Source organism: Streptomyces sp. DSM 41931 (genome assembly GCF_050271085.1).
Lineage (GTDB): Bacteria > Actinomycetota > Actinomycetes > Streptomycetales > Streptomycetaceae > Streptomyces > Streptomyces albogriseolus.
The window spans coordinates 1604111-1832212 of sequence record NZ_CP189902.1; the positions used below are offsets into that span (position 1 = coordinate 1604111).

At 72.9% G+C, this 228102-nt stretch carries 203 protein-coding genes, 1 tRNA gene and 2 riboswitches (2 of these 206 only partly in view); of the genes, 84 read left to right on the top strand and 120 right to left on the bottom strand.

Annotated elements, in window-relative coordinates:
* Window positions 1-32: the beginning of an amidohydrolase gene (locus ACP7TJ_RS07635; protein ID WP_266545419.1), read on the bottom strand. 1333 nt of this gene lie to the left of the window's left edge; only the first 32 of its 1365 coding nucleotides appear in the window; it begins with the start codon at window positions 30-32; the stop codon falls past the left edge of the window.
* A 134-nt stretch (window positions 33-166) separates the two neighbouring features.
* Here ACP7TJ_RS07635 and ACP7TJ_RS07640 point away from each other — a divergent pair, with 134 nt between their 5' ends.
* Entirely contained in the window at window positions 167-1117 is a 951-nt protein-coding gene (locus ACP7TJ_RS07640) for an endonuclease/exonuclease/phosphatase family protein (protein WP_266545422.1), read from the top strand.
* 419 nt (window positions 1118-1536) lie between these two features.
* On the opposite strand, the gene ACP7TJ_RS07645 is transcribed toward ACP7TJ_RS07640, so the two are convergent.
* Window positions 1537-3429 carry an FUSC family protein gene (locus ACP7TJ_RS07645; protein ID WP_427762563.1) on the bottom strand — a complete coding sequence of 631 codons (1893 nt, stop codon included), beginning with the start codon at window positions 3427-3429 and terminating at the stop codon, window positions 1537-1539.
* Window positions 3430-3797: 368 nt separating this feature from the next.
* Here ACP7TJ_RS07645 and ACP7TJ_RS07650 point away from each other — a divergent pair, with 368 nt between their 5' ends.
* Both ACP7TJ_RS07650 and glpK read left to right on the top strand, forming a co-directional pair.
* Window positions 3798-4640 carry an MIP/aquaporin family protein gene (locus tag ACP7TJ_RS07650; RefSeq protein ID WP_220451548.1) on the top strand — a complete coding sequence of 281 codons (843 nt, stop codon included), beginning with the start codon at window positions 3798-3800 and terminating at the stop codon, window positions 4638-4640.
* A 39-nt stretch (window positions 4641-4679) separates the two neighbouring features.
* Complete coding sequence (gene glpK / locus ACP7TJ_RS07655) at window positions 4680-6197, top strand: glycerol kinase GlpK (protein WP_093766701.1); 1518 nt, start codon at window positions 4680-4682, stop codon at window positions 6195-6197.
* 39 nt (window positions 6198-6236) lie between these two features.
* Here the strand turns inward: glpK and ACP7TJ_RS07660 are convergent, their stop codons facing one another.
* Window positions 6237-6428 carry a hypothetical protein gene (locus ACP7TJ_RS07660; RefSeq protein WP_093766700.1) on the bottom strand — a complete coding sequence of 64 codons (192 nt, stop codon included), beginning with the start codon at window positions 6426-6428 and terminating at the stop codon, window positions 6237-6239.
* 219 nt (window positions 6429-6647) lie between these two features.
* On the opposite strand from ACP7TJ_RS07660, the gene ACP7TJ_RS07665 reads away from it, so the two are divergent.
* Complete coding sequence (locus ACP7TJ_RS07665; RefSeq protein WP_093766699.1) at window positions 6648-7784, top strand: glutathione-independent formaldehyde dehydrogenase; 1137 nt, start codon at window positions 6648-6650, stop codon at window positions 7782-7784.
* A 20-nt stretch (window positions 7785-7804) separates the two neighbouring features.
* Here the strand turns inward: ACP7TJ_RS07665 and pip are convergent, their stop codons facing one another.
* Both pip and ACP7TJ_RS07675 read right to left on the bottom strand, forming a co-directional pair.
* Window positions 7805-8773: a prolyl aminopeptidase gene (gene pip / locus ACP7TJ_RS07670; RefSeq protein WP_367472179.1), complete on the bottom strand. Its 969-nt coding sequence runs from the start codon at window positions 8771-8773 to the stop codon at window positions 7805-7807.
* A gap of 37 nt (window positions 8774-8810) precedes the next feature.
* Window positions 8811-9527 (bottom strand): uracil-DNA glycosylase, encoded by a 717-nt coding sequence (locus ACP7TJ_RS07675; protein ID WP_093766697.1) that lies wholly within the window; start codon window positions 9525-9527, stop codon window positions 8811-8813.
* Between the two features lie 85 nt (window positions 9528-9612).
* On the opposite strand from ACP7TJ_RS07675, the gene ACP7TJ_RS07680 reads away from it, so the two are divergent.
* A complete protein-coding gene (locus ACP7TJ_RS07680) occupies window positions 9613-10305 on the top strand; it encodes an RNA-binding S4 domain-containing protein (protein WP_367489965.1) in 693 nt (230 codons plus the stop codon).
* 68 nt (window positions 10306-10373) lie between these two features.
* Here the strand turns inward: ACP7TJ_RS07680 and ACP7TJ_RS07685 are convergent, their stop codons facing one another.
* Complete coding sequence (locus ACP7TJ_RS07685; RefSeq protein ID WP_427762567.1) at window positions 10374-11054, bottom strand: class I SAM-dependent methyltransferase; 681 nt, start codon at window positions 11052-11054, stop codon at window positions 10374-10376.
* A 137-nt stretch (window positions 11055-11191) separates the two neighbouring features.
* On the opposite strand from ACP7TJ_RS07685, the gene ACP7TJ_RS07690 reads away from it, so the two are divergent.
* On the top strand, window positions 11192-11455 hold the full coding sequence (locus tag ACP7TJ_RS07690; protein ID WP_093766694.1) for a DUF6343 family protein: 264 nt from the start codon (window positions 11192-11194) through the stop codon (window positions 11453-11455).
* A gap of 22 nt (window positions 11456-11477) precedes the next feature.
* On the opposite strand, the gene ACP7TJ_RS07695 is transcribed toward ACP7TJ_RS07690, so the two are convergent.
* The 4 genes from ACP7TJ_RS07695 to rpsA all read right to left on the bottom strand — a co-directional run bounded on the left by ACP7TJ_RS07695 (window position 11478) and on the right by rpsA (window position 15200).
* On the bottom strand, window positions 11478-11858 hold the full coding sequence (locus tag ACP7TJ_RS07695) for a tetratricopeptide repeat protein (protein WP_093766693.1): 381 nt from the start codon (window positions 11856-11858) through the stop codon (window positions 11478-11480).
* A 50-nt stretch (window positions 11859-11908) separates the two neighbouring features.
* Window positions 11909-12520: a dephospho-CoA kinase gene (gene coaE, locus ACP7TJ_RS07700; RefSeq protein ID WP_376724946.1), complete on the bottom strand. Its 612-nt coding sequence runs from the start codon at window positions 12518-12520 to the stop codon at window positions 11909-11911.
* Window positions 12521-12565: 45 nt separating this feature from the next.
* Window positions 12566-13504 (bottom strand): PAC2 family protein, encoded by a 939-nt coding sequence (locus tag ACP7TJ_RS07705; RefSeq protein WP_093766691.1) that lies wholly within the window; start codon window positions 13502-13504, stop codon window positions 12566-12568.
* Between the two features lie 202 nt (window positions 13505-13706).
* Window positions 13707-15200, bottom strand: a complete 1494-nt coding sequence (gene rpsA, locus ACP7TJ_RS07710; RefSeq protein ID WP_093766690.1) for a 30S ribosomal protein S1 — start codon at window positions 15198-15200, stop codon at window positions 13707-13709.
* Window positions 15201-15562: 362 nt separating this feature from the next.
* Here rpsA and ACP7TJ_RS07715 point away from each other — a divergent pair, with 362 nt between their 5' ends.
* On the top strand, window positions 15563-16375 hold the full coding sequence (locus ACP7TJ_RS07715; protein WP_093766689.1) for a class I SAM-dependent methyltransferase: 813 nt from the start codon (window positions 15563-15565) through the stop codon (window positions 16373-16375).
* Between the two features lie 4 nt (window positions 16376-16379).
* The gene (hrpB, locus tag ACP7TJ_RS07720; protein ID WP_427762571.1) at window positions 16380-18926 is read left to right on the top strand and encodes an ATP-dependent helicase HrpB; all 2547 of its coding nucleotides are present in this window, start codon (window positions 16380-16382) and stop codon (window positions 18924-18926) included.
* A 9-nt stretch (window positions 18927-18935) separates the two neighbouring features.
* On the opposite strand, the gene ACP7TJ_RS07725 is transcribed toward hrpB, so the two are convergent.
* Window positions 18936-20711: a lytic murein transglycosylase gene (locus ACP7TJ_RS07725; protein ID WP_427762573.1), complete on the bottom strand. Its 1776-nt coding sequence runs from the start codon at window positions 20709-20711 to the stop codon at window positions 18936-18938.
* 323 nt (window positions 20712-21034) lie between these two features.
* Here ACP7TJ_RS07725 and ACP7TJ_RS07730 point away from each other — a divergent pair, with 323 nt between their 5' ends.
* Window positions 21035-21898, top strand: coding sequence for a DUF4184 family protein (locus ACP7TJ_RS07730; RefSeq protein ID WP_380875021.1), 864 nt, complete (start codon window positions 21035-21037; stop codon window positions 21896-21898).
* 569 nt (window positions 21899-22467) lie between these two features.
* Here the strand turns inward: ACP7TJ_RS07730 and polA are convergent.
* Window positions 22468-25194, bottom strand: a complete 2727-nt coding sequence (gene polA / locus ACP7TJ_RS07735) for a DNA polymerase I (protein ID WP_427762576.1) — start codon at window positions 25192-25194, stop codon at window positions 22468-22470.
* Window positions 25195-25421: 227 nt separating this feature from the next.
* Here polA and ACP7TJ_RS07740 point away from each other — a divergent pair, with 227 nt between their 5' ends.
* The 8 genes from ACP7TJ_RS07740 (at window position 25422) to ACP7TJ_RS07775 (ending at window position 35548) form a co-directional block, all read left to right on the top strand.
* On the top strand, window positions 25422-27701 hold the full coding sequence (locus ACP7TJ_RS07740; protein WP_427762578.1) for an FdhF/YdeP family oxidoreductase: 2280 nt from the start codon (window positions 25422-25424) through the stop codon (window positions 27699-27701).
* A gap of 57 nt (window positions 27702-27758) precedes the next feature.
* Window positions 27759-28241 (top strand): PaaI family thioesterase, encoded by a 483-nt coding sequence (locus tag ACP7TJ_RS07745; RefSeq protein WP_093766682.1) that lies wholly within the window; start codon window positions 27759-27761, stop codon window positions 28239-28241.
* A gap of 114 nt (window positions 28242-28355) precedes the next feature.
* Entirely contained in the window at window positions 28356-28769 is a 414-nt protein-coding gene (locus tag ACP7TJ_RS07750) for a hypothetical protein (RefSeq protein ID WP_167742765.1), read from the top strand.
* Between the two features lie 889 nt (window positions 28770-29658).
* A complete protein-coding gene (locus ACP7TJ_RS07755) occupies window positions 29659-30891 on the top strand; it encodes a branched-chain amino acid ABC transporter substrate-binding protein (RefSeq protein WP_266545452.1) in 1233 nt (410 codons plus the stop codon).
* 112 nt (window positions 30892-31003) lie between these two features.
* A complete protein-coding gene (locus ACP7TJ_RS07760; RefSeq protein WP_193457436.1) occupies window positions 31004-31936 on the top strand; it encodes a branched-chain amino acid ABC transporter permease in 933 nt (310 codons plus the stop codon).
* Window positions 31937-31941: 5 nt separating this feature from the next.
* Window positions 31942-33768: a branched-chain amino acid ABC transporter permease gene (locus ACP7TJ_RS07765; RefSeq protein WP_401408182.1), complete on the top strand. Its 1827-nt coding sequence runs from the start codon at window positions 31942-31944 to the stop codon at window positions 33766-33768.
* Window positions 33769-33773: 5 nt separating this feature from the next.
* Window positions 33774-34835, top strand: a complete 1062-nt coding sequence (locus ACP7TJ_RS07770; RefSeq protein WP_266396280.1) for an ABC transporter ATP-binding protein — start codon at window positions 33774-33776, stop codon at window positions 34833-34835.
* Window positions 34832-35548: an ABC transporter ATP-binding protein gene (locus ACP7TJ_RS07775; RefSeq protein WP_031018473.1), complete on the top strand. Its 717-nt coding sequence runs from the start codon at window positions 34832-34834 to the stop codon at window positions 35546-35548. The genes ACP7TJ_RS07770 and ACP7TJ_RS07775 overlap by 4 nt, the downstream gene beginning before the upstream one ends.
* Window positions 35549-35618: 70 nt before the next feature.
* Here ACP7TJ_RS07775 and ACP7TJ_RS07780 read toward each other — a convergent pair whose 3' ends face one another.
* Window positions 35619-36278 carry an ANTAR domain-containing response regulator gene (locus tag ACP7TJ_RS07780; protein WP_033273066.1) on the bottom strand — a complete coding sequence of 220 codons (660 nt, stop codon included), beginning with the start codon at window positions 36276-36278 and terminating at the stop codon, window positions 35619-35621.
* Between the two features lie 106 nt (window positions 36279-36384).
* Between ACP7TJ_RS07780 and ACP7TJ_RS07785 the strand changes: the two genes are divergently transcribed.
* A tRNA-Leu gene (locus tag ACP7TJ_RS07785) sits at window positions 36385-36457 on the top strand.
* A gap of 92 nt (window positions 36458-36549) precedes the next feature.
* Here ACP7TJ_RS07785 and pyk read toward each other — a convergent pair.
* The gene (gene pyk, locus ACP7TJ_RS07790; RefSeq protein WP_189911865.1) at window positions 36550-37986 is read right to left on the bottom strand and encodes a pyruvate kinase; all 1437 of its coding nucleotides are present in this window, start codon (window positions 37984-37986) and stop codon (window positions 36550-36552) included.
* Between the two features lie 239 nt (window positions 37987-38225).
* Between pyk and ACP7TJ_RS07795 the strand changes: the two genes are divergently transcribed.
* Complete coding sequence (locus tag ACP7TJ_RS07795; protein WP_427762583.1) at window positions 38226-40034, top strand: bifunctional metallophosphatase/5'-nucleotidase; 1809 nt, start codon at window positions 38226-38228, stop codon at window positions 40032-40034.
* A gap of 93 nt (window positions 40035-40127) precedes the next feature.
* On the opposite strand, the gene pepN is transcribed toward ACP7TJ_RS07795, so the two are convergent.
* The 3 genes from pepN to ACP7TJ_RS07810 form a co-directional block, all read right to left on the bottom strand.
* Window positions 40128-42656, bottom strand: a complete 2529-nt coding sequence (gene pepN / locus ACP7TJ_RS07800; RefSeq protein ID WP_427762585.1) for an aminopeptidase N — start codon at window positions 42654-42656, stop codon at window positions 40128-40130.
* Window positions 42657-42704: 48 nt separating this feature from the next.
* Complete coding sequence (locus ACP7TJ_RS07805; protein WP_193457441.1) at window positions 42705-43247, bottom strand: response regulator; 543 nt, start codon at window positions 43245-43247, stop codon at window positions 42705-42707.
* Window positions 43248-43396: 149 nt separating this feature from the next.
* On the bottom strand, window positions 43397-43735 hold the full coding sequence (locus ACP7TJ_RS07810) for a chorismate mutase (RefSeq protein ID WP_093766671.1): 339 nt from the start codon (window positions 43733-43735) through the stop codon (window positions 43397-43399).
* A gap of 85 nt (window positions 43736-43820) precedes the next feature.
* On the opposite strand from ACP7TJ_RS07810, the gene ACP7TJ_RS07815 reads away from it, so the two are divergent.
* From ACP7TJ_RS07815 to ACP7TJ_RS07825, 3 genes are all read left to right on the top strand, one after another.
* Window positions 43821-44720, top strand: a complete 900-nt coding sequence (locus ACP7TJ_RS07815; RefSeq protein ID WP_093766747.1) for a hypothetical protein — start codon at window positions 43821-43823, stop codon at window positions 44718-44720.
* A 166-nt stretch (window positions 44721-44886) separates the two neighbouring features.
* On the top strand, window positions 44887-45813 hold the full coding sequence (locus tag ACP7TJ_RS07820) for a rhomboid family intramembrane serine protease (RefSeq protein WP_427762587.1): 927 nt from the start codon (window positions 44887-44889) through the stop codon (window positions 45811-45813).
* A complete protein-coding gene (locus ACP7TJ_RS07825; protein WP_189911869.1) occupies window positions 45810-46724 on the top strand; it encodes a chitosanase in 915 nt (304 codons plus the stop codon). Before ACP7TJ_RS07820 ends, ACP7TJ_RS07825 begins: the two co-directional genes overlap by 4 nt.
* A 96-nt stretch (window positions 46725-46820) precedes the next feature.
* Here the strand turns inward: ACP7TJ_RS07825 and ACP7TJ_RS07830 are convergent, their stop codons facing one another.
* From ACP7TJ_RS07830 to ACP7TJ_RS07840, 3 genes are all read right to left on the bottom strand, one after another.
* Window positions 46821-48284: a glutamate synthase subunit beta gene (locus ACP7TJ_RS07830; RefSeq protein ID WP_228919713.1), complete on the bottom strand. Its 1464-nt coding sequence runs from the start codon at window positions 48282-48284 to the stop codon at window positions 46821-46823.
* Entirely contained in the window at window positions 48277-52881 is a 4605-nt protein-coding gene (gene gltB, locus ACP7TJ_RS07835) for a glutamate synthase large subunit (protein ID WP_427762590.1), read from the bottom strand. Before gltB ends, ACP7TJ_RS07830 begins: the two co-directional genes overlap by 8 nt.
* Window positions 52882-53250: 369 nt before the next feature.
* Window positions 53251-53982 (bottom strand): VIT1/CCC1 transporter family protein, encoded by a 732-nt coding sequence (locus ACP7TJ_RS07840; protein WP_427762592.1) that lies wholly within the window; start codon window positions 53980-53982, stop codon window positions 53251-53253.
* Window positions 53983-54276: 294 nt separating this feature from the next.
* Between ACP7TJ_RS07840 and ACP7TJ_RS07845 the strand changes: the two genes are divergently transcribed.
* The 6 genes from ACP7TJ_RS07845 to ACP7TJ_RS07870 are packed head-to-tail and all read left to right on the top strand — an operon-like array spanning window position 54277 to window position 61107.
* The gene (locus ACP7TJ_RS07845; RefSeq protein WP_093766665.1) at window positions 54277-55281 is read left to right on the top strand and encodes an ADP-ribosylglycohydrolase family protein; all 1005 of its coding nucleotides are present in this window, start codon (window positions 54277-54279) and stop codon (window positions 55279-55281) included.
* Window positions 55278-56510: an ADP-ribosylglycohydrolase family protein gene (locus ACP7TJ_RS07850; protein ID WP_167742779.1), complete on the top strand. Its 1233-nt coding sequence runs from the start codon at window positions 55278-55280 to the stop codon at window positions 56508-56510. Before ACP7TJ_RS07845 ends, ACP7TJ_RS07850 begins: the two co-directional genes overlap by 4 nt.
* 7 nt (window positions 56511-56517) lie before the next feature.
* The gene (locus tag ACP7TJ_RS07855; RefSeq protein ID WP_370163410.1) at window positions 56518-57699 is read left to right on the top strand and encodes an ADP-ribosylglycohydrolase family protein; all 1182 of its coding nucleotides are present in this window, start codon (window positions 56518-56520) and stop codon (window positions 57697-57699) included.
* A complete protein-coding gene (locus ACP7TJ_RS07860; RefSeq protein WP_320584658.1) occupies window positions 57687-59063 on the top strand; it encodes an ADP-ribosylglycohydrolase family protein in 1377 nt (458 codons plus the stop codon). Before ACP7TJ_RS07855 ends, ACP7TJ_RS07860 begins: the two co-directional genes overlap by 13 nt.
* Window positions 59060-60280 carry a CaiB/BaiF CoA transferase family protein gene (locus ACP7TJ_RS07865; protein WP_427762595.1) on the top strand — a complete coding sequence of 407 codons (1221 nt, stop codon included), beginning with the start codon at window positions 59060-59062 and terminating at the stop codon, window positions 60278-60280. Before ACP7TJ_RS07860 ends, ACP7TJ_RS07865 begins: the two co-directional genes overlap by 4 nt.
* Entirely contained in the window at window positions 60277-61107 is an 831-nt protein-coding gene (locus tag ACP7TJ_RS07870; protein ID WP_189911874.1) for an HpcH/HpaI aldolase/citrate lyase family protein, read from the top strand. Before ACP7TJ_RS07865 ends, ACP7TJ_RS07870 begins: the two co-directional genes overlap by 4 nt.
* 67 nt (window positions 61108-61174) lie before the next feature.
* Here the strand turns inward: ACP7TJ_RS07870 and lgt are convergent, their stop codons facing one another.
* The 11 genes from lgt to hisI form a co-directional block, all read right to left on the bottom strand.
* Window positions 61175-62212, bottom strand: a complete 1038-nt coding sequence (gene lgt, locus ACP7TJ_RS07875) for a prolipoprotein diacylglyceryl transferase (protein ID WP_093766659.1) — start codon at window positions 62210-62212, stop codon at window positions 61175-61177.
* Between the two features lie 87 nt (window positions 62213-62299).
* Window positions 62300-63076, bottom strand: coding sequence for a thioredoxin domain-containing protein (locus ACP7TJ_RS07880; protein WP_189911875.1), 777 nt, complete (start codon window positions 63074-63076; stop codon window positions 62300-62302).
* Window positions 63077-63178: 102 nt separating this feature from the next.
* A complete protein-coding gene (trpA, locus tag ACP7TJ_RS07885) occupies window positions 63179-63994 on the bottom strand; it encodes a tryptophan synthase subunit alpha (protein ID WP_093766657.1) in 816 nt (271 codons plus the stop codon).
* The gene (gene trpB, locus ACP7TJ_RS07890; protein ID WP_167742787.1) at window positions 63991-65274 is read right to left on the bottom strand and encodes a tryptophan synthase subunit beta; all 1284 of its coding nucleotides are present in this window, start codon (window positions 65272-65274) and stop codon (window positions 63991-63993) included. The genes trpA and trpB overlap by 4 nt, the downstream gene beginning before the upstream one ends.
* Window positions 65275-65398: 124 nt before the next feature.
* Window positions 65399-65590 (bottom strand): tryptophan biosynthesis modulator TrpM, encoded by a 192-nt coding sequence (gene trpM / locus ACP7TJ_RS07895; protein ID WP_093766655.1) that lies wholly within the window; start codon window positions 65588-65590, stop codon window positions 65399-65401.
* Between the two features lie 22 nt (window positions 65591-65612).
* Window positions 65613-66419, bottom strand: coding sequence for an indole-3-glycerol phosphate synthase TrpC (trpC, locus tag ACP7TJ_RS07900; protein ID WP_093766654.1), 807 nt, complete (start codon window positions 66417-66419; stop codon window positions 65613-65615).
* Between the two features lie 119 nt (window positions 66420-66538).
* Window positions 66539-66973, bottom strand: a complete 435-nt coding sequence (locus ACP7TJ_RS07905) for a DUF2752 domain-containing protein (protein ID WP_176710791.1) — start codon at window positions 66971-66973, stop codon at window positions 66539-66541.
* Between the two features lie 76 nt (window positions 66974-67049).
* Window positions 67050-67301: an HGxxPAAW family protein gene (locus tag ACP7TJ_RS07910; protein WP_093766652.1), complete on the bottom strand. Its 252-nt coding sequence runs from the start codon at window positions 67299-67301 to the stop codon at window positions 67050-67052.
* A gap of 109 nt (window positions 67302-67410) precedes the next feature.
* Window positions 67411-68052: a TIGR02234 family membrane protein gene (locus tag ACP7TJ_RS07915; protein ID WP_367460005.1), complete on the bottom strand. Its 642-nt coding sequence runs from the start codon at window positions 68050-68052 to the stop codon at window positions 67411-67413.
* A 42-nt stretch (window positions 68053-68094) separates the two neighbouring features.
* A complete protein-coding gene (locus tag ACP7TJ_RS07920; protein ID WP_167742789.1) occupies window positions 68095-69588 on the bottom strand; it encodes an anthranilate synthase component I in 1494 nt (497 codons plus the stop codon).
* 11 nt (window positions 69589-69599) lie between these two features.
* Window positions 69600-69992, bottom strand: a complete 393-nt coding sequence (gene hisI / locus ACP7TJ_RS07925; protein WP_167742790.1) for a phosphoribosyl-AMP cyclohydrolase — start codon at window positions 69990-69992, stop codon at window positions 69600-69602.
* Between the two features lie 83 nt (window positions 69993-70075).
* Here hisI and ACP7TJ_RS07930 point away from each other — a divergent pair, with 83 nt between their 5' ends.
* Together ACP7TJ_RS07930 and ACP7TJ_RS07935 are read left to right on the top strand one after the other, a co-directional pair.
* Complete coding sequence (locus ACP7TJ_RS07930; RefSeq protein WP_427762601.1) at window positions 70076-70711, top strand: TIGR03085 family metal-binding protein; 636 nt, start codon at window positions 70076-70078, stop codon at window positions 70709-70711.
* A 23-nt stretch (window positions 70712-70734) separates the two neighbouring features.
* Entirely contained in the window at window positions 70735-71133 is a 399-nt protein-coding gene (locus ACP7TJ_RS07935; RefSeq protein WP_427762603.1) for a VOC family protein, read from the top strand.
* Window positions 71134-71136: 3 nt separating this feature from the next.
* On the opposite strand, the gene hisF is transcribed toward ACP7TJ_RS07935, so the two are convergent.
* The 8 genes from hisF to hisD are packed head-to-tail and all read right to left on the bottom strand — an operon-like array spanning window position 71137 to window position 76845.
* The gene (hisF, locus tag ACP7TJ_RS07940; protein WP_093766646.1) at window positions 71137-71892 is read right to left on the bottom strand and encodes an imidazole glycerol phosphate synthase subunit HisF; all 756 of its coding nucleotides are present in this window, start codon (window positions 71890-71892) and stop codon (window positions 71137-71139) included.
* On the bottom strand, window positions 71889-72293 hold the full coding sequence (locus ACP7TJ_RS07945) for a Rid family hydrolase (protein WP_093766645.1): 405 nt from the start codon (window positions 72291-72293) through the stop codon (window positions 71889-71891). The genes hisF and ACP7TJ_RS07945 overlap by 4 nt, the downstream gene beginning before the upstream one ends.
* Complete coding sequence (gene priA / locus ACP7TJ_RS07950) at window positions 72290-73015, bottom strand: bifunctional 1-(5-phosphoribosyl)-5-((5-phosphoribosylamino)methylideneamino)imidazole-4-carboxamide isomerase/phosphoribosylanthranilate isomerase PriA (protein ID WP_093766644.1); 726 nt, start codon at window positions 73013-73015, stop codon at window positions 72290-72292. Before priA ends, ACP7TJ_RS07945 begins: the two co-directional genes overlap by 4 nt.
* A 4-nt stretch (window positions 73016-73019) precedes the next feature.
* Window positions 73020-73661 carry an imidazole glycerol phosphate synthase subunit HisH gene (hisH, locus tag ACP7TJ_RS07955; RefSeq protein WP_093766643.1) on the bottom strand — a complete coding sequence of 214 codons (642 nt, stop codon included), beginning with the start codon at window positions 73659-73661 and terminating at the stop codon, window positions 73020-73022.
* 4 nt (window positions 73662-73665) lie between these two features.
* Window positions 73666-73824, bottom strand: a complete 159-nt coding sequence (locus ACP7TJ_RS07960; protein ID WP_033273033.1) for a hypothetical protein — start codon at window positions 73822-73824, stop codon at window positions 73666-73668.
* Window positions 73821-74414, bottom strand: coding sequence for an imidazoleglycerol-phosphate dehydratase HisB (gene hisB, locus ACP7TJ_RS07965; protein WP_048456852.1), 594 nt, complete (start codon window positions 74412-74414; stop codon window positions 73821-73823). The genes ACP7TJ_RS07960 and hisB overlap by 4 nt, the downstream gene beginning before the upstream one ends.
* Window positions 74411-75523, bottom strand: a complete 1113-nt coding sequence (locus ACP7TJ_RS07970) for a histidinol-phosphate transaminase (protein ID WP_266396300.1) — start codon at window positions 75521-75523, stop codon at window positions 74411-74413. Before ACP7TJ_RS07970 ends, hisB begins: the two co-directional genes overlap by 4 nt.
* Complete coding sequence (hisD, locus tag ACP7TJ_RS07975) at window positions 75520-76845, bottom strand: histidinol dehydrogenase (RefSeq protein ID WP_167742793.1); 1326 nt, start codon at window positions 76843-76845, stop codon at window positions 75520-75522. The genes ACP7TJ_RS07970 and hisD overlap by 4 nt, the downstream gene beginning before the upstream one ends.
* A 192-nt stretch (window positions 76846-77037) precedes the next feature.
* Here hisD and ACP7TJ_RS07980 point away from each other — a divergent pair, with 192 nt between their 5' ends.
* The 4 genes from ACP7TJ_RS07980 to ybaK all read left to right on the top strand — a co-directional run bounded on the left by ACP7TJ_RS07980 (window position 77038) and on the right by ybaK (window position 81150).
* Window positions 77038-78615 carry an oxidoreductase gene (locus tag ACP7TJ_RS07980; RefSeq protein WP_093766640.1) on the top strand — a complete coding sequence of 526 codons (1578 nt, stop codon included), beginning with the start codon at window positions 77038-77040 and terminating at the stop codon, window positions 78613-78615.
* A gap of 159 nt (window positions 78616-78774) precedes the next feature.
* On the top strand, window positions 78775-79854 hold the full coding sequence (locus ACP7TJ_RS07985; RefSeq protein ID WP_367495977.1) for a hypothetical protein: 1080 nt from the start codon (window positions 78775-78777) through the stop codon (window positions 79852-79854).
* Window positions 79855-79865: 11 nt separating this feature from the next.
* Window positions 79866-80606, top strand: a complete 741-nt coding sequence (locus ACP7TJ_RS07990; RefSeq protein WP_093766638.1) for an LON peptidase substrate-binding domain-containing protein — start codon at window positions 79866-79868, stop codon at window positions 80604-80606.
* Between the two features lie 43 nt (window positions 80607-80649).
* Complete coding sequence (ybaK, locus tag ACP7TJ_RS07995; protein WP_167742797.1) at window positions 80650-81150, top strand: Cys-tRNA(Pro) deacylase; 501 nt, start codon at window positions 80650-80652, stop codon at window positions 81148-81150.
* Between the two features lie 187 nt (window positions 81151-81337).
* Here the strand turns inward: ybaK and ACP7TJ_RS08000 are convergent, their stop codons facing one another.
* From ACP7TJ_RS08000 to ACP7TJ_RS08010, 3 genes are all read right to left on the bottom strand, one after another.
* Window positions 81338-82036 (bottom strand): AAA family ATPase, encoded by a 699-nt coding sequence (locus ACP7TJ_RS08000; protein WP_093766636.1) that lies wholly within the window; start codon window positions 82034-82036, stop codon window positions 81338-81340.
* Window positions 82037-82070: 34 nt separating this feature from the next.
* A complete protein-coding gene (locus ACP7TJ_RS08005; RefSeq protein ID WP_427762608.1) occupies window positions 82071-82895 on the bottom strand; it encodes an ABC transporter permease in 825 nt (274 codons plus the stop codon).
* Window positions 82896-82981: 86 nt separating this feature from the next.
* Window positions 82982-83956 (bottom strand): ABC transporter ATP-binding protein, encoded by a 975-nt coding sequence (locus tag ACP7TJ_RS08010; RefSeq protein ID WP_093766634.1) that lies wholly within the window; start codon window positions 83954-83956, stop codon window positions 82982-82984.
* A 230-nt stretch (window positions 83957-84186) separates the two neighbouring features.
* Here ACP7TJ_RS08010 and ACP7TJ_RS08015 point away from each other — a divergent pair, with 230 nt between their 5' ends.
* Window positions 84187-84591: a VOC family protein gene (locus tag ACP7TJ_RS08015; protein ID WP_093766633.1), complete on the top strand. Its 405-nt coding sequence runs from the start codon at window positions 84187-84189 to the stop codon at window positions 84589-84591.
* A 78-nt stretch (window positions 84592-84669) separates the two neighbouring features.
* Here ACP7TJ_RS08015 and ACP7TJ_RS08020 read toward each other — a convergent pair whose 3' ends face one another.
* On the bottom strand, window positions 84670-85875 hold the full coding sequence (locus tag ACP7TJ_RS08020) for an NYN domain-containing protein (RefSeq protein WP_189911880.1): 1206 nt from the start codon (window positions 85873-85875) through the stop codon (window positions 84670-84672).
* Window positions 85876-86095: 220 nt separating this feature from the next.
* On the opposite strand from ACP7TJ_RS08020, the gene ACP7TJ_RS08025 reads away from it, so the two are divergent.
* The gene (locus ACP7TJ_RS08025) at window positions 86096-86263 is read left to right on the top strand and encodes a hypothetical protein (protein ID WP_093766631.1); all 168 of its coding nucleotides are present in this window, start codon (window positions 86096-86098) and stop codon (window positions 86261-86263) included.
* A 92-nt stretch (window positions 86264-86355) separates the two neighbouring features.
* On the opposite strand, the gene dnaE is transcribed toward ACP7TJ_RS08025, so the two are convergent.
* Window positions 86356-89895 (bottom strand): DNA polymerase III subunit alpha, encoded by a 3540-nt coding sequence (gene dnaE / locus ACP7TJ_RS08030; protein ID WP_093766630.1) that lies wholly within the window; start codon window positions 89893-89895, stop codon window positions 86356-86358.
* Between the two features lie 203 nt (window positions 89896-90098).
* Here dnaE and ACP7TJ_RS08035 point away from each other — a divergent pair, with 203 nt between their 5' ends.
* The 4 genes from ACP7TJ_RS08035 (at window position 90099) to ACP7TJ_RS08050 (ending at window position 94903) form a co-directional block, all read left to right on the top strand.
* Window positions 90099-91448 (top strand): DUF2252 domain-containing protein, encoded by a 1350-nt coding sequence (locus tag ACP7TJ_RS08035; RefSeq protein WP_167742801.1) that lies wholly within the window; start codon window positions 90099-90101, stop codon window positions 91446-91448.
* Window positions 91449-91516: 68 nt separating this feature from the next.
* A complete protein-coding gene (locus ACP7TJ_RS08040; protein ID WP_427762613.1) occupies window positions 91517-92224 on the top strand; it encodes a hypothetical protein in 708 nt (235 codons plus the stop codon).
* A 94-nt stretch (window positions 92225-92318) separates the two neighbouring features.
* Window positions 92319-93131, top strand: coding sequence for a thioredoxin domain-containing protein (locus ACP7TJ_RS08045; protein ID WP_266545527.1), 813 nt, complete (start codon window positions 92319-92321; stop codon window positions 93129-93131).
* Window positions 93132-93220: 89 nt separating this feature from the next.
* A complete protein-coding gene (locus ACP7TJ_RS08050; protein WP_427762615.1) occupies window positions 93221-94903 on the top strand; it encodes an alkaline phosphatase D family protein in 1683 nt (560 codons plus the stop codon).
* 31 nt (window positions 94904-94934) lie between these two features.
* On the opposite strand, the gene ACP7TJ_RS08055 is transcribed toward ACP7TJ_RS08050, so the two are convergent.
* Window positions 94935-95519, bottom strand: coding sequence for a dienelactone hydrolase family protein (locus ACP7TJ_RS08055; protein ID WP_167742804.1), 585 nt, complete (start codon window positions 95517-95519; stop codon window positions 94935-94937).
* 107 nt (window positions 95520-95626) lie between these two features.
* On the opposite strand from ACP7TJ_RS08055, the gene ACP7TJ_RS08060 reads away from it, so the two are divergent.
* Window positions 95627-96751, top strand: a complete 1125-nt coding sequence (locus ACP7TJ_RS08060) for a mechanosensitive ion channel family protein (protein ID WP_093766624.1) — start codon at window positions 95627-95629, stop codon at window positions 96749-96751.
* Window positions 96752-96758: 7 nt separating this feature from the next.
* Here ACP7TJ_RS08060 and ACP7TJ_RS08065 read toward each other — a convergent pair whose 3' ends face one another.
* The 6 genes from ACP7TJ_RS08065 to ACP7TJ_RS08090 all read right to left on the bottom strand — a co-directional run bounded on the left by ACP7TJ_RS08065 (window position 96759) and on the right by ACP7TJ_RS08090 (window position 102325).
* On the bottom strand, window positions 96759-97502 hold the full coding sequence (locus tag ACP7TJ_RS08065) for an SDR family NAD(P)-dependent oxidoreductase (protein WP_093766623.1): 744 nt from the start codon (window positions 97500-97502) through the stop codon (window positions 96759-96761).
* Window positions 97503-97552: 50 nt separating this feature from the next.
* The gene (locus ACP7TJ_RS08070) at window positions 97553-99145 is read right to left on the bottom strand and encodes a Na+/H+ antiporter (protein ID WP_427762617.1); all 1593 of its coding nucleotides are present in this window, start codon (window positions 99143-99145) and stop codon (window positions 97553-97555) included.
* Between the two features lie 78 nt (window positions 99146-99223).
* The gene (locus tag ACP7TJ_RS08075) at window positions 99224-99691 is read right to left on the bottom strand and encodes a GNAT family N-acetyltransferase (protein ID WP_093766622.1); all 468 of its coding nucleotides are present in this window, start codon (window positions 99689-99691) and stop codon (window positions 99224-99226) included.
* Window positions 99688-100632 (bottom strand): RluA family pseudouridine synthase, encoded by a 945-nt coding sequence (locus ACP7TJ_RS08080; RefSeq protein WP_167742807.1) that lies wholly within the window; start codon window positions 100630-100632, stop codon window positions 99688-99690. Before ACP7TJ_RS08080 ends, ACP7TJ_RS08075 begins: the two co-directional genes overlap by 4 nt.
* 53 nt (window positions 100633-100685) lie before the next feature.
* Window positions 100686-101312 (bottom strand): signal peptidase II, encoded by a 627-nt coding sequence (lspA, locus tag ACP7TJ_RS08085; protein ID WP_427762620.1) that lies wholly within the window; start codon window positions 101310-101312, stop codon window positions 100686-100688.
* A 65-nt stretch (window positions 101313-101377) separates the two neighbouring features.
* Window positions 101378-102325 (bottom strand): TraR/DksA family transcriptional regulator, encoded by a 948-nt coding sequence (locus ACP7TJ_RS08090; RefSeq protein WP_367495974.1) that lies wholly within the window; start codon window positions 102323-102325, stop codon window positions 101378-101380.
* 584 nt (window positions 102326-102909) lie between these two features.
* Here ACP7TJ_RS08090 and ileS point away from each other — a divergent pair.
* A complete protein-coding gene (gene ileS, locus ACP7TJ_RS08095; protein ID WP_401539064.1) occupies window positions 102910-106080 on the top strand; it encodes an isoleucine--tRNA ligase in 3171 nt (1056 codons plus the stop codon).
* Window positions 106081-106308: 228 nt separating this feature from the next.
* Here ileS and ACP7TJ_RS08100 read toward each other — a convergent pair whose 3' ends face one another.
* The 16 genes from ACP7TJ_RS08100 to rsmH form a co-directional block, all read right to left on the bottom strand.
* Window positions 106309-107454, bottom strand: coding sequence for a DivIVA domain-containing protein (locus ACP7TJ_RS08100; protein WP_093766618.1), 1146 nt, complete (start codon window positions 107452-107454; stop codon window positions 106309-106311).
* Window positions 107455-107506: 52 nt separating this feature from the next.
* Window positions 107507-107797 (bottom strand): YggT family protein, encoded by a 291-nt coding sequence (locus ACP7TJ_RS08105; protein WP_004932337.1) that lies wholly within the window; start codon window positions 107795-107797, stop codon window positions 107507-107509.
* A gap of 48 nt (window positions 107798-107845) precedes the next feature.
* Window positions 107846-108487 carry a cell division protein SepF gene (locus ACP7TJ_RS08110; RefSeq protein ID WP_033273164.1) on the bottom strand — a complete coding sequence of 214 codons (642 nt, stop codon included), beginning with the start codon at window positions 108485-108487 and terminating at the stop codon, window positions 107846-107848.
* A 128-nt stretch (window positions 108488-108615) separates the two neighbouring features.
* A complete protein-coding gene (locus tag ACP7TJ_RS08115) occupies window positions 108616-109335 on the bottom strand; it encodes a YggS family pyridoxal phosphate-dependent enzyme (protein WP_427762624.1) in 720 nt (239 codons plus the stop codon).
* Window positions 109332-110069 carry a peptidoglycan editing factor PgeF gene (gene pgeF / locus ACP7TJ_RS08120; protein ID WP_266396346.1) on the bottom strand — a complete coding sequence of 246 codons (738 nt, stop codon included), beginning with the start codon at window positions 110067-110069 and terminating at the stop codon, window positions 109332-109334. Before pgeF ends, ACP7TJ_RS08115 begins: the two co-directional genes overlap by 4 nt.
* Window positions 110066-111262 (bottom strand): cell division protein FtsZ, encoded by a 1197-nt coding sequence (gene ftsZ, locus ACP7TJ_RS08125; RefSeq protein ID WP_006131293.1) that lies wholly within the window; start codon window positions 111260-111262, stop codon window positions 110066-110068. Before ftsZ ends, pgeF begins: the two co-directional genes overlap by 4 nt.
* A gap of 289 nt (window positions 111263-111551) precedes the next feature.
* The gene (locus ACP7TJ_RS08130; protein ID WP_193457465.1) at window positions 111552-112346 is read right to left on the bottom strand and encodes a cell division protein FtsQ/DivIB; all 795 of its coding nucleotides are present in this window, start codon (window positions 112344-112346) and stop codon (window positions 111552-111554) included.
* 25 nt (window positions 112347-112371) lie between these two features.
* Window positions 112372-113466 (bottom strand): undecaprenyldiphospho-muramoylpentapeptide beta-N-acetylglucosaminyltransferase, encoded by a 1095-nt coding sequence (gene murG / locus ACP7TJ_RS08135; RefSeq protein ID WP_093766614.1) that lies wholly within the window; start codon window positions 113464-113466, stop codon window positions 112372-112374.
* Window positions 113467-113472: 6 nt separating this feature from the next.
* Window positions 113473-114825, bottom strand: a complete 1353-nt coding sequence (gene ftsW / locus ACP7TJ_RS08140; RefSeq protein WP_093766613.1) for a putative lipid II flippase FtsW — start codon at window positions 114823-114825, stop codon at window positions 113473-113475.
* 86 nt (window positions 114826-114911) lie between these two features.
* Window positions 114912-116330 (bottom strand): UDP-N-acetylmuramoyl-L-alanine--D-glutamate ligase, encoded by a 1419-nt coding sequence (gene murD, locus ACP7TJ_RS08145; protein WP_266396352.1) that lies wholly within the window; start codon window positions 116328-116330, stop codon window positions 114912-114914.
* On the bottom strand, window positions 116312-117382 hold the full coding sequence (gene mraY / locus ACP7TJ_RS08150; protein WP_006131287.1) for a phospho-N-acetylmuramoyl-pentapeptide-transferase: 1071 nt from the start codon (window positions 117380-117382) through the stop codon (window positions 116312-116314). Before mraY ends, murD begins: the two co-directional genes overlap by 19 nt.
* On the bottom strand, window positions 117382-118812 hold the full coding sequence (locus ACP7TJ_RS08155; protein WP_093766611.1) for a UDP-N-acetylmuramoyl-tripeptide--D-alanyl-D-alanine ligase: 1431 nt from the start codon (window positions 118810-118812) through the stop codon (window positions 117382-117384). Before ACP7TJ_RS08155 ends, mraY begins: the two co-directional genes overlap by 1 nt.
* A 4-nt stretch (window positions 118813-118816) precedes the next feature.
* Window positions 118817-120337 carry a UDP-N-acetylmuramoyl-L-alanyl-D-glutamate--2,6-diaminopimelate ligase gene (locus ACP7TJ_RS08160; RefSeq protein ID WP_093766610.1) on the bottom strand — a complete coding sequence of 507 codons (1521 nt, stop codon included), beginning with the start codon at window positions 120335-120337 and terminating at the stop codon, window positions 118817-118819.
* 171 nt (window positions 120338-120508) lie between these two features.
* Complete coding sequence (locus tag ACP7TJ_RS08165; protein ID WP_313896653.1) at window positions 120509-122467, bottom strand: peptidoglycan D,D-transpeptidase FtsI family protein; 1959 nt, start codon at window positions 122465-122467, stop codon at window positions 120509-120511.
* A 5-nt stretch (window positions 122468-122472) separates the two neighbouring features.
* A complete protein-coding gene (locus ACP7TJ_RS08170) occupies window positions 122473-122967 on the bottom strand; it encodes a septum formation initiator family protein (RefSeq protein WP_266545550.1) in 495 nt (164 codons plus the stop codon).
* A gap of 85 nt (window positions 122968-123052) precedes the next feature.
* Window positions 123053-124009, bottom strand: a complete 957-nt coding sequence (rsmH, locus tag ACP7TJ_RS08175) for a 16S rRNA (cytosine(1402)-N(4))-methyltransferase RsmH (protein ID WP_093767997.1) — start codon at window positions 124007-124009, stop codon at window positions 123053-123055.
* A gap of 412 nt (window positions 124010-124421) precedes the next feature.
* On the opposite strand from rsmH, the gene ACP7TJ_RS08180 reads away from it, so the two are divergent.
* From ACP7TJ_RS08180 to ACP7TJ_RS08195, 4 genes are all read left to right on the top strand, one after another.
* On the top strand, window positions 124422-124970 hold the full coding sequence (locus ACP7TJ_RS08180; protein WP_093767996.1) for a beta-class carbonic anhydrase: 549 nt from the start codon (window positions 124422-124424) through the stop codon (window positions 124968-124970).
* 261 nt (window positions 124971-125231) lie between these two features.
* A complete protein-coding gene (locus tag ACP7TJ_RS08185) occupies window positions 125232-126299 on the top strand; it encodes an AAA family ATPase (RefSeq protein WP_033272992.1) in 1068 nt (355 codons plus the stop codon).
* Window positions 126299-127663, top strand: coding sequence for a DUF58 domain-containing protein (locus ACP7TJ_RS08190; protein WP_093767995.1), 1365 nt, complete (start codon window positions 126299-126301; stop codon window positions 127661-127663). The genes ACP7TJ_RS08185 and ACP7TJ_RS08190 overlap by 1 nt, the downstream gene beginning before the upstream one ends.
* The gene (locus ACP7TJ_RS08195; RefSeq protein WP_367560523.1) at window positions 127660-130047 is read left to right on the top strand and encodes a transglutaminase TgpA family protein; all 2388 of its coding nucleotides are present in this window, start codon (window positions 127660-127662) and stop codon (window positions 130045-130047) included. The genes ACP7TJ_RS08190 and ACP7TJ_RS08195 overlap by 4 nt, the downstream gene beginning before the upstream one ends.
* A 164-nt stretch (window positions 130048-130211) precedes the next feature.
* Here the strand turns inward: ACP7TJ_RS08195 and ACP7TJ_RS08200 are convergent, their stop codons facing one another.
* The 3 genes from ACP7TJ_RS08200 to ACP7TJ_RS08210 all read right to left on the bottom strand — a co-directional run bounded on the left by ACP7TJ_RS08200 (window position 130212) and on the right by ACP7TJ_RS08210 (window position 132357).
* A complete protein-coding gene (locus ACP7TJ_RS08200; RefSeq protein WP_093768029.1) occupies window positions 130212-130619 on the bottom strand; it encodes a DUF3040 domain-containing protein in 408 nt (135 codons plus the stop codon).
* Window positions 130620-130906: 287 nt separating this feature from the next.
* A complete protein-coding gene (locus tag ACP7TJ_RS08205) occupies window positions 130907-131677 on the bottom strand; it encodes a methyltransferase (RefSeq protein ID WP_167742817.1) in 771 nt (256 codons plus the stop codon).
* Between the two features lie 113 nt (window positions 131678-131790).
* Entirely contained in the window at window positions 131791-132357 is a 567-nt protein-coding gene (locus tag ACP7TJ_RS08210) for an SAV_6107 family HEPN domain-containing protein (RefSeq protein ID WP_093767993.1), read from the bottom strand.
* Between the two features lie 178 nt (window positions 132358-132535).
* On the opposite strand from ACP7TJ_RS08210, the gene ACP7TJ_RS08215 reads away from it, so the two are divergent.
* From ACP7TJ_RS08215 to ACP7TJ_RS08230, 4 genes are all read left to right on the top strand, one after another.
* Window positions 132536-133519: an ATP-binding cassette domain-containing protein gene (locus ACP7TJ_RS08215; protein WP_370163422.1), complete on the top strand. Its 984-nt coding sequence runs from the start codon at window positions 132536-132538 to the stop codon at window positions 133517-133519.
* The gene (locus tag ACP7TJ_RS08220) at window positions 133491-135575 is read left to right on the top strand and encodes a YhgE/Pip family protein (protein WP_427762633.1); all 2085 of its coding nucleotides are present in this window, start codon (window positions 133491-133493) and stop codon (window positions 135573-135575) included. Before ACP7TJ_RS08215 ends, ACP7TJ_RS08220 begins: the two co-directional genes overlap by 29 nt.
* A gap of 35 nt (window positions 135576-135610) precedes the next feature.
* Window positions 135611-136240, top strand: a complete 630-nt coding sequence (locus tag ACP7TJ_RS08225; RefSeq protein WP_093767990.1) for a TetR/AcrR family transcriptional regulator — start codon at window positions 135611-135613, stop codon at window positions 136238-136240.
* A 442-nt stretch (window positions 136241-136682) separates the two neighbouring features.
* Window positions 136683-138167 carry a phytoene desaturase family protein gene (locus ACP7TJ_RS08230; RefSeq protein ID WP_367463551.1) on the top strand — a complete coding sequence of 495 codons (1485 nt, stop codon included), beginning with the start codon at window positions 136683-136685 and terminating at the stop codon, window positions 138165-138167.
* 45 nt (window positions 138168-138212) lie between these two features.
* Here ACP7TJ_RS08230 and ACP7TJ_RS08235 read toward each other — a convergent pair whose 3' ends face one another.
* From ACP7TJ_RS08235 to ACP7TJ_RS08255, 5 genes are all read right to left on the bottom strand, one after another.
* Complete coding sequence (locus ACP7TJ_RS08235) at window positions 138213-139151, bottom strand: hypothetical protein (RefSeq protein ID WP_266545567.1); 939 nt, start codon at window positions 139149-139151, stop codon at window positions 138213-138215.
* A 56-nt stretch (window positions 139152-139207) separates the two neighbouring features.
* Window positions 139208-140131, bottom strand: a complete 924-nt coding sequence (gene metF / locus ACP7TJ_RS08240) for a methylenetetrahydrofolate reductase [NAD(P)H] (protein WP_093767987.1) — start codon at window positions 140129-140131, stop codon at window positions 139208-139210.
* Between the two features lie 118 nt (window positions 140132-140249).
* A complete protein-coding gene (gene thiE, locus ACP7TJ_RS08245) occupies window positions 140250-140909 on the bottom strand; it encodes a thiamine phosphate synthase (protein ID WP_167742822.1) in 660 nt (219 codons plus the stop codon).
* Between the two features lie 569 nt (window positions 140910-141478).
* Window positions 141479-141844: an Rv2175c family DNA-binding protein gene (locus ACP7TJ_RS08250; protein WP_033272981.1), complete on the bottom strand. Its 366-nt coding sequence runs from the start codon at window positions 141842-141844 to the stop codon at window positions 141479-141481.
* Between the two features lie 91 nt (window positions 141845-141935).
* On the bottom strand, window positions 141936-143171 hold the full coding sequence (locus ACP7TJ_RS08255) for an NAD(P)/FAD-dependent oxidoreductase (RefSeq protein WP_427762637.1): 1236 nt from the start codon (window positions 143169-143171) through the stop codon (window positions 141936-141938).
* Window positions 143172-143266: 95 nt separating this feature from the next.
* A riboswitch (TPP riboswitch) is annotated at window positions 143267-143378 on the top strand.
* On the opposite strand from ACP7TJ_RS08255, the gene thiO reads away from it, so the two are divergent.
* From thiO to ACP7TJ_RS08280, 5 genes are all read left to right on the top strand, one after another.
* Complete coding sequence (gene thiO / locus ACP7TJ_RS08260) at window positions 143376-144542, top strand: glycine oxidase ThiO (protein ID WP_093767984.1); 1167 nt, start codon at window positions 143376-143378, stop codon at window positions 144540-144542. Its footprint overlaps the riboswitch before it by 3 nt.
* Window positions 144539-144760 carry a sulfur carrier protein ThiS gene (thiS, locus tag ACP7TJ_RS08265; RefSeq protein WP_093767983.1) on the top strand — a complete coding sequence of 74 codons (222 nt, stop codon included), beginning with the start codon at window positions 144539-144541 and terminating at the stop codon, window positions 144758-144760. Before thiO ends, thiS begins: the two co-directional genes overlap by 4 nt.
* Window positions 144761-144762: 2 nt before the next feature.
* Window positions 144763-145557, top strand: a complete 795-nt coding sequence (locus ACP7TJ_RS08270; protein WP_093767982.1) for a thiazole synthase — start codon at window positions 144763-144765, stop codon at window positions 145555-145557.
* A gap of 132 nt (window positions 145558-145689) precedes the next feature.
* The gene (gene pknB, locus ACP7TJ_RS08275) at window positions 145690-147618 is read left to right on the top strand and encodes a Stk1 family PASTA domain-containing Ser/Thr kinase (protein ID WP_427762640.1); all 1929 of its coding nucleotides are present in this window, start codon (window positions 145690-145692) and stop codon (window positions 147616-147618) included.
* Between the two features lie 48 nt (window positions 147619-147666).
* Window positions 147667-148545 (top strand): deoxyribonuclease IV, encoded by an 879-nt coding sequence (locus ACP7TJ_RS08280; protein WP_427762642.1) that lies wholly within the window; start codon window positions 147667-147669, stop codon window positions 148543-148545.
* A gap of 8 nt (window positions 148546-148553) precedes the next feature.
* Here the strand turns inward: ACP7TJ_RS08280 and ACP7TJ_RS08285 are convergent, their stop codons facing one another.
* Window positions 148554-149201 carry a sulfite oxidase-like oxidoreductase gene (locus ACP7TJ_RS08285; protein WP_093767979.1) on the bottom strand — a complete coding sequence of 216 codons (648 nt, stop codon included), beginning with the start codon at window positions 149199-149201 and terminating at the stop codon, window positions 148554-148556.
* A gap of 186 nt (window positions 149202-149387) precedes the next feature.
* On the opposite strand from ACP7TJ_RS08285, the gene bfr reads away from it, so the two are divergent.
* Window positions 149388-149906 (top strand): bacterioferritin, encoded by a 519-nt coding sequence (bfr, locus tag ACP7TJ_RS08290; RefSeq protein ID WP_093767978.1) that lies wholly within the window; start codon window positions 149388-149390, stop codon window positions 149904-149906.
* Between the two features lie 42 nt (window positions 149907-149948).
* Here the strand turns inward: bfr and ACP7TJ_RS08295 are convergent.
* The 3 genes from ACP7TJ_RS08295 to ACP7TJ_RS08305 all read right to left on the bottom strand — a co-directional run bounded on the left by ACP7TJ_RS08295 (window position 149949) and on the right by ACP7TJ_RS08305 (window position 152623).
* Window positions 149949-150823 (bottom strand): IS5 family transposase gene (locus tag ACP7TJ_RS08295; protein ID WP_427762645.1). Its coding sequence is split into 2 segments (ribosomal slippage): window positions 149949-150430 and window positions 150430-150823, totalling 876 coding nucleotides; the frame shifts between segments, so codons are not numbered across the junction.
* 44 nt (window positions 150824-150867) lie between these two features.
* The gene (locus ACP7TJ_RS08300; protein WP_093768027.1) at window positions 150868-151107 is read right to left on the bottom strand and encodes a (2Fe-2S)-binding protein; all 240 of its coding nucleotides are present in this window, start codon (window positions 151105-151107) and stop codon (window positions 150868-150870) included.
* Window positions 151108-151270: 163 nt separating this feature from the next.
* On the bottom strand, window positions 151271-152623 hold the full coding sequence (locus ACP7TJ_RS08305) for a class II 3-deoxy-7-phosphoheptulonate synthase (protein WP_093767977.1): 1353 nt from the start codon (window positions 152621-152623) through the stop codon (window positions 151271-151273).
* Window positions 152624-152719: 96 nt separating this feature from the next.
* Here ACP7TJ_RS08305 and ACP7TJ_RS08310 point away from each other — a divergent pair, with 96 nt between their 5' ends.
* Window positions 152720-152776, top strand: a complete 57-nt coding sequence (locus ACP7TJ_RS08310; RefSeq protein WP_078493144.1) for a trp operon leader peptide — start codon at window positions 152720-152722, stop codon at window positions 152774-152776.
* A gap of 106 nt (window positions 152777-152882) precedes the next feature.
* Window positions 152883-154763: an anthranilate synthase family protein gene (locus ACP7TJ_RS08315; protein WP_427762648.1), complete on the top strand. Its 1881-nt coding sequence runs from the start codon at window positions 152883-152885 to the stop codon at window positions 154761-154763.
* Here ACP7TJ_RS08315 and ACP7TJ_RS08320 read toward each other — a convergent pair.
* The 4 genes from ACP7TJ_RS08320 to ACP7TJ_RS08335 all read right to left on the bottom strand — a co-directional run bounded on the left by ACP7TJ_RS08320 (window position 154715) and on the right by ACP7TJ_RS08335 (window position 158572).
* Complete coding sequence (locus ACP7TJ_RS08320) at window positions 154715-155710, bottom strand: 2-hydroxyacid dehydrogenase (protein WP_266545575.1); 996 nt, start codon at window positions 155708-155710, stop codon at window positions 154715-154717. The two genes, ACP7TJ_RS08315 and ACP7TJ_RS08320, sit on opposite strands and share 49 nt — an antisense overlap.
* A gap of 111 nt (window positions 155711-155821) precedes the next feature.
* On the bottom strand, window positions 155822-156499 hold the full coding sequence (locus ACP7TJ_RS08325; protein WP_093767974.1) for a response regulator: 678 nt from the start codon (window positions 156497-156499) through the stop codon (window positions 155822-155824).
* Window positions 156496-157734 carry a MacS family sensor histidine kinase gene (gene macS / locus ACP7TJ_RS08330; RefSeq protein WP_093767973.1) on the bottom strand — a complete coding sequence of 413 codons (1239 nt, stop codon included), beginning with the start codon at window positions 157732-157734 and terminating at the stop codon, window positions 156496-156498. Before macS ends, ACP7TJ_RS08325 begins: the two co-directional genes overlap by 4 nt.
* 34 nt (window positions 157735-157768) lie before the next feature.
* Window positions 157769-158572, bottom strand: a complete 804-nt coding sequence (locus ACP7TJ_RS08335; protein ID WP_093768026.1) for a lysophospholipid acyltransferase family protein — start codon at window positions 158570-158572, stop codon at window positions 157769-157771.
* A 208-nt stretch (window positions 158573-158780) separates the two neighbouring features.
* Between ACP7TJ_RS08335 and ACP7TJ_RS08340 the strand changes: the two genes are divergently transcribed.
* Together ACP7TJ_RS08340 and ACP7TJ_RS08345 are read left to right on the top strand one after the other, a co-directional pair.
* Complete coding sequence (locus ACP7TJ_RS08340; RefSeq protein ID WP_093767972.1) at window positions 158781-159578, top strand: alpha/beta hydrolase; 798 nt, start codon at window positions 158781-158783, stop codon at window positions 159576-159578.
* Window positions 159571-160155 carry a hypothetical protein gene (locus ACP7TJ_RS08345; RefSeq protein ID WP_093767971.1) on the top strand — a complete coding sequence of 195 codons (585 nt, stop codon included), beginning with the start codon at window positions 159571-159573 and terminating at the stop codon, window positions 160153-160155. The genes ACP7TJ_RS08340 and ACP7TJ_RS08345 overlap by 8 nt, the downstream gene beginning before the upstream one ends.
* A gap of 6 nt (window positions 160156-160161) precedes the next feature.
* Here the strand turns inward: ACP7TJ_RS08345 and ACP7TJ_RS08350 are convergent, their stop codons facing one another.
* The 6 genes from ACP7TJ_RS08350 to ACP7TJ_RS08375 all read right to left on the bottom strand — a co-directional run bounded on the left by ACP7TJ_RS08350 (window position 160162) and on the right by ACP7TJ_RS08375 (window position 165450).
* On the bottom strand, window positions 160162-160920 hold the full coding sequence (locus ACP7TJ_RS08350; protein WP_167742833.1) for an endonuclease/exonuclease/phosphatase family protein: 759 nt from the start codon (window positions 160918-160920) through the stop codon (window positions 160162-160164).
* Window positions 160921-161016: 96 nt separating this feature from the next.
* On the bottom strand, window positions 161017-161970 hold the full coding sequence (locus ACP7TJ_RS08355) for an ROK family glucokinase (RefSeq protein ID WP_093767969.1): 954 nt from the start codon (window positions 161968-161970) through the stop codon (window positions 161017-161019).
* Window positions 161971-162087: 117 nt separating this feature from the next.
* Window positions 162088-162579 (bottom strand): DUF5304 domain-containing protein, encoded by a 492-nt coding sequence (locus ACP7TJ_RS08360; protein WP_427767306.1) that lies wholly within the window; start codon window positions 162577-162579, stop codon window positions 162088-162090.
* A 253-nt stretch (window positions 162580-162832) separates the two neighbouring features.
* The gene (locus ACP7TJ_RS08365) at window positions 162833-163984 is read right to left on the bottom strand and encodes an ArsA family ATPase (protein WP_189912197.1); all 1152 of its coding nucleotides are present in this window, start codon (window positions 163982-163984) and stop codon (window positions 162833-162835) included.
* 82 nt (window positions 163985-164066) lie between these two features.
* Window positions 164067-164510: an SRPBCC family protein gene (locus ACP7TJ_RS08370; protein WP_167742836.1), complete on the bottom strand. Its 444-nt coding sequence runs from the start codon at window positions 164508-164510 to the stop codon at window positions 164067-164069.
* A gap of 142 nt (window positions 164511-164652) precedes the next feature.
* On the bottom strand, window positions 164653-165450 hold the full coding sequence (locus ACP7TJ_RS08375; RefSeq protein ID WP_093768024.1) for a metallophosphoesterase family protein: 798 nt from the start codon (window positions 165448-165450) through the stop codon (window positions 164653-164655).
* 297 nt (window positions 165451-165747) lie between these two features.
* Between ACP7TJ_RS08375 and ACP7TJ_RS08380 the strand changes: the two genes are divergently transcribed.
* The gene (locus ACP7TJ_RS08380; protein ID WP_367423644.1) at window positions 165748-167544 is read left to right on the top strand and encodes an AMP-dependent synthetase/ligase; all 1797 of its coding nucleotides are present in this window, start codon (window positions 165748-165750) and stop codon (window positions 167542-167544) included.
* A 116-nt stretch (window positions 167545-167660) separates the two neighbouring features.
* On the opposite strand, the gene ACP7TJ_RS08385 is transcribed toward ACP7TJ_RS08380, so the two are convergent.
* Window positions 167661-168803, bottom strand: coding sequence for a glycosyltransferase family 4 protein (locus ACP7TJ_RS08385; protein ID WP_390921679.1), 1143 nt, complete (start codon window positions 168801-168803; stop codon window positions 167661-167663).
* Between the two features lie 121 nt (window positions 168804-168924).
* Here ACP7TJ_RS08385 and ACP7TJ_RS08390 point away from each other — a divergent pair, with 121 nt between their 5' ends.
* Entirely contained in the window at window positions 168925-170160 is a 1236-nt protein-coding gene (locus ACP7TJ_RS08390) for a glycosyltransferase 87 family protein (RefSeq protein ID WP_427762655.1), read from the top strand.
* A gap of 75 nt (window positions 170161-170235) precedes the next feature.
* On the opposite strand, the gene ACP7TJ_RS08395 is transcribed toward ACP7TJ_RS08390, so the two are convergent.
* The 5 genes from ACP7TJ_RS08395 to ACP7TJ_RS08415 form a co-directional block, all read right to left on the bottom strand.
* Window positions 170236-171426: a hypothetical protein gene (locus ACP7TJ_RS08395; RefSeq protein WP_387789295.1), complete on the bottom strand. Its 1191-nt coding sequence runs from the start codon at window positions 171424-171426 to the stop codon at window positions 170236-170238.
* Window positions 171427-171459: 33 nt separating this feature from the next.
* The gene (locus ACP7TJ_RS08400; protein WP_427762657.1) at window positions 171460-172473 is read right to left on the bottom strand and encodes an NlpC/P60 family protein; all 1014 of its coding nucleotides are present in this window, start codon (window positions 172471-172473) and stop codon (window positions 171460-171462) included.
* 212 nt (window positions 172474-172685) lie between these two features.
* Window positions 172686-173726, bottom strand: coding sequence for a C40 family peptidase (locus tag ACP7TJ_RS08405; protein WP_048456776.1), 1041 nt, complete (start codon window positions 173724-173726; stop codon window positions 172686-172688).
* 231 nt (window positions 173727-173957) lie between these two features.
* Complete coding sequence (locus ACP7TJ_RS08410) at window positions 173958-175301, bottom strand: NYN domain-containing protein (RefSeq protein ID WP_367486926.1); 1344 nt, start codon at window positions 175299-175301, stop codon at window positions 173958-173960.
* Between the two features lie 67 nt (window positions 175302-175368).
* Window positions 175369-175608: a hypothetical protein gene (locus tag ACP7TJ_RS08415; RefSeq protein ID WP_019522002.1), complete on the bottom strand. Its 240-nt coding sequence runs from the start codon at window positions 175606-175608 to the stop codon at window positions 175369-175371.
* A gap of 155 nt (window positions 175609-175763) precedes the next feature.
* Between ACP7TJ_RS08415 and ACP7TJ_RS08420 the strand changes: the two genes are divergently transcribed.
* Window positions 175764-176501, top strand: coding sequence for a rhomboid family intramembrane serine protease (locus ACP7TJ_RS08420; protein ID WP_167742841.1), 738 nt, complete (start codon window positions 175764-175766; stop codon window positions 176499-176501).
* Complete coding sequence (locus ACP7TJ_RS08425) at window positions 176498-176779, top strand: Lrp/AsnC family transcriptional regulator (protein ID WP_019522004.1); 282 nt, start codon at window positions 176498-176500, stop codon at window positions 176777-176779. The genes ACP7TJ_RS08420 and ACP7TJ_RS08425 overlap by 4 nt, the downstream gene beginning before the upstream one ends.
* 102 nt (window positions 176780-176881) lie before the next feature.
* Here ACP7TJ_RS08425 and ACP7TJ_RS08430 read toward each other — a convergent pair whose 3' ends face one another.
* The 6 genes from ACP7TJ_RS08430 to ACP7TJ_RS08455 form a co-directional block, all read right to left on the bottom strand.
* Window positions 176882-178246 carry an aminotransferase class V-fold PLP-dependent enzyme gene (locus ACP7TJ_RS08430; RefSeq protein WP_266545590.1) on the bottom strand — a complete coding sequence of 455 codons (1365 nt, stop codon included), beginning with the start codon at window positions 178244-178246 and terminating at the stop codon, window positions 176882-176884.
* A gap of 172 nt (window positions 178247-178418) precedes the next feature.
* Window positions 178419-178535: riboswitch (SAM riboswitch) on the bottom strand.
* Between the two features lie 92 nt (window positions 178536-178627).
* The gene (trpD, locus tag ACP7TJ_RS08435) at window positions 178628-179692 is read right to left on the bottom strand and encodes an anthranilate phosphoribosyltransferase (RefSeq protein WP_189912193.1); all 1065 of its coding nucleotides are present in this window, start codon (window positions 179690-179692) and stop codon (window positions 178628-178630) included.
* Window positions 179693-179839: 147 nt separating this feature from the next.
* Window positions 179840-181477 carry a cytochrome bc1 complex cytochrome b subunit gene (locus ACP7TJ_RS08440; protein ID WP_093767958.1) on the bottom strand — a complete coding sequence of 546 codons (1638 nt, stop codon included), beginning with the start codon at window positions 181475-181477 and terminating at the stop codon, window positions 179840-179842.
* A complete protein-coding gene (locus ACP7TJ_RS08445; protein ID WP_093767957.1) occupies window positions 181474-182532 on the bottom strand; it encodes a cytochrome bc1 complex Rieske iron-sulfur subunit in 1059 nt (352 codons plus the stop codon). The genes ACP7TJ_RS08440 and ACP7TJ_RS08445 overlap by 4 nt, the downstream gene beginning before the upstream one ends.
* Window positions 182529-183341 carry a cytochrome bc1 complex diheme cytochrome c subunit gene (locus ACP7TJ_RS08450; RefSeq protein WP_093767956.1) on the bottom strand — a complete coding sequence of 271 codons (813 nt, stop codon included), beginning with the start codon at window positions 183339-183341 and terminating at the stop codon, window positions 182529-182531. The genes ACP7TJ_RS08445 and ACP7TJ_RS08450 overlap by 4 nt, the downstream gene beginning before the upstream one ends.
* An 81-nt stretch (window positions 183342-183422) precedes the next feature.
* The gene (locus tag ACP7TJ_RS08455; protein ID WP_031019600.1) at window positions 183423-184034 is read right to left on the bottom strand and encodes an aa3-type cytochrome oxidase subunit III; all 612 of its coding nucleotides are present in this window, start codon (window positions 184032-184034) and stop codon (window positions 183423-183425) included.
* A 215-nt stretch (window positions 184035-184249) separates the two neighbouring features.
* Here ACP7TJ_RS08455 and ACP7TJ_RS08460 point away from each other — a divergent pair, with 215 nt between their 5' ends.
* Window positions 184250-184651: a response regulator transcription factor gene (locus ACP7TJ_RS08460; RefSeq protein ID WP_093767955.1), complete on the top strand. Its 402-nt coding sequence runs from the start codon at window positions 184250-184252 to the stop codon at window positions 184649-184651.
* Window positions 184652-184726: 75 nt separating this feature from the next.
* Here the strand turns inward: ACP7TJ_RS08460 and ACP7TJ_RS08465 are convergent, their stop codons facing one another.
* The 4 genes from ACP7TJ_RS08465 to coxB form a co-directional block, all read right to left on the bottom strand.
* Complete coding sequence (locus tag ACP7TJ_RS08465; RefSeq protein WP_386002098.1) at window positions 184727-186013, bottom strand: L,D-transpeptidase; 1287 nt, start codon at window positions 186011-186013, stop codon at window positions 184727-184729.
* A 130-nt stretch (window positions 186014-186143) separates the two neighbouring features.
* Window positions 186144-186542 carry a cytochrome c oxidase subunit 4 gene (locus ACP7TJ_RS08470; protein WP_093767953.1) on the bottom strand — a complete coding sequence of 133 codons (399 nt, stop codon included), beginning with the start codon at window positions 186540-186542 and terminating at the stop codon, window positions 186144-186146.
* Window positions 186539-188275 (bottom strand): aa3-type cytochrome oxidase subunit I, encoded by a 1737-nt coding sequence (ctaD, locus tag ACP7TJ_RS08475; protein WP_093767952.1) that lies wholly within the window; start codon window positions 188273-188275, stop codon window positions 186539-186541. Before ctaD ends, ACP7TJ_RS08470 begins: the two co-directional genes overlap by 4 nt.
* A complete protein-coding gene (coxB, locus tag ACP7TJ_RS08480) occupies window positions 188272-189264 on the bottom strand; it encodes an aa3-type cytochrome oxidase subunit II (protein ID WP_019522014.1) in 993 nt (330 codons plus the stop codon). The genes ctaD and coxB overlap by 4 nt, the downstream gene beginning before the upstream one ends.
* A gap of 263 nt (window positions 189265-189527) precedes the next feature.
* Between coxB and ACP7TJ_RS08485 the strand changes: the two genes are divergently transcribed.
* Window positions 189528-190916, top strand: coding sequence for a cysteine desulfurase/sulfurtransferase TusA family protein (locus ACP7TJ_RS08485; protein ID WP_427762665.1), 1389 nt, complete (start codon window positions 189528-189530; stop codon window positions 190914-190916).
* Window positions 190917-190928: 12 nt separating this feature from the next.
* Here ACP7TJ_RS08485 and ACP7TJ_RS08490 read toward each other — a convergent pair whose 3' ends face one another.
* A complete protein-coding gene (locus ACP7TJ_RS08490) occupies window positions 190929-191903 on the bottom strand; it encodes a carbohydrate kinase family protein (protein WP_427762667.1) in 975 nt (324 codons plus the stop codon).
* A 129-nt stretch (window positions 191904-192032) separates the two neighbouring features.
* Between ACP7TJ_RS08490 and ACP7TJ_RS08495 the strand changes: the two genes are divergently transcribed.
* A complete protein-coding gene (locus ACP7TJ_RS08495) occupies window positions 192033-192242 on the top strand; it encodes a hypothetical protein (RefSeq protein ID WP_093767949.1) in 210 nt (69 codons plus the stop codon).
* A gap of 143 nt (window positions 192243-192385) precedes the next feature.
* Window positions 192386-194182 (top strand): hypothetical protein, encoded by a 1797-nt coding sequence (locus tag ACP7TJ_RS08500; RefSeq protein ID WP_427762669.1) that lies wholly within the window; start codon window positions 192386-192388, stop codon window positions 194180-194182.
* A gap of 90 nt (window positions 194183-194272) precedes the next feature.
* On the opposite strand, the gene erpA is transcribed toward ACP7TJ_RS08500, so the two are convergent.
* Window positions 194273-194629, bottom strand: coding sequence for an iron-sulfur cluster insertion protein ErpA (gene erpA, locus ACP7TJ_RS08505; RefSeq protein ID WP_019522019.1), 357 nt, complete (start codon window positions 194627-194629; stop codon window positions 194273-194275).
* Window positions 194630-194915: 286 nt separating this feature from the next.
* Here erpA and nadA point away from each other — a divergent pair, with 286 nt between their 5' ends.
* Complete coding sequence (gene nadA, locus ACP7TJ_RS08510; RefSeq protein WP_167742849.1) at window positions 194916-196100, top strand: quinolinate synthase NadA; 1185 nt, start codon at window positions 194916-194918, stop codon at window positions 196098-196100.
* 78 nt (window positions 196101-196178) lie between these two features.
* On the opposite strand, the gene ACP7TJ_RS08515 is transcribed toward nadA, so the two are convergent.
* The 5 genes from ACP7TJ_RS08515 to ACP7TJ_RS08535 form a co-directional block, all read right to left on the bottom strand.
* The gene (locus ACP7TJ_RS08515; RefSeq protein ID WP_367454231.1) at window positions 196179-199298 is read right to left on the bottom strand and encodes an efflux RND transporter permease subunit; all 3120 of its coding nucleotides are present in this window, start codon (window positions 199296-199298) and stop codon (window positions 196179-196181) included.
* A 159-nt stretch (window positions 199299-199457) separates the two neighbouring features.
* Window positions 199458-200147 carry a response regulator gene (locus ACP7TJ_RS08520; protein WP_167742851.1) on the bottom strand — a complete coding sequence of 230 codons (690 nt, stop codon included), beginning with the start codon at window positions 200145-200147 and terminating at the stop codon, window positions 199458-199460.
* A gap of 22 nt (window positions 200148-200169) precedes the next feature.
* A complete protein-coding gene (locus ACP7TJ_RS08525; RefSeq protein ID WP_093767944.1) occupies window positions 200170-201393 on the bottom strand; it encodes a sensor histidine kinase in 1224 nt (407 codons plus the stop codon).
* A 109-nt stretch (window positions 201394-201502) separates the two neighbouring features.
* Entirely contained in the window at window positions 201503-201784 is a 282-nt protein-coding gene (gene pspAA, locus ACP7TJ_RS08530) for a PspA-associated protein PspAA (protein WP_093767943.1), read from the bottom strand.
* 20 nt (window positions 201785-201804) lie between these two features.
* A complete protein-coding gene (locus ACP7TJ_RS08535; RefSeq protein WP_093767942.1) occupies window positions 201805-202608 on the bottom strand; it encodes a PspA/IM30 family protein in 804 nt (267 codons plus the stop codon).
* Between the two features lie 257 nt (window positions 202609-202865).
* On the opposite strand from ACP7TJ_RS08535, the gene ACP7TJ_RS08540 reads away from it, so the two are divergent.
* On the top strand, window positions 202866-203504 hold the full coding sequence (locus tag ACP7TJ_RS08540; protein ID WP_093767941.1) for a DUF3043 domain-containing protein: 639 nt from the start codon (window positions 202866-202868) through the stop codon (window positions 203502-203504).
* 86 nt (window positions 203505-203590) lie between these two features.
* Window positions 203591-204268 carry a methyltransferase domain-containing protein gene (locus tag ACP7TJ_RS08545; RefSeq protein ID WP_266396429.1) on the top strand — a complete coding sequence of 226 codons (678 nt, stop codon included), beginning with the start codon at window positions 203591-203593 and terminating at the stop codon, window positions 204266-204268.
* Window positions 204269-204338: 70 nt separating this feature from the next.
* On the opposite strand, the gene ACP7TJ_RS08550 is transcribed toward ACP7TJ_RS08545, so the two are convergent.
* On the bottom strand, window positions 204339-204587 hold the full coding sequence (locus ACP7TJ_RS08550; RefSeq protein ID WP_093767939.1) for a hypothetical protein: 249 nt from the start codon (window positions 204585-204587) through the stop codon (window positions 204339-204341).
* A gap of 116 nt (window positions 204588-204703) precedes the next feature.
* Between ACP7TJ_RS08550 and ACP7TJ_RS08555 the strand changes: the two genes are divergently transcribed.
* Window positions 204704-205903, top strand: coding sequence for a bifunctional adenosylcobinamide kinase/adenosylcobinamide-phosphate guanylyltransferase (locus tag ACP7TJ_RS08555; protein WP_093767938.1), 1200 nt, complete (start codon window positions 204704-204706; stop codon window positions 205901-205903).
* On the opposite strand, the gene ACP7TJ_RS08560 is transcribed toward ACP7TJ_RS08555, so the two are convergent.
* Window positions 205879-206955, bottom strand: coding sequence for a class I SAM-dependent methyltransferase (locus tag ACP7TJ_RS08560; protein WP_093767937.1), 1077 nt, complete (start codon window positions 206953-206955; stop codon window positions 205879-205881). The two genes, ACP7TJ_RS08555 and ACP7TJ_RS08560, sit on opposite strands and share 25 nt — an antisense overlap.
* Before the next feature lie 222 nt (window positions 206956-207177).
* Here ACP7TJ_RS08560 and cobT point away from each other — a divergent pair, with 222 nt between their 5' ends.
* The gene (gene cobT / locus ACP7TJ_RS08565; protein WP_427762675.1) at window positions 207178-208242 is read left to right on the top strand and encodes a nicotinate-nucleotide--dimethylbenzimidazole phosphoribosyltransferase; all 1065 of its coding nucleotides are present in this window, start codon (window positions 207178-207180) and stop codon (window positions 208240-208242) included.
* A gap of 192 nt (window positions 208243-208434) precedes the next feature.
* Here the strand turns inward: cobT and ACP7TJ_RS08570 are convergent, their stop codons facing one another.
* Entirely contained in the window at window positions 208435-209193 is a 759-nt protein-coding gene (locus tag ACP7TJ_RS08570) for a hypothetical protein (RefSeq protein WP_093767935.1), read from the bottom strand.
* A 60-nt stretch (window positions 209194-209253) separates the two neighbouring features.
* On the opposite strand from ACP7TJ_RS08570, the gene ACP7TJ_RS08575 reads away from it, so the two are divergent.
* Window positions 209254-210054: an adenosylcobinamide-GDP ribazoletransferase gene (locus tag ACP7TJ_RS08575; protein ID WP_401539098.1), complete on the top strand. Its 801-nt coding sequence runs from the start codon at window positions 209254-209256 to the stop codon at window positions 210052-210054.
* A gap of 60 nt (window positions 210055-210114) precedes the next feature.
* Here ACP7TJ_RS08575 and ACP7TJ_RS08580 read toward each other — a convergent pair whose 3' ends face one another.
* The gene (locus ACP7TJ_RS08580; protein ID WP_367559191.1) at window positions 210115-210918 is read right to left on the bottom strand and encodes an endo alpha-1,4 polygalactosaminidase; all 804 of its coding nucleotides are present in this window, start codon (window positions 210916-210918) and stop codon (window positions 210115-210117) included.
* 405 nt (window positions 210919-211323) lie between these two features.
* Between ACP7TJ_RS08580 and ACP7TJ_RS08585 the strand changes: the two genes are divergently transcribed.
* From ACP7TJ_RS08585 to ACP7TJ_RS08615, 7 genes are all read left to right on the top strand, one after another.
* Window positions 211324-212862, top strand: a complete 1539-nt coding sequence (locus ACP7TJ_RS08585) for a leucyl aminopeptidase (RefSeq protein ID WP_167742857.1) — start codon at window positions 211324-211326, stop codon at window positions 212860-212862.
* Between the two features lie 227 nt (window positions 212863-213089).
* A complete protein-coding gene (gene lpdA / locus ACP7TJ_RS08590) occupies window positions 213090-214478 on the top strand; it encodes a dihydrolipoyl dehydrogenase (RefSeq protein ID WP_093767931.1) in 1389 nt (462 codons plus the stop codon).
* A 61-nt stretch (window positions 214479-214539) separates the two neighbouring features.
* Window positions 214540-216366 carry a 2-oxoglutarate dehydrogenase, E2 component, dihydrolipoamide succinyltransferase gene (gene sucB / locus ACP7TJ_RS08595; protein ID WP_427762679.1) on the top strand — a complete coding sequence of 609 codons (1827 nt, stop codon included), beginning with the start codon at window positions 214540-214542 and terminating at the stop codon, window positions 216364-216366.
* Between the two features lie 217 nt (window positions 216367-216583).
* Window positions 216584-217207, top strand: a complete 624-nt coding sequence (locus tag ACP7TJ_RS08600) for a GntR family transcriptional regulator (RefSeq protein ID WP_093767929.1) — start codon at window positions 216584-216586, stop codon at window positions 217205-217207.
* A 309-nt stretch (window positions 217208-217516) separates the two neighbouring features.
* Complete coding sequence (gene aceE, locus ACP7TJ_RS08605; protein WP_367547027.1) at window positions 217517-220219, top strand: pyruvate dehydrogenase (acetyl-transferring), homodimeric type; 2703 nt, start codon at window positions 217517-217519, stop codon at window positions 220217-220219.
* A gap of 77 nt (window positions 220220-220296) precedes the next feature.
* The gene (locus tag ACP7TJ_RS08610) at window positions 220297-221283 is read left to right on the top strand and encodes a helix-turn-helix transcriptional regulator (protein ID WP_228919627.1); all 987 of its coding nucleotides are present in this window, start codon (window positions 220297-220299) and stop codon (window positions 221281-221283) included.
* 73 nt (window positions 221284-221356) lie between these two features.
* Entirely contained in the window at window positions 221357-221878 is a 522-nt protein-coding gene (locus tag ACP7TJ_RS08615) for a DUF4240 domain-containing protein (protein ID WP_367487249.1), read from the top strand.
* A gap of 24 nt (window positions 221879-221902) precedes the next feature.
* Here ACP7TJ_RS08615 and ACP7TJ_RS08620 read toward each other — a convergent pair whose 3' ends face one another.
* A complete protein-coding gene (locus tag ACP7TJ_RS08620) occupies window positions 221903-222079 on the bottom strand; it encodes a hypothetical protein (RefSeq protein WP_167742860.1) in 177 nt (58 codons plus the stop codon).
* Window positions 222076-222897 (bottom strand): peptidoglycan recognition protein family protein, encoded by an 822-nt coding sequence (locus ACP7TJ_RS08625; RefSeq protein ID WP_167743248.1) that lies wholly within the window; start codon window positions 222895-222897, stop codon window positions 222076-222078. Before ACP7TJ_RS08625 ends, ACP7TJ_RS08620 begins: the two co-directional genes overlap by 4 nt.
* Before the next feature lie 308 nt (window positions 222898-223205).
* Here ACP7TJ_RS08625 and ACP7TJ_RS08630 point away from each other — a divergent pair, with 308 nt between their 5' ends.
* On the top strand, window positions 223206-224390 hold the full coding sequence (locus tag ACP7TJ_RS08630) for a MarP family serine protease (RefSeq protein ID WP_093767924.1): 1185 nt from the start codon (window positions 223206-223208) through the stop codon (window positions 224388-224390).
* 13 nt (window positions 224391-224403) lie between these two features.
* Here ACP7TJ_RS08630 and ACP7TJ_RS08635 read toward each other — a convergent pair whose 3' ends face one another.
* Window positions 224404-224895 carry a GNAT family N-acetyltransferase gene (locus tag ACP7TJ_RS08635; RefSeq protein ID WP_093767923.1) on the bottom strand — a complete coding sequence of 164 codons (492 nt, stop codon included), beginning with the start codon at window positions 224893-224895 and terminating at the stop codon, window positions 224404-224406.
* A 63-nt stretch (window positions 224896-224958) separates the two neighbouring features.
* Between ACP7TJ_RS08635 and ACP7TJ_RS08640 the strand changes: the two genes are divergently transcribed.
* Complete coding sequence (locus tag ACP7TJ_RS08640) at window positions 224959-225861, top strand: TIGR01777 family oxidoreductase (RefSeq protein ID WP_189910270.1); 903 nt, start codon at window positions 224959-224961, stop codon at window positions 225859-225861.
* Between the two features lie 221 nt (window positions 225862-226082).
* Window positions 226083-227489 carry an NAD(P)/FAD-dependent oxidoreductase gene (locus ACP7TJ_RS08645; RefSeq protein ID WP_093767921.1) on the top strand — a complete coding sequence of 469 codons (1407 nt, stop codon included), beginning with the start codon at window positions 226083-226085 and terminating at the stop codon, window positions 227487-227489.
* Between the two features lie 204 nt (window positions 227490-227693).
* Here ACP7TJ_RS08645 and ACP7TJ_RS08650 read toward each other — a convergent pair whose 3' ends face one another.
* Window positions 227694-228102: the 3' portion of a regulator gene (locus tag ACP7TJ_RS08650; RefSeq protein WP_093767920.1), read on the bottom strand. The gene runs 1055 nt beyond the window's last position; the window shows 409 of its 1464 coding nt (coding positions 1056-1464); its start codon lies beyond the right edge, outside the window; the stop codon is at window positions 227694-227696.

Below are 228102 nucleotides of genomic sequence, written 5' to 3' on the forward strand. Positions count from 1 at the left end.
CCGGCGGGACTCTCCACGGCAGAAGGCGTCATCACGTCAACGTACGACGGGACTCCGACCCCGGGGGAGCCGGACCGCGACATCCCGTCGCGGCTCTGTCGCACGGCGGGCCGGGCGCGCACCCTGGCCTCACCACGAGCCCGCCCACGGCTGAAAGGGGCCCGCCTTGCTCCTCGGCACCTGGAACCTGGAGAACCTGTACCGGCCCGGCGGCCCCTACGGGCCCGACGACGAGGCCGCGTACGCGTCAAAACTGGCCGCGCTCGCCGCGGTGATCACGGAACTGGATCCGGGGCTGCTCGGCGTGCAGGAGGTGGGCGACCCCGACGCGCTGGAGGACCTGGCGGGGATGCTGGACGACGACTGGCACGTCGCGCTGTCCTCGCACGCCGACAGCCGGGGCATCCGGGTGGGCTTCCTCAGCCGTACGGAGCTGACGGTGGTCGCCGACACGGCGGCGTTCCCGCCGCGGATGCTGCCGGTGCAGGCGGACGACACCGGTCTGACCGTCTCTCAGGCCGGGCGCGGTTTCCTCGCCGTGGAGGTGGCGGGCGAGCGGGGGCCGTTGCGGGTGGCGGTCTGCCATCTGAAGTCGAAGCTGCTGTCGTACCCGGACGGCCGCTTCCAGCCGCGCGACGAGGGCGAACGGGCCCGGTACGGCGCCTACGCGCTGTACCGGCGGGCGGCCGAGGCGGCGGCGCTGCGCACGCTGGCGGACCGGCTGCTGGAGGGCGACGGACGGGAGCGGGACGTGGCGGTGCTCGGCGACCTCAACGACGAGGTGCAGGCGGCGACCACACAGATGCTGCTCGGGCCGCCCGGCTCGGAGATCGGCACGCCGGGCCACGACCGGCCGGACCGGGGTGACGCGGTCCGGCTGTGGGACGTGGCCCCGCTCATCCCGGCCGCCGAACGCTATTCGCGGGTGAACTCCGGCCGCCGGGAGCTGATCGACCATGTGCTGCTCAGCCACCGGCTGGTGCGTCGGGTGACGTCGGCGGGGACGGGGCTTCCGGATGACGGGCCGCCCCGTCTGCCGTCCGTGGGGACGGATCCCGGTGAGCGGCGGGGGGTGGCGGGGTCGGATCATGCGCCGGTGTGGGTGCGGGTGCGGTGAACGCGGGGCGCGGTGCGGGGGGGTCGGCCCTGCGCGGGCCGCCGGTGCGGGTGGTGGGGCGGCCCTGCGCGGGCCGCCGGTGCGGTGGGGCGGCCCTGGGGGCGGCTGGGTGCCGGTGGGCTGGGCGAGTCGGCGGGTGCCGGTCCGTCGTGGCCGGTCGCGCAGTTCCCCGCGCCCCCTCCGGGGCGCACAGCTGACGTCGAAGGAGCGGTCACCGGTGACAGGCGGCCGGTCCATCGGGTGCCGGTTCGTCGTGGCCGGTCGCGCAGTTCCCCGCGCCCCCTCCGGGGCGCACAGCTGACGTCGAAGGAGCGGTCACCGGTGGCAGGCGGCCGGGCCGTCGGGTGCCGGTTCGTCGGGGGTGATCGCGCAGTTCCCCGCGCCCCCTACGGGGCGCACAGCTGACGTCGATGGGGCGGTTACCCGTGGCAGGCGGCCGGGTGGCGGGCCGCCGGGAGGGGGAGGTGGAGCTCGGCGCCGAGGTGGGTGAGGCGGTGGAGGTGGGCGGGGTCGAGGCTTCCGGTGTCGTCGAGGTGGACGGCACAGGCGGTGGTGGTGTCGACAAGCCGTTCGAGGGTCGCGGCGATCTCGTCGGCGCCGTCCGCGTGCCGGGCGAGCGGCGGGAGTTCGGCGGAGGCGAGGGCGATGGCGGCGCGGGCCTCGGCGAGGGTGCGGTAGGCCTCACGGCGCAGCGCCCAGCGGGCCTCGCGGTCCTCGGACTCCCCGAGCACGTGGGCGAGGTACTCGCGGGCGGCGCTGTTCGCCTCGGTGAGCCGGGCGCGGATGGCGTCGCCGCGCCGGCCGGGGGTGGGCAGGTGTCCGACGACCAGCACGATGGCGCAGGCCAGCAGGGTCTCGCCGATCCTGGCGAGGGATGCCTGGGGTTCGCCGCCGGCCATCACCAGGGCCAGGACGAGCACGGTGACGACGGCGGTCTGCGCGGCGAAGTGCCGGGTGGCGAGCGGGATCAGCGCCCCGCAGACGGTCACGAGGACGACGAGCCCTTCCGGCCGGGGCAGCACCGCTGCGAACCCGGCGAACAGCAGGGCGCCCAGGACGGTTCCGGCGGCGCGGGACAGCACGCGGGACGCCAGCGGCCCGAGGTCGGGTTTGACAAGGAAGACGGCGGTGGCGGGCAGCCAGTACCAGTGCTCGTGCTGGCCGTACCAGCGGGCGTGGTGGAGGGCCTGGGCGACGGCGGCGCTCGCGCCGAAGCAGAGGGCGACCCGCATCCCGTACTCGCGGCCGCGGGCGCCGAGGACGGTCCGCAGGGCGGCGGTCCGGGTGCGTCTGCGGCCGTGCAGCCGCCTGCCGTCGGCCCGGTCGAAGGCCTCGGCGGCGTGCAGCAGGGCGTCGTCCAGGGCGCGCAGGCCGGGCGCGGAACGGGTGGGTGCGGGCAGCGGGCCGGTGGGGGCGCCGTCGCGCACGGCGGCGGCGAGGCGGCGGGGCGCCTCGGACGCGCGGGGCGGCACCGGCTCCCCCGCCCAGGCCAGCGCGGTCGCGGCCTCGGCGAGCGGGAGGGCCGCGGCGTACTGGGCGTGCAGCCGGCGTTCGGCCGCGGAGGAGGGGTGGCGGCGCAGCCGGGGTCCGGCGAGCGCGTCCTGCGCCTGGTCGAGGGCGGCGGTGAGCGCGGCCCGCCGTGCCGTGGCGCCGTCCGAGCCCACGGCGTCGAGCAGCGCGGCGATGGCGTCGTACACCCCGGCGACGGCGGCGCGCTCCCCGTCGAAGCGCAACGCGAACCGGCGGTCCCCGGCGAGGGTGTGGGAGGTGGGCAGCGCGAGCCGCAGCAGGAGCAGCCAGGCGGTGCCCGCCACGAAGGCGACCGCCCGCAGCGGGCCCGGCTCGGGCAGCGGCATGCCCGCCCCGACGGCGGCCCCGACCAGCAGCTGCGTCCCGGCGGAGGACCCCACAGGACCCAGGGCGCTGATCCCTCCGGCGGCCAGGCCCAGCACGGTCAGCAGCAGGGTGAGCAGCACGGCCGGCGCGTGGTCCCCGGCGGCGGTGCCCGTCAGCAGCCCGGCCGCGCCCGCGAGGGCGGGCGTCCCGATCCGGGCCACGGACGCGCGCCGGCTGCCGGGCCGGTCGTTGATCCCCGCGAACATGGCGCCGATCGCGGCGACCACCCCGAGGGTGGGCCGCCCGGCGAGCACGGCCGCGAGCAGCAGCGGCCCGCCGCCCAGCGCACCGCGCAGCACCGCACTCCAGGAGACGGGCCCCCGCTGGGACCGGAGGGCATGCGCGAGCCACGGGGGTACGGCGGGGGCGGTGCGGGTCACGGGGCTCCTGTCGTCCGGTCGGTACGCCTGCTCCATCGGGCAACGCTGACCGGGGCGGAACTCATACCCCCACGGTAGGCGGACCTCACTGACGGCATGGAACGGGCGTGTTTCGGCGGCGTGACAGCCGGGCGGACGGTCCGCCCGCCCCCCGCGGACCGTGCGGTGACCCCGCCCCTCGCCCCGCGGAAAACACCGCAGTATTGGCCGTCCCCTCCCCCTTCGCTCACCGAATTGGGCCGTTGGTGGGAAAGACCGCTCTCCGCGCGCCCCGGATGGGCGGCGGACCTACGCTGCCGACATGGGGAGGCACAGTCCGCGCCATTTCCATTCGAGGAGAGCTGATGGCTGACCGCATTACAGCTCCGCGCCGACGCGGCTATCGCGAAGGCATCGGCGGCGAGATGCTCGCCGAATTCCTGGGGACGTTCGTCCTCATTCTGTTGGGTGTCGGATCCGTCGCCGTCGCCGTCGTGGGCCTGCCCGGTTCCGGGCGGCAGTTCGTGGACTTCGGACCGGCGAACTGGCTCATCATCGCCTGGGGCTGGGGTCTCGCCGTCGTCTTCGGCGTGTACGTGGCCGGCGGCATCAGCGGCGCCCACCTCAACCCGGCGGTGACCCTGGCCTTCACCGTGCGCAGGGACTTCCCCCTGAAAAAGGTGCCCGCGTACTGGCTGGCCCAGCTCTGCGGCGCCTTCGTCGCCGCCGCGCTCGTCTACGCCTGCTACCGCTGGGCGATCGACGCCGCCGACGCGAAGGCAGGGCTGGCCCGTGACGAATCACTGGCCACCTATTCCATCTTCGCGACCTTCCCCGCGGAATACTTCGGGGATTCCTGGTGGGGTCCGCTGCTCGACCAGATCGTGGGCACCGGAATTCTCCTGCTCCTGATCTGCGCGCTCATCGACCTGAAGAATGTCGCGCCCCTGTCGAACCTCCACCCGTTCCTCATCGGCCTGGTGGTCGTCGCCATCGGTCTGACCTTCGGCACGAATGCCGGATACGCGATCAATCCCGCGCGCGATTTCGGCCCCCGGCTGTTCACCTACTTCGAGGGCTGGGGCGACATCGCGCTCCCGGGCACGTTCGGGTGGTTCAGCGGCTACTGGTGGATTCCCATCGTCGGTCCGCTGATCGGCGGTGTCGTCGGCGTGCTGGTGTACGACGCGCTGATCAAGCCGAGCATCACCGCCAGGACTCGGGCGATGGAGGCCCAGGAGGAAGGCCCGGCCACCGAGGAGGCGTAGGCCCCCGGGAACCGCCGTCACTCAGGAAAGGTTGCAGCGATGCCCGAATTCGTCGGCGCGGTGGACCAGGGGACCACCAGCACCCGATTCATGATCTTCGATCACGCCGGTAACGAGGTGGCGAAGCACCAGCTGGAGCACCAGCAGATCCTGCCCCGTTCCGGCTGGGTCGAGCACGACCCGGTGGAGATCTGGGAGCGTACCAACACGGTGATCCAGAACGCCCTCCGCGAGGGCGGCCTGACGGCCTCCGACCTGCGGGCGATCGGCATCACCAACCAGCGTGAGACGACCGTCGTGTGGGATCCGCGCACCGGCCGTCCGTACTACAACGCGATCGTCTGGCAGGACACGCGCACCGACAGCATCGCCGCCGCCCTGGAACGCGAGGGCCACGGCGACGTGATCCGCCACAAGGCGGGGCTGCCGCCGGCCACCTACTTCTCCGGCGGCAAGATCAAGTGGCTGCTGGAGAACGTGGACGGGCTGCGCGAGGCGGCCGAGGCGGGCCACGCCGTGTTCGGCAACACGGACGCCTGGGTGCTGTGGAACCTCACCGGCGGTCCGAACGGCGGCATCCACGCCACGGACGTGACCAACGCCAGCCGCACCATGCTGATGAACCTGGAGACCCTCGACTGGGACGACGAGCTGCTCGGCCTCTTCGGCATCCCGCGCTCGATGCTCCCGGCCATCCACCCCTCCTCGGACCCCGAGGCGTTCGGCCAGGCCCGCACGTCCCGGCCGCTGGGCGCCGCCGTGCCGATCACCGGCGTCCTCGGCGACCAGCACGCGGCCACCGTGGGACAGGTCTGCTTCTCCCCGGGCGAGGCCAAGAACACCTACGGCACCGGCAACTTCCTGGTGCTGAACACCGGCACCGAGCTGGTGCGCTCGCAGAACGGGCTGCTGACGACGGTGGCGTACCAGTTCGCCGGCAGCCCGGCGGTGTACGCGCTGGAGGGTTCCATCGCCGTGACCGGCGCGGCGGTGCAGTGGCTGCGCGACCAGCTGAAGATCATCGGCAGCGCACCGGACAGCGAACAGCTGGCGCGGTCGGTGGAGGACAACGGCGGCATGTACTTCGTGCCGGCCTTCTCCGGCCTGTTCGCCCCCTACTGGCGTTCCGACGCCCGGGGCGCCATCGTCGGCCTGTCCCGGTACAACACCGGCGGCCACATCGCGCGGGCCGCCCTGGAGGCGATCTGCTACCAGAGCCGTGACGTGGTCGAGGCGATGGAGCAGGACTCCGGGGTGCACCTGGACGTGCTGAAGGTGGACGGCGGCGTCACCGCGAACGACCTGTGCATGCAGATCCAGGCGGATGTGCTCGGGGTGCCGGTCAGCCGGCCCGTGGTCGCGGAGACCACCGCGCTGGGCGCCGCGTACGCCGCGGGCCTCGCCACGGGCTTCTGGAGCGACGAGAACGAGCTCCGCTCGCACTGGCAGGAGTCCAAGCGCTGGGAGCCGTCGTGGGACGAGGACCGGCGCCGCCAGGGCTACGAGGACTGGAAGCGGGCCGTCGAGCGCACCCTGGACTGGGTGAAGGTCGACTGAGCCCACGGTGGCCGGTCAGGGGCCGCCCGGCGCGGCGGTTCAGCGGTCGGCGATGTCCTCGCGGAGACCGTCGGAGAACTCCCACCAGCACAGCGGGAGCCAGTCGCCGTTGACGAACGCGTCGACGGTCGCGCCGCGGCCGCGGACGGTCACGGTCGTGCCCGGGGGGTATGTGGTGCCGGACAGCCCGGGCACGGCCACCAGCAGTGTTCCCAGCCTTTGAGCTGCCATTTTCCGCCCTTCCCCTCTCGTCGGGTGTCGTGTCGGGTGGCGTCCTGGTCGCCGGGTGCGGCGCCCCGAAGCGGGGCGGGCATCGCAGGATATTCGTCGGATGTTACCGGGCTTGCCCCGGCCGCAAGACCGGAGAATCATGAGATATCGGTCACGCGGGCCATCGGGAGGGGCGTCACTGCGCACCACGCAGAACACCAACCGAACGGAGATCGCAACATGAAGGCCGTCGTGTACAAGGGACCGTTCGAGGTCGCCGTCGAGGACGTCGAGAACCCGACGATCCAGCATCCGAACGACGTGATCGTGCGGGTCACCTCGACCGCGATCTGCGGATCCGACCTGCACATGTACGAGGGCCGCACGGCCGCCGAGCCGGGCATCACCTTCGGCCACGAGAACATGGGCATCATCGCCGAGGTCGGCCCGGGCGTCACCTCGCTCAAGGAGGGCGACCGCGTGGTCATGCCCTTCAACGTCGCCTGCGGCTTCTGCACCAACTGCGTCGAGGGCTTCACCGGGTACTGTCTCACCGTCAACCCCGGCTTCCCTGGCGGCGCCTACGGCTATGTGGCCATGGGCCCCTGGAAGGGCGGACAGGCGGAGTACCTGCGCGTCCCCTACGCCGACTTCAACTGCCTGAAGCTGCCGGCGGGCAGCGAGCACGAGAAGGACTTCGTCCTCCTCGCGGACATCTTCCCCACCGGCTACCACGGCTGCGAACTCGCCCAGGTGCGCCCGGGCGACAGCGTCACCGTGTACGGCGCCGGACCGGTCGGCCTGATGGCCGCCTACTCGGCGCTGCTGCGCGGCGCGCGGAAGGTGTTCGTGGTCGACCGCGTCGCCGAGCGGCTGCAGAAGGCCCAGGAGATCGGCGCCGTCCCGATCAACTTCGCGGAGGGCGACCCGGTCGAGCAGATCCACGACCAGACCGAGGGCATCGGCACCGACAAGGGCATCGACGCCGTCGGCTACCAGGCCTCGGCGGGCGGCGGCACCGACCGCGAGGAGCCGGCCACCGTGCTGAACTCGCTGATCCGCACGGTCCGGGCCACCGGCATGCTCGGGATCCCCGGGCTGTACGTGCCGTCCGACCCGGGCGCCCCGGACGAGCAGTCCAAGCAGGGCATGCTGATGGTCGCGGTCGGCAAGCTCTTCGAGAAGGGCCTGAAGCTCGGCACCGGCCAGTGCAACGTCAAGCGCTACAACCGGCAGCTCCGCGACATGATCATCGAAGGCCGGGCCAAGCCCAGCTTCGTGGTCTCGCACGAACTGCCGCTGGACCAGGCGCCGTCGGCGTACGACAAGTTCGACAAGCGGATCGAGGGCTACACCAAGGTGGTGCTGCACCCGTAAGCCCCGTAAGGGTCCGCTCGTCAGTCCGGGCGGCGTCGGGCGTACCGGTCCGTCGCCGCCACCAGGGCGTCGTCCCCGACGGCGCCCGCGTCGTGCCCGGCGTCGTCGACGATCACCAGCTCGCTGCCCGGCCAGGCGTGGTGCAGCCGCCAGACGACGCCGAGCAGGTTGCCGAGGTCGAGGCTGCCCTGGACCAGGGTGCCGGGGATGTCCTTGAGGAGGCGGGCGTCGCGCAGCACGACGCCCTCCTCTCCCCCGTCGCCGAAGAAGTGGTCGTTCCCCCAGTAGTGGGTGACGGTGCGGGCGAAGCCCAGGCGGAACGCCGGGTCGCGGAACCGCTCGACGGAACCGGGCGGGGCGGGGATGATCGCCGTCTCCCAGTCGGTCCACGCCCGCGCGGCCCGCGCCCTGACCTCCGGGTCGGGCGATTCCAGCAGACGGTTGTACGCGGCGGCCAGGTTGCCGTCGCGCTCGTCCTCGGGCAGTTCGGCGAGGAACCGCTCGTACGCCTCCGGGAAGATGCGGCCGAGTCCCCTGGTCAGCAGGTCGACCTCCGCGGGCGAGCCGGTGGCCACGCCGGTCAGCACCAGCTCGGACACCACGCCGGGGTGGGTCTGCGCGTACCGCAGGCCCAGGGCCGAGCCGAAGGACACGCCCCACACCAGCCAGCGCCCGATGCCCAGATGGGCGCGGAGCCGCTCAAGGTCCGCCATGAGGTGCGGCGCCGTGTTGACGCTCATGTCGGTGGCGGGGTCGGCGGCGGACGGCCGCGACCGTCCCGCGCCGCGCTGGTCGAACAGGACGATGCGGTAGGCGGCGGGGTCGAAGTAGCGCCGCAGTCCGGCGCCGGCGCTCGAGCCGGGGCCTCCGTGCAGCACCACCGCGGGCTTGCCGTGCGGGTTCCCGCTGGTCTCCCAGTAGAGGTGGTTGCCGTCCCCGACGTCGAGCATGCCGTGGTCGTACGGTTCGATCTCCGGATACCTGGCCATCCGGGCACCGTAGCGCCGCCGGGCGGGCCGCTCACCCCTATTTCGCCGGGCGCAGTCCGGCCGCCGTCGCCGCCGTGCGCAGGACGTCCCGGAGCATCTCGGGGGTGAGCTTGCCGGTGAAGGTGTTGCGCTGGCTGACGTGGAAGCAGCCGTAGAGGCCGAGCGCCGGGCCGTCGGCGGCGTCCAGCTCGACATGGGCGCCGTGGCCGAAGGCGGGCCGGGGGCGGGGCACGGTCCAGCCGGCCTCGGCGAACGCGGGCAGCGCCGCCTGCCAGCCGAAGGCACCGAGGACGACGGCCGCCCGGACCGTCGGCCGCAGCAGCCGCAGTTCCTGCACCAGCCAGGGCCGGCAGGCGTCCCGTTCGGCCGGGGTGGGCTTGTTGGCGGGCGGGGCGCAGTGCACGGGCGCGGTGACGCGGACCCCGCGGAGCTCCAGGCCGTCGCCGGCGTGCACGGAGGTCGGCTGGGAGGCGAGGCCCACGTCGTACAGCGCCTGGTACAGCACGTCACCGGAGCGGTCCCCGGTGAACATCCGGCCGGTGCGGTTGCCGCCGTGCGCGGCGGGCGCGAGACCGATGATCAGCAGCCGCGCGTCGGGCGGCCCGAACCCGGGCACCGGCCTCCCCCAGTACGTCCAGTCCGCGAACGCGGCCCGCCTGGTACGGGCGACCTCCTCGCGCCAGGCGACCAGGCGGGGGCAGGCCCGGCAGCCGGAGATGCGCCGGTCGAGCCGGTCGAGGCCTCGGGGATCCATGGCTCCACGGTAGGCGCCCGGGCGCCGGTGGGTCCCGCCGATATCCGCATCCGGTCGGCGGGCCGGGCGGGCTAAGGTCGGGAGCATGGTTGCGGAGGGTGCGCGGAACGACAGGACGGCCGGGGCGGACGAGGGCGCCGAGGGTGCGGCGGCCACGCCCGGGCCCGCGGGGGCCACGCCCGAGCCGGTGGACCCGAAGGTCGCCGCGGCGGTGGCCGCCGCGGAGGCGGCGGGCCCGCAGAACGGCGAGACCGTCCGGGTCGACAGCTGGATCTGGTCGGTACGGCTGGTCAAGACGCGGTCCATGGGGGCCGCCGCCTGCCGGGGCGGGCACGTCCGCGTGAACGGCGAGCGGGTGAAGCCCTCGCACTCCGTGCGGGTGGGTGACGAGGTGCGGGTGCGGGTCGAGACGCGGGAGCGGGTCGTCGTCGTGAAGCGGCTGATCCGCAAGCGGGTGGGGGCGCCCGTCGCCGTCCAGTGCTACATCGACAACTCGCCGCCGCCCCCGCCGCGCGAGGCCGTCGCCCCGGCCGGGATCCGCGACCGTGGCGCGGGCCGCCCGACCAAGCGGGACCGGCGCGAGCTGGAACGGCTGCGCGGGCTGGGCGGCCCCGGCCCGCTCGGCGGCTTCGCGGGCCCGCCCGCCCTCGGCGACCCGGGCGCGGCGCCGGGCGGACGCAAGGGCGCGGGCGGCACGGGTGGCACGGGCGGCCGTGGGACAGGCGGCGGCGGGCGCCGGAGCCGGAACAAGGGCGCTGGGGGCACGCCCCGGCCCTGAGCAGCGGCGCGGTCCCACGGGCATGAGGCGCCGGCACCCGCGTGTCGGTCATGGCGCAGGGGCCAGGGTCACGGCATGGGCACCGCTCGCACCCAGATTCCGTCGTCCGTCAGGTACCGGTCCACCCTCAGCCCCTCCTGAGCGAGTGCCTCCTCGAACTGCTCCCGGGTCAGCGGACGCGATCGGAACGTCTGGGTCCAGGCCGCGTCCGGGAACACGTACTCCGCGTGCACCGAGTCGACGCCGTCGCCGACCGGCTCCACGGACACGATCCGCACCGTGAAGCCCGCCGGGTCGACCCGCTCGCGCGGCACGTTCGAGTGGTAGTCCGCGCCCTCCCGCTGGATCAGCACGGACCCGCCCTGCGCGAGGTGCCGCACGCAGGTGCGCAGCATGCCCCGGCGCACCTCGACGTCCCCCGCGTGCACCAGGAACGAGGCCAGCAGCACCACGTCGAACGTCTCGCCGAGGTCGAGCCGCTCGATCGGGCCGCATATCGTCCGCGCCCCGCGCACCCGCTCCAGCATCTCGGCGGACTCGTCCACCGCCGTCACCTCGAAGCCGCGCTCCAGCAGCGCGTGGGTCATCCGCCCCACGCCGCAGCCCAGCTCCAGGATCCGCGCCCCCGCCGGCACCGCTGCCGCGATCACGTCCGGCTCGTCCCCCACGGGAAGCCGCGCGTACAGCTCCACCGCGCAGCCGTCCGGGGTGATCGCCCCGGGCCCCGTCCCCGCATAGCCCTCACGCATCGTCTGCTCCATGCCCGTCGAACGGGCCGCGCCCGCACGTCCGTTCCCGTCCCCGCCGATGCCACCCGAACGAGTGACAGGGGGCCGGGCGGGCACTCGGAACAAGAGAAGCTCGGACGCCACAAGGTGAGGTCGCGATGCGTACGGGCAGTGAACCGACGACCGCGCGGAGTCCCCTGCGCATGCGGTTCTGGCTGAGCGTGTGGGGCGTGGTCTGGACGGTGGCGGGAACGGTGGCGTTCGCACTCACCGGGCATCCGGGCTGGGCGCTGGCCTGCGGGATCCTGTTCCTGGTCGTCGTGGCGGACCTGCTGTTCGTGGTCCGGCACATCCGCCAGGGCCCCCACTACCAGCCGGGCCGCGACGTGCCCCCGTACGAGCCGCCGGCGGACCGGCGCTAACCGCCCGTGGCCCCGCGCGGGCTCAGCCGTCGAAGCGCGCGGCCTTCAGATACTCCGGGTTCGGGTCCAGCGCGGCGGCCAGGCGGAAATGCCGCTTGGCCGGGTGGGGCCTGCCCTGCCGCTGATAGGTGCGGGCGAGGGCGTAGTGGGCGAAGGCGTTGTCCGGCTCCCGCTCCAGGACGAGCGAGAACTCCAGCTCGGCGGGGCGCAGCTGGGCGGCCGCGAAGAAGGCGCGCGCCCGGAGCAGCCGGGCGGCCGTGTTCTCGGGATGGACGTCGATCACGCCGTCGAGCAGCTTCACCGCGCCCCGCGGGTCGCGGGAGGCGAGCAGGTGCTCGGCGGCGCGGAAGTCGATGACATGCGTCTCCGGCGTACGTCCGGACGGACCGTTGGTCTGGGGCACGGCGGAATCCTTCCCTCGCTCGAAAGGATCAACGCCTCGCCCGGCGCCCCCTATTCCGGCCGGGGATCCCGCGCGCGGCGGACCAGGTCGGCCCACACCTCCTCGACGCGGCGTTCCAGCGCGTCGAGGGGCACGTCGTTGTCGACGACGATGTCGGCGACGGCGCGGCGCTGCTCGCGGGTGGCCTGGGCGGCCATGCGGGCCCGTGCGTCCTCCTCGCTCATGCCGCGCAGCCGCACCAGCCGGTCGAGCTGGGTCCCGGGGCTCGCGTCGACGACGATCACGACGTCGTAGAGGGGGGCGAGGCCGTTCTCGGTGAGGAGCGGAACGTCGTGGACGACGACGGCGTCCTCGGGCGCGGCCTCCTCCAGCTCGCGCGACCGGGCGCCCACCAGGGGGTGCACGATCGAGTTGAGCGTGGCCAGCTTCTCCGCGTCGCTGAAGACGAGGGCGCCGAGGCGGGGCCGGTCCAGGCTGCCGTCCTCGGCGAGGATCTCCTCGCCGAAGGCCTTCACGACGGCGGCGAGCCCGGGCGTGCCCGGTTCCACGACCTCACGTGCGATGCGGTCGGCGTCGATCAGCACGGCTCCGTGCCGCACGAGCAGCCGTGACACCTCGCTCTTGCCGGCTCCGATACCGCCGGTCAGGCCCACTGTCAGCATGGGCAGCAGCCTAAGCGTCCGCTGTGACCGGCGGTCCGGCGGGCGTCAGCTGTCGCCCTCCCGCTCGGCGAGGAACTTCTCGAACTCGCGGCCGATCTCGTCCGCCGACGGGATGTCCACCGGCTCGGCGAGCATGTTGCCCCGGGTCGCGGCGCCCGCCGCGGCGTCGTACTGGTGCTCAAGGCCCTGGACGAGGGCGGTGAGCTCGTCGTCGCCCTCGCGGATCTGGCGGTCGATCTCGGTCTGGGTGCGCTGGGCGTCGGTGCGCAGGGAGTGCGCGACGCCCGGCAGGACGAGCCCGGTGGCGGCCGTGACGGCCTCCAGCGCGGTCAGCGCCGCGTCCGGGTACGGCGAGCGGGCGATGTAGTGCGGCACGTGCGCCGCGACGCCCAGGACGTCGTGCCCGGCCTGCATCAGCCGGTATTCGATCAGGGCCTCGGCGCTGCCCGGGACCTGCGCCTCGTCGAAGACGCTGGTGCTGACCGGGACGAGGTCGGTGCGGTTGCCGTGCGGGGTGAGGCCGACCGGGCGGGTGTGCGGGACGCCCATGGGGATGCCGTGGAAGTTCACCGACAGGCGCACCTGGAGACGCTCCACGATCTGCTGCACGGCCGCGGCGAAGCGCTCCCACTCCACGTCCGGCTCGGGCCCCGAGAGCAGCAGGAAGGGCGCTCCGGTGGCGTCCTGCACGAGCCGCACGGTGATGGCCGGCACCTCGTAGTCGGTCCACCGGTCGCGGGTGAAGGTGAGCAGGGGCCGGCGCGCGCGGTAGTCGACGAGCCGGTCGTGGTCGAACCGGGCGACGACCTGGTGGGGCAGAGAGTCGAGCAGCCGGTCGACGATCTGGTCCCCGGTCTCCCCCGCGTCGATGTATCCGTCGAAGTGGTAGAGCATGACAAGTCCGGCCGACTCCTGGGCCAGCGCCATGTCGACGACGCTCAGACCCTTCGGCTCCCAGGCGTACACATCCTGCGGATCAAGCACAGTGACCGCTCCTCCTCGTGTTTCACCCACCACAACGTGGCACGAAGCACAGGCATTCCCGCGTCCCGCAGGGACGCGGGGAACTGCGCGGCGAACCCCCACCTGCCCGCGGCCGGCGACGAACCCACCGGACACGCCTGAGGGGCCGCACCCCAAAAGGTGCGACCCCTCAGATCAACCACTAACCCTCAGTGGAGAGCGTTCAGCTCTGGCCACCGGCCAGCTTCTCGCGAAGCGCGGCCAGCGCCTCGTCCGAAGCCAGGGCGCCGGACTGGTCGCCGCCCTCGGAGGAGTACGAACCGCCGCCGGACGCGGCCGGAGCGGCGGCCTCGCCACCCTCGGCAGCGGCCTTCTCGTCCGCCTCGCGGGACTTGATGACCTGCGCCTGGTGCTGCTCGAAGCGAGCCTGCGCCTCGGCGTACTGGCGCTCCCACTCCTCGCGCTGCTTCTCGTAGCCCTCGAGCCAGTCGTTGGTCTCGGGGTCGAAGCCCTCGGGGTAGATGTAGTTGCCCTGGTCGTCGTAGGACGCGGCCATGCCGTACAGGGTCGGGTCGAACTCGACCGCCGTCGGGTCGGCGCCGAAGGCCTCGTTGGCCTGCTTCAGCGAGAGGCTGATGCGACGGCGCTCGAGGTCGATGTCGATGACCTTGACGAAGATCTCGTCGTTGACCTGGACGACCTGCTCCGGGATCTCCACGTGGCGCTCGGCCAGCTCGGAGATGTGGACCAGACCCTCGATGCCCTCGTCCACGCGGACGAACGCACCGAACGGAACCAGCTTCGTGACCTTGCCGGGCACGACCTGGCCGATCTGGTGGGTGCGGGCGAACTGCTGCCACGGGTCTTCCTGGGTCGCCTTCAGCGACAGGGAGACGCGCTCGCGGTCCATGTCGACGTCGAGGACCTCGACCGTGACCTCCTGGCCGACCTCGACGACCTCGGAGGGGTGGTCGATGTGCTTCCAGGAGAGCTCGGAGACGTGGACCAGACCGTCCACGCCGCCGAGGTCCACGAAGGCGCCGAAGTTGACGATCGAGGAGACGACGCCGGAACGGACCTGACCCTTCTGCAGGGTGGTGAGGAACGTCTGGCGGACCTCGGACTGGGTCTGCTCCAGCCAGGCACGGCGGGACAGGACCACGTTGTTGCGGTTCTTGTCCAGCTCGATGATCTTCGCCTCGAGCTCCTTGCCCACGTAGGGCTGGAGGTCGCGGACGCGGCGCATCTCGACCAGGGAGGCCGGGAGGAAGCCGCGGAGGCCGATGTCGAGGATGAGACCACCCTTGACGACCTCGATGACGGTACCGGTGACGATGCCGTCCTCTTCCTTGATCTTCTCGATGGTGCCCCAGGCACGCTCGTACTGGGCGCGCTTCTTCGAGAGGATCAGGCGGCCTTCCTTGTCCTCCTTCTGGAGGACCAGGGCCTCGATCTCGTCGCCGACGGCGACGACCTCGTTCGGGTCGACGTCGTGCTTGATCGAGAGCTCTCGGCTCGGGATGACACCTTCGGTCTTGTAACCGATGTCGAGCAGGACCTCGTCCCGGTCGACCTTCACGATGACGCCGTCGACGATGTCGCCGTCGTTGAAGTACTTGATCGTCTCGTCGATCGCGGCGAGGAAGGCTTCCTCGTTACCGATGTCGTTGACCGCTACCTGCGGGGTGGTGGCGGTGGTCTCGGTGCTGCTCGTCATGTGGGAAAGGGCTCCGGTACGGACATTGAAGTCGTAGGTACTGCTACGCCGGAGCCCGTTTCGCTCTGCAGAAGCCGGACAGCCAAGGAAGCGCCACAAAAATCCGGTGGCGCCTCGAGAACCGAGGGGACATACAACAGATGCGAGCGCAGCCTGCTACGTCTGAGGTGCGCAGGCTCGCAGCGCAACTTGTAGCATACGGGGGCGGCCGGGCAGGGTCAATGCGCGAAGCCGCCCACCGGGGGCGGATCGCCGCATAACCGGCACAACTGCCGTCTCCCGAGGCCATGCAGGGGTGAAGAAGACCCCCTCGGCGACACACCGGGGACCCGGCTGGACGGAAGAGTACGACGAGGGAGCCGATCATCCAAGAGCCCGAAGTCCCCGAACCGGAGGCCACCCGGCGGGAGGCCGGCGTCACGGAGAGCTCCCGGGCCAACCGGGGCTGGTGGGACCGCAACGCCGACGAGTACCAGAACGAGCACGGCACCTTCCTCGGCGACGACCGCTTCGTGTGGGGTCCGGAAGGCCTGGACGAGGTGGAGGCGGAGCTGCTCGGCCCGCCGGAGGAGCTGAAGGGGCGCGACGTCCTGGAGCTGGGCGCCGGCGCGGCGCAGTGCTCGCGCTGGCTGGCGGCGCAGGGCGCGCGGCCGGTGGCGCTGGACATCTCGCACCGCCAGCTCCAGCACGCGCTGCGCATCGGCGGGGCGTTCCCCCTGGTGTGCGCGGACGCGGGCGCGCTCCCCTTCGCCGACGCCTCCTTCGACCTGGCCTGCTCGGCGTACGGGGCGCTGCCCTTCGTCGCCGATCCGCGGCTGGTGCTGCGCGAGGTGCACCGGGTGCTGCGTCCGGGAGGACGGCTGGTGTTCTCGCTGACGCACCCGGTCCGCTGGGCGTTCCCGGACGAGCCGGGCCCGGAGGGGCTGAGCGTGTCCGGGTCGTACTTCGACCGCACGCCGTACGTGGAGCAGGACGAGAGCGGTCACGCCGTGTACGTCGAGCACCACAGGACGCTCGGGGACCGGGTCCGTGACGTGGTCGCCTCCGGTTTCCGGCTGGTGGACCTGGTGGAGCCGGAGTGGCCGGCCTGGAACACGGCCGAGTGGGGCGGCTGGTCCCCGCTGCGCGGCAGTCTGATCCCGGGTACGGCGATCTTCGTGTGCGTACGGGACTGAGCGCGTGATCCGTCACGAGGCGCTGGAGTCCCTTCCGGTGCGCGGGGCCCTGCCCCGGCTCACCGAGGCGTTGGCGGCGCACGGCACGTCGGTGCTGGTGGCGCCGCCTGGCACCGGCAAGACCACCCTGGTGCCGCTGGCGCTCTCCGGTCTGTGGGGCGCTGGTCCCGCGCGGCGGGTGCTGGTCGCCGAGCCCCGGCGGATCGCGGCCCGCGCGGCGGCGCGCCGGATGGCGTGGCTGCTGGGCGAGCGGGTGGGCGCCTCGGTCGGTTTCACCGTGCGCGGGGAACGGGCCGTGGGACGGGACACGCGCGTGGAGGTCGTCACGACCGGTGTGCTGCTCCAGCGGCTCCAGCGCGACCAGGAGCTGGCCGGGGTGGACGCGGTGGTGCTGGACGAGTGCCACGAGCGGCATCTGGACGCGGACACGGCGGCGGCGTTCCTGTGGGACGTGCGCGAGACGCTGCGGCCGGACCTGCGGCTGGTGGCCGCGTCGGCGACGACGGACGCGGAGGGCTGGGCGCGGCTGCTGGGCGGCGCGCCCGTCGTCGAGGCGCGGGGCGCCGCGCACCCGGTCGACGTGGTGTGGGCGCCGCCCCCGCGCGCGGTGCGTCCGCCGCACGGCATGTGGGTGGACCCGGCGCTGCTCACGCATGTGGCGGCGGTGGTACGGCGGGCCCTGGCCGAGCGGGACGGCGACGTGCTGGTGTTCCTGCCGGGGGTCGGGGAGATCTCCCGGGTGGCCGGGATGCTGGGCGGTCCGCCCGGCGTGGACGTCCTCCAGGTGCACGGGCGGGCGCCGGCCGCCGTGCAGGACGCGGTGCTGTCGCCCGGGGAGCGGCGGCGGGTGGTACTGGCGACGTCGGTCGCGGAGTCCTCGCTGACGGTGCCGGGTGTGCGGGTGGTGGTGGACTCGGGTCTCGCCCGCGAGCCGCGCGTCGACCACGCGCGGGGCCTGAGCGCGCTCGCGACGGTACGGGCCTCGCGGGCCGCGGGGCGGCAGCGGGCGGGCCGCGCCGGGCGTGAGGCGCCGGGCGCGGTGTACCGCTGCTGGGCGGAGGCGGAGGACGCGCGGCTGCCGTCGTACCCCTCCCCCGAGATCAAGGTGGCCGACCTGACGGCGTTCGCGCTCCAGGCGGCCTGCTGGGGCGATCCTGACGCCTCCGGACTGGCGCTGCTGGATCCCCCGCCGGGCGGCGCGATGGCGGCGGCCCGGGACGTCCTCACGGCGATCGACGCGGTACGGCCGGACGGCCGCCCCACGGAACGGGGCGCCCGCCTGACCCGGCTCGGTCTCCACCCGCGCCTGGGCCGTGCCCTGCTGGACGCGTCACCCCGCGTGGGCGCCGCCCTCGCCGCCGAGGTCGTCGCCCTTCTCTCCGAGGAGCCTCCCCGCGACCACGGCGACGACCTCCCCACCGCCCTCCGCACGGCACGCCGCGGCGGCGACGGCTACGCGGCCCGCTGGCGCACGGAGGTCCGGAGGCTGCGGAGGGCGGCGTCGGAGGCGGAGGGGGCGATACCGGCCGCTGGGCCTGACACGGGCGGCGGGACCCCGGCTCCCCGTGGCCCCGGCGCCGAGGAGCGGGCCGTCGGGCTGGTGGTGGCGCTGGCGTTCCCGGAGCGGGTGGCTCGGGCGGACGGCGGGTCGTATCTGATGGTGGGCGGGACACGGGCCGAGGTGGGGGCCGGGTCCGCGCTGCGGGGGGCCGAGTGGGTCGCTGTCGCCGTGGCCGACCGGCCCGTGGGGCGCGGGCACGCGCGTGTGCTGCTGGGGGCTGCCGTGGACGAGGACGTGGCGCGCCGGGCGGCGGGGACGCTCCTCGATCGGCGCGAGGAGGTGCACTGGGCGGACGGGGACGTCGTGGCGCGCCGGGTCGAGCGGCTCGGGGCGGTCGAGCTGGCCGCGCGGCCGCTCACGGACGCCGGCCCCGCGCTGGTGCGCGCCGCACTGCTGGACGGGCTGCGCCGGGAGGGGTTCGGGCTGCTGCGGTGGCCGGCCGGGGCGGAGGTCCTGCGGCAGCGGCTGGCCTTCCTGCACGCGCGGCTGGGCGAGCCGTGGCCGGATGTGTCCGACGGGGCGCTGCACGCGCGCGTGGACGAGTGGCTGGAGCCGGAGCTGAGCCGGGCGCGGCGCCGGGCCGACCTCGCGCGGATCGACGCCGGGCAGGCGCTGGCGCGGCTGCTGCCCTGGGCGTCCGGCGAGGCGGCGCGCCTCGACGAGCTGGCGCCCGAGCGGATCACCGTGCCCAGCGGGTCGGCCGTCCGTGTCGACTGGTCCGACCCGGAGCGGCCGGTGCTCGCCGTGAAGCTGCAGGAGATGTTCGGGCTGCAGGAGTCGCCGACGGTGGCCGGGGTGCCGCTGCTGGTCCACCTGCTGTCCCCGGCCGGGCGGCCCGCCGCGGTCACCGCCGACCTCGCCTCCTTCTGGCGTGAGGGCTACCAACAGGTGCGGGCGGAGCTGCGCGGCCGGTACCCGAAGCACCCCTGGCCGGAGGACCCGGCCGCCGCGCGGCCGACCCGCCACACCAACGCGCGGCTGCGCGGATAGGGCGTCGGCTCAGGCGGCCGGGGTCTCCGACGGGTCGGTGGACGGGTCCGTCGAGGGGGCCGGGTCCGTCGACGGGTCAGGCTCGGGGCTCGGTGCGGCGGCCGGTTCCACGGTCAGCTTCACGTCGAGGGTCGCGCCGCCCGCCGTGGTGAGGCGGAGCAGGAACGTGCCGGCGGTGTCGTCCGCGTACAGCTTCGGCAGGGTCAGCTGCCCGTCCGCGTCGGTCCTCAGACCGGTCAGTGAGCGGACCGCCTTGCCGTCGGCGTCCTTGAAGTAGGGGCCCTTGTCGTTCTCGGCGGGGTCGTCGGCGGACGTCACGAGGGTCGCGGTGACGGCGACCTTCCCGGCGGCCTCGCCGCGGTACGTGGCCTTGACCTGGACCGGCTCGGCGAACTCGCCGCCCGCGACGCAGGTCGGTTCCTTCTCGCCGGCGAGGGCGAGGGCGTCGGCGGCACGCGCGGTGACCGTCGCCCTGTAGGGGACGCCCTTGACCGAGCGGCCGACGACGGCGGCCTGGACGGCGAACGCGCCGGTCCTCTCCCCCGCCTGCAGCGCGGGCGCGACCGCGACACCGGACGCGTCGGTGGTCACCGTCGCCACCGTCTCACCGCCGGCGAAGGTGGTGTCCGTGTCGCCGACGAGCGTGAAGCGGATCCGCACCTTGGCGACCGCCTTGCCGGCCTCCGTCTCCGCGCGGGTGGAGACGCGCTCGGCGAAGGTGTGGCCCGCCATGGCGGTGAGGGTGCCGGTGCCGGCGTCCTCCAAGTGGTGCACCGTGTCGGTGGGCGTCGGCGGGGTGGCCGGCGGGGGCGTGACGGGCGGCGTGCTCGGACTGCCGCCGTTGCCGGGTGCGGCCGGGCTGGGCGACGGCCGGGAGCCGGAGGGCTTGCCGGGCCGTGCCGGCGGGGTGGTGCCCGGCGCGGACGGGGTGACGCCGGGGCGTGCCGTGTCGTCGCTGCGGTCCACAGGCAGGGCGCCGGTGCCGTCGGGGATCTCGTGGGTGCCCCTGCGGTAGAACTCAAGCCACGACAGGACGGTGTTCAGGTAGTCCGTCGAGTTGTTGTAGCTGAGGATCGCCTTGCGCAGGTCGCCCTGCTGGGACAGGTCCCAGTCGAAGCGGCACAGGTAGTGGCCGGCGGCGAGGGCGGCGTCGTAGATGTTGTTGGGGTCCTTGCGGCCGTCGCCGTTGCCGTCGCGGCCCGCCCAGTCCCAGGTGGAGGGGATGAACTGCATGGGGCCGACGGCCTGGTCGTACATCCGGTTGCCGTCGTAGGCGCCGTTGTCGGTGTCGCGGATGAGGGCGAAGCCGTTGCCGTCGAGCTGGGGGCCGAGGATCGGCGTGACGGTGGTGCCGTCGGCGGTGACCCGGCCGCCGCGCGCCTGACCCGACTCCACCTTGCCGATGGCGGCGAGGAGTTGCCAGGGCAGGTTGCAGCCGGGCTTCTTCTCGCGCAGCGTGGCCTCGGCCTGCTTGTAGGCGTCGAGGACGGTCGCGGGTATGCCCGCCTCGCCGGCCCGCTGGTCGCCTGCGTCGCCGGAACCCACGGAGGGCGACGGGTTGGGGCTGTTGAGGGGCGGCAGGTCCGTGTAGTACGGCGAGTTGCCGGTCGCGCTGTCGTCGGCTGCCGTGTCGGGCGCGGAGGTGGCGTCGCCGGTGCTCTGTCTGCCCTGGTCGTCGACCGTGGCGCCGGGTGCCTGGGACGCGGACAGGGCCGCCACCGCTGCCGCGGCCACGGCGGTGGTTGCCGCTCCCTTGCGCAGCCTCCTGCCGATGTGCGCCGCCATAGAGTGAACCCCTCCCCGTGGGCGCTGTCGCGCCCGTCACCGTGTGCTGTGTCCGCCCTGTTGTGACGATCTGCCCGCCCCGCCGGTTGCCCTGGGATGCGGGACCGGGTCGGCGACCCTCGCGACCCTACGACAACTTCCTTTGCACGGACACCCGTTGCTGCCCGATATTCACCGGTTGACCACCTTCTTGTCCGACGGTTCACGGGGCGGCGGGCCGCCGCGGTCCCGGGTTGCCGAATACTGGGGTGCGCCCGGCGCCGCGGATCCGCCGGCCGACCTGCCCGGGCGTCCCCGGCCGATCCTTGCTGCGAGGAGTCCCGTTGCCCTTCACACTCAGCCACGCGGCGGCGGTGCTGCCGGCCGTCCGCACCGACGGCACGGGGCGCGGCCCGCTGGTCCCGGCGGTGCTGGTCGCGGGCAGCTTCGCGCCCGACATGACCTATTACGCGGCCAGTGTCGTGTCCGGGGCGATGGAGTTCGGCGATGTGACGCACGCGGGGTGGGGCGTGTTCACCGTGGACGTGCTGATCGCCTGGGCGCTGGTGGGGCTGTGGCTGCTGGTGCGGGAGCCCGTGGTGGCGCTGCTGCCGCGGGCCCGTCAGGGGCGGGTGGCGGCGCTGACGCGCTGCGGTGCGCCCCGGGCGCGGGTACGGGCGCCGCTGGTGGCGCGCTGGTACCTCTCCGCCGTGCTGGGGGCCTTGACGCATGTGGTGTGGGACGCGTTCACCCATCACGACCGGTGGGGGACGCGGCTGATCCCGGTGCTGGGCGAGGAGATCGGCGGCTCACCGGTGTTCTGGTACGCGCAGTACGGGAGTTCGCTGCTGGCCGCGGTCGTGCTCGTGGTCTTCGCGGCGCGGGCGCTGCGGCGTGCGGCCCCCGGGGGTGCGGTGCCCCCGGGGGTGCCGGTGCTCTCGGCGGGCGACCGGTGGGGGGCGGTCCTGCTGCTCGGCGGGTGCGCGGTGGCGGCGGCGGTGCTGCGTGCCGTGCGGTGGTGGGACTACTGGGGCCACATGGCGAAGCCCTACGAGCTGATCCCGACCGTCTGTTTCGGCGCGGGCGCGGGACTGGTGGCCGCGCTGCCGGTGTACGCCGTCGCCGTCAGGGTGTGGCGTCGGGTCCCGGCCACGGAGGGCCCTGCGGACGTGGGTACGCGGGAGCCGGACCGTACGGCCGCACGCTGAGGGTCTCGCTCGCCGCGACGAACACGGTGACCGTGCGGACCGGGCGGGGCCGGGGCAGCAGGGTGAGGACGAGGGTGAGGTAGGCGCGGGCCAGCTCGGCCCACAGCCGCCACGGGGGCTGGTCCGTGCCGGTGTCCGGGGCGGCGGGGGTGCGGCCGGTTCTCCACCGGTTGTCGGTGACGCGCCGGCCGAGCCGGGCGGCGGCGCCGCGGAACGCGGCCGTCAGGCCGCCGGGGACGCGGGCGGTACTTGCGGCGGCCGCGAAGACCGGGACCGGCGGAAACGCCTGGGTGGTGGGTCCGTCGGCGTCGGCCCGCGGGGGTGCCGCTCTGCGGTGAAGCATGCGTATACCCATGCCTGGCATGCTCGCCGCCCACCGCGGCACGGGCCCCCCTGCGGGGGCCACGCGAGTGAAGAACCGAAGCCCGGCACACGCCGGGACACCCTCCCGGAACCGCTCCGACCTGCGGTGACGTCCTCACGCGGATGCTCCGGGACGGCGGTGCCTCATCACGGGTGCGCGGATGCCGGGCGCGGCTCCAGGACCGCGCCCGGATGCACGTGCCGCGTCAGTGCGCCGCCGACTCCCAGTCCGGGCCCACGCCCACCGAGACGCCGAGGGGGACCCTCAGCTCGACCGCGGAGGCCATTTCGCGGCGGACCAGGTCCTCGACCTGGTCGCGCTCGCCGGGGGCCAGTTCCAGGACGATTTCGTCGTGGACCTGGAGCAGCATGCGGGAGCGCAGGTCCGCCTCGCGCAGGGCGCGGTCGACGCGCAGCATGGCGATCTTGACGATGTCCGCCGCCGTGCCCTGGATCGGCGCGTTCAGCGCCATCCGCTCCGCCGCCTCGCGCCGCTGGCGGTTGTCGCTGTTGAGGTCGGGCAGGTAGCGGCGGCGGCCGAAGAGGGTCGCCGTGTACCCCGTCGCGCGCGCCTCGTCCACGACGTGGCGCAGATAGTCCCGTACGCCGCCGAAGCGCTCGAAGTAGGCGTCCATCAGGGCGCGCGCCTCCGCCGCCTCGATGTTCAGCTGCTGGGAGAGGCCGAAGGCGGACAGTCCGTAGGCCAGGCCGTAGGACATCGCCTTGATCTTGCGGCGCATCTCCGCGTCCACCGCGGACCGCTCGACGGAGAACACCTGGGCGGCGGCCGTGGTGTGGAGGTCCTCGCCGGAGGTGAACGCCTCGATGAGGCCGGCGTCCTCGGAGAGGTGCGCCATCACGCGCAGCTCGATCTGGCTGTAGTCGGCGGTGAGCAGCGACTCGAAGCCCTCGCCGACCACGAAGCCGCGGCGGATGGCGCGGCCCTCGTCCGTGCGGACCGGGATGTTCTGCAGGTTGGGGTCCGTGGAGGACAGCCGGCCCGTCGCGGCGACGGTCTGGTTGAACGTGGTGTGGATGCGGCCGTCCGCGGCGATCGTCTTGATCAGGCCCTCGACGGTGACGCGCAGCTTCGCCTGCTCGCGGTGGCGCAGCATGATGACCGGCAGTTCGTTGTCCGTCTGGCCGGCGAGCCAGGCGAGGGCGTCGGCGTCCGTGGTGTAACCGGTCTTGGTCTTCTTCGTCTTGGGCAGGGCCAGCTCGCCGAAGAGGACCTCCTGGAGCTGCTTGGGGGAGCCCAGGTTGAACTCGTGTCCCGCCGCCGCGTGCGCCTCCTTCACCGCCTGCTGCACGGCGCCGGCGAACATCTGCTCCATGGCCTCCAGGTGAGCGCGGTCGGCCGCGATGCCGTGCCGCTCCATGCGGGAGAGCAGGGCGGAGGTGGGCAGCTCCATGTCGCGCAGCAGGTCGGAGGCGCCGACGTCCGCGAGGCGGCCCTCGAAGGCCTCACCCAGGTCGAGGACGGCGCGGGCCTGCACCATGAGCGCGTGCGCCTGGGCGCCGTCGTCGGCGCCGAAGGCGAGCTGCCCGTCGGGCGCGGCGGCGGGCGCCAGCTCCCGGTGCAGGTACTCGAGGGACAGCGCGTCCAGGTCGAAGGAGCGGCGGCCCGGCTTGACCAGGTACGCGGCGAGCGCCGTGTCCATGGTGACGCCCTCGACCGTCCAGCCGTGCTCGGGGAAGACGCGCATCGCGCGCTTGGCGTTGTGGAACACCTTGGGGCGGGCCGGGTCGGCGAGCCAGGCGCGGAACGCCTGCTCGTCGGTCTCGTCCAGCTCGGCCGGGTCGAACCAGGCGGCCGGTCCCTCCGCCGTGGCGAGCGCGATCTCGGCGACGGAGCCGGTGCCGAGCGCCCAGGTGTCGACGGCGGCGACGCCGACCGGGCCGGCGGCGTGCTCCGTGAGCCAGCCGGCCAGCTCGCCGGTGCCCAGCACCGTGCCGTCGATCTCCACGCCGTCGGCGACGACCGGGGTGGTCTCGGCCTCCTCGGCGCCCGGGTCGACGGCGAACAGCCGCTCCCGCAGCGACGGGTTCCTGATCTCCAAGGTGTCGAGGATCACCGCCACGCCCTTGCGGTCGTAGGCGGCGCGCTCCAGGTCGTGGACACCCTTCGGCAGCTCGACCCGGCGCTCCAGCTCGGTGAGCCGGCGGTTGAGCTTGACGGACTCCAGGTGGTCGCGGAGGTTCTGTCCGGCCTTGCCCTTGACCTCCTCGACCCGCTCGACCAGCTCGGCGAAGGAACCGAACTGGTTGATCCACTTGGCGGCGGTCTTCTCGCCGACGCCGGGGATACCGGGCAGGTTGTCCGACGGGTCGCCGCGCAGGGCCGCGAAGTCGGGGTACTGCGCGGGCGTGAGGCTGTACTTCTCGAAGACCTTCTCCGGGGTGAAGCGGGTCAGCTCGGAGACGCCCTTGGTCGGGTACAGCACCGTGGTGCGGTCGGAGACCAGCTGGAACGAGTCGCGGTCGCCGGTGACGATCAGCACCTCGAAGCCCTCGGCCTCGGCCTGGGTGGCGAGCGTGGCGATGACGTCGTCCGCCTCGTAGCCCTCGACGGCGAAGCGCGGCACGCTCATCGCGTCGAGCAGCTCGCCGATCAGCTCGACCTGGCCCTTGAACTCGTCGGGGGTCTTGGAGCGGTTCGCCTTGTACTCGGTGAACTCCTCCGAGCGCCATGTCTTGCGGGACACGTCGAAGGCGACCGCGAAGTGCGTGGGCGCCTCGTCACGCAGGGTGTTGGCGAGCATCGACGCGAAGCCGTAGATCGCGTTCGTCGGCTGGCCCGTCGCGGTGGTGAAGTTCTCCGCGGGCAGCGCGAAGAACGCGCGGTACGCCAGTGAGTGCCCGTCCATGAGCATCAGGCGCGGGCGACTCCCGCCGGAGGTCTGGTCGGTCTTCTTCGATGCTGTGTCTGCCACGTGTCCGATCCTGCCACGCCGGACTGACACCGGGCTCCGCGCCCGGCCTCGCGCACGACCGGCCCGACCACCCGTGCCGCCCCGGCCGCGCACCGCGGGCGGCGGCATCCCGCCCGCCGCCCCGCGTTTCGCTCACCCTTTCCCTGCTCCTTCTCCTCCGTGGGGGCCCGCCTCGCGTGGGAGGATCGGAGATCCACCTCACACGTGTGCGTGAACAGGAGTGCGCGATGGCAACGAAGCCGCCCCAGGGTGATCCGGTCCAGGACGCGCCGGAGGTGGCCGGGCGGAAGCGGACGGCCGCCGGGCTGCCCGCGATCGGTCACACCCTGCGCATGGCCCACCAGCAGATGGGTGTGAGGCGCACGGCGCTGACGCTGCTCAGCGTCAACCAGAAGGACGGGTTCGACTGCCCGGGCTGCGCCTGGCCGGAGCCGGAGCACCGGCACCGCGCGGAGTTCTGCGAGAACGGCGCGAAGGCGGTGGCCGAGGAGGCCACGCTGCGCCGGGTCACCCCGGAGTTCTTCGCCGCGCACCCGGTCTCCGGCCTGGCCCGCCGCAGCGGCTACTGGCTGGGGCAGCAGGGCAGGCTGACCCACCCCATGTATCTCCCGGAGGGCGCCGACCACTACGAGCCGGTGAGCTGGGAGCGCGCCTTCGACATCGTCGCCGAGGAGCTGACCGCGCTGTCGTCCCCCGACGAGGCCGTCTTCTACACGTCGGGGCGCACCAGCAACGAGGCCGCGTTCCTCTACCAGCTCTTCGCGCGCAAGCTCGGCACCAACAACCTGCCCGACTGCTCCAACATGTGCCACGAGTCCTCCGGTTCGGCCCTGTCGGAGACGATCGGCGTCGGCAAGGGCAGTGTGCTGCTGGAGGACCTGTACCGGGCGGACCTCATCGTGGTCGCCGGGCAGAACCCGGGCACCAACCACCCGCGCATGCTGTCCGCCCTGGAGAAGGCCAAGGCGAACGGGGCGCGTGTGGTGAGCGTCAACCCGCTCCCCGAGGCGGGCCTGGAGCGCTTCAAGAACCCGCAGACGCCGAAGGGGCTCACCGCCGGCACCGCGCTGACCGACCTGTTCCTGCAGATCCGCATCGGCGGCGACCAGGCCCTGTTCCGTCTCCTGAACAAGCTGGTCCTGGACACCCCGGGCGCGGTCGACGAGGAGTTCGTCCGCGAACACACCCACGGTTTCGAGGAGTTCGCGCAGGCCGCGCGCGCCGCCGACTGGGAGTCGACGCTCGCCGCGACCGGTCTGGCGCGTGAGGACGTCGAGCGGTTCCTGCGGATGGTGCTGGACTCGGAGCGGATCGTCGTCTGCTGGGCGATGGGGCTGACCCAGCACAAGCACTCGGTGCCGATGATCCGCGAGATCGTCAACTTCCTGCTGCTGCGCGGCAACATCGGCCGTCCGGGCGCGGGTGTGTGCCCGGTGCGCGGCCACTCCAACGTGCAGGGCGACCGCACGATGGGCATCTTCGAGCGGCCCGCGCCGGCGTTCCTGGACGCCCTGGAGCGGGAGTTCGGCTTCGCGCCGCCCCGGGAGCACGGCTACGACGTCGTCCGGGCGATCCGCGCGCTGCGCGACGGCGAGGCGAAGGTGTTCTTCGCGATGGGCGGCAACTTCGTCTCCGCCTCCCCCGACACCGAGGTCACCGAGGCCGCGATGCGCCGGGCGCGGCTGACCGTGCATGTGTCGACGAAGCTGAACCGCTCGCACGTGGTCACGGGGGCGCGCGCCCTGATCCTGCCGACGCTGGGCCGCACCGAGCGCGATCTGCAGGCGAGCGGCGAGCAGTTCGTGACGGTGGAGGACTCCATGGGCATGGTGCACGCCTCCCGCGGGCGCCTGGAGCCGGCGAGCCCGCACCTGCTGTCGGAGCCGGCCATCGTGTGCCGGCTGGCCCGCCGCGTCCTCGGCGCGGAGGACGACGTGCCGTGGGAGGAGTTCGAGAAGGACTACGCGGCGGTCCGCGACCGCATCGCGCGCGTGGTGCCCGGCTTCGAGGACTTCAACGCGCGCGTGGCGCGCCCCGGCGGCTTCGCGCTGCCCCACGCCCCGCGCGACGAGCGGCGCTTCCCCACCGCCACCGGCAAGGCCAACTTCACGGCGGCGCCGGTCGAGTACCCGCACCTGCCCGAGGGCCGGCTGCTGCTGCAGACGCTGCGCTCGCACGACCAGTACAACACCACGGTCTACGGCCTGGACGACCGGTACCGGGGCATCAGGAACGGGCGCCGGGTGGTGCTGGTGAACCCGGACGACGCACGGGAGCTGAAGCTCGCGGACGGCTCGTACGTCGACCTGGTGGGCGAGTGGAAGGACGGGGTGGAGCGCAGGGCGCCCGGCTTCCGTGTCGTGCACTACCCGACGGCACGGGGCTGCGCCGCCGCGTACTACCCGGAGACCAACGTGCTGGTGCCGCTGGACGCCACCGCGGACGTCTCCAACACCCCGGCCAGCAAGTCGGTCGTGGTGCGTCTGGAACAATCGGCGACCGACTGAGCGTTCGCTCAGGGCACAGACGTACCGACGTACCGACGCACGATTGGAGCCGGGCCCATGGGAGAGCCGCAGCAGGTGAAGTTCCCGCAGGAGGTCATAGACGAGTACGCCGCGCTCGGTGTGGACCTCCAGGCGTTGTTCTCGGCGGGCCACCTCGGCACGCGGATGGGCGTGCAGATCACGGAGGCCTCGGCGGAGCGTGTCGTCGGGACGATGCCGGTGGAGGGCAACACCCAGCCCTACGGCCTGCTGCACGGCGGCGCGTCCGCCGTGCTGGCGGAGACGCTGGGCTCGGTCGGCTCGATGCTGCACGGCGGCGTGGACAAGATCGCGGTCGGTGTGGACCTGAACTGCACGCACCACCGCGGGGTCCGCTCCGGCCTGGTCACCGGCGTCGCCACCCCGGTGCACCAGGGGCGGTCCACGGCGACGTACGAGATCGTGATCACCGACGAGGCCGGCAAGCGCGTGTGCACCGCCCGGCTGACCTGCCTGCTGCGGGACGTCCGCCCCGGCGACGCGGAGAAGGCGGCCGGCTGACGGCGGCGGGGGTGCGGGAAGCCGCACCCCCGCACCCCCGAGCCCCCGCCTCCGCAGCACCGCGCCCGTCGCCGCCATTGCCCGCGGCCGGCGGGCGCTCTAGCGTTCCGTGCCATGGGACGGGGCAGCACCTCTCGCAGCGCCGGGGCGTTCCGCGCGCCCCTCCTGGCCGTGCTCACGGCGGTCCTGACCGTGGCCGGGTGCGCGGCGGACGGCTCCCGCGCGGCCCGCGCCCCCTCTCCCTCCGCCGACTCCCCCTCGCCCCAGGTGACGTCCGACGTCGACCTGTGCACGAGCATCGTCAGTCACTGGTCGCGCGAGGTGCTGGACGGCCGCGGGTACGGCGACTACCAGTCCATGGGGATGTCCGGAGGCCAGTACGACATCCTGCGCGAGGTCGTGGACGCGGCGCGCGCCGCCCGCCGCCAAGGGGAGCGGGACATCGGCACGTTGATGGAACGTCAGGCGCGCGAAGGGTGCGCCGCCTGGTACCGCTCCGGCGGGCCCGGAGAGGGGCCGTGGCGGTGAGCGGGATCGGCCCCGTCGAACCGGACGGCGACACGCGCCCGTTGGACCCGCCCCCGGACGCCCCGCACCCCCGGAGCGGGCCTTCGGCCCGTACGACGAGACGTCACCGCAGGACCGCGGCCGCCACGTTCCTCGCCCTCGCCGTGCTTGCCGGCGGGGCGCTCCTCCACTTCACGCGCCCCCGTCCCGAACCTCCGCCCGAGTCCCGTTTCCCGAGCCAGACGACGTCCTTCCGGTACCTGTACATGCAGGTCAGGGACACGGGGGCGAGGTCGCCCGAATTTGAATTCACTATACAAGTGCTTACGGAATCCGACGCTCCGGTGACCGTTCTGGGCATTTCCCAGCCCTACGCCGGCCTGTCCCTGACCTCCAGGCCGGCAACTCCTTTACGGGTAAATGGTGGCGGCTCCCGCAAGATCGCCGTGACCGTCCGGGTGACGGAATGCGGAAGAGCGCCACGGAACGCCGGACTCCCTTTCATGGACGTAACACTGCGTAACACGCGCGCAAAGGAGGCGCACAGCTACATCCTCGGCGCCCGGTACGCAAGGGACCTGTCCACGGCCTTGGAGGTAGCCTGCGGCAACAGAAATCGGTAATCAGCAAAACGCCTGATACACCTGAACCTCCCCGGCCGGTTCCTGCGGTTTCTCACCATGCGGACAGGGCAAAACGGCGGGAATTCTGCTCTTCCCCCCACTCAGTACCGCTCTGCAATACGTCGTGTCATAACAAGAGCGTCACAGCCTTGGCCAGAGTCTCCTCCGCATTCCCCACACACGCTTAGAGTCACGGCCAGTCACCGCGCCGCCTGATTCTCACTCGGCCCAGCGCTCGACTCGGCCGTTTCCACCGGGAAGCGGCTGTCAGGGGAAAGGACTGGATCGTGCGTCAACGTTCGCTCATCGCCATCACCGCCGCCCTGGCGGCGGGTGCACTCACCCTCACCGCCTGCGGCTCACGCGACGACAACGGCGGCGGCTCGGACTCGGGCAACGGTGACACCACCGTGGTCATCGGCGTCGACGCGCCGCTGACCGGCGACCTCTCCGCGCTCGGCCTGGGCATCAAGAACTCCGTGGACCTCGCCACGAAGATCGCCAACAAGGAGAAGTACGTCGAGGGCGTCACCTTCAAGATCGAGGCGCTCGACGACCAGGGCCAGGCCTCCGTGGGCCAGCAGAACGCCACCAAGCTCGTCGCCAACAAGGACGTGCTCGGCGTCGTCGGCCCGCTGAACTCCTCCGTCGGCGAGTCCATGCAGAAGGTCTTCGACACGGCCAAGCTGGTCGAGGTCTCCCCGGCGAACACCAACCCCGCCCTCACCCAGGGCGTGAACTGGGCCAAGGAGAAGGAGCGGCCGTACAAGTCGTACTTCCGCACCGCGACCACGGACGCCATCCAGGGCCCGTTCGCCGCGCAGTACGTCTTCAACGACGCCAAGAAGAAGAAGGTCTTCGTCATCGACGACAAGAAGACCTACGGCGCCGGTCTGGCCGCCACCTTCACCGCGGAGTTCAAGAAGCTCGGCGGCCAGGTCGTCGGCACCGAGCACATCAACCCGGAGAGCAAGGACTTCAGCGCCGTCGCCACCAAGGTGAAGAACTCCGGCGCCGACGTCGTCTACTACGGCGGCGAGTACCCGCAGGCCGGTCCGCTGAGCAAGCAGATCAAGGAAGCGGGCGCGAAGATCCCGCTGGTCGGCGGTGACGGCATCTACAGCGCCGACTTCATCAAGCTGGCCGGCGCGGCCGGCACCGGCGACCTCGCCACCTCCGTCGGCGCGCCCGTCGAGTCCCTGCCGTCCGCCAAGGAGTTCGTCGCGAACTACAAGGCCGAGGGCTACAAGGAGGCCTACGAGGCCTACGGCGGCTACTCCTACGACTCCGCCTGGGCCATCATCGAGGCCGTCAAGAAGGTCGTCGAGGACAACGACGGCAAGCTGCCCGACGACGCCCGCGCCAAGGTCGTCGACGCCATGCAGGACGTCTCCTTCGACGGTGTGACCGGCCAGGTCTCCTTCGACGAGTTCGGTGACGCCACCAACAAGCAGCTCACCGTCTACACCGTCAAGGGCGGCGACTGGGCCACCGTGAAGTCGGGCACCTTCACCGGCTGATCTCCGCCGCACCACTCACACGAGCCGCGCGGGGCGCTGTTCCACTGGCGCCCCGCGCGGACTCGGTTCCGGCCCATCCGTCGAACATTCCGAAAGTCTCGGAGGACATGCGGTGAACGAACTGCCGCAGCAGCTGGTCAACGGCCTGCTACTGGGATCCATGTACGGCCTGGTCGCCATCGGCTACACAATGGTCTACGGCATTGTCCAGCTCATCAACTTCGCCCACGGCGAGATCTTCATGGTCGGCGCCTTCGGCGCCATCACCGTGCATCTGTACGTCTTGCCGGACGGCACCTCCATGTGGGTCGCGCTGCCGCTCATGCTGATCGGCGCCATGATCGCCTCGGTGCTGGTCGCCATCGGAGCGGAACGGTTCGCCTACCGCCCGCTGCGCGGCGCGCCCCGTCTGGCCCCGCTGATCACCGCCATCGGACTCTCCCTCGCGCTCCAGCAGGCCGTCTGGGCCTTCTACCCCGAGGCGAAGTCCAAGCTGGCCTTCCCGCAGATCGAGGGCGGCCCCTTCTCCATCGGCGGCGCCACCATCCAGACCGGCGACATCTTCCTGATCGTCGCCGCCCCCATCAGCATGGCGTTCCTCGCCTACTTCGTGATGCGGACCCGCACCGGCCGCGGCATGCAGGCCACCGCGCAGGACCCGGACACCGCGAAGCTGATGGGCGTCAACACCGACCGCATCATCGTGATCGCGTTCGCCCTCGGCGCCGTCTTCGCCGCCGTCGGCGGTGTCGCCAGCGGTCTGAAGTACGGCCAGATCGACTTCAAGATGGGCTTCATCCTCGGCCTCAAGGCCTTCACCGCGGCAGTGCTCGGTGGCATCGGCAACATCTACGGGGCCATGATCGGCGGTGTGGTCCTCGGCGTCGTCGAGACCCTGGCCACCGCCTACATCGCGGACATCCCCGGCCTGGACCAGTTCGGCAGCCAGTCCTGGGCCGAGGTCTGGGCCTTCATCCTCCTCATCCTCGTGCTCCTGTTCCGGCCCCAGGGCCTGCTCGGCGAGCGCGTCGCGGACAGGGCGTGACACCGATGACCACACAGACCACAGCAGACAAGACCGTGGCCGCACCCGCCCCGAACACCCCCTCCGGGCTCATCGGCATCCCCGCGAACCTCGGGCGGGCCCTCGCCACCGGCGGCAGCGTCCTCGCCGTCGTCTCCACCTTCCTCGCCTGGACCTGGACGTCCGCCTTCCCCGGCGACCTCACCGTCTACGGCTACCCGGGCGGCCTCCAGGTGCTCGTCCTCGTCGGAGGCGCCCTCGCCACCCTGTTCTGCCTCGCCTCCTACGGCGTCAGGGGACTGGGCTGGCTCACTCCGGCCGGCGCCGACGCGGCCGTGAAGTACGCGGTGCTCGGCACCTTCGCCACCGCCTGGTACACCGTCGTCTCGATCAGCGTCGACCTCGGCGGCGTCGTCAACCTGGAGCCCGGCGGCTACCTCGTCGCCGCCGCCACGCTCATCGCCCTCATAGGCGCCCTGGCCCTCCCCTTCGAGCGGCCCGAGCCCGACCCGATCGACCCCGAGGCCGGCGGCTGGGAGCAGTTCAAGCACGACACCGGACACGCCCTGGCGGTGCTGCGGGCGGCCTTCGCCTCCGGCTCCCCGCGCCCCGTGCGCACGCTGCCGTCCTACGCCGAGATCCTGATCATCGTGGCCGTCCTGGCGGTCGGCCTGGTCGTCTTCACCTACGGCATCGGCACCGAGTACGACGAGCTGTTCGTCGGCTTCCTGATCACCGCCGGCTTCGGCTTCAGCGCGCTGAACCGCTCCGGCCTGATCGCCCACGCCTCCCAGATCAGCGCCCGCCACCAGAACATCACCGTGTGCGGCGCGTTCGTCGCGGCGGCGCTGTTCCCCTTCACCCAGACCGACGACCAGTACGCCACCCTCGGCGTCTACATCCTGATCTTCGCCACCGTCGCCCTGGGCCTGAACATCGTCGTCGGCCTCGCCGGCCTGCTCGACCTCGGCTACGTCGCCTTCCTCGGCGTCGGCGCCTACGCGGCCGCGCTGGTCTCCGGCTCGCCCAGCTCGCCGTTCGGCGTGCACTTCCCCTTCTGGGCCGCCGTCCTGGTCGGCGCCCTGGCCTCGCTGGTCTTCGGTGTGCTGATCGGCGCGCCGACGCTGCGGCTGCGCGGCGACTACCTGGCCATCGTGACCCTCGGCTTCGGTGAGATCTTCCGTATCGCCGTGAACAACACCGACGGCACCTCGGGCCCGGACATCACCAACGGCTCCAACGGCATCGCGTCCATCCCGGACCTGAACATCCTGGGCTTCGACCTGGGCGTCGCGCACGACATCGGCGGCTTCACCATCGGGCGGTTCGCGAACTACTTCTTCCTGATGCTGCTCATCACGGCCGTGGTCGTCCTCGTCTTCCGGCGCAGCGGCGACTCCCGCATCGGCCGTGCCTGGGTCGCCATCCGCGAGGACGAGACCGCCGCGCTCGCCATGGGCATCAACGGCTTCCGGGTGAAGCTCATCGCCTTCGCCGTGGGCGCCACCCTGGCCGGCCTCGCCGGCACGGTGCAGGCGCACGTCACCTACACCGTGACCCCCGAGCAGTACCTGTTCGCCGGCACCACCCCGCCCAACTCCGCCTTCCTGCTGGCCGCGGTCGTGCTCGGCGGCATGGGCACCATCGCCGGACCCCTCATCGGTGCGGCGCTGCTCTTCCTGATCCCCAACAAGCTCCAGTTCCTGGGCGACTACCAGCTCCTCGCGTTCGGTCTCGCGCTCGTGCTGCTGATGCGCTTCCGTCCCGAGGGCCTCATCCCCAACCGGCGCCGCCAGCTGGAGTTCCACGAAGAGGCCGACGCGCCCACAGTCCTGAGCAAGACGGGGGCCTGACCACCATGACCACCGACACCACCACCAAGGACACCGCCGCGGGCGCGCCCGCCCCCGGCACCGTCGTCCTCGACGCGCGCGGCGTCACCATGCGGTTCGGCGGCCTCACCGCCGTCCGGGACGTCGACCTCACCGTGCGCAGCGGCGAGATCGTCGGTCTGATCGGCCCCAACGGCGCCGGCAAGACCACCTTCTTCAACTGCCTCACCGGGCTGTACATCCCGACCGAGGGCGAGGTCCGCTACAAGGACAAGGTGCTGCCGCCCAAGTCCTTCAAGGTGACCGCGGCCGGCATCGCCCGCACGTTCCAGAACATCCGGCTGTTCGCCAACATGACGGTCCTGGAGAACGTGCTCGTCGGCCGCCACACCCGCACCAAGGAGGGCTTCTGGTCGGCCGTCCTGCGCGGGCCCGGCTTCCACAAGGCCGAGGCCGCCTCCCGCGCCCGCGCCATGGAGCTGCTGGAGTTCGTCGGGCTCGCCGAGAAGGCCGACCAGCTCGCGCGCAACCTCCCCTACGGCGAGCAGCGCAAGCTGGAGATCGCCCGCGCGCTCGCCAGCGAGCCGGGCCTGCTGCTCCTCGACGAGCCCACCGCGGGCATGAACCCCCAGGAGACCCGGGCGGCGGAGGAACTCATCTTCGCCATCCGCGACCAGGGCACCGCGGTCCTCGTCATCGAGCACGACATGCGGTTCATCTTCAACCTCTGCGACCGGGTCGCCGTGCTCGTCCAGGGCCAGAAGCTGATCGAGGGCGACCCGGCCACCGTCCAGGGCGACGAGCGGGTCATCGCCGCGTACATCGGCGAGCCGCTCGCGGACGACCCCGGCGCCGCCGAGGTCGCCGAGGTCGAGGCCGCGGAAGCGGCGGCGGAGGCGGCCAAGTCGGCCCGCGCCACGGCGCCCGCGGCCGAGGAGACGGCCGACGCGGACCCGCGGCCGGAGACCGAGGCGGAGGCCGACGCCCCCGCGGACGCCGGGGCCACGGACGCCGAGACAGAAGCACAGGCGCAGACGGAGGCCGAGGCCCCCACGGACGCCGCGCCCGGCAAGGAGAACGACCGATGACCGCACTCCTCGAGGTCGAGGACCTGAAAGTCGCCTACGGCAAGATCCAGGCCGTGAAGGGCATCTCGTTCAGCGTCGACGCCGGCGAAGTGGTCACCCTGATCGGCACCAACGGCGCCGGCAAGACCACCACCCTGCGCACGCTCTCCGGGCTGCTGAAGCCGGTCGGCGGCCAGATCAAGTTCAACGGCAAGTCGCTGAAGAAGGTCCCCGCCCACAAGATCGTCTCGCTGGGTCTTGCCCACTCCCCCGAGGGGCGGCACATCTTCCCGCGCATGACGATCGAGGACAACCTGCGCCTCGGCGCCTTCCTGCGCAGCGACAAGCAGGGCATCGAGCAGGACATCCGGCGCGCCTACGACCTCTTCCCCATCCTCGGGGAACGCCGCAAGCAGGCCGCCGGAACCCTGTCCGGCGGTGAGCAGCAGATGCTCGCCATGGGCAGGGCCCTGATGTCCCGTCCGCAGCTGCTCATGCTCGACGAGCCCTCCATGGGTCTGTCGCCGATCATGATGCAGAAGATCATGGCGACCATCGCCGAGCTGAAGTCCCAGGGCACCACCATCCTGCTCGTCGAGCAGAACGCCCAGGCGGCCCTGTCGCTGGCCGACCACGGCCATGTGATGGAGGTCGGCAACATCGTCCTCTCCGGCACCGGCCGCGACCTGCTCCACGACGAGTCGGTCCGCAAGGCCTACCTCGGCGAGGACTGACCGGACGGAAGCGAAAGGCCCGCACCCCCGTGCAGGGGGTGCGGGCCTTCGTCGTCGGTGTGACGTCCGGTCAGCCGCCCTTCGCGGCCTTCTTCTCCTCGGCGTCGTCGATGACCGCCTGCGCGACCTGCTGCATCGACATGCGCCGGTCCATCGAGGTCTTCTGGATCCAGCGGAACGCGGCCGGCTCGCTCAGCCCGTACTGCGTCTGGAGCACCGACTTGGCGCGGTCCACCAGCTTGCGGGTCTCCAGGCGCTGGCTGAGGTCGGCGACCTCGCGCTCCAGCTCCTTCAGCTCCGTGAAGCGGGAGACCGCCATCTCGATCGCCGGCACCACGTCGCTCTTGCTGAACGGCTTGACCAGGTACGCCATCGCGCCCGCGTCCCTCGCCCGCTCCACCAGGTCGCGCTGTGAGAAGGCGGTCAGCATCAACACGGGGGCGATGGACTCCTCGGCGATCTTCTCGGCCGCGGAGATGCCGTCCAGCTTGGGCATCTTCACATCGAGGATCACCAGGTCGGGGCGGTGCTCGCGCGCCAGCTCGACGGCCTGCTCACCGTCGCCGGCCTCGCCGACGACCGTGTACCCCTCCTCCTCGAGCATCTCTTTGAGATCGAGCCGGATCAGTGCCTCGTCCTCGGCGATGACGACGCGGGTCGTCATCGGCGGCACGTGCGACTTGTCGTCGTCGGGCACGTCTGCGGGCTGGGGCGACTCGGGGGCGCTCAACGTGGGCTCCTTGGGGCGAGGCAGGCCGGTACTGCTGACAAGAGCGTACCCAGCTGCGGTAAGGTGGGGGCACGGCGGGTGACCGTCGACCTTCGTTTTGCAGGGCGCCCCGGTAGCCCAGCGGTAGAGGCAATGGTCTCAAACACCATCCAGCGTCGGTTCGAATCCGACCCGGGGTACTTTTCCTCAGAATCCAAGGTCACTATTTGGCAGCGGATGTCCGCCTTTCCGGTGAACATCCGCTTCTTTGCATATTGTCCGGCCGGCCGCGTTACCGGGGGCTGCCGTCCTCGCCGATGTGGTGGACGCGGACCATGTTGGTGGAGCCGGAGACCCCGGGCGGGGAGCCGGCCGTGATGACGACCGTGTCGCCCTTCGCGCAGCGCGCGTACCGCAGCAGCAGCTCGTCGACCTGGTCGACCATCGCGTCGGTGGACTGGACGTACGGCCCCAGGAAGGTCTCCACGCCCCAGGACAGGCTGAGCTGGGAGCGGGTGGCCGGGTCCGGGGTGAAGGCGAGTAGCGGGATCGGCGAGCGGTAGCGGGAGAGACGGCGGGCGGTGTCGCCCGACTGGGTGAAGGCGACCAGGAAGCGGGCGCCGAGGAAGTCGCCCGTCTCCGCGGCCGCGCGGGCCACGGCGCCGCCCTGGGTGCGGGGCTTGTTGTGCTCGGTCAGCGGCGGCAGACCGCGGGCGAGGATGTCCTCCTCGGCGGCCTCGACGATGCGGGCCATGGTGCGCACGGTCTCCACGGCGTACTTGCCGACGCTGGTCTCGCCGGAGAGCATCACGGCGTCGGTGCCGTCGATGACGGCGTTGGCGACGTCGGACGCCTCCGCGCGGGTGGGCCGGGCGTTGTCGATCATCGAGTCGAGCATCTGGGTGGCGACGATGACCGGTTTGGCGTTGCGCCGGGCGAGCGTGACGGCGCGCTTCTGGACGACGGGCACCTGCTCCAGCGGCATCTCGACGCCCAGGTCACCGCGGGCCACCATGATCCCGTCGAAGGCGGCGACGATCTCGTCGAGGGCCTCGACGGCCTGCGGCTTCTCGATCTTGGCGATGACGGGGAGCCGGCGGCCCTCCTCGTCCATGATGCGGTGGACGTCCTTGATGTCGCGTCCGCTGCGGACGAAGGAGAGGGCGACGACGTCGAAGCCGGTGCGCAGCGCCCAGCGCAGGTCGTCCTCGTCCTTCTTGGAGAGGGCGGGCACGGAGACGGCGACGCCGGGGAGGTTGAGGCCCTTGTGGTCGGAGATCACCCCGCCCTCGACGACGGTGGTGTGCACCCGGGGGCCGTCGACGGCGGTGACCTCGAGGGTGACCCGGCCGTCGTCGACGAGGACGCGCTCCCCCGGGGTGACGTCCTCGGCGAGGCCGGCGTGGGTGGTGCCGCACAGGTGGCGGTCGCCTTCGACGCCCTCCTCGACGCTGATGGTGAAGGAGTCCCCGCGTTCAAGGAGTACGGGGCCTTCGGCGAAGCGGCCGAGGCGGATTTTCGGGCCTTGAAGGTCGGCGAGGAGTCCCACGCTGCGGCCGGTCTCGTCGGCCGCCTCGCGCACCCTTCGGTACCGCTCCTCGTGCTCGGCGTGCTCGCCGTGGCTGAGGTTGAAGCGGGCCACGTCCATTCCGGCGTCGACCAGGGCCTTGATCTGGTCGTACGAGTCCGTCGCGGGTCCCAGGGTGCAGACGATTTTCGCTCGGCGCATGGTTCGACCCTAGGGCTTACCGGCGGGTAGTGATGTGGGGGCGCATGACGACTCAACGGCGTGCGGGTGAAGGGGTATTGACAAGCGTTGAAGTGCGCGCGGGGCCGCTCGGACGAGCGGGCGGCCGCGGTCACCGGATCGAAACCTGTCAGAGCTGTTCCGGATCGACGTGTTCAGGTCAGAATCATCGGGCGAATCTACGCGCGTTGTGCGCCGTCGCCGTACAAGGAGAGCCTGATATGCCGTTGGACCGCCGGAAGTTCCTGAAGAAGTCCGCCGTCACGGGGGCGGGGGTGGCGCTGGCGGGTACGGTGGCCACCCCGGCGGCCGAGGCCGCGCCGCATGCGGGACGGGGGAAGAAGCCGGTGAAGCGGTACGCACTGACCGTGATGGGCACCACGGACCTGCACGGTCACGTCTTCAACTGGGACTACTACAAGGACGCCGAGTACCAGGACCCGGCGGGCAACGCGCAGGGGCTGGCCCGCGTGTCCACGCTGGTGAACCGGATCCGCCAGGAGCGCGGCCGGGAGAACACCCTGCTGCTGGACGCGGGCGACACCATCCAGGGCACCCCGCTGACGTACTACTACGCCAAGGTGGACCCGATCACCGCCGAGGGCGGTCCGGTGCACCCGATGGCGCAGGCGATGAACGCCATCGGGTACGACGCGGTGGCGCTCGGCAACCACGAGTTCAACTACGGCATCGAGACGCTGCGGAAGTTCGAGGAGCAGTGCGACTTCCCGCTGCTGGGCGCCAACGCGCTGGACGCGAAGACGCTCAAGCCCGCCTTCCCGCCGTACTTCATCAAGACGTTCCGGGTGAAGGGCGCGCCGCCGGTGAAGGTGGCGGTGCTGGGGCTGACCAACCCGGGCATCGCGATCTGGGACAAGGCCTATGTGCAGGGGAAGCTGACCTTCCCGGGCCTGGAGGAGCAGGCGGCGGCGTGGGTGCCGAAGCTGCGTTCGATGGGCGCGGACGTCGTGGTGGTCTCCGCCCACTCGGGCACCTCCGGCACGTCCTCCTACGGCGACCAGCTGCTGCACGTGGAGAACGCGGCGGCGAACGTGGCGCGGCAGGTGCCGGGCATCGACGCCATCCTGGTCGGTCACGCGCACGCGGAGATCGCGGAGCTGCGGGTGACCAACGAGAAGACCGGCAGGGAGGTCGTGCTGTCGGAGCCGCTGTGCTACGCCGAGCGGCTGACCCTCTTCGACGTGGAGCTCACCTTCGAGCGGGGCCGCTGGCGGGTGGAGTCCGTCAGGGCGTCGCTGCGGGACGCGGCGACGGTGGAGGACGACCCGCGGATCACCCGGCTGCTGGGCGACGAGCACGCGCAGGTCGTGGCGTACGTCAACCAGGTGGTGGGGACGGCGACCGAGACGCTGACGACGGTGGAGGCGCGGTACAAGGACGCGCCGATCATCGACCTGATCAGCAAGGTGCAGGAGGACGTGGTCCGGGAGGCGCTGGCGGGCACGGAGTACGCGTCGCTGCCGGTGCTGTCGCAGGCGTCGCCGTTCTCGCGGACCAGTGAGATCCCGGCGGGCGAGGTGACGATCCGGGACCTGTCGAGCCTGTACGTGTACGACAACACGCTGGTGGCGAAGCTGCTGACGGGCGCTCAGGTGCGGGCGTACCTGGAGTACTCGGCGGCGTACTTCGTGCAGACCGCGGCGGGCGCGCCGGTGGACGTCGACAGGCTGACGAACGCGAACGGCCGTCCGGACTACAACTACGACTACGTGTCGGGCCTGCGGTACGACATCGACATCGCCCAGCCGGCCGGGTCGCGGATCAGGAACCTGACGTTCGACGGCGCCCCGGTGGACGACGCGCAGCGGTTCGTGTTCGCGGTGAACAACTACCGGGCCAACGGCGGCGGTGCGTTCCCGCACGTGGCGTCGGCGCCGGAGCTGTGGGCGGAGTCGACGGAGATCCGCACCCGGATCGCGGAGTGGGCGACGGCCAAGGGCGTGCTGGACCCGAAGGACTTCGCGTCGGAGGACTGGCGGCTCACCCGGGACGGCACGCCGGTGTTCTGACGGTCCCTGTTCCGACCGTCCCTCACACGGGTGCCCGCCGGGGGCGCCGCCGGTCCGTCCGGCGGCGCCCCCGCGCCGTTCTCCCGCCCGGTCTCAGGCCTCCTGGACGCGCAGGGCGCGGGTCAGGTCGTCGAGCCGGTCGGTGAACTGGCGGCGCAGGGCCGGCACGGGGTCGGCCTTGCGCAGCGTCTTCTCGCCGAGCTTCAGGGTCTCGGCGTCCACGGCGTGGGCGGGGAAGGCCCAGCGTCCGGCGGCCGTGGCGATGGCGGGGCCGCGGCGCGCGGCGACCGCCACGGCGTCCTTGAAGTAGCGCGCCACGTACGGGCGGACCAGTTCGGCCTGCTCGGGCTGCCAGAAGCCCTGCGCGGTGGCGGTGAACAGGTAGGCGGACAGGTCGTCGGAGCCGAACATGGCGTCCCAGGCGCGGGCCTTGGCGTCCGGGTCGGGCAGGGCGGCCCGGCAGCGGGCGGCGCCCTCCTGGCCGGCGGCGCTGGGGTCGCGGCGCAGTTCCTCGGCGACGGCGCTCTCGTCGGCCGCGCCTAGCACGGCGAGCCGGGCGAGGATCCGCCAGCGCAGCTCCGGGTCCAGCTCGGGCCCGCCGGGGACGGTGCCGTCGGCGAGCCAGGCGGCGATGGTCTCGGGGCGGGCGGCGGCGTCGATGCAGTGGCGCACCGCGACCAGGCGCAGGCCCGGGTGGTCGCCGTCCTCGGTGCGGCGGATCAGGTCGCGGCACAGGTCGGTGAGGGTGGCGAGCGCGGCGGGCCGCCGGTCCGGGGCGAGGTAGTGGTCGGCGACCTCTCCGGAGGCGAAGGCGAGGACGCCCTGGACGAGGGCGACGTCGGTCTCCTCGGGCAGATGGGCGGCGGCGGTGGCCAGGTAGGCGGAGGGGGCCAGGTCGCCGTCGCGGACCATGTCGCGCAGGCTGTTCCAGACGACGGCCCGGGTGAGCGCGTCGGGGACGCCCGACAGGCCGCGCAGGGCGGTCTCCAGGGAGGTGTCGTCGAGGCGGATCTTCGCGTAGGTCAGGTCCAGGTCGTTGGGGACGACCAGGGCGGGGCGGGTGCCGGGGCGCGGCTCGGGGGCGGCGGTCCCCGGCACGTCGGTCTCGTAGCGCTCGCGCAGGGTGAGGGTGCGTCCGTCGCTGAGGTCGCGGTCGTAGACCCCGACGGTCACCCGGTGCGGGCGGCCGCCCTCGCGGTCCAGGGTGAGGGTCCACCGGCCGGGCACCGCGTCGACGGAGGCGGTGAGCGTGTCGACGCCGCTGGTGCGCAGCCAGGCGTCGGCCCAGGCGTGCACGTCCCGCTCGGTGGCGGAGGCGAGGGAGCCGATGAACTCGGCGAGGCCGGCGTTGCCGAAGCGGTACCGCTCGAAGTGGGTGTTGATGCCGGCGAGGAAGTCCTTCTCGCCGAGCCAGGCGACGAGCTGACGCAGGGCGGAGGCGCCCTTGGCGTAGGAGATGCCGTCGAAGTTGAGCAGCGCGGAGGCGGTGTCCTCGACGTGCTCCGGGGCGACGGGGTGGGTGGAGGGCCGCTGGTCGGCGTCGTAGCCCCAGGTCTTGCGGGAGACGCCGAAGTCGGTCCAGGTGTCGGCGCCGCGCCAGCGGGGCGGCTGTCCGCCGGGGCTCGCGGGGGTGACCTCGTTGAGGGTCTGGTAGCCCATGTACTCGGCGAAGGACTCGTTCAGCCAGATGTCGTCCCACCAGCGCAGGGTGACGAGGTCGCCGAACCACATGTGGGCCATCTCGTGGGCGACGACCATGGCGCGCCGCTGCCGCTCGGTGTCGGTGACGGCGGAGCGGTAGACGAACTCGTCGCGGAAGGTGACAAGGCCGGGGTTCTCCATGGCGCCCGCGTTGAACTCGGGCACGAAGGCCTGGTCGTAGGAGTCGAAGGGGTACGGCTCCTCGAACTTCTCGTGGTAGCGGTCGAAGCAGGCGCGGGTGATCTCGAGCAGCTCCTCGGCGTCCGCCTCCAGGTGGGGGGCGAGGGAGCGGCGGCAGTGCAGGCCGAACGGCAGGCCGCGGTGCTCGGTGCGCACGGAGTGCCAGGGTCCCGCGGCGACGGCGACCAGGTAGGTGGAGACGGGCGGGGTGGGCGCGGCCTTCCACACGCCGCCGCCGGTGTGCTCGGTGACGCCGTTGGCGAGGACCGTCCAGTGGTCGGGCGCGGTGACGGTGAGCTCGAAGACGGCCTTGAGGTCGGGCTGGTCGAAGGCGGCGAAGACGCGCTGCACGTCGTCCAGGAAGAGCTGGGTGTAGACGTAGGTCTCGCCGTCGGTGGGGTCGGTGAAGCGGTGCATGCCCTCGCCGGTGCGGGAGTAGCGCATGCGCGCGTCGACCAGCAGCTCGTGCTCGCCGGCGGTGAGGTTCTTCAGCGGGAGCCGGCCGTCGTCGAGGAGGGCGGGGTCCAGGGGCTGTCCGTCGAGCGTGACGGAGCGCAGCTCGGCGGGCTTGATCTCGACGAAGGTGTCCGCGTCCGCGCGGGCGCCGAACCTGATGAGGGTGCGGGAGTCGAACGTCTCGTCCCCGGCGGTCAGATCGAGGGCGATCGTGTAGCGGTGGACGTCGATGAGCTGTGCTCGGTTCTGCGCTTCGTCGCGCGTCAGTACGGACATGCACGCCATGCTGCCTGATGGCGTCGGCGCGGCACAGAGGAGGATGGGGTACGCGGCCTATGTCCGGTCCCCGCCGAGCCCCGCGGTGTGCGCCCCCGGAGGCCGTGCGGGGGGCACGTGCGCGTGCGGCGGGGGCGGCGCGGGGCGGGCGGCGGGGGCGCCGGCCGCGTCGAGCCGGGCGCGCAGGGAGCGCACCTCGGCCTCCAGGGCGAGCCTGTGCTGATGGGTGTCGTGGAGGTGGCGCACCTTGGTGCGCAGCGCCCAGGGGTCGACGGGGGTGGTGACGAGGTCGGCCACGCCGAGGCGGTAGGCGGCGGCGCCGAGCCGGTGGTCGCGGGCGAAGCCGGTGAGCAGGACGACGGGTATGTGCCGGGTCTGCTCCAGGCGGCGCATCCAGCGCACGACGTCGAGGCCGCCGGCACCGGGCATGTGGACGTCGAGCAGGAGCACGCCGACGTTGCCGCGCAGCAGCTGCTTGAGCGCCTCGTCGCCGCTGGTGGCCCGGCCCAGCGGCTGTCCGAGCGGGGCCAGGGCGCTCTCCAGGGCGAACAGCGTGTCCTCGTGGTCGTCGACGAGGAGGATGCGGGCGGTGGGCGGCATGGCGCACGTCCTTCCTCGTCAGGGCCGGACGGGGGGGTCCGGGCACTGACGGACGGTGCTCGTGGGCCGACAACGCGTGCACAGCGAGCATGCACCGCGCGGGCCGCCCTGTCACTCCCCGCCGCGCCCCGGGCCCGCCCCCGACCCGCTCACGACGTGGCGCCCGCGGTGTCGTCCGCGATGCGCTCGTGGTGGCGGATCACCTCGGCGATGATGAACGTCAGGAACTTCTCCGCGAAGGCCGGGTCGAGCTTGGCGCTCTCGGCGAGGGCGCGCAGCCGGGCGATCTGGCGGGCCTCACGCCCCGGGTCGGCGGGCGGCAGCCGGTGCTCGGCCTTGAGCCGGCCGACCTGCTGGGTGCACTTGAAGCGCTCGGCGAGCATGTGGACGACGGCCGCGTCGATGTTGTCGATGCTGTCGCGCAGACGGGTCAGTTCCTCGAGGACCGCGGGGTCGGTGCCGGGAGTGGCGGCGTTGCTGGTGGTCATGGCGGCTCAGCCTACGGCGGGGCGGACCCGCGGCGGGGGCACGGCCCGTACAGTGGACGGTGTCCAGGCGCGGCGGGGGTGCGACGTGGCGAACGGCGGACCGGTGGAGCACGGTTATCCGCATCTGCGGACGGTGCGGGAGTCGGTCACGGCGCTGTACCGGCGCCTGTCGTACGACACGGTGCGCACCTTCTCGGCGAGCGTGGCGCCGGCCGACGTGGCGTTCGCGGACGTGGACGACCTGCATCTGGGGGCGCAGCGGGTGGCGCGTGAGATGGTGGCGCACTACCGGCTGCCGGACGCGCGGCTGATCGTCGGGTTCCGTGAGATGACGCATGCGGCGAACGTCGAACTGACGGCGGGCCCGGAGTACTTCGTCGAGCTGAACGACCGGTTCCGGGACCATCGGCGGGACATCGGGGCGGCGCTGGCGCACGAGGTGGCGCACGTGTACCTGCACCGGCTGGGGCTGTCGTTCGCGTCGACGCGGGAGAACGAGATCCTCACGGACACGGCGGCGGCGTACCTCGGGGCGGGGTGGCTGCTGCTGGACGCGTTCCGGGAGGACCGGGACTCGTCGCAGAAGCTCGGGTACCTCACGCCGGAGGAGTTCGGGTACGTGCTGGCGAAGCGGGCGCTGCTGTTCGGCGAGGACCCGTCGGTGTGGTTCACCAGTCCGCAGGCGTACACGGCGTACCGCGAGGGGCTGGCGCTGGCGCGGCGGGACGCGGAGCAGCCGCCGTTGCGCGCGGCGGGGTGGGCCGGACGGCGCCGGTACGCGCGGGACCGGCGGCACGCGCAGGGGGACGCGGAGGCGCCGGAGGCGGGGCGGGAGACGGTCTACCGGTTCTCGGCGGACGATCACGGCCCGCTGCGGGTGTCGTTCCCCTGTCCCACCTGCCACCAGCGGATCAGGGTGCCGGTGGCCGGGCGGGTGCGGGCGCGGTGCGGTCTGTGCCGGTCCGTGCTGGAGTGCGACACCTGACGGCCGGCTCCCGCGCACCACCTTCCACGGCCGGCACAAGGGCGGCATTTCACCCCGGCGCTCGCCCATGTCCCAGGTGTTCGCTATTTTGTTCGCCGCTGTCGTTCTGTGCGCCGCCGTCCCCCGCCGGCCGTTTTCGTACCGACCCCCGCCGAGGAGCCGGCCTGTGGAGCCCGAGTCCGCCGTCACCACCTGCTACCGCCATCCGCGGGTGGAGTGCCGTGTGCGCTGCGTCCGCTGCGAGCGGTACATCTGCCCCGACTGCATGCGCGAGGCCGCCGTGGGCCACCAGTGCCCCGACTGCGTGCGGGAGGGCGCCCGGTCGGTGCGCCAGGCGCGCACCCTGGTGGGCGGCCGGGTCTCCGTGGTGCCCGTCGTGACGTACGCGCTGATCGCCCTCAACGTGCTGGCGTACCTGGCGGAGGTGGTCCGGCCGGAGGTCGTGGACCTGTTCGCGATGGTGGGCGCGGGGCTGCTCGGCCCGGACGGCGGCCACTACGTGTGGACGCAGCCGTACCCGGCGGACTTCACCCCGGAGGGGGTCGCGGGCGGCGAGTGGTACCGGCTGCTGACCGGCGCCTTCCTGCATCTGCCCCCCACCGAGGGGACGTTCGGCGTCCTCCACGTGGTGATGAACATGGCGCTGCTGTGGAACCTGGGCCGGGTGGTCGAGCCGATGCTCGGCCGGGTCCACCACCTCGCCCTGTATCTGCTGTCGGCGCTGGGCGGTTCGGTGCTGGTGCTGCTGCTCGCGCCCTCGGTCCCCACGGTCGGCGCCTCCGGCGCGCTGTTCGGGGTCGGGGCCGCCTACTACGTCGTGTCCCGGCGGGTGGGCGCCGACATGCGCGGGGTGAACCGCTTCATGACCGGGCTGCTGCTGTGGCTGGTGGTCTCCGCGGTCTTCACCTCGTGGCAGGGCCACCTGGGCGGTCTGCTGACCGGCGGGCTGGTGGCGCTCGCGTTCGCCTGGGCGCCGCGCGACGGACGCCGGGTGTGGGTGCAGGCCGGCGCGTGCGCGGGGCTGGTGGTGCTGCTCGCCGTCCTGACGGTGGCCAAGGTGTCGGAACTGACAGGTGGAGGGATCCCCCAGTGAAACGTGCCGGTGTGCTCTTCCTCGCGGGCGTCCCCGTGATCGCCACGGCGGTGTACTTCGTCCTGCCGTCGGGAGCCGCCGACGCCCCGGCCGCCCCGTCCTCGGTCAGCGCGCAGTCCTCCCGCGACGACGCCAAGGACCGGGCCGAACAGGACCACGAACGGCAGCGGGAGAAGGACGACGAGATCATCGCCTCCCTGCCGCCCGGCCTCGCCGCCCCCGCCAAGAGGGACCTGGCCCACCGGCTGGTGTCGAGCGCCGAGCACTCCACCACCGACTGGCGCTCCACCTACGGGATCATCGAGGACCGGGACGACGACTGCGGCTACACCGCGGGCATCATCGGCTTCTGCACCGGCACCCACGACCTGCTGACCCTGGTCGAGCACTACACCGAGAGCCGCCCGGACAACGGCCTCGCGCGCTATCTGCCCGCCCTGCGGAAGGTCGACGGCACCGACTCCCACGAAGGGCTGGACCCCGGCTTCACCGACGCGTGGAAGGCGGAGTCGGAGGTGCCGGAGTTCCGCGCCGCGCAGGAGGAGGAGCGCGACCGCGTCTACTTCGAGCCGGCGGTCCGCCTCGCCAAGCTGGACGGCCTGGGCACCCTGGGCCAGTTCGTGTACTACGACGCGATGGTCTTCCACGGCACCGGCACCGACGAGAACGGCTTCTACGCCCTGCGCGAGCGCGTCCTGGAACGGGCCGGGACGCCCGCCGCGGGCGGCTCGGAGAAGGCGTACCTGGACGCCTTCCTCGACGTCCGCCGCGCCACCATGCTCGCCCGCTACCCGGACCGCGACACCTCCCGCATCGACACCGCGCAGCGGCGCTTCCTCCAGGCCGGGAACCTGGACCTGGACACGCCGCTGACCTGGGAGATGTACGGGGACTCCTACACCCTGTCCTGAACATGGTGCGGCGCCTGCCCAGTCGGTCCGGTCGGGGACTGGCGGGCAGGCGCCGCGGTGTTCCGCACGCCGTTGTACGGGACGTTCTCGGGGGTGTCAGACCGCCAGGGCGCGGTCCGTCGGGCGGATCGGGGCGGGCAGGGCGCTCGCCCCGGTCAGGTACCGGTCGCAGCCGCGGGCGGCCGAGCGGCCCTCGGCGATCGCCCACACGATGAGCGACTGGCCGCGGCCGGCGTCACCGGCCACGAACACGCCGGGCACGTTGGTCTGGAAGTCGGCGTCGCGGGCGATGTTGCCGCGCGCGTCCAGCTCCAGGCCGAACTGCTCGACCAGGCCGTTCTCCCGGTCGGTGCCGGTGAAGCCCATGGCGAGGGTGACCAGCTGCGCGGGGATCTTGCGCTCGGTGCCCGGCTTCTGCGTCAGCTTGCCGTCGACGAACTCCACCTCGGTCATGTGCAGCCACTGGACGTTGCCGTCCTCGTCGCCCTCGAAGTGGGTGGTGGAGACGGAGTAGATCCGCTCGCCGCCCTCCTCGTGCGCGCTGGTGACCTTGTACAGCATGGGGAACGTCGGCCAGGGCTGGGCGACCGGGTCCCGCTCGTCGTTCGGGCGGGGCATGATCTCCAGCTGGGTGACGGACGCGGCGCCCTGGCGGTGGGCGGTGCCCACGCAGTCGGCGCCGGTGTCGCCGCCGCCGATCACGACGACGTGCTTGCCCTCGGCGGTGATCGGCGGGGAGACGTAGTCGCCCTCCTGCACCTTGTTCGCCAGCGGCAGGTACTCCATGGCCTGGTGGATGCCCTTGAGCTCCCGGCCCGGCACCGGCAGGTCGCGCGCGGTCGTGGCGCCGACGGCGAGGACCACGGCGTCGTACCGCTTGCGCAGCGCGGTGGCGGGCATGTCGCGGCCGATCTCGATGCCGGTGCGGAACTTGGTGCCCTCCGCGCGCATCTGCTCGATGCGGCGGTTGATGTGCCGCTTCTCCATCTTGAACTCGGGGATGCCGTACCGGAGGAGGCCTCCGATGCGGTCCGCGCGCTCGTAGACGGCGACGGTGTGGCCGGCCCGGGTCAGCTGCTGGGCGGCGGCCAGGCCCGCGGGTCCCGAGCCGACCACCGCGACGGTCTTGCCGGACAGGCGCTCGGGGATCTGCGGCGCGACGTCGCCGGAGTCCCACGCCTTGTCGATGATCGAGACCTCGACGTTCTTGATGGTGACCGGCGGCTGGTTGATGCCGAGCACGCACGCCGACTCGCACGGGGCGGGGCACAGCCGCCCGGTGAACTCGGGGAAGTTGTTCGTGGCGTGCAGCCGGTCGCTCGCCGCGCCCCAGTCCTCGCGGTAGGCGTAGTCGTTCCACTCGGGGATGAGGTTCCCGAGCGGACAGCCGTTGTGACAGAACGGGATGCCGCAGTCCATGCAGCGGCCGGCCTGCTTGCTGATGATGGGCAGCAGGGAGCCGGGGACGTAGACCTCGTTCCAGTCCTTCGTGCGCTCCTCGACCGGACGGGACGTGGCGACCTCGCGGCCGTGGTTCAGAAAGCCCTTCGGGTCAGCCATTGATCGCCGCCTCCATCATCTTCTCGGTGATCTCGGTCTCGGAAAGACCGGCTCGCTCGGCGGCGTCCTTGGCGGCGAGCACTGCCTTGTACGTACTGGGGATGATCTTGCTGAAGCGCTCCACGGCCGTGTCCCAGTCGGCGAGCAGCTTCTCGGCGACGGTGGAGCCCGTCTCCTCCTGGTGCCGGCGGACCACGTCGTGCAGCCACTGCTTGTCGGCGTCGTCCAGCGCCTCGACGGAGCCGAGGTTGCCGGCGTTCACGTTGTCCCGGTCCAGGTCGATGACGTACGCGACGCCACCGGACATGCCGGCCGCGAAGTTGCGCCCGGTCTCGCCGAGGACGACCGCGTGACCGCCGGTCATGTACTCGCAGCCGTGGTCGCCCACGCCCTCGGAGACGACCAGCGCGCCGGAGTTGCGGACGCAGAACCGCTCGCCGACCTTGCCGCGCAGGAACATCTCGCCGCCGGTGGCGCCGTAGGCGAGGGTGTTGCCGGCGATGACGCTGTACTCGGCGAGGTGGTCGGCGCCGCGGTCCGGGCGGACGACGATCCGGCCGCCGGACAGGCCCTTGCCGACGTAGTCGTTGGCGTCGCCCTCCAGGCGCAGCGTGACACCGCGCGGGACGAAGGCGCCGAACGACTGGCCGGCGGAGCCGGTGAAGGTGATGTCGATGGTGTCGTCGGGCAGACCCGCGCCGCCGAACTTCTTCGTCACCTCGTGGCCGAGCATGGTGCCGACCGTGCGGTTGATGTTGCGGATGGCGACCTGGGCGCGCACCGGCTGGGCGTCCTCCGCGCCGGAGGCGGAGAGCGCGTCGGCGGCGAGCTTGATCAGCTCGTTGTCGAGCGCCTTCTCCAGGCCGTGGTCCTGGGCGACCACCTGGTGGCGGGCGGCGCCCTCGGGCAGCTCGGGCACGTGGAACAGCGGCTCGAGCTCCAGGCCCTGCGCCTTCCAGTGGTTCACCGCGCGGGTCAGGTCCAGCACCTCGGCGTGGCCGACGGCCTCGTCGATGGAGCGGAAGCCCAGCTCGGCGAGGAGCTCGCGGACCTCCTCGGCGATGAACCGGAAGAAGTTCACCACGTACTCGGCCTTGCCGGAGAACCGGTCGCGCAGCACCGGGTTCTGGGTGGCGATGCCGACCGGGCAGGTGTCCAGGTGGCACACGCGCATCATGACGCAGCCGGAGACCACCAGCGGGGCGGTGGCGAAGCCGAACTCCTCGGCGCCGAGCAGCGCGGCGATCACCACGTCGCGGCCGGTCTTCAGCTGGCCGTCGGTCTGGACGACGATGCGGTCGCGCAGGCCGTTGAGCAGCAGCGTCTGCTGGGTCTCGGCGAGGCCGAGCTCCCAGGGGCCGCCGGCGTGCTTGAGCGACGTCAGCGGGGAGGCGCCGGTGCCGCCGTCGTGGCCGGAGATCAGCACGACATCCGCGTGGGCCTTGGAGACACCCGCGGCGACCGTGCCGACGCCGACCTCGGAGACCAGCTTGACGTGAATGCGCGCCTGGGGGTTGGCGTTCTTCAGGTCGTGGATCAGCTGGGCGAGGTCCTCGATGGAGTAGATGTCGTGGTGCGGCGGCGGGGAGATGAGCCCCACGCCCGGCGTCGAGTGCCGGGTCTTGGCCACCCACGGGTAGACCTTGTGGCCGGGCAGCTGGCCGCCCTCGCCGGGCTTGGCGCCCTGCGCCATCTTGATCTGGATGTCGTCGGAGTTGACCAGGTACTCGGACGTCACGCCGAAGCGGCCGGAGGCGACTTGCTTGATGGACGACCGGCGGGCCGGGTCGTACAGGCGCTCCGGGTCCTCGCCGCCCTCACCGGTGTTGGACTTGCCGCCCAGCTGGTTCATGGCGATGGCGAGGGTCTCGTGCGCCTCCTGCGAGATGGAGCCGTACGACATGGCGCCGGTGGAGAACCGCTTGACGATCTCCGAGACCGGCTCGACCTCCTCGACCGGGATGGGCTTCCGGTCCGACTTGAAGCCGAACAGGCCGCGCAGCGTCATCAGCCGCTCGGACTGCTCGTTCACCCGCTCGGTGTACTTCTTGAAGATGTCGTAGCGGCCCGAGCGCGTGGAGTGCTGCAGGCGGAAGACCGTCTCCGGGTCGAACAGGTGCGGCTCGCCCTCACGGCGCCACTGGTACTCGCCGCCGATCTCCAGCGCGCGGTGCGCCGGGGCGATGCCGGAGACGGGGTACGCCTTGGCGTGGCGGGCGGCGACCTCCTTGGCGATGACGTCGATGCCGACGCCGCCGATCTTGCTGGTGGTGCCGTTGAAGTACTTCTCGACGAAGGACTCCTCCAGGCCGACCGCCTCGAAGACCTGGGCGCCGCGGTAGGAGGCGACCGTGGAGATGCCCATCTTGGACATCACCTTCAGAACGCCCTTGCCGAGGGCGTGAATGAGGTTGCGGATGGCCTTCTCGGGCTCGCCGTCGACGGCCTGCAGGAAGGTGCCCGCGCGGACCAGGTCCTCGACCGACTCCATCGCCAGGTACGGGTTGACCGCGGCGGCGCCGTAGCCGATGAGCAGGGCGACGTGGTGGACCTCGCGGACGTCGCCGGCCTCGACCAGCAGGCCCACCTGGGTGCGCTGCTTGGTGCGGATGAGGTGGTGGTGGACGGCCGCGGTGAGCAGCAGCGACGGGATCGGCGCGTGCTCGGCGTCGGAGTGCCGGTCGGACAGGACGATCAGCCGGGCGCCGTTCTCTATGGCGGCGTCGGCCTCGGCGCAGATGTCCTCGATGCGGGCGGCGAGGGCCTCGCCGCCGCCCGCCACCCGGTACAGGCCGGAGAGGGTCGCGGCCTTGAAGCCGGGCATGTCGCCGTCGGCGTTGATGTGGATGAGCTTGGCCAGCTCGTCGTTGTCGATCACCGGGAAGGGCAGCGTGACGCTGCGGCACGCGGCGGCCGTCGGCTCCAGCAGGTTGCCCTGCGGGCCGAGCGAGGAGCGCAGGGAGGTGACCAGCTCCTCACGGATCGCGTCCAGCGGCGGGTTGGTGACCTGCGCGAACAGCTGGGTGAAGTAGTCGAACAGCAGCCGCGGGCGCTCGCTGAGCGCGGCGATCGGCGAGTCGGTGCCCATCGAGCCGATGGGCTCGGCGCCGGTCTTGGCCATCGGCGCGAGGAGGACGCGCAGCTCCTCCTCGGTGTAGCCGAAGGTCTGCTGGCGGCGGGTGACCGAGGCGTGCGTGTGCACGATGTGCTCGCGCTCGGGCAGGTCGGACAGCTCGATCTCGCCGGCCTCGAGCCACTCCGCGTAGGGGTGCTCGGCGGCGAGCCGGTCCTTGATCTCGTCGTCCTCGATGATGCGGTGCTCGGCGGTGTCCACGAGGAACATGCGGCCGGGCTGCAGACGGCCCTTGCGGACCACCTTCGCCGGGTCGATGTCGAGCACGCCGACCTCGGAGCCGAGGACGACCAGGCCGTCGTCGGTGACCCAGTAGCGGCCGGGGCGCAGGCCGTTGCGGTCGAGCACGGCGCCGACCTGGGTGCCGTCGGTGAAGGTGACGCAGGCCGGGCCGTCCCAGGGCTCCATCATCGTGGAGTGGTACTGGTAGAAGGCGCGCCGGGCCGGGTCCATGGAGTCGTGGTTCTCCCACGCCTCCGGGATCATCATCAGCACCGAGTGGGGCAGCGAACGGCCGCCCAGGTGCAGCAGCTCCAGCACCTCGTCGAAGGACGCGGAGTCGGAGGCGTCGGGCGTGCAGACCGGGAAGATCCGCCGGAGGTCCTTGCCCGTGCCGAACAGGTCGGACATCAGCTGGGACTCGCGGGCGCGCATCCAGTTGCGGTTGCCCTTGACGGTGTTGATCTCACCGTTGTGCGCGACGAAGCGGTACGGGTGCGCGAGCGGCCACGACGGGAAGGTGTTCGTGGAGAACCGGGAGTGGACCAGCGCGATCGCGGAGCCGAAGCGGCGGTCGGACAGGTCAGGGAAGAAGGGCTCGAGCTGGCCGGTGGTCAGCATGCCCTTGTAGACGATGGTCCGCGCGGACAGCGACGGGAAGTAGACGCCCGCCTCGCGCTCGGCGCGCTTGCGCAGCACGAACGCCTTGCGGTCCAGGTCGATGCCCGTGCTCCGTCCGTCGCTGACGAAGAGCTGACGGAAGACCGGCATGGTCGAGCGGGCGGTGGCGCCGAGCAGCTGGGGCGCGACCGGCACCTCGCGCCAGCCGAGCACGGTGAGCTCCTCGGCGGCGGCGATCTCCTCGATGCGGGCGACGGCCTCGTCGGCGCCCTCCTCGGGGAGGAAGGCGATGCCGACGGCGTAACCGCCCGCCGCGGGCAGCTCGAATCCGGCCACCTCGCGGAAGAAGGCGTCCGGGATCTGGGAGAGGATGCCCGCGCCGTCGCCGGAGTCCGGCTCGGAGCCGGTGGCGCCGCGGTGCTCGAGGTTCCGCAGGACGGTGAGGGCCTGCTCGACCAGGGTGTGGGACGCCTCGCCGGTCAGGGTGGCGACGAAGCCGACGCCGCAGGCGTCGTGCTCGTTGCGGGGGTCGTACATACCCTGCGCAGCAGGGCGAGCATCCATGAACGACCAGCTCGCGCGGTCGTTCGAGGAATGCTGGGACGGCTGGCGCGGCGTACGCATCGGCTCTCCCGTCGTCGTCAATTGGCATTTGTGCAAGTGCCGAGGGACGACGTTGGCCCTCTGCGTGGCTAAATTTCGTGCAGGTTACATGATGGAACGACTCTCGGGAACCGGGATAATCCGTTCCAGCATGCGGACATCGACCGGGTCGCGGCGGGGTTCCGCGCCCTGCGGCGGAGGCTATGGGGGACCGGTCCGGACAGATCGGTGTCCGTCGGCCCGATGGCGGGAAGAGGACACGTGGCCTCTTCCGCCCGGCACGCCGTCGGCCTCGTTGCCTGCAGCGCGTACGGCTCATGCCCGCTGGTCACACATCCGAAACCAGCAAGTAATGATTGTTTATGCGATGCTCCGCATAGACGCAAGGGGTCATCCTACGGCGGTACCGAAAAGCGATCCCAGGGCGTACGTCACACCGGCCGCCGCGCCGCCGAGGGCGAGCTGCCGCAGACCGCTGTACCACCAGGAGCGCGCCGTGACCTTCGCCACCACGGCCCCGCACAGGAAGAGCCCGAGCAGCGCCACCAGCACCGCCGGCCACAGGCTGCTCGCGCCGAGCAGGTAGGGCAGCACCGGCAGCAGCGCGCCCAGCGCGAAGGAACCGAAGCTGGAGACCGCGGCGACGGCCGGCGAGGGCAGGTCGCCGGGGTCGATGCCCAGCTCCTCGCGGGCGTGTATCTCCAGCGCCTGCTCGGGGTCGTGGGAGAGCTGCCGGGCCACCTCGCGGGCCAGGCCGGGCTCGACGCCGCGCGACTCGTAGAGCGCGGCCAGCTCGGCCTCCTCGTCCTTGGGGTGCTTGCACAGCTCCCGGCGCTCGACGTCCAGCTCGGCCTCGACCAGCTCACGCTGGGAGGCGACGGAGGTGTACTCGCCCGCGGCCATGGAGAAGGCGCCGGCGGCCAGTCCGGCGAGGCCGCTGAGGACGATCGTCTGCTGGCCGACGGCCCCGCCGGCGACGCCGGTCATCAGGGCGAGGTTGGAGACCAATCCGTCCATGGCGCCGAACACCGCGGGGCGCAGCCATCCGCCGTTGACGTCGCGGTGGGTGTGGTTGTCGCGGTGCGCCTCGTGGAGCGTCGCCTCGGTCTCGATGATGGCCATGCCGGGTCCCCCTGGACTCTGCCGGGCGCCCTCGCCTCCGGACGCCCGCGCACACGTTAATTGGACTCATTCCAACTTTTGACGTCGCCCAGTCTACGCCGTGGCGAAACGCCCTGCCAGCAAGGAAAGGCTGCGCTAACCAGCGCTTTTGCCTCCCGCCCCGGTCCGCTCGGACGCCCCGCGCATCTCGTCCGGGTGACGCTCCGGCGCACAAGGCTGCGGCGGACACGGCGCCGGGGACAGTTCCGCAAAGGGCCCGCGCCCCACGGGGCGCGCCTGAGAGGAGAGCCGCGTATGGCATCGACCGCCCGCATCCCCTCGGCGCCCGCGCCCGGGGACGCCCCCGGGCTCCGTGAACGGGCCCGCGGCGCGCTGCTCGGCCTGGCCGTCGGCGATGCCCTGGGCGCTCCCGCCGAGAACATGAAGCCCTCCGAGATCCGCGCGAAGTGGGGCCGCATCACGGGCTACGTGAGCGACCCCCCGGCCGGCACGGACGACACCGAGTACGCGATCTTCTCGGGTCTGCTCGCCGCCCGGCACGGCTCCGCGCTCACCCCCGCGCATGTCGAGGCGGCCTGGCACGAGTGGATCGCGGACCGCGCCGAGGGCCCCTTCCGCGGCGCCGGCTTCAGCGAGCGCGGCACCCTGGAGAACCTGCGCCGGGGCCTGGCCGCGCCCATCTCCGCCCAGCACCGGCACGCCTGGAGCGACGGACTGGCGATGCGGGCGGCGCCGTACGGCGTGCACGCGGCCGGGCGTCCCGACGAGGCGGCCCGGCTCGCGGCGATCGACGGCTCGGTCAGCCACGACGGGGAGGGAATCCACGGCGGGCGGGCGGTCGCGGCGGGCGTCGCGGCGGCCATGGCCGGGGCGCCGGTGGTCACGGTCGTGGCCTCGGCGCTGGCGGTGGTCCCGGAGGACTCCTGGACCGCCCGCTCGCTGCGCCGCGCGGTGACCGCCGCCCACCGCGGCGAGCGGGCCGTCCGCGCCGCGGTGGTGATCGGCGGCTACCCCTGGACCGACCTCGCCCCGGAGGCGGTGGCCCTGGCCTTCGGCGCCTACGCGGCGGCCGACGGCGACTTCGAAGAGGCGGTGCTGACCGCCGTGAACATGGGCCGCGACGCCGACACCACGGCGGCCGTGGCCGGCGCGCTGGCCGGAGCGACCCAGGGTGTCGCCGCCGTCCCCGAGCACTGGGCCGCGGCCATCACCCCGGCCCGCGGTACCTGTCTGCCCGCCATGGCCGGCCACCACGTCCTCGACATCGCGGACCTGCTGACCCCGGAGACCCCCACATGACCTCCACCACCCCCGCACCGACCACGGACGACACCCTCACCCCCGCACCCGGGCGGGAGGACCCGGCCCCGGCGCCGCGCGCCCCCGCCGCTCCCGCGCCCGCACCCCGTCCGCCCCGCGCGGCCGTCGAGGGCCTGCTCCTCGGACTCGCCGCCGGGGACGCCGCGGGCTGGCCCGCCGCCCGGCACCGGGCCGCCCGCATGCCCGAGTGGACCCGGCGCCTCACCCGCGAGCTGGACACCTTCGCGGAGCAGAACGCCACCACCACGCTCCCCGTCCCCATCGCCCTGAACCAGCCCCCCGAGCCGCTCCGCCTCGGCCCCTCCGACGACGCCGAGTGGGCCGCGTTCGCCGCCGAGGCGGTGCTGCGCGCGGGCGACGACACCGTGCTCGGCGACCTCAGCCGGGAGCGCCGCACCCGCGCCGCCATCGACCTCACCTGGAACGCGGTCGCGGCCGAGGTCGCCGCCGCCACCGAGCGGGCCCCCGAGACCGAGTCCGCCGTGCTGCCGCTGCGCGCCCGCATCTCCGTGCGCGCCGGACTCGGCAACCTCGCCACCGGGCTGCGCCCGCCCGCCTCCGGCCACGACAACCCGCACTACTTCGACGACGCGGCCTGCGTCCGGGCCTGCGTGCTGGCCGTGGCCCACCCGGGCGACCCCCGCGCCGCCGCCGACCTCGCCGAGTTCGACGCCCGCTACACCCAGGACGGCGACGGCGTGCACGGCGCCCGCGCCATGGCCGCCGCCGTGTCCCTCGCGCTCGCCGGGGCCGACCCGGACGCCTGCGCGGCCGCCGCCTGCGCCGAGCTGCCCGAGGACACCGAGATCGGCCGCAACGCCCGGCACGCCCTGGCGCTCGCGGCGGACGCCGGCAGCGCCTTCGCCCTGGTACCGCCGTTGGAGCACCAGATCGTCGACCACGTCTACAGCTACGGCGTCGCCGCCGCCGAGACCGTCCCCGTCGCCCTCGCCCTGACCACCGCCGCCCGCGGCCGGATCGCGGAGGCGGTCCCGGCGGCGGCCTGTCTGTCCCGGGTCGCGGACTCCGCCCCGGCGCTGGCCGGCGCCCTCACCGGCGCGCTGGGCGGGAGCACCGCGATCCCCGCGTCCTGGCGGGAGAGCTGCCGCACCCTGTCCGGCTGCGTGCTCCCCCGGCTCACCGGGACGGACCTGGTGGAACTCGCCGGGCTGCTGGAAGCCGCCCGACCGACCGCACCCGGAGGATGATCCCGGCATGACACGTGAAGACACCGGAAGAAGCGAAAACACGCCCTCCTTGGACGAACGGATCACCGGGGCGCTGGTGGGGGCGGCCGTGGGGGACGCCCTCGGCGGCCCGGTCGAGGGGTACTCCCCCGAGCAGATCGCCGAGCGCCACGGAGGCCGCGTCCACGGGATCGTCGGCCCGTGGCACGGCGACGACTGGCGCACGGCCCGGCCGATCGCTCCGTACCACAAGGGCGACGGGCACGTCACCGACGACACCCTGATGACCCATGCGCTGGTCCGGGTGTACGCGCGGGTCCGCGACCACCTGGACGCCCACGCGATCGCCGACCACCTGGTCCCGGACCTGATGACCAACCCGCGCTGGATCCCGGAGCTGGAGGCGGAGACGATCCCGCTGCACCGGATCTTCCTCGCCGAGAAGTGGCTGGTGGCCCGGCTGCACTACGGGCACGTCGACCCGCGCGAGGCGGGCGTCGGCAACATCGTCAACTGCGGCGCCGCGATGTACATGGCCCCGGTCGGCCTGGTCAACGCCGCCCACCCGGCCGGCGCGTACGCCGAGGCCCTGGACGTGGCGGGCGCCCACCAGTCGTCGTACGGCAGGGAGGCGGCCGGGGTGTTCGCCGCGGCCGTGGCGGCGGCCTGCGCGCCGGGCGCGACCCCCGACTCGGTCGTCGCCGCGTGTCTGTCCCTGGCCAAGGACGGCACCCGGGAAGCGGTCGAGAAGGTCTCCGAGGAGGCGTCAAGGCACACCGACGTCGAGTCGGCGCTGCGCCCGCTGCGCGAGGCGGTCGCCCCGTACGACACCGTCGGAGACGACTACCGCTCCCCGTCGCTGGGCGCCCGGCGTCCGTCCCGGCTGCACGCGATCGAGGAACTGCCCGTCGCGCTGGGCATGGTGGTGGCGGCCCGCGGCGACTTCCGGCACGCGGTGCTGGGCGCGGTGAACTACGGCCGCGACTGCGACTCCATCGCCACGATGGCCGGGGCGGTGACCGGCGCGCTCGGCTCCCCGGTGCCCGAGGAGTGGGCCAAGACCGTGGCGGAGGCCAGCCGCCTCGACCTGTGGGAGCCTGCCGCCGCGCTCACCGCGGTGGCACGCGAGGTCTTCGCCCGGGACGTGAAGCGCCGCCGCGCCCACGAGCGGGCCTTCGCGCGGCTCGGAGGCGCCGGATGCTCCGACTGACCTGGGTCCAGCCCGAGGACCTCGTCGGCCACGAGCTGCGCCAGGCCGCACTGGACGGCCGGGAGGCGTCGGCGGTCGCCGCCCGCTGGCACGCGGCGGGCGGCCCCCCGGCCCCGCTCACCGCCGGCGCCTCCCCCCGCCCGGTCTCCCGCTACCTCCGCCTGCTGGCCTGCGATCTGCTGGACGAACTGGCCGAGCTGCCCAGCACCCTCGCCGACGACGAGCCCTCCGACCTGGCCGCGATCCAGGCGCTGTGCCCCGAGTGGCCCGTCTCCCCCGGCGCCCCGGCCGTCTGGGACGGGCCCGTGTTCGAGGCGCGGCTCGAGGCGGCCTGGCTCGGCCGGGCGGCCGGCTGTCTGCTGGGCAAGCCGGTGGAGAAGCTGCCCCTCGCCGCCATCCGGGACCTGGCCCGCGCCGCCGGCAACTGGCCGCTGAGCGGATGGTTCACCGCCCGGGGCGTCCCCGCCGAGCTGCTGGCCGAGCACCCCTGGAACCGACGCTCCGCCGCCACCTCGCTCGCCGAGAACATCGACGGCATGCCCGAGGACGACGACCTCAACTACCCCCTGCTCGCCCTGCTGGTGCTGCGCCGCCACGGCCGCCGCTTCACCACCGCGGACGTGGCCCGCGTCTGGCTCGACGAGCTGCCCGCGGGCCGCACCTTCACCGCCGAGCGCATCGCGTACCGCAATCTGCTCTGCGGACTCGAACCGCCGCTGACCGCCCGCCACCGCAACCCGTTCCGCGAGTGGATCGGCGCCCTGATCCGCGCCGACGTACACGGCTGGACCAACCCCGGCGACCCGGGTGCCGCGGCCGAGCAGGCGTACCGGGACGCCACTCTCACCCACACCGCGGGCGGCGTCCACGCGGCCATGTTCACCGCCGCCGTCATCGCCGCCGCGGCCGGCGGCGAGCGGGACGTGCACGCCTGTCTGCGGACCGGCCTCACCGTCGTCCCGCCCCGCTCCCGGCTCGCCCGGGCCGTGCGTCACGCCGTACGGCTGGCCCGTGAGCACAGCGACTTCGACACCGTCGTCGACCTGCTGCACGAGACGTACGGCGCCACCCACCACTGGGTGCACGCCGTCCCCAACACCGCCCTGCTGGCCGCCGCCCTCACCCACGCCGACGGGGACTTCACCGCCTCGATCTGCCGCGCGGTGTCCGGCGGCTGGGACACCGACTCGGTCGGCGCCACCGCCGGCGGCGTCGCCGGGCTGCTCGCCGGCTCGCCCCGCGCCCTCCCCGAGCGCTGGACGGCCCCGCTGAAGAACCGCCTGTCCACCTCCGTCGGCGACTTCGACGGCACCGGCTTCGACACCCTGGCCCGTCTCACCCATCTGGAGGCGTCCCGCCCATGACACCCCCCGACCCGGCCACCGCCGCCCCCACCGCTCCCCCGCTGGACGGCCTGCGCGTCCTGGATCTCGCCACGCTCTTCGCCGGCCCCCTCGCGGCCACCCTGCTCGGCGACTTCGGCGCCGACGTCGTCAAGGTCGAACACCCCAGGAGACCCGACCCGTCGCGCGGCCACGGCCCGTCCAAGGACGGCGTCGGCCTGTGGTGGAAGGTGCTCGGCCGCAACAAGCGCACCGTCACCCTGGACCTGTCCACGCCGGGCGGCCGGGCCACCCTGCTGCGCCTGGTGCGCACCGCCGACGTGGTCGTGGAGAACTTCCGCCCCGGCACCCTGGAGAAGTGGGACCTGGGCTGGCCCGAGCTGTCCGCCGTCAATCCCCGGCTGGTGCTGGCGCGGGTCACCGGCTTCGGCCAGTTCGGCCCGTACGCGCACCGGCCGGGCTTCGGCACCCTCGCCGAGGCGATGAGCGGTTTCGCCGCGCTCACCGGCGAACCGGGGGCTGCGCCGACCCTGCCGCCGTTCGGCCTCGCCGACTCGATCGCGGGCCTCACCACGGCGTACGCGATCATGACGGCGCTCGCGGCCCGTGACCGCACGGGTGAGGGGCAGGTCGTCGACACGGCGCTGATCGAGCCGATCCTCGCCGCCCTCGGCCCGCACCCCACCTGGTACGACCAGCTCGGGTACGTCCAGCCGCGCACCGGCAACCGGTCGCAGAACAACGCCCCGCGCGGCACCTACCTCACCGCCGACGGCACCTGGGTCGCCGTCTCCACCTCGGCCCAGTCGATCGCCGAGCGGGTGATGGTCCTGGTGGGCCGCCCCGACCTGATCGACGCGCCCTGGTTCGCCACCGGCGAGGGCCGGGCCCGGCACGCGGACGTGCTGGACGAGGCGGTCGGCGGCTGGGTCGCCCGGCACACCCGCGCCGACGTGCTGGCCGCGTTCGAGAAGGCGGAGGCGGCCGTCGCCCCCGTCCAGGACGTCCGGGACGTCATGGCGGACCCGCAGTACCAGGCCCTCTCCACCATCACCACCGTGGACGACCCGGAGCTGGGCCCGCTGCGCATGCAGAACGTGCTGTTCCGGCTCTCCGCCACCCCGGGGTCCATCCGCTGGGCGGGCCGCCCGCACGGCGCGGACACCGAGGAGGTGCTGACCGGGCTGGGACTCACCCCGGCCGACCTGGCGGAGCTGCGGGCGGAGGGCGCCCTGTGAGAAGCGTCCCGCTGACCTGGCTGTACGCCCCCGGCGACCGCCCCGACGTGGTGGCGAAGGCGCTGGCGGCCGGGGCGGACGTGGTGGTGGTCGACCTGGAGGACGCGGTCGCGCCGGACCGCAAGGCGTACGCCCGCGCGGCCACCGCCGAGCTGCTGCGCGACCCGCAGCCGGTGCCGGTGCACGTCCGCGTCAACGCCCTCACGGGGCCCTGGGGACCGGCCGACGTGACGGCGCTGGCCCCCGCGCCGGGTCTGTCGGGGCTGCGGCTGCCGAAGGTGTCCGCACCGTCCGACGTGGTGCGGGTCGCGCGCCGGGCCGTCTCCGCGCGCGGCGGCTCCCCGCCCCTGTACGCGCTGCTGGAGACCGCCCTGGGCGTCGAGCACGCCCACGCCGTGGCCACCGCGCACCCGGCGCTGCGCGGGATCACGCTCGGGGAGGCGGACCTGCGGGCCGACCTGGGGGTGCGCGAGGACGCCGGCCTCGACTGGTGCCGGGCGCGGGTGGTGGTCGCGGCGCGCGCGGCCGGGCTGGCCCCGCCCGCCCAGTCGGTGCACCCGGACATCCGCGACCTCGAGGGCCTGGAGGCGTCGTGCGTGCGCGGGCGCGCCCTGGGATTCCTGGGCAGGGCGGCGATCCATCCGCGCCAGCTCCCGGTCATCGAGCGGGCCTATCTGCCCACGGAGCGGGAGATCGAGCAGGCGGAGAGGGTCCTCAAGGCTGCGGCCGCCACGCAGGGCGCGCAGGCGCTGCCCGACGGCACGTTCGTGGACGCGGCGGTGGTGACGGCGGCGCACCGGACGCTGGCACTGGCGCACAAGCGGTGACCGGGCCGGACGCGCCGAGGGCGCCCGGGGTGTCCCCGGGCGCCCTCGGCGCGTGTACGGCGGGCGGTCAGCCCTTCTTGGCCGACCCGGCCCCGTCCTTGGACTCCTCCGGCTCGCCTGCGCCCTCCGGCTCCCCGGAGTTCTGAGGCTTCTCGGTCTTCTCGGGCTTCTCGGATGCGTCGGTGTCCGTGGCGTCGTCCGTCGTCGCGTCCCCGGCGGAGGCGTCCGCCTTCCCGGCCGCGTCGCCGTCGGTCTTCTTCGCGTCGGCCGCCGGGCCCTCGCCGTCGCCGGCGCCCGGCTCGACCACGGCCTCCCGGCCAGGACGCTTCCGCGCGGACAGCACGATGTACAGCACGGCCAGCAGGAAGACGAGGAGCGCCGTCCAGTTGTTCAGTCGCAGACCGAGAATGTGGTGGGCCTCGTCGACCCGCATGTACTCGATCCAGAAGCGGCCCGCGCAGTACCCGGCGACGTACAGCGCGAAGGCGCGGCCGTGTCCGAGCGTGAAGCGCCGGTCGGCCCAGATCACCAGCAGCGCCACGCCGACGCACCACAGCGACTCGTAGAGGAACGTCGGGTGGTAGGTGCCCGGCATCCGGCCGTCGGCGGAGGAGGTGATCTCCACCGCCCACGGCAGGTCGGTCTCCCGTCCGTACAGCTCCTGGTTGAACCAGTTGCCCCAGCGGCCGATGGCTTGGGCGATCGCGATGCCGGGGGCGATGGCGTCGGCGTAGGCGGGCAGCGGGATGCCGCGGCGGCGGCAGCCGATCCACGCGCCGAGCGCGCCCAGGGCGATGGCGCCCCAGATGCCGAGGCCGCCCTCCCAGATCTTGAAGGCGTCCACCCAGTCACGGCCCTCGCTGAAGTACAGCTGGTAGTCCGTGATCACGTGGTAGAGCCGGCCGCCGACCAGGCCGAACGGCACGGCCCAGACAGCGATGTCCGCCACCGTGCCGGCCCGCCCGCCCCGGGCGATCCAGCGCTTGTTGCCGAGCCAGACGGCAACGAAGACGCCGATGATGATGCAGAACGCGTAGCCGCGCAGCGGAACGGGGCCGAGGTACAGCACCCCGCTCGACGGGCTGGGAATGTAGGCAAGTTCCATGGCAGGACCGACGCTACCGTGCCGGACCGCCCGCACGGCAGGCAGCCCGGCTACGGCTCCATAACAGGCCCCCGGGGAGGCGGCCCCCTAGGACTTGTTCGCCTCCTCGACCATCTGCTTGAGCTTCTCGGGGGTCATGGAACGGTCCTGGTAGATGTTCTGCCCCTCGAACAGCACCGTCGGGGTGCCGCTGAAGCCGCCCTTCTGGAAGGCCTCGTTGGACTTGACCACCCAGCTGTCGTGCGTGCCCTCCTCGACGCAGGTGCGGAACTCGGGGGTGTCGAGCCCGTCGACCTTGCTCGCCAGGTCGAACAGCTTCGCGTCGCTGGAGAAGGCGTCGTCGCTCTCCATCGGCTGGTTCTCGAACAGCACGTCGTGGTACGCGGTGAACTTCCCCGCGTCCTGGGCGCACGCGGCGGCGTTGGCCGAACTCAGCGAGCCGCTGCCGCCGAGACCGCCGTCGATCAGCGTGACCAGGTGGTACTCGACCTTCAGCTTGCCCGCCTCGGTCAGCTCGTTCAGCGTCGAGCGGTAGGTCTGCTCGAAGGCCTTGCAGGCGGGGCAGCGGAAGTCCTCCCACACCGTGAGGGTGGCCTTGGCGTCCTCCTTGCCGACCGGGATGGCCAGGCCGTCCTTGCCCTGGGCTCCCGAGGGCGCCACCACCGGGCCGGACGCCTTGCTCTCGTCGTCCCCGCCGGAGTTGGCCGCGACGACGCCGATCACCGCCGCGAGCCCCAGGACGCAGACCACGCTCGCGCCCACGATCAGGGTGCGGCGCCGCTTCTCCGCCGACTTCTGCTTCTCGCGCTCTGCCGCCAGCCGCTCCCGGGCGGTGCGCTTTCCCTCACGGTTCTTGTCGCTCACACCCCGCAGAACGAACCGGGGAGGCGCCCAGCGCCTCCCCGGTCCCAGGTCCACCCGTACGAGGGACCCCGACGGCCGGCCGCGGACGGCCGACCGGTGCCGTCACAGCTGGCCGCGCACGCCCTTGGCCAGCTCACCGGCGAGGGTCCGGACCGCCTCGACGCCCGCGGCGTCGTCGGGCGCGTCCAGCATCCGCTTGACGAAGGCCGAGCCGACGATCACCCCGTCGGCGAACCGGGCGACCTCCGCGGCCTGCGCCGGGCTGGAGACGCCGAGTCCGACGCAGACCGGGATGCCGGTGGTGGCGCGGGTGCGCCGCACCAGGTCCTCGGCCTGCGAGCTGACCGACTCACGCGTGCCGGTGACGCCCATGAGCGAGGCGGCGTAGACGAAGCCGCTGCCGGCGGCGGTGATCTCGGCGAGCCGCTCGTCCTTGCTGCTGGGCGCGACCACGAAGACCGTGGCCAGCCCGTGCTTCTCGGCGTGCTCGCGCCACAGCGCGGACTCCTGGACCGGCAGGTCGGGCAGGATGCACCCGGCGCCCCCGGCCTCCGCCAGCTCGGCGGTGAACCGCTCCACGCCGTACCGGTCGATCGGGTTCCAGTACGTCATGACGAGGATCGGCGCGCCCGTGGCCGCGTGGGCCTCGCGCACCGTGCGCATCACGTCGGCGATGCGCACCCCGCCGCGCAGGGCGATGTCGTCGGCGGTCTGGATGACCGGGCCGTCCAGGACGGGGTCGCTGTGCGGCAGCCCCACCTCGACGACGTCCGCGCCGCCCTCCAGCGCCGCCTTGACCGCCTCGATTCCGCCGTCCACGGTCGGGAACCCGGCCGGGAGGTAGGCGATCAGGGCGGAGCGGCCCTCCTGCTTCGCCGCGGCGAGGGTGTCGCTCAGCAGCCGCACGTTCCCGCTCACTTGGCGTCCCCCTCGATCTCGGCGGTGCCGGAGGCGTTCTCCTCGACCTCGGCGTCCGTGTCGTACAGCCCGAAGTAGCGGGCCGCGGTGTCCATGTCCTTGTCGCCGCGCCCGGACAGGTTGACGACGATCAGCCCGTCCTTGCCCAGCTCCTTGCCGACCTCCAGGGCGCCGGCCAGGGCGTGCGCGGACTCGATGGCCGGGATGATGCCCTCGCTGCGCGACAGCAGGCGCAGGGCCTGCATGGCGGCGTCGTCGGTGACCGCGCGGTACTCGCCGCGGCCGCTGTCCTTGAGGTAGGCGTGCTCGGGGCCGATGCCGGGGTAGTCCAGGCCGGCGGAGATCGAGTACGGCTCGGTGATCTGGCCCTCGTCGTCCTGGAGGACGTAGGAGCGGGAGCCGTGCAGGATGCCGGGCTCGCCGGCGGTGAGGGTGGCGGCGTGCTCGCCGGTCTCGATGCCGTGTCCCGCGGGCTCGCAGCCGATCAGGCGGACGCCCTCGTCGGGGATGAACGCGTGGAACAGGCCGATGGCGTTGGAGCCGCCGCCGACGCAGGCGACCGCGGCGTCGGGCAGGCGCCCGGCGCGCTCCAGGAGCTGGCGGCGGGCCTCGACGCCGATGACGCGGTGGAAGTCGCGGACCATCGCGGGGAAGGGGTGCGGTCCGGCGACGGTGCCGAACAGGTAGTGGGTGCGGTCGACGTTGGCGACCCAGTCGCGGAACGCCTCGTTGATGGCGTCCTTGAGGGTGCGGCTGCCCGACTTCACGGCCACGACCTCGGCGCCGAGCATCCGCATCCGGGCCACGTTCAGGGCCTGGCGCCGGGTGTCGATCTCGCCCATGTAGATCGTGCACTCCAGGCCGAACAGGGCGCAGGCGGTGGCGGTGGCGACGCCGTGCTGTCCGGCGCCGGTCTCGGCGATGACGCGGGTCTTGCCCATGCGCTTGGTGAGCAGGGCCTGGCCGAGCACGTTGTTGATCTTGTGCGAGCCGGTGTGGTTCAGGTCCTCGCGCTTGAGGAAGATCCGGGCGCCGCCGGCGTGCTCGGCGAAGCGGGGGACCTCGGTGAGGGCGCTGGGGCGGCCGGTGTAGTGGGCCAGGAGGTCGTCGAGCTCACGGGCGAACTCGGGGTCGGCCTTGGCCTTGTCGTACTCGACGGCGACCTCGTCCACGGCGGCGACCAGGGCCTCGGGGATGAACTTGCCGCCGAAGGCGCCGAAGTAGCCCTCCGCGGAGGGGACGTGGCCCTCCGGGTCGGGGATGAAGAAGGTGCTGGGCATGCGTGTACCTCACGGTGAGTGTGTTGACGACACTGAGCGCCGTGGGGGCGGGGTGTCCGGGCCCGTGCGGGCTCGGTGCGGCTTGTCGCGCAGTTCCCCGCGCCCCTGTCCGGGGCGGGGGTGGTCAGGCCGCTGCGGGCCCGTGGTGGCTGAGCGCGCCGTTCCCCGCGCCCCTGACGGGGCGCTGCCATCGCCGTCCGTTCACCTGGCCCGGTTCGTCGCCGATGACATAGCGGACCCTGCGGCCGTGGACCCGGCGGGCGGGGGCACGGCAGCCGCGGGGCCGGCAGCCTCGTGCGAGTCGGGAGAGCGTCATCGGGGATCAGCCTGGCGAGGTCTCAGCGGCCGTGCCGGAGGGCCGGGTGCTCGCCCGCGGCCACCAGGTCGGCGACCGCCGTCTTCGGGTCCTTGCCGGTCACCAGGGACTCGCCGACCAGGACGGCGTCCGCCCCGGCGTTGGCGTAGGCGATCAGGTCGTGCGGGCCGCGCACGCCGGACTCGGCGACCTTCACCAGATGCGCCGGGATCTCGGGGGCGACCCGCTCGAAGGTGCCGCGGTCGACCTCGAGGGTCTTCAGGTTGCGCGCGTTGACGCCGATGACCTTGGCGCCGGCGTCGACCGCCCGCTCCACCTCGTCCTCGTCGTGCACCTCGACCAGCGGGGTGAGGCCGATCGACTCGGCGCGCTCGATCAGCGACTCCAGGGCGGACTGCTCCAGGGCGGCCACGATCAGCAGCGCCAGGTCGGCGCCGTACGCGCGGGCCTCCCAGAGCTGGTACGACGTGACGATGAAGTCCTTGCGCAGCACGGGGATGTCCACCCGGGCGCGGACGGCCTCCAGGTCGGCCAGCGAACCGCCGAAGCGGCGCTCCTCGGTGAGGACGGAGATGACGGCGGCGCCGCCCGCCTCGTAGTCGGCGGCGAGGCCTGCCGGGTCGGCGATCGCGGCGAGCGCGCCCTTGGACGGGCTGGAGCGCTTGACCTCGCAGATCACCTTGACGCCGTCGCCGCGCAGGGCGGCCACGCCGTCCTTGGCGGCGGGGGCCTTGGCCGCGCGCTCCTTGAGCTCGTCGAGGCTGACGCGCGCCTGCCGCTCCGCGAGGTCGGCACGGACTCCGTCGATGATCTCGTCGAGCACACTCACGCGAGCGGCCCCCTTCCTGACGGTCGGGCTTGGCTGGTTCCTGCGATGGTATCCGGAGCAGGGCGGATGCCCCGCATCCGGCTGACGCGACGTCCAGTACCTGGACGATCACCACTCGTTCACGGATGCAGCCAGCCGCCGAACGGCGTGTTCCTGAGCACCGTGAAGGCCAGCAGCAGCCCGCCCGCCGTCCACAGCACCGCGGGCGGCGGGTCGAGACGCAGCGGCCGGCCGCGCGCCGCCCGGATCACCCAGACGGTCCACAGCACGGCGAAGACGGCGTAGCCGAGGACGGCGGGGGCGTTGGCCTGGAGGGCGGCGGCCAGGTCGCCGTGGGCGACGGCGTGGGCGCTGCGCAGTCCGCCGCAGCCGGGGCAGTACAGGCCGGTGAGGCCCAGCAGCGGGCAGACCGGGTAGTGCCCGGGTTCGTTGGGGTCGACGGCGGCGACGTAGGCGAAGGCCGCGGCCACCGCGGCGAGCAGGCCGGCGGGGGCGGCCAGCCGGGCCGCCCGGCCGGGCACCGCGTGAGGGCTCGGGGCGTTCACAGGAGGCATTGTCCCCCGGACACGCCGCGGGGGCGGCTCCGGCTCACGGCCGGCCGCCGCCCCCGTACGGAGTGGTCCGCGGGGCTCAGCCCTGGGCGCGGGCCGGCTCGCGGTCGCCGGCGGTCGCGTGCACCGGGTGGTCGCTCTTCGGCTGGCCCAGCCCCATCGAGCGCATGACGGCGCCGACCACGCCGCCGAGGAGGACGACGCCCATGCTGGCCCAGAAGCCCACGGGCTGGTCCATCACCATGAACGCGCCCGCGGCGCAGAAACCGATGAAGGCGATGATGACACCGGTCCAGGCGGCCGGGGTGTGACCGTGGCTGCTGCCCGCCATTGCTTGCTCCTCGTTGCCGTGTGCGTGGGTGAGCGGGACGCTCGTCCCCATTGTCCCGCACACGCCGGGCCGCCGTGCGCCGGGGTCGGCCGCGGGCGGGTCGACCGGCTCAGGCGCCGGTGGGGTCCTCACCTCGGTCGAGGGCCTTCCAGAGCTCCTCGGGGCGGTCCGGGTCGGCGGGAGCGGCCGCCCGGCGCGGACGAGGGGCGCCGCTCCGCTCGTAGCGGCCGGACATGGCGGGCCACAGGCGTCCGTAGCGCAGCGCGAGCAGTCCGGCGACCAGGAGCAGGAGTCCGCCGACGGCGGCGACGTACGGCCACGCGGTGTGGGAGAGGGCGCCGACGGTCGCGGAGGCGTCGCCGGAGGCCTGTGCGGCCTTCTCGTCGAGGGCGGTGGAGTCCGAGGCGCCGAGCAGCGCGGCGGCGACCGTGCCGGCCCCGGAGAGGGCGAGCACGGCGGCGACGGCGAGCCGTCCGGCGCGGCGCACGGCGAAGACGGCGACGAGGGCGGCGAGCCCGACGACGGCCAGGGCGGCGGGCACGCCGGTGACGTCACTGCCCTTGGCGGTCAGCGGGAACGCGCCGCCGGCCACCGTCGCGGTGCCCTCCGACCACTCCTGCCGGGTGGCGAGCAGGGCCACGGCCGCGCCGAGGGCGCCGCTCAGCAGGGCGGCGGCGAGGCTCGTACGGCCGGCCCGGGAGGGGCCGGCGGGCTCGGGACGGGGGCTGGGTGCGGCAGTCACGCCCTCCACTATGGCGCGGACCCCGCGTGTCACGGCATCCGGGGGGCTGTGTCAGCCGTCACCCAGGCGGTTCGCGGTGTGGACGGCGCGCAGCACCGCGGCCGCCTTGTTGCGGCACTCGGTGTCCTCGGCGACCGGGTCGGAGTCGGCCACGACCCCCGCTCCGGCCTGCACGTACGCGGTGCCGTCGCGCAGCAGGGCGGTGCGGATGGCGATGGCCGTGTCGGAGTCCCCGGCGAAGTCGAGGTAGCCGACGCAGCCGCCGTACAGACCGCGCCGGGAGGGCTCGAGCTCGTCGATGATCTGCATCGCGCGGGGCTTGGGCGCGCCGGAGAGGGTGCCGGCCGGGAAGCAGGCGGTGAGCACGTCGAAGGCGGTGCGGTCGGCGGCGACCCGTCCGGTGACGGTGGAGACGATGTGCATCACGTGCGAGTAGCGCTCGATGGACATGAAGTCGACGACCTCGACGGAGCCGGGCTCGCAGACCCGGCCGAGGTCGTTGCGGCCGAGGTCGACGAGCATCAGGTGCTCGGCGCGCTCCTTGGGGTCGGCGAGCAGCTCGTCGGCGAGCGCCTGGTCCTCCTGCGGGGTGGCGCCGCGGTGCCGGGTGCCGGCGATGGGGTGCACCATCGCCTGCCCGTCCTCGACCTTCACCAGCGCCTCGGGCGACGAGCCGGCCACGTCGAAGCCGTCGAACCGGAAGAGGTACATGTACGGCGACGGGTTGGTGGCGCGCAGCACCCGGTAGACGTCCAGGGCGCTCGCCGTGCAGGGCGTCTCGAACCGCTGGGAGGGCACGACCTGGAAGGCCTCCCCGGCGCGGATGCGCTCCTTGACGTCCTCCACGGCCGCCTGGAAGTCGGGGCCGCCCCACAGCGCGGTGTACTCGGGCAGCTCGGACGGCGGCAGCACGGCCGGGGGCTGGGCGACCGGGCGGGCGAGGTCGGCCTCCATGGCGTCCAGGCGGGCCACGGCGTCCGCGTAGGCCTCGTCGACGCCGGTCTCCAGGTCGTTGTGGTTGATCGCGTTGGCGATCAGCCAGACGGAGCCCTCCCAGTGGTCCATGACGGCGAGGTCGCTGGTGAGCAGCATGGTCAGCTCGGGGAGTCGCAGGTCGTCCCGCTCGCCGGGGCCGATCTTCTCCAGGCGGCGCACGATGTCGTAGCCGAGGTAGCCGACCAGGCCGCCGGTGAAGGGCGGCAGGCCGAGGTCCTGGGCGAGGTCACGCGGGGTGTGCAGGGTCTGGAGGGTGGCGCGCAGCGCGGCGAGCGGGTCGCCGCCGAGGGGCACGCCGACGGGCGGGGTGCCCTCCCAGTGGGCCTGCCCGTCGCGCTCGGTGAGGGTGGCGGCGCTGCGCACGCCGACGAAGGAGTAGCGGGACCAGGAGCGCCCGTTCTCGGCCGACTCCAGCAGGAAGGTGCCGGGGCGCTCGGCGGCGAGCTTGCGGTAGAGCGCGACCGGGGTGTCGCCGTCGGCGAGGAGCTTGCGGGTGACCGGGATGACCCGGCGGTCGGTGGCGAGCTTGCGGAACGTCTCGAGGTCCATGGCGGCAGACCCTACTGATCGTCGGCGGGCACGCCGGTACCGGCGTCCTTCAGCAGCACGTCGGCGTCGAAGCAGGTGCGGTCGCCGGTGTGGCAGGCGGCGCCCACCTGGTCGACCTTCACCAGCACGGTGTCGGCGTCGCAGTCCAGCGCGACCGACTTCACCCACTGGAAGTGGCCCGAGGTGTCGCCCTTGACCCAGTACTCCTGGCGGCTGCGCGACCAGTAGGTGCAGCGGCCGGTGGTGAGGGTGCGGTGCAGCGCCTCGTCGTCCATCCAGCCCAGCATCAGCACCTCTCCGGTGTCGTACTGCTGGGCGATCGCGGGGAGGAGGCCGTCCGGGGTGCGCTTGAGACGCGCGGCGATCTCCGGGTCGAGGCCGCTGGGCCGGGGGGTGCTGGTCATGGGTCCATTCTGCCGCGCGCCCTCGGTCCTCCAGCGCGGTCGTCCACTGTCCGGACATGACGGCCCGCCGTAGGCTGGCTGGCATGTCGACCCATGCCAAGCGTGAACGACTCCTCCTGGCCGATCTGCTGGAGACCGCGGGCCCCGAGGCCCCCACCCTCTGCGAGGGCTGGACGACCCGGGACCTGGCCGCGCACGTGGTGGTGCGCGAGCGCCGCCCGGACGCGGCGGGCGGCATGCTGGTGAAGCAGCTCGCGTCGCGTCTGGAGCGGGTGACGGCGGAGTTCCTGGCGAAGCCGTACGACGAGCTGATCGGGCTGATCCGCACGGGCCCGCCGCGGTTCTCCCCCTTCTCGCTCAAGCAGATCGACGAGATGTCGAACGTGATCGAGTTCTACGTCCACGCCGAGGACGTCCGCCGGGCGCAGCCGGACTGGACGCCGCGCGAGCTGGACCCGGTGTTCCAGGACGCCCTGTGGTCGCGCCTGGAGCGTTCGGCCCGGCTGATGGGCCGCGGGGTGCCGACGGGTCTGGTGCTGCGCCGCCCGGACGGACAGACCGCGGTGGCGCGCCGCGGGGCGCCGGTGGTGACGGTGACCGGGGAGCCGTCCGAGCTGGTGTTGTTCGCGTACGGCAGGCAGAGCGCCGCGAAGGTGAAGCTGGACGGCGACGAGAAGGCGATCGCCGAGCTGCGTGCCACCAAACAGCTCGGCATCTGATCCGTTCCGGAAAGGCGCAGCTCGTGATCAAGGTCGCCATGACGAGTGTGTACGTGGAGGACGTGGCCAGGGCGCACGCCTTCTACACCGGGGTGCTCGGTTTCGAGACCCGCACCCATGTGGACCCCGGCGGCGGCACGCCGTTCGTCACCGTGGGCGCGCGGAAGGGCGCCCAGCCGGATCTGGAGCTGCTGCTGGAGCCGGGCGACGGGCCGATCGCGGAGCCCTACCGCCGCGCGGTGCGGGAGGCGGGGCTGCCGTCGATCGTGTTCTCGGTGGACGACCTGCGCGCGGAGTTCGAGCGGCTGCGCGGGGAGGGCGTCCACTTCGTCCGGGAGCCGGAGAAGCAGGGCCCCGTGCTGACCGCGCTGCTGGACGACACGGTCGGCAATCTGATCCAGCTCACGCAGCCGCTCGGCTGAGGCTCACCGCACCGGGTGGCCGGCGTCCTTGAGGGTCTGCTTGACCTCGCCGATGCGCAGGTCGCCGAAGTGGAACACCGAGGCGGCCAGCACCGCGTCCGCGCCGGCGGCGACCGCGGGCGGGAAGTCGGCGAGCTTGCCGGCGCCGCCGGAGGCGATCACCGGGACCGTGACGTGCTTGCGCACGGCGGCGATCATCTCCAGGTCGTAGCCGTCCTTGGTGCCGTCGGCGTCCATGGAGTTCAGCAGGATCTCGCCCGCGCCCAGCTCCGCCGCGCGGTGCGCCCACTCGACGGCGTCGATGCCGGTGCCGCGGCGGCCGCCGTGCGTGGTGACCTCGAAGGTCCCGCCCTCGGCGCGCCGGGCGTCGACCGAGAGGACGAGCACCTGGCGGCCGAACCGCTCGGCGATCTCACGGATGAGGTCGGGCCGGGCGATGGCGGCCGTGTTCACGCCGACCTTGTCGGCGCCGGCCCGCAGCAGCTTGTCGACGTCCTCGGCGGTACGCACGCCGCCGCCCACGGTGAGCGGGATGAACACCTGCTCGGCGGTGCGGCGGACCACGTCGTAGGTGGTCTCGCGGTTGCCGGAGGACGCGGTGATGTCGAGGAACGTCAGCTCGTCGGCGCCTTCGGCGTCGTACACCTTGGCCATCTCGACGGGGTCGCCCGCGTCGCGCAGGTTCTGGAAGTTGACGCCCTTGACGACCCGGCCGCCGTCCACGTCCAGGCAGGGGATGACTCGGACCGCCAGGGTCATGAATCCACGGCTCCTCTGAATGCTTCGAGTTCCACTGAGACCAGTACGCGCGAGTCGACGAAGCCCTCGACCACCAGCAGCGTGGTGACCGGACGGACCGCGTCGAACAGCTCCTTGTGCGCGCGGCAGGCCGCGTCCACGTCCCGCGCGTGGGCGAGATGGAGGCGGGTGCGGATCACCGACCCGGCGTCGAGCCCGAACTCCGCGATCGCCTCCAGCGCGCTGGTGAAGGCCACCTTGGCCTGTTCGTACGGGTCGCCCTCCCCGTACAGCACGTCGCCCCGGAACGCGGTGGTGCCCGCGACCAGGACGAGGTCGCCGGCCGCGACGGCGCGCGCGGAGCCGAGGATCTCCTCCCAGGGGTTCCCGCTCTGCACGCGCCGCACGGATTCCGACGTCATCGGGACACAGCCTCCAGGGCCTCTTCCAGGGTGAAGGCCTTGGCGTACAGGGCCTTGCCGACGATGGAGCCCTCGACGCCCAGCGGGACCAGCTCGGCGATCGCCCGCAGGTCGTCCAGCGAGGACACCCCGCCGGAGGCGACGACCGGGCGGTCGGTGGCGGCGCACACGTTCTTCAGCAGCTCCAGGTTGGGGCCCTGGAGGGTGCCGTCCTTGGCGATGTCGGTGACGACGTAGCGGGCGCAGCCCTCCTTGTTGAGACGGTCCAGCGTCTCGTACAGGTCGCCGCCGTCGCGGGTCCAGCCGCGGCCGCGCAGGGTGGTGCCGCGCACGTCGAGGCCGACGGCGATCTTGTCACCGTGCTCGGCGATGACCTTGGCGACCCACTCGGGGGTCTCCAGGGCGGCCGTGCCGAGGTTGACCCGGGTGCAGCCGGTGGCGAGGGCGGCGGCGAGGGTGTCGTCGTCGCGGATGCCGCCGGACAGCTCCACCTTGATGTCCATCGCCTTGGTGACCTCCGCGATCAGCTCGCGGTTGTCGCCGGTGCCGAACGCGGCGTCCAGGTCGACCAGGTGCAGCCACTCGGCGCCGGAGCGCTGCCAGGCGAGCGCGGCCTCCAGGGGCGAGCCGTAGGAGGTCTCGGTGCCGGACTCGCCGTGCACGAGGCGGACGGCCTGGCCGTCGCGGACGTCGACGGCGGGGAGGAGTTCGAGCGTGGCCATGTCTCTACAGGGTTCCGATCCAGTTGTGGAGGAGCTGGGCGCCGGCGTCGCCGGACTTCTCGGGGTGGAACTGGGTGGCCCACAGGGAGCCGTTCTCCACGGCGGCCACGAAGGGCTTGCCGTGGGTGGTCCAGGTGACGAGCGGGGCCTCCATGGCCGGGTTCGTGGTCTCGAGCGACCAGTCGTGGACGGCGTAGGAGTGCACGAAGTAGAAACGCGCGTCCTTGTCCAGACCGGCGAACAGCCGGGAGCCCTCCGGGGCGTCCACGGTGTTCCAGCCCATGTGAGGGACGACGTCGGCCTGGAGCGGCTCGACGGAGCCGGGCCACTCGTCGAGGCCCTCGGCCTCGACGCCGTGCTCGACGCCCCGGGCGAAGAGGATCTGCATCCCGACGCAGATGCCCATGACCGGGCGGCCGCCGGCCAGGCGGCGGTCGACGATCCAGTCGCCGCGGGCCTCCTTGAGGCCCTTCATGCAGGCGGCGAAGGCGCCGACGCCGGGCACCAGCAGCCCGTCGGCGTTCATCGCCGTGTCGAAGTCGCGGGTGATCTCGACGTCGGCCCCGGCGCGCGCGAGGGCGCGCTCGGCGGAGCGGACGTTGCCGAAGCCGTAGTCGAAGACCACGACCTTCCTGGTGGTGCTCAAGGGCTCACACCTCCATTTGCAGCAGGCCCGTGACGATGCACAGCGCGGCGCCGACGGACATCAGCGTGATCAGGCTCGTGGGCATCTTCTGCTTCACGAAGGAGATGATCCCGCCGACGAAGAAGAGGCCGACGACGATCAGGACGGTGGACAGCCCGTTCACAGCGCGCCCTTCGTGGAGGGCAGGATGCCGGCCGCGCGCGGGTCACGCTCGGAGGCGTAGCGCAGGGCGCGGGCGAGGGCCTTGAACTGGCACTCCACGATGTGGTGGGCGTTGCGCCCGTAGGGCACGTGCACGTGGAGCGCGATCTGCGCCTGGGCGACGAAGGACTCCAGGATGTGCCGGGTCATCGTCACGTCGTACGCGCCGATCATCGGCGCCATGTTCTCGGGCTCGGTGTGCACGAGGTAGGGGCGGCCGGAGAGGTCGACGGTGACCTGGGCGAGGGACTCGTCCAGCGGGACCGTGCAGTTGCCGAAGCGGTAGATGCCCACCTTGTCGCCGAGCGCCTGCTTGAAGGCGGCGCCGAGCGCGAGCGCGGTGTCCTCGATGGTGTGGTGGGAGTCGATGTGCAGGTCGCCCTCGGTCTTCACGGTGAGGTCGAACAGACCGTGCCGGCCGAGCTGGTCGAGCATGTGGTCGTAGAAGCCGACCCCGGTGGAGATCTCGGTCTTCCCGGTGCCGTCGAGGTCGATCTCGACGAGCACGGAGGTTTCCTTGGTGGTGCGTTCCACGCGTCCTACGCGGGTCATGCGCTGTGCTCCTTCTTGATCTCACGTACCGCGTCGAGGAACGCGTCGTTCTCGGCCGGGGTGCCCGCGGTGACCCGCAGCCATCCCGGTACGCCGTTGTCCCGGACCAGGACGCCCCGGTCGAGGATCTGCCGCCATACGGCGTGGGAGTCCTGGAAGCGGCCGAACTGGACGAAGTTGGCGTCGGAGTCGGTCACCTCGTAACCCAGGGAGCGCAGTTCGGCGACCAGCCGGTCCCGCTCCGCCTTCAGCTGCTCGACGTAGCCGAGCAGGGTGCCGGTGTGCTCCAGCGCGGCCAGCGCGGTCGCCTGGGTGATCGCCGACAGGTGGTACGGCAGCCGCACCAGCTGGACGGCGTCGACGACCGCGGGGTGCGCGGCGAGGTAGCCGAGGCGCAGTCCGGCCGCGCCGAACGCCTTGGACATGGTGCGGGAGATCACCAGGTGGGGGCGTCCGTCGAGCAGCGGCAGCAGCGAGTCGCCGTGGCTGAACTCCACGTACGCCTCGTCGACGACCACGATCGACGGCCGGGCGGCCTGCGCGGCGTCGTACAGCGCGCGCACCGTGTCGGCGGGGACCGCGTTGCCGGTGGGGTTGTTGGGCGTGGTGACGAAGACGACGTCGGGCCGGTGCCCGGCGATCGCCTTCTCGGCCGCGGGCAGGTCGAGGGTGAAGTCCTCACGTCGCGGGCCGGAGATCCAGCCGGTGCCGGTGCCGCGCGCGATCAGCGCGTGCATCGAGTACGACGGCTCGAAGCCGAGCGCGGTGCGGCCGGGTCCGCCGAAGGTCTGCAGCAGCTGCTGGATGACCTCGTTGGAGCCGTTGGCCGCCCAGACGTTCTCCAGGGCGACCGGGTGGCCCGCGGTCTTCGTCAGGTACTCGGCCAGCCTGGTGCGCAGCTCGACCGCGTCCCGGTCGGGGTAGCGGTTGAGGTGCCGGGCGGCCTCGCGGACCCGCTCGGCGATCCGCTCGACCAGCGGCTCGGGCAGCGGGTAGGGGTTCTCGTTGGTGTTGAGCCGTACGGGGACGTCCAGCTGGGGCGCGCCGTAGGGGGACTTGCCGCGCAGCTCGTCCCGTACGGGGAGATCGTCGATGCTCACGTCGCTCACTTGGTCTCGGGCACCTTCCAGCCGAACCTGGCCTTGATCGCCGCGCCGTGCGCGGGCAGGTCCTCCGCCTCCGCCAGCGTGACCACGTGGTGCGCGACCTCGGCGAGGGCGTCCTCCGTGTAGTCGACGACGTGGATGCCGCGCAGGAAGGACTGCACGGACAGGCCCGAGGAGTGGCAGGCGCAGCCGCCGGTGGGCAGCACGTGGTTGGAGCCGGCCGCGTAGTCGCCGAGGGAGACCGGGGACCAGGGGCCGATGAAGATCGCGCCGGCGTTGCGCACCCGGTCGGCGACCGCGGCGGCGTCGGCGGTCTGGATCTCCAGGTGCTCGGCGCCGTAGGCGTCGACGACCCGCAGGCCCTCCTCGACACCGTCGACGAGCACGATCGCGGACTGCTTGCCGCTCAGGGCGGGCGCGATCCGGTCGTCGACGTGCTTGCTGGCCTTGACCTGGGGCTCCAGCTCCTTGACCACCGCGTCCGCGAGGTCCGTGGAGTCGGTGACCAGGACGGCGGCGGCCAGCGGGTCGTGCTCGGCCTGGCTGATCAGGTCGGACGCGACGTGGACCGGGTCGGCCGTGGAGTCCGCGAGGATCGCGATCTCGGTCGGGCCGGCCTCGGCGTCGATGCCGATCTTCCCGGTGAAGTAGCGCTTGGCTGCGGCGACCCAGATGTTGCCGGGGCCGGTCACCATGTTCGCGGGCGGGCAGGACTCGGTGCCGTACGCGAACATCGCGACGGCGGTGGCGCCGCCGGCCGCGTACACCTCGTCGACGCCGAGCAGGGCGCACGCGGCGAGGATCGTCGGGTGCGGCAGCCCGCCGAAGTCGGCCTGGGCCGGGGAGGCGAGCGCGAGGGACGGGACGCCGGCCTCCTGGGCGGGCACCACGTTCATGATCACGGAGGAGGGGTAGACGGCCCGGCCGCCCGGCGCGTAGAGGCCGACGCGGTCGACCGGCACCCACTTCTCGGTGACCGTGCCGCCCGGCACGACCTGGGTGGTGTGGGTGGTGCGGCGCTGCGCGCGGTGGACCAGGCGGGCCCGGCGGACCGACTCCTCCAGGGCGGCGCGCACGGCCGGGTCGAGCTCCTCCAGCGCGCGCTCCAGCGCGGCGGCGGGCACCCGGACCTGGTCGAGCCGCACGCCGTCGAAGCGCTCGGCGAAGTCGATCAGCGCCGCGTCGCCGCGATGATGCACGTCCTCGCAGATGGGCCGCACCTTCTCCAGGGCGGCCGCGACGTCGAAGTCGGCACGGGGCAGCAGGTCACGCAGGGCGGGGCCCTCGGGGAGGGCGTCGCCGCGCAGGTCGATTCGCGAGATCACGTGCTCAATTCTCTCAGACCCGCCCCGGAGGACGTCCGCCCGTTCCAGTGGCTGATACATCACGCTCGTCGTGACGGTCCGCGCTCGTTTTCGAGATCCTCTTCACTTTCCGTGTTCAACACCTCACCGTACCGGGCATGAACGGCTGTACGACGCGATGAACCGGTGAGTAACGGGGAGGAGGGGAGTTCCGTGGCCGAAGGGGCGGGACCGCACGACGGCGAGCCGCCGGAGGACCTGACCGCCGCGGAGGCGGGGATGTGGCAGGCCTTCCGCAACGGCAGCGTGTACGACCTGAGCTGCGGCGACACGGTGGTCGACGATCCGCACGGAGGACACCCCTGGGGACCCGAGCGCACGGTGCGGGCCCGGGTGGTCTGCTGGCTGCTGCTGGACGGCCCGCCCCCGCTGGCCGGCCGCGTCTCCTCGCTGAAGCTGGTCGGGGTGCGGATCAGCGGCCCGCTGGACCTGGCCGGGGGCACGGTCGAGCCGTACGTGGAGATGCACGGCTGCCGTTTCGAGCGGGACGTGCTGCTGCCGGAGGCGCGGTTCACCACGCTGCGGCTGGTGGACTGCTCCATACCCCGGCTGGAGGCCGCCCGGCTGAGCACCGAGGGCGATCTGCATCTGCCGCGCTGCCGCTTCCTCGGCGGCATACGCCTCACCGACGCCCGGATCGGCACGGACCTGCTGCTCAACCAGGCGGTCGTGCACCGCGACCGCAGCGGCCGCTCCATCGCCGCGGACGGGATGAACGTCGGCCAGGACCTCCAGGCGGAGATGCTGGAGTCGTACGGCGAGCTGAGCCTGCGCGGCGCCACCGTCGGCGTGTCGCTGAGCCTGCGCGGCGCCCGGCTGGTCAACCCGCACGCCCGGCTCGCCCTGAACGCGCCGCAGCTGACCGTGGAGCGCTCGCTGTACCTCACCCCGGCCGGGGTGGGGGCGCACGCCCGCAGCGGCATGACGCCCGCGCAGGGCACGCGCATCCAGCGGTTCGAGTGCGAGGGCGGTGTCCGGCTGGACGACGGGCGGTTCGGGGACGCGGTCGACTTCGAAGGGGCCGTGCTCACCTTCACCGACGAGCAGGAGCTGTCGCTGCGACGGGTGCAGACGCCGGAGCTGCGGTTCCTCGGGCAGCGGCCGGCGCGCGGGCGGGTGGTGCTGTCGGGGGCGCGGGTGGTGAACCTGATGGACCGGGCGGACAGCTGGCCGGGCCCGGGCCGGCTGCACATGGGCGGCTTCGCCTACGAGAACCTGGTGCCGCGCGGCCCGTTCCCGCTGACGCTGCGGCTGCGCTGGGTGGACGCGGCCAGCGCCGAGTACACGCCGGAGCCGTACGAGCGGCTGGCGGCCGTGCTGCGGGAGAGCGGGGCGGACGAGGACGCCCGGGAGGTGCTGCTGGCCAAGCAGCGGCGGCGCCGCGAGAGCCTGCCGCTCGCCGCGAAGCTCTGGGGCTACGCGCAGGACTGGACGGTCGCCTACGGGTACCGCCCCGGCCGGGCGGCGGTGTGGATGGCGGTGCTGTGGGCGGCCGGTTCGGTGGCCTTCGCGCGGGCCGACCATCCGCCGCTGAAGGCGGGCGAGCACCCGGACTGGAACCCGGCGCTGTTCGCGCTGGACCTGCTGCTCCCGGTGATCGACCTGGGCCAGGTAGGCTTCTGGCAGCTGCGCGGCGGCTGGCAGTGGCTGTCGACGGCGTTCATCCTCCTGGGCTGGATCCTGGCGACGACGGTGGCCGCGGGCGCGACCCGCACCCTGCGACGCACGTGAGGTCGGCGCCCCTCCGGGGCACGCGTGTGACAGGGGTGGCGCACAACAACCCGCGCGCCCCGAGGAGCCCACCGTTTTTACCGGCCCTTGACCGACCCCGGTACAACTTTCCACAAGTTCCGCGTGGACTCTGGCGCGCCCGTGACCTGCGGTCTTTCAATGGTCGACACCATGGCTCTGCTGCACGCGTTCACCCGCACGTCCCGGGTGCGAGGAAAGCGGACGGGCACCCCGTCGCCCCTCGCTCCGGTCGCGCTGCCCGCCGACGACGAGGTGCTCCTCGACGTGCCGGACGACGCCCTCGGCCGGGCGCTGCTCGGAGCCGCCGCGGGCGACCCCGCGCCGGCGGCCGACCTGCTCCTCGCCACCCGCCGTCAGGCCGCGTGGGAGCACCGCGACCGCTATGTGCGCCGGCTCGCCGCCTTCGCGCGGGCGCGGCCCGAGTGGCTGGACGTCTGGCGGGCCCGCGCCCCACGTGACGCGGACGCGCTGCTGGTGGACGCCCAGCGGGCGGTGGACCGGGTGTGGGACTCGCCCGCCCGCGCCGAACTGCTGCGGGAGGTGAGCCCGCTGATCACCGCGGCCGCCCGCGCCGACCACCGCGACCCCGTGCCCTGGCGGCTGGCCCTGGACCACGCGCGCGGCGCGCGGGCCGGCCACACGTACTTCGAGGAGCTGTGGGAGGCGGCGGTGCGCCGCGCCCCGCACCATCACGGCTGCCATGTGGCCGCCCTGCGCTACCTGGCGTCCTCCTGGCACGGCTCGCACCGCGAGTGCTTCGACTTCGCCGACACGGCCGCGCAGGACGCGCCGGAGGGCTCGCTCACCCAGGCGCTGCCGCTGCGGGCGGCGTTCGGCTACCTCACCGACGGCTGCGGCCCGGCGGTCGAGCGGGGGCGGCTGGACGCGGCCGCCGACCGGGCGGTCGCCCTGTCCGCGCGGCTGCCGTCGGCCCAGCCCTGGCCGGCCGAGCTGCGCAACCTCCTCGCGTACGTCCTGGTCCGGCTCGGTCGCCGGCAGGACGCGCTGGAGCAGTTCCGGCTGACCGGCCCGTACGCCGCCTCGTTCCCCTGGGACCGGGACGCCGACGATCCGCTCGGGCGGTTCCTGGAGGTCCGTCAGGAGGTGCTGCGGGCGGTCGCGTCGGGCGCCGAAACGGCCGGAACGGACGCCTCCGCCGCCCTGTCCGGGAGTCCGGGGAGCGAACGGCGCCGACGCCCGGAGCCCGGCGGCCATTAGGCTCTAGCGTCGTGACCACCGTCCGGCTTCCGCTCTTCCCCCTGAACACGGTGCTGTTCCCGGGGCTCGTGCTCCCGCTCAACGTCTTCGAGGAGCGTTATCGCGCCATGATGCGCGAGCTGTTGAAGACCCCGGAGGACGAGCCACGGCAGTTCGCCGTGGTGGCGATCCGGGACGGCCACGAGGTGGCGCCGAGCGCCCCCGGGCTGCCCGACCCCACGGCCGTGCCCGAGCGGGGCCCGGCGGCCGGCTTCGGCGCGGACCCGCTGCGCGCCTTCCACAAGGTGGGGTGCGTCGCCGACGCGGCGACGGTCCGGGAGCGGCCCGACGGCAGCTTCGAGGTGCTGGCGACCGGCACGACCCGGGTGCGGCTGCTATCGGTGGACGCCTCAGGACCCTTCCTCACGGCCGAACTGGAGCGGCTGGAGGAGGAACCGGGCGAGGAGGCGGGGACGCTCGCGGAGGGCGTGCTGCGGGCGTTCCGGCAGTACCAGAAGCGGCTGGCGGGGGCGCGGGAGCGGTCGCTGACCTCGGACACGGAGCTGCCGGACGAGCCCAGCGTGGTGTCGTACCTGGTCGCCGCCGCGATGATGCTGGACACGCCGGCGCGGCAGCGGCTGCTCCAGGCGCCGGACACCGCGTCCCGGCTGCGGGACGAACTGAAACTCCTGCGCACGGAGACGGCGATCATCCGTAGTCTTCCGTCGTTGCCCGCGTCGGAGCTGACGCGGGCGCCGACCAGTCTCAACTGACGCGTGCCCCACGCGTACCGACGCTTGCGGAGCGGCGACCGGCATGGCCAAGAAGTCCAAGAAGCAGCAGTCCAACGGCACGCCCGCCACGGTGGCGCTCACCGCGGCCGGGGTGCCGTTCACGGTGCACTCCTACGACCACGACCCCTCCCACCCGAGCTACGGCGAGGAGGCGGCCGAGGCGATGGGCGTCTCCCCCGACCGGGTCTTCAAGACGCTGGTGGCGGACGTCGACGGCGCCCTGACCGTGGCGGTGGTGCCGGTCGCGGGCCAGCTCGACCTCAAGGCGCTCGCCTCGGCGGCCGGCGGCAAGCGGGCGTCGATGGCCGACCCCGCGCTGGCGGAGCGCACCACGGGGTACGTGCGGGGCGGCATCTCGCCGCTGGGCCAGCGCAAGAAGCTGCCGACGGTGCTGGACGCGTCGGCGACCCGCCACGGGACGATCTGCGTCTCGGCGGGCCGCCGCGGCCTGGAGGTGGAACTCGCCCCCACGGACCTGGCTCGGCTGACGTCGGCGGTCCTGGCCCCGATCGGCCGGGTCTAGCCAGGCCGCCCCGGCGCGGCCTGTTCCGCACCTCGACGGCTCCCCCGCCCTCGGCTATGTACGGAAGGCATGTCGAAGCGGACGCGCAAGCGCAGATGGCGGATCAGGAAGAGGCGGGCCAACCACGGGCGGCGGCCCGCCTGAGGGGAGGCGTGGTGCCGGGCGGCGCGTGCGGCGCCCGGCGTTCTCAGCGGTGCTGCTGTGCGCCCGGCGGCGGCCACTCCTCCGGGTCGCGCGGACCGAACAGCCCCGTCAGGCCCAGGTGGAACACCAGCGCCGCGAACGGCCACGCCAGCAGCGCGCCCTTCGCGTTCAGCTTCAGCGGCGCGTCGAAGGTGACGCCCTTCCCCACGCTCTTCGCCTGCGCGATCACGTCCTGCGAGGGGCCGAGCCACACCCCGAGCCGCCAGGCCAGCACCGACCCGAGCAGCCCGCCGACCGCCAGCGCCACCACCAGCGGGACGCCGCCGCGCCGCCGCGCCAGGAAGACCGCCAGGGCGCTCAGCGCGCCGCAGGCCAGGGCGATGAGCGTGAACGTGCCGTCCACCCCGATGCTCTGCTCGCCCTCGGAGTCCTTGAGGTAGACCACCCAGGCGTCGCCGGAGGCGTCCCCCACCAGCGGCACGCGCGGCGCCAGCCACCACCACAGCACCCCGAGCAGCACCCCGCCGAGAGCCACCGCCACGGTCACCACGGCCGCCTCACGGATCTCCTTGGCCATCCCCGGGCCGTCCTCGTCGTGCCACCAGCCGTGCCGCGGGTACGCGGCGTGGCCGGGCTTCCCCTCGTAGCGGTGCGCGCCGCCGGCGGGGGCGCCCGACGGCGGCTGCCACGGGTCGTGCGCGGAGGGGTCGTGCGGTGGCGGGGGTGTCAGAGGTGCGCTCACCCTGCCATCGTGCCAGGCGTGGCTGTGGGCCGCGTCACCGGACGGCGGCCCTGCGGTACGCCCAGGTCGCCACGGCCAGCGAGATCACCCCGACCAAACCGCACACGGCGAGATCGCCGAGGACATGGGCCCAGTCGGGGTGCGGGACGAAGGTCCGCGCGAAGGCCTCGACACCGTACGTCGACGGCAGCAGGTCACGGGCGAGACGGACCGCCTCCGGCATCCGCTCCGGCGGCAGCACGCCGAGCAGCAGGGCCGCCGACATGCCGAGCTGGCCGAGGAGGGTGGCCAGTTCGGGCCGGGGCGCGAGCAGTCCGAGGGCCGCGCCGAGCCCGGCGAGGGCGGCGCCCGCGAGGGGGATCACCGCGGCCAGGACCCACAGGTGGGCGAGCGGCAGCCCGAAGAGGGCGCATCCGACGACGGCGGTCACGACGGTGCCGGGGACGGTGAACGACGCGTAGGCGCCGGCCGCGCCCAGCACCACGGCCGCGGGCGGCACGGGGAGGGTGGCGTAGTGGTCGAGTCCGCCGCTGGCGCGGAGCTGGCCGAAGTACTGGGCGAGCAGGTTGAGCGCGACGAAGGCGACGACCAGCACCGACGATCCGGCCACCACGGCCCGCGCCTCGCCGCCGCCGTCGACGACCCCGCGCATCAGGATCATGATCCCGACGGACTGGAAGGTCGCCACGAACAGCAGCGGGATCCGCGCCACCCGGGCCCGGGACAGCTGCGCCCGGTACACGGCCGCCAGGGACGGCCACAGCCGTGCGCGGGGGCCGAGCGCGGCGGGCCGCGGCGGGGCGGCCTCCTCCGCGGTCAGGACGCCGGCCGGCAGGGCGCCGGCGGGTACGACACTCACGTCGTGCTGCTCCCCTTCGCTCGGAGGTCCGTCCGGAGCCGCTCCGGAGGTCGCCCCGTTCCGTACGGATGACACGGCCCGTGTGCTCACGCCCTCACCAGTCCCTGCCGCACCGCGCCGCCCAGCGCCAGGTACACGTCCTCCAGGCTGGGCGTGGCCAGGGTGAAGTCGTCGAGGGCCGCGAAGGCGGCGCCACCGGTGACGGTGGCGACGACGGTGCGGGCCTCCTCGGGCGCCAGCCGCAGGGTCCAGCGGCGGCCGGACTCGACGGCCCGGTCACGCAGCGCGGCCACCTCGGGCACGTGCAGCGGCGCGGCCTCGCGCCACACCAGCTCGACCCGGACCTCCCCGGCGACCTGTTCCTTCAGGCCGCTCGGGGTGTCGCAGGCGATGACCCGGCCGCGGTCGAGCACGGCGACCCGGTCGAGCACGGTCTCGGCCTCGATGACGTTGTGGGTGACCAGCAGCACCGTGGTGCCGTGCTGCGCGCGCCGCCGGTCGACGGCGGACCACACGGCGCGCCGGGCCACGGGGTCCATGCCGGTGGTGGGCTCGTCGAGCACGAGCAGCGGCCGCTCCCCCACCAGCGCGGCGGCGAAGCAGGCGAGCCGGCGCTGGCCGCCGGAGAGCTTGCGCAGCGGGCGGGAGGCGAGGGCGCCGAGCCCCAGCTCGTCGAGCACGTCGTCCCGTTCGGCACGGGCCTGCCGGGCGGCGAGCCCGCGCAGCCGGCCGGTGGTCTCGGCGGCCAGGGACACGGTCAGGTCGTCGAGGGCGCTGGACTCCTGCCCGAGGTAGGCGAGGATGCGGGAGGCCCGCTCGGGGTGGCGGACGATGTCGTGGCCGAGGATCTCGACGCTGCCGCGGTCGGGCCGCATGAGGCCGGTCATCTGCCGTACGAGGGTGGACTTGCCGGCGCCGTTCGGCCCGAGCAGGCCGAAGATCTCACCGCGTCCGATGTCGAGCGCCACGTCGTCGGTGGCCCGCACCTCGGGCGTCGCCGGCGCCCCGCGCCGTCCGCGCACCGCCGGATAGGTCTTGGTCAGCCCGCGCACCGCACACACGACGTCACCACCGTGCCGATGTGCCTGTGCCGCGCGCGTACTCACAAGGGACGAGCCTACGGGGTCAGCCCCGTCCTTCCGCTCCCGGGTCACCCTTCCGCCCGGCCCCGCCCGGGGGGACGCACCGGACACCGGGGGAGGGATCGACGTCCGACGCCCGGGAATCAACCGGTCGCACAGCGTGTTCATGTCCGCGTACCGGGACGGTCTTCCGACGAGACGGAGCTGCCATGACCGACGGGTCCCCCGTGAAGGAGCTGCGCCTGGTGGTGACGGCCGAGGACTACGACGCCGCGCTGCGGTTCTACCGGGACGTGCTGGGGCTGACCGAGCGGGCCGCGTTCGCGTCGGACGGCGGGCGGGTGACGATCCTGGAGGCGGGGCGGGCGACGCTGGAGCTGACCGACCCGAACCACGCGGCGTTCATCGACGACGTCGAGGTGGGACGGCGGGTGGCCGGGCACGTCCGGGTCGCCTTCCAGGTCGACGACTCGGCGGCGACGACGGAGAGGCTGGCCGCGGCCGGGGCGGACGTCGTCGCCGGACCGACCCGCACCCCGTGGAACTCGCTGAACTCCCGCCTGGAGGCGCCGGGCGCGCTTCAGCTCACGCTGTTCACCGAACTGGGTGAGTAGAGCCGCCCGCCGGACACTGCGGGTCCGTCGTGGTCGCTCGCCCGATGACCGCCCCCGGCTGTGAAGCCGGCGCGCCCCTCACTCCCCCGCGGACGCGCGCTCCGTGCCGGTGCGTGTGTCCAGTTCGCGCCAGAAACCCGCCCGGATGGCGTAACGGTCGCGCTCGTCGATCTGGTCGTCCTTGTGGGCGAGCAGCCCGAAGCGCGCCGCGTAGCGCAGCAGCTCGCCGTCGATGCGGTGCGGGATGCGCGGGTACATCGCGGACAGCTTCCGGACGTGGCTCTGGTCTCCGAGCCGCTCCACCCAGCGGCGGGCGAAGACCTGGCCCACCTCGAACGGGTCGCCGCCGACGGTGGTGATGTCCTCCTCGCGGTCGGCCCAGCGCTGCTCGGCCGTGGTGAGCTGGGCCAGCGTCGGCATGGACGCGGCCTCCGGCGGCTCGGCGACCGGCCGGTCCACCCAGCCCTTGTCGGAGGACCAGCGCAGGGTCGCGGAGGCGGGCTGCTGCGGCTGGTGCAGGCCGGGATGGCGCAGCGCGGCCAGGTCCTTCGGGGTGGGGACGCCCTTGGCGGCGGGCGCGCGCTCCACGGTCCCGTTGTGCGCGGCGGCCGGGTGGCGCGGCTCGGCCGGGGCGCGCTCGGCGGCCGGGGCGAGGGCGGAGTCGGGCAGCGGCGCGGAGAGGATCGCGGCAATCTCGGGCCGGGGCGCGGGCGGCGGCGCGCACACCCCGCTGATCTCCTTGGCGCGCACGGCCTGGGTGATCCACGCCCGGTCGAGGACGCGGCGCTCGTCGGCCTCGGCGACCAGATCCTCGGACTGGTTGTAGTCGCCGTCGGCGGCCTGCACGGCCCACAGGTGGACGGCGACGCCGTGCTCCTTGGCGGCCATCATGCCCGGCAGCAGGTCGCCGTCGCCGGTGACCAGGACGATGTCGGAGCAGGCGCGGTTGCGGGCGAGCTCGGTCAGCTCGGCGTGCATCGCCGCGTCCACGCCCTTCTGCGCCCAGCGTCCGTCGCTGCGGGTCAGCGCGCCCAGCCGGACGGTGACCCGGGGCATCACGCGCAGCCGGCGGTGCTCGGGCTGCGGTACGCGGTCGGGGGCGCCGTCGAACCAGTAGATGCGCAGCAGGGGCTGGCGCGTGTCGTTCTCGGCGCGGTCACGCAGTCCCTGGATCAGGGCGGCGTGGTCCACGGTGATACGGGACCGCGAGGGCTCCCCGGCGAGGAGACTCGCGGCGGCCCCCAGCAGATACCCGGCGTCCACCAGGACGATGCAGCGGTCCACGCGATCCACCCTCTTTCCGGGAGGTTTGGCTTCGGGCTTCCTTCGAGTCTGCCCGACCCCGCCGGTGTTAACGGCCCGAACTCGATCTTCGGCGTGGCGTTTCCACACTTCCTCCCCCGACCACCCCATCACAGACGGTAATTGTCCGACATGCGACGGTTATCGGCTTGTGTGAATCTGAATCCGGCCCTGGCCCCTAGTCCCCACAGGAGGCAACACCATGGCCAAGAACAAGAACCGTGACCGTAAGCAGCCCCAGGCCGAGCGCGCCCCGCGCGCCGCGCAGACGGCCACCATGGAGACCCCGGACGAGCAGCGCACCACGCAGGCGGTGCCCGGCGAGGTCGGCCACGGCAAGGGCCGGCAGAAGCGTTTCGGCCACAACTGACACCGGTGCGAAGGGCCGTTGCGGCCCGGCCGTACAGGAAGAGGGGCGCACCCGTCGCGGGTGCGCCCCTCCGGCGCGTCGGGGGCCGGTGCCTAACCGGCCAGGCAGGACGGGCCGAGCAGCACCTTCAGGTCGCCGAACAGGGCCGGGTCGGGCTTGACCCGGTGCCGGTCGAGCCGCAGCACCGTGGTCCTGGTCGGCCCCTGGAGCTTGATGCGGACCTCGCTGTCGCCCCTGTGGTGGGTGAGGATCTCGCCGAGCCTGCTGACCAGGGGCGGGGTGACGCGGGTGGCCGGGATCGTCAGCACCACGGGCGCGTTGGTGCCCGCGTTGGACAGGTCGGGGACCATCAGCTCCATGGCGACCAGCCGGGGCACGTCCTCGCGCTTGTCGAGCCGGCCCTTGACGAACACCACGGCGTCCTCGACCAGTTGCGTCGAGACGAGCTGGTAGGTCGCCGGGAAGAACATGCACTCGATGGAGCCCGCGAGGTCCTCCACCGTGGCGATCGCCCAGGCGTTGCCCTGCTTGGTCATCTTGCGCTGGAGTCCGGAGATGATGCCGCCGATGGTGACCACCGCGCCGTCGCCGAAGTCACCGCCGGTGAGCTGCGAGATGCCCGCGTCTGCCTTGTCGGACAGCACGTGCTCCAGACCGAACAGCGGGTGGTCGGAGACGTACAGGCCGAGCATCTCGCGCTCCTGCGCGAGCAGGTACGTCTTGTCCCACTCCTCGTCGGTGAACTGCACGTCCAGGCCGAAGCCGGGCTCGTCGCTCTGCTCCTCGCCCATGCCGCCGAAGAGGTCGAACTGTCCCTCGGCCTCCTTGCGCTTGACCGCCACCACGTTGTCGATCATCGGCTCGTACTGCGCGGTGAGGCCCTTGCGGGTGTGACCGAGGGAGTCGAAGGCGCCGGCCTTGATCAGCGACTCGGTGGTGCGCTTGTTGCAGACGACCGCGTCGACCTTGTCGAGGTAGTCCGGGAAGGACGTGTACTTCCCCTTGGCCTTGCGGCACTTGATGATCGACTCCACCACGTTGGTGCCGACGTTGCGCACCGCGGAGAGGCCGAAGAGGATCACGTCGTCGCCCTGCGCGGCGAAGTTGGACTCGGACTCGTTCACGTTCGGCGGGAGCACCCGGATGCCCATGCGGCGGCACTCGTTGAGGTAGACCGCGGACTTGTCCTTGTCGTCCTTCACCGAGGTGAGCAGCGCCGCCATGTACTCGGCGGGGTGGTTCGCCTTGAGGTAGGCGGTCCAGTAGGAGACCAGTCCGTACGCGGCGGAGTGCGCCTTGTTGAAGGCGTAGCCGGCGAAGGGCACCAGCACGTCCCACAGCGCCTGGATCGCCTCGTCGCTGTAGCCGTTCCTGCGGGCGCCGGCCTGGAAGATGGTGAAGTTCTTCGCCAGCTCCTCGGGCTTCTTCTTGCCCATCACACGGCGGAGGATGTCGGCCTCGCCGAGCGAGTAGCCGGCGATGATCTGGGCGGCCTTCTGCACCTGCTCCTGGTAGACGATCAGGCCGTAGGTGACGTCCAGGACCTCCTTGAGCGGCGCCTCCAGCTCGGGGTGGATGGGCGTGATCTCCTGCTGGCCGTTCTTGCGCAGCGCGTAGTTCGTGTGGGAGTTCATGCCCATCGGGCCCGGGCGGTACAGGGCCGAGACGGCGGAGATGTCTTCGAAGTTGTCCGGCTTCATCAGCCGGAGCAGGGAGCGCATGGGACCGCCGTCGAACTGGAAGACGCCGAGCGTGTCGCCGCGCTGGAGCAGTTCGAAGGTCGTGGGGTCGTCGAGCGGGAGGCTCAGGAGATCGATGTCGATCCCCTTGTTGGACTTCACCATCTTGACGGCGTCGTCCATGATCGTGAGGTTGCGCAGGCCCAGGAAGTCCATCTTCAGCAGGCCGAGCGACTCACAGCTCGGGTAGTCCCACTGCGTGATGGTCACGCCGTCGGTGTGCCTGACCCAGACCGGGACGTGGTCGGTGATGGTCTCGCTGGACATGATCACGCCGGCGGCGTGCACGCCCATCTGCCGCACCAGGCCCTCGACGCCCTTGGCCGTGTCGATGACCTTCTTCACGTCCGGCTCGTTCTCGTACATCGCCCGGATCTCGCCCGCCTCCGAGTAACGGGGGTGCTCGGGGTTGGTGATGCCGTCGAGGTTGATGCCCTTGCCGAGGACGTCGGCGGGCATGGCCTTGGTGAGACGGTCGCCCATCGCGTACGGGTAGCCCAGCACGCGCGCGGAGTCCTTGATGGCGTTCTTCGCCTTGATGGTGCCGTACGTGCCGATCATGGCGACCTTGTCGGCGCCGTACTTCTCGGTCACGTAGCGGATCACCTCGACGCGCCGGCGCTCGTCGAAGTCGATGTCGACGTCGGGCATGGAGATGCGCTCGGGGTTGAGGAACCGCTCGAAGATCAGGCCGTGCGGGATGGGGTCGAGGTCGGTGATGCCGAGGGCGTAGGCCACGATCGAGCCGGCCGCCGAGCCACGGCCGGGGCCGACCGCGATGCCCTGCTTCTTGGCCCACATGATGAAGTCGGCGACCACGAGGAAGTAGCCCGGGAAGCCCATCGAGATGATGGTGTCCATCTCGTACTCGACCTGCTTCATGCGGTCGTCCGGGATGCCGTCCGGGAAGCGGCGCTGCATGCCCCGCATGGTCTCCTCGCGGAACCAGCTGACCTCGGTGTACCCCTCGGGGATGTCGAACTTGGGCATGAGGTCGCGCTTCTGGAACATGCCCGTGGTGTCGACCATCTCGGCGATCAGCCGGGTGTTGGCGCAGCCCTCCTGCCAGGCGTCCGAGGAGTCGATGGCGTACATCTCGTCCGTGGACTTCAGGTAGTAGCCGGTGCCGTCGAACTTGAAGCGGTCCGGGTCGGAGAGGTTCTTGCCGGTCTGGATGCACAGCAGCGCGTCGTGCGCCGCCGCCTCGTGCGCGTACGTGTAGTGGGAGTCGTTGGTGACCAGGGGCGGGATGCCGAGCTTCTTGCCGATCTCCAGCAGGCCCTCGCGGACCCGGTGCTCGATCTCGATGCCGTGGTCCATCAGCTCCAGGAAGTACCGGTCCTTGCCGAAGATGTCCTGGTAGTCGGCGGCCGCCTTGAGGGCCTCGTCGAAGTGCCCGAGGCGCAGCCGGGTCTGGACCTCGCCGGAGGGGCAGCCGGTGGAGGCGACGATGCCCTCCGACCACTTGGCGATGGTCTCCTTGTCCATCCGGGGCCACTTCTGCAGCCAGCCCTCGGCGTAGGCGTCGGAGGAGAGCCGGAAGAGGTTGTGCAGACCGGTGCTGTTCACCGCCCACATCGTCTTGTGGGTGTAACCGCCGGAGCCGGAGACGTCGTCCCGCTTCTGGTGCGGCTGGCCCCACTGGATCTTGCGCTTGTTGCGCCGGGACTCCGGGGCGACGTACGCCTCGATCCCGATGATCGGGGTGACCCCGGCCTTCTGCGCGGAGTGGAAGAAGTCGTACGCCCCGTGCAGGTTGCCGTGGTCGGACATGGCGATGTGCGTCATGCCCATCTCGTTGCAGGCGTTGAACATGTCCTTCAGCCGCGCGGCACCGTCCAGCAGCGAGTACTGGGTGTGGACGTGCAGGTGCGTGAACGGCGGCTTCGACACGGTGCGGCCTCCAGGGAGATCTCATCGGCAGCGGGTGGACGGGTCCCGGGGGACAGCTCGGAAGTCTATGCCCCGGCACTGACACACCGGGCCCTTCCCCGCGTACCTTCGGGCGGGGCGCCGGGCACTCCCGCGCACCTCCGCACGTTAGGCAGGCGACGGACCAGCCGTCCCCGGAATCCCGCACCAGGAGGCACCCAGCGATGTCGGTCCCGCAGCTCAGCGACGAGCACCGCGGCGAGGAGATCCTCGCCGTCCTCGACACCGCCTTCGGCGAGCTCCTGGCCGCGGACCCGGCCGCGTTCCGGGTGAAGTTCCGGAAGATGGCGGCGTCGGCGTTCGCGTTCTACCGCGGGACCGCGAGCCTCTTCTACCACGACCTGGCCGCCGAGCACGCCGGCCGCGGCGGCGACGCGAACAGCGGCGGGCCGTACCTGGACGAGCGCACCTCGCGCGTGTGGATCCACGGCGATCTGCACGCGGAGAACTTCGGCACGTACATGGACTCCAACGGCCGCCTGGTGTTCAACGTCAACGACTTCGACGAGGCGTACGTCGGCCCCTTCCTGTGGGACCTGAAGCGCTTCGCGGCGTCGATGGCGCTGATCGGCTACGCGAAGGCGCTCAGCGACGAGCAGATCACCGACCTGGTGTCGGTGTACGCGGCCGCCTACCGGGAGCGGATCCACGCCCTGGCGACGGGCGCGAAGCGCGACGAGGTGCCGCCGTTCACCCTGGACACCGCGCAGGGGCCGCTGCTGGACGTGCTGCGGGTCGCCCGGTCGCTGACCCGGTTCTCGCTGCTGGACTCGATGACGGAGATCCGCGACTTCGAGCGCCGCTTCGCGCCCGGCGGCGGCGCGCTCGAGCTGGACGCCGCCACCCGCTACAAGGTCCTCGCCGCGTTCGACGGCTATCTGGAGACGCTGCCGGACTCCTCGCTGGCCCGCCCGGACTCCTACCGTGTGAAGGACGTCGTGGGCCGCCGCGGCATCGGCATCGGCTCGGCCGGGCTGCCCTCGTACAACATCCTGCTGGAGGGGCACAGCGACGCCCTGGAGAACGACGTGGTGATCTACGTCAAGCAGGCGCAGACCCCCGCCGTCTCCCGGCACATCACGGACCCGGCGGTGCGCGAGTACTTCCTGCACGAGGGACACCGCACGGTGATCTCCCAGCGCGCCCTCCAGGCGCACGCCGACCCGTGGCTGGGCTGGACCGAGCTGGACGGCGCCGGGCAGCTGGTCGCCGAGGTCTCGCCGTACGCGGTGGACCTGGACTGGAGCGACCTCGACGACCCGGAGGAGATGGCGCTGGTGGTCGCCGACCTGGGCCGGGCGACGGCGGCGATGCACGCGGCGGCGGACGACACCTCCGGCGAGTCGCTGGTGCCGTTCTCCACGGAGCGGGCCATCGACGCGGCGATCGCGGCCGACGAGGACGCGCTGGTGCCGCTGCTGGTGGACTTCGCCCACGACTACGGGGCGCGGGCCCGCCGGGACCACCAGATCTTCCTCGACCTGTTCCGCAACGGCCGGATCCCGGGCCTGTAACCTTCCGCACATTCACAGGCCCCCTTCACGGATCCCTTAACGGAGCACGTGCCACACTCGTAGCCGCCATGGACATATCCGGACCCCAGCTCAGAGCCGTTCGCGCGGCGCTGTTCACGGCTGTCGTCGTGACCCTCAGCACCGCGTCGCACGTGCTGCTGTCCGGGGCCCCGCTGCCGCTGAACACGGTGGCCGCGGTCGGCGCCGCCGTGTTCGGCCTGGCCTACGTGCTCGCCGGACGGGAGCGTTCCTTCGGGCGGATCGCCGCCCTGCTGATCCCGCTGGAGCTGGCCGCCGACACGGTCTTCACCACCGGCCAGCACGTCTGTTACGGCCGGATGGGCGGCCCGGTGGCCGGCCCGCTGCGCTCGGTCGGGTTCGACGTGCTGTGCGGCGACGGCACCGGTGTGGGCGCGCCGCTGGCCCGGGTCACCAGGCACGCCGCGGGGAGCGGCGACCGGGTGGCGGCGGTGCTGGCCGAGGCCGGCCCGGCGACCGCCTGGCTGCTGCTGGGCGCGCACATCGGGGTCGGTCTGTTCGCCGCCGCCTGGCTGCGCCGCGGGGAGCGGGCGCTGGCCCAGCTGCTGAGCGCGGTCGCGGCGACGGCGGCGACGGCGGTCCGTCCGCTGCTGCTGGCCGTCGCGGTGGTGACCGTGCGCCGGGCGCCCGAGGCGGGCCGGCCGGTCCGCACGCCGCACCGCGCCGCCGTGGCGCGCACCCTGCTCCTCGCGCACTCCCTGGGACGGCGCGGGCCGCCGTGCTCCCTCGCCGCCTGAGGCGGATCACGCCCCGGGCGGTCGCCCGAGCATCAGCAGTCCCCCCGTACGAACTCCGCACACGACCGTGTGCGTCCCCTGTGGAGACATCACCATGAGCAAGCGGAACAGCCAGGCGGCCAAGAACGCGGCGCGCGAGCGTCTGCGTCAGGAGCGCGAGCGCCAGGCGAAGAAGGCGAAGGTCAGGCGGCAGCTGATCGTCGCCGCGTCGGTGGTCGGCGTGCTGGCCGCGGCCGGCGGCATCGGCTACGCGGTGGTCCAGGCGAACAAGCCGGACCACTGGGAGGCCGCGAAGGACGCCAAGCTGGTCAAGCCGGCGAACACCGGCGGCAAGGACGGCACGACCGTCGTCATCGGCAAGGCCGACGCCAAGAAGACCCTCGAGATCTACGAGGACCCGCGCTGCCCGATCTGCGCCTCCTTCGAGCAGGCCGTCGGCGGGACGATCGAGAAGGACGTCGCGGACGGCAAGTACAAGGTGCAGTTCATAGGCGCCTCGTTCCTGGACCGCAACCTCACCGGCGAGGGCTCGAAGAACGCGCTGAGCGCCCTGGGCGCCGCGCTGGACGTGAGCCCCGAGGCGTTCCTGGCGTACAAGTCGGCGCTCTACTCCTCGGAGTTCCACCCCGCGGAGACGGAGGACAAGTTCAAGGACGACGCCTACCTGATCAAGATCGCCGACACGGTGGACGCCCTGAAGAACAACAAGGAGTTCCAGGCGGCGGTGAAGGACGGCACCTACGACCGCTGGGCGCTGGAGATGTCGGACAAGTTCGACAGCAGCGACGTCCAGGGCACGCCGACCGTGAAGATGGACGGCGAGAAGCTGACCGGCGCCGACGGGAAGAACGCGCCCATGACGGCGGCCGAGTTCACGGCGGCGGTGGACAAGGCGCTGAAGGGCTGACGCGGCAGACCGACGGCCGGCTGAAGAGCGGGCGAACTTTTCCCGGGTTCGCCCGCTCCAGCATGTACACGTCAGTAATCTGATCGGCTGTGACCAGTCGACACGGAAGAACCGAGAGCGCCGTCTCCGCCACCGCGGACACCGCCCCCCTCACCCCGCGCCGCCGGACGGTCGTCAAGGCGGCCGCCGCCACCGCGGCGCTGGCCGGACCGCTCGCCGCCGCGCTGCCCGCCCGCGCCGTCCAGACGGCCCCCGCCTTCCTGCACGGCGTCGCCTCCGGCGACCCGCTGCCGGACGGCGTGCTGCTGTGGACCCGCGTGACGCCCACCCCGGACGCCCTCCCGGGCTCCGGCGCGGGACCCGACACCGAGGTGCGCTGGACCGTCGCCCGCGACCGGGCGTTCACCGACGTCGTCGCCCAGGGCACGGTCCTCGCCACCGCCGCCTCCGACCACACCGTCAAGGCGGACGTCCGCGGCCTGCGGCCCGCCACCGACTACTGGTTCCGCTTCTCCGCCGGCGGCGCCGACTCCCCCGCGGGCCGCACCCGCACCGCGCCCGCCCCCGACGCCTCCGTTGCGGGGCTGCGCCTCGGAGTGGTCTCCTGCGCCAACTGGGAGGCCGGCCACTTCGCGGCGTACCGCCATCTCGCGGCCCGCGGCGACCTGGACGCCTGGCTGCACCTGGGCGACTACATCTACGAGTACGGCACCGGCGACTACGGCACCCGCGGCACGGTCGTCCGCCCGCACTCCCCCGCCCACGAGATCGTCACCCTCGCCGACTACCGCACCCGGCACGCCCGCTACAAGACCGACCCGGACCTCCAGGCGCTGCACGCCACCGCCCCGGTCGTCGCCATCTGGGACGACCACGAGTTCGCCAACGACACCTGGTCCGGGGGCGCGGAGAACCACACCGAGGGCGCGGAGGGCGCCTGGGCCGCCCGGCAGGCCGCCGCGAAGCAGGCGTACTTCGAGTGGATGCCGGTCCGCCCGGCGGTCGAGGGCACCACCTACCGCCGGCTGCGCTTCGGCAAGCTGGCCGACCTGTCGCTGCTGGACCTGCGCTCCTTCCGCTCGCAGCAGGTCTCGCTCGGCGACGGCGACGTGGACGACCCCGGCCGCACCCTCACCGGCCGCGCCCAGCTCGACTGGCTGAAGGCGGGCCTGTCGGCGTCCGACACCACCTGGCGGCTGGTCGGCACCTCGGTGATGATCTCGCCGTTCGCGCTGGGCTCCCTGCCCGCAAGCCTGCTGAAGCCGCTCGCCAAGCTGCTCGGCCTGCCGCAGGAGGGCCTCGCCCTCAACACCGACCAGTGGGACGGCTACACCGCCGACCGCCGCGAACTGCTGGCCCATCTGCGCGGCAACGCCATCCGCAACACGGTGTTCCTCACCGGCGACATCCACATGGCGTGGGCGAACGACGTGCCGGTGAACGCCGGCACCTACCCGCTGTCCGCGTCCGCCGCCACGGAGTTCGTGGTCACCTCGGTCACCTCCGACAACCTCGACGACATCCTGAAGGTCGGCGAGGGCACGGTCTCCGCGGTCGCCGCCCCGCTGATCCGGGCCGCCAACCGGCACGTGCACTGGGTGGACACCGACCGGCACGGCTTCGGGGTGCTGGACCTCACGGCCGAGCGGGCGCAGATGGACTACTACGTGCTGTCCGACCGCACGCGGGCGGACGCCGCCGCGACCTGGGCGCGCTCCTACCGCACCCGCAGCGGCACGCAGAGGATCGAGCGGGCCGACGCCCCCGTCTGACCGGTCCGGCACCCGGCGCGGATCAGGCGGATCAGTCCACGGGCTCCTCCAGCGAGTCGAGGAAGCCGAGCGCCACCCGCCAGGTGGCCTCGGCCGCCTCCTCGTCGTAGTCGGGCAGGCCGGGGTCGGTGTAGAGGTGTCCGGCGCCCGCGTACCGGTAGACCTCCACGTCGGCCCCGGCCCGGCCCATCCGCAGGTACCAGGCGGTGAGCCAGTCGTCGGTCTCGAACGGGTCCGGCTCGGCGACGTGCAGCTGCACCGGCAGCCCGTCGGCCGCGGCGTTCTCCGCGATGTCGGAGGTGCCGTGCAGGAGCAGCAGGCCCCTCGCCCTCTCATCGCCGAGGGCCAGCGTCTGCGCCACCGAGGCGCCGAAGGAGAATCCCGCGTACACCAGGCCGCGCTCCGAGTAGGGCGCCGCCGCCAGGACGGCCCGCTTCAGCAGCTCGTCCTTCCCGGTCTCCTCCCGCCAGGCCATGCCCTCCTCGGCCGTGTCGAACGTGCGCCCCTCGAAGAGATCCGGCGTCCACACCTCGTGTCCGGCCGCGCGCAGCCGGTCCGCGGCCCGGTGCACCGCGGGACGCAGTCCGTAGGCCGAGTGAAAGAGCATGATGTTCATGCCGCCCATGGTGCCAGCCGGGTGTGACGGAGCCCGCGGGCGGCACTACCCGGAACCGGACGGAAGTCACATGTTCATGCCGGAGCAGGCCGGTTAGGTTCGGGGGCATGGATGACGTGCTGCGCCCGCTGATCGTGGTCGGCGGCTCGGTGGTGCTGACGCTGCTGCTGGGCTGGGCCACCGACCTGCTCCTGCGAAAGGCCGACGAACGCCACCACGAGACACCGCTGTGGGGCCTGCTGCGCCGGGCCCGCGTCCCGTACCAGCTGCTGCTCTGCGCGGTCCTGCTCAGAGCCTCCTACGACGAGGCACGGCTGCTGAGCTCCCACGAGGTCGCCGTCGGCCGGATGCTCAGCCTGGTGCTGATCGGGTCGGCCGCCTGGCTGGCCATCCGGATCGCCGCCGCGGTCGTGGAGACCTCCTACACCCGGTACGCCAGCAACCACCGGGAGCGCGACCCGGCCCGGGTGCGCCGGGTGCGCACCCAGGTGACCCTGATCCGCCGGGTGGTGTCGGCGGTGGTCGGCGTGGTCGCGGTGGCCGCGATGCTGCTGACGTTCCCGGCGATGCGGGCGGCCGGCGCCTCGCTGCTGGCCTCGGCGGGCATCCTCGGCATCGTCGCCGGCGTCGCCGCCCAGTCGACGCTGAGCAACATGTTCGCCGGGCTGCAGATCGCCTTCGGCGACATGGTGCGCATCGGCGACACCGTGGTGGTGGACGGCGAGTGGGGCACGGTGGAGGAGATCACCCTCACCTTCCTGACCGTGCGCACGTGGGACGAGCGCCGGATCACCATGCCGGTGTCGTACTTCACCTCCAAGCCGTTCGAGAACTGGTCGCGCGGGACGCCGCAGATGACCGGCACCGTGTTCTGGCACGTCGACCACAGCGCCCCGCTGGACGCCATGCGCGAGAAGCTGCGCGACATCCTGCGGGAGTGCCCGGCATGGGACGGCCGCGCCTACAACCTCACCGTCACGGACAGCACCCCCAGCACCCTGGAGGTGCGGGCGCTGGTGACGGCCAAGGACGCGGACGACATCTGGACGGTCCGGGTGACGGTCCGCGAGCGGATGATGCGCTTCCTGTCCGACGAGCACCCCTACGCGCTGCCCCGTGTCAACACGGCCGACGCGGTGCCGCCGCCCCGGGACGGCCGGGAGAGCGCGCACGCCGACGGTCTGCGGACGGCGCGCCGGGTCCACGCCCATCCACCCCGGCAGCCGCGCTGAGCGGTCCTCAGCAGCCGCGCTCGGCGCCGCCGTTCACCTGGACGATCTGCGAGGTGATGTGGCCGGCGCCGTGCGAGGCGAGCCAGTGCAGGGTCGCCGCGACGTCACCGGGCCGGCCGGCGCGCTTGTCCGACGTCTCGGCGACCAGCCGCGCCCGCCGCTCCTCGTCCAGGCCGTCGTCGCCGAAGAACGCCGTGTCCTCGATGTAGCCGGGCGCGACCACGTTCACGGTGATCCCGTGCGGCCCCAGCTCCCGGGCCAGGGCATGGGCGTACGGGTGCAGGCCCGCCTTGGCCGCCGCGTACGAGACCCGTCCCGAGCCGCGCCTGGCGGCGATGGAGCTGAGGAACAGCACCCGGCCGCCGGGCACGGCCAGCCGGTGCCGCAGCGCCTCGGTGAGCAGCACGGCGGTCAGCACGTTGAGCCGGAAGTTGACCGTCCAGTCGCGGGCGACGGCGTCGAGCGGGTCGTCGCCGCCCACCGGCGGTTCGAGCAGCCCGTTGCCGCCCGCGCAGTGGACGAGCACGTCCACGGCGCCGAACTCGCGCCCCACGAACCCGGACACGCCCCGCACGGCCTCGGGGTCGGCCAGATCGGCGGCGTAGGTCAGCGCGCCGGGCACCTCGGCCCGCTCCAGGACGTCACCGCGCCGCCCGATGAGCAGGACGCGGTCGCCGTCGGCGGCGAACGTCTGCGCGGTGGCGAGCCCGATGCCGGTGCCGCCGCCGCTGATCACAACATTGCGTGTCATGCCCCGACCCTATGAGCGGGCGGCGGCGGACGGCGGCAACGCGGCGACGCTCAGCGCAGACTGCGCACGTCCAGATGACGCAGCACCCGGTCCACCACCTCGGGGTCGGCGCCCGGCTCGCTGCGCGCGGTGAGCACCTCGTGCCGGGCGGCGCTCAGCATGTCCTGCTCGATGCGCCGGATCCGCTTCAGCCGTCTGGCCCGCTGCCGGACCGCCTCACGCCGTTCGTCCTCCGCGATGTCCGGGCTGATCCGCACGCCCATGTCGAACGCCCGGCGCATCAGCTGCTCGGACAGGTCCTCCGGCAGCTCCTCGACGTCCTCGATCTCCCGCAGCCTGCGCTTGGCCGCCTTCGCGGCCCGGACGGCGAGCCGGCGCTCCAGCTCCTTCTCCCGTCCGGTGTCGCCGCGCACCCCGAGCCTGCCCACCAGCCACGGCAGGGTGAGCCCCTGCACCAGCAGCGTCCCCAGGACCACGCCGAACGCGATGAAGACGATGTCGCCGCGGGCGGGGAAGCCGGCCCCGGACCCGGTCTCCAGGGGGATGGCGAGGGCGAGCGCCACGGACGCCACGCCGCGCATCCCGGACCACCACATCACCACGGTCTCCCGCCAGCTGAGCGGGATCTCCTCGCCGACGTCCCCGGCGGTGTGCAGCCGCTTGGTCAGCCAGGTCGCCGGCAGCAGCCACGCCAGCCGGACGAGGACGACCACCCCGACCACCGCCGCCGACCAGCTCAGCAGCTCGCCCCAGTGGCCGGCCGCCGTGTTGACCGCGTTGTGCAGCTCCAGGCCGACCAGGCCGAACGCCACACCGGTGACCAGGGTGTCCACGATGTCCCAGAAGGTGTGCCCGGCCAGCCGCGCCATCACGTCGTCGGCGTCGGTGGCGTACTCCACCAGGAACAGCGCGGTGACCAGCACCCCGAGGACGCCCGAGCCGTGCAGCTCCTCGGCGAGGACGTAGGCGGCGAACGGCACCAGCAGGGTCAGGGCGACCTGGAGGGTGGGGTCGCCGAGCAGATCCATGGCCTTGTTGGTGGCCCAGCCGAGCACCAGTCCGACGGCGATCGCCACCACCGCCGACAGCACCAGGTCGCGCCCGGCCGCCCAGGGCGAGAAGGTGCCGCTCACGGCGGCGGCCACGGCCACGTGGTACAGCACGATCGCCGTGACGTCGTTGAACAGCCCTTCGCCCTCCAGGATCGACACCAGCCGGCGGGGCAGCCCCAGCTTGCCGGCCACGGCGGTGGCCGCGACCGGGTCGGGCGGGGCGACCAGCGCGCCGAGGGCGAGGGCGGCGGTCAGCGGCAGCCCCGGCACGATCGCGTGGGCGACGACGGCGACGCAGAAGGTGGTGACGAAGACCAGCGCCACGGCCAGCAGCAGGATCGGCCGGACGTTGGCCGCGAACTGACGCCAGGAGGTGCGGCGCACGGCCGCGTAGAGCAGGGGCGGCAGCAGCAGCGGCAGGATCAGTTCCGGCGGGACGTCGACGTTCGGCACGAACTCCAGCAGCGCCAGGACGATCCCGAACACCGTCATCAGCACCGGCGCCGGCAGCCTCAGCCGCTCCCCCACGGGGACGCTCACGACCGCCCCGAGCAACAGGGCGAACAGCAGGGCCAACTGATCCACGGTCACCGCTCCCGGAGGTCGGACGGGTCGGGCGGTCTCCAGCCTGTCACGCGCCGCACGACCGGCGGGGTCAGCAGGCCCCGGCTACAGCGCGCGCCGCATCGCCCGGTGCGGCATGCCCGCGTCGGGGAACTCCGGCCCGTAGGCCTGGTAGCCGAGCCTCTCGTAGAAGCCGAGGGCGTGGGTCTGGGCGTGCAGGTCGACGCCGGCGAGCCCGCGCTCCCGGGCGGCCTCCTCGACGGCCCGCACAAGCGCCGCGCCGACCCCGAGGCCGCGCGCCCGCCGCAGGACGGCGAGCCGGCCGAGGGAGCCGACCGACGGGTCGCCGCCGTTCTTCGCCGCGGCCGCGGCGCCGTGCAGCAGCCGGGCCGTGCCGAGCGGGGTGCCGTCGGCCGCGACCGCGAGCAGGTGCACGGCGTCCGCGTCGTGGGCGTCGTACTCGATGTCCTCGGGCACGCCCTGCTCGGCGACGAAGACCTCCTTGCGGACCGCGAAGCAGGCCTCGCGGTCGGCGGGGTCCCCGGCGACCCGGACCGTGGCCTCCGGGCTCATGCCCAGGTCTCCTCACGGACCTGGTCGAGCGCCTGCTGCAGGTCGTCCGGGTAGTCGCAGGAGAACTCCGCCCACTGCCCGTCGCCGGGGTGCTCGAAGCCGAGGCGGACGGCGTGCAGCCACTGGCGGGTCAGCTTCAGCCGCTTGGCGAGCGTGGGGTCGGCGCCGTAGGTCAGGTCGCCGACGCAGGGGTGGCGGTGGGCGGCCATGTGGACGCGGATCTGGTGGGTGCGGCCGGTCTCCAGCTTCACGTCGAGCAGCGAGGCCGCGCGGAACGCCTCGATCAGGTCGTAGTGCGTGACGGACGGCTTGCCGTCGGCGGTGACCGCCCACTTGTAGTCGTGGTGCGGGTGGCGGCCGATGGGGGCGTCGATGGTGCCGCTGGTCGGGTCGGGGTGGCCCTGGACGAGCGTGTGGTACCGCTTGTCGACCGTGCGCTCCTTGAACTGGCGCTTCAGCGACGTGTACGCGTACTCGGACTTGGCGACGACCATCAGGCCGGAGGTGCCGACGTCGAGGCGGTGCACGATGCCCTGGCGCTCGGCGGCGCCGGAGGTCGAGATGCGGTAGCCGGCGGCGGCGAGACCGCCGATCACGGTCGGTCCGGTCCAGCCCGGGGAGGGGTGGGCGGCGACGCCGACGGGCTTGACGATCACGACCACGTCGTCGTCGTCGTGCACGATCTCCATGCCCTCGACCGGCTCGGCGACGACCCGCACCGGGGCGGCCGCCCGGGGCATCTCCACCTCGAGCCAGGCGCCGCCGCTGACCCGCTCGGACTTTCCGACCACCGACCCGTCGACCGTGACCTTCCCCGCGGCGGCGAGCTCGGCCGCCTTGGTGCGGGAGAAGCCGAACATGCGGGAGATGGCGGCGTCGACGCGCTCGCCCTCCAGGCCGTCGGGCACGGGCAGGGTACGGATCTCGGGAATCGTGCTCACCCGTCGAGTATGCCGGACGGGTGCGTCACTCCCGCACGGGAGTGACGGGGCCCTCAGTCCTTGTGGACCGTGCCGTCCGGGTCGAGACCCCGGAAGGACAGCAGCACGATCAGGATGCCGCCGCACACGATGGCCGAGTCGGCCAGGTTGAACACGGCGAAGTGCTTGGGGGCGATGAAGTCGACGACCGCGCCCTCGAAGACGCCCGGCGAGCGGAAGATCCGGTCGGTGAGGTTGCCGAGGGCGCCGCCGAGGAGCAGCCCGAGCGCGATCGCCCAGGGCAGGCTGTAGAGCTTGCGGGCCAGGCGGAAGATCACCACGATCACCGCCGCCGCGATGACCGTGAAGATCACCGTGAACGCCTCGCCGAAGCCGAAGGCCGCGCCCGCGTTGCGGATCGCCTCGAAACGCAGCCAGTCGCCGACGACCTCGATCGGCTCGTGGTGCTCCAGCTTGGCGACCACGATCATCTTGCTGACCAGGTCGAGGAGGTAGGCGAAGGCGGCCACGGCGAACAGCACGGCGATCCGCCGCCTGCCGCGGGGCCGCTCCGCCTCCTGCGTCGTACCGTCGGCGCCGGCCGGCTCCCGGCCGTCCCGGTCCCGCAGGTCCCGGTCCTCTCCGTCCCGGTCCGCGTCCGGGATGTCCGGCGTACCGATGATGCGCTCCGCCTCTGCCACGTGAGTCCCTCAGCCTAGGTCCTTGACTGAGGACGAGGGTACGGCACGGTCCGCGCGGCCGCCCTTCAGTACCGGCGCTCCTGCTTCTGCTTGCACTCGACGCACAGGGTGGCCCTCGGGAAGGCCTGCATGCGGGCCTTGCCGATGGGTTCGCCGCAGTTCTCGCACAGGCCGTAGGTGCCCGCGTCGAGCCGCTGGAGCGCCCGCTCGAACTGGTCGAGCATCTCGCGCGCGTTCGCGGCGAGGGCCAGTTCGTGCTCCCGCGTGATGTTCTTGGTGCCGGTGTCGGCGTCGTCGTCGCCCGCGCCGTCGCCGGAGTCCCGCATCAGGCCGGCCAGCGACCGCTCGGAGGAGGCGATCTCCTCGCGCAGCCGCAGCACCTCCGACATCAGCTCGGCCCGCGCCGCCTCGACCTCTTCGCCGGTCCACGGCTCCTCGCCGGGACGCACCGCGAGCTCGCCCGGCTCCACCGCGCCGTACCGGGCCTTGGGCACGGCGGTCGCCGCCGCCGCTGTGGCCGCCGGGCCAGGGGTCTTCTTCGCACCCACCGTCGTCACTCCCGTCTGCGCCGCGGCCTCGGCCGCGTCCGCGTCGTCGGCCGCGCTGTGCCCGGCCCCGTCCTGAGCGGACCCGCTGGTCCTGGCCGCACCGTTCCCCTCGCGGGCGCCCTGGCGGGCACCCGCGCCGTCGTCGGCGGTCCTCGCGGCCGCCTCGTCCCGCGCCGGGCCCTTCCCGGCGGCCTTCTTCGCGGTGCCCCTCTCCGCGTCCCCGGCCGCGGCGGCCCCCGCCCTCCCCGTCCTCCTCGCCGTTCCCGTCCTCTTGGACTTGGACGCCGCCGCCTTGGTCCCCGCGCTCTTCCCCGCCGCGGCCTTCGTCCCGGGGACGTCCGCCTCCCTCGCGTCCTTCGCCGCCGTGGTCCTCCTCGTCCTCGCGCCGCCCGCGGCCGCGTCGGACACCGCACTCTTCCGGCCCCCGGCATGCGTCTCGGCATCCGTCGCCTTCTTCGCCATCATGGCCGCGGCCCCTTCACATATTGTGATCTTGCGCGCGAATCGTGCTGGGACGATAAATCGACGGGGACCCTGCGGCAACGGGGCGCACCGCACGGTCACCGCGCCCCGCGCACGCCGCGCGGCGACCTGCATGCGTTGTGCCCAGCTACCCGCCGGGTATGCCGCCCGCATGGACGCCCCGGCCTTTCGAACAGGCATATCGCTCCATTCAGGGCACAGCCGGGCGTACCGCCATGGGAAAAGCGGTCGGCCGCCCGTCCCGCCGCGCCGTACACTGGGCGGAGCGAAAAGCGTGGATGGGGACGAGTAGCGGCGTACGCAGCCCAGAGCGACCCGGGGACGGTGTGAGCCCGGGGGCGAGCGCGATGTGAAGATCACCCCGGAGCCGCCGGAAGAAAGCCGCAGCGCACCGCAGCGGCGAGTAGAACCGGCATCGCGACCCGAATGAGGGGGCTCACCGGAGCGTACGGCGCACCGGGGGGCCAAGGAGGGTGGTACCGCGGGAGCGCGCCGACGGCGGCGCAAGGACACAGCTCTCGTCCCTCCGGTCGGAAGGCAGCAAGTCCGCCGGAGGAAGCCCGCTGATGACATCGCCGACGTACCGCCCGGTACCCGCCCAGGTCGACCTGCCCGCGCTCGAGCACACGGTGCTCAAGTTCTGGGACGAGCAGAAGATCTTCGCCAAGAGCCTGGAGCAGTCCGCGGGCCGCCCCGAATGGGTGTTCTACGAGGGCCCGCCCACCGCCAACGGCATGCCCGGCGCCCACCACATCGAGGCCCGCGTCTTCAAGGACGTCTTCCCCCGCTTCCGCACCATGCGCGGCTACCACGTGGCCCGCAAGGCCGGCTGGGACTGCCACGGCCTCCCGGTGGAGCTCGCCGTCGAGAAGGAGCTGGGCTTCTCCGGCAAGCAGGACATCGAGGCGTACGGCATCGCCGAGTTCAACGCCAAGTGCCGTGAGTCGGTGACCCGGCACACGGACGCCTTCGCCGAGCTGACGACCCGCATGGGCTACTGGGTCGACCTCGACGAGGCGTACCGGACCATGGACCCGGAGTACGTCGAGTCGGTCTGGTGGTCGCTGAAGGAGATCTTCAACAAGGGCCTGCTGGTCCAGGACCACCGCGTCGCCCCCTGGTGCCCCCGCTGCGGCACCGGCCTGTCCGACCACGAGCTGGCGCAGGGCTACGAGACGGTCGTCGACCCGTCGGTCTACGTCCGCTTCCCGCTGACCTCCGGCCCGCTGGCCGGCGAGGCGGCCCTGCTGGTGTGGACGACCACCCCGTGGACCCTGGTGTCCAACACGGCGGTCGCCGCCCACCCCGGCGTGGTTTACGTCGTCGCGACGAACGGTGAGGAGAAGCTGGTCGTCGCCGAGCCGCTGGTCGAGAAGGCCCTCGGCGAGGGCTGGGAGACCACCGGCCAGTCCTTCACCGGCGCGGAGATGGAGCGCTGGACGTACCAGCGCCCGTTCGAGCTGGTCGAGTTCCCGAGCGTCAGCGAGGGAACCGATGAGCACAGCCCGGCCGAGGCCCACTACGTGGTCAACGCCGAGTACGTCACCACCGAGGACGGCACCGGTCTGGTCCACCAGTCCCCCGCCTTCGGTGAGGACGACCTCAAGGTCTGCCGCTCCTACGGCCTCCCGGTCGTGAACCCGGTCCGCCCCGACGGCACCTTCGAGGAGGACGTCCCGCTGGTCGGCGGCGTCTTCTTCAAGAAGGCCGACGAGAAGCTCACCGCCGACCTCGACGAGCGCGGCCTGCTCTTCAAGCACATCCCGTACGAGCACAGCTACCCGCACTGCTGGCGCTGCCACACGGCGCTGCTCTACTACGCGCAGCCGTCCTGGTACATCCGCACCACCGCCGTCAAGGACCGTCTCCTCGAGGAGAACGAGGGCACCAACTGGTTCCCGGACACGGTCAAGCACGGCCGCTACGGCGACTGGCTCAACAACAACATCGACTGGGCGCTGTCCCGCAACCGCTACTGGGGCACCCCGCTGCCGATCTGGCGCTGCGAGGACGACCACCTCACGGTCGTCGGCTCCCGCGCGGAGCTGTCCGAGCTGACCGGCGCCGACCAGTCCGGCCTCGACCCGCACCGGCCGTACATCGACGAGGTCACCTTCGCCTGCCCGACCTGTGAGAAGACGGCCACGCGCGTGCCGGAGGTCATCGACGCCTGGTACGACTCGGGCTCCATGCCGTTCGCGCAGTGGGGCTACCCGTACAAGAACAAGGAGCTGTTCGAGGCCCGCTACCCGGCGCAGTTCATCTGCGAGGCCATCGACCAGACCCGCGGCTGGTTCTACACGCTGATGGCGGTCGGCACGCTCGTCTTCGACAAGTCGTCGTACGAGAACGTCGTCTGCCTGGGCCACATCCTCGCCGAGGACGGCCGCAAGATGTCCAAGCATCTGGGCAACATCCTGCAGCCGATCCCGCTGATGGACCAGCACGGCGCGGACGCCGTGCGCTGGTTCATGGCGGCCGGCGGCTCGCCCTGGGCGGCCCGCCGCGTGGGCCACGGCACCATCCAGGAGGTCGTCCGCAAGACGCTCCTCACGTACTGGAACACGGTCGCCTTCCAGGCCCTGTACGCCCGCACGTCCGCCTGGGCGCCGAGCGAGGCCGACCCGGCCCCGGCCGACCGCCCGGTGCTGGACCGCTGGCTGCTGTCCGAACTGCACGCCCTCACCGACCAGGTGACCCAGGCGCTGGAGAACTACGACACCCAGCGGGCCGGCAAGCTGCTGTCCGCGTTCGTCGACGACCTCTCCAACTGGTACGTCCGCCGCTCCCGCCGCCGCTTCTGGCAGGGCGACAAGGCCGCGCTGCGCACCCTGCACGAGGTCGTGGAGACGGTGACCAAGCTCATGGCCCCGCTCACCCCGTTCATCACCGAGCAGGTGTGGCAGGACCTGATCGTTCCCGTCACGCCGGGCGCGCCGGAGTCGGTGCACCTGTCCTCGTGGCCGGAGGCGGACCTGTCCGCCGTCGACCCGGAGCTGTCCCGCCAGATGGCGCTGGTGCGCCGCCTGGTGGAGCTGGGCCGTGCCACGCGCGCCGAGTCGGGCGTCAAGACGCGTCAGCCGCTGCGGCGGGCGCTGATCGCGGCGGCCGGTTTCGACGCCCTCGACCCGGCCCTGCACACCCAGATCACGGAGGAGCTGAACGTCGAGTCGCTGGCGCTGCTGTCCGAGGTGGGCGGCTCGCTGGTGGACACCACGGCCAAGGCCAACTTCCGCGCGCTGGGCAAGCGGTTCGGCAAGCGGGTCCAGGACGTGGCCAAGGCGGTCGCGAACGCGGACGCCGCCGCGCTGTCCCTGGCCCTGCGCGAGGGCACGGCCTCGGTGGAGGTCGACGGCGAGACGATCACCCTCTCCCCGGACGAGGTGATCATCACGGAAACCCCGCGCGAGGGCTGGTCGGTGGCGTCCGACGCGGGCGCCACGGTCGCCCTGGACCTGGAGATCACCGAGGAGCTGCGCCGCGCCGGTCTGGCCCGTGACGCGATCCGGCTGATCCAGGAGGCCCGCAAGAACAGCGGCCTGGACGTGGCCGACCGGATCGCCCTGCGCTGGACGTCGGACGACGCCGCCACGGGGGCCGCGCTGACGGAGCACGCGGAGCTGATCGCCGACGAGGTGCTCGCCACGGACTTCGCCCGGGGCGAGGCGGACGACACCTACGGCGCCCCGTTCACGGACGAGGGCCTGTCCCTGACGTTCCGTCTGCGCAAGGCGTAATCACCGTCACACACCGGAAGGCCCGGTGCCCTGGAGATCGTCTCCGGGGCACCGGGCCTTCGGCGTTGCGTGCGTCGGACATGTCCGCCGCATCCGAACAAACGGCGTGAACCATGGGGAACCGGCGGGAACACGCGTAGCACGAGGGCGGGGCCCCGGGTTGGTGAACCCGGGGCCCCGCCCTGAACGCTGCCGACTGCTACGCCGTACCCATGGCCGCGGGGGCCGTCAGTTGTCGTCCTCGTCGATCAGGAAGCCACGCATCGGCGACGGCGCCTGACCCATCGGCGAGGGGCCCTGCGGACGGACCGGAGCCATGGGCTGGGTCATCGCCGGCTGCATCTGCTGCTGACCGCCGTACGACGGGCCGGACTGGCCGTGGCCGCCGCCCATCCCCTGGTTGCCGCCGTAGGACGGGGCACCCGCGCCGGCCGGAGCCATCGAGGGCGCCGGGGACGGCGGCAGGGACGGAGCCGCGCTCGCGGGCTGACGCGGCGGGGCGAGCGAGTCGTCCGCCTGGGTCTCCAGCTGGCGCAGCTGCGACTCCAGGTAGGACTTCAGCCGCGTGCGGTACTCGCGCTCGAAGCCGCGCAGGTCCTCGACCTTGCGCTCCAGCGTGGCGCGGGCGGACTCCAGGGAGCCCATCGCGACGCGGTGCTTCTCCTGCGCGTCCCGCTCCAGGGCGTCGGCCTTGGCACGGGCGTCACGCTCGAGGCCCTCGGCACGCGAACGCGCCTCGCCCACGATCTTGTTGGCCTCGGAACGGGCCTCCGCGATCGCCTGGTCGGCGGTCTGCTGGGCCAGCGACAGGACACGCGCGGCGCTGTCGCCACCGGGACCCTGCTGACCGGGCATACCGGGGCCGCCCATGGGACCGCCCATCGGGCCGCCAGGGCCCATCTGCCCCTGCATCGGGCCGCCCTGGCCCATCGGCCCGGGACCCTGGCCCATGGGGCCGGGACCCTGCGGGCCGCCCTGTCCGCCGGGGCCGGCGGGCAGCTGAGGAGCACCGCTCGGCAGCTGGGGCGGGCCACCCATGGGGCCGCCCATCTGCTGCTGCGGCGGGCCCGATATGCCGGCGGGCACCGGAGCGCCGGGACCTCGCATGCCCTGCTGGGGCATGCCGGGAGGCGGACCCTGCTGTTGCTGCTGGTCCTGCTGCTCCGGAGGCTTGCGCATGTTCTGCTGGTTCTGCGCCGCGGCGCGCGTGGCCGCGGCCAGCTTGGCGCGCAGGTCCTCGTTCTCGCGCAGCAGGCGCGTCAGTTCGGCTTCGACCTCGTCGAGGAAGGCATCGACCTCGTCCTCGTCATAGCCTTCTCGGAGGCGGACGGTCGTGAACTGCTTGTTCCGCACGTCCTCGGGGGTCAACGGCATCTCTTCACCTCAACGTAGTCATCGGCAGTCGGCAAGACCGTATCGTCCACAGTCACCTCGCGAGATTGCCCACGATCGAGATGAGGATGTAGACGATGATCATCAGTACGAAGAAGGACAGGTCGAGCGCCACGCCCCCGAGACGCAGCGGCGGGATGAACCGCCGCAGAAGCTTCAGCGGTGGATCGGTGACAGTGTAGGTGGCCTCCAGGACGACCACCATCGCCTTGCCGGGTTGCCATGAGCGGGCGAACTGGAACACGTAATCCATGACCAAACGGAAGATCAGCACGATGAGGAACACCATCAGCGCGATGTAGATCACCTGCGCGAACACGCTCATGGCCTGCTTTTCCCTCTCCCCTGTGCCGCTCTTGTCCGGTCCTGCGTCTCAGCTCTGGTTGAAGAACCCGCCCTCTGCGATGCGGGCCTTGTCCTCCGCCGTGACATCGACGTTAGCAGGCGACAACAGGAACACCTTCTGCGTCACCCGCTCGATGCTGCCGTGAAGACCAAACACCAAACCGGCCGCAAAGTCGACAAGTCGCTTCGCGTCTGTGTCATCCATCTCAGTCAAATTCATGATCACCGGGGTGCCCTCACGGAAGTGTTCCCCGATGGTACGGGCCTCGTTGTAGGTCCGGGGGTGAAGCGTGGTGATCCGGTAAGGCTCTCGTTCCGACACGACCTTGGGCATGATCACCGGTGCGTTCTTCTCCAGGCTGGCGCGTTCTTGTGTGATGGATGCCACGGGCGCGATCCGCGCCGGGCGTGGCGATTCCGCGGGCAGCGAAGCGGAACGGGACACCGGTTCGCGGGGCGCGGGCGGGTGGACGACTCGTACCTCTTCGTCCCTTTGGGGCTGATGTGTTCCGTGGGACTGGTGCGACGGCTCGTGCCGCCGGTGGTCCCGCTCCGGCTCCGGGTCGAGTTCCGGTTCGAAATCGTCGTCTGGGTCGAATCCGCGGCCGTCGTACCCATCGTCCTCCACGAGGCCGAGGTAGACCGCCATCTTGCGCATCGCGCCGGCCATGCTCCGAGTCCTCCGCTCTGTGGTGGATCCGCTGACGACCGCCAAGTGCCCGCGATCCACTGGGTCCTTGCTCCGCCGTTGGGCGGAAATGACCATATTTTCTGCTGTGGTCCGACTTCTTGGCGACGTTACCCGAGCCTGGGGCGGACTCCGAGTACCGCACTGCCGACGCGCACATGTGTCGCTCCGGCGGCCACGGCCTGTTCGAGATCCGCACTCATCCCTGCCGACACCATGTTCGCAGCCGGATGGGTCCGGCGCAGGTCGGTCGACAAATCCATCAACCGCTCGAACGCCGCCTGTTGGCGGCCTGCGTACCCCCCGGTGAGCGGCGCGACGGTCATCAGGCCGTCCAGCCGCAGCCCTTCGGCCCCGGCCACCAGGTCGGCCAGCTCCGCGACGCCCGAGGGCGCCACGCCGCCGCGCTCGCCCCGGCCGTCGGCGCCGGCGTCGAACGCCACCTGGACGAGGCAGCCGACCTCACGCCCGGCCCGGACGGCCTCCTTGGAGAGCGCCGACACAAGACGGGCACGATCGACAGACTGCACGACATCGGCATAACCGACCACCGAACGCACCTTGTTGGTCTGAAGTTGACCGACGAAATGCCATACAAGGGGCAGATCCGCGCAGGCCGCCGCCTTCGGGGCGGCGTCCTGGTCGCGGTTCTCGGCGACGTGCCGCACGCCGAGTCCGGAGAGGACGCGCACGTCGCTCGCGGGCCAGGTCTTGGTGACCACGATGAGCGTCACCTCGTCGCGTCCGCGACCGGCCGCGTCGCACGCGGCGGCGATCCGCTCCTCCACTCTCGCCAGGTTCGCGGCGAGTTCTTCCTCACGGTCCGTCATGTCCTTGGGTCCAACCACACATAACTCGCGAGCCGCCCGGTGGTGCGGTCGCGACGGTACGAGAAGTGATCGTCCGACTCCCGTGTGCACACGGGCGAGCGCCCGGCGCCGACGACGCCCAGCCGCTCGAGTTGCGCGTGCACACCCGCGACGACGTCGACCGCCGGGGTGCCCCAGCCGGTCTCGGCGTACGCCGCCGGCTCGACGGCGGCCACGTCGGCGCGCATCTGCTCCGGCACCTCGTAGCACCGGCCGCACACCGCGGGCCCGGTGCGCGCGACGATCCGGGCGGGGTCGGCGCCCAGGCCGGTCATGGCCCGCACCGCGGCCGGGACCACCCCGGCGACCAGTCCGGGCCGGCCCGCGTGCGCCGCGGCGACGACACCCGCGACGGGGTCGGCCAGCAGCACCGGCACGCAGTCGGCGGTGAGCACGGCGAGGGCGAGTCCGCGCCGTGCGGTGACGATCGCGTCCACCTCGGGCACCGGACGGTCACCCCACGGCTCGTCGACGACGACCGCGTCGGCCCCGTGCACCTGGTTCATCCAGACCACGCGGGCCGGGTCCACGCCGAGCGCCCTGGCAGCCAGCTCCCGGTTGGCGCGCACCTTCTCCGGGTCGTCCCCGACCGCGCCCCCGAGGTTGAGCTCCTCATACGGAGCGGCGCTCACCCCGCCCCACCGGTCGGTGAAGCCGAAGTGCGCGCCGCTCACGCTCTCGCGCTGTCCTATCACTTCAGGAAGTCCGGGACGTCCAGTTCCTCGGCCGCGCTGTCGTAGCTCCGGGACGGCGGGACGGGCGGCTGGACAGCCGGGATGTCGGCCACGGGCTCGGGCGCCGGGGCCGGCTCCGGGTCCTCCTTCGGCGTGACGCTGCCGAGCGAGCCGAAGGACGGGCGGCTCTCCGGGCGGCCCGCCGGGGCGGGCTCCTCGCGCTTGACCGAGGAGGAGCCGAGGACGTTGTCCCGCTTGGCGGGCGGCTGGCCGCCGTCGAAGCCGGCGGCGATGACGGTGACCCGCACCTCGTCGCCGAGGGCGTCGTCGATCACGGCGCCGAAGATGATGTTGGCCTCCGGGTGGGCGGCCTCGCTGACCAGCTGGGCGGCCTCGTTGATCTCGAAAAGGCCGAGGTCGGAGCCGCCGGAGATGGAGAGCAGGACCCCGCGGGCGCCGTCGATGGACGCCTCCAGCAGCGGGGAGGAGATGGCCATCTCGGCCGCGGCCACCGCGCGGTCGTCGCCGCGGGCCGAGCCGATGCCCATGAGGGCCGAACCGGCCTCGGACATGACCGACTTGACATCGGCGAAGTCGAGGTTGATGAGGCCGGGGGTGGTGATGAGGTCGGTGATGCCCTGGACACCGGAGAGCAGGACCTGGTCGGCCGACTTGAAGGCGTCGAGAACCGACACCTGGCGGTCCGAGATGGACAGCAGCCGGTCGTTGGGGATCACGATGAGGGTGTCGACCTCTTCGCGGAGCTCCGCGATGCCGTCCTCGGCCTGGTTCGCGCGGCGCCGTCCCTCGAAGGTGAACGGGCGCGTGACCACGCCGATGGTGAGGGCCCCGAGGGAGCGGGCGATGTTGGCCACGACGGGCGCGCCGCCGGTGCCGGTGCCGCCGCCTTCACCGGCCGTCACGAAGACCATGTCGGCCCCCTTGAGGACCTCCTCGATCTCCTCGCGGTGGTCCTCGGCGGCCTTGCGGCCGACGGCCGGGTTCGCTCCGGCGCCGAGTCCGCGGGTGAGTTCACGGCCGACGTCGAGCTTGACGTCGGCGTCGCTCATCAACAGCGCCTGCGCGTCGGTGTTGATGGCGATGAACTCGACGCCCTTGAGACCGACCTCGATCATCCGGTTGATGGCATTGACACCACCGCCGCCGACACCGATGACTTTGATGACTGCGAGGTAGTTCTGCGGTGCTGCCACGTCGAAGGCCTCTCGCCTCGAGTTACGTGTCGCCGGGGCGCCGGAGCAACTGCTGCCCCCGCGATCCGACGACTGATGCCGAATGGGACGGTCCGTAGCGCCGACCCGAACCCTAACGTTGAAGTTTAGGGTTACCAGTGTGTCTGTTCCCTGGAGTCTTCTGAACAGGACACTAAGTCGACACGTGGCGCACGTTCAACGAACACGCCGAACCTCCCGTTTTTCTTTTCACCCTATGTGATCAGCCGTGTCGCTGCCCAACCAGGGTCCTGGCCTGCGCAGATGTGCGTCAACTCCCTGATGACGCCGGGGCGCTGGGAACACTGACGTCGAAGTGCCGTGCGTCCGGCTCCGCTTTCATCAGCGCGGTGAGGGCACGCGCCTTCTGCGCCCCCTTCTCACTGCTGCCCCAGTCGACGGTACGGCCGTCCGTGAGTTCCAGCGAGACGGCGTCGTAGGAACGGACCTTGACGCTGCGCGTCTTCGAAGCGAGGGACTCGGGGACGGCGCCGGCCACGCGTACCGCCTCCCGCACCAGACGGTCCTCGCCGAAACGCCGGAGGCTGGCCGCCGCGGAACCGGAACGGGAGAGATCCATCTTCAGCTCGGGTACCCCCTCGGGGGCCTTCGACACGGTCGCGAAACGGACGCCGTCGTCGTCCACTTCGACGAACTCGCCGCCCTGGTGGACGAGGAGGACGGGGGTGCGTTCGGTGACCCGGAGCTTGATCTCGTCGGGCCAGGCGCGGACCACCTCGACGGTGTCGATGCGGGGCAGCGTCTTGGCGGCGCGCCTCTCGATGGCCCCGGTGTCGACCGAGACGAGCTGCTCCCCGAGCGGCACGTCGGCCGCCTTCCGGACCTGGTCCGGTGTCAGGACGTCCGTCCCGGACACCGAGACCCGCTCGACGCGGACCAGGTCGGAGCCGTACAGCAGCCAGAAGGCGCCGCTGCCGAGGAACAGCAGGGCGACCGTCGATGTGATGATCAGACGAAGACGTCGTCGCCGTACGGCTCGTACGGGCGGCGGGCCGGACGACTCCCGCTTGCGTTCACCGCGCTCGGCGGTCGTCGATCCGGCCACGCTCCCTGCCTTCCGTCACATGCCTCTACCTGTGGGCACGGGCGGCGACCGCCTCGTACACCATGCCGACGAGCAGCTCGTCGGCGTCCCGGCGGCCGAACTCGCTCGCGGCGCGGGACATCTCGTACAGCCGGTGCGGGTCGGCGAGCACGGGCAGCACGTTCTGCTGGATCCACTCCGGCGTCAGCTCCGCGTCGTCGACCAGCATTCCGCCGCCCGCCTTCACCACCGGCTGGGCGTTGAGCCGCTGTTCGCCGTTGCCGATGGGCAGCGGGACGTAGGCGGCCGGGAGTCCGACGGCGGAGAGCTCGGCGACGGTCATCGCGCCCGCGCGGCAGAGCATCATGTCCGCCGCCGCGTACGCGAGGTCCATCCGGTCCAGGTAACTTACCGGGATGTACGGGGGCATGCCCGGCATCTGCTGCACCTGCGGCAGTTCGTTCTTCGGGCCGACCGCGTGCAGGATCTGGATGCCCGCCTGCTGCAGCCACGGGGCGACCTGCTGGACGACCTCGTTGAGCCGGCGGGCGCCCTGCGAGCCGCCGGAGACCAGCAGCGTCGGCAGGTTGGGGTCGAGCCCGAACGCGGCGCGCGCCTCGGGGCGCACGGCGGCCCGGTCGAGGGTGGCGATGGTGTGCCGCAGCGGGATGCCGATGTAGCGCGCGTTGCGCAGCTTGCTGTCCGGGGTGGCGACGGCGACCTGGGCGGCGTACCGGGACCCGATCTTGTTGGCCAGGCCGGGGCGGGCGTTGGCCTCGTGGATGACGATCGGCACGCCGAGGCGCTTGGCCGCGAGGTAGCCGGGCAGCGCGACGTAACCGCCGAAGCCGACCACGACGTCGGCCCGGGTGCGCTCCAGGATCTGCTCGGTCGCCTTGATGGTGCCGCGCAGCCGGCCCGGAACGGTGATCAGCTCGGGGGTCGGCTTGCGTGGCAGCGGGACGGCGGGGATCAGCGCCAGTTCGTACCCGCGCTCGGGTACGAGACGGGTCTCCAGGCCGCGCTCCGTGCCCAGGGCCGTGATGCCCACGGACGGATCCTGCCTGCGCAGCGCGTCCGCGAGGGCGAGCGCGGGCTCGATGTGGCCCGCGGTTCCTCCGCCGGCGAGTACGACATGCACCGAAATTCACCGCTCTCCGGACGAACGCGCCCCCGGGGCACGCCGTCGCATCGTGTTCCATCTCCGGGGCCGCTGAGAACCCCCGATCCGCTTTCTACCAAAGCGGGGTTGCCGCATCGCAAGCGCCATCCGCGCAGCGGGGTCCTCACGCGCGAAGGCGATGAGCAGCCCGATGGCGAACATGGTCGGCAGCAGGGCGGACCCGCCGTAGGAGAACAGCGGGAGCGGGACTCCGGCGATCGGCAGCAGACCGAGCACCGCACCGATGTTGATCACGGCCTGCGCCGTGATCCAGGTGGTCACGCCTCCCGCGGCATACCTGACGAAGGGGTCCTCCGTGCGTCCGGCCACGCGGATACCCGCATAGCCTAGAGCGGCGAACAGGGCGAGCACCGACAGCGTCCCCGCCAGGCCCAGTTCCTCACCGGTGACGGCGAAAATGAAGTCCGTGTGCGCTTCGGGCAGTTCACCCCATTTCTCCAGACTCGCCCCGAGTCCGGAACCGAAGATCCCGCCGGAGGCCAGGGCGTAGATGCCGTGCACGGCCTGCCAGCAGTCGACCGGGCCGGTCTGCGGCTCGGTGGCGCCGAGACAGGCGAGCCGGGCCATGCGGTTCTCGCTGGTGCGGATGAGGATCGCGCCGAGCAGCGCGGCGACCGCCAGCACCCCGGCGAACAGCCGGGTCGGGGCGCCCGCCAGCCACAGCAGGCCGAAGAGGATCGCGGTGAGGATGATGGCGGTGCCCATGTCGCCGCCGAGCATGATCAGCCCGAGCAGCATGAACGCGGCCGGCACCAGCGGCACCAGCATGTGCTTCCACTGGGTCAGCAGCCGCTTGTCCTGTTTGCGGGCGAGCAGGTCGGCGCCCCACAGCACCAGCGCCAGCTTGCCGAACTCGCTGGGCTGGAGCTGGAAACTGCCGCCGAGCGCGAGCCAGTTCTGGTTGCCGTTGACCGCGACTCCTATCCCCGGCACCTGCACCAGGGCCATCAGGAAGACGGCCCCCGCGAGGATGGGGTAGGCGAGCGCCCGGTGCAGCTTCACCGGCATCCGGGACGCCACCAGCAGCAGCACGGCGCCGATCACGGCGGCCAGCAGTTGCTTGCGGAAGAAGTACGACCCCGGCAGCGACATCTGCAGCGCCGTGATCTGGGACGCCGAGTAGACCATCACCAGACCCAGCACGGTGATCAGCAGACTGCCGCCGAGGATGACGTAGTACGCGGTCAGCGGCCGGTCCCAGGCCCTGCGCGCCCGGGGCACCAGGGTGCGCAGGGGGTTCTCGCGCGGGGGGCGGGGCGCGACGGGGGGCCGGGCGGCCCGCTGGACGGGCGGCCGGCCGGTACGGCTACTGGACATCACGACCTCCGCGGTACGCCGGCCAACAGGTCTCGGACGGTCCCACGCGTCCCTCCCAAGGTCGCCCGGCGCCGGGGCGGCCGGGGTCAGGCGCCGAGCTCGCGCACCGCCTGTGCGAACGCGTCACCGCGCTTGTTGTAGTTGGCGAACATGTCCATCGAGGCGCAGGCCGGGGCCAGCAGCACCGTGTCACCGGGGCGTGCCAGCCGCCGCGCCTCCTGGACGGCCTGGAGCATCGCCCCAGTGTCGGTCCGCTCGAGGTCGACCACGGGGACTTCCGGGGCGTGTCGCGCGAGGGCTTCACGGATCAGGGCGCGGTCCCGGCCGATCAGCACGGCGCCGCGCAGCCGCTGCGCCGCCCCGGCGACGAGTTCGTCGAAGGTGGCGCCCTTGGCGAGTCCGCCGGCGATCCACACGACGGAGTCGTACGCCGCCAACGAGGCCTGGGCGGCATGCGTGTTGGTGGCCTTGGAGTCGTCGACGTACGCCACGCCGTCCACGTCCGCCACGTGCGCGATGCGGTGGGCGTCCGGGGTGAAGTTCCGCAGCCCTTCCCGCACGGCGCTCGCGGGCACCCCGTAGGCGCGCGCGAGGGCCGCCGCGGCAAGGGCGTTGGCGATGTTGTGCGGGGCGGCCGGCTTCACGTCGGCGACCTCGGCGAGCTCCTGGGCGTTCTTCTGCCGGTTCTCCACGAACGCGCGGTCGACCAGGAGGCCCTCGACGACGCCGAGTTGGGAGGGGCCGGGGGTGCCGAGGGTGAAGCCGACGGCGCGGCAGCCCTCCTCGACGTCGGCCTCGCGGACGAGGTCCTCGGTGGCCTTGTCGGCGGTGTTGTAGACGCAGGCGACGCGGTTGCCCTCGTAGATGCGGCCCTTGTCCTTCGCGTACGCCTCCATGGAGCCGTGCCAGTCGAGGTGGTCGGGCGCCAGATTGAGGACGGCGGCGGAGTGGGCGCGCAGCGAGGGCGCCCAGTGGAGCTGGTAGCTGGACAGCTCCACGGCGAGCACGTCGTACTCCTCGTCGCCGAGTACCGCGTCGAGGAGGGAGACGCCGATGTTGCCGACGGCGGCGGTGCGCAGGCCGGCCGCCTCCAGGATGGAGGCGAGCATCTGCACGGTGGTGGTCTTGCCGTTGGTGCCGGTGACCGCGAGCCAGTCCGCCGCCCCGGGCTTCCTGAGCCGCCAGGCGAGTTCGACGTCGCCCCACACCGGCACCCCGGCCGCGTCCGCCGCCGCGAACAGCGGCTTGTCCGGCTTCCAGCCGGGCGCGGTGACGATCAGCTCGGTGCCGTCGGGCAGGGTGTCGCCGTCCCCGAGGCGGACGGTGACGCCGAGCGCCTCCAGTTCCGCGGCCTGTTCGCGGGCCCGGGCGTCGTCGCCGTCGTTGACGACGGTGACCTTCGCGCCGAGTCCGTGGAGCGCCTTGGCCGCGGGGACGCCGGAGACGCCGAGTCCCGCGACGGTGACGTGCTTGCCCTGCCAGTCGGTCACTTGTCCGCTGCCCATCCCGCGTAGAAGAGGCCGAGTCCGACGATCACACAGATGCCCTGGATGATCCAGAAGCGGACCACCACAAGGACCTCGGACCAGCCTTTGAGTTCGAAGTGGTGCTGGAGCGGCGCCATCCGGAAGACCCGCTTACCGGTGAGCCGGAACGAGCCGACCTGGATGACCACCGACATGGTGATGAGGACGAACAGGCCGCCGAGGATGGCGAGCAGCAGCTCGGTGCGGGAGCAGATCGCGAGACCCGCGAGCACACCGCCGAGCGCCAGCGAACCGGTGTCGCCCATGAAGATCTTGGCCGGGGAGGTGTTCCACCACAGGAAGCCCAGGCAGGAACCCATCAGCGCGGAGGCCACCACGGCGAGGTCCAGCGGGTCGCGCACCTCGTAGCAGGCGCCCGGGTTGGTCAGCGTCTCGCCGTTGGCGCAGGACTCCTGGAACTGCCAGACGCCGATGAAGGTGTAGGCGCCGAAGACGAGCACGGAGGCGCCGGTGGCCAGACCGTCCAGGCCGTCGGTGAGGTTCACGCCGTTCGACATCGCGAGGATCATGAACAGCGCCCAGATCACGAACAGCACCGGGCCGATGGTCCAGCCGAAGTCCGTGATGAACGACAGCTTCGTGGAGGCGGGGGTCTGCCCGCGGGAGTCCGCGAACTGCAGGGACAGCACCGCGAAGGCGACACCGACGATCAGCTGGCCGGCCATTTTCGCCTTGGCCCGCAGACCCAGCGAACGCCGCTTGACGATCTTGATGTAGTCGTCGAGGAAGCCGACCAGGCCCATGCCGACCATCAGGCCCAGCACCAGCACGCCGGAGTACCGCGGCGACTCGCCGCTGATCACCTTGGAGAGGAAGTAGGCGGCGACCGTCGACAGGATGAAGGCGATGCCGCCCATCGTCGGCGTACCGCGCTTGCTGGCGTGCTCGCGCGGGCCGTCGTCGCGGATGTACTGCCCGTATCCCTTGCGGGCGAGCAGCTTGATCAGCAGCGGCGTGCCGATCAGGGTCAGGAAAAGGCCAATGACTCCTGCGAACAGGACCTGATTCATCATCGGGCGGCGACCTCACCCTCGGCACCGGTCTCGAGCAGCGCCTGCGCCACGCTCTCGAGCCCGACCGAACGGGACGCCTTCACGAGTACGACATCCCCCGGGCGCAATTCGCTGCGCAACAGGTCGACCGCCGCCTGTGCGTCGGACACGTGCACCGACTCCTCACCCCACGAACCCTCGTTATATGCGCCCAGTTGCAGCCAGGCGGCTTCCCTGCCCCCGACCGCGACGAGCTTGCTGACGTTGAGCCGGACGGCGAGCCGTCCGACCGCGTCGTGCTCGGCGAGCGCCTCGTCCCCGAGCTCGGCCATCTTGCCGAGCACCGCCCACGTGCGTCCCCCTTTCGCCCGTGAGGCTTCGCCCATCGCCGCCAGCGCACGCAGCGCGGCCTTCATGGACTCGGGGTTCGCGTTGTAGGCGTCGTTGACGACCGTCACGCCGTCCGGTCGCTCGGTGACCTCCATGCGCCAGCGGGAGAGGGAGCCCGCCTCGGAGAGCGCGCGGGCGATCTCGTCTGCGGACATGCCCAACTCGTGGGCGACGGCGGCCGCGGCGAGCGCGTTCGACACGTGATGCTCACCGTACAGGCGCATGGTCACATCGCTTGCACCGGAGGGTGTGTGAAGCCTGAAGGAGGGCTGTCCGCTGTCCGTGAGTCGCACGTTCTCGGCGGAGACGTCCGCTTCGCCGGACTCTCCGAAAAGGATCACCTTCGCCTTCGTACGGGAGGCCATGGCGCGGACGTAGGGGTCGTCCGCGTTGAGGACCGCGACACCGCCCTCCTCGGCCGGGGGGAGGGACTCCACGAGTTCGCCCTTGGCCTGGGCGATCTGCTCGCGGCCGCCGAACTCGCCGATGTGGGCGGAGCCGACGTTCAGCACGAGACCGATCCTCGGCGGCGTCAGCCCGGTGAGGTAGCGGATGTGGCCGATGCCGCGCGCACCCATCTCCAGCACGAGGAACTTCGTCTCCTCGGTGGCGGTGAGCGCGGTCAGCGGCAGCCCGATCTCGTTGTTGAGGGAGCCGGGGGTGAAGACGGTCGGCGCCTTGCTCCGCAGCACCTGGGCGATCAGGTCCTTGGTGCTGGTCTTGCCGGCCGACCCGGTGAGGGCGACGAGGGTGGCGCCGAGCCGGGCGACGACGTGCCGGGCGAGGGCGCCGAGGGCGGCCTGGACGTCCTCCACGACGATCGCGGGCACCCCGACCGGCCGGGAGGCGAGCACGGCGACCGCGCCCGCCTCGACGACCTGGGCCGCGAAATCGTGGCCGTCCACGCGCTCGCCGACGAAGGCGACGAAGAGGCTGCCCGGACCCGCCTCCCGCGAGTCCCGGACCACCTCGCCGGTGACCAGGACGGAGGGGTCCGGTATGTCGTGCGTCTGCCCGCCGACGACTTCTGCGATCTCGGCGAGGGAGAGGGCGATCACAAGTTCATCCCTGGGTCTTCTTGATTGCTTCGCGAAGCACCTGGCGGTCGTCGAACGGACGCACCACCCCGGCGATGTCCTGTCCCAGCTCGTGGCCCTTGCCGGCGACCAGCACGGTGTCGCCGGGCTCGGCCCGGGCGACGGCGGCGGCGATCGCGGCGGCGCGGTCCTCGAAGACCTGGACCTCGCCGCGCTGGTGGGCGGGCACCGAGGCCGCGCCCTGGAGCATCGCGGCGAGGATCGCCAGCGGGTCCTCGGAGCGGGGGTTGTCGGAGGTCAGTACGGCGGTGTCGGCGAGCCGCGCGGCGGCCGCGCCCATCGGCTCCCGCTTGGTGACGTCACGGTCGCCGCCGCAGCCGAGCACCACGTGCACCCGGCCCTCGGTGACCTTGCGCAGGGCGCGCAGCACCGACTCCACGGCGTCCGTCTTGTGGGCGTAGTCCACGACCGCCAGGTACGGCTGGCCCACGTCGACGCGCTCCAGACGGCCGGGCACGCCCGGCACGGCGGCGACGCCGTCGGCGGCGGCCTGCGGGTCGAGTCCGGCGGCGGCCAGCGCGACGATCGCGGCCAGGGAGTTGGCCACGTTGAACGGGCCGGGCAGCGGCGAGCGGGCGGTGATCCGCTCGCCCCCCGGCCCGACCACGGTGAACGTCGAGTCCAGCGGGCCGACGTGGACGTCCTCGGCGCGCCAGTCGGCGTCCGGGTGCCCCTCGGCGGAGTAGGTGACGACCGGGACGCCGGCCTCCTTGACCAGGCGGCGGCCGTACTCGTCGTCCACGTTGACCACGCCGAGCCGGCTGCGGGCGGGCGTGAACAGCTGCGCCTTGGCCTGGAAGTAGTCCTCCATCCCGGAGTGGAACTCCATGTGCTCCGGGCTGAGGTTGGTGAAGACGGCGATGTCGAAGACGCAGCCGTCGACCCGGCCGAGGACCAGGGCGTGGCTGGAGACCTCCATGGCCACGGCCTCGGTGCCGCGCTCGCGCATGACCGCGAACAGCGCCTGGAGGTCGGTGGCCTCGGGCGTGGTGCGCTCGGACTTGATGCGCTCGTCGCCGATGCGCATCTCGACCGTGCCGATCAGTCCCGTGCTGCGGACGGTCCGCAGACCGCCCTCGACGAGGTAGGCGGTGGTGGTCTTGCCGGAGGTGCCGGTGATGCCGATCTGGAGCAGATCGCGACCGGGGTGGCCGTAGATGGTGGCGGCCAGTTCGCCCATCCGCGCCCGCGGGTCGTCCACCACCAGGGCGGGCAGCCCGGTCGCGGCGACGCGTTCGGCGCCCGCCGGGTCGGTGAGCACCGCGGCGGCGCCGAGTCCGGCGGCCTGGGTGACGAAGTCGGCGCCGTGGACGCGGGCGCCGGGGAGCGCGGCGTACAGGTCCCCGGGCCGGACGGCGCGCGAGTCATGGGTGATGCCCGTGACCTCGGCGGTCTGCGCGGGTGCGGGGACACCCAGCTGACCGGCGAGTTCCGCGAGAGATGTGGCGGAGACCTGGTCCGGACGGGGCGGCCCCGGATATGTCACGGGTTGGCCCTTCTGGGTGGTTTGGGACTGATCAGCGTGTGGCACGGCGGTGAGCGTACCGGGCGTACCGCTCGGCGGGCCAAGCGAGGGGCCGCGGGGGCTCTGGTTCCCGGGGTCGGGGGTGATCGTTGTCACGAGGTGGTTCCTGGTGGCTCGGTGCTCGGTACGGGGTCAGGGCTTGAAGGTGACCGGCAGGGCGGCGGGGGCGGCGCCGGTGGGCGGGACCTGGAGGGTCTTCAGGGAGAACTCCATGACCTGCTTGAAGACGGGGCCGCAGATCTGGCCGCCGAAGTAGCTGCCCCGGGTGGCGTTCTGGATGACGCAGTAGACGGTGATCCGGGGCTTGTCGGCGGGCGCGAACCCGGCGAAGGACGAGGTGTATCCGTGGTACTTGCCGGTGGCCGGATCCACGCGGTTCGCCGTACCGGTCTTGCCCGCGACCCGGTACCCCGGGATGCGCGCCTTGGTGCCGGTGCCCTCCTCGTCGTCGACGACCGACTCCAGCATCTGCGCGAGGGTCTTCGCCGTCTTCTCGCTGACGACCCGTGTCTTCTCGGGCTCGGGGGCGGGCGTGAAGCGCCCGTCGGGGCCCTTGGAGCCGCGGACGAGGGTGGGCTCGACGCGGACGCCGCCGTTGGCGATGGTCGAGTAGACGGAGGCGGCCTGCATGGCGTTGATGGACACGCCCTGGCCGAAAGGAATCGTGTACTGCTGCGAGGTGGACCACTGGTCCGGCGGGGCCAGGATGCCCTTGGTCTCGCCCGGGAAGCCCAGCCCGGTGTGGCTGCCGAGGCCGAACTCGCGCAGGTAGTCGTACAGCACCTTGTTGGCCTGGGACTGAGTTCTGCCGAGCTGGCCGGTGGCGAGGATCGTGCCGATGTTGCTGGACTTGGCGAGGACGCCGTTGAGCGTCAGGTACCAGGTCGGGTGGTCGATGTCGTCCTTGAACAGCCGGTCGCCGCGGTGCAGCCGGTTGGGCACCACGACATGGGTGCCGGGGGTGGCGACGTTCTCCTCCAGCACGGCCGCCATGGACAGCACCTTGGCCGTGGAGCCCGGTTCGAAGGCGTCCTGGAGGGCCGCGTTGCCGAGCGTCCTGGGGTCGGCGTGGGACAGGTCGTTGGGGTCGAAGCCCGGGGCGTTGGCCATGGCCAGGACCTCGCCGGTGCGGGTGTCCTGCACGATGACGTAGCCGCGGTCGGCCGCGGACTCCTCCACCTGCTTGCTGATGGCGTTCTGCGCCGCCCACTGGATGTCGCGGTCGATGGTGAGCTCGATGTCGTCGCCGGGCACGGCCGGGGTCTCCGTGGAGCCGGCGGTGGGCACCAGACGGCCGCCGGACTGGGCGTAGCGGATCTTGCCCTCCTCGCCGGCCAGCCGCTCCTCGAGCTGGAGCTCGACGCCGCCGCTGCCCTTGCCCTCGGCGTTGACCCAGCCCAGTATCCCGGCGGCGAGCTCGTTGTTCGGGTACACGCGCTTGCTGGTGGGCACGGAGAAGACGCCGGCCAGCACGTTCACGGTCGACGTGTCGGTCTCGGCCTTGGTGGCCAGGGCGGCCTTGAGGTCCTTGATCTGGTTCCAGACCTGCGGGGTCTGCCGCCCGGCCAGCTTGACGTAGCGCAGCGACGGGTTGTCCGGCCGCAGCTTGCGGACCAGGTCCTCCTGGTCCGCGCCGAGGATGGGGGCGAGCAGCGCCGCGGCCTGCTCGGGCCCGTCGTCGATCTTCAGCTCGTCCGGGGCGAACATCGTGGGGTCGGCGGTGATGTCGTAGGCGTCCTCGCTGGTGGCGAGGGCCACGCCGTTGCGGTCGGTGATCTCGCCGCGCTCGGCGGCCAGCACCTGGCCCACGTAGCGGTTGCGCTCGGCCTTGCCGGCGTAGGTGCTCGCGTCGACGGCCTGGACCTGGACCAGGCGGACGACGAAGGCGAGCATGACGAGGGTGAGACCCACGCCGACCAGGCGCAGCCGGGGGCGCGGGCTGCCCAGCCGGATGGTCTTCGGGGCGCCGGGGCGCGGTCCGCCGGGCCGGCGGGCCGGGCGGGCGCCGGGGCCGGTGCGGCCGCGGGCGGCCGGACGGACGGGCCGGGCGGGTCCGGGCACCCGGCGGCGGGGCGGTTGCCTGTCGGACACTTCCGTCACCTGCCGGGGGTCGGGGCGTGCGGGGAACGGGGGGCGGCCTCCGGGGACGGCGGCGGGGCCGTCGCCGTGGCCAGCGCCTCGGGCGCGAGGACCAGGGGGGCGCGGGCGGCGGAGGCCGCGCTGGGCACGCCCTTGACCTTGCCGTCGGGGCCGAGGAAGGCGGGGTCGCCGCCGGGCACCATGCCGAGCTCGCGGGCGCGGCGCTGGAGGGCGTCGGGGGCGGAGTAGGCGTCGATGTCGCGCTGCAGGGCCTGCTCCTCGTCCGTGAGCTCCTTGGTCTCCCGCTGGAGGTCGTCGAGGCGGAACGCGCCCTCGCTGAGCGCGGAGTTCAGCACCAGCAGGCCGATCAGACCGCCGCCGAGGAGCAGGACCACGAGGAGCACGAAGGGGGTGCGGGCCGCCTGGGCGCGGCCGGTGGGCAGGAGGTGCGCGAGCCGGGCCGCCCTCCCCCGCAGCTCGGGCCGCCCCTTCAGTTCGGGTTTCCTGGTCACTCACGCTCCCCTGAGTTCGCTCGTCCCGCCCGTTCGCCCGGCCGCCGCCCGTCGCGGGGCCGGCCCGCGCCTCACCGCGGCCGCCTCACTCGACGTCCTCCCGGATGCGCTCCGCGCCGCGCAGCCGCGCGGGGGCCGCACGGCGGTTCTCGGCGATCTCCTCCTCGGTGGGAAGTTCGGCACCGCGCGTGAGCAGCTTGAGCCGCGGCTGGTACTGCTCGGGGACGACCGGGAGGCCGGGCGGGGCGGTGGTGGCGGCGCCCGCCGCGAACACCTGCTTGACCAGCCGGTCCTCCAGGGAGTGGTACGACAGCACGGCGATGCGGCCGCCGACGTCCAGGGCCTTCACGGCCGCCGGGACGGCCCGCTCCAGTACCGACAGCTCGCCGTTGACCTCGATCCGCAGGGCCTGGAAGGTGCGCTTGGCCGGGTTGCCGCCGGTGCGCTTGGCGGCCTGCGGCAGCGCGTCGCGGATCAGCTCGACCAGGCGGGCGCTGGTGGTGAAGGGCTCCTTCTCGCGCTCCCGGACGATGGCGGCCACGATCCGCTTGGCCTGCTTCTCCTCGCCGTAGGCGCGCAGGATGCGGACCAGCTCGCCGGGCGGGTAGGTGTTGAGGACCTCGGCGGCGCTGACGCCGGCCGTCTGGTCCATGCGCATGTCGAGGGGGGCGTCCTGGGCGTAGGCGAAGCCGCGGCCGGCCTCGTCGAGCTGCATCGAGGACACCCCGAGGTCGAACAGGATCCCCTGCACGCGCGGGATGCCGAGGCGGCCGAGGACGTCGGGGAGCTCGTCGTAGACGGCGTGCACCAGGGTGGCACGGTCGCCGAAGGGGGCGAGCCGCTCACCGGACAGGCGCAGCGCCTCCTTGTCGCGGTCCAGGGCGACGAGCCGGGCCTCGGGGAAGCGGCTGAGCAGCGCCTCGCTGTGGCCGCCGAGGCCGAGCGTGCAGTCGACGACCACCGCGCCGGGCCGCTCCAGGGCGGGCGCCAGCAGGTCCAGGCACCGCTGGAGCATCACCGGGACGTGTCGACTCTTGCTCAAGGGGCCCTCTCAGATCCGGCGTGACGCTCACGCACCGCCGGGTTCCCGCCCTCCCGGTGAGGGGGCGGCCGGCGCCGGCAGGCGTCGGCCGGGCGGCGGCGGGAGGAGGCCGAGCCGTACGTACGCGCCGCGCACGCGGGAGATCCCCTGGTCGCGGCCGGGGGATCCGGGGAAGTCACAGCGGCGGGCGGTCACGCCTCCCGCTCCGCGTCACTTTAGTCCACGGTCCGGCCCGGTCAATCAACCGGACTGCGCGTCGCGGCCCGCGCGGGTCAAGAGGCGGATCGGACACATCACCCGCAGGAAGGGGGTCACACCACTCCTATGGGTTACCTCACACCAAGGTTCGCTGACGTTCTTTGTCGCCTGTCACAACACGCCTCACGCCCCCGTGACCAGTACCGTCATGGGTATGACGACTTCTGCATCCGTACCCGCCGGTTCCGGAAACGCCTCGGCCGGAGCCGGCACCGTGACCGACCGTCTGATCGAAGCCAACGAGCGTTACGCGGCCGCGTTCACCGACCCCGGGATGGACGCCCGTCCCGTCCTCCACGTCGCGGTGGTGGCCTGCATGGACGCCCGTCTCGACCTGCACGACGCGCTGGGCCTGTCGCTCGGCGACTGCCACACCATCCGCAACGCGGGCGGCGTCGTCACGGACGACGTGATCCGTTCGCTGACCATCAGCCAGCGGGCGCTGGGCACGCGCAGCGTGGTCCTCATCCACCACACCAACTGCGGCCTGGAATCCCTCACCGAGGAGTTCCGGCACGACCTCGAGATGGAGGTGGGACAGCGTCCGGCGTGGGCCGTGGAGGCCTTCCGGGACGTGGACCAGGACGTCCGCCAGTCGATGCAGCGCGTGCGGACCTCGCCGTTCCTGCTGCACACCGACGACGTGCGCGGGTTCGTCTTCGACGTGAAGACGGGTCTGCTGCGCGAGGTGGACCCCGCCTGACCCCGCCGCCCGTCCCGGGACCGGCCGCACCCGGAGAGCCGTCGAACGTCGTAAGAGCTGACATATCGCTGTCAGTTGTCCACAGGCGAGTGACACGAAACGGTAACGGCGGCAAGAATGCGGAAGTGGTGTCACGCGGAACTTTTCCCGCGTGACGCCCGTGATTCGGGGTGGGCCGGTCCGCTGGGCAAGGGATCGGCCGGGACATGTGGGGAACCCCCCGCTTCATTGCGGAGCGCGGGAAAGGCCGAGGAGGGCCGGGTGACGACCTATGACGATCGTGCGAGCCATGGGGGCGCCCCCGACCGGGCATACGGGGCGGTCGGGGAGGACCTGACCGCCGTCGTGGAGCGCGTGCGCGGTTCGGTGGAAGGCGTGATCGAGGGGAAGCCCGAGGTCGTCCGGCTCTCGCTGACCGTGCTGCTCGCCGAGGGACATCTGCTCATCGAGGACGTCCCGGGCGTCGGCAAGACGATGCTGGCGAAGGCACTGGCGCGGTCGATCGACTGCTCGGTGCGGCGCATCCAGTTCACACCGGACCTGCTGCCCTCGGACATCACCGGCGTGTCCATCTGGGACCAGCAGCGCCGTGACTTCGAGTTCAAGCCGGGCGCCATCTTCGCCCAGATCGTGATTGGCGACGAGATCAACCGCGCCTCGCCGAAGACCCAGTCGGCGCTGCTGGAGTCGATGGAGGAGCGCCAGGTCACCATCGACGGCAAGACCTACGAACTGCCCAGCCCCTTCATGGTGGTGGCGACGCAGAACCCGGTCGAGATGGAGGGCACCTACCCGCTGCCCGAGGCCCAGCGCGACCGCTTCATGGCCCGCGTCTCGGTCGGCTACCCGAGCGCGGAGGCCGAGCTCCAGATGCTCGACGTGCACGGCGGCGTCTCCCCGCTGGAGGACCTCCAGCCGGTGGCGCACGCGCACGACATCGTGAAGCTCATCGAGGCGGTGCGCGGCGTGTACGTGGCCGAGCCGATCCGCCGGTACGCGGTCGACCTGGTCGCCGCCACCCGCACGCACCCCGACCTGAGACTCGGCGCGTCGCCGCGTGCGACGCTGCATCTGCTGCGGGCCACGAAGGCGGCGGCGGCCCTGGCGGGCCGTGACTACGCGCTGCCGGACGACGTGCAGGCGCTCGCCGTCGCCGTGCTCGCCCACCGTCTGCTGCCCACCGCTCAGGCCCAGCTCAACCGCCGCACCGCCGAGCAGGTGGTGCAGGAGATCCTGCAGCGCACCACGGTGCCCGCGGCGGCCGGCCAGCCCGCCGGGTTCGGCCTGGGCCGCGGAGGCTACGGCCAGCAGCCGCCCCGGAGGCTGTGATGAGCACCGCCGGCGCGGTCCACGCCGACGACGACCGGGGCGACCGGAGCGGGCTGAGGACCGCCCTGGCGGGGCTCACCACCCGGGGGCGCTCCTTCCTGGCGGCCGGGATCGCGGCCGCGATCTGCGCGTACGTGCTCGGGCAGAGCGACCTGCTGCGGGTCGGCCTGCTGCTGGCGGTGCTGCCGCTGGTGTGCGCGGCCGTGCTCTACCGCACCCGCTACCGGGTCGCGGGCAGCCGCCGGCTCTCCCCCGGCCGGGTGCCCGCGGGCACCGAGGCGCGCGTCCACCTGCGCATGGACAACGTCTCCCGGATGCCCACGGGCCTGCTGATGCTCCAGGACCGGGTGCCCTACGTGCTCGGCCCGCGCCCGCGGTTCGTGCTGGACCGGATGGAGGCGGGCGGGCGCCGTGAGGTCTCCTACCGGGTCCGCTCCGACCTGCGCGGCCGCTACCCGCTGGGCCCGCTCCAGCTGCGGCTGTCCGACCCGTTCGGGATGTGCGAGCTGAACCGCTCGTTCTCCTCCTACGACACGCTGACGGTGACGCCCCGGGTGGAGGCGCTGCCGCCGGTGCGGCTGAGCGGCGAGTCCAAGGGATACGGCGACGGGGTCCAGCGCTCGCTGGCGCTGGCCGGCGAGGACGACGTGATTCCCCGCGGCTACCGCTACGGCGACGACCTGCGCCGCGTCCACTGGCGCTCCACCGCCCGCTACGGCGAGCTGATGGTGCGCCGCGAGGAGCAGCCGCAGCGCGCCCGCTGCACGGTGCTGCTGGACACCCGCGCCATCGCCTACGAGGGCGCCGGGCCGGACTCGGCGTTCGAGTGGGCGGTGTCGGGCGCGGCCTCGGTGCTGGTGCACATGCTGGAGCGGGGCTTCTCGGTGCGGCTGCTGACGGACACCGGCGACTCGGTGCCGGGAGAGGGCGCCGACGGCTTCTCGGGCGTGCACCAGGAGTCGGCGGACGCGGCCGGGCTGATGATGGACACGCTGGCCGTGGTGGACCACTCCGACGAGGAGGGCCTGTCCCGCGCCTACGACGTGCTGCGGTCCGGCGGCGAGGGACTGCTGGTGGCGTTCCTCGGCGACCTGGACGACGAGCAGACCGCGGTGCTGGCGCGGATGCGGCAGCGCAGCGGCGGCGCCGTCGCGTTCCTGCTGGACAGCGACGACTGGCTGCGGGAGCCTTCCGACCCGCCCGGCCCCGAGGAGCGGCAGGGCGAGGAGCATCTGCGGATGCTGCGCGAGTCGGGCTGGACGGCCGTGGCGGTGGAGCGGGGCGCCTCGCTGGAGCAGCTGTGGCGGCAGGCGGACCGTGAGCGCTCGGGCCTGGTGGCGGCGAGCGGTGGGGAGGGACCGTGATCAGCTCACTGGCCAGGCTCACGGTGCGCGCGTGGGCGGCCACCCTGCTGGCGGCCTGCGCCCTGCTGCCGCTGGTGGAGTCGACCCTCTGGATGCTCCAGGCGGCGCTGCTGCTGGGCGTGCAGGCGGGCGTGGGCGCGGCGGCGCGGCGGGTGCCGCTGGCGCGGCCGCTGACGGTGGCGGCGCAGGTCGTCGTCACGCTGGTGCTGCTCACGCTGATGTTCGCGCGGGAGCACGCCGTCGCCGGGCTGATACCCGGCCCGGACGCGCTGCGTTTCTTCGGGCAGCTGCTGGAGCAGGGCGGCCAGGACGTCAACCGGTACGCGATACCGGCGCCGCTGAGCGACGGCATCCGGCTGATGCTGGTCGGCGGGGTGCTGGTCATCGGCCTGCTGGTGGACATGCTCGCGGTGACCTTCCGCAGCGCGGCCCCGGCCGGGCTGCCGCTGCTGGCCCTGTACTCGGTGGCGGCGGGCCTGACGGACAACGGCATCGAGTGGCTGTGGTTCCTGCTGGCCGCGGTCGGCTATCTGATGCTGCTGCTCGCCGAGGGCCGGGACCGGCTCTCGCAGTGGGGCCGGGTGTTCGCCGGTCCGCCACGCGGCCGGAGCAGGGAGACGCCCGGGGCGCCGGCGCCGGCGCGGTTCGGGCACCGGATCGGGGTGGTGGCGCTGGGCATCGCCCTGGTGGCGCCGCTGGCGCTGCCCGCGATGGACGGCGGCCTGCTGGACCCGAACGGCCGGGGGGTGGGCGCGGGGGTCGGCGGGGGCGGCACCATCTCCGCGGTGAACCCGCTGGTGTCGCTGCGCGACTCGCTGAACAACGACGACGACCGCGCGGTGTTCTCGGTGCGCACCGAGATGGAGAACACCTCGGACCTGTACCTGCGCATCGTGTCCCTGGACGACTTCGACGGCACCACGTGGAAGCCGTCGAAGCGGGCGATCACCCAGGTGCCCGAGGGCTTCCCGGCCCCGCCGGGGCTCGGCCCCGACGTGGAGTTCACGGAGGTCGGCACGTCGGTCTCGGTCGCGAAGTGGTACGGCCAGACGTGGCTGCCGATGCCGTACCCGCCGAGCCGGGTGAGCGTGGGGGGCGACTGGCGCTACGAGCCCGTCGGCATGACGCTGGTCGGTGACCACGGGCAGAACACGCGCGGTCTGACGTACGAGGTGCGCAGCCTGGACGTGCGGCCCACGGCGGAGCAGCTGGCCAAGGCCCCGGAGCCGCCGGCCGACGTGCTGCGCGAGTACACCGAGCTGCCCGACTCGCTGCCCTCCCTGGTCCACGAGACCGCCCGTGCCGTGACCGACGGCGCGAAGAGCGACTACGACCGCGCGGTCATGCTGCAGGACTGGTTCACGCTGAGCGGCGACTTCCAGTACGACACCCAGGTCGACGTCGGCAGCGGCTCGCAGGCGATCGCCCGCTTCCTGAAGGACAAGCGGGGCTTCTGCGTGCACTACTCCTTCGCGATGGCGTCCATGGCGCGGTCGCTGGGCATCCCGGCGCGGATCGCGGTGGGCTTCGCGCCCGGCACCCCGCAGGCCGACGGCACGATCTCGGTCGCGATGCGGGACGCGCACGCCTGGCCCGAGCTGTACTTCGAGGGCGTGGGCTGGACGCGGTTCGAGCCGACCCCGACCCGGGGCTCCACGCCGGACTACACCGTGCAGGACGTCGAGGACAACGGTCCCGCGGATCCGGCCCGGCCGTCGCAGGCCGCGCCCGCCGATCCGTCGGCGCAGCCGTCGCGGAGCACCGACTGCCGGGCGGACGGCAGCGACCCGGGGTCCTGCGAGAGCGAGTCGCCGCAGGCGGCCCTGGATGCGGGGGGCGACGGCCCGAAGTGGCATGTGGTGCTGCTGTGGGCGCTGGCCGGGCTGCTGGTGTTGGCGCTTCCCCTGTCGCCGTTGCTGTGGCGGACGCGGATGCGGGCGGTGCGGCTGGGTGGTCACGGCCGCGCGGAGGAGGACGTCGCTCCGCGTGTGCTGGCCGCCTGGGAGGAGCTGACGGACACGGCCTGGGACCACGGGATCGTGCCGGACGAGTCGCTGACCCCGCGCGGGGCGGCCGACCGCGTCGTGCGGACGGGCGGGCTCGACGGGGACGCGGCGGCGTCGGTGCGGCGGCTGGCGGGGGCGGTGGAGCAGGTGCTGTACGCGCCGCGGCCGCGGCCGGCGGTGGGGCTGGCGGACGACGTGCGGCGGGCTGCGGCGGCGCTGCGGGACTCGGCGTCCCGGCGGGCCCGTCTGCGGGCGTTGCTCGCGCCGCGGTCGGCCGTGCGGGTGGTGTGGACGGTGTCCGACCGCTGGGCGGCCCTGCGGGACCGTCTCGTCGCCCTCCGCCCGAACTGGCGTCTGCCTACGCGCCAGCGCGGCTGAGGTCTCGTCGCCGGCCGCGGGCCGCCGTGGGCCGTTCGCGCAGTTCCCCGCGCCCCTTCAGGGGCGCGGGGAACTGCGCGAGCAACCACCACGCACCGGCAGGGACGACTCAGGGGTGCCCACCCGCACGGGTGGACACCCCTGAATCGAAGATCGCGGAGGCCTCAGTGGCCGCCGCCCTGCTCGTCGCGCCGTCGCTGCCACCGCTCCTCGATGCGGTTCATCATCGAGCGCCGCGTTCTGCCCTGGCGGCCCGCCCGCGGAGCGGCCCCTGCGGCCCCCGCGGCCTGCTCGCCCGGCTTGGGCGCCTTGCGCCACCCGGTCACCGCGAGTACGGCGCACCCCAGCATCACGAGGAAGCCCACGACACTGAGCCACACCTGCTGGGCGACCATACCGGCCATGAGGAGCGCAATACCTACGAGGAAGCCCGCGACCGCCTGGTAGACCCGTCGCCGGGTGTACGTACGCAGCCCGCTTCCCTCGAGCGCCGTCGCGAACTTGGGATCTTCGGCGTACAGCGCTCGCTCCATTTGCTCGAGCATGCGCTGCTCGTGCTCCGAGAGCGGCACGGAGTCCTCCTCATCGTGCAGTCGCCGGGGCGACCCGGGGGGTCCCTTCAGGATAGGCAGGGAATCGCCCCCGTGAAACCCGCCCCTCTGCGCCAATTGCCGACCGGTGTCCGCCATCACGCACCGGTCCGCTGAGGCTGTCATTCCCCGGCGGCCGACCCGTCATGCCGGGCGGTCTCCCTCGATCATACGGCTCCGAGCCGCCATTCGGGGGGCCTGTGGCACAGTCCATGCGCCCCGGGGCCGCCGGACGCGCCGCTGATCAGCGCCGTGTCACGGACGGCCGCTCACGCCCCGGCGGTCCCGCCCGCCTCGGCGAGCACATGAAGCTGCGTGGCCACGGAGTGGAAGGCGGCGAGCTCGGCCGCGGCGGCCTCCAGCTTCAGCAGCGCCTCCATCGCCCCGGGCTCGGTGTCGACCAGCACCCCGGGGACGAGGTCGGAGAAGACGCGGACGCCGTGCACCGCGCCGACCTCCAGGCCCGCGCCGCGCACCAGCCCGGTCAGCTGGTCGGCGGTGAAGCGACGCGGCACGGGGTCGCCCTCGCCCCATCGGCCGTTCGGGTCGTCGAGGGCCTGCCGGGCCTCCGTGAAGTGGCCGGCGAGGGCGCGGGCCAGCACCGCGCCGCCCAGGCCGGCGGCGAGCAGGCTGAGGACGCCGCCGGGGCGCAGGGCGGCCACCGTGTTGCGCACGCCCTCCGCCGGGTCGTCGACGTACTCCAGGACGCCGTGGCACAGCACGACGTCGTAGCCGGCGCGCTCGGCGACGTCGAAGAGGCCGCGGGCGTCGCCCTGCACACCGTGCACCCGGTCGGCGACGCCCTCCTCGGCGGCGCGGCGCTCGAGGGCGAACAGGGCGTTCGGGCTGGGGTCGACGACGGTCACGCGGTGTCCGAGCCGGGCCAGGGGCACGGCGAAGTTGCCGCTGCCGCCGCCGGTGTCGAGGACGTCCAGGGCCTGCCGTCCGGTGGCCTCGACCCTGCGTTCCAGGGCGTCCTGGAGGACGTCCCAGACAACGGCGGTACGGAGAGCGGCGCGGGGGCGCATCGGGTCCGGCACGGTGGTGACTCCTCGGCGGGGCACCGCCTGGGGTGGGGCGGGGCGATCGGGTTTCAGGCGCTGTCCACCCTATGGCCTGCGCGGCGGCCCGCCGTCACCCGGTGGCCTCCGGGTCAGCCCGCGTCGGGCAGGTCGCCGCGCGGGGCGGTGTCCGGCCCGCCGTCCTGGTCGGGGCGGGGCTGGGGCAGCACCGGCTGGAGCACCAGCATCCGCTCGACCAGGCGCAGGAACATCGCCACGTCCCGGATCAGGTCGTCGGCGTCCCGCACGGTCGCCGCGCCCTGGATGCCCGCCTCGGCCCGGGCACGGCGCCGGGCCCCGGAGGCGAACAGGGCGCTCCACTCGGTGAGTTCGGGCGCGATCTCGGGGAGCACCTCCCACGCGCTTCGTATCTTGGCCCGGGCCCGGGGCGAGGTCTCGGGCCTGCCCCGGGCGGCGAGCACGGCGGCGGCGGTGCGCAGGGCGGCCAGATGGGCCGTCGCGTAGCGCTCGTTGGGGGTGTCGAGGACGGCGGCCTCGTCGAGTCCGGCACGGGCCTGGGCGAGCAGGTCGAGGGCGGCGGGCGGGGCCGCGGAGCGGCGCAGCACGGGGTGGATGTCGCTCGCCGGGCCGTTGTGCAGTGAGGGGGCAGGGCCGGCTGCGCGGCGCCGACGGGCGGCGGCTGCGGACGAGTGGGCCATGACGAACCTCCTGTCGTCTTCGTGACGGCACGCCATGAGGCGAGTGCCGTATGTGCACATCGTGCGGTATGGCACTGACAATCCGTTCTGACCTGCGACGTTGCCTCGTCCGCCCGTTCGAGCTAGCTTTTGCACTGACCAGTCAGTACAAAAACTCTCGCACGTTCCAGGGGGATTCGTGGACGATCCGAGCGGACTCGCCGTCGTGGCCGACGGCCTCGGTCTGAAGGGGCCACGGGGGTGGGCCTTCCGCGACGTGTCGGCCGACGCCGGGCCCGGTGCGCTGATCGCGGTGGCCGGGCCGTCCGGCACCGGCCGCACCTGTCTGCTGCTCGCGCTCACCGGTCGGATGAAGCCGACGGAGGGACGGGCCGTCGTCGGCGGGCTGGAGCTGCCCCGGCGCATGGCCGCCGTACGCCGCCGCAGCGCCCTGGCGCATGTCGCCGGGGTGACCGACCTCGACCCGGCGCTCACCGTGGCCGAGCATCTGCGCGAGCAGGAGCTGCTGCGGCGGCGCTTCGGGGGCGCGCTCCCCCGGCCCCGGCAGCTGCTGCGCCCGCGCGCCGAGCGGCGGCGGGAGCGGCGCCGGCACATCGACGAGGCGCTGGCCACCGCCGGGCTCGACCTGGCCGCCCTGCCCAAGGGCGGGCGGACCGCGGTGCGGGACCTGGAGCGGGTGGAGGCGCTGCGGCTGTCGCTGGCGCTGGCGCTGCTGGGCCGTCCCCGGCTGCTCGGGATCGACGACACCGACCTGAAGCTGTCGGCCGCGGAGCGGGAGGAGGTGTGGGAGCTGCTGCGGTCCGTCACCGGCACGGGAGTCACGGTGCTGGCCGTGTGCAGCGAGCCGCCGTCCGACGCGGTGGTCGTCCGCACGGACGCGGACCGGTCCGGCGGCGCGGAGGCCGACGGGCCCGCCGCCCCCGCCGGCGTCGGACCCGACGACTCCCTCGCCGGTACCGGCACGGAGACCGGCGCCCCGGCAGCGGACCCCGCCCGCACCGACGACGGCCCCGGCGCCACCCCGGACAAGACCGACGGAACCCCCGAGGCCGGGACCGCCGACGAGACCGGGACCGCCGAAGCCGCCGAAGCCGCCGACCAGGCCGACCACGACGAGAAGGAGGCCGACGCCGATGCGATCGCCGCGACTGGCCGCTCTTGAGCTGCGGCGTTTCGGCCGCGGCACCCTCCCGCGCGCGGCGCTCGTCGCCCTGCTGGTGCTGCCCCTGCTCTACGGCGCCCTGTACCTGTGGTCCTTCTGGGACCCGTACGGCCGGCTCGACCGGATCCCCGTGGCCCTCGTGAACGAGGACAAGGGCGCGACCGCGCACGGCGAGCGGATCACGGCCGGCGACGACATCGCCGAGGGCCTGCGCGACAGCTCCGCCTTCGACTGGCGGGAGGTGAGCGAGGAGGAGGCCCGGCGCGGGGTCGAGGACGGCACGTACTACCTGTCGCTGACCGTGCCGGCCGACTTCAGCCGCCGTATCGCCTCCAGTTCGGGCGACTCGCCCGAGACCGGCGCCCTCCGGGTGCGCACCAACGACGCGAACAACTACATCGTCGGGCAGATCTCCCGGACGGTCTTCGGCGAGGTGCGGCGGGCCGCGTCCACCAAGACCTCCCGGTCCTTCCTGGACCGGATCTTCGTCTCCTTCTCCGACCTGCACGGCGAGACGGTGAAGGCAGCACAGGGCGCCGACAAGCTGAACGGGGGCATCGGCGAGGCGGAGAAGGGCTCCAAGGACCTCGCCGGCGGGCTGAAGGACGCCCGCGCGGGCAGCGGCAAGCTGGTCAAGGGGCTCGATGACCTCCACAAGGGCGCTGGCACCCTGGAGGACGGCTCCGGGAAGGTCGCGGACGGCACACGCCGGCTCGCCGAGAAGGTGAACGCGCTGAACGCCGAGGCGGGCCCGTTCCTGAGGAGGAACGAGAAGGCCATCGGGGAGACGGCCCGCTTCGTCGCCGACACGGCGGGAGAGCTGCGGGACGACCTGGACGCGCTGACGGAGAAGGCCCCCGCGGCCGCGAAGGACGCCCGTGAGGCGTCCGGCACCCTGGACACGGTCCACCGCGAGCGCTGCGAGGACGCCGACGAGCCCGACCCGGCCTGCCCGGAGCTGAAGAAGGCCAAGGAGGCGGTGGCGACCGCCTCGTCCGTCGCGGACGACGTCAGCGACCTGGTCACCGGGCACCGCGCGGACCTGAGGAAGCTCGACGGGCACCTCGCCACCCTGGAGAAGCAGGCGCGTGCGCTCGCCGACCGCGCCCCGCACCTCTCCGAGGACCTCGACGACGCCGTCAGCCGCGTCAACAAGCTGAACACGGGTGCCGGCAAGGTCGCCGCGGGAGCGAAGAAGCTCAACAAGGGCCTCGCCACCGCCGAGACGGGCGCCCGGAAGCTGGACAAGGGCATCGGCACGTTGAAGACGGGCGCGGACGACCTGAGCGGCGGCCTCTTCAAGCTGGTCGACGGCTCCGAGGAGCTGGCCGGCGGTCTGCACGAGGGCGCCGAGCGGATCCCCGACTACGACAAGGCCGAGCGCGACGAGCGCACCGAGGTGATGGCCGACCCGGTGCGGCTGGTCTCCCGCGACCTGCACAAGGCGCCCAACTACGGCACCGGCTTCGCCCCGTACTTCATCCCGCTGTCGCTGTGGGTGGGGGCGATGGTGGCGTACATGCTGATCGCGCCGATGAACCGGCGGGCGCTCGCGGCGGGCGCCTCCGCCTGGCGGATTGCGCTGGCGGGCTGGCTGCCGGTGGCGGCGATCGGAGTGCTGCAGACGGTGGCGCTGATGTCCGTGCTGCACTGGGGGCTCGGCCTGCGGATGGCCCGGGCAGCCGGGACGGTGGGCTTCCTGTTCCTGGTGACGGCGTGCTTCGCGGCGCTCGTGCAGTGGCTGAACGCCCGCTTCGGCGCCGCCGGCCGGATCCTCGTCCTGGCGCTGCTGATGCTCCAGCTCACCTCGGCGGGCGGCACGTACCCCGTGCAGACCAGTCCGGACTTCTTCAACGCGCTGCACCCGTTCCTGCCGATGACCCACGTCGTGGAGGCGCTGCGGCGGCTGATCTCGGGCGGCGGGCTCGGGCCCGTGTGGACGGCCTGCGCGGTGCTGGCTGCGTTCACGGCCGGCGCGCTCGCGCTGACGGCGCTGTCGGCCCGCCGCCGGCAGGTCTGGACGCTCGACCGCCTGCATCCGGAGCTGAGCCTGTGAACCGGCCGGCCGGAGCTCCTGTGAGAATCAGGGCCATGGAACGCAGCAGCACCACGCCGGGCGGCAGCGCCCGCCGCGAGGCCACCCGGCAGAAGCTCTACGAGGCGGCCGTCACGCTCATCGCCGAACAGGGGTTCTCCGCCACCACCGTGGACGAGATCGCCGAGCGGGCGGGCGTCGCGAAGGGCACCGTCTACTACAACTTCGCGAGCAAGTCGGTCCTCTTCGAGGAGCTGCTGCGGCACGGGGTCGGCCTGCTGACCGCTTCGCTGCGGGAGGCGGCCGAGCGGACGGCCCGGGAGGGCGGGACCAAGGTCGACGCCCTGGACGCCATGATCAGGGCGGGGCTGGTGTTCATCGACCGCTACCCGGCCTTCACCCAGCTGTACGTGGCGGAGCTGTGGCGCACCAACCGGGCCTGGCAGTCCACGCTGATGGTGGTGCGGCAGCAGGCCGTGGCGGTGGTCGAGGGCGTGCTGCGCGAGGGCGTGGCGGCCGGGGAGTTCAGCGAGGAGATCGACGTGCCGCTGACGGCGGCGGCGCTGGTGGGCATGGTGCTGGTGGCGGCGCTGGACTGGAAGTCGTTCCAGCCGGAGCGGTCCCTGGACGACGTGCACGCGGCGCTGTCGCGGCTGCTGCAGGGCCGGGTCAGCGGCCGCGGCTGAAGGGCCCCCAGGCGCCGCGCACGCGAAGGCGCCGGTCCGCCGGTGGCCGCGTCCCCCGCGGGCCACCGGCCGGGCCGGCGCCTCCCTGTTCCCCCGTGATCCCCCGTACGTCCCCCCGTGGAACCCCCGTGACGGTCGTTCCCCCGGGCTCCCCCGTGCCTCGCTCCCGCCGACGGCGCCGGCGGAAGGAGCGGATCGCGGGCCGGTCCCCGTTCCGGCGCCCCGTGTCGCCGGTCCCGTGGCCCGGGCCCCTCTCCGTGGTCTCCACTCTTCCGTTCCGGCTGGTCCGGGCCCATCCGCCGCCGTACTCATCTCGCCGGCTAGGTACCTGTACTCACTCCTGCGCATCCGGGCCCACCACGGCACGCGTCCGCTCGGTCACGCTGCGGGGGCGCGGATACTCGGGGAGGGGCCCTGACCGGCGGCGGATAAAGTCCCTGCCATGGCACGGATTGCGGTGATCGGCGCCGGCGCGGGTGCGCTGGCGGCCGCCGCCCGGCTGGCCGTCGCGGGCCACCGGGTGGCGGTGTACGAGCGGACGGAGACGTACGGCGGTGCGCTGCGCCGCCGGGAGCGGGACGGGTTCGCCTTCGACACGGGCCCGGGGCTGCTGCCGCTGCCCGCCGTCTACCGGGACCTGTTCGTGAAGACGGGGCGGGAGCCGCTGGAGGAGTGCGTCGAGCTGGTGCAGGCCGATCCGTCGTCGCACCACGTCTTCGCGGACGGCACCCGGGTGTCCCTGCCGAACGCCTCCCGCGCGGGCGTGGTCTCCGCGGTGGAGGAGGCGCTGGGCGCGGACGCGGCGCGGCGCTGGGGCGACTTCCTGGTGCGGGCCCGTGAGGCCTGGGACCGGGCGCGCCGCCCGCTGCTGGAGGAGCCGCTGTGGCCCAACTGGGAGGTGCTGGCCGAGCGCGAGCCCTACCCGGCGGTCCCGCACCGGCGGCTGCTGCGGCTGCGCAAGGCGGCCACGCTGGCGGAGGTCGGTGCGTGGGAGCTGCGCGATCCGCGGCTGCGGGCGCTGCTGGAGAGCCATGCCCTGGCGTTCGGCCTGGATCCGCGGACCACCCCGGCGAGCGCGGCGGTGCTGCCGTACATGGAGCACGCCTTCGGCACCTGGTACGTGCGCGGCGGGCTGCGGGAGCTGGCGCGGGCGATGTACGAGCGGTGCCTGGCCCGCCGGGTGGAGTTCCACTTCGGCGCGGAGGTCACCGCGGTGCGGGAGAAGGACGGCCGGGCGGCGGGGGTGGAACTCGCCGACGGCACGGCGGCGGAGGCGGACCTGGTGGTCGCGGGGGTCGGCCCCGGCGTGCTGGAGCGGATGTGCGGCACACGGCTGCGCGCGGAGGGCGAGGTGCCCGCCCGGAGGGAGGGGGCGAGCCGGACCACGGTGCTGCTGGCGCTGCGCGGCGCCCGCCCGGAGGGCACCCCGCACCGGACGGTGGTGCACACCCGGGACCGTGAGGCGGAGCTGGACGCGCTGGCCGGCGGCCGGCTGCCCGCCGAGCCGACGGTGACGGTGCTGCGGCCGGACGACCCGGCGCTGGTCCCGGACCCGGGGCACGAGGCGGTCACGGTGACGGCGGTGACGCCCGCAGGGGCGGACGGCGTCGGGGAGTACGCGGAGCGGATGGTGACGGCCGCCGCGCGGACGGTGCCGGATCTGCGGGACCGGCTGCTGTGGCACGAGGTGCGCACGCCCGAGGACGTCGCGCGGGAGACGGGCGCGGAGGGCGGCGCGGTGCCGGCGCCTGCGCTCGCCGCCGCGGACGGCCGGTTCCTGCACGCGTCCAACAGCACGCGGCTGCCGGGGCTGTTCACCGTCGGCGGCTGGTCGCACCCCGGCGGCGGGCTGCCGCACGCCGGGATGTCGGGGGCGCTGGTCGCCGGACTCGTCGTCGAGGGGCCGGACTTCCGCGGCTCGCAGTGAACGCGGGCCGCGGCGCGGGCGGTTGAGGGAGAAGCGCGGCCGCTCTCAGAAGCGGTACTGCTCGTCGTACCCGTTGCCCTGGGTGCCCTGCTGCCGGCCGTCGTCCTGGTACGGGTACTGCTGCTCCGGCGGGAGTTCGCCGCCGTACGGGTCGTCGGCGCTGCGCTGCTGCGGCACCCACAGGCCGCCGGCCGGGGCCTCGCCGCCGTAGCCGCCCGTCGCGTACGGGTCCGGGGCCGCGTAGCCCTGCTGGGCGTACTGCTGGTCCGTGTAGCCCGTGTCGTACGTGCCGCCGTCGTAGGTGGCGTTGCCGATGTACGGGTCGGAGTACGCGGCGTACTGCTGGCCCGTGTCGTAGCCCTGCTGCTGCCCGTAACCGGAGTAGTCGTAGGCGTAGTTGGGGTCGGCGGTCTGTGCGGTCGCGGCGTACTGGTCCGCGTACTGGTCCTGACCCGCGTAGCCCTGGTCGCCGTAGACGCCGTAGGAGCCGGTGTCGTCGGGCAGGGGCTGCGGCTCGTAGACGGCGGTGGTCTCCGCGGCCGTCTGGCGGTCGGCGGCGGGTGTGAAGACGTCGTCGCGGTCGTAGTCGTCGTCGGCGCCGTAACCGGCCGTCGCGGTGCCGGTGTCGAACGCGTCGGCGCGGTCGCCGGACGCCTCGAGGCCGGTGACCTCCAGCGCCGGCTCCTCGCGTCCGCGTCCCCGTCCGCGGCCCTTGGCGGCGGACAGCAGCGGCGCGTTGACCGCCCAGCCGGCCTGGAAGCCGCGGCGGAACGACAGCGTGACGTAGGTCTGCCCCACGGCGAAGGCCGCGGCGCCCAGTCCGATCACCACCACGGACGGGATCAGCACGCCGAACACGACGCCGAGGAACCCGACGAAGGCGAGCAGCCGCCAGCGCAGGCGCGCCTTGTACTGCAGCAGCACCTCACCCAGCAACCACAGCGCGACGATGCCGAACGCGATGTAGAGGACCGTCCAGCCCATGTACGCCCCTCTCCCAGTGGTCGCTACGCAGTGTGTCGTATGCGCGTGCGACCGGTCTAGGCCTGCGGCGGGTGGTGCAGACCCAGGTTCTCGTAGATTTCCAGCGTCGCCGTGGAGTTGTTGAGCGTGATGAAGTGCAGACCGGGCACTCCTTCGGCCAGCAGCCGCGCACAGAACTCCGTGGCGAAGTCGATACCGATGGAGCGTACCGCCGCCGGATCGTCCTTCGCTGTGAGGATCCGCTCTTTGAGGGCGTCGGGGAACACAGCGTTACTGAGCTTTGGCAACCGTTCCAGCATCTTCACGCTGGTCACAGGCATGACCTCGGGGATCACGGGCGTCTCGCAGCCCGCCGCGTCGACTCGGTCACGCAGCCGCAGGTACGACTCGGGCTGGAAGAACATCTGGGTGATCGCGTAGTCCGCGCCGGCCCGGCACTTGTCCACGAAGTGGGCGACGTCACTGTCCCAGTCCGCGGACCGCGGGTGCATCTCGGGGAAGGCGGCGACGCCCACGCAGAAGTCGCCCGACTCCTTGATGAGACGCACCAGTTCGGCCGCGTAGGTGAGGCCCTGGGGGTGCGGCACCCAGGCGCCCATCGGGTCGCCGGGCGGGTCGCCGCGCACGGCCAGCATGTTGCGGATCCCGGCGTCGGCGTACTGGCCGATGATGTTGCGCAGTTCGGCGACGGAGTGCTCCACCGCCGTGAGGTGCGCGACCGGGGTGAGGGTGGTGTCGGCGGCGATCTGCTCGGTCGCCTTCACCGTGCCGGCCCGGGTGGAGCCGCCCGCGCCGTAGGTCACGGAGACGAAGCTGGGCGCGACGGCCTCGATCCTGCGGAGCGCGTTCCAGAGGTTCCGCTCGCCCTTCTCCGTCTTGGGGGCCCAGAACTCGAACGAGTACGTCGTCTTCCCGCCGGCGAGCATGTCGCGCACGGTGCGTGCGCGGTCCGTCCTGGTGGATGCGGTTCCGAGGGCCATACGGGCAGCGTAGCCACGGGTAGGCGGCCCCCCAACCAGAAGCGGGATATTTGTCCGATTTGCCGACTTGGTGTCCACAGTGTGGACAAACTTGAGACGCCGGGCCGCCGCGGCGCGGTCAGCCGGCCTCCGCGGCCTCCCGCACGCGACGGGCCAGCTCGGCGGCCGCGGCGCCCGGGTCGTCCGCCTCGGTGAGGGCCCGGACCACGACCACCCGGCGGGCGCCCGCGTCCAGCACCTGGTCGAGGTTGGCCAGGTCGATGCCGCCGATCGCGAACCAGGGGCGGCCGGTGCCGAGCCCGGCGGTGTACCGGACGAGGTCCAGGCCGGGTGCGGGGCGGCCGGGCTTGGTGGGGGTGGGCCAGCAGGGGCCGGTGCAGAAGTAGTCCACGCCGGGCTGGACGGCGGCCGCGGCGGCCTCGGCCTCGGCGTGGGTGGAACGGCCGATCAGGATGGAGTCGCCGAGGATCGCGCGGGCGGCGGGCACGGGCAGATCGCCCTGGCCGAGGTGAAGGACGTCGGCGCGGGCCGCGTGGGCGACGTCGGCGCGGTCGTTGACCGCGAGCAGCTTGCCGTGCCGGGCGCAGGCGTCGGCCAGGACCGCCAGGTGCTCCAGCTCCTCGGCGGCCTCCATGCCCTTGTCCCGCAACTGCACGACGTCGACCCCGCCGGCCAGCACGGCGTCCAGGAACTCCGGCAGGTCGCCCTGCCGCTTGCGCGCGTCGGTGCAGAGGTAGACACGGGCGTCGGCGAGCCGGTCACGCGGGCTGTCGGTCATGGGGTCCCCCCGGAATCGTCTCGTCGGCACGGGCCCGGCAGGCCCGCGAGGTGCGGATCGGCGCCCCGGCCCACCACGGACCGGCCCGCCCGCCGGAACCCTATGCGGTACGAGACGTCCCTCGGTCCCCGGGAGCACACCCGCGGGACCCGCCCCGGTCCGGCGTCCACTCACCCGCGCGAGGTGGGGGGGAAGGAACGCGGTACCGCATGGCGCTCCTCGGAGCGCGACGCGTCGACGCGGCACGTCCCGGATCGGCGTGTGGGGAGTTCGGCGCGCGTGCACCCCGGCGGGCGGGCGCCGCGCGAGAGGTGCGGGCAGGCGTCGGGCGCGGGCGTCGGGCGCAGCGAGGCCGCGGCCTGGCAGCCCCCGGCTCAAGGAACGGCGACTGCGCCGGCGCCCGCCTGGCGCCGGGCCGCACGAGACCCCCGCAGGCCTCGGCCGCAAGGGTCGGGGGCCGGTCCGTGCGCCGTCAGGCGGCCGGCGCCGCGTCCCGGCGTGGGCCGGGTCGGCCCGGGGCCGGGGCGCGTGCCCCGGCCGGGGGCGTTGTTCGGACAGGGTGGGCGCGGTCAGACCGCGAGGGCCTGGGCCCGGCGCTTCACCTCCGTGCCGCGGTTCTCCGCGAGGGCCTGCGCGGGCGTGCCCGGCAGGCTGGGGTCGGGGGTGAAGAGCCACTCCAGCATCTCTTCGACCGTGAAGCCGTCGTCCCGCAGGAGCGTCAGGGTCCCGGTCAGGCCCTTGACGACCTTGTCCCCGTCGATGAAGGCGGCGGGGACGTGCAGCGCGCGGTTCTCACCCCGGCGCACGGCGATGAGCTGGCCCTCCTTGACCAGCTGCCGGACGCGCGTCACCTCGACGCCGAACTTCTCGGCGATGTCGGGGAGGGTGAGCCAGGCGGGGACGAGAGCATCGATCTTTGCGTCAATCTCGGTCACGGGACAAGCCTGCCACCTGCCACCGACAGTCGGAAGTCAGCCCCGTCCCACCGGGCGGGCGCGTCGCCCGGGGACCCCGCCGACGGGGGCGTCAGGCCGTCGCCGACTTCAGCGGCCGCGCCGGGTCCGCCACCCGCTCCGGGTCCATCGCGGCGCCCGACTCGATCAGCCGCCGCCCCTGCGCCAGATCCCGGGGCCGCCCCACCGCGAGCAGCGCGACCAGCCGGCCGCCGCTCAGCCAGCAGACGCTCCACGCCGGGCCGGCCGGGTCCCCGCGCCACACCGTGCGGTCCGCGCCCGCGTGGTGTCCGGCGCACTGCACGAACCGCCCGAACTGCTCGGACCAGAAGTACGGCACCGGGTCGTACACCTCGCGGCCCTCCGCCCCGCCGACGATGTTCGCGGCGACCGTGCGCGGCCCCTGGAGGGCGTTGTCCCAGTGGTGGACGAGGAGGCGCTCGCCGTAGCGGGCGGACGGGAAGGAGGCGCAGTCGCCGACGGCGTACACGTCGGGCAGGGAGGTCGCCAGGTGCGCGTCGGCGGCGACCTCGCCGTGCGTGCCGAGGACGATCCCGGACCCGGCCAGCCAGGCCGTGGCGGGGCGGGCGCCGATGCCGACGACGACCGCGCCGGCGGGCAGCCGGGCTCCGTCGTCGAGGAGCACGGCGCCGGGCTCGACGCGCGCCACGCGCGCGTGGGTGCGCAGCGTGACACCGGCCTCCGCGTACCAGGCGGTCATCGGGTCGGCCACCTCGGCGGGCAGCACGCCCGCCAGCGGCCGTTCCTCGGCCTCCACGACGGTGACCGCGCAGCCCGCCTCACGCGCGGCCGTGGCGAACTCCGCGCCGATCCAGCCCGCGCCCACGACCACGATGTCGTGCCGCTCGGCGAGCACCGGCCGCAGCCGTTCGGCGTCGTCCAGGGTGCGCAGCAGGTGCACGCCGGGCACGCCCTCCGCGCCGGGCAGCCGCAGCGGTTCCGCGCCGGTCGCGACCACCAGCACGTCGTACGGGACGGGCCCGGCCTCCGTGTCCAGCTCGTGGTCGCCGGGGCGCAGGCCGGTCACCTCGCAGCCCAGCCGCAGCTCGACCCCGAGCTCCTCGAAGTCCACGTCGAAGGCGGAGCTCTCGGCGGTGCCCAGCAGCACCGCCTTGGACAACGGCGGCCGGTCGTACGGCTGGTGGGGCTCCGCCCCGATCAGCGTCACCTCTCCGGTGAAGCCCCGCTCCCGCAGCGCCGCCGCGGTCTGCACGCCCGCCATGCCCGCGCCGGCCACGACGACCCGGCGCGGCGCGGCCCCTCCCCGTTCCTGCGTCTGCTCGCTCACCCGCTCACCATAGACACCCGTGCCCGCCGCGCCGGACCGCTGCCGCGCGGGGTCCCTTACGGGTGCGGCGCGGCGCGGGCTAGGGTGGCCCGCGTACACGCACTCGCGGGAGCCCGGACGCACCGGGCTGAGAGGGAGGCTGGCGGCCTCCGACCGTACGAACCTGATCCGGGTCATGCCGGCGAAGGGAGGGGCTGGACGCCCATGTCGCCCACGCGTACCGCAGACGTCCTCGTCGTCGGGGGCGGGATCATCGGTCTGGTCACGGCCTGGCGGGCCGCGCAGGCCGGGCTCGCCACGGCCGTCGTGGACCCCGAGCCGGGCGGCGGCGCCGCCCGGGTGGCGGCCGGGATGCTGGCCGCCGTCACCGAGCTGCACCACGGCGAGCAGACCCTGCTCGGCCTCAACCTGGCCTCGGCGCGCCGTTACCCCGACTTCGCCGCCGAGCTGGCCGAGTGCACCGGCCAGGACCTCGGCTACCGCCGCTGCGGCACCCTCGCCGTGGCGCTGGACGCCGACGACCGTGCCCATCTGCGCGAGCTGCACGCCCTGCACCAGCGCTCCGGCCTGGACTCGCAGTGGCTGACCGGACGGGAGTGCCGGCGCCTGGAGCCGATGCTCGCGCCGGGCGTGCGCGGCGGGCTGCGGGTGGACGGCGACCACCAGATCGACCCGCGCCGGCTGGCGTCCGCGCTGCTGACCGCCTGCGGGCGGGCCGGTGTCACGGTGCACCGCGCCTGGGCCGAGCGGCTCGTCGTCACCGGCGACCGCGCGACCGGCGTGGTCACGGCGGACGGCGGCGAGCTGGGCGCGGCGCAGGTGGTGCTGGCCGGGGGCAGCTGGAGCGGGCGGCTGGCGGGCGTCCCCCCTCAGGTGCTGCCTCCGGTGCGGCCGGTGAAGGGGCAGGTGCTGCGGCTGACCATGCCGGACCGCCCCGAGCCGTTCCTGAGCCGCACGGTGCGGGCGGTGGTGCGCGGCAGCCACGTCTACCTGGTGCCGCGCGAGAGCGGCGAGCTGGTGATCGGCGCGACCAGCGAGGAGATGGGCTGGGACACCACGGTCACCGCGGGCGGCGTCTACGAGCTGCTGCGCGACGCCCACGAGCTGGTGCCGGGCCTCACCGAGCTGCCGCTCACCGAGACGACCGCCGGACTGCGCCCCGGCTCCCCCGACAACGCGCCGCTGCTCGGCCCGACCGGCCTCGACGGGCTGCTGCTGGCCACCGGACACCACCGCAACGGCGTGCTGCTGACGCCCGTCACCGGCGACGCCATGGCGCGGGTGCTGACCACCGGCGAGCTGCCCGACGAGGCCCTCCCGTTCACCCCCCGGCGCTTCGGCGCCCCCGTCCTGGCGGAGCAGTCCGTATGAACGCCCCGGTCACCACCGTCACCGTCACCGTCAACGGCGAGCCCCGGGAGTTCCCGCCCGGCACGGCTCTCGACCTCGTCGTGAGGTCGCTCACCGCGGCGCCCTCCGGGGTGGCCGCCGCCCTCAACGAAACCGTCGTCCCGCGCGCGCAGTGGCCCGCCACCCCCCTGTCCGAAGGGGACCGGGTGGAGGTCCTCACCGCCGTCCAAGGAGGCTGACCATGGCCGACGATCCCCTTGTCCTCGGCGGCCGGACCTTCACCTCCCGGCTGATCATGGGCACCGGCGGGGCGCCGAGCCTCGACGTGCTGGAGCGGGCGCTGGTGGCGTCCGGCACCGAGCTGACGACCGTCGCCATGCGGCGGGTGGACCCCTCGGTGCAGGGGTCGGTGCTGTCGGTGCTGCGGAGGCTGGGCGTGGAGGTGCTGCCGAACACGGCCGGCTGCTTCACCGCGGGGGAGGCCGTGCTCACCGCGCGGCTGGCCCGGGAGGCGCTGGGCACGGATCTGGTGAAGCTGGAGGTCGTGGCGGACGAGCGGACCCTGCTGCCGGACCCGGTGGAGCTGCTGGACGCGGCGGAGACACTGGTCGACGACGGGTTCACGGTGCTGCCGTACACCAACGACGACCCGGTGCTGGCGCGGAAGCTGGAGGACGTGGGCTGCGCGGCGGTGATGCCGCTGGGTTCGCCGATCGGCTCGGGGCTCGGCATCCGCAACCCGCACAACTTCGAGCTGATCGTGGAGCGGGCGGGCGTGCCGGTGATCCTGGACGCCGGGGCGGGCACCGCGTCGGACGCGGCGCTGGCGATGGAGCTGGGCTGCGCGGGCGTGATGCTGGCGTCCGCCGTGACCCGCGCCCAGGAGCCGGTGCTGATGGCGTCCGCGATGCGGGGCGCGGTGGAGGCGGGACGGCTCGCGCGGCGGGCGGGGCGCATCCCCCGGCGCCACTTCGCGCAGGCGTCCTCGCCGGTCGAGGGCCGGGCCGCGCTGGACCCGGAACGGCCCGCGTTCTGACCGCGGACCGGCCGCGTTCCGGCCCGCGGGCCGTCGGCGGTTCGGACGCGGTCGGGTAACACAGGTCACAGGTCCGCTCCAACGGCGGTTGAACGGGCCGGGGCTGTCGTCGCGGACTCGTAGACTCGCTGCGTGGACACGACCCTTCAGGACCCGCTGGTCGGGCAGGTGCTCGACGGCCGCTACCGCGTCGAGGCGCGGATCGCCGTCGGCGGGATGGCCACGGTCTACCGGGCCCTGGACACCCGTCTCGACCGCATCCTCGCGCTCAAGGTGATGCACCCCTCGCTGGCGTCCGACGCCACGTTCGTGGAGCGCTTCATCCGCGAGGCCAAGTCCGTCGCCCGGCTGGCCCATCCCAACGTCGTGCAGGTCTTCGACCAGGGCGCCGACGGGGGGTACGTCTACCTGGCGATGGAGTACATCCCGGGCTGCACCCTGCGGGACGTGCTGCGGGAGCGCGGGGCGCTGCAGGCGCGGGCCGCGCTGGACATCCTGGAGCCGGTGCTGGCCGCGCTGGGCGCCGCCCACCGGGCGGGGTTCGTGCACCGCGACATGAAGCCGGAGAACGTGCTGATCGGGGACGACGGCCGGGTCAAGGTCGCCGACTTCGGACTGGTCCGCTCGGTGGACACGGTCACCAACAGCACGGGCACGGTGCTGGGCACGGTGTCCTACCTGGCCCCGGAGCAGATAGAGCACGGCACCGCCGACCCCCGCGTCGACGTGTACGCCTGCGGCATCCTGCTCTACGAGATGCTGACCGGGGAGAAGCCGCACGACGGCGACTCCCCCGCGATCGTCCTCTACAAGCATCTGCACGACGACGTGCCGCCGCCCTCCGCGGTGGTGCCCGGCCTGGCGCCCGCGCTGGACGCGCTGGTCGCGGCGGCGACCGCGCGCGACGCGCAGGCCCGCCCGGCCGACGCGGTGGCGCTGTTCGCCCTGGCCCGCGAGGCGCGCGGCCGGCTCACCGACGAGCAGCTCGACGCGATGCCCCCGCAGGCGCTGTCCGCGGAGCACGACAACGCCGGCGACCGCACCAGCGTCATCCCGCGCTCCCTCACCGTGCCGCGCCCGCTCCCCGTGAACGAGGACGACGACGGCGCGGACCGCGTGCACCGCACCAGCCGCTTCCAGTCGCCTCCCCCGCTGCCGCCGCGGCGCCGCACGGCGCTGCGCCGCGGCCCCGCGGCGATCGTCGTGGCCGTGCTGCTGGTGCTGGGGCTGGGCGCGGGCGTCTGGTACATCAACTCCGGGCAGTTCACCAAGGTCCCGCCGGTGCTGTCGAAGACCGAGCAGGAGGCCCGCGACCGGCTCACCGCGGCCGGGCTCGAGGTCGGCGACGTCACGGAGGAGTACAGCGACACCGTCGAGCGGGGCAAGGTGATCAGCACCGACCCGGCGGCGGGGGCCCGCGTCCGCGGCAGCGCCCCGGTGGCGCTGACCGTGTCCAAGGGCCCGGAGACCGTGCGCGTGCCCGACCTGGACGGCTACCGGCTGGACAAGGCGCGGTCGCTGCTGGAGGACGAGGGCCTGGAGCCGGGCATGGTGACCCGTGAGTTCAGCGACTTCGTGCCCAGGGGCGCGGTGATCTCCACCGAGCCGGGCAAGGGCACCAAGGTCCGCGCGGGCGGCGCGGTGGCGCTGACGGTGAGCAAGGGCAGCCCGGTGGACGTGCCCGACGTCACCGGCGACGACCCGGAGGACGCGCGCGCCGAGCTGGAGGAGGCCGGGCTCAAGGTGGAGATCGCCGACGGGCGGGTCCACTCCGAGCACGACGCGGGCCGGGTCGCCCGGCAGTCCCCGGGCGCCGGCGGGCAGGCCGCCGAGGGCGACACGGTCACCCTCACCCTGTCCAAGGGCCCGGAGATGGCCGAGGTGCCGGACGTGGTCGGCGACAAGGTGGACGAGGCCCGGCGGAAGCTGGAGGAGGCCGGGTTCGCGGTGAAGGAGGACCGCGGCCTGCTGGGTCTGTTCCGCGACACGGTCGCGGACCAGTCGGTGGACGGCGGCGACACCGCGCCCAAGGGCTCGACGATCACGATCGAGATCGGCTGACGGCGGGGGCCGTCCGGATGACACGCGCGTCCGTGACACCCTTGACGGGTGAAGAGTCACCCGTCCGGCCCCGTCCGCAACCCGATCGGCAGTCACGTCCCCGTGGCCGGCGGTCTGCATTCCGTCGGTCTGTCCTACGCCCGTGACCTGGGGGCGGAGACCGTACAGGTCTTCGTCGCCAACCCGCGCGGCTGGGCCACCCCGGCCGGCAACCCGGCGCAGGACGAGGCGTTCCGCTCGGCCTGCGCCGAGGCGTCGGTCCCGGCGTACGTGCACGCCCCCTACCTGATCAACTTCGGGTCCCACACCCCGGCGACCGTGGAGCGGTCGGTGGAGTCCCTGCGGCACTCGCTGCGCCGCGGCCGGGAGATCGGCGCGCTGGGCGTGGTGGTGCACACCGGCAGCGCGACCGGCGGGCGCGAGCGCGCGGCGGCGCTGAGGCAGGTGCGGGAGCACCTGCTGCCGCTGCTGGACGAGCTGACCCACGACGACGACCCGTACCTGCTGCTGGAGCCGACCGCGGGCCAGGGCGCCTCGCTGTGCTCGCTGGTGGAGGACCTGGGCCCGTACTTCCGGGAGCTGGACGCCCATCCGAGGCTCGGGGTGTGCCTGGACACCTGCCATGTCTTCGCCGCCGGGCACGACCTGGCCGGGCCCCAGGGCGCGTACCGCACGCTGGACGAGCTGGTGGCGACCGTCGGCGAGGGGCGGCTGCGGCTGATCCACGCCAACGACTCCAAGGACGTCGTCGGCGCGCACAAGGACCGGCACGCCAACATCGGCGCGGGACACATCGGCGAGGACCCGTTCCGGGCACTGATGACGCACCCGGCGACCGCGGGCGTGCCGCTGGTGATCGAGACGCCCGGCGGCAAGGAGGGGCACGCGGCGGACGTGGAGCGGCTGAAGAAGCTCCGCGACGGCTGAGCCGTACGTCAGAGCTCGGGGCCCTCCCCGGGCTCCTCCTGGTAGGAGTAGCGCTGCTCCTTCCAGGGGTCGCCGACGTTGTGGTAGCCGCGCTCCTCCCAGAAGCCCCGGCGGTCGGCGGTCATGTACTCCACGCCGCGGACCCATTTGGGGCCCTTCCACGCGTACAGGTGGGGCACGATCAGGCGCAGCGGGAAGCCGTGCTCGGCGGTGAGCAGCTCGCCGTCCTTGTGGGTGGCGAAGAGGGTGCGGTCGGACGTGAAGTCCGCGAGCCGCAGGTTGGAGCTGAAGCCGTACTCGGCCCACACCATCACATGGGTGACGTCCGGGGCGGGCGGGGCGATCTCCACGACGGTGCGCGCCGGGATGCCGCCCCACTCCGCGCCGACCATGCTGAACTTGGTCACGCAGTGCAGATCGGCCTCGACGGTGGTGTACGGCAGCGCCGTGAACTCCTCGTGGTTCCAGCAGTGCTTCTCGCCGTCGGCGGTGGCGCCGAAGACCCGGAACTCCCAGCGCTCCGGGCGGAACTTGGGGACCGGCCCGTAGTGCGTGACCGGCCAGCCCTTCTGGAGCCGCTGCCCCGGCGGGAGCTGGAGATCCGCCGCTCCTCGTGTCGCGCGCTCCCCCGATTCGCGTTCCGCCGGCTGACCCATGTCTCCATCCTGACAGACCGGTGGCCATGCCCATGAACCGGGCCCCGCAGATTCGGTCATTCGGTGGCAAAACAGACCAAGTGGCGTGTTACCTACTAAGTCAAGACTTACTGGACGATCTTCCGCGCCGGTGCAATCATGCGCCCCGACCCGCACATTTCCCCCCACGCGGAAGGAGCCCGTGCCATGCAGGGCGATCCCGAGGTCATCGAGTTCCTCAACGAGCAGCTGACCGCCGAGCTGACGGCGATCAACCAGTACTTCCTGCACTCCAAGCTCCAGGACCACAAGGGCTGGCACAAGCTCGCCCGGTACACCCGCGCCGAGTCCTTCGACGAGATGAACCACGCCGAGCTGCTCACCGACCGCATCCTGCTGCTGGACGGCCTGCCGAACTACCAGCGGCTGTTCCACGTCCGCGTCGGGCAGACCGTCACCGAGATGTTCCAGGCCGACCGCGAGATCGAGCTCGAGGCGATCGACCGGCTCCGCCGCGGCGTCGAGGTCATGCGCAACAAGAACGACATCACCTCGGCCAACATCTTCGAGGCCATCCTGGCCGACGAGGAGCACCACATCGACTACCTGGACACCCAGCTGGAGCTGATCGACAAACTGGGTGAGGCGCTCTACCTGTCGACGGTCGTCGAGCAGACCCAGCCGGACCCGTCGGGCCCTGGGACGCACGGCTTCAAGACGCCCTGACGGCGTCGGGGAACCGCCTAGGGCCTGTTGCGAAAGTGCTGGTCATAGCCATTCATTGATGGCTGCGACCAGCACGGTCGCTTCGTAGCGGACGGCGAGTTTGTCGTACCTCGTGGCGACAGCCCGGTGGCGTTTGAGCCGGTTGATCCCGCACTCGACCGCGTGCCGCTGCTTGTAGTCGTCCTTGTCGAACATCGGCGGCCGCCCGCCACGCGATCCGCGCTTGAGGCGGTTGCGGACCCGGTCCGCCGGAACCGGGATGGTGGCCTTGATCCCGCGTCTGCGCAGGTAGGAGCGATTGCCACGGGAGTCGTACGCCTTGTCGGCCCGCACCCGGTCCGGACGCTTGCGCGGCCTGCCCAGTCCCAGCCGCGGAACCCGGATGGCTTCCAGGACCGGCTCGAACTGCGGGGAGTCGCCCCGCTGCCCGGCCGTGATCACCACGGACAAGGGCTTCTGCCCCTGCTCGACCGCGAGGTGGATCTTGCTGGTCAGTCCGCCGCGGGAGCGTCCGAGGCCGTGGTCGGCCGGCTCGACGAAGATCCCGCCGGGCGGCTCCTTCTGGAGGTCCCCTTTTTCGCCGCTCCGGCGGCGTGCTGGTGGGCCCGGCAGACGGTGGAGTCGACGTTGACATCCCAGGTGATCAGGCCCTTGGCGTCCGCCTCGGCCTGGAGCTGGGTGAGGATCCTCGCCCAGGTGCCGTCCCGCTGCCAGCGCCGGAACAGGTCATAGACCCGGTCCCACGGCCCATAACGTTCGGGCACGTCCCGCCACGGAGCACCGGTCCGGGTCCGCCACCGTATCCCGTCTATCAACTGCCGCCGCGTCCACACCTGCGGCCGGCCCGGCTTGATGCCCGTCGGCAGCAGAGGCTCAAGCCGGGCCCACTGGCCATTCGTCAGATCCCCACGTCCCACAGGACATGATCATCAACGAACAAGATCCACTTTTGCAACAGACCCTAGGCGGCGTCCGGGACCTCCGCCGCGACCTCTGCCACGAGCGGCTGTCCGCCCTGGTCGACGAGCTGCCGCCGGGGGCAGGCGCCACGGCCGAGCAGCGCCTGGATGCGCCGGACGCAGCCGCCGCAGTCCGTGCCGGCCTTGCAGGCGGAGGCGATCTGCCGGGGCGTGCAGGCACCGGCTTCCGCGTGGCTCCTCACCTGTTCCTCGGTCACGCCGAAGCAGCTGCAGACGAACACGCGGGTCACCTCCCGACGAAGATCTGGGTCGTGCCGTACCGACCCTCCGTCGGTGAGGCAAACCTAACCTTACCTGCGCCCTTCGGGGCACAAAAGGGGGGTGGGGCGTCATCCCGTGTGAGACACGCCCCACCCCCGACGGCTGCCGGCCGGACCGGCCGGGTCACTGGTCCCGGTACATCTCCGCGACCAGGAACGCCAGGTCGAGCGACTGGCTGCGGTTCAGCCGCGGGTCGCACGCCGTCTCGTAGCGCTGGTGCAGATCGTCGACGAAGATCTCGTCGCCGCCGCCCACGCACTCCGTGACGTCGTCGCCCGTGAGCTCCACATGGATGCCGCCCGGGTGGGTGCCCAGTTCCTTGTGGACCTCGAAGAAGCCCTTCACCTCGTCGAGCACGTCGTCGAAGCGGCGGGTCTTGTGCCCGGAGGCGGCCTCGAAGGTGTTGCCGTGCATCGGGTCCGTCACCCACGCCACGGTCGCGCCGGACGCGGTGACCTTCTCCACCAGCTCGGGGAGCTTGTCGCGGATCTTGTCCGCGCCCATCCGGACGATGAACGTCAGCCGGCCGGGCTCCCGCTCCGGGTCGAGACGGTCGATGTACTGCAGCGCCTCCTCGGCCGTCGTGCTCGGGCCGAGCTTGATGCCGATCGGGTTGCGGATCCGCGAGGCGAACTCGATGTGCGCGTGGTCCAGCTGCCGGGTGCGCTCGCCGATCCACACCATGTGCGCGGACACGTCGTACAGCTGTCCCGTGCGGGAGTCCACGCGGGTGAGCGCCGACTCGTAGTCGAGCAGCAGCGCCTCGTGCGACGAGAAGAACTCGACGGTCTTGAACTCCTCCGGCTCCGCGCCGCAGGCCCGCATGAAGTTCAGCGCCTGGTCGATCTCCCGCGCCAGCTGCTCGTAGCGCTGGCCGGACGGCGACGACTTCACGAAGTCCTGGTTCCAGGCGTGCACCTGACGCAGGTCGGCGTAACCGCCGGTGGTGAAGGCGCGGACCAGGTTCAGCGTGGACGCCGACGCGTGGTACATCCGCTTCAGCCGCTCGGGGTCCGGGACCCGGGCCTCCTCGGTGAACTCGAAGCCGTTGACCGAGTCGCCCCGGTACGTCGGCAGCGTCACACCGTCACGGGTCTCGGTCGGCTTGGAGCGCGGCTTGGAGTACTGCCCGGCGATCCGCCCGACCTTCACCACGGGCACGGAGGCCGCGTAGGTGAGGACGGCGCCCATCTGCAGGAGCGTCTTGAGTTTGTTGCGGATGTGGTCGGCGGACACGGCGTCGAAGGCCTCGGCGCAGTCGCCGCCCTGGAGGAGGAACGCCTCTCCCTTGGCGACGGACGCCATCCGGGCGCGCAGCTGGTCGCACTCGCCCGCGAAGACGAGCGGCGGATACGACTCGAGGTCCGCGATCGCTGCGCGCAGAGCCTCGGGGTCGGGGTACTCGGGCTGCTGCGCCGCGGGCAGGTCTCGCCAGGTGTTGCCAGCGCTCGCGCTGGTCTTAGCGTTCACGGTCACGCATCCCACATTACGGGGTCAGAACGGTCGTCCATTCCGACGCCCACCAACTGAGACAGGGTCCGCACCGATGCACGATGCGCTAAGGTCGGGGCCATGTTCGCGCACTCGACCCGCACCTGGTGGTGGACCGCTCATCCGGCGGCCCACTGACTGCGCGTACGCACCGACTTCGCGAAGGCCGCCCGAGGGGCGGCCTTCGGTGGTTTCCGGGGCCGTTCCTCACCGCTCACGACAGCGACGAAACGAGGAACGCCCCATGGACCTGACACGGCTCCCGCACGACGACCGCCCCTTCGCCCTGCTGCGCCGCCGCACCCCCGGCCACGACCACGACATGGTGGAACTGCTGATCGGCCCGGTCGCCTCCCGCGAACGCCTGGCCGACCTGCCCGACGAGGGCCTGGCCCTGGTGCCGTTCCGGCAGATCCGCGAGCGCGGCTTCGACGTCCGCGACGACGGCACCCCGCTGCTGGTGCTGACCCCCGAGGAGCGTCACGAGTTCCCCCTCGCCGAGGCTCTGGCGGCGCTCCCCGCGCACGACGTGCGGGTCGAGGGAGGCGGCTTCGACGTCGGCGACGAGGAGTACGCGCGGACCGTCGGCCGGGTCCTCGACGAGGAGATCGGCCGCGGCGAGGGCGCCAACTTCGTGATCCGCAGAACGTACGAGGGCCGGATCCCCGGGTTCGGGCGGGCCGACGCGCTCGCGCTGTTCCGGCGGCTGCTGGAGGGCGAGCGGGGCGCGTACTGGACGTTCGTGGTGCACACCGGGGAGCGGACGCTCGTCGGCGCGAGCCCCGAGGTGCACGTACGCGCGTCCGGCGGGACCGTCGTGATGAACCCGATCAGCGGCACCTACCGCTACCCCGCCGGGGGCCCCACCCCTGAGCACCTGTTCCGCTTCCTCGCCGACGGCAAGGAGATCGAGGAGCTGTCGATGGTCGTCGACGAGGAGCTCAAGATGATGTGCACGGTCGGCGACCGGGGCGGCGTGGTGATCGGGCCCCGGCTGAAGGAGATGGCGCACCTCGCGCACACCGAGTACGAGCTGCGCGGCCGGTCCTCGCTGGACGTGCGCGAGGTGCTGCGGGAGACGATGTTCGCGGCGACCGTCACCGGCTCGCCGGTGCAGAACGCCTGCCGGGTGATCGAGCGGCACGAGGCCGGCGGACGCGGCTACTACGCGGGCGCGCTGGCCCTGCTCGGACGCGACGAGGGCGGCGCCCAGACGCTGGACTCCCCCATCCTGATCCGCACCGCCGACATCGACGCCGCCGGACGGCTGCGGGTGCCGGTCGGCGCCACGCTGGTGCGCGGCTCGGACCCGGCCGGGGAGGTCGCGGAGACCCATGCGAAGGCGGCCGGGGTGCTGGCCGCGCTGGGTGTGCGGCCCGGGCGGCCGCGCGCCGAGGCGGTGCGGCCGAAGCTGGCGGACGACCCTCGGGTGCGGGCCGCGCTGGACGGGCGCCGGGCGTCGCTGGCGCCGTTCTGGCTGCGGATGCAGGAGCGGTCGGACGCGCTCACCGGGCACGCGCTGGTCGTGGACGCGGAGGACACCTTCACCGCGATGCTCGCGCATGTGCTGCGGGCGGCCGGCCTCGAGGTCACCGTGCGCCGCTACGACGAGCCCGGACTGCGGGAGGCGGCGCTGACGCACGAGGGCCCGCTGGTGCTGGGCCCCGGTCCGGGCGACCCGTCGGACACGGCCGACCCGAAGATGCGGTTCCTGCGTGAGCTGACCGCCGAGGTGATCGCCGGCCACCGGCACGGCGTGCTCGGCGTCTGTCTCGGCCACGAGCTGATCGCGGCCGAGCTGGGCCTGGACATCGTCCGCAAGGAGGTGCCGTACCAGGGGGCGCAGACCGGGATCGACCTGTTCGGGCGGCCGGAGACGGTGGGCTTCTACAACAGCTTCGTGGCGCACTGCGACGAGGAGGCCGCGCGGGAGCTGGCCGCCCACGGCGTCGAGGTGAGCCGCGCGGCGAACGGCGAGGTGCACGCGGTGCGGGGTCCCGGTTTCGCCGGGGTGCAGTTCCACCCCGAGTCGGTGCTCAGCCTGAACGGCGCGGCCGTGGTGCGGGAGCTGATGGGTCAGCTGCGCGGCACCAGCACGTTCTCGGAGCGGCGGCCCGCCGTGTAGTCGAGGACGTTGTCCAGCGTCGTCCCGACGATCTGCGTGACCGCGTCCTCGGTGTAGTACGCCTGGTGGGACGTGACCAGGACGTTGGGGAAGGTGACGAGACGGGCCAGGGTGTCGTCGTCGACGGCCTCCAGGGACTTGTCGAGGAAGAACAGGCCCGCCTCCGCCTCGTACACGTCCAGGCCGACGCCGGTGAAGCGTCCGGCGCGCAGTTCGTCGACGAGGGCGGCGGTGTCGACCAGGCCGCCCCGGCTGGAGTTCACCAGGATCGCGTCGTCCCGCATCGTCTTCAGGGCGGTCGCGTCGATGAGGTGCCGGGTCTCCGGCAGCAGCGGCACATGCAGGCTGACCAGGTCGGACTCGGCGAGCAGCTGCTCCTTCGAGACGTACGTCATGCCCAGCTCCCGGCAGGCCGGGTTCTCGGCGACGTCCCAGCCGAGCAGCCGCATGCCGAAGCCGCGGGCGATGCGGGCGAACGCCTCGCCGATCTTCCCGGTGCCGAGCACGCCGGCGGTGCGGCCGTGCAGGTCGCGGCCCATCAGCCCGTCGAGGCGGAAGTCGAAGTCGCGGGTGCGGGTGGAGGCGCGGACGATGCGGCGGTTGACCGCCATGGCGAGGGTCCAGGCGAACTCGGCGACGGAGTACGGGGAGTAGGAGGAGACGCGGGCGACGCTGATGCCGAGGCGCTCGGCGACGTCCAGGTCGATGTTGTTGAAGCCGGTGGAGCGCTGGGCGACCATCCGGGTGCCGCCGGCGGCGAGGCCGGAGAGGACGTCGGCGCCGAGGTCGCAGTTGACGCTGGTGGAGATGATCTCGTGGCCGGCGGCGATGGGGGCGGTGTCCGTGTTGAGGAAGACGTCCAGGGGGCGGACGGGATGGTGGGGGGCGAAGGCCCGCTCGATGAGGGGCCTTTCGTCGGCCTGTACGCCGAAGACGAGGATTTCCACGGGGCCCTTCCGGATGTCCAGGGGTCTGGTGCGGTGCCGCCTGCGAATATACGGGGGTGCGGAGGGACGTGCCTGGGCCGGACGGGCCAGATGTTCCGGGTGCCGGGACGGCTACGCGTCGTCGAGGCCGCGCTCGATGGCGTACCGGACGAGTTCCACGCGGTTGTGGAGCTGGAGTTTGCCGAGGGTGTTCTGGACGTGGTTCTGCACGGTGCGGTGCGAGATGACGAGGCGTTCGGCGATCTGCTTGTAGCTGAGGCCCTTGGCGACCAGGCGCAGCACCTCGGTCTCGCGCTCGGTGAGCCGGGGCGCCTTCTGCTCCTCGCCGCCGGCGGCGGGCCCGGCCGGTTCGGAGGCGAGGCGGCGGTACTCGCCGAGGACGAGTCCGGCGAGGCCCGGGGTGAACACCGGGTCGCCGTCGGCGGTGCGGCGCACGGCGTCCCTCAGGTCCTCGGTGGAGGCGGACTTGAGCAGGTAGCCGGTGGCGCCGGACTTGACGGCCTCCAGGACGTCGGCGTGCTCGCCACTGGCGGAGAGCACCAGCACCCGCACGGCGGGGTCGGCGGCGACGACCTCCTTGCAGACCTGCACGCCGGGCTTGCCGGGCAGGTTGAGGTCGAGGACGAGGACGTCGGGCGCGGCGGCCTTGGCGCGGCGCACCGCCTGGTCGCCGTCGCCGGCCGTGGCGACGACCTCGAAGCCTGACTCGGAGAGGTCGCGGGCGACGGCGTCGCGCCACATGGGGTGGTCGTCGACCACCATCACCCTGATCGGTGTCGTCCCGGTCATCGCTGTTCCGCCTTCCCCCGCGGGTGGTTCGTCTGCTGATGGTGCTTCGGCACCCGGAGTTCGACCTCCGTGCCCTGGCCGGGCACCGAGATCACCTCGGCGCTGCCGCCGAGGTCGCGCAGCCGGCCCCGGATGGACAGGGCCACGCCGAGCCGCCCCTCCCCCTCGGCCTGGGCGAGCCGTCCCTCCGGGATGCCGGGGCCGTCGTCGCGGACGGTGACGATCACCTCGTCCGGCTCGTCCTCGACCAGGATCCAGGCGCGGGCCTGCTCCCCGGCGTGCCGGCGGACGTTGTCGAGGGCGGCGCCGACGGCGGCGGCCACCTCGCGCGCGGCCTCCGGGGCGAGCCGCACGGGCGCGCCGGGTTCGGCGAGGCTGACCCGGGACCCGGCGTGCGGGGCGAGCAGGGACCGCAGGTCCAGCGGCCCGTCGTCCTCCGGCTCGGTCTCCTCCACGGTCCGTACGACGGCGCCCTGGGCGGCGTCCTCGGAGGCGCGGGAGACGGGGACGAGGCCGCCGGACACCAGGGTGCGCAGCGCCACCTCCTGCTCGCCGGCCATCCGGCCCAGCTCGGCCGCCTCGCCGCCGAGGACGGCGCCGCGCCGCTGCACCATCGCGAGCACCTGGAGCACGCCGTCGTGGATGTCCCGGGCGAGGCGCTCCCGTTCCCGGGTGGCGGCCTCGATCTCCAGGGCGCGGGCGAGGGTGCGCTCGGAGGCGCGGGCGACCTCGACGACGTAGCCGATGGCGATGGAGGCGACCCAGACGAGGACGACGTTGTGCACGGTGTCGCGGGCGGGGGTGCCGCGCTCGACCAGGTTGGCGACGGCGACCAGGGTGGAGGCGAGGGCAGCCCAGCGCCAGCCGCCCTTGACGGCGAAGGCGAGCACGGATCCCGCGGTCCATATGGACGGCAGGGTGGGTCCGCCGTCGAGGACCCGTTCGGCGGCGTCGGCGACCGGGGTGATCAGGATGCCGGTGAGCGCGACGGCGAGGTCGACGGCGAGGAACGGCTTGGTGCAGGCGACGGCGCTCGCGACCTTGGGGAGAGTGGCGAGGGTCCATGCGCCGAGGACGGTGAAGTAGGCGACGGCGAGCCAGGGGCGGGTGAACCCGTCGTGGGCGGCGGCGAACAGGCCGATCGCGTAGATCATGGCCAGGACGCGGTAGCCGGCGAGCGCGCGCCACAGCGGCTGCTCGACCGACATGCGCATGACTCTGTCGCGCTGGGCCATGTTCCCCCCACTCCCCCGGTGCGTGCCGGGTCCCCTACCGCTCGGACGGTCCCCCGGCCTGTCCCCGGTCCGCCTGCTCCATGGCCGCCCTGAGCTTCTCCGCCTGCTCCTTGTCGGCCCGGGCGACGGCGGCCCTGGCGGCCTTCTCCGCTTCCCTCTCGGCCTTGGCCGCCTCGGCGAGCTGCCGCTTCATGGCGGTGGCGTACATGTCGACGTACTCCTGGCCGGACAGCTTCATGATCTCGTACATGACCTCGTCCGTCACCGCGCGGAGCACGAAGCGGTCGTGCTCCATGCCCTGGTAGCGGGAGAAGTCGAGGGGCTTGCCGATCCGGATGCCCGGGCGCATCAGCTTGGGCACGACCTGCCCCGGGGGCTGGATCTTCTCCGTGTCGATCATGGCGACCGGGACGACCGGCGCCCCGGTGGCCAGCGCCACGCGCGCCAGGCCGCCCGGCTTGCCGCGGTAGAGGCGGCCGTCGGGCGAGCGGGTGCCCTCGGGGTAGATCCCGAACAGCTCGCCGCGCTCCAGCACCTCTATGCCGCTCTTGATCGCCGCCTCGCCGGCGCCGCGCGCCCCGGAGCGGTCCACGGGGAGCTGGCCGACGCCCTTGAAGAAGGCCGCCGTCATCCTGCCCTTGACGCCCGGGGTGGTGAAGTACTCCGCCTTCGCGATGAAGGTGACCTTGCGGTCGAGCACCGCGGGCAGGAAGAAGGAGTCCGAGAACGACAGGTGGTTGCTGGCCAGAATGGCGGGGCCCTCGGCGGGGACGTTCTCCAGGCCTTCCACCCAGGGCCTGAAGGCGAGCTTCAGCGGCCCTCCGATGGCGACCTTCATCGTGCCGTACAACAACCGAGTGCCTCCTGTGCGTGTTGGTCAGACCATATCCCGGAGCGGCGCGGAAGGCCCCGACGGCCCTGGTCGGTGTCAGTGCGGTCGCGTACGGTGAAGGTCCTGCAATCCCTGTGCCGGCTCCGCGCCGGCCGAGACGACGTGCCGGACCGTCCACGAGTCCCAGGAAAGTCCCAGGAACAGGAGGCCGAAGGTGCCGCTCCTGACCGGAGCCGAGCCGTTCCGCCACGAGGGCGGGGATACCGCCGTCCTCCTCTGCCACGGCTTCACCGGTTCGCCGCAGTCCTTGCGCCCGTGGGCGCAGCATCTCGCCGAGCGCGGGCTGACCGTGTCGCTGCCTTTGCTGCCCGGGCACGGCACCCGCTGGGAGGACCTGGGGGTGACCGGCTGGCAGGACTGGTACGCGGAGGTGGACCGTGAGCTGCGGCTGCTGCGGGACCGCTCCGCGCGGGTGTTCGTGGCCGGGCTGTCGATGGGCGGCGCGCTGGCGCTGCGGCTGGCGGCGCTCCACGGCGACGCGGTGAGCGGGGTGATGGTGGTCAACCCGGCGAACAAGGTGCACGGGGTGGCCGCGCACGCCCTTCCGGTGCTGCGCCATCTCGTCCCGGCGACCAAGGGCATCGCGAGCGACATCGCCAAGCCGGTGACCCGGGAGCTGGGGTACGACCGGGTGCCGCTGCACGCGGCGCACTCGCTGCGGAACTTCTTCCGGCTGGTCGACCGTGAGCTGCCGCAGGTCACGCAGCCGCTGCTGCTGATGCGCAGCCCGCAGGACCATGTGGTGCCGCCGGCCGACTCGGCGCGGATCCTCTCCCGGGTGTCGTCGGCGGACGTCACGGAGGTCCTGCTGGAACAGAGCTACCACGTGGCGACGTTGGACCATGACGCGGAGCTGATCTTCCGGGAGAGCACCGCGTTCATCGGCCGGCTCGCACCCGGCGCCGTCAGGGATCCCGGTCTCGGCAAGGAAGGGACGACCGCAGGTGGCTGAGCACGACTCGGACCGTGAGGGCCGCGAGCCGGAGGAGAAGGGCGTCCCCTTCGACGAGGCCGCCGCGTGGGAGGCGATCGTCGCCGGGTACGGCGAGGAACCGCCGGACCCGCCGGGCGCCAAGCCGTTCAAGTCGGTGGAGGACCTGGCGCTGCTGGAGTCCGAGACCAACGACGAGGACGGCGCCGGGACCAAGGCGCCGCCGCGGAAGGCGGAGGAGGAGCCGCCGGCCAGGCCGCTGGGCGGCTCGGTGGCGTTCGCGCCGGGTGTCGGCCCGCGGGACTACAGCGTGGCGGAGCCGGCGGAGGAGGACCTCGGCGAGAGCGACGAGGGCCACTTCGTGCCGCCGGAGCCGCCGCCGCTGCCGGAGGCGGACGTGACCTCCAGGTTCGCCTGGCTGGGGGTGCTGGGCGCCCCGGTGCTGCTTCTGCTGGCGATACTGCTGGGCTGGGAGATGACCTGGTGGCTGACCACCCTGTGCATCGGCGGCTTCCTGGGCGGCGCGGTCACGCTGGTGATGCGGATGCGCACGGACGACGAGGACGACGAGGACCCGGGCCGGGGCGCGGTGGTCTGACCGCCCTCACGCGGCCGCCGGGACCTTGAGGGCGGCCAGGACGGGCAGGTGGTCGGTGGCCGCCCGCAGGTCCGCCTGCGTCACCCCGGGCTGGTCGTGGGGCACGCCGCAGCCCAGCACCTCGACGCCCTGGGTGACGAACAGGGCGTCGATGCGTTGGGGCGGGTCGCTGTGCGTCCAGGTGTGCTCGCCGCCCCAGGGCGCGGCGGTGCGGCAGTCCGTCAGGGTGCCGGCCAGCCGCCGGAAGGTGCGCCCGGCCGGCTCGTCGTTGAGGTCGCCGCCCGCGACGGCGTGGTCCACGCCCATTCCGGCCACCCGGTCCAGCAGCATCCCGCCCTGCTCGTGGCGCTCGCCCTTCTCCAGTGACAGATGGCAGCTCAGCACGCCGAGCCGGGCCCCGCCGAACCGTACGACGGCGGTGGCGAAGCCGCGCCGGTGCTGCCCCGGGGTGAGCGGCAGCAGCACGTCCTCGGTGCGTTCGACGGTGGCGCGCAGGGAGCACAGCAGGGCGGGCCCGGCCGCGGTGGCGCCGCCGGACAGGATCACCAGTCCGGAGTCGGAGGCGAGCCGGGCGAGTTTCTTGCGCCAGCGGAAGAACCGCGGCGCCTCCTGGAGCAGCACCAGGTCGGGCGCGCAGGCGCCGATCACCCGGGCGAGGGCGGCGGTGTCGTCCTTCATCGAGCGGATGTTGTAGCTGAGCACCCGGACGACGGCCGAGCCGTCGGCGTCGGTGCGGGACCCTGGCAGCAGCTCGGTCGTCGCCATGCGGATCAAGATACGCCGCCGCGGCGTCCGGGAAACGGCGACGCCCGCCGTTCCCCTCGGGGGTCGGGCGGGCGCCGGCCGGGTGCCGATGTGCCGTCACATGATCGGGTCGGGCTCGCGGGCGAGGTCGGCCGCGCCGACCAGGCCGGCCTTGTTGCCGAGCTGGGCGCCGAGGACGTCGGCGACGGGACGCCAGTTCCCGCCGACCAGCCAGCGGCGGTACGACTTGCGGATCGGGCCGAGGACCAGCTCGCCCTCGTCGGAGAGGCCGCCGCCGACGATGAAGGCGGACGGGTCGAACAGGGAGGCCAGGTCGGCCAGGCCCGCGCCGACCCAGCGGGCCAGCTCGCGGTAGGAGTCGACGGCCACCCGGTCGCCCTGGCGGGCCGCCATGGAGACGTGTTTGCCCTCGATGCCGTCGGGGGTGCCGTCGCCGAGGGAGAGCAGGGTCTGGGCCTGCTCCGGGGTGGCGTTGGCGCGCTGCTTGGCGTAGCGGACGAGGGCGCGGCCGGAGGCGTACTGCTCCCAGCAGCCCTGCGAGCCGCAGCCGCACAGCAGGCCGTCCGGAACCATCCGGATGTGGCCGAACTCGGCGGCCACGCCGAAGTGGCCGCGGCGCAGCTTGTTGCCGATGATCACGCCGCCGCCGAGGCCGGTGCCCAGGGTGATGCAGATGACGTTGCGGTGGCCCTTGCCCGCGCCGAACTTGTACTCGCCCCAGGCCGCCGCGTTGGCGTCGTTCTCCACGACGACCGGAAGGCCCACGCGGGCCTCGACCTTCTCCTTGAGCGGCTCGTTGCGCCAGTGGATGTTGGGGGCGAAGTAGACCTCGGAGCGCTGGCGGTTGACGTATCCGGCCGCGCCGATGCCCACGCCGACGATGTCGTGTCCGGCGCGTGCTCCTTCCACCGCGGAGGCGATGGCGTCCACGATCTCCTCGGGCGTGCCCGGGGTCGGCACCTTGTGGGTCGAGAGGATGGTGCCTTCCTCGTCGACCACGCCGGCCGCGATCTTGGTGCCGCCGATGTCGACGCCGATGGTGAGTCCCATGAATCCCTCAGTTTCGGTCGAGCCCCGCTACGCCAACGGTACCCGAGGTGACGGGCGCGCCGTCCCTGTGTCCGCAGGCCGGGCGGCCCGGCACGGCCGAGGGGGTCCGGGCGGTGCTCAGTCCAGGTCGATGCGCTCGCCGGGGCCGGGTTCGTCCCCGGGGTCGCGGCGCTCCCCGGGGTCGCGCGGCGGGGTGTCGCGCGCCGTCCAGCGGCGCTCCTGGTCCTGCACGGCGGAGCGGTAGGCGGCGAGGAGTTCGCTGCCCGCGGCGGCGAGGTGGTCGAAGACGTCCGGGTTGCGTTCGATGACGGGTTCGACGGCGGCCTTCGCCTGCTGCACGACCTGGCGGACGACCTGCTGGGCGGCGGGTCCTGCGACCGCGCCGAGCAGCGGGGACTGCAGGTCGGAGAGTTTGCCGGCGACCGCGTCGACGAGCTTCCTGAACTCTTCGGCGGCGGAGCCGGGGGGCGTGCCGTGGCGGGCGCGGCGGCGGGCCCGCTCGGCCTCGAGGTCCTCGGCGGCCGCGGTGGCCCAGGCGTCGGCGTGGACCTCGGAGGGTGCTGCGGCGGGCGCGTCGGCGCCGGCTTCGGAGGGTGCTGCGGCAGGCACGTCGGAGGGCGCGTCGGCGTGGTCCTCGGCGGCCGCGGCGGCCCAGGCGTCGGCATGGACCTCGGCGCGGTCCTCGGAGGGTGCCTTGGCGGGGGTCTCGGCGCGGTCTTCCCGGGCGTCGTCCGCCCGCTTGCCGAAGGTCTCGTCGCCGGCCTCGTTCCCGGTGTCGTCGGGCGGGGGGAGCTGTTCGCTCATGACGGACTCCTTGACTGCGGGTGGCCCCCTCGACGGTACCCGAACGGCCGTCGCGGCTTCACCGGGTGCGCGGCCAGAGCTCCGGATCGGGCCGGAAGCGGATGCGCAGCTCGCCCTCGCGCAGGGCGGCGCCGTCGACGGTGCAGCGGCGCAGCGCGGAGGGCAGCGGGACGACACGGCGGAACGGCCCGGCGGTGACGGTCAGTTCGTCGCCGCGGCGGACGAGGTCGAGGGTCTCGCGGCGGGCGCCGGGCAGGGGGAGGTGCCAGACCAGGACGCCGTCCTCGGCGATCCGGTCGGCGAGGGGCCACCGGACCGGGCCGGTGGCCGCGGGGGCGGCGGGCACCGCGAGGGCGGCGAGGTCGTCGGCGCCGCGGGGGTCGCGGCCGAGGTGGGCGACGGGGTGCACGGGGTGCTCCGCGCGCCACTCGTCGAGCGCCTTGCGCTGCTGGGCGACGGGCCCGGCGAGCCAGTCGGCCGCCTCGTTCTCCGGCAGCACCCGGTTGGCGACGACCGTGTCCAGGCGCAGCCCGCGCAGGGCGACGCCGAGGGCGGCGGTGCGCAGGGCGTCGGCGCCGGCGGGTCCCGGTTCGGCGACCAGGCGTACGGCGGTGCCGCGGTCGGCGAGGAGGGCCTCGACGGCGGCGAGCTGGAGGTCGAGGCGGGCGGCCGTCTCGTAGATCCACTCCGCGGGCATCGGGACGCCCGCGAGCCGCCCGAGCACCGGGCGCAGCGCGCGGGCGGCCTGCCGCTCGGGCGGCAGCAGGCGGCGCAGGACGCGGCGCAGTTCCTCGGGCAGGGCGAGGAGGGCGAGCGCGCGCGGGGCGGCGGGAAGGTCGACGACGAGGAGGTCGTGGTCGTCCTCGGAGGCGGCGGCGTCCCGCAGGGCGCGCAGCACGGCGAGTTCCTCGGCGCCGGGAAGGGGGCCGGTCTCCTCGGGGGCCAGACGGGAGGCGCCGAGCAGGTCGAGCGCACCGCCCGCGCGCTCCTGCAGCGCGGCGAGGTCGGCGCGGAACCCCGCGTCGGGATCGACCCGCCGCACGGTGAGCCCGGGCACGTCCGCGTCCCCGAGCACCGGCCCCAGGGTGTCCCCCGGATCGGTGCCCACCAGCAGCGTGCGGGCGCCCTCGCGGGCGGCGGCGAACGCGGTGGCGGCGGCGACAGTGGTACGGCCGCTGCCACCGGGGCCCGTGATCAGGAGGGTACGCATGAGGCTGAACGCTACCGGCCGCCCAGGCGCCCCGTATGCGCCCGCACCGGGGCGTGGCCGCGGAGGCGGGCGCCGGACGTGACTACTTGCCGCCCGACTCCACGCGCTTCTTCAGGCCCGCCAGTGCGCGGTCGATGATGACCTTCTCCGCCTTGCGCTTGATCATGCCGAGCATCGGGATCTTGACGTCGACGGTCAGGCGGTAGGTGACCTCGGTGGTGTCCGCGCCGGCGGGGGTGAGGACGTAGGAGCCGTCGAGGGAGCGGAGCATCTGGGACTTGACCAGGGTCCAGGACACCTCGTGCGGGCCGCTCCAGGTGTACGCCAGGGTCTGGTCGTCCTTGATCGCGCCGGCGTCCATGACCAGGCGCACCTGCTCGGCGCGGCCCTCGGCGTCGGTCCCGAGGACCTCCGCCTCCTTCACCTCTCCCGTCCACTCGGGGTAGCGGGCGAAGTCGGCGATCACCCCCATCACGTCGGCCGGTGCCGCCTCGATGGTGATGCTCGAGCTGGTGTGTTCCGCCATCGCCGTGGCTCCTCCAGATGCGGGCCGGTAGGTCGTCCTCGCCGTGCGTGGGCCGGACAGCGCACGCACGTGCAGCGGAAGGCTACCGCGCACCGTCGGTGCCGAGATCACCCGACCTGGGGCGTCGGCGCCCGGGGGCGTCTCAGAACTCCAGCGCCCAGGGCCGGCCGGTGCTCGCGAAGTGCCCCACGTTGACGCATTCGGTGGCGCCGATCCGCATCCGCCGCACCAGCGGCTGGTGGACGTGGCCGAACAGCGAGTAGCGGGGCCGGGTCCGGCGTATCGCGTCCAGCAGCGCCGTGCTGCCCCGTTCGAAGCGGCGGGCGACGGTGTCGTAGACCAGCTCCGGGACCTCCGGAGGGATGTGCGTGCACAGCACGTCGACCTCGCCGACCGCCTCGATCTTCGCCGCGTACTCCTCTTCGTCGATCTCGTACGGCGTGCGCATCGGGGTGCGCAGGCCGCCGCCGACGAAGCCGAAGGTCCAGCCGCCGATCTCCACCCGCTGCCCGTCGAGCACGGTGGTGCCGGGTCCGGCGTACTCCCGCCACAGGGGCGGCACGTCGACGTTGCCGTAGGTGGCGTACGTAGGAGTGGGGAAGGCGGAGAACAGCTCCGCGTACTGTTTCCGCACCGCCGTCTCGATCGCCGTCGCGCGGTCAACGCCGATGCCGGCCCATAGCCCGCGCTGGAAGTCCCGCGCCTCCTCGAAGCGGCGGGCGGTGCGCAGCTCCACGATGCGGTGGGCGTTCTCCGTGCCGAACAGGTCGGGGAAGATGCCGCGGGAGTGGTCGGCGTAGTCGAGGAACAGCACCAGGTCACCGAGGCAGACGAGGGCGTCGGCGCCCTCCTTGGCGCGGGCGAGGCCGGCCGCGTTGCCGTGAACGTCGCTGACCACGTGGACGCGGGTGCGCGGGCCGCCGCCGGGTGAGGATGCCATGGCGATCAAGCGTAATCGGGTCCGGCGCACGGGAACAATGGCGGCCCTACCTGCGGTTACTGGCTCGCTGGTTCCGCTGTGGACTACTGTGCGCAATGAAACACCAACCTGTGTGACGCAGCGAACATCTGGCAGGGCCCCCCTGTCGTGACAGCCATACCGGCGGGTAACGTCCGGGCAGTCCAGTCGTGCTCGGGATTTCAACCAGTGAATTTCGCGAGCACCCGCCCGAGCCTTGGACCGCACCGTCGCATCGCACAACGTCGTGGCGCCGGCGCCCTAAGAGGAGCAGCAGTCTTGCGCGAGTTCAGCCTTCCGGCCCTGTACGAGGTCCCCGCGGACGGCAATCTGACCGACATCGTCCGCAGAAACGCCGCGCAGCATCCCGATGTCGCCGTCATGGCCCGCAAGGCCGGCGGGACGTGGCAGGACGTGACGGCCACCACCTTCCTCGCGGAGGTGCGGGCCGCCGCCAAGGGTCTGATCGCGGCGGGCGTGCAGCCCGGCGACCGGGTCGGCCTGATGTCCCGCACCCGCTACGAGTGGACGCTGCTCGACTTCGCGATCTGGAGCGCCGGCGCGATCACCGTGCCGGTGTACGAGACCAGTTCGGCGGAGCAGGTGGCGTGGATCCTCGGCGACTCCGGCGCCACCGCCTGCCTGGTGGAGCTCGACGCCCACGCGGCGACCGTGGAGTCCGTGCGCGACCGGCTGCCCGCGCTGAAGAACGTCTGGCAGATCGAGGACGGCGGCCTGGACGAGCTGGGCCGCCTCGGCGCGGACGTCGGCGACGAGACGGTCGAGGAGCGCTCCTCGGTCGCCAAGGCCGACGACCCGGCGACCATCGTCTACACCTCCGGCACCACCGGCCGCCCCAAGGGCTGCGTGCTCACCCACCGCAGCTTCTTCGCCGAGTGCGGCAACATCGTGGAGCGGCTGCGTCCGCTGTTCCGCACCGGCGAGTGCTCGGTGCTGCTGTTCCTGCCGCTCGCCCACGTCTTCGGCCGGCTGGTGCAGATCGCGCCGATGATGGCGCCGATCAAGCTGGGCTGCGTCCCCGACATCAAGAACCTCACCGACGAGCTGGCCGCGTTCCGCCCGACGCTGATCCTCGGTGTGCCGCGGGTCTTCGAGAAGGTCTACAACTCGGCGCGCGCCAAGGCGCAGGCGGACGGCAAGGGCAAGATCTTCGACAAGGCGGCGGACGCCGCGATCGCCTACAGCCAGGCGCTGGACTCCCCGTCGGGCCCGTCGTTCGGCCTGAAGGTCAAGCACAAGGTCTTCGACAAGCTGGTCTACGGCAAGCTCCGCGCGGTGCTGGGCGGCCGCGGCGAGTACGCCATCTCCGGCGGCGCCCCGCTCGGCGAGCGGCTGGGTCACTTCTTCCGCGGCATCGGCTTCAGCGTGCTGGAGGGCTACGGCCTGACCGAGTCCTGCGCGGCCACCGCCTTCAACCCGTGGGACCGCCAGAAGATCGGCACGGTCGGCCAGCCGCTGCCCGGCTCGGTGGTGCGCATAGCGGACGACGGCGAGGTGCTGCTGCACGGCGAGCACCTGTTCAAGGAGTACTGGAACAACCCCGGCGCGACCGCCGAGGCGCTGGCCGACGGCTGGTTCCACACCGGGGACATCGGCACCCTGGACGAGGACGGCTACCTGCGGATCACCGGCCGGAAGAAGGAGATCCTGGTGACGGCCGGCGGGAAGAACGTCGCCCCGGCGGTCATCGAGGACCGCATCCGGGCGCACGCGCTGGTCGCGGAGTGCATGGTGGTCGGCGACGGGCGGCCGTTCGTGGGCGCGCTCATCACCGTCGACGAGGAGTTCCTGGCCCGCTGGTGCGCCGAGCACGGCAAGCCGGAGGGGTCGACGGCGGCGTCGCTGTGCGAGGACCCGGATCTGCTGGCGGCGATTCAGCAGGCCGTGGACGACGGGAACGCGGCGGTGTCGAAGGCGGAGTCGGTGCGGAAGTTCCGGATTCTTCCGGCGCAGTTCACGGAGGAGTCGGGGCATCTGACGCCTTCGCTGAAGCTGAAGCGGAACGTCGTGGCGAAGGACTACGCCCACGAGATCGAGGCGATCTACGCCAAGTAGCGCCGACTGGGGTGGGGTGCTCGCCGTTGGCGGGTGCCGCGCCGTGGGGGTCGTTCGCGCAGTTCCCCGCGCCCCTTGCAAACGAGAAGCCGCCCTCTTCGAGGGCGGCTTTCGCGTTACAGCAGGGTTTTCAACTCGTCGGCGAGGAGGTCCCAGCGCCATTTCTCCTCGACCCATTCCCGGCCTCGGCGGCCCATGCTGCGGCGCAGTTCCTCGTCGGACAGGAGGGCGATGACGCGTTCCGCCGTCTCGGCGGGCGCGTCGCCGCGGACGACCCAGCCCGTTTCGCCGTCGAGGACGGCGTCCGGGGCGCCGCCGGAGTCGCCGGCGACGACGGGGAGGCCGGTCGCGGAGGCCTCCAGGTAGACGATGCCGAGGCCCTCCACGTCCAGGCCGCCGCGCCGGGTCCGGCAGGGCATCGCGAAGACGTCGCCTGCGCCGTAGTGGGCGGGCAGCTCGGACCAGGGGACGGCGCCGGTGAAGCGCACGGAGGCGGCGACGCCGGTGTCGGCGGCGAGGCGGCGCAGGTCCTTCTCGTAGGGGCCGCCGCCGACGATCAGCAGGACGGCGTCCGGCTCGGCGGCGAGAATCGCGGGCATGGCGCGGATCAGCGTGTCCTGGCCCTTGCGCGGCACGAGCCGCGAGACGCACACGACCACCGGGCGGTCGGTCAGCCCGAGCCGGGCGCGCACCTCGTCGCCGCCGGAGCCGGGGTGGAAGGTCTTCTCGTCGACCCCGGGCGGCAGCTGCACCATGCGGGCGGCGGCCTCGGGGGTGAGGGCGCGGGCGATCCGGGAGCGGGTGTACTCGCCGAGGTAGGTGATCGTGTCCGTGGACTCCCCGATGCGGCGCAGCAGCTGCCGCGCGGCGGGCAGCTGGGCCCAGCCGGCCTCGTGGCCGTGGGTGGTGGCCACGATCCGCTCGGCCCCCGCGCGGCGCAGCGCCGGCGCCATCAGGCCGAGCGGGGCCGCCGCCCCGAACCACACCGAGGTGCAGCCGTGCTCGCGCAGCAGTCCCACGGCCCGCCGGGTGGCGGCCGGGGTGGGCAGCAGCATCGTCGTACGGTCGCGGACGACGGTGAACGGCTGCTCGGCGTCGAAGGCGGCGGTCGCCTCGACGCCCTCCCGGGTGCGCTTCCAGGTGGAGGCGTAGACGACCACGCGCTCCGGGTCCAGGCGCAGGGCCATGTTGTGCAGGAAGGCCTGGATGCCGCCGGGCCGGGGCGGGAAGTCGTTGGTGACGATCAGGGTCTTGTGCATCGCCGCCGACCCTACCGAACGGTTGTCGCGCGTCCGCCACGGCGCTGCTCGGTGGCATGCGCACCGGCTTCCGGGACATCATGGCCCCTCATCGACCGCACACGGGACGGGCAGGAATCACGTGGAACCGACGGCCGCACGGGGGTCCCTGGCAGGACTGCTGGGGATCTGGGGCGTGACGCGCGCGGCGCTGCTGCTGTGCGTGCTGAAGGTGGTGGTCTTCCCGGGGCCGGACGTCACCAGCGACGTGTCGGTCATCTACCGGGGCTGGTACGACGTCCTGGTCACCGGAACGTTTCCGCAGGACGACGTGACCTGGCAGTACCCGCCCGCCGCGGCCCTGGCGGTGCTCTCCCCCGCCGTCCTGCCGTTCCTGGAGTACGCCACCGCCTTCTTCGTGCTGGCGTTCGTGGCCGACGCGGTGACGCTGGCGCTGCTGCTGCGCGGGGCGCGCGGCGCGGGCCGGTGCCGGCGCGGGGCGTGGCTGTGGGTGGCGGGCGTGCCGCTGCTCGGTCCCACGGTGTACGCCCGCTACGACGTGATGGTGACCGCGGTGGCGGTGGCCGCGCTGCTGGCGGCCGGCCGGCACCCCCGGCTGGCGGGCGCGCTGATGGCGTTCGGGGCGCTGCTGAAGGTGTGGCCCGCGTTGCTGCTGCTCGCGGTGCGCAGACGGGCCGCGTGGGTGTCGGCGGCGGTGACCGGCGTGGTGGTGGCCGGGCTGTTCGCGGTGCTGATGCCGGGCGCGTTCGCGTTCCTGGGCTTTCAGCGGGACCGGGGCACGGAGGTGGAGTCGCTGGGGGCGCTGGTGTTCCACGTGGCCCGGCACCACGGCTGGGAAGGGGAGGTGCTGCTGAACTACGGCTCGGTGGAGTTCCTCGGGCCGTACGTGAGCTGGGTGTCCACCGGGGCGCTGTTCCTGACCGGGGCCGCGCTGGCCTGGCTGGTGCTGTGGCGGCTGCTGGCGACCCGGTTCGCGCCGCACACCGCGGCGGACGCGGCGTTCACGGCGGTGCTGCTGTTCACGGTCACCAGCAGGGTGATCAGCCCGCAGTACATGGTGTGGCTGGTGGGGACGGCGGCCGTGTGCCTGTGCTTCCGGGAGAGCCGGATGGGGCGTCCCGCGGCGCTGGTGCTGGCCGCGTGCCCGGTGACGACGCTGGAGTTCCCCGTGTGGTTCGGGAGCGTGGTGGCGAGCGACGGGCTGGGGATCACGCTGCTGGCGGTGCGCAACGGGCTGCTGGTGGCGGCATCGCTCCTGGCAGCACGCGCCCTGTGGTGCGCGACGGTGCCGGGCCGGCGGGAGGTTCCCTCGGCTCCGGGCCCGTCGTGGGCGGAACGGACGACGGTGCCGTCGTAGCGCCCCGAAGGGGCGCGGGGAACTGCGCGCCCAGCCCAGGACGGCCCGCACCCGCCGACGAAACCCCACCCCACGTCACCGCAGCGCACCCTGCACGAAGTCCCGCCACTGCAAAGTGAACTCCTCCGGCGTCACCCCGAGGACGCGGCTCATCGCGTCCTCGACAGCCCCCTCCCGCTCCTCATGCGCCCCCACGGCGCGATAGAACGCCCCCAGCCGCTCCTCCCCCCACCGGTCCGCGATCATCCGGCACGCCAGCCAGCTCCCCTCGTACGCCCGCGCCAGCCCCTCCGCGTCGCCGGTGAAGCCGAAGTCCTCGTCCTCGGGGAGCGCGTCGGGCACCTCGCCCCGCCCGACGGCGTGCGCGAGCTCCGGCGCGGCCTCGGCGGGGGTGCGGCCCGCGCCGCGGTAGCCGACCCAGTCGGCGTACCCCTCGGACAGCCACAGCGGGGTCGCGGCGGAGGTGTGGGCGCGCGTGGCGACGTGGGCGGTCTCGTGGGTGAGGACGACCTGCCGCCCGGAGTCGCCGAGCAGCGCGAAGGCGTCCGGGTTGACGATCACCCGGTCCGCGGGCGCCCTCGGACCGCCTCCGGTCGCCCCGGTGGTGACGGCCGCGATGCCCCGGTAGGAGGACGGGGGCGAGCCGAGCAGGCCCGCCATGCCCTCCAGGGTCTCCGGGACGAGGACGACGACGCTGCGGGCCCACCGCGGGCCCCAGGCGTCGGAGACGGCGGGCACCGCGCGGTCGGCGAGCTCGGCGTAGTCGCGCAGGGCCTCCTCGGACCGCCCCACGCCCAGCACCAGGCTGCGCTCGCCGCGTACGGCCCGCGCGCGCCCCTGATCCCAGAGCTGCTGGCTCGACTCCCCGGCCGGGCGGTCGGACTCCACCGACCAGCGGCCGTCGCGGTCCCGGCTGAGGCTCAGGGTGCGGGCGGTGACGACCGGGGAGCGGTCGTGGCCGTCGACGCGGTAGCTGAGGTCGGCGGCGGCGGTGGCCCGGTCGCCGGTACGGTCCAGGGCGGTGAGGCGGTAGGACCAGTCCGCGAGGGGCACCGCGCGCAGGTTGTCGAAGCCGTCGCGGGTGCCGGTGCGGGCGTAGGCGGCGGCGTCACGGTCGAGGACGGCCTCGGCGCGCCGGTCGAGCAGGGACTGCACCTCCGCGCGGGCGGTGTCCACGGCGGGCCCGCCGCCGCATCCCACGAGGGCGGCCAGCAGCAGGCACAACGCCGCCACCGCCGCCTGCGACACCCGCGTTCGACCGGCCACCTTTCCGAGGGTACGGGCGCGGGCCCGCGGGAGTCAGACCCTGGTGACCGAGGAGACCGGCATCATGCCGACCGGGTCGTAGCGCACGGGTGCGCCGGGGTACGGCGCGTGGATCACCTGGCCGTTGCCCATGTACATCGCCACATGGGAGGCGTCGGAGCGGTAGAGGACCAGGTCGCCGGGGCGGGCCTCGGACAGCGGGACCTGCCGGCCGGCGTACCGCTGGGCCTGCGAGGTGCGCGGCAGCGCGACCCCGGCCTGCCCGTACGCCCACTGGGTGAGCCCGGAGCAGTCGAAGCCGGACGGGCCGTTGGCGCCCCACACGTAGGGCTTGCCGAGGGCGGAGCGGGCGGCGGCGACGGCGGCGGCCGCGCGGCCGGAGGCGGGGGCGCCGCCGGGGCCGAGCAGGTCGGTGCGGCCGGAGCGGGAGGCGCGGTCCCAGGCGGCGCGTTCGCCGGCCGGGAGGGAGCCCAGCAGCCGGCGGGCCTCGGCGAGCTTGCGCTGCACGGTCCGCTTGTGGGTGGCGGCGGCCTTGCGGCTGCGTTCGAGGGCGCCGAGCCGCCCCGCCGCCTCGGCGCGGTCCTGGGACAGCGAGCGCAGGGTGCCGCGGAGCCTCTTCAGTTCGGCGGTCTGGTGGACGCCGATCCGGTCGAGGACGGAGGCCTTGCGCAGATAGTCCTCCGGGTCCTCGGAGAGCAGCAGGGCGAGGGCGGGGTCGAGGCCGCCGGAGCGGTACTGGGAGCCGGCGAGCGAACCCAGGGCCTCGCGCATGGTGTTGACCCGCTGCTGTTTGCGGGCGATGACGTCCTGGGCGTCGGCGATCTCCCGGCGCAGGGCGTCGGCGCGCTCGTCGGCCGCGTTGTAGGCCTCGGTGGCCTTCTCCGCCTCGCGGTAGAGGCGGTCGACCTCGGTCCGGGTGTCCTCCTGGGGCGCGGCCGTGGCCGGTGCCGCGCCGAGGGCGGTGGCGGCCGCGGAGAGCAGGCCCAGGGCGAGGGCGGTGGTCCGCTCGGGCCCTGAGGACGGTGCGGTACGGCGATGGGACCCCACGGGAAGTCGCGCTCCTTCCGCTGGCGGACAGGGAAACGCGGCAGACAGTAGCCGTCGGGGCCGCCCGCGGAGCCACGGCCAGGGCGGCACACACGGTGACGCCCCGCCGTTGACCTGGGTCGCGGCGGGGCGTGGAGGTGGTGCGGGGCCGCCGGGAATCCCCCGAACGGGGGCACCCGGGGCGGTGTCCGGTCAGGCGGACGCCGGTCAGGTCAGACGCGGACGCCGAACATGAAGGGGCCGCCGATGGTGTTCATCGACTCGTAGCGCACGACGGTGCCGGTGCGGGGGGCGTGGATGATCTGGCCGTTGCCCGCGTAGAGGCCCACGTGGTGCAGGTCGTTGAAGAAGAACACCAGGTCGCCGACCTTGAGCTGGTCCACCGAGTAGATCTTGGTGCCGGCGCCGGTCTGGGCCTCGGAGGTGCGCGGGATGCCGACACCGGCCTGCGCGTACGCCCAGGAGGTCAGGCCCGAGCAGTCGAAGGAGGACGGGCCGGTGGCGCCGTAGACGTAGGGGGTGCCGAGCTTGCTCTGCGCGGCGGCGAACGCGGCGGCGGCGCGGCCGGAGCCGGCCGGGACGTTGACCGAGAGGGCGTCGCGCTCGCTGGCGCGGGTGGCGCGGTTCTGCTCCTCGGCGAGCTGCGCCTTCTCCGCGGCGGTGAGGCTGTTGAGCAGCTTCTGCGCGGAGGCGAGCTTGCCCTGGACCTCCTTCTTCTTCTTGCCCAGTTCGGCCCGGGTGGAGGAGAGGTCCTTGAGCTTCTCGGCGGCCTCGGCGCGCTGCTGGGCCAGTTCGCGCTGCTTCTCCTGGATCTTCTTCAGCGAGTCGACCTGCTGGGCGCTCAACTGGTCCAGGGTGGACGCCTTGTCGAGGTAGTCGTCCGGGTCGGCGGAGAGGAAGAGCTGGACCGAGGGGTCGATGCCGCCGCTGCGGTACTGGGCGCTGGCCATCGAACCGAGGCCGTCGCGCAGGTCGTTGAGCTCCTGCTGACCCTTGGCGACGTTGTCCTGGATGGTGGAGATCTCCTTCTGGAGCTTCTCCTGCTTCTCCTTGGCCCCGTTGTACTTCTCGGTGGCCTGCTCCGCCTGCTCGTAGAGCTTGTCGACCTTGGCCTTGACCTCGTCCTTGCTCGGCTTCTCGCTGGGGGCCGCGTTGGCGGCCTGCGAGCTCATGACGACGGCGGCAGCAGCGGCGGTGGTGAGCACGGTCACGCGTGCGCGGCTCGGCTGCTTGGGACGACGGTGGGACGCCACGGAGACGAGCTCCTTCTCGAGAGTGATCGCGCGAGCGAGGGTTCGAGGGCTGACCTTAGTGATTCTCTTGTGATCAGTTCAAATCCCCGGGCACAAAATCTCCGCTGCAGCGCGTTTATTACGTCCCAACTCACCTACAGTGACGGCTTCTTGACGCTACGTTGCGTGACGGTTCCGTCAATTCAGGCATTGATCCCGTACGTTGCACGAGGGACGGAAGTGCATCAGATATTAGGAAAGCCTTTTGAGGAGCACGGCGGAGGCGACGGGGCGCGCGCCGGCGCGTGCCACCCCGTCGGCGACCTCGCGGTCGGTGGAGGCGACGATGACCGGCCGCCCCGGAGGCTCGGCGCGCACGAGCTGGCGGATGAGCTCGTCGGCGGTGACGCCCGGCTTGGAGAACAGCACCCGCACCCCGCGCGGCGGCGCCAGCAGCACCGGCGCGGCCAGTTCGGCGCCGTCGAAGACGCAGGTGACCTCGGCGCCGGTCTGGGCGGCGAGCTGCGCGAGCTGGCCCAGCAGCCGCAGCCGCTGCTTCTCCAGCGGCATCTGCGGATAGCCGGTCTTGGTGACGTTGTAGCCGTCGACGACCAGATGCGCCTGCGGCAGGGCGAGGAGCTGGTCGAGGACGGCCGGGTCGTCCTCGGACAGCGCGCGGGCGGCGATGTCCTTGGGGGTCATCCGGCCCGGCTCCACGGCGTCCACGGTCTCCGCGGGCCGCACCGACACGGGCGGCAGCGCCAGTTCGCGCCGCAGCCCCTGGGCGGCGTCCAGCACGGTGTCGAGCAGCAGCCGTACGCGCATGTCCTCGACGCTGCGGCCCTCACGGGCGGCGCGGCGGGCGGCCTCCAGGGCGGCCTCGGTCTCCCCGAGCCGGGCCTTGAGGCGCCGGGTCTCGCTCTCGGCGGCGGACACCTGGGCCTGGCCCTCGGCGCGCACCGCCTCCATCTCGCCGCGCAGCTTGCGCAGGGCGGCCTCGCCGCGCTTGACGTCGGCGAGGGCGGACCGCAGCTTGCGGTGCAGCGAGTCGGTCTCCTTCTTCGCCGCGTCCAGCTCGACGCGCAGCCGCTCGGTCTCGGCGCGGGTGTGCTCGCGGGCCCGGTCCAGTTCGGCGCGCAGGCGCTCCAGCTCGGCGCGGGTCTCCTCGTCGGCGCGCTCGGCGTCGGCGCGCTGGGCCTCCTCGCCGGCGGCGGTGACCAGCTTGACCCAGCCCGGCGGGCGGAGCACGTAGGCCGCGGCCGCCACGTCGAGCGGGTCCGCGGCCGGGGGCGGGGAGCCGGAGTCGAGGGCGCCGGTCAGTTCCGGCTCGGCCTCTCTGAGCTTCTCCCCGATCCGCTGGCGGAACAGCGGATCGGTCTCCAGCGCCGCCGCCATCGCGTTCCCGGCGAACTTGGCGCGGCGGCTCGGGGTGAACCGGGCGTACTGCCTCAGCTGCGCGGGCAGCTCGACGACGGTGAGTCCGCCGAAGCCGTCCGCGACGATCTGGACGACCTTGCGGCGCACCCCGTCGGGCAGCGGACGGTCGAGCACCTCGGCGGCGCCGTCCTGCGGCCCCCCGCCCGTGGTCTCCACCATCCGTCACACCCCAATGCCTGTGTGCGGCCCCGTCCGCGGGGCCGCCGTCAGCGGGGCCGTCTCCGTCTCAGGAGCCGGCGCCCGGCCTGTCCACGAGTTCCACCTGGTCCACGGCGTTGCACCAGCGGCACCGCACCGACTCGATCGTCTCATCGAGCACCTCGCGCTCCTCGACCTTGGGCTCTCCGGCCAGATCGAGGTGCACGTACTCGACGACCTTCGACGAGCGGGTGACGTCGAAGCGGGTGAGGTTGCCGCAGAGGGTGCAGCGCCACCGCGTCGAGTCGGTCGGCAGGGGAACCGTCATCGTGGCTGTTCGCCTTTCTCCAGTGTCCTTGACGCACCGGACGGCCGGTGCGTGTGGCTCGTAACCCTACGGCCTGCCGGGCCCGCGGCGCCCGCCCGTCCACGGCGGCGAGGCGATCCGCACGGTTGCGTCCGGTTACGTCATGCTCTGTACCCATGATCCGTCACTGGACCGCGGCGGCCGCCGGGGCGCTGAGGACCACGCCCGCCCCGGTCACCCGCACCCTGATCGTGCTGTGCTGTCTGGTCTTCCTGATCGGGCCGGCCTCGGGGCTGCACCCGGCGCACGGCTCCGGGGAGGAACTGCTGACCGCGCAGCGGGACTACTTCCGCCGCTGGGGCGTCATCCCCGCAGACCTGTTCGACGGGTCCCCCGCGGCCGCCCTCACTCCCGCCACGGCGCTCTTCGTGCACGGCAGCTGGGTGCACCTGCTGGGCAACATGCTGTTCCTCCACGTGTTCGGGCCGATGACCGAGGCCCGGCTGGGCCGGGTGCGGTTCGCCCTCTGCTACGCGGGCTGCGGCTACCTCGCCCTGCTGGGGTACGCGGCGGCCAACGCCGGCTCGGAGCGCTCCCTCGTCGGGGCCTCGGGGGCGATCTCGGCGCTGCTCGGGGCGTTCCTCTTCCTGTTCCCCCGGGGGCGGGTCACCAGTCTGCTGCCGTTCGCCTTCTTCCTGCCGGTGCGGCTGCCCGCGTGGGCGGTGCTGCCGTTCTGGGCGGCGCTGCAGTGGGCGGCGGCCGGGCGCACGGCGGAGGGCGGGCCCGGGGTGGCCTATCTGGCGCACCTGGTGGGCTTCGCGCTGGGCTTCGGCTGCGCATGGGTGTGGCGCGGCGGGGCGACTACAGTGAAGTCCGCCCCTGCTCCGGCCCCCGAGGGAGAGAACCAGCCGTGATCACCGCGATCGTCCTCATCAAGACCAGCGTGGATCGGATCCCCGAGATCGCGGAACAGATCGCCGCGCTGGACAGCGTCAGCGAGGTCTTCTCCGTCACCGGCACGTACGACCTGATCGCCATGGTGCGGGTACGGGAGCACGAGGACCTGGCGGAGGTCATCCCCGGCCGGATCAGCAAGATCCCGGGCGTCGAGGGCACGGACACGCATGTGGCGTTCCGTACGTACTCCCAGCACGACCTGGAGGCGGCGTTCGCCATCGGGCTGGACAACTGACCTCCCGGGGCTCCGCCCCGGACCCCGCTCGTCACACGCCGGAGGGGCTGTGTACAGCCCGTCCGGCGTGTGCGGACGTGACCCGTCAGGGCCGAAGAACGGTCAGGCGCGCCCCGACGTGTCCGGCACACAACGCCCGTCCACCGTCCGGTACTTCCACCGCGCCCCGTCCCGCACAAGCTCCCGCACCGCCCGCACGAACCGCGAGACATGTTCCTCCGGCGTGCCGACGCCGAAGCTGACGCGGATCGCGTTCAGCGCCCCCGCCTCCGGCGCCCCGCACTCCCCCGCGCCGCCCGCGTCGCCGTCCAGCAGCCTCCGGACCAGCGGGTGCGCGCAGAACAGGCCGTCCCGTACGCCGATGCCGTACTCGGCGGACAGCGCCGCCGCGAAGTGGGAGCTGTTCCAGCCGTCGACCACGAAGGACAGCACCCCGACGCGGGGCGCGTCGTCGCCGAACAGGGACAGGAACCGCACCTCCGGCACGTCCGCCAGCCCCTCCCGTACCGCGCGGACCAGCGCGTCCTCCCGCGCGGCCAGCGCGTCGAAGCCCGCCTCGGTGAGCGCCTTGCAGGCGGAGGCGATCGCGTAGGCGCCGATGACGTTGGGCGAGCCGGCCTCGTGGCGGGCGGCGGTCTCGTGCCACTGCACGTCCACTCCCCCGTCCGCGCGCCGGGCCACCGTGCGGCTGGCGCCGCCGCCGGCGAGGTAGGGCTCGGCCTCGCGGAGCCAGTCGGCGCGGCCGGCCAGGACTCCGGAGCCGAAGGGCGCGTACAGCTTGTGGCCGGAGAAGGCGACCCAGTCGACGTCCAGGTCGCGCACGCTCACCGCGCGGTGCGGGGCGAGCTGGGCGGCGTCCAGCACGATCCGGGCGCCGTGCGCGTGCGCGGCGGCGGCGAGTTCGCGGACGGGCCACAGCTCGCCGGTGACGTTGGAGGCGCCGGTGACGCAGACCAGGGCCGGGCCGTAGGGGTCGCGGTCGGCGAGGGCGCGCTCCAGGATCTCGACGGCCTGCGCGGGGCTGCTGGGTGCGTCGAGGAAGGTCACCCGGCCCGCCCGCTGCCACGGCAGCAGCGCCGCGTGGTGCTCGGTCTCGAAGACGAAGACCTCGCAGCCGTCGGGCAGGGCGGCGGCGAGCAGGTTGAGGGAGTCGGTGGTGGAGCGGGTGAACACCACCTGGTCCTCGATGCGGCAGTCGAGGAACTCGGCGACGGTACGGCGGGCGTTCTCGAACAGGTCGGTGGAGAGCTGCGAGAGATATCCGGCGCCGCGGTGGACGCTGCCGTAGTAGGGGGCGTAGGCGGCCACGTCGTCCCAGACGCGCTGGAGGGCGGGGGCGCTGGCGGCGTGGTCGAGGGCGGCGTAGGCGACCTCGCCGCCGGTGACGAGGGGAACGGCGACGTCCCGGCCGAGGACGGGCAGCGGGGCGAGGACGGAAGGGTCGGCGGCGACGGTGGCGGCAGGCATGACGGACTCCCGGAGGGCAGGGGGGATCCCCGCGCGGGCGGACGGCGCGACGGCGGCGCTCCAGCGCGAAGGAGAAAGTGACAAGGGGTGTGCGGAGGCGGGGCTCGACGCCCTAGCGCATTCGCTTGCTCACAGAAGGCTCCTCGACGACCAGGACCCCTGGTGTGCGAGGGGTCCGCGCTTGCCGTGAGCCCTGCTGCCCACGGCCTGGTCCTCACCCGGGGCACCCCGCCACGGACGGAGGGTTGCCGGACAGCCGGCCGGGGCCTGATGGCTGTCACTCATGACCTGAGAGGGAACGTACGTGAGGTGACGGCCGTCCCGCAACCCGTATCCGGATGACGGGACGGCCGTACGGGGCCCGCATGTCGGCCCAGGCGTCTACGCGTTGGTGACGGCGACCCAGCGTTCGAGGACGCGCCTCGCGGCACCGGAGTCGATCGACTCGGCGGCCTTGTCCATCCCGGCGCGGAGCTGCTCGGTGAGGGTGCCGCCGCCGGGCTCCAGGGCCACTAGCGCCGCCGCGGAGTTCAGCAGCACCGCGTCCCGCACCGGGCCCCGCTCGCCGTCCAGCAGCCGGCGGGCGACCTCGGCGTTGTAGGAGGCGTCGGCGCCGCGCAGCGCCTCCACGGGGACCAGCTCGATGCCGACGTCGCGCGGGTCGAAGGTCTCCTCGGTGACCTTGCCGTCGCGGACCACCCACACCCGGGAGGTGCCGGTGGTGGTCAGCTCGTCCAGGCCGTCGTCGCCGCGGAACACCAGGGAGGAGTGGCCGCGCCCGGCGAACACGCCGGCCATGATGGGCGCCATCCTCGGGTCGGCGACGCCGACCGCCTGGGCCTTGACCTTCGCCGGGTTGGCGAGCGGGCCGAGGAAGTTGAACACGGTGCGGACGCCGAGCTGGCCGCGGGCGGCGGCCACGTGGCGCAGCGCCGGGTGGAACTTCACCGCGAAGCAGAAGGTGATGCCGGCCTCCTCGGCGACCTCGGCGACCCGGCGCGGGGTGAGTTCGAGGTTGACGCCCAGCTTCTCCAGGACGTCGGAGGCGCCGGAGGCGGAGGACGCGGCGCGGTTGCCGTGCTTGACGACCTTCGCGCCGGTGCCGGCGACGACGATCGAGGACATGGTGGAGATGTTCACCGTCTTGGCACCGTCGCCGCCGGTGCCGACGATGTCGACGGTGGCGCCGGGCACCTCGATGACGTTGGCGTGGTCGTAGAGCGCCCGCACACAGCCGGTGATCTCGTCGACGGTCTCGCCCTTGGCCCGCAGGGACACCGCGAAGCCCGCGATCTGCGCGTCGGTCGCCTCGCCCCGCATGATCAGGTCCATCGCCCACGCGGCGTCGTCGGCGGACAGGTCCCGGCCGTCGAGGAGGGTGTTCAGCAGGGCGGGCCAGGAGCGGCCCGCCGCGGTGTCGCCTCCAGCGGGGGTCACAGCGCTCATGGTCGCTCCTGACGGTCGTAGCGGGTGTCGGGGACCGGACGGGTCCCGCACCCACCCTATCCAGCCGCGGGCACGGCGAAGGGCCCCCGTCCGCAGAACGGACGGGGGCCCTTCGCTGTCGTGTGGCGACGGGTGGAGCTTCGGGGATCAGTGGTGGCCGTGGCCGCTCGTGATCTCCTTGTACTCCTCGACGGTCGGCTTCGGAATCTGCGACTCCTCGCCGTAGAAGCCCTTGCTGAGCTTCGCGCGCAGCTTCTCGCCGGCCTTCACCTTGCGCCGGACGCCGTTCTCGTCGACCTCCGGGCCGAGCTCGAGCGGCTTGGGCTGCTCGTGCGCGGTGAGGGTGTACAGCTGCTCCTGGCTGAGCGGCTCGTGCACCTCGATGAACTCACCGTGCGGCAGGCGCTTGATGATGCCCGACTCGCGGCCGTGCAGCACCTTCTCCTTGTCCCGGCGCTGCAGGCCGAGGCAGATCCGCTTGGTGACGATGAACGCCACGACCGGGGCGACGAAGAACGCGACCCGGACGAACCAGGTGATGGCGTTGATCGACAGGTGGAAGTGCGTGGCCCAGATGTCGTTGCCACCGCCGACGAGGAGCACGAAGTACAGCGTGATCCACGCGACGCCGAAGGCGGTGCGCGTCGGGGCGTTGCGCGGGCGGTCCAGGATGTGGTGCTCGCGCTTGTCGCCGGTGACCCAGGACTCGATGAACGGGTACACCGCGATGGCGACCAGGACCAGCGGGAAGATCAGCAGCGGGATGAACACACCCAGGACGAGCGTGTGACCCCAGAAGTTGATCTCCCAGCCCGGCATGACACGGATCAGGCCCTCGGAGAAGCCCATGTACCAGTCGGGCTGGGCGCCGGTGGAGACCATGTCGGGCCGGTAGGGGCCGATGGACCAGATCGGGTTGATCGTGGCGATCGCCGAGACGGCCGCGAGCACACCGAAGACCAGGAAGAAGAAGCCTCCGGCCTTGGCCATGTACACCGGCAGCAGCGGCATGCCGACCACGTTCTTGTTGGTCTTTCCGGGGCCCGCGAACTGCGTGTGCTTGTGGTAGAAGACCAGGATCAGGTGCGCCACCACGAGGCCGAGCATGATGCCCGGCAGCAGCAGGACGTGGATCGAGAAGAACCGGGCGACGAAGTCGTCGCCGGGGAACTCGCCGCCGAAGAGGAAGAACGAGATGTACGTGCCGACGATCGGCACGGACAGGATCGCGCCCTCCATGAAGCGGATACCGGTGCCCGAGAGCAGGTCGTCCGGGAGCGAGTAGCCGGTGAAACCGGTGAACATGCCGAGGACGAACAGCAGGAAGCCGAACAGCCAGTTGATCTCACGCGGCTTGCGGAACGCGCCGGTGAAGAACACGCGCATCATGTGCACGAACATGCCGGCCAGGAAGACCAGCGCGGCCCAGTGGTGGATCTGCCGGATGAGCAGACCGCCACGGACGTCGAAGCTGATGTCCAGCGTCGACTTGTAGGCCTCACTCATCAGCTGGCCCTGCAGCGGGACGTAGCTGCCGTGGTACTCCACCTCGTTCATCGACGGGTGGAAGAACAGGGTCAGGTACACACCCGTGAGGATGATGATGATGAAGCTGTAGAGGCAGATCTCGCCCAGCATGAACGACCAGTGGTCGGGGAAGATCTTGCGCATGTTGGCCTTGGCCAGGGAGTAGATCCCCAGTCGGCCGTCGGCCCAGTCGGCGACCCGCTCACCGGCCGGCGCCTTCCCGCGGGCGCGGGAATCGGTGCTCGTCGTAGTACTCATCCGCGCTCCCAGAAAGCAGGACCGACGGGCTCGTCGAAGTCACCGAGCGCTTCGAGGTAGCCCTCGTCGTTCACGCCGATGCGCAGCTGCGGCAGGGCGTGGCCGGCGGGTCCGAAGATGACCTTGGCCCCGTCGGAAAGGTCGAAGGTGGACTGGTGGCAGGGGCACAGGGCGTGGTGCGTCTGCTGCTCGTACAGGGAGATCGGGCAACCGACGTGGGTGCAGATCTTCGAGTAGGCCAGGATGCCCTCGTGCGACCACTCGAGCGAACGCTTGTCCTTGATGTCGTCCGGCTGGATGCGGACGAGCATCAGGGCGGCCTTGGCGATCTCCGTCTGGAACCCGTGGTCGTGCTCCTCCAGGCCCTCGGGCTTGGCGAAGGTCAGCGAACCCACGATCAGGTCCGACGGGCGCAGCGGCTCGTTGGTGTTCATGTTGACGAGCAGCTTGCCCTTGGACCACAGGGTGTGGCGCAGCTTCGTGCCGGGCAGCGGGCCGAGGTCGCGCAGCAGCACCACGCCGGAGAGCGGGAACAGGGCCAGCGCGCCGAACATGGTGTTGCGGATCAGCTTGCGGCGGCCGAGCACGGACTCCTTGGCGCCCTGGCGGAAGTCGTCCATGACCTTCGCGCGGACCTCGGGGGAGGCCTCGATCGGGTGACGCTCGTCGGCCAGCTCGTGGTCCGACATCAGCGTGCGGGCCCAGTGGACCGCGCCGGCGCCGATGCAGAACAGGGCGAGGCCGAGCGTCATGCCCAGCGCGAAGTTCAGCGCGCTGATGTGGCCGATCGGCCAGATGTAGACCGCCTTGTCGACCGGGATGGTCACGTACGAGGCGATGAAGCCGACGGTGGCCAGCATCGACACCGTGAACAGCAGGGCGACCGTGCGCTCGGACCGCTTGGCGGCCCGCTCGTCGATGTCCTGCACCCGCGGCTCGTGGGGCGGGAGGCCCGGGTCGGCGAACGGGTTCTGCTCGTCCGCGAGCTTCACCGCGCCGTGGCTGGTGTCCTGCGCTGCGGGCAGGTTCTCTTCGGGAATGTCTTGGCTACTCATGACTTCTTGGCCTTTGCGGTCCGAGCGGCGACCCAGACGGCGACCGCGATCAGCGCGCCCAGTCCGAAGACCCACGCGAACAGACCCTCGGAAACGGGGCCGAGGCCGCCCAGCGACAGGCCGCCCGGGCTCTCGGTGTCCTCGCCGTTGACCGCGTCGAGGTACGCGATGATGTCCTTCTTGTTCTGCTCCGACAGCGTGCTGTCGGGGAAGGAGGGCATGTTCTGCGGGCCGGTGAGCATGGCCTCGTAGATGTGCTTGGGCGTGACGCCCTCCAGGCTCGGGGCGTACTTGCCGTGCGTGAGCGCACCGCCCTTGCCGGTGAAGTTGTGGCACTGCGCGCAGTTGTTGCGGAACAGCTCGCCGCCCTTGGCCGCGTCGGCGCCCTCGGGGCCGTACTGCTCCTCGGTCGGGACGGCCGGGCCGGCGCCCAGGGAGGCGATGTACGCCGCCAGCTGGTCGATCTCGGCCTGGGAGTAGATGTTCTTCTTGCGCGGGACCTGCGCGCCCTGCGAGGTGGCGGCCGGCATACGGCCGGTGGCCACCTGGAAGTCGACCGCCGCGGCGCCCACGCCCACCAGGCTCGGGCCGTCGGACGTGCCCTGACCGCCGGTGCCGTGGCAGCTCGCGCAGCCGACGGTGTAAAGCTTCTTGCCCTCCTCGATGGTGAGGGACTGGGCGGTTTCGTCGGCCTGCGCCTTGTCCGCGGGTGCGAACACGGCGTACAGCCCCCCGGTGCATGCCAGCGCGAGGAGTAGGACGACGAGCGCCGCCAGCGGATGGCGTCGTCGTGCGGAGAGCTTTTTCACGGATTACCCCGGTGTCAGGATCTTCTGCGTCGATGCTTCTGTTGGGTGCGCTGTGACCAGCGCGCGCGGATGAGGGCCCGCCTACTTGATCATGTAGATCGTGGCGAAGAGGCCGATCCAGACGACATCGACGAAGTGCCAGTAATAGGACACGACGATGGCCGCGGTCGCCTGCTCGTGAGTGAACCTCCGGGCCGCGTAGGTCCGGCCCAGGACCAGCAGGAAGGCGATCAGGCCGCCCGTCACGTGCAGGCCGTGGAAGCCGGTGGTCAGGTAGAAGGCCGAGCCGTACGGGTCGGAGGAGAGGGACAGGCCCTCGTGCTTGACCAGCTCGGTGTACTCGAAGACCTGGCCGCCGATGAACACCGCGCCCATGATGAAGGTGACGATGAACCACATCCGGAGCTTCTTCACGTCACCGCGCTCGGCGGCGAAGACGCCGAGCTGGCAGGTGAGCGAGGAGAGCACCAGGATCGTGGTGTTCGTCGCCGAGAACGGGAAGTTCAGCAGGTCGGCCTTCTCCGACCAGAAGTCGGGTCCGGTCACCGATCGCAGGGTGAAGTACATCGCGAAGAGGGCCGCGAAGAACATCAGCTCGGAACTCAGCCAGATGATGGTTCCGACGCTGGTGAGGTTCGGTCGGTTGACCGACGGGTGCGCGTGCCCGGTGTCTACTGTCGTTGCTGTCGCCACGCCGACATTATGTCGGTCGCTTATCCCGCCCTCACTCCCGGGGGTGCCGTTCGGTGTGTTCGCCCCTCCTGGACTGCCCGTATGGCCCAGGGGAGCCCCCTTCGAAGCCATGTCCGAACCGGTGTTGAGGGGCGGTCCGAAGGGGTAGCATCCGCGCCATCGGTACCCGAAGTTCCCGACAGAGCCGTGCCCTCTCTCTTACGCGTGGAGGAACAATGCAGGCGACCGCCACGGTGCTGGTCTACAGCGACGACGCCAACACCCGGGAGCAGGTGCGGCTCGCCACCGGGCGGCGGCCGGCGCCGGACGTGCCCGTCGTGGAGTTCGTGGAGTGCGCGACGCCGGCGGCCGTGCTCATGGAGCTGGACCGGGGCGGCATCGACGTGTGCGTCCTGGACGGCGAGGCCGTGCCGATGGGCGGCATGGGCCTGTGCCGGCAGATCAAGGACGAGGTCTTCAACTGCCCTCCGGTGCTGCTGCTGATCGGGCGCCCGCAGGACGCCTGGCTGGCGACCTGGAGCCGCGCGGAGGCCGCGGTGACGCTCCCGGTGGAGCCGGTGGAGTTCGCGAACGCCCTGGCCTCGCTGCTGCGCCGGAAGGCGCTGGCGGGCGCCTGAGGCCTCCGCGCCGGCCTTCGCCACCGACGGGGCCGCCGGCCGCCCGTGGGCGTGCGCGGCGGCCCTGGGCGCTTCTCACACGGCCGAGGGCCGCAGCCGTGCCGCCTCCTGGGCGGGGCCGGGGGTCTTCCCGCTGCCCGTGAGGGCGCTGCCCTCACGCCACTTGTCCCAGTTCAGGTTCCAGTCGCCGAAGCCGTTGCCGAACGGCTCCATGGTGTCGCCGTCCGAGTTCACGACCTCCACGAGGTCGCCCTCGCGGACGGTGTCGAAGAACCACTCGGCGTCGGCGGTGCTCATCCCCACGCAGCCGTGACTGACGTTGGCGTAGCCCTGCGAGCCGACCGACCAGGGGGCGGCGTGCACGTACTCGCCGCTCCAGGTCACCCGGGTGGCGAAGTGCACGTCCAGGTCGTACGACTCGGCGGATCCCTCGGCGATGCCGACGGTGGTGCTGCGCATGCGTACGAAGCGTTCCTTGGCGAGCACCACCTTGACGCCGTTGCGGGTCTCGAAGCCGGGCTTGCCGGTGGTGACGGGGATCTGCTTGATCTCCTCGCCGTTCTTGTGGACCGTCAGCTGGTGCGCGGCCGCGTCCGTGACGGCTATCACACGGTCACCGGTGCGGATGGTGAGCGGCTTGGCGGCGTCGCCGCGCAGCCGGTCGCCGATCTTGATGCCCTCCAGGTTGCTGCGCACCTGGACGGTGGCGTGGGCCGGCCAGTACTCCTTGGGCCGGAAGTGCAGCTTCTTGTCGTCGACCCAGTACCAGGCGCCGGTGACGGAGGGCGTGGAGTCGACCTTCAGGCCGCGTTCCACGACGGCCCGCTGCGCCGGGTCCTCGACCGGCTCGCTGAGCTCCGCGACGAGCGGCTGGCCGACGCCGTACGTGCCCGCCTCGGGGCCGAAGGTGACGCCCAGGCGCTTGGCGGCGCCGGGCTTGCCGGTGGTGAAGGTGAGGACCTTGCGGCCGGGCCTGCCGTCCTCGTCCTCGGTGCTCACGCGGACCGTGTACTGCGCGGAGGCGGCCAGCGCGGTGGTGCTGTGCCAGCGGCTGCCGTCGGCGGCCAGTTCGCCTGCCAGGTGCCGTCCGGAGGCGTCCACGGCGACGACGTCGGTGATGCGCCCGTCGGAGTCCTCGGCGACGATCTCCAGGGGCTTGTCGGGGTCGGCGGGCTTCCCCTCGTCGAGGGAGCCGCTGAAAGAGATCTGGTCCGCCGCGTCGTACGGCTCGGCGGACAGCGGGCTGCCGTCTGAGGAGCAGCCGGTGACGCCCGCGCCGAGGGCCGCCACCAGCAGTGCGCAGCCGACGATGCGGAGCCGCGTGCCGCGGAGGCCGGTGCGGGGGGACTCTGTGTCTCTCATGGCCTCACGCTAGGGAGCCGTGCGGGCCTCGGCTCACCGGACGGCCCGAACGGGTGAGGCGGATGCGCCGACAGCGGGAGCCCGGACCCTCCTGACGGAGTGTCCGGGCTCCCGGGCGCCGTACGGCGTGCTACTGGGTGCGGTTCTCACCGCGGTAGTACTCGAAGACCCAGCCCCACAGACCGATCAGCAGAAGCGGCGCGGAGAAGTACATCAGCCACCAGCCGATCGCCACGCCCATGAAGGCCAGGGCGGCGCCCGCGGCCAGGGACAGCGGCTGCCAGCTGTGCGGGCTGAAGAACCCGACCTCGCCGGCGTCGTCGGCGACGTCCGCCTCCTTGTTGTCCTGGGCGCCCACGTCGACCCGCCGGGCGGTGAAGCCCAGGTAGAAGCCGATCATGATGCTCAGGCCGAAGGCCAGGACGAGGGCGGTGGTGCCGACCGGCTCCTTCGACCAGACGCCGTAGACCACGGCGACGGCCAGGAAGAAGACACTCAGCCAGATGAACATCTTGCCCTGGATCTTCACTTGCCGGCCTCCTTGCCGCCGGAGAGGGCCTTCTCGCCGTGACCGGCGTTCTCGAGCTCGTCGAGCGCGGCGATCTCCGGGTGGTGCAGGTCGAACGCCGGGGATTCACTGCGGATCCGCGGCAGGGTGAGGAAGTTGTGCCGGGGCGGCGGGCAGGAGGTCGCCCACTCCAGGGAGCGGCCGTAGCCCCACGGGTCGTCGACCTCGACCGGCTTGCCGTACTTGGCGGTCTTCCACACGTTGTAGAAGAACGGCAGCAGCGACATGCCGAGGAGGAACGAGGCGATCGTCGAGACCGTGTTCAGGGCGGTGAAGCCGTCCGCGGCCAGGTAGTCCGCGTACCGGCGCGGCATGCCCTCGACGCCCAGCCAGTGCTGGACCAGGAAGGTGCCGTGGAAGCCGATGAACAGCGTCCAGAAGGTGATCTTGCCGAGCCGCTCGTCGAGCATCTTGCCGGTGAACTTCGGCCACCAGAAGTGGAAGCCGGCGAACATCGCGAACACCACGGTGCCGAACACCACGTAGTGGAAGTGCGCCACCACGAAGTACGAGTCGGAGACGTGGAAGTCCAGCGGCGGCGAGGCCAGGATGACGCCGGTCAGACCGCCGAAGGTGAACGTGATGAGGAAGCCCAGCGTCCACAGCATCGGCGTCTCGAAGGACAGGCTGCCCTTCCACATGGTGCCGATCCAGTTGAAGAACTTCACACCGGTCGGGACCGCGATCAGGAAGGTCATGAAGGAGAAGAACGGCAGCAGCACACCGCCCGTGACGTACATGTGGTGCGCCCACACCGTCACCGACAGACCCGCGATCGCGATGGTCGCGCCGATGAGACCCATGTAGCCGAACATCGGCTTGCGGGAGAACACCGGGATGATCTCGGAGACGATGCCGAAGAACGGCAGCGCGATGATGTACACCTCGGGGTGACCGAAGAACCAGAAGAGGTGCTGCCACAGCAGCGCTCCGCCGTTCGTCGAGTCGAAGATGTGCGCCCCGAACTTGCGGTCCGCCTCCAGGGCGAACAGCGCGGCGGCGAGCACCGGGAAGGCGAGCAGCACCAGCACACCGGTGAGCAGGACGTTCCAGGTGAAGATCGGCATGCGGAACATCGTCATGCCGGGGGCACGCATGCAGATGATGGTCGTGATGAAGTTGACCGCGCCGAGGATGGTGCCGAAGCCGGAGAGGGCGAGGCCCATGATCCACATGTCGGAGCCGATGCCCGGCGAGCGGACCGCGTCCGACAGCGGCGCGTAGGCGAACCAGCCGAAGCTGGCGGCGCCGTCCGGCGTCAGGAAGCCGCCGACCGCGATGAGCGAGCCGAACGAGTAGAGCCAGTAGGCGAACATGTTCAGCCGCGGGAACGCCACGTCGGGCGCGCCGATCTGCAGCGGCATGATCCAGTTCGCGAAGCCGGCGAACAGCGGCGTCGCGAACATCAGCAGCATGATCGTGCCGTGCATCGTGAACGCCTGGTTGAACTGCTCGTTCGACACGATCTGCAGGCCCGGGCGGGCCAGCTCGGCGCGCATCACCAGGGCCATCACGCCGCCGATGACGAAGAAGACGAACGACGTCACCAGGTACATCGTGCCGATCGTCTTGTGGTCCGTGGTCGTCAGCCACTTGACCACGACGCTGCCACGGTTCTGGCGCCTGACCGGCAGTTCGTCCTCGTAGTGGGACCCAGCTGCCGCGGCACCCTTGGGTTCGTTGAGGATGCTCACAGGATGTTCGACTCCCGGTTCTTCTCGGGGCCGGACTGCTCGATGCCCGCGGGCACGTAGCCCTTCTGCCCCTTCTTCGCGAGGTCCTTCAGGTGCTGCTCGTACCGCTCGGGGGAGACGACCTTCACGTTGAACAGCATCCGGGAGTGGTCGACGCCGCAGAGTTCGGCGCACTTGCCGAGGAAGGTGCCCTCACGGTTGGGGGTCACCTCGAAGGCGTTGGTGTGGCCCGGGATGACGTCCTGCTTCATCAGGAACGGCACCACCCAGAAGGAGTGGATGACGTCACGCGAGGTCAGCACGAAGCGGACCCGCTTGCCCTCGGGCAGCCACAGGGTGGGGCCCGGGTTGTTGGTCTGCGGGTTCCGGGTTCCGGGGATGCCGCAGTCGTAGACACCGCCCGCGTCGGCCGGGAAGGCCTCCTTGTAGCGGTCCGGAATCGCGTCGAGTTCCTTGGACGTCTTGGCGTCGCCCGTGGAACCCTCGACGTTCTCGACGTAGTTGAAGCACCAGCTCCACTGGAAGCCGACCACGTTCACCGTGACGTCGGGCTTCTTCTCGAGCTTCAGCAGCTCGGATTCGTCGCGGGCGGTGAAGTAGAAGAACACCGAGACGATGATGAGGGGGACCACCGTGTACAACGCCTCGATGGGCATGTTGTACCGGGTCTGCGGAGGTACCTCGACCTTGGTGCGGCTGCGCCGGTGGAAGAAAGCACTCCACAGGATCAGGCCCCACACCAGCACGCCGACGGCGAGCGCGGCCGCCCAGGACCCCTGCCACAGGGAGAGGATCCGGGGAGCCTCTTCCGTCGTGGGGGTGGGCATGCCAAGGCGGGGGAAGTCCTCCCATGTGCAACCGGTGGCGGTCGCCAGGACCAGGCCCGCGGTCAGTGCCTGCAGCAGCTTCCGCCGCATCGGGCGCCGCGGCTTGGGGGTACCGCCCACGCCTTCCAGGCCGTGGGGGAGGTCGGAGCCGTTGGGACTCACGTAGCGCCTTCCCGAGAGTCTCGCCCGCGCTGTTCGGCTGCGGCCTGGCCTTCTCGCTGGTCGGTCGCCGCCCTGCGTCGGGCAGGGGTTTGGATGTTTATGCGGACCAAACCCTAGCCGACGCTCTTCGAGGGGTCGCGGGGAGGGGTGCCTAGTGGGTCGGGGGGTTCGCCGGTTCGGCGGCTGCGGGTGCGTCGGGGCTGGTCGCGCCGTTCCCCGCGCCCCTGGGGATGGTGCGGTTGCCGGGGTTCTAACGTTGGCGTATGTCCTACTTCGATGCCGCCTCCGCGGCTCCCCTCCACCCTGTTGCCCGTCAGGCTCTGCTAGCGTCGCTGGGCGAAGGGTGGGCCGATCCCGCGCGGTTGTACAAGGAGGGGCGGCGGGCCCGGCTGCTGCTGGACGCGGCGCGGGAGGCGGCCGCGGAGGCCGTGGGCTGCCGTCCCGACGAGCTGGTGTTCACCCCGTCCGGGACGGCCGCGGTGCACTCCGGGATCGCGGGGGCGCTGGCCGGGCGGCGGCGCACCGGGCGTCACCTGATCGTGTCAGCGGTCGAACACTCTTCTGTACTCCATACGGCGGAAGTTCACCGGGACGGCGGCGGCACGGTCACAGAAGTCCCGGTGGACCGCACGGGCGCCGTGCGCCCCGCGGAGTTCGCCGAGGCGCTGCGGCCGGACACCGCGCTGGCCTGCCTGCAGTCCGCCAACCACGAGGTGGGCACCCTCCAGCCGGTGGCGGAGGCGGCCGAGGCGTGCCGGGCCGCCGGTGTGCCGCTGCTGGTGGACGCGGCCCAGTCGCTGGGCTGGGGACCGGTCGAGGGCGACTGGTCGCTGCTCGCGGCGAGCGCCCACAAGTGGGGCGGGCCCTCGGGGGTGGGTCTGCTCGTGGTGCGCAAGGGCGTGCGGTTCGCCCCCCAGGGTCCGCGGGACGAGCGGGAGTCGGGTCGGGCGCCCGGCTTCGAGAACCTCCCGGCGATCGTGGCCGCGGCGGCGTCGCTGCGGGCGGTGCGGGCGGAGGCCGTCCAGGAGGCGGCCCGGCTGCGGGAACTGACGGAGCGGATCCGGGCGCGGGTGCCGGCGCTGGTGCCGGACGTGGAGGTGGTCGGGGACCCGGAGCGGCGGCTGCCGGGCGTCGTGACCTTCTCGTGTCTCTATGTCGACGGGGAGACCGTGCTGCACGAGCTGGACCGGGCCGGCTTCTCCGTGTCGTCCGGCTCGTCCTGCACCAGCAGCACGCTGACGCCCAGCCATGTGCTGAGGGCGATGGGGGTGCTCAGCGAGGGCAACGTCCGCGTCTCGCTGCCGCCGGGCACGACGGAGGAGGACGTGGAGCGTTTCCTCGCCGTGCTGCCGGGGGTGGTGGCCGGGGTGCGGGAGAAGCTCGGCGCGCCGGTGTCCCGGACGGAGACCGTCACCGAGGAGCGGGACGAGGCGCTGGTGGTGGACGCGCTGGGGCGGCGCTGCCCGATCCCGGTGATCGAGCTGGCCAAGGTGATCGGCGACGTGCCGGTGGGCGGCCTGGTGCGGGTCCTCGCCGACGACGAGGCGGCCCGGCTGGACATCCCCGCGTGGTGCGAGATGCGCGGCCAGGAGTACGTCGGCGAACAGCCGGCGGACCGGGGCGCGGCCTATGTGGTCCGCCGGCTGTCCTGACGTGACCGGCGGTCAGCCCAGGTGCTCGCGCACCTCGGTGGCGGCGTCGTCGCCGTAGGCCTTGGTGAAGCGCTCCATGAAGTGGCCGCGGCGCAGCTGGTACTCCTGGGTGCCGACCGTCTCGATGACGAGGGTCGCCAGCATGCAGCCGACCTGCGCGGCGCGCTCCAGCGAGACGCCCCACGCCAGGCCGGACAGGAAGCCGGCGCGGAAGGCGTCGCCGACGCCGGTGGGGTCGGCCTTGCGCTCCTCGTCGGGGCAGGCGACCTCGACGACCGGCTCGCCGGCCCGCTCGATGCGCACGCCGCGGGCGCCGAGGGTGGTGACGCGGTGGCCGACCTTGGCGAGGATCTCCTCGTCGGTCCAGCCGGTCTTCGTCTGGATGAGGCCCTTCTCGTACTCGTTGGAGAAGAGGTACGTGGCCCCCTCCAGCAGTATCCGGATCTCCTCCCCGTCCATGCGGGCGATCTGCTGGGAGAAGTCGGCGGCGAAGGGAATGCCCCGCGAGCGGCACTCCTCGGTGTGCCGGAGCATCGCCTCCGGGTCGTCGGCCCCGACGGACACCAGGTCGAGGCCGCCCACGCGGTCGGCGACGGTCTTCAGCTCGATCAGCCGGGCCTCGCTCATCGCGCCCGTGTAGAAGGAGCCGATCTGGTTGTGGTCGGAGTCCGTGGTGCACACGAAGCGGGCGGTGTGCAGCGTGTCCGAGATGCGGACGGAGTCGGTGTCGACGCCGTGCCGCTCCAGCCAGGCCCGGTACTCGTCGAAGTCGAAGCCGGCCGCGCCGACCAGGATCGGGCGGGTGCCGAGCTGGCCCATGCCGAAGGCGATGTTCGCGGCCACCCCGCCGCGACGCACGTCGAGGTTGTCGACCAGGAAGGACAGCGAGACCGTGTGCAGCTGGTCCGCGACGAGCTGGTCGGCGAACCGGCCGGGGAAGGTCATGAGGTGGTCGGTGGCGATGGAGCCGGTGACTGCGATGCGCACGGCGTGGATTCTCCTGAGGGAGGGGGCTTGACACTTCACGCTACCGGGTGGGAACGGCCCGTAGAAGCAGCCGAAACTACCCGATAGTAGCTCTTTCTTCGCGGCTGTCGGCGTGCATACGGTGCGGACATGACGAACATCAAGGTCCACGCCTCCGCTCCGGTCGACCTCGAGGGCGACTTGACCTCGCTGCGCGGCGACTGCGCCCGGATGGTCCCGCACTGGGCGGCGCCCGTGCGGACGGCGGCCCGGCCGGTGCCGCCCTCCCTGATCCACGGGGTGGACGTGCCGCCCGCCTCCGCGCGGATGCTGGACGCCATGTCCGACTACGGCGACTGAGCGAGCGCGGGGAACCGCGCGCTCCCCCACTGCGTCCCATCGCTGTCCCCCGTAGAGGGGATGCGGGACACGAACCCTCAGCAGCCCCGGCGCGACCGGGCAGGGTCCGCATGGGACAGCTGTGCAGGCGAAGGAGCGATGCGGTGAACACCGAGCGACCCGACCACGACGACGAGCCGCGCCCCGTCTCGGGCGACGCGCCCGACACGGGGGGCGCACGGCCGCGCACCACCTCCTCCCCGGAGGCGGCCGCCTCCGACTCCGACGCCACGCGGACGCGTGGCGCGGACGAGGACGCGGGGGCGTCGCGGTCCGAGGGTGCCGAGGGCGCGGACGCGGGGACGACGGACGCCGGAGCGGATGACGCGGAAGCCGCAGGCCCGCAGGCCGACGCGCCTTCCGACGCCCCCGGCGACGGGGACGGCGACGGCGACCACGCGTACGCCGGGTCCGAACCGGTGGTCGGCGCCGGCCACGACGGGGACCGTAGGTCGGAGGGACCCGCGCGGCGGCGGTCGCCGGCGTTGATCGCCTCCGTCGCCGCCGCCGTGCTGCTGGCCGGCGGCGGTGGGGCGTATCTCGCGGCCGGGGCGGCCGGGGACTCCGGGGGCGGTACGGCACCGGGGGCGAACGGCGACGCCACTCCCCCGCCGCTCGCCCTGGACGGCTACTCCGAGAACGGCCCGAACGGCGTCGCGCCGGGCGAGCCCAACCCGTACGGCGCGACCTACCGCGCCGAGGGCGCGCTCCCCGAGGGTCCGGACACGGCGCCCGTGTTCCATGCGCGGGGCCAGGTCGGCGAGGACCGGGTGGTCGCGCTGGCCGAGGCGCTGGGGATCGAGGGCAAGCCGGTCGCTGAGGGCGGCTCCTGGCGCATCGGCGGCCAGGACGGCTCCGGTCCGACCCTGCGCGTCGATCAGCAGGCCCCCGGCACCTGGACGTTCAGCCGGAACATCCCGGGCAGCGACAACTGCAAGGGCGCCACCTGCAAGGCCCCGACCGGCGGGGGGACGGCCGCGGTGAGCGAGGCCGCCGCGAAGAAGGCCGCCGCGCCGGTGCTGAAGGCGGTGGGCCAGGACGACGCCAAGCTGGACGCGAGCCAGGTGCTGGACGGCAGCCGTGTGGTGAACGCCGACCCGGAGGTCGGCGGGCTGCCGACGTACGGCTGGACGACCGGGGTGGTCGTCGGGGCGAGCGGCGAGGTGGTCGGCGGCAGCGGCCGGCTCGCGGAACCGGTGAAGGGGGACACGTACCCGGTGGTCGGCGCCCGCGAGGCGCTGGACGCGATGAACGGCGCGCCCGGCGCCGGGGACCGGGTGGAGATCGGCGGCTGCGCCACCCCCGTGCCGCTGGACGAGGGGGAGCAGCAGGAGCCGTGCGCCCCGGTGACGAAGCAGCCGGCCGGCGACACGGTGTCGGTGGACGAGGCGGTGTTCGGGCTGGCCGCGCACTCGATGGACGGGCGTCCCGCGCTGGTGCCGTCCTGGCTGTTCGAGGTGCGGCCCGCGGGCTCCGACACCCCGTTCACGGTGACGCATCCGGCGGTGGAGCCGGAGTTCCTCGCCTCGCCGGCGGGGTCCGGGGAGCGCCCGGGCGAGGAGCCGTCGGGCCCCGGTGACGAGCCGACGTCCGCGCCGGCCACCCGCGAGGTCCAGGTGGAGGGCTACACGGCCCAGGGCGACGAGCTGACCGTGACGTTCACCGGCGGCGTCTGCGCCGACTACAAGGCGACGGCGAGCGAGAGCGCGGGCAAGGTCACCGTGCGGGTGACCGAGACGCCCTGGCCGGACAAGGTGTGCATCCTGATCGCCAAGCAGTACGAGCGGACGCTGCGGCTGGACGCCCCGCTCGGCGACCGCCAGGTGGTGACGGCGGACGGCGAGCCGGTGCCGCTGCACAAGGGCGGCGCCCGGCTGCCCGCGCCGCCCAGCGCCCGCTGAGCGCCGCACGCGCGCACGACGAAGGCGGCGGTCCCGTGTTCACGGGGCCGCCGCCTTCGTCGGGTCGTCCGCCGGCCGGACCGGCGACGCTCAGCTGAAGGAGTCGCCGCAGGCGCAGGAACCCGTGGCGTTCGGGTTGTCGATCGTGAAGCCCTGCTTCTCGATGGTGTCGACGAAGTCGATGGTGGCGCCGCCCAGGTACGGGGCGCTCATGCGGTCGGTGACGACCTTGACGCCGCCGAAGTCCTTCACCACGTCGCCGTCGAGCGAGCGCTCGTCGAAGAAGAGCTGGTAGCGCAGGCCGGAGCAGCCGCCGGGCTGGACGGCGACGCGCAGGGCGAGGTCGTCACGGCCTTCCTGGTCGAGCAGGGCCTTGACCTTGGACGCGGCGGCGTCGGTCAGGACGATGCCGTCGGTGACGGTGGTGGTCTCGTCCGATACGGACATCTACATCTCTCCCGGGTTGTACGGAGACTGCTTGCCGACGGTTGCAACCGGCGGGACCGCGGATTCATTCCGGGCCGGGCGCGTGATTTCCTCGCCTCGCTCTTCATGCTCGCACACGCCGTGCGGAGCGGAAAACGTCCCGTGCCGGGGCCTGTCGGGAATGAACGGGCGGCCGCCTAGATTCACGTCACATGGACGCTATGGCCATCGTCAAAGTGACGTGAACCGGTTATGATAGATAGCGTCATTTCGACGAGAAGTCGCCAGAACAGAAAGGGTGCGTGTCGTGACCACCGCCCAGACCCGGGAGCTCGACGTCCAGCCGACGCCCCTCGCCCTGCTGCTCCTCGGCCGTGAGGCCGACCCGAAGAGCGAGCGCGGTGTGGAGTGTCCCGGCGACCTCCCCTCGCCGTCCGACCCGGATCTCGTGGAGCGCGCCCGCGCGGCCAAGGAGAAGCTCGGGGACAAGGTCTTCGTCCTCGGCCACCACTACCAGCGTGACGAGGTCATCCAGTTCGCCGACGTCACGGGCGACTCCTTCAAGCTGGCGCGGGACGCGGCCGCGCGTCCGCAGGCCGAGTACATCGTCTTCTGCGGTGTGCACTTCATGGCCGAGTCCGCCGACATCCTCACCGGCGACGACCAGAAGGTGGTCCTGCCGGACCTCGCGGCCGGGTGCTCCATGGCCGACATGGCCACCGCCGAGCAGGTCGCCGAGTGCTGGGACGTGCTGACCGAGGCCGGGGTCGCCGAGCAGGTCGTCCCCGTCTCGTACATGAACTCCTCCGCCGACATCAAGGCCTTCACCGGCAAGCACGGCGGCACGATCTGCACCTCGTCGAACGCGAAGCGCGCCCTGGACTGGGCGTTCCAGCAGGGCGAGAAGGTCCTCTTCCTCCCCGACCAGCACCTGGGCCGCAACACGGCGGTGCGGGACATGGGGATGTCCCTGGAGGACTGCGTCGTCTACAACCCGCACCGGCCGAACGGCGGCCTGACCGCCGAGGAGCTGCGCGCCGCGAAGATGATCCTGTGGCGCGGCCACTGCTCGGTGCACGGCCGCTTCAGCCTGGACTCGGTGAACGAGGTGCGTGAGCGCATCCCGGGCGTCAACGTCCTGGTGCACCCCGAGTGCCGTCACGAGGTCGTGGCCGCGGCGGATTACGTCGGCTCGACCGAGTACATCATCAAGACGCTGGAGGCGGCCCCGGCCGGGTCCAAGTGGGCCATCGGCACCGAGCTGAACCTGGTCCGCCGCCTGGCGAACCGTTTCGCTTCCGAGGACAAGGAGATCGTGTTCCTCGACCGCACGGTCTGCTTCTGCTCGACGATGAACCGCATCGACCTCCCCCACCTGGTCTGGGCCCTGGAGTCCCTCGCCGAGGGCACCCTGGTCAACCGCATCGAGGTGGACAAGGAGACCGAGGCGTTCGCCAAGCTGGCCCTGGAGCGCATGCTGGCGCTGCCGTAACGGCGGCACGGCACACGGCGCGAAGGCCCCCGTCCGGCACCTGACGGTGCCGGACGGGGGCCTTCGCCGTCGCGCGGATCAGACCTGCGCCGGGGTCTCCTTGCCGGAGGCGGGCCGCGGCCCGCCGGGCGTCTCCCGCTTCGCCGCGCGCTTGAGGGCGCGGCGTTCCTTGCGGAGTTCCAGCATCGCGTAGAGCGTCGGGACCAGGAGCAGGGTGAGCAGGGTCGACGTGATCAGGCCGCCGATCACCACCACCGCGAGCGGCTGGGCGATGAAGCCGCCCTCGCCGGTGACGCCGAGCGCCATCGGGAGCAGGGCGAAGATCGTCGCCAGGGCCGTCATCAGGATGGGCCGCAGCCGGTGCCGGCCGCCCTCGAGGACGGCGTCGATGACGCCGTAGCCCTGCCCGCGGTACTGGTTGATCAGGTCGATCAGCACGATCGCGTTGGTGACCACGATGCCGATCAGCATCAGCATGCCGATCATCGCCGGGACGCCCATCGGGGTGCCGGTGACCAGCAGCAGGCCGATCGCGCCGGTCGCCGCGAACGGCACGGACACCAGCAGGATCAGCGGCTGGGCCAGCGACCGGAAGGTACCGACCAGCAGCATGAACACGATCGCGATGGCGGCCAGCATGGCCAGGCCCAGGTTGACGAAGGCCTCGTCCTGGTCCTCGGTCACACCCCCGATCTCGGCCGTCGCGCCCGCGGGCAGCGTCAGCGCGTCGATCTTCGTCTGGAGCGCCGTGCCCACGGCGCCCGTGTTGTCGCCGACCGGGCGGGCGGTGACGGTGGCCGCGCGCTGGCCGTCGATGCGGGTCATGGAGACCGGGCCGTCCACCAGCCGGACGGTGGCGATGTCACCCAGCTTCACCGGGCCGAGACGCAGGGCGCGCAGCTGCTCGACGGTCGTGGCGGGCCGCGCCGAGCGGATCACGATGTCCCGCTCGGTGTCGTCGAGGACGGCCTTGGCGGCCGGGGTGCCCTTCACCGACTGGGCGACGGCCATCCCGAGGGTCTGGGCGTCGAAGCCGGCCGCGGCGGCCTTGTCGTTGGGCGTGACCGAGATACGGGGCACGCTCTGCGCCAGGTCGCTGCTGACGTCGGTGACGTCGTCCAGGGAGGCCACCGCGTCGCGGACCTGCTCGGCCGCCTTGTTCAGCACCTGCGCGTCGGCCGCCTTCACGACCACGCTGAGGTCCTGGCTGCCGAAGCCGTCACCGGCCGCCACCGTGGTGGTGCCGATGCCGTCGAGCCCGGCGAGGCCCTTCTCGATGCTGTCCCGGACGTCGTCGGAGGACGCGGAGTCCTCCAGCATGATCTGGTAGGTCGCCTGGTTGGTGTCGGTGCCGCCGCCGAAGGCGGCCATGAAGCCGGACGAGCCGACGGTCACCTGGTAGTCCTCGACGCCCTCGGTGTCCGCGAGCAGCTTCTCGACCTTCTTCGCCTGGGCGTCGGTCGTGGCCAGGGAGGCGCCGGGCTTCAGCTCCTGACGGACGGTCAGGACCTGCTGCTCGCCCGCGTCGAAGAAGTTGGTCTTCAGCAGCGGGGCCATGGCGAAGGTGGCGATCAGCACGACGACGGCGATGGCGACGCTGGTCAGCCGGCGCCGGGTGGCGAAGCGCAGCACGGGCACATAGGCGCGCTGGAGGCGGCTCTTCGCCTCCTTCTCCTCGGCCTGCCTGCGGGCCTCCTCGGCGTCCTCCGGGGTGCCCTTCGGGGGCCGCAGGAACCAGTACGACAGCACCGGGACGACCGTCAGCGACACCAGCAGGGACGCCAGCAGCGCGGCGGTGACGGTGAGGCTGAAGGAGCCGAACAGCTCGCCCACCATGCCGCCGACCAGGCCTATCGGCAGGAACACGGCGACGGTGGTGAGGGTGGAGGAGGTGACCGCTCCGGCCACCTCGCGCACCGCGTTCATGATCGCGGAGTGGCGTTCCTCGCCGTAGCCGAGGTGCCGCTTGATGTTCTCCAGGACGACGATGGAGTCGTCGACGACCCGGCCGATGGCGATGGTCAGACCGCCCAGGGTCAGCATGTTGAGGGACAGGTCGCGGGTCCACAGCACGATCAGCGCGAGCACCACCGACAGCGGGATGGACACCGCCGTGACGAGGGTGGAGCGGACCGACGCGAGGAAGACGAGGATCACCAGCACGGCGAAGAGCAGGCCGAGCGCGCCCTCGGTGGTGAGGCCGTCGATGGCCTTCGAGACCGCAGGGCCCTGGTCGCTGACCACGGTGAGGGTGGCGCCGTCGCCGAGGTCCTCGCGCAGTCCGGGCAGCTTCTTCTCGACGGCCTCGGAGATGGCGACGGCGCTGCCGTCGTGGTCCATGGTGGCCATGACGGCGAGGCTGGGCCGGCCGTTGGTGCGGGTGAGGGAGTCGGAGCGCGCCTCCTCCTGCCGGACGGCGGCCACGTCGCCGAGGCGGACGGGCTTGCCCTCGCCGGGGGCGGCCGTGACCATCAGGTCCTGGATCTGCCGCAGGGAGGTGAAGCCGCCGCCGACCTGGACGGTGCGGTTGGCGCCGTTCTCCTCGAAGGAGCCGGCCGGGACGGTCGCGCCGCCGGCCTGGAGGGCCTGGGCGACCGACGCGCCGGTCAGGCCCGCCCTGGCGAGCTTCGCCTCGTCGGGGACGACGGTGACCTGGAGGTCCCGTACGCCGTCCACCAGGACCTGGCCGACGCCGTCGATGCTCTTCAGCGCGGGCACCACCGTGCGGTCCAGCTGGTCGGCGAGCGCCTGCTGGTCCTTGTCGGAGGTGACGGCGAGCACCACGGTCGGGATGTCGTCCGTGGATCCTGCGACGACCTGCGGGTCCACCCCGGACGGCAGCCGGGCGCCGGCCCGGTTGACGGCCTGCTGCACGTCGGCGACGAGCTGCTGGGTGTTGTTGCCGTAGTCGAAGGACGCCATGATCACGGCGTTGCCCTCGCTCGCCTTCGAGGTGACGCCGGAGATGCCGTCGACGGCCTCCAGGCTGTCCTCGATGGGTTCGACGACCTGCTTCTCCACCACGTCCGGCGAGGCGCCCTGGTAGGGGGCGATCACGGAGACCATGGGCAGTTCGATGGTGGGCAGGAGCTGCTGTTTGAGCTGGGGTATCGCGATCGCCCCGAAGACGAGCGCGATGATCGACATCAGTCCGATCAGCGCCCGTTGCGCGAGGCTGAATCTGGACAGCCAGGACATGGGTCAGGGTCTCTTTTCCGTGGAGCGGCGAAGGTCCGGCAGACGGGCGCGCGCACAGTGGGCGGCCCACTCCACACCCTGGGCCATGGCCCAGGGCCGATCCGTGGTCCCGAGGTCCGATTCTTCACACGGCGCCTACTCCCGCCGCAGTACTCACGGCTACGCCTGGTCCGTCCTCGGACGGACCAGGCCCGACTCGTAGGCGATGACCACGAGCTGGGCCCGGTCGCGGGCGCCCAGCTTGGCCATGGCGCGGTTGACGTGGGTCTTGACGGTGAGCGGGCTGACCTCGAGGCGTTCGGCGATCTCGTCGTTGGAGTGACCGCCGGCGACCTGGACCAGCACCTCCCGCTCGCGCACGGTGAGGGAGTCCAGGCGCTCGGCGCGCTCGGGGTCGCGGTCGGGGCCGGGCGGGCCGTCCTGGGCGAGGAAGCGGGCGATCAGGCCCTTGGTGGCCTGCGGGGACAGCAGCGCCTCTCCCCCGGCGGCGATGCGCACGGCGCCCAGCATCTCGCCGGGCTCGGCGCCCTTGCCGAGGAAGCCGGAGGCGCCGGCCCGCAGGGACTGCACCACGTAGTCGTCGACCTCGAAGGTCGTCAGTATCACCACCCGGACCCCGTCGAGGGCGGGGTCGGCGCTGATCTCGCGGGTGGCGGCGAGGCCGTCGGTGCCGGGCATGCGGATGTCCATGAGGACCACGTCGGGCAGGTGTTCGCGGGCCAGCCGGACGGCCTCGGCGCCGTCGGACGCCTCGCCCACGACCTCCATGTCCGGCTCGGAGTCGACGAGGACGCGGAAAGCGCTGCGCAGCAGTGCCTGGTCGTCGGCGAGCAGGACGCGGATCGTCATGCGGGCTCCAGCGGGGCGTCGGTCACGGGCGGCCGCCGGGGGCGGCGGAGGTGCGGGGCTCGACGGGAAGGATCGCATGCACGCGGAAGCCGCCGCCGTAGCGGGGGCCGGTGGTGAGGGTGCCGCGCAGGGCGGTGACGCGTTCGCGCATGCCGAGCAGTCCGTGCCCGCCGCCGGGGGTGGGGTCGTGGCCCTGGTCGCTGCCGTCGTCGAGCACGGTGACCTCGATGTGCGGTCCGACGCGTACGACGCTGACCTCGGCGCGCGCGTCGGTCCCGGCGTGCTTCTGCACGTTGGTCAGCGCCTCCTGGACGATCCGGTACGCGGCCAGGCCGACGGCGGCGGGCAGTTCGGTGCCCTGGTCGGCGCGGGCGACCTCGACGCGGAGCCCGGCGTTGCGGAAGGTGGCGGCGAGCTCGTCGAGGCGGTCGAGGCCGGGGGCGGGCTCGGTGGGCGCCTCGGGGTCGCCGGACTGGCGCAGCAGGCCGACGGTGGCGCGCAGTTCGCCGAGCGCGTGGCGGCTGGCCTCGCGGACGTGGGCGAGGGCCTCCTTGGCCTGGTCGGGGCGCTTGTCCATGACATGGGCGGCGACCCCGGCCTGCACGTTGACCAGGGCGATGTGGTGGGCGACCACGTCGTGCAGGTCGCGGGCGATGCGCAGGCGCTCCTCGGCGACCCGGCGGCGGGCCTCCTCCTCGCGGGTGCGTTCGGCGCGCTCGGCGCGCTCGCGGATGGCCTGGACGAAGGCGCGGCGGCTGCGGACGGCGTCCCCGCCGGTGGCGCCGATGCCGGTCCAGGCGAGGATCGCCAGGTTCTCCTGGGCGTACCAGGGCAGGGGCCCGGCGGCCATCGCGGTGCCGGTGAGGACGGTCATGGTGAGCAGGCCGAGCCGCCAGGTGGTGGGGCGGTCGGTGGAGGCGGCGACGGTGTAGAGGGCGATCACCGCGCACATGGCGACGGGGGCGCGGGGGTCGCCGGTGACGGACTCGACGACGGAGAGGCCGCCCGCGACACCGAGCACCGTGCGGGGGGCGCGGCGGCGGAAGACGAGCGCGGCGGCGCCGAGCGTCATCAGGACCAGGCTGAGCGGGTCGGGGGTGCGCAGGCCCCAGCTGACCCCCTCGGGGTCGTGCGGTTCGACGAAGGACCCGGCGACCATGCACAGCAGGACGCCGACGGCCAGCACCGTGTCCACGGCGGCCGGGTGGGCCCGCGCCCGGCAGCGGGCGCGTGTCAGGGTGCTCACGGCTGGTTGCGGTGACCGGGGCGGACGCCCGTGCGGCGCGGCCCCGGCTCCCCCCTCTCTGCGGACTGCCTCTTCGCGGACGGCCGGATCCGGTTGTCCCGGGGACGTCTCAGGTCCCCGGGATGAGGCCGTCGTCGGTGAGGAGGTCGCGGACCTCCTCGAGGGTGGCGCCGGGGGCCGGGAGGATGAGGTCGGACGGCTCCAGGGAGTCGTCCGGCAGCGGCTCGCCCAGCTCGTGCACCTTGTCCAGCAGGGCCTGGAGCGTGGCGCGGAAGCCGGGTCCGTCGCCGTTCTCCATCTCGGCGAGCAGTTCCTCGTCCAGCTTGTTCAGCTCGGGCAGCCGGCTCTCCTCCAGCGTCAGCTGCCCCTCCCCCATGATCCGTACGATCATGTCGCCCTCCTCGGCGTGGGCTACTGCTTGTCGAAGCGCGGGGTGTCCTGCGGCTGCTGCCGGGTCTGCGGCTGCGCCTGGTCCTGGCCGCCCTCGAGGGCCTGCCGGTCGCCGGAGGTGCCCCCGGCCAGCTCGGCCTTCATGCGCTGCAGTTCGAGCTCCACGTCCGTGCCGCCGGAGAGCCGGTCGAGCTCGGCCTGGATGTCGTCCTTGTGCATGCCGGACTGGTCGTCCAGGGCGCCGGAGGCGAGCAGCTCGTCGATCGCGCCGGCCCGGGCCTGGAGCTGGGCGGTCTTGTCCTCGGCCCGCTGGATGGCCAGGCCGACGTCGCCCATCTCCTCGGAGATGCCGGAGAAGGCCTCGCCGATCCGGGTCTGCGCCTGGGCGGCTGTGTAGGTGGCCTTGATGGTCTCCTTCTTGGTGCGGAAGGCGTCCACCTTGGCCTGGAGGCGCTGCGCGGCCAGCGTCAGCTTCTCCTCCTCGCCCTGGAGCGTGGCGTGCTGGGTCTCCAGGTCCGTCACCTGCTGCTGGAGCGCGGCGCGGCGGGAGAGGGCCTCGCGGGCCAGGTCCTCGCGGCCCAGCGCGAGCGCCTTGCGGCCCTGGTCCTCCAGCTTCGACGACTGGGACTGGAGCTGGTTGAGCTGGAGCTCCAGGCGCTTGCGGCTGGTCGCCACGTCGGCGACGCCACGGCGGACCTTCTGGAGCAGCTCCAACTGCTTCTGGTACGAGTAGTCGAGGGTCTCGCGCGGGTCCTCGGCCCGGTCAAGGGCCTTGTTCGCCTTCGCGCGGAAGATCATCCCCATACGCTTCATGACACCGCTCATGGGCTTCGCGCGCCCCCTTCTGACGGACTCCAGCTCCAGTGACTGCGACAGAACCCACAGTACGGGCCCTGCATCCATTACCGCACTGTCCGGGGACGGATGCGCTCATCCCCAAGGACGAGTGAGTACCCTCCTGATCCGGCGTAGGGAGTAGGTGGTCCCCGGGGTGGCGGCCGCCGGTCGTCCCGGAGGCCCCCGCTACGTCCCCATCTGTCCTAGGAGAGACGTCCGGTGTTGCCGGATCGTTCCCCGCGGGGCTGTGGTCCAACCCCGGCCACCCCGTACCCTTGGGTTTTGTGTTCCGTAGCCGTGCCAAGGAAGAGAAGGCACCGGGCGCCGACAAGGCGACGGTGACCGACTCCATGCAGCCCCGTCACCCCGAGGCCCCCAAGGGCCGCCCCACACCCAAGCGCAGCGCGGCCCAGTCGCAGCGCCGCAGCGTGGCCAACACGACGATGTCGCGTAAGGAGGCCGCCAAGCGTCAGCGCGAGGAGCGCCGTGCCGCACTGGAGCGTCAGCGCCAGGCGCTGGCCAGCGGCGACGAGCGGTACCTGCCCGCGCGCGACAAGGGCCCGGTGCGCCGGTTCGCCCGTGACTTCGTGGACTCGCGCTTCCACATCGCGGAGTGGTTCCTGCCGATGGCCGTGGTCATCCTCGTGCTGAGCATGGTGCAGGTGGCGCAGCTGCAGAACATCGCGCTGCTGCTGTGGCTCGTCGTCATCGTGATGATCGTGCTCGACTCGGTCGTGACGGGCTTCCGTCTGAAGAAGACGCTCGCCGAGCGCTTCCCCGACGAGAACCGGCGCGGCGCGGTGGCCTACGCGCTGATGCGCACGCTCCAGATGCGCCGGCTGCGGCTGCCCAAGCCCCAGGTGAAGCGCGGGGAGCGGCCCTGAGCGCCACCCCGTTCGCGCACGGTACGACGGCGCCGGGTCCGCCTTGCGGGCCCGGCCGTCTGCGTGACGTCGTCCGTGAGGAGCTGGTGGCCCGCCAGCTGGAGGAGCAGATAGTCGGGCGTTTCCCGGTCGGGAAGCGGCTGCGGGTGCTCGACGTGGGCATGGGCCGGGGCGCGCAGGCGCTGCGGCTGGCCCGGGCCGGCCATCAGGTGACGGGCGTCGAGCAGGACGCCGCGTCGATCGCGGCGGTCCGGGAGGCGTTCGCCGGGGAGCCGGAGGGCATCCGGGAGCGGATGCGGATCATCGAGGGGCATGCCGGGGACACGGGTGTGCACTTCCTGCCGGGCAGTTTCGACGTCGTGCTCTGTCATGGCGTGCTCATGGACGACGTGGAGGATCCGGACGCGCTGCTCGCGGGGGTGGCCCGGATGCTGGCGCCCGGCGGGATGCTGTCGCTGCTCGTGCGCAACGGCGACGCGGCGGCGATGCGGGCGGGTCTGTCGGGCGACTGGGCGGGGGCGCTGGCGGCGTTCTGCACGCCGACGGCGTCGTACGGGCTGAAGCGGCTGACGTCGACGCTCGCGGGGATCGGGGCGCCGCTGCACACCTGGTACGGCGTGCGGGTCTTCACGGACACGACGGCGGACGACGCGGTGCTGCCGGACGACCTGGACGCGGTGCTGGCGGTCGAGGACCGGGCCGGGCGCACGGACCCGTACCGGGGGATCGCCGCGCTGCTGCACCTGTGCGGGGTCCGGGGCTGAGGGCTCAGCCCCGGAGAACCTCAGCCGCGGTGACCTCGGCCCCGGTGGCCCCGGCCCCGGTGACCTCGGCTCACGCGCCTTCGCCGGCGCTCTCGGTCTCCGCCGCCGTGGTCCCGTCCGCGTGCAGGCTCATCGGGCCGTAGATCTCGGTGCCGTCCTCCAGCAGCCGGACCTGGTCGGCGCCGCCCTCCAGAAGAGCCTTCCAGTTCTCCCCGATCCAGGACTCGGCGTCCCCCTGCGTGGTGAACTCCTCCGGCGTCACCGCGGGCTCGACCTGCGTCCCGTCGGCCTTCTCGAACCGCCACGTCCATGCCGCCATGTACGCCTCCCAAGCGTGTGAGCTCACTGCACAGCAGAAGCCGGATCTTGGTCCGGCTCCTGACCAAGAGCGTAGTCGGACGGGCATCGGCTGTGGGGAAAGGCGAGAATCGGGGCGTGGAACTGACTCTGCTCGGCACCGGCGCCCCGGCGGGACTGCCCCGCCCCGACTGTCCCTGCGCGGCCTGCGCGTGCGCGCTGGGACCGGACGCGCGGGCTGCGGCCTCGCTGTTGGTGGACGGCGCGCTGCTGCTCGACCTGACCCCCGGCGCGGCCTTCGCCGCGGCCCGTGCGGGGCGTTCGCTGGGCGGGGTGCGCCAGGTGCTGCTGTCGCACCCGCACGACGGGCCGGCGGTGGAGGTGCCGGCCGGGCTGCCGCAGCCGGGGCGGGTGCCGGACGGGCGGGAGCTGGCGCTGCTGACGGGGCACCGGGTGCGGGCGGTGGCGCTGGACGCGCCCGGCACCGGGTACGCGGTGACCGGTCCCGACGGGCAGCGGCTGCTGTATCTGCCGCCGGGCGGCGCCCCCGCCGGTCTCGAGGCGCCGGCCGAGCCGTACGCGATGGTCGTGCTGGACGTGGTGGGCCGCCCGGACGCGCTGGCGCGGCTCCGGGAGACGGGCGCGGTGGTGCCGACCACGGACGTGATCGCCGTGCACCTGGACCACGACGTGCCTCCGGGCCCCGAGGTACGGCGCCGGCTCGCGGCCGCGGGGGCGCGCGCCGTGCCGGACGGCACCACGCTGGAGGTCGGCGCGTACGAGGACGTGCCCGACGTGCCGCGCCGCACGCTGGTGCTGGGCGGGGCGCGGTCGGGCAAGTCGGTGGAGGCGGAACGGCGCCTGGAGTCCTTTCCCGAGGTGCTGTACGTGGCGACCGGCGGCTCGCGCAACGGGGACACGGAGTGGGCGGCGCGGGTGTCCGCGCACCAGGAGCGGCGGCCGGGGTCCTGGCGGACCGTGGAGACCTGCGACCTGGTGCCGCTGCTCAAGGGCGACGGCCCGCCGCTCCTGGTCGACTGCCTGTCGCTGTGGCTGACGGACGCGATGGACGCGGTGGGCGCCTGGGACGACGCGGAGTGGGCGGACGGCGGCGAACGCGCCCTCCGCGACCGCGTACGGGCCCTCACGGACGCGGTCCGCGAGACCCGCCGCACGGTGGTCGCGGTCTCCAACGAGGTCGGCTCCGGCATCGTCCCCGCCACCGCGTCCGGCCGCCGCTACCGCGACGAACTGGGCCGTCTGAACGCGGCGTTCGCCCAGGAGTGCGAACAGGTGCTGCTGGTGGTGGCGGGTCAGGCGCTGGTGCTGCGGGGCTGAGGCCGAGGCTTCGGTGTGCGGGCGATCAGCCGGTACGTGTTGGCGAACGGGGTGTGGCGGATCAGGGGGGCCAGGGCCAGGTCGCCCGCCGCCGCCGCGACGACCAGGGGGGTGCCGGCGCGCAGCAGCACCGTTCTCAGCCGCTGCCGGGCCGGGGAGGGCGGGACGGCTCGCCAGGGGGTGTCCGGGGCGGGGAGGGCGTGGGAGAGGGCGAGGGCGGCGAGGCCGGCCAGATCGTGGGGTACGTGGGCGGCGCGGTGGCCGGCGGTGACGATCTCGCAGCCGCGCGCCTCGAGTTCCTCGCGGAGGTTGCGGCGGGGCAGCAGGTGCAGCCGGCGGGGCTGGTCGTAGGGCAGCCACCAGCGGCCGAACAGGGCGGCGTACGCGCAGCGCGGGTCGAGCGTCTCGACGATCAGGTGCCCGCCGGGGCGCAGGGCGTCGAGGGCGGCGTGCAGTTCGGCGCGCGGGTCGGTGGTGCGCTCCAGGTGGTGCAGCAGGCTGACCACGTCGTAGCGGCCGGCCAGCCGGGCCAGCACCCCGGGGTCGGTGAGCGGCCCCACGTGGGCCTCCTCGACCCGGCCGAGCTCACGGGCCCGCTCGACGCGCGGGGTGAGGTCGGTGCCGTCGAACGCGGTGTACGGGAAGAACTCCCGCGCGGTCTCCGGGAAGCGGGCGTTTCCGGTGCCGACGTCCAGCCAGCTCTCCGGCTCCCCGAACGGCAGCATCGCGCGGGCCGTGGCGCGGCGGCGGTGGCGTACGGCGTGCAGGGCGAGGACCCGTTCGGTGGCGGGGTCGCGGGGGGCGCCGCGCACCGCGCGCCGGTAGAAGGCCAGGCCCTCGGGGGTGAGCCGGGGGTTCTGGAAGGTGTGGCCGCAGTCGCGGCACTCGTCGACGGTGAACAGCCCGGGCCGGTGCCGGCGCAGGTCCCCCGTTCTCAGCCGGGTGCGCAGCCGCGCGGAGCCGCACCAGGGGCAGTCCGGGCGGCGCGGTTCGTGCACGCGGGCGGAGCCGTGCGGGGCGGGGAACGCGGTGTCGGGGGCGGTGGCGGACATGGGCGGCTCCCGGCGTGAGGTCGTACGGCACGCGGGTGGCGCGACGTGCGGGGACGGTCGGGGACGCACGGAGGGATCTCCGGCATTCCCGAGCAAAACGTTACGTACGGGAGGGCCTCACGGGGTGGATCACGGCCGGGGTGGCGTGGTGGGGGTGAGGCCGCGAACGCGGGGACGACCGGCGCTCCTGGGTGTTCGACGAGGGCCGGTACTGTTCGGCGAATGAGCTCGCTTAATCTCGACGACTTCACCGATCTGATCGAGCGTCCGGACGGCGGGGTGCGCCGTGACGCGGAGGAGCACCGGGCCCGTCTGGTGGTGCCGCCCGGGTCGCTGGGCCGCCTGGACGACCTGGGTGAGTGGCTGGCCGCGGCGCAGTCCTCGGTGCCGGTGCGGCCGGTGGAGCGGCCGCGGGTGGTGCTGTTCGCCGGCGACCACGGGATCGCGCGGCGGGAGGTCTCCGCGCGTCCGGCGGGCACCGCCGTGGAACTGGTGCGGGACGTGCTGGAGGGCGGCCGGCCGGTCTCCGTGCTGGCGCGGCGGCTGGACGTGCCGGTGCGGGTGGTCGACATGGCGCTGGACTGCGACCCGGCCTCGCTGCCCGAGGACGTCGTACGCCACCGGGTGCGGCGCGGCAGCGGGTGCATCGACGTCGAGGACGCGCTGACCCTGGAGGAGGCCGAGGCGGCGTTCCGCGCGGGGATGGCCGTGGCGGACGAGGAGGCCGACTCGGGTACGGACCTGGTGGTGCTGGGCGACGTCAGCGTCGGCGGCACGACCGCGGCGGGCGTGCTGGTGGCGGCGCTGTGCGGGACGGACGCCTCGGTAGTGACCGGGCGCGGCGGCCTGCCGATCGACGACCTGGCGTGGATGCGCAAGTGCGCGGCGATCCGGGACGCGTTGCGCCGGGCGCGGCCGGTGCTGGGAGAGCAGCTGCGGCTGCTGGCGACGGTGGGCGGGGCGGACCTCGCCGCGATGACCGGATTCCTGCTGCAGAGCGCGGTGCGGAAGCTGCCGGTGCTGCTGGACGGGGTGGTGACGGCGGCGTGTGCGCTGGTGGCGCAGCGGGTGGCGTTCCGGGCGCCGGACTGGTGGCTGGCCTCGCATGCGAGCGGGGAGCCGGGGCAGGCGAAGGCGCTGGACCGGATGGCGCTGGAGCCGGTGCTGCCGCAGGGGGTCGCGGTGGGGGAAGGCGCGGGGGGGTTGCTGGCTCTGCCGTTGGTGCGGGCCGCGGCGGCGCTGGCCGCGGAGTTGCCTGTCCGGCAGGAGCTTGCCAAGGAGGCGTGAGGTCGGCGCCCTCCGGACGCGCAGGGAGGCGCGGTGCCCCTCCGAGGCCGGGGGGGGGGAGAAACGCCCCTTAGGGGCGCGGGGAACTGCGCAAACGGAGGCTAAACCCACGGTGCCTCTGAAACCCGGGGAGGGACCATCACGCCTCGGGGGCTTCGCCCCCGGACCCCCTTCGCGCAGTTCCCCGCGCCCCTAGGGGCGTTCCAGAGGCCGGGGCGCGTCCGGCTTGCCTCCGAGCCAGTCCTGGACCGCCCGGGCCGGGCGGGTCCAGCGGCGGTCGTGGTGGTAGGCCCGGAGCAAGGACTTGGCGCGGGCCCGGTAACGGTGCCGGTAGAAGCGTTTGGCCCAGGGCGAGCCGGGGCGGGCCAGGCGCACGGACCCGATGACCGCCACCACCGGGACGATCACGCCGAACACCGCGAGGCGGACCTTCCCCTTGCTCAGGGCGATCAGCGCGAAGCCGAAGTTGACGGCGATGCCGCTCAGCACGCCCGCGCGGTTCTGGAGTTCCTGCTGGGAGAGGTCGTTGACGCCGAACGGCGCGAATCCGGCCAGCAGCAGAACCACCAGCGCCGCCGTGAGCACCACCATCTCCACGCTCTTGCGTCCGGCCTCGGACCAGTACACGTCGTCCAGGTGCAGGATCAGCGCGAACTCGTCGAGCACGAGCCCCGCGCCGACACCGAACAGCACCGCGCTGAGGTACGGGCCGGAACCGTGCCCCCCGCTCGCCACCGCGCCGAAGCCGCCGATGACGGTGAGGATGACGCCCGGCACCACGTGGTGGATGTGCACCGAGCCCGCGGTGACGTTGCCGAAGGGGCCTTTGCCGGCCCGGATCAGGCGGGTGATGATCCGCGTGATCACGAAGGTGAGGACGAACGCGGTCAGGGCGATGAGCAGCGGCAGCTTGCCCGGCTCGATGATGTTCCGCTCCAGCCACTGTCCCATATGCGTACTTTATTCATGGCCGCACCCGGCGCCCTGGTGACCGCCGGGTAATCTGCGCCGGTGCCCGAGCCCTCCCCCGCGTCCTCCGCCTCCCCCGCCGACGGCCTCCGCTTCGCCTTCGGCACCCTCACCGTGCTCCCGGCCGGGCTGACCCGCTGGGACCGTCCGGCCGCGCGGGCGGGCATGCTCTGCGCGCCCGTGGTCGGCCTGGCGGTGGGCGTGCTCGCCACCGCGACGGGACTGGCACTGCTGCTCCTCGGGGCGGGGCCGCTGCTCGCCGCCGTGGCCTCCGTCGCCGTGCCGGCCGCGCTGACCCGGGGGCTGCACCTGGACGGGCTGGCCGACACCGCGGACGGTCTGGGCAGCGGCAGGCCCGCCGAGGACGCGCTGCGGATCATGAAGCAGTCGGACGTCGGACCGTTCGGGGTGCTCACCCTGGTGCTCGTGCTGCTGGCGCAGGTGGCCGCGCTGGCGCAGGCGTACGGCGGTTCCTGGGGGCGGGGCGCGCTGGCCGCCGTGGTGTCGGCGGTCGCGGCGCGGGTCGCCCTCACCCTGGCCGCGCGCACCGGTGTGCCGGCCGCCCGGCCGGAAGGGCTGGGCGCGGCGGTCGCCGGCGTGGTGCCGGCGCGGGGCGCGGCGGTCACCGTGGTGCTGGCGGCGGGGCTGCTCGCGGGCGCGGGCGCGGCGCTGGGGGCGTACGACGCGGTGCGCGCCGGGCTGGCGGTGGTGGCGGCGGCGGGGACGGCCGAACTGCTGCTGCGGCGCTGCGTGCGAAGGTTCGGCGGGGTGACCGGCGATGTGTTCGGCGGGGTCGCGGAGACGGCGGCGACGACCGCGCTCGTCGTCATGTCACTGGGCTGAAACGGTGACGCCGGCCTCGCTGCCGGCGGCGCTCCGGCACCTCGGTGGCGTCCGTGGAGCTCAGCAGGTTCGCCGCCACGCGTCGAGTGCGTACCTCTTGAGCAGCGAACTCAGCTTCAGGCGGCGGGAGTCGGCGCAGAAGCGGCCGGTGGGCAGCTCGTACTCGGCGTGGAAGACGGCCTTGCCCGCCTCGACGAACGGGGTGAGCCTCCCGCACTCGCCGTACTGGGCGCACTGCTCGTTGACCGCGAAGTCGAAGTCGCCGACCAGGTCGGGGATCTGGTCCAGGTCGTTCTTCAGGCCGACGGCCATGCCGCGCTCGTGCGCGAGCCGGGCGATCAGCCGGTTGTAGCGGAGCTGGTCGGCTGCCGTGAGCGGGAAGCCGGTGCGGTTGCGGTAGCCGTCCATGTTGTCCGGCTCCACCGCGTCGAAGCCCTTGTCCCGGCACATGTCGAGGCGTTCGGCCATCAGCGGCTCCAGGACGTCGGTGCGGCGGATGTCGAGCCAGCGCTCGCCCTCCCAGCCGTTGCCCCGGCCGATGACCGACCTCGGGAAGTCGTCCGCGTCGGGGCGGAAGTCCTCCCAGGCCCCCGTGGACAGGTAGCAGACGACCTTGCGGCCGTCACGGTGCAGCGCGTCGACGGTCTCCTTCGAGTGGTGGAAGCCGTCGATGTCGTAGACCGGGACGTCGACGGAGGTGTCCAGGCGGCCGGTGAGCTGCCACTGCCAGTCCAGACCGGGCCGCGGCCGCCACCACTCCCCCGACGGCTCCGGCGACGGTCCCGCGTCCGCGCCGCCGGAGCTCCCGGAACACCCCGTCAGCACCAGGGCCAGCAGGACCACAAGCGCGCACACTCTTCTCACCGGACGTTCCCCCAGGTACTCGGGCCGCCGCAGACGGCGGCACAGCAACACCCGTATGATCACCCGCCCCGCGGCCCCCGGGCACGCGAACCGGCCACCGCCGCGACCGCACCGGCCGCCCGCGGTCCCCGCGGCCGAGCCCCGCCCGGCCACAACGGCGGCGGACGGCCGCGCTCTCGGCCCGGTGTCGGCCGCCCCGGGACGGGGAACCCGCCGCGGGGCCGGGCGCACCGGCCATGAACGCGGGCGCACACGCGCGTAGGCTCGGGGCCGAGTGTTCGCCGCACCGGGGGAGGCCCCGACGGGATCGCACCCGGACGTCACGATTAGGGTCGGCTGCCGGGCCCGGTCGACCCACACCCTTCGGCCACTGAAACTTCACATCGGAAGCGAGAATTCACCACCGTGACTGCTCTGACTCTCAGCACCGCCGCGGTCGCCGGCCTGCGCGCCGACGCGATCGTGATCGGTGTCGCCAAGGGCTCCGCGTCCAAGCCCGGGGGACCCGTCGTCGCACCGGGCGCCGAGGCCGTGGACCAGGCGTACGACGGCAACCTGGCCGGTGTCCTGGAGACCCTCGGCGCGTCCGGTGCCGAGGGCGAGGTGACCAAGCTCCCCGCGCCGGCCGGCTTCAAGGCGCCGCTCGTCGTGGCGGTGGGCCTCGGCTCCCAGCCCGGAAAGGACTCCGGTTACGACGCCGAGGCGCTGCGCAAGGCGGCCGGCGCCGCCGCCCGCGCCCTCGCCGGCACGAAGAAGGCCGCGTTCGCGCTGCCCCTGGCGGACGCCGCCGACGCCGGCGCGGTCGCCGAGGGCGTGCTGCTCGGCGCGTACTCCTTCGACGCCTACAAGGACCAGGGCGACGCGAAGAACGGCAAGAACGGCAAGGCCCCGCTCGCCGAGGCCGCGCTGCTCGGCGGCAAGCCCCGCGACAAGGCGTACAAGGCGGCCGTCGAGCGCGCCGTCGCCGTGTCCGAGGAGCTCAACCGGGCCCGCGACCTGATCAACACCCCGCCGAACGACCTCAACCCCGAGGCGTTCGCGGCGGTCGCGCAGACGGCGGCGAAGGAGCACGGCATCAAGGTGCAGGTGCTCGACGAGAAGGCCCTCGTCAAGGGCGGCTACGGCGGCATCCTCGGCGTCGGCGCCGGCTCCGCGTCCGGTCCCCGCCTGGTGAAGCTGTCCTACACCTCGTCCAAGGCGAAGAAGCACCTCGCGCTGGTCGGCAAGGGCATCACCTACGACTCGGGCGGCATCTCGCTCAAGCCGGCCGGCCACAACGAGACGATGAAGTGCGACATGAGCGGCGCCGCCGCCGTGTTCGCCGCCGTCGTCGCCGCCGCCCGCCTCGGCCTGGAGGTCAACGTCACCGGCTGGCTGGCGCTGGCCGAGAACATGCCCTCCGGCTCGGCGACCCGCCCGGGTGACGTGCTGCGCATGTACAGCGGCAAGACCGTCGAGGTGCTCAACACCGACGCCGAGGGCCGGCTGGTCCTGGCGGACGCGCTGTGGGCGGCCTCTCAGGAGAAGCCGGACGCCATCGTGGACGTGGCGACCCTGACCGGCGCCATGATGCTGGCGCTGGGCAGCCGCACCTTCGGCATCATGGCCAACGACGACGCCTTCCGCGCCGCGGTGCACGAGGCCGCCGAGGAGGCGGGCGAGCCGGCCTGGCCGATGCCGCTGCCGGAGCACCTGCGCAAGGGCATGGAGTCGTCGACCGCCGACATCGCCAACATGGGCGAGCGGATGGGCGGCGGCCTGGTCGCCGGCCTGTTCCTGCGCGAGTTCGTCGGCGAGGGCATCACCTGGGCCCACCTCGACATCGCGGGCCCCGCCTTCAACGAGGGCGGCCCCTTCGGCTACACCCCCAAGGGCGGGACCGGTTCCGCGGTGCGCACCCTGGTGCGGCTGGCGGAGCGGGCCGCCGCGGGCGAGCTGAGCTGACACGGCCTCGGGTGACGGGCCTCGTACGCGGGTGCGACGGGGCCCCGTCACCGGGGAGTGGGACGTCTCACACCACGGCCCGGCGTCTCGTACGGCCCCGACAAGTGCGAGGATAGGGCTCGGCAGGACAGGGCCCCACACAAGGGCCGAGAACATAGAGCGGCCGGACACCAGCCGCCGACCGGTCACTGGAGACCGGCGTGGCGCACATGCATGGAGGACGTGACGTGGCGAACGACGCCAGCACCGTTTTCGACCTAGTGATCCTCGGCGGTGGCAGCGGTGGGTACGCCGCGGCCCTGCGCGGGGCGCAGCTGGGCCTGGACGTCGCCCTGATCGAGAAGGGCAAGGTCGGCGGTACCTGCCTGCACAACGGATGCATCCCCACCAAGGCCCTGCTGCACGCGGGTGAGATCGCCGACCAGGCCCGCGAGAGCGAGCAGTTCGGTGTGAAGGCCACCTTCGAGGGCATCGACATCGCGGCCGTCCACAAGTACAAGGACGACGTGATCGCCGGCCTGTACAAGGGTCTTCAGGGGCTGATCGCCTCCCGCAAGATCACCTACATCGAGGGTGAGGGCCGGCTGTCCTCCCCCACCTCCGTCGACGTGAACGGCCAGCGCCTCCAGGGCCGCCACGTCCTGCTGGCGACCGGCTCCGTGCCGAAGTCGCTGCCGGGCCTGGAGATCGACGGCGACCGGATCATCTCCTCCGACCACGCCCTGGTCCTGGACCGCGTGCCGAAGTCCGCGATCGTCCTGGGCGGCGGCGTCATCGGGGTCGAGTTCGCGTCCGCGTGGAAGTCGTTCGGCACCGACGTCACCATCATCGAGGGCATGAAGCACCTCGTCCCGGTCGAGGACGAGAACAGCTCCAAGCTGCTCGAGCGCGCGTTCCGCAAGCGCGGCATCAAGTTCAACCTGGGCACCTTCTTCGAGAAGGCCGAGTACACCCAGGACGGCGTCAAGGTCACCCTGGCGGACGGCAAGACGTTCGAGGCCGAGGTCCTGCTCGTCGCCGTCGGCCGCGGCCCGGTCTCGCAGGGCCTGGGCTACGAGGAGGCCGGGGTCGCCATGGACCGCGGCTACGTCCTGGTCGACGAGTACATGCGCACCAACGTGCCGACGATCTCGGCCGTGGGCGACCTCGTCCCGACGCTCCAGCTCGCCCACGTCGGCTTCGCCGAGGGCATCCTGGTGGCGGAGCGGCTGGCCGGTCTGAAGACCGTCCCGATCGACTACGACGGCGTCCCGCGGGTGACCTACTGCCACCCGGAGGTCGCCTCCGTCGGCATCACCGAGGCCAAGGCCAAGGAGATCTACGGTGCGGACAAGGTCGTCGCCCTGAAGTACAACCTCGCGGGCAACGGCAAGAGCAAGATCCTGAAGACCGCGGGCGAGATCAAGCTCGTCCAGGTCAAGGACGGTGCGGTGGTCGGCGTCCACATGGTCGGCGACCGTATGGGCGAGCAGGTCGGCGAGGCGCAGCTGATCTACAACTGGGAGGCGCTGCCGGCCGAGGTGGCCCAGCTCGTGCACGCCCACCCGACGCAGAACGAGGCGCTCGGCGAGGCCCACCTGGCCCTGGCCGGCAAGCCCCTGCACTCCCACGACTGACGCCCTCAGTCACCGGGCGCGACGACACAGACTTCCGCACTTCTAAGGAGCAACCGAAACCATGGCGGTTTCCGTAACCCTTCCGGCGCTCGGCGAGAGCGTCACCGAGGGCACTGTCACCCGCTGGCTGAAGGCCGAGGGCGAGCGCGTCGAGGCCGACGAGCCGCTGCTCGAGGTGTCGACCGACAAGGTCGACACCGAGATCCCGGCCCCTGCCTCCGGCGTGCTGTCCTCCATCAAGGTCGCCGAGGACGAGACGGTCGAGGTCGGCGCCGAGCTGGCCCTGATCGACGACGGCAGCGGCGCCCCCGCGGCCACCGAGGCGCCCGCCGCCGAGCAGGCGGCCCCGCCGGCCCCCGCGCCGGAGCCGCAGGCCCAGCCGTCCACCGAGCAGGCCGCCCCGGCCCCGGCGCCCACCGCCGAGGCCTCGGCCGGCGGCGCTTCGGCGCAGGGCACGGACGTGGTCCTGCCCGCGCTCGGCGAGTCCGTCACCGAGGGCACCGTCACCCGCTGGCTGAAGTCGGTGGGCGACACCGTCGAGGCCGACGAGCCGCTGCTCGAGGTCTCCACCGACAAGGTCGACACCGAGATCCCCGCCCCCGCGTCCGGCACCCTGCTGGAGATCGTGGTCGGCGAGGACGAGACCGCCGAGGTCGGCGCGAAGCTCGCCGTCATCGGCGAGGCCGGCGCCGCTCCGGCCGCCGCCCCCGCCCAGGAGGCCCCGGCCGCCCCGGCGCAGCCCGAGCCCACCCCGGCTCCGGCACCCACCCCTGCTCCGGCACCCGCCCCGGCTGCCCCGGCTCCGCAGCAGGCCGCCCCGGCCCCGGCCCCCCAGCCGGCCGCCCCGGCGCCCGCTCCGGCTCCGCAGGCTCCTGCGGCTCCGGCTCCGGCTCCGGCTCCGGCTCCGGCTCCGCAGGCTCCCGCGGCTCCGGCTCCGGCCGCCGCCCAGGCCTCGGACGAGGGCGCCTACGTGACCCCGCTGGTGCGCAAGCTCGCCGCCGAGAACGGCGTCGACCTGTCCACCGTCAAGGGCACCGGCGTCGGCGGCCGTATCCGCAAGCAGGACGTGCTCGCCGCCGCCGAGGCCGCGAAGGCCGCCGCCGCTGCCCCGGCCCCGGCCGCCGCCCCGGCGGCCGCCAGGAAGGCGCCGGTCCTGGAGGCGTCCCCGCTGCGCGGCCAGACCGTCAAGATGCCGCGGATCCGCAAGGTCATCGGCGACAACATGGTCAAGGCCCTGCACGAGCAGGCCCAGCTGTCCTCGGTCGTCGAGGTCGACGTCACCCGTCTGATGAAGCTGCGCGGCCGGGCCAAGGACGCGTTCGCGGCCCGCGAGGGCGTCAAGCTCTCCCCGATGCCGTTCTTCGTCAAGGCCGCGGCCCAGGCGCTGAAGGCCCACGCGCCGATCAACGCCAAGATCAATGAGGCCGAGGGGACCATCACCTACTTCGACACCGAGAACATCGGTATCGCGGTGGACTCCGAGAAGGGCCTGATGACCCCGGTCATCAAGAACGCCGGCGACCTCAACCTCGCCGGTATCGCCAAGGCCACGGCGGAGCTGGCGGGCAAGGTCCGCGGCAACAAGATCACCCCGGACGAGCTGTCCGGCGCGACCTTCACCATCTCCAACACCGGGTCGCGCGGCGCGCTCTTCGACACGATCATCGTGCCGCCGGGCCAGGTCGCGATCCTCGGCATCGGCGCCACGGTCAAGCGTCCGGCCGTCGTGGAGACCGAGGACGGTCCCGTCATCGGCATCCGCGACATGACGTACCTGACCCTCTCCTACGACCACCGTCTGGTGGACGGCGCCGACGCGGCCCGTTACCTGACGGCGGTCAAGGCGATCCTGGAGGCAGGCGAGTTCGAGGTCGAGCTCGGCCTGTGAACCGGGCGGTGACCCCGGTCAGCTGATCCGGTCCCTCGGTGCCCCCGTCCGGAAGCCCTCACGGCTTCCGGACGGGGGCACCGTCACATGGGGCGTGTAAGTCTCGTCTCACCTGGGCGAAAGCGCCCCCGCGCGCCCCACCCCGGCGGGCTCCCGGCCGTATTGTCTATTCGTCAAAGCCCCCCGGGGGCCCGCGGGCCCCGCTAAGGAGCCCCTCATGACCGCGCCCGTCGTCCACTCGCTGCGCGAACAGATCCGCGAGCACATCCTGGAAGGGATCATCAGCGGGCGCTGGAAGCCGGGCGAGCGGATCGTGGAGCGGCGCATCGCAACCGAGCTGGAGGTCAGCCAGACGCCCGTACGGGAGGCGCTGCGCGAGCTGGAGTCGCTGCGGCTGATCGAGTCGGCGCCGAACAAGGGCGTGCGGGTGCGGAACCTGACGGCCGCCGACCTGGAGGAGAGCTACCCGGTCCGGGCCGGTCTGGAGGCGATCGCGGCGGAGCTGGCGGCGGCGCGGCTGGCGGAGGACTGCTCGGCGCTGGAGCCGCATGTCGCCGCGCTGTACGAGGCGGACCGGCTGTCGGACGGGACCGCGCAGGTGCGGCACACGGTGGGGTTCCACCGGGAGCTGGTGCGGGCGGCGGGGAACTCGGTGCTGCTGCACACCTGGGAGGGGCTGGGGATCGAGGTGTTCACGGCGCTGTCGATACGGTGGCTCGGCACCGTGCAGCAGTCCTACGCGGAGGAGCACGAGGAGCTGGTCGCGGCCTTCCGCCGCCGTGACCCGCATATCGCGGAACTGGTCAAGTCCCATGTGCTGGGGTGCGCACCGCGCGCCTAGCTGAACGTCTTGCGCAGTTCCCCGCGCCCCTGAAGGGGCGCGGGGCCGGTGGCGCTCGTCGGCGCGCAACCCCCCTCACCTGCGCGAACGCGCGAAAACACCGTCACCGCGTGCCACCGCCGGAGGCACCCCGTGCCGACTTTCTCCGGATCAAGAGATTTTGCCCCTCAACCCTTTGATCGATCATCGATCAGGGAGTTATTGTCGCCTGCGGACTTCCACCGAAGTCCGCAGCCCTGTCCTGCCAAAGACAAAGGGCACCCCCGAACCCTTCTGAGGGCACCCCCTTCGACTGAGGAAGGCGGCGACATGACCGACCCCAACGCCATCCAGCCGAGCGAGCTCGACCAGCTCCCGGACCGCGACCCCGAGGAGACCGCCGAGTGGCAGGCCTCCCTGGACGCCGTTGCCGCGGCGGCCGGGCCGCACCGTGCCGCGTACCTGATGCGGCGCACGCTGGAGCGTGCCGAGGGCGCCGGCGTCGCGCTGCCCAAGCTGCTCGAGACCGACTACGTCAACACCATCCCCACCGCGGCCGAGCCCGCCGTGGACGGCGACGAGGCGATGGAGCAGCGCATCACCGCCTGGAACCGCTGGAACGCGGCGGCGATGGTGACCCGCGGCAGCAAGTACGGCGTCGGCGGCCACATCGCCACCTTCGCCTCGGCCGCGTGGCTCTACGAGACCGGCTTCAACCACTTCTTCCGCGGCAAGGAGGGGGACGGCTCCGGCGACCAGCTCTACATCCAGGGCCACGCCTCCCCCGGCATCTACGCCCGCGCGTTCCTCGACGGCCGGATCGGCGAGGAGCAGCTCGACAACTTCCGCCGTGAGGCGGGCGGCAACGGCCTGCCGTCCTACCCGCACCCGCGGCGTCTGCCCTGGCTGTGGGAGTTCCCCACCGTGTCGATGGGCCTCGGCCCGATCTCCGCGATCTACCAGGCGCGCTTCAACCGCTATCTGACCAGCCGCGGCATCAAGGACGTCTCCGACTCCCACGTGTGGGCGTTCCTCGGCGACGGCGAGATGGACGAGCCCGAGTCGACGACCGCGCTCACCCTGGCCGCCCGCGAGCGGCTGGACAACCTGACCTTCGTCGTCAACTGCAACCTGCAGCGCCTCGACGGCCCGGTCCGCGCCAACTTCAAGATCGTGCAGGAGCTGGAGGCCCAGTTCCGCGGCGCCGGCTGGAACGTGATCAAGACCCTGTGGGGCACCGCCTGGGACGAGCTGTTCCAGCTCGACACCACGGGCGCCCTGGTCCGCCGCCTCCGCGAGGTGCCGGACGCGCAGGTCCAGACGTACCAGACGCGCGACGCCGCCTACATCCGCGAGGACTTCTTCGGCAAGGACCCGGCGCTCGCCGAGATGGCGAAGCTGCTGAGCGACGACAAGATCCTCGAGTGCTTCCACCTCTCGCGCGGCGGCCACGAGTCCCGCAAGGTCTACGCCGCGTACAAGGCCGCGCTCTCCCACAAGGGCGCGCCGACCGTGATCCTGGCGCAGACCGTCAAGGGCCACACCCTCGGTGAGGGCTTCGCCTCGAAGAACGCCAACCACCAGATGAAGAAGCTGACGGTGGACGAGTTCAAGGCGATGCGCGACCGTCTGGAGCTGCCGATCGCGGACTCGCAGTTCGCCGACGGCGTGGTGCCCTACGCGCACCCGGGCGCCGACTCCCCCGAGGTCCGCTACCTCCAGGAGCGCCGCGCCGCCCTCGGCGGTCCCGCCCCGGCCCGCCGCGTGCACCCGGTCGCACCGCTGCCGCAGCCGGCCGAGAAGGCGTTCACCGCCTTCGACAAGGGCTCCGGCTCGCAGAACGTGGCCACCACGATGGCGTTCGTCCGCCTGGTCAAGGACCTGGTCCGCGACAAGGAGACCGGCAGGCGCTGGGTGCCGATCGTCCCCGACGAGGCGCGCACCTTCGGCATGGAGAGCCTCTTCCCGTCCCTCGGCATCTACTCGCCGATGGGCCAGACGTACGAGCCGGTCGACCGTGACCAGCTGATGTACTACAAGGAAGCCAAGAACGGCCAGATCCTCAACGAGGGGATCACCGAGGCCGGCGCCATGGCCGAGTTCATCGCCGCGTCGACGTCGTACTCGACGCACGGCGAGACGATGATCCCGTTCTACATCTACTACTCGATGTTCGGCTGGCAGCGCACCGGCGACCAGATGTGGCAGCTCGGCGACCAGCTCGGCCGCGGCTTCCTGGTCGGCGCCACCGCGGGCCGCACCACGCTGACCGGCGAGGGCCTCCAGCACGCCGACGGCCACTCCCCCGTCATCGCGGCGACCAACCCGGCCGCCCTGACGTACGACCCGGCGTTCGCGTACGAGATCGCGGTCATCGTCAAGGAGGGTCTGCGCCGGATGTTCGGCGAGGCCAAGCCGGACGAGGACCAGAACGTCTTCTACTACCTGACGGTCTACAACGAGCCGCTGCCGCAGCCCGCGAAGCCGCAGACGGCCGGCGTCGACGAGGGCATCGTCAAGGGCCTGTACCGCTTCAACACGGCGGAGTCCGCGGGCATGTCCCCCGCCGCCAACTCCCCGCGCATCCAGCTGCTGGGCTCCGGCACGGCGATCCACTGGGCGCTGAAGGCGCAGGCGCTCCTCGCCGAGGAGTGGGGTGTGGCCGCCGACGTGTGGTCCGCCACCTCGTGGACCGAGCTGCGGCGCGACGCGATGGAGGCCGACGAGGCCCTGCTGCGCGGCGAGGACCGGGTGCCGTTCGTCCGGCAGGCGCTCCAGGGCGCCGAGGGACCGGTGCTGGCGGTGTCCGACTACATGCGCCAGGTCCCGGACCAGATCGCGCAGTGGGTCGAGCAGGACTACACCTCGCTGGGCGCCGACGGCTTCGGTCTGTCGGACACCCGTGAGGCGGCCCGCCGCCACTTCGGCGTGGACGCCGAGTCCATCGTCGTCGCCGCCCTGGCCCAGCTCGCCCGCCGCGGCGAGGTGAGGGCCACCGCGGTGAAGGAGGCCCGGGAGAAGTACGGCCTGTAACGGCCGGGTTCGCAGGGGGAGGCCCCCGTCGTCACGCGTGTGCGCGTGGCGGCGGGGGCCTCTTGCATGATGGGCGCATGCGTGCTGCCCGGTTGATCAAGATGGTGCTGCTGCTGCAGTCCCGGCCCTCCATGACCGCCGCCGAACTGGCCCGGGAGCTGGAGGTGTCGGAGCGTACGGTCACCCGCGACGCGCAGGCGCTGTCCGAGGCGGGTGTGCCGGTGTACGCGGACCGGGGGCGGATCGGTGGCTACCGGCTGGTCGGCGGGTACCGGACCCGGCTGACGGGGCTGGCCCGCGGCGAGGCGGAGGCGCTGTTCCTGTCCGGGGTGCCGGGCGCGCTGCGCGAGATGGGCCTGGAGGACGCGGCCTCGGTGGCCCGGCTGAAGGTGTCGGCCGCGCTGATGCCGTCGCTGCGGGACGCCTCGCGGACGGCGGCGCAGCGGTTCCACCTGGACGCGCCGAACTGGTTCCGGGAGCCGGAGACTCCAGAGCTGCTGCCGGCCGTGGCGGACGCGGTGTGGGACGACCGGCGGATCACCGCCCGCTACCGGCGCGGGGCCGGGGAGCGGCGGCACGAGGTGGAGCGGGAGCTGGAGCCGTACGGGCTCGTGCTGAAGGCGGGCGTCTGGTACCTGTGCGCGCGGGTCGCGGGGCGGGACTCCTTCCGGGTGTACCGGATCGACCGGTTCACGGCGGTGGAGCCGGGCGAGGAGCGGTTCGAGCGGGCGGAGGACTTCGAGCTGCCCGCGTTCTGGGAGGAGCGGGCGGAGCAGTTCGCCCGGTCGATCCTGCGGGCGGAGGTGGTGGTGCGGCTGACCGCGGAAGGGGTGCGGAGGCTGCCGTACGCGGTGGACGCGGGGGTGGCGCGGGAGGTGCTGGAGGGGGTGGCCGAGCCCTGTGACGGGGAGTGGGTCACCGTGACGCTGCCGGTGGAGTCCGAGGAGGTGGCCCGGATGCAGTTGGCTTCGCTGGGGGCGGAGGTGGAGGTGCTGGAGCCGGTGTCGTTGCGGGAGTTGTTCGCCGCCGAGGCGGAGAGGCTGGTGCGGTTGTACCGGGGGTGAGCGGCCCCGGGGGGCTTCGCCCCCCGGACCCCCGTTTGCGCAGTTCCCCGCGCCCCTTGAGGCTTGTTCCGTGATGGACGAGACGGAGTTCTGGGCGTTGGTGGACGGGGCTCGGGAGGATGCCGAGGGGGATCCCGAGGAGCAGGCCGATCTGCTCGTGGAGCGGCTCGTGCTGCTGGACCCCGAGGCCGTGCTGGACTTCGCCCGTCACTTCGAGGCGCGCTGCCGGCGCGCGTACCGCTGGGACCTGTGGGGCGCCGCGTGGGTGCTGCTGGACGGGGCCGGCGACGACGCCTTCGACTTCTTCCGGTGCTGGCTCATCGGCCAGGGCCGTGAGGTGTTCGAGGGCGCGCTGCACGACCCGGACGCGCTCGCGGGGCTGCTCGACGACTTCGACGAGGAGATCGACGGCGACGGGGAGGACCTGGGCTACGCGGCGGACGAGGCGTACGAGCAGCTCACCGGGCTGGTGATGCCCGGCCTCGGCCTCCCTCCGGCCCCCGCGGAGCCGGAGGGCACGCCGCTCGACCTCGAGGACGGGGCGCTGCTCGCCGCGCGCTACCCGCGGCTGTGGGAGAGGTTCCGCGGGGACTGAGCCGCCGCGGGGCGTGAGCGCCGGTCACAGGCGCCGGTGGGGGCTCTGCGCCTGGCGCAGGGGGGCCGCGTTGGCCTGCATGAGGGCGGAGGCCGTGGAGGCGGCGGGGCCGAGGACGACGGCCGCAGCGGCGCACAGGGCGGTCCAGGGGCGGCGCAGGGCGTCCGCCCAGGTGGTACTTCGGTCAGAGGTGTCGCTCATGGGCTCAGCTCTTCGTTCCGTGCGTCGTCTTCCGCAGTGACGCGCTGTGTGTCGGTGCCGGTGTCCCGGCCGGGGCCGGTTCCGGCGTCGCGGCCCTGGAGGCGGGCCGCGAGGTCTCTGAGCTCCGGGAGCCGCGCGTGCAGGGCGGCGCCCGGGCAGTCGGTCATGTAGCCGTCGCTGTGCCCCGCGACGGCGGGCAGGGTGGCGGTGGCGCCGGCCGCGTAGCGGCTGCCGCCGTTGCTGGAGACCAGCCGCACCTCGGAGCGCGGGTCGGTGCCTGAGGGGCCGAGCTTCCAGGCGGTCACCGCGGCGATCGAGCGCAGCATCACGTCCGGCACCTCCACGCCCTCGGTGAAGGTGCCGAGGGCGGCGATCCCCGCGGTGCGGTGGTTGAAGCCCTGGGTGTGGGCGCCGGTGACGGGCCGGTCGGCGCCGCCCGCGCGGCCCTCGTAGACGGTGCCGCAGCGGTCGACGACGAAGTTGTAGCCGAGGTCGTCCCAGTCCCGGCCCTGGGTCTGCCCCTCGTACAGCGCCCGGATGATGCCGGGGGCGTCGGCGCAGTCGTACCCGTTGGGCGAGTCGGTGTGGTGGATGAACACGGCGACGACCTGGTCGTCGTAGCGCGGCGGGGGCTGGTCGCGGGCCGCGTCGCCGAGCCACGCCGCGCGCGGCACGATGTCCGGCCGGGGGGCGTGGAAGACGGGCGCGGGGCGGGCGGCGGCCTGGGCGTCGGAGGACTCGGCGGCCCGTTCGACGCCGTAGGCGCTCAGCACCAGCGCGACGGCCGCGGCCGCTCCCGGCACGAAGCCGAGGGGCACGGTGACCGTTCTCGGCAGCCGCGTGGAACCGGGCCCGCCGGGTATCCGGGCCGGGCGGGGCTTCCGCGCGCCGCGCGGTCTCCTGGGGACACGCATGGTCCCACTGTGGGCATGACCACAGCGGCGCGCGACGTCTGCTCCGCCAGTCGGTGGACGGCCGGTGGAACCATCGTCCTGGTGCGTGACGTTCTCACCGGTGCACGCGCGCCTCGCGGGCGCCCTTCCCGCATCCGGCGGGCGCGTGGCTGATCACGTGGCCCCCGGGCCCCGTACTGAGGATCGGTGGTCCCGAGAGAAAGGCGGCGTGCGTGGATCTGCTCGACATCCTGCTGATGCTGGTCGTCCTGGCCTATGCGGCGTCCGGTTACCGGCGCGGACTGGTCGCCGGCTGTGTGTCCCTGGCCGGTTTCGTGGGCGGCGCGGTCGTCGGCGTGTGGATCCTGCCGTGGGTGATGGACCTGGTGACGCCGGGGACGACGCGGGCGACGGTGACCGCGGTGTTCACGGTGCTGCTGCCCGCGGTGGTGGGGCACGAACTGGCGGGGCGACTGGGGCTGCGGCTGCGCCGGGAGCTGGACCGGGGCCCGCTGCGGGTGGCGGACGGGGTCGGCGGGGCCGCGGCGAACGCGGTGGCGGTGCTGATCGTGGCGTGGGTGGCGGCGAGCGTGCTGGGCGCGTCCTCGTCGCCGCTGGTGACGTCGGCGATCCGGGACTCACGGCTGCTGGGCGCGGTGCAGGACGCGATGCCCGACACCACGCCCGCCTGGTTCTCGCGGGCCACGTCGGCGCTGACCGAGGCGGGTTTCCCGCAGGTGTTCAACCCGTTCGAGAACGAGTCGACCGCCGAGGTCGCCGCGCCGACCGGGGACAACGTGACGGCGGCCGCCACCCGCGCGGCGCAGCGCAGCACGGTGAAGGTGGAGGGGGTGGCCGGCACGCAGGGCCGCGAGGGCAGCGGGTTCGTGTACGCGCGGGAGCATGTGATGACCAACGCGCACGTGGTGGCGGGCATCGACGAGCCCACCGTGCGGGTGGGCGGCGTCGGGCGGGCGTACGAGGCGCGGGTGGTGCTGTTCGACGCGCAGACCGACGTGGCCGTGCTGCACGTGCCGGACCTGGTGGCGCCGGTGCTGGCCTTCGACGACGACGCGGAGCGGGGCGCGGCGGCGGTGGTGGCGGGCTATCCGCAGGACGGCGACCTGAACCTCCAGGCGGCGACGGTCGCGGCGCGGGTGCAGGCGCGGGGGCAGAACATCTACAACGACGCGCCGGTCACCCGGGAGATCTACTCGATCCGCTCCACGGTCCGCCCGGGCAACTCGGGCGGACCGCTGCTGACCACCGACGGGCGGGTGTTCGGCGTGGTGTTCGCGCGCTCCACCTCGGACGCGGAGACGGGGTACGTGCTGACGGCGGAGGAGGTGGCCGACGAGGCCGCGCGGGCGGCGACGGCGACCACGCCGGTGGACACGGGGCAGCCGGTGACGTCGTAGGGCGGGCCGCCCGTCAGACGAGGCTCTGCCCCATCAGGACGTCGTCGACGTAGCGCCCGTCGAGGTGGAACTCGCCGGGCAGCACGCCCTCGACGGCGAAGCCCTCGGACGCGTACAGCGTGCGGGCGACGGTGTTGGGGCCGAGGACCCGCAGGGTGATCCGGCGGGCTCCCCGGCGGCGGGCCTCCGCCACGGCGGCCCGCACCAGGGCGCGGCCTGTGCCCCTGCCGCGCGCCTCCTCGGCCACGGCGAGGCCGCGGATCTGCAGGACGTGCGCGTTGGTCGGCACCCCGGTGGGGTGGCCGAGGCGGACGTAGCCCACGACCCGTCCGTCGTCCTCGGCGACGAGGTGGGCGTCCGGGCCGCAGGCCGGGTGGAAGAAGGGCTCGTCGGGTCCGGGCGGCTCGGGCCGGACCTCGTGCAGCGGCGACCAGGTCTCCCGGTCCAGGCGGGCCAGCGCGGCCTCGTCGTCGGGGCGGGCGGGACGTATGAGCGGTTCCGGCATGCGCGTCACTCTACGTGCCGTCCTCACCGTGCTTTCCGGTGCCGCCGGGGCAGGATGAACACCATGGAACATGCGCGGATCGCGGTGGCCGGGGCGTCCGGACTGATCGGCTCTGCCCTGGCGCGGTCGCTGACGGCGGACGGACACACGGTGGTGCGGCTGGTGCGCCGGGCGCCCCGGTCGGCGGACGAGGTCCGCTGGGACCCCGGCCGCGGCACCGTGGACGCGGCGGGGCTCGCCGGGTGCGACGCGGTGGTGAACCTGGCGGGCGCCGGGGTCGGCGACCGGCGCTGGACGGACGCGTACAAGGACCTGATCCGCTCCAGCCGGGTGCGGGGCACGACCGCGCTCGCCGAGGCGGTCGCCGGGCTGCCCGGGGACGCCCGGCCGCGGGTGTTCCTGAACGGCAGCGCGATCGGCTACTACGGCGAGACCGGCGACCGTGCGGTGGACGAGAGCGCGCCTCCGGGCGAGGGGTTCCTGCCGGAGGTCTGCGTGGAGTGGGAGGCCGCCGCGGCCCCGGCCCGGGAGGCGGGCGTGCGGACGGTGTTCGCGCGCACGGGGCTCGTGGTGGCGCGCGGGGGCGGGGCGTGGGGGCGGCTGTTCCCGCTGTTCGAGGCCGGTCTGGGCGGGCGGCTCGGGGACGGGCGGCAGTACTGGTCGTACATCGCGCTGCACGACGAGGTGGCGGCGCTGCGGCATCTCCTGGACACCGAGGGACTGTCGGGACCGTTCAACCTGACGGCTCCCGAGCCGCTGACGAACCGTGAGATCACCGCGGCGATGGCGCACGTGCTCAGGCGTCCCGCCGTGTTCGCGGTGCCGGCCCCGGTGTTGCGGACGGTGCTCGGCGAGATGGCGGGGGACGTGCTGGGCAGCGCGCGGGTGCTTCCGGCGCGGCTGCTGGAGTCGGGGTTCCGCTTCGCCTTCCCGCGGATCGAGGGGGCGATCAGGGCGGCGCTGTAGGGGGCGGCGGGCGAGGGCGGCGGGCGACCTCCTCTGATCCCTCTGCGACCGCATCGTGCCCGTCGGGGGCGCGCATGCGACCGTCGTGCGCCCGTGCACTGTGTGTGCGCGCCTGACCCGGCACCAGAGCGCGGACCTAACCTCGAGCCGAACTCGGGTATCCCTGGGGCCTGTTGAGGGCATGACGTCTCCAGCGCCCGCGCAACCTCGAGGAGGGGCACGTGCTAGAGCCCACGTACCAGGCGGACGTCGTCGTCGTGGGAGCCGGGGTGGCCGGACTCTCCGCGGCACGTCGACTGACCAGCGCAGGAGTCTCCACCGTCGTCCTGGAGGCCGCCCATGAGGTGGGAGGCCGCACGGCGACCGAGAAGGTCGACGGCTTCCGCCTCGACAGAGTCGGCCGGCTGCTGTCCACGGCGTGTGCCGAACTGCACGTCACCCCGGGGCTGGAGGACCTGGTGCTGCGGCCGTTCGCGCCCGGTGTCCTGCTGCACAGCGACGGGCGACATCATCGCGCGGGCGTGCAGCCGGGCAGCCGGCGCGCACGTGGCGCACAGAGCGCGAGGGGCGCACTTCACGCGGTGCGCGCCCTGGCGAGCACCCCCCTGCCGGGGCCGCGCAGGCCGGTCGCGGTGCCCGGACGGCAGGTGTCCGTGCCCCGCAGCCGGGGCGGCGCCCCGCTGGGCACGGCGCTGGACCAGGCGCGGCTGGGCGCCACGCTGAACCGGCTGGCGGGCACGTCGGTGGAGCGGCTGCTGGCCCGCCCCGAGACGACCGCCGCCGAGGCGCTGCACGGCCGGGGGCTGCCCGCCCGCACCGTCGACGGCTTCCTGCGCCCGCTGCTCGCCGCCCTGTTGTGCGACCCGGAGCTCACCACGTCCAGCAGGTCGGCCGACCTCGCGCTGCGCGACTTCGCGAGCGGGCGGCTGTGCCTGCCGGCGGGCGGTGCGGAGGCGCTGCCGCAACTGCTGGCGCGGTCGCTGCCGCCGGGCACGGTGCACACGGGGGTGCGGGTCACCTCGGTCTCCACGACCTCGGTGGCCACGGCGGAGCACGGGGAGTTCCGGTGCGCGGCCGTGCTGGTCGCGACCGGCGCGCGGGACGCGGCGGAGCTGCTGCCCGGGCTGCGGGTGCCGGACTTCCACCCGGTGACGGTGGTGCACCACACCACCGACGAGCCGCCGGGCACGGACGCCTCGCTGCTGCTGGACGCAGACCGGGGCGGCCCGGTGGCGCACACGGCGGTCGTCAGCGCGGTCGACCCGTCCCGCGCCCCGGCCGGCCGCACACTGGTGACCTCCACGGTCCTCGGCCCGGCCACGGCGGACACCGACGCGGCCGTGCGGACGCATCTGGCGCGGCTGTACGGGGTGCCGACGACGCGCTGGGAGACGCTGGCGGTGCGGCACACCGCGGACGCGGTCCCGGCGATGCGCCCGCCGCACGACCTGCGCCGTCCGGTACGGCTCCTGGCCGGCCTGTACGTCTGCGGCGACCACCGCGACAGCGGCGCGGTCCAGGGCGCCCTCCGCTCCGCCGAGCGCGCGGCCACCGCCCTCCTGACCGACCTGGGCGTGCGCCGCCCGATGCACACGGCCGACCCGCTCCCCACGGCCCGGGCGGCCTGACCCCCCGTACCGGCGCCCGCCGACGGTGAACACACCCTCGGCGGGCGCCTTCCAACACCCCCGCCAACTGCGGGCAGTCGTGCCTCCCCCAGTGCCTCAAGGGCCTGGGAGGTGCCCCCAGGGCGGCACGGGTGGGCGCAGGCGGCACCTCGTCGGCGCCGAGCTGCGCCAACACCCCCCGCCAACCCCGACACCCCGCGCCTCTCAGACGAACGTAGTCGCGACCCTGTCCCGGTACGTCCGCACAGGCGCCGCGTCCCGATAAGGCTCCAGCCTCCGCTCGAAATCGCGCACATACTCCACCGCCCGCACCGACCGCATCTCCGACGCCTGCGCGGCCGCCTCCGCCGCGAGCTGGCACGCCTGGTCCAGCTCCCCCAGCCCGAGCCGCGCGGTGGCGAGGACGACCCGGCAGAACAGCCGGCTGCGGGCGAACCCCGGCGCCCGCAACTGCAGCGACCGTTCCGCGTGCTGGGCCGCCGCCCGGAACTGCTGCAGATCCCGGTGGCAGTGGCCGAACTCGTCGGCCAGCTGGGCCTCGTCGAAGAACCGCGCCCAGTGCGGCACCTCGTCGCCGGGCCGCGCCGCGTCCAGCGCGCGTTCCGCGCGGACC

Excerpts from the sequence above, each read along its gene's own strand:
- ACP7TJ_RS07645 (WP_427762563.1), bottom strand. The coding sequence starts at position 3,429 with ATGGAGCAGGCGTACCGACCGGACGACAGGAGCCCCGTGACCCGCACC.
- ACP7TJ_RS07650 (WP_220451548.1), top strand. The coding sequence starts at position 3,798 with ATGCTCGCCGAATTCCTGGGGACGTTCGTCCTCATTCTGTTGGGTGTC.
- glpK (WP_093766701.1), top strand. The coding sequence starts at position 4,680 with ATGCCCGAATTCGTCGGCGCGGTGGACCAGGGGACCACCAGCACCCGA.
- ACP7TJ_RS07660 (WP_093766700.1), bottom strand. The coding sequence starts at position 6,428 with ATGGCAGCTCAAAGGCTGGGAACACTGCTGGTGGCCGTGCCCGGGCTG.
- ACP7TJ_RS07665 (WP_093766699.1), top strand. The coding sequence starts at position 6,648 with ATGAAGGCCGTCGTGTACAAGGGACCGTTCGAGGTCGCCGTCGAGGAC.
- pip (WP_367472179.1), bottom strand. The coding sequence starts at position 8,773 with ATGGCCAGGTATCCGGAGATCGAACCGTACGACCACGGCATGCTCGAC.
- ACP7TJ_RS07675 (WP_093766697.1), bottom strand. The coding sequence starts at position 9,527 with ATGGATCCCCGAGGCCTCGACCGGCTCGACCGGCGCATCTCCGGCTGC.
- ACP7TJ_RS07680 (WP_367489965.1), top strand. The coding sequence starts at position 9,613 with ATGGTTGCGGAGGGTGCGCGGAACGACAGGACGGCCGGGGCGGACGAG.
- ACP7TJ_RS07685 (WP_427762567.1), bottom strand. The coding sequence starts at position 11,054 with ATGCGTGAGGGCTATGCGGGGACGGGGCCCGGGGCGATCACCCCGGAC.
- ACP7TJ_RS07690 (WP_093766694.1), top strand. The coding sequence starts at position 11,192 with ATGCGTACGGGCAGTGAACCGACGACCGCGCGGAGTCCCCTGCGCATG.
- coaE (WP_376724946.1), bottom strand. The coding sequence starts at position 12,520 with ATGCTGACAGTGGGCCTGACCGGCGGTATCGGAGCCGGCAAGAGCGAG.
- rpsA (WP_093766690.1), bottom strand. The coding sequence starts at position 15,200 with ATGACGAGCAGCACCGAGACCACCGCCACCACCCCGCAGGTAGCGGTC.
- ACP7TJ_RS07725 (WP_427762573.1), bottom strand. The coding sequence starts at position 20,711 with ATGGCGGCGCACATCGGCAGGAGGCTGCGCAAGGGAGCGGCAACCACC.
- ACP7TJ_RS07740 (WP_427762578.1), top strand. The coding sequence starts at position 25,422 with ATGGCAACGAAGCCGCCCCAGGGTGATCCGGTCCAGGACGCGCCGGAG.
- ACP7TJ_RS07745 (WP_093766682.1), top strand. The coding sequence starts at position 27,759 with ATGGGAGAGCCGCAGCAGGTGAAGTTCCCGCAGGAGGTCATAGACGAG.
- ACP7TJ_RS07750 (WP_167742765.1), top strand. The coding sequence starts at position 28,356 with ATGGGACGGGGCAGCACCTCTCGCAGCGCCGGGGCGTTCCGCGCGCCC.
- ACP7TJ_RS07765 (WP_401408182.1), top strand. The coding sequence starts at position 31,942 with ATGACCACACAGACCACAGCAGACAAGACCGTGGCCGCACCCGCCCCG.
- ACP7TJ_RS07770 (WP_266396280.1), top strand. The coding sequence starts at position 33,774 with ATGACCACCGACACCACCACCAAGGACACCGCCGCGGGCGCGCCCGCC.
- ACP7TJ_RS07775 (WP_031018473.1), top strand. The coding sequence starts at position 34,832 with ATGACCGCACTCCTCGAGGTCGAGGACCTGAAAGTCGCCTACGGCAAG.
- pyk (WP_189911865.1), bottom strand. The coding sequence starts at position 37,986 with ATGCGCCGAGCGAAAATCGTCTGCACCCTGGGACCCGCGACGGACTCG.
- ACP7TJ_RS07795 (WP_427762583.1), top strand. The coding sequence starts at position 38,226 with ATGCCGTTGGACCGCCGGAAGTTCCTGAAGAAGTCCGCCGTCACGGGG.
- pepN (WP_427762585.1), bottom strand. The coding sequence starts at position 42,656 with ATGGCGTGCATGTCCGTACTGACGCGCGACGAAGCGCAGAACCGAGCA.
- ACP7TJ_RS07805 (WP_193457441.1), bottom strand. The coding sequence starts at position 43,247 with ATGCCGCCCACCGCCCGCATCCTCCTCGTCGACGACCACGAGGACACG.
- ACP7TJ_RS07810 (WP_093766671.1), bottom strand. The coding sequence starts at position 43,735 with ATGACCACCAGCAACGCCGCCACTCCCGGCACCGACCCCGCGGTCCTC.
- ACP7TJ_RS07830 (WP_228919713.1), bottom strand. The coding sequence starts at position 48,284 with ATGGCTGACCCGAAGGGCTTTCTGAACCACGGCCGCGAGGTCGCCACG.
- gltB (WP_427762590.1), bottom strand. The coding sequence starts at position 52,881 with ATGCGTACGCCGCGCCAGCCGTCCCAGCATTCCTCGAACGACCGCGCG.
- ACP7TJ_RS07840 (WP_427762592.1), bottom strand. The coding sequence starts at position 53,982 with ATGGCCATCATCGAGACCGAGGCGACGCTCCACGAGGCGCACCGCGAC.
- ACP7TJ_RS07845 (WP_093766665.1), top strand. The coding sequence starts at position 54,277 with ATGGCATCGACCGCCCGCATCCCCTCGGCGCCCGCGCCCGGGGACGCC.
- ACP7TJ_RS07850 (WP_167742779.1), top strand. The coding sequence starts at position 55,278 with ATGACCTCCACCACCCCCGCACCGACCACGGACGACACCCTCACCCCC.
- ACP7TJ_RS07855 (WP_370163410.1), top strand. The coding sequence starts at position 56,518 with ATGACACGTGAAGACACCGGAAGAAGCGAAAACACGCCCTCCTTGGAC.
- ACP7TJ_RS07860 (WP_320584658.1), top strand. The coding sequence starts at position 57,687 with ATGCTCCGACTGACCTGGGTCCAGCCCGAGGACCTCGTCGGCCACGAG.
- ACP7TJ_RS07865 (WP_427762595.1), top strand. The coding sequence starts at position 59,060 with ATGACACCCCCCGACCCGGCCACCGCCGCCCCCACCGCTCCCCCGCTG.
- lgt (WP_093766659.1), bottom strand. The coding sequence starts at position 62,212 with ATGGAACTTGCCTACATTCCCAGCCCGTCGAGCGGGGTGCTGTACCTC.
- trpB (WP_167742787.1), bottom strand. The coding sequence starts at position 65,274 with ATGCCCAGCACCTTCTTCATCCCCGACCCGGAGGGCCACGTCCCCTCC.
- trpM (WP_093766655.1), bottom strand. The coding sequence starts at position 65,590 with ATGACGCTCTCCCGACTCGCACGAGGCTGCCGGCCCCGCGGCTGCCGT.
- ACP7TJ_RS07905 (WP_176710791.1), bottom strand. The coding sequence starts at position 66,973 with ATGCCTCCTGTGAACGCCCCGAGCCCTCACGCGGTGCCCGGCCGGGCG.
- ACP7TJ_RS07910 (WP_093766652.1), bottom strand. The coding sequence starts at position 67,301 with ATGGCGGGCAGCAGCCACGGTCACACCCCGGCCGCCTGGACCGGTGTC.
- ACP7TJ_RS07920 (WP_167742789.1), bottom strand. The coding sequence starts at position 69,588 with ATGGACCTCGAGACGTTCCGCAAGCTCGCCACCGACCGCCGGGTCATC.
- hisI (WP_167742790.1), bottom strand. The coding sequence starts at position 69,992 with ATGACCAGCACCCCCCGGCCCAGCGGCCTCGACCCGGAGATCGCCGCG.
- ACP7TJ_RS07930 (WP_427762601.1), top strand. The coding sequence starts at position 70,076 with ATGTCGACCCATGCCAAGCGTGAACGACTCCTCCTGGCCGATCTGCTG.
- hisF (WP_093766646.1), bottom strand. The coding sequence starts at position 71,892 with ATGACCCTGGCGGTCCGAGTCATCCCCTGCCTGGACGTGGACGGCGGC.
- ACP7TJ_RS07945 (WP_093766645.1), bottom strand. The coding sequence starts at position 72,293 with ATGACGTCGGAATCCGTGCGGCGCGTGCAGAGCGGGAACCCCTGGGAG.
- priA (WP_093766644.1), bottom strand. The coding sequence starts at position 73,015 with ATGGCCACGCTCGAACTCCTCCCCGCCGTCGACGTCCGCGACGGCCAG.
- hisB (WP_048456852.1), bottom strand. The coding sequence starts at position 74,414 with ATGACCCGCGTAGGACGCGTGGAACGCACCACCAAGGAAACCTCCGTG.
- ACP7TJ_RS07985 (WP_367495977.1), top strand. The coding sequence starts at position 78,775 with ATGGTCGACACCATGGCTCTGCTGCACGCGTTCACCCGCACGTCCCGG.
- ybaK (WP_167742797.1), top strand. The coding sequence starts at position 80,650 with ATGGCCAAGAAGTCCAAGAAGCAGCAGTCCAACGGCACGCCCGCCACG.
- ACP7TJ_RS08015 (WP_093766633.1), top strand. The coding sequence starts at position 84,187 with ATGACCGACGGGTCCCCCGTGAAGGAGCTGCGCCTGGTGGTGACGGCC.
- ACP7TJ_RS08025 (WP_093766631.1), top strand. The coding sequence starts at position 86,096 with ATGGCCAAGAACAAGAACCGTGACCGTAAGCAGCCCCAGGCCGAGCGC.
- ACP7TJ_RS08035 (WP_167742801.1), top strand. The coding sequence starts at position 90,099 with ATGTCGGTCCCGCAGCTCAGCGACGAGCACCGCGGCGAGGAGATCCTC.
- ACP7TJ_RS08040 (WP_427762613.1), top strand. The coding sequence starts at position 91,517 with ATGGACATATCCGGACCCCAGCTCAGAGCCGTTCGCGCGGCGCTGTTC.
- ACP7TJ_RS08045 (WP_266545527.1), top strand. The coding sequence starts at position 92,319 with ATGAGCAAGCGGAACAGCCAGGCGGCCAAGAACGCGGCGCGCGAGCGT.
- ACP7TJ_RS08055 (WP_167742804.1), bottom strand. The coding sequence starts at position 95,519 with ATGAACATCATGCTCTTTCACTCGGCCTACGGACTGCGTCCCGCGGTG.
- ACP7TJ_RS08060 (WP_093766624.1), top strand. The coding sequence starts at position 95,627 with ATGGATGACGTGCTGCGCCCGCTGATCGTGGTCGGCGGCTCGGTGGTG.
- ACP7TJ_RS08065 (WP_093766623.1), bottom strand. The coding sequence starts at position 97,502 with ATGACACGCAATGTTGTGATCAGCGGCGGCGGCACCGGCATCGGGCTC.
- ACP7TJ_RS08075 (WP_093766622.1), bottom strand. The coding sequence starts at position 99,691 with ATGAGCCCGGAGGCCACGGTCCGGGTCGCCGGGGACCCCGCCGACCGC.
- ACP7TJ_RS08090 (WP_367495974.1), bottom strand. The coding sequence starts at position 102,325 with ATGATGGCGAAGAAGGCGACGGATGCCGAGACGCATGCCGGGGGCCGG.
- ileS (WP_401539064.1), top strand. The coding sequence starts at position 102,910 with ATGACATCGCCGACGTACCGCCCGGTACCCGCCCAGGTCGACCTGCCC.
- ACP7TJ_RS08100 (WP_093766618.1), bottom strand. The coding sequence starts at position 107,454 with ATGCCGTTGACCCCCGAGGACGTGCGGAACAAGCAGTTCACGACCGTC.
- ACP7TJ_RS08105 (WP_004932337.1), bottom strand. The coding sequence starts at position 107,797 with ATGAGCGTGTTCGCGCAGGTGATCTACATCGCGCTGATGGTGTTCCTC.
- ACP7TJ_RS08110 (WP_033273164.1), bottom strand. The coding sequence starts at position 108,487 with ATGGCCGGCGCGATGCGCAAGATGGCGGTCTACCTCGGCCTCGTGGAG.
- ACP7TJ_RS08115 (WP_427762624.1), bottom strand. The coding sequence starts at position 109,335 with ATGACGGACCGTGAGGAAGAACTCGCCGCGAACCTGGCGAGAGTGGAG.
- ftsW (WP_093766613.1), bottom strand. The coding sequence starts at position 114,825 with ATGTCCAGTAGCCGTACCGGCCGGCCGCCCGTCCAGCGGGCCGCCCGG.
- murD (WP_266396352.1), bottom strand. The coding sequence starts at position 116,330 with ATGGGCAGCGGACAAGTGACCGACTGGCAGGGCAAGCACGTCACCGTC.
- mraY (WP_006131287.1), bottom strand. The coding sequence starts at position 117,382 with ATGAATCAGGTCCTGTTCGCAGGAGTCATTGGCCTTTTCCTGACCCTG.
- ACP7TJ_RS08180 (WP_093767996.1), top strand. The coding sequence starts at position 124,422 with ATGACGACTTCTGCATCCGTACCCGCCGGTTCCGGAAACGCCTCGGCC.
- ACP7TJ_RS08190 (WP_093767995.1), top strand. The coding sequence starts at position 126,299 with ATGAGCACCGCCGGCGCGGTCCACGCCGACGACGACCGGGGCGACCGG.
- ACP7TJ_RS08210 (WP_093767993.1), bottom strand. The coding sequence starts at position 132,357 with ATGGCCCACTCGTCCGCAGCCGCCGCCCGTCGGCGCCGCGCAGCCGGC.
- ACP7TJ_RS08220 (WP_427762633.1), top strand. The coding sequence starts at position 133,491 with ATGCGATCGCCGCGACTGGCCGCTCTTGAGCTGCGGCGTTTCGGCCGC.
- ACP7TJ_RS08225 (WP_093767990.1), top strand. The coding sequence starts at position 135,611 with ATGGAACGCAGCAGCACCACGCCGGGCGGCAGCGCCCGCCGCGAGGCC.
- ACP7TJ_RS08230 (WP_367463551.1), top strand. The coding sequence starts at position 136,683 with ATGGCACGGATTGCGGTGATCGGCGCCGGCGCGGGTGCGCTGGCGGCC.
- ACP7TJ_RS08235 (WP_266545567.1), bottom strand. The coding sequence starts at position 139,151 with ATGGGCTGGACGGTCCTCTACATCGCGTTCGGCATCGTCGCGCTGTGG.
- metF (WP_093767987.1), bottom strand. The coding sequence starts at position 140,131 with ATGGCCCTCGGAACCGCATCCACCAGGACGGACCGCGCACGCACCGTG.
- thiE (WP_167742822.1), bottom strand. The coding sequence starts at position 140,909 with ATGACCGACAGCCCGCGTGACCGGCTCGCCGACGCCCGTGTCTACCTC.
- thiO (WP_093767984.1), top strand. The coding sequence starts at position 143,376 with ATGTCGCCCACGCGTACCGCAGACGTCCTCGTCGTCGGGGGCGGGATC.
- thiS (WP_093767983.1), top strand. The coding sequence starts at position 144,539 with ATGAACGCCCCGGTCACCACCGTCACCGTCACCGTCAACGGCGAGCCC.
- ACP7TJ_RS08270 (WP_093767982.1), top strand. The coding sequence starts at position 144,763 with ATGGCCGACGATCCCCTTGTCCTCGGCGGCCGGACCTTCACCTCCCGG.
- ACP7TJ_RS08285 (WP_093767979.1), bottom strand. The coding sequence starts at position 149,201 with ATGGGTCAGCCGGCGGAACGCGAATCGGGGGAGCGCGCGACACGAGGA.
- bfr (WP_093767978.1), top strand. The coding sequence starts at position 149,388 with ATGCAGGGCGATCCCGAGGTCATCGAGTTCCTCAACGAGCAGCTGACC.
- ACP7TJ_RS08315 (WP_427762648.1), top strand. The coding sequence starts at position 152,883 with ATGGACCTGACACGGCTCCCGCACGACGACCGCCCCTTCGCCCTGCTG.
- ACP7TJ_RS08325 (WP_093767974.1), bottom strand. The coding sequence starts at position 156,499 with ATGACCGGGACGACACCGATCAGGGTGATGGTGGTCGACGACCACCCC.
- macS (WP_093767973.1), bottom strand. The coding sequence starts at position 157,734 with ATGGCCCAGCGCGACAGAGTCATGCGCATGTCGGTCGAGCAGCCGCTG.
- ACP7TJ_RS08335 (WP_093768026.1), bottom strand. The coding sequence starts at position 158,572 with ATGAAGGTCGCCATCGGAGGGCCGCTGAAGCTCGCCTTCAGGCCCTGG.
- ACP7TJ_RS08350 (WP_167742833.1), bottom strand. The coding sequence starts at position 160,920 with ATGGCGACGACCGAGCTGCTGCCAGGGTCCCGCACCGACGCCGACGGC.
- ACP7TJ_RS08355 (WP_093767969.1), bottom strand. The coding sequence starts at position 161,970 with ATGGGACTCACCATCGGCGTCGACATCGGCGGCACCAAGATCGCGGCC.
- ACP7TJ_RS08365 (WP_189912197.1), bottom strand. The coding sequence starts at position 163,984 with ATGCGTACCCTCCTGATCACGGGCCCCGGTGGCAGCGGCCGTACCACT.
- ACP7TJ_RS08370 (WP_167742836.1), bottom strand. The coding sequence starts at position 164,510 with ATGGCGGAACACACCAGCTCGAGCATCACCATCGAGGCGGCACCGGCC.
- ACP7TJ_RS08375 (WP_093768024.1), bottom strand. The coding sequence starts at position 165,450 with ATGGCATCCTCACCCGGCGGCGGCCCGCGCACCCGCGTCCACGTGGTC.
- ACP7TJ_RS08385 (WP_390921679.1), bottom strand. The coding sequence starts at position 168,803 with ATGCACAAGACCCTGATCGTCACCAACGACTTCCCGCCCCGGCCCGGC.
- ACP7TJ_RS08410 (WP_367486926.1), bottom strand. The coding sequence starts at position 175,301 with ATGGTGGAGACCACGGGCGGGGGGCCGCAGGACGGCGCCGCCGAGGTG.
- ACP7TJ_RS08415 (WP_019522002.1), bottom strand. The coding sequence starts at position 175,608 with ATGACGGTTCCCCTGCCGACCGACTCGACGCGGTGGCGCTGCACCCTC.
- ACP7TJ_RS08420 (WP_167742841.1), top strand. The coding sequence starts at position 175,764 with ATGATCCGTCACTGGACCGCGGCGGCCGCCGGGGCGCTGAGGACCACG.
- ACP7TJ_RS08430 (WP_266545590.1), bottom strand. The coding sequence starts at position 178,246 with ATGCCTGCCGCCACCGTCGCCGCCGACCCTTCCGTCCTCGCCCCGCTG.
- trpD (WP_189912193.1), bottom strand. The coding sequence starts at position 179,692 with ATGAGCGCTGTGACCCCCGCTGGAGGCGACACCGCGGCGGGCCGCTCC.
- ACP7TJ_RS08440 (WP_093767958.1), bottom strand. The coding sequence starts at position 181,477 with ATGAGTACTACGACGAGCACCGATTCCCGCGCCCGCGGGAAGGCGCCG.
- ACP7TJ_RS08445 (WP_093767957.1), bottom strand. The coding sequence starts at position 182,532 with ATGAGTAGCCAAGACATTCCCGAAGAGAACCTGCCCGCAGCGCAGGAC.
- ACP7TJ_RS08460 (WP_093767955.1), top strand. The coding sequence starts at position 184,250 with ATGCAGGCGACCGCCACGGTGCTGGTCTACAGCGACGACGCCAACACC.
- ACP7TJ_RS08465 (WP_386002098.1), bottom strand. The coding sequence starts at position 186,013 with ATGAGAGACACAGAGTCCCCCCGCACCGGCCTCCGCGGCACGCGGCTC.
- ACP7TJ_RS08485 (WP_427762665.1), top strand. The coding sequence starts at position 189,528 with ATGTCCTACTTCGATGCCGCCTCCGCGGCTCCCCTCCACCCTGTTGCC.
- ACP7TJ_RS08495 (WP_093767949.1), top strand. The coding sequence starts at position 192,033 with ATGACGAACATCAAGGTCCACGCCTCCGCTCCGGTCGACCTCGAGGGC.
- erpA (WP_019522019.1), bottom strand. The coding sequence starts at position 194,629 with ATGTCCGTATCGGACGAGACCACCACCGTCACCGACGGCATCGTCCTG.
- ACP7TJ_RS08515 (WP_367454231.1), bottom strand. The coding sequence starts at position 199,298 with ATGTCCTGGCTGTCCAGATTCAGCCTCGCGCAACGGGCGCTGATCGGA.
- ACP7TJ_RS08520 (WP_167742851.1), bottom strand. The coding sequence starts at position 200,147 with ATGACGATCCGCGTCCTGCTCGCCGACGACCAGGCACTGCTGCGCAGC.
- pspAA (WP_093767943.1), bottom strand. The coding sequence starts at position 201,784 with ATGATCGTACGGATCATGGGGGAGGGGCAGCTGACGCTGGAGGAGAGC.
- ACP7TJ_RS08535 (WP_093767942.1), bottom strand. The coding sequence starts at position 202,608 with ATGAGCGGTGTCATGAAGCGTATGGGGATGATCTTCCGCGCGAAGGCG.
- ACP7TJ_RS08550 (WP_093767939.1), bottom strand. The coding sequence starts at position 204,587 with ATGGCGGCATGGACGTGGCGGTTCGAGAAGGCCGACGGGACGCAGGTC.
- ACP7TJ_RS08560 (WP_093767937.1), bottom strand. The coding sequence starts at position 206,955 with ATGTCCGCCACCGCCCCCGACACCGCGTTCCCCGCCCCGCACGGCTCC.
- cobT (WP_427762675.1), top strand. The coding sequence starts at position 207,178 with ATGAGCTCGCTTAATCTCGACGACTTCACCGATCTGATCGAGCGTCCG.
- ACP7TJ_RS08570 (WP_093767935.1), bottom strand. The coding sequence starts at position 209,193 with ATGGGACAGTGGCTGGAGCGGAACATCATCGAGCCGGGCAAGCTGCCG.
- sucB (WP_427762679.1), top strand. The coding sequence starts at position 214,540 with ATGGCGGTTTCCGTAACCCTTCCGGCGCTCGGCGAGAGCGTCACCGAG.
- ACP7TJ_RS08600 (WP_093767929.1), top strand. The coding sequence starts at position 216,584 with ATGACCGCGCCCGTCGTCCACTCGCTGCGCGAACAGATCCGCGAGCAC.
- aceE (WP_367547027.1), top strand. The coding sequence starts at position 217,517 with ATGACCGACCCCAACGCCATCCAGCCGAGCGAGCTCGACCAGCTCCCG.
- ACP7TJ_RS08610 (WP_228919627.1), top strand. The coding sequence starts at position 220,297 with ATGCGTGCTGCCCGGTTGATCAAGATGGTGCTGCTGCTGCAGTCCCGG.
- ACP7TJ_RS08615 (WP_367487249.1), top strand. The coding sequence starts at position 221,357 with ATGGACGAGACGGAGTTCTGGGCGTTGGTGGACGGGGCTCGGGAGGAT.
- ACP7TJ_RS08620 (WP_167742860.1), bottom strand. The coding sequence starts at position 222,079 with ATGAGCGACACCTCTGACCGAAGTACCACCTGGGCGGACGCCCTGCGC.
- ACP7TJ_RS08635 (WP_093767923.1), bottom strand. The coding sequence starts at position 224,895 with ATGCCGGAACCGCTCATACGTCCCGCCCGCCCCGACGACGAGGCCGCG.
- ACP7TJ_RS08640 (WP_189910270.1), top strand. The coding sequence starts at position 224,959 with ATGGAACATGCGCGGATCGCGGTGGCCGGGGCGTCCGGACTGATCGGC.